The following is a 230,686-nucleotide window of genomic DNA, read 5'->3' as shown; positions in this document are numbered from 1 at the left end:
CCGCTTCGACGCCCTGGCCTACCTGACCCAACGCGACGGCGGCGACATGAAGGTGGCCGCCAAGCTGCCCAACGAAAACAACGAGTACCCGATCAACCCCCAGCGCCTGCCCAACAGCGCCCAGGATGTGGACGGCAAGCTGTTCAAGGTCAACGCGCACCTGACCGATGAACACAGTGTCGGGTTTTCTTACTCGCGCTCTCACAGTAACCGCTGGACACCGTTTTCCGCCGCCAGCTACCCGACGCCGCCGACCCAGGCCAACATCAACCGTTATGGCTACGAAGGCGCGTTGACGCGTTTTTTAGCCCAGCGCGACACCGTCGACACTACCTGGTCGGGCAAGTATGAATACCAGCCCCTGGACAACCCGCTGGTGGACCTGACCGTCAAATATTCCCAGTCCAACACCGACCAGACCGACGAGCGCAACGCCACCGCGTTTTTCCAGCTGGCTACGGGTGGGCGCCAGATGGACACGTCCTACACCGACAAGAACCTCGACATCCGTAACGTCAGCCTGTTTGACACCGGCCCCTTGCAGCATGCGGTGACCGTAGGCGGGCAGATCCGCAAACACATCCGCGAAACCGAAATGTGGATGCCCGGTTCCACCTACAACACCGCACGCTACAACTACGGGCATTTCCAACCAGGCTTCATGCCTCACGGCAAGGTCGATACCAACAGCTTCTTTGTCCAGGATGCGGTCACGGTGGGCGATGTGACCATCACGCCGTCCCTGCGCTACGACCATGTGCGCAACCGCGGCGAAGGTAACGATGCGCCGTACTACAACAACCCCGACCCGGCCGTTGGCCACGATTACAGCGACCGCACCTACACCGGTTGGTCGCCGCGCCTGGCGCTGTTCTGGAACGTCACGCCGAACCTGGGGCTGTTCGCCAACTGGAGCAAAACCTGGCGCGCGCCGGTCATCGACGAACAGTATGAAGTGCAAGGCCTGGGCAGCCGCACCGCCACCAGCGTCGACCTCGACCCCGAGCGCATCACCTCGATCACCGTGGGCAGCGTCGTCAGCTTCGATAACCTGATCGCCCAGGACGACAACCTGCAAGTGCGCACCACCTTGTTCCACAACAAAGTCGAAGACGAAATCTTCAAGGCCACCGGCGTCGGCTGCCAGAACCAGGCGATCAATGGCGGCACGATTTCCAGCGCTTGCCCACCGGGGGCGATGGCCAACTACCGCAACATCGGCGGCCTGACCATCAACGGCTTCGAGCTGGAATCGTTCTACAACTCCACCTACCTGTTCGGCTCGGTGTCGTTCGCCTATGCCAAAGGTGACCACGAAGGCGCCTACACCAACCCCTGGGGCCCGGACGTGGCGGCACGTGATATTCCCCCGACCAAATGGGTGCTGGTCCTGGGCACCAATATTCCGGCCTGGGATGCCCAGGTGGGCTGGATGGGCCAGTTCATCGGCGCGACCGACCGCTTGCCCAGCGACAAATACTCCGGCGGCCCGGGCAGCAGCGTGGGCGATTTGTTCTATGACCAGTACGGTAACAAGCGCTACAACACCCAAGGCCTGTTCGCCAAATGGAAACCGCAACAGGCTTACCTGAAAGGCACCGAGGTGAACTTCACCGTGGACAACCTGTTCAACAACAACTTCCGCCCGGCCCTAAGCGGCGATCGGGCCTATACCAAAGGCCGTGATGCGAAGATCAGCGTCACGCGGTTCTTCTGAGGTTGGCACGGTCAATGTGGGAGCTGGCTTGCCTGCGATGGCATCACCTCGGTTTGGGTAGACTGAGTACATATCCGTTGCTGCGGTAACGGCGGCTTAGGGTTCCGCTCTTACAGCGGGTCACTTTTGTAAAGACACAAAAGTAACCAAAAAGTCTTTGCCCCACCACTCGGTGCCTCGCCTAGGCTCGGCATGCCCGCACGCAGGCTTGAATCCGTGGGCCGCCGCGATGGGCCATCCTTGGCCCAGCGCGGCTAACCCGGCGTCCTGCCGGGTTACCCACGGATTCAAGCCTGCGTTCGGCCATCGTGGTTAACGGGGCCTGTCAGATCAAGATCAAAAGCAAGAGCACGGCGGCCTAGTAGCCGACCTGAGTGGTTGAAGCAAAAGCAGGGCAAAAACAGGGCAGAAGCAGAGCTGCTTTTCTGTGGGAGCTGGCTTGCCTGCGATGCAGACACCTCGGTACATCAGGCATACCCAGGTGATGCTTTCGCAGGCAAGCCAGCTCCCACATTTGACCGAGTACACACATCTACCTGATGTACTGAGCTCAAAATGTGGGAGCGGGCTTGCTCGCGAATGCGGTGGGCCAGTTACAAATAAGCTGACTGATACACTGCCATCGGGAGCAAGTCGAACCGTCGCACCGCCCCTCCCACAATTCAACCGAGTTCAGCTTCAGTAAACAGGTCGGCTGTCAGGCCGCCTCGCTTTCGCTTTTGATCTAACCACTCAGGTCGGCTACTAGGCCGCCGTGCTGTAGATCTTGATCTTGATTTTGATCTTAGGCGCCCCGTCAACCACGCTGGCCGAACGCAGGCTTTGGAGCGGGGGTAAACCGGCAGGACGCCGGTTTAGCCGCGCTGGGCCAAGGATGGCCCATCGCGGCGGCCCCCGCTCCAAAGCCTGTGTGAGGGCACACCGAGCCGGAGGCGAGGTGCCGAGTGGTGGGGCAAGAGCCTTTTGGTTACTTTTGGGCTCTTTTCAAAAGTGACCCGCTGTAAGAGCGGAACCAATCCAAGCCATCACCCAAATAACGGATATGTACCCAGCGCCCCCCACGACAACCACAGCACCCAACCCATAAAAAGATGTGTAGATACCCATGGCCATCGCAGGCAAGCCAGCTCCCACACGACCTCAACTGTACGGATAAATCCGCACACATCTGTAGGCCCCCAATTGCAGGGGGTTGTGGCTAGATGGGCTTCCCTTGAAGCCCTCTAGTTTCGGTCCCCATCATGAGTTCGCGCGAAAACACCGGCATGGCCCTCGGCCTGCTGGGCGTCATCATCTTCAGCCTGACCCTGCCCTTCACCCGCATCGTCGTGCAAGAAATCCACCCATTGCTCAACGGCCTGGGCCGCGCCTTGTTCGCGGCAGTCCCGGCGGCGGCGCTGTTGCTGTGGCGCCGCGAGCGCTGGCCAACCTGGCGGCAAGTGCGCGGTTTGTGCCTGGTGATCGCAGGCGTGATCCTCGGCTTCCCGGTGCTCTCGGCCTGGGCCATGCAAACCTTGCCGGCCTCCCATGGCGCGTTGGTCAACGGCCTGCAGCCACTGTGCGTGGCGCTGTACGCGGCATGGCTGTCCCACGAGCGGCCATCCAAAGCCTTCTGGGCCTGTGCGGCGCTGGGCAGTGCATTGGTGTTGAGTTACGCGTTGATCAGCGGCGCCGGCAGTATCCAGGCGGGTGATTTGTTGATGCTCGGCGCGATTGCCGTGGGTGGCCTGGGCTACGCCGAAGGCGGCCGGTTAGCCAAGGAGATGGGCGGCTGGCAGGTGATCTGCTGGGCGCTGGTGCTGTCGACGCCGCTGTTGATCGGCCCGGTGTGGTACTTGGCGGCGCAGCACCAAGGCGCGATTTCCATGCGCACCTGGTGGGCGTTCGGTTATGTGTCGCTGTTCTCGCAGTTCCTGGGATTCTTCGCCTGGTACGCCGGGTTGGCCATGGGCGGGATTGCCCGGGTCAGCCAGATTCAGCTGCTGCAGATCTTCTTCACCATCGCATTTTCGGCGTTGTTCTTTGGTGAACATATCGAGCCGATTACCTGGCTGTTTGCCTGTGGTGTGATCGTGACGGTGATGCTGGGGCGCAAGACCGCGGTGCAGCCTGCGCCAATAGTAAAGGCTGGCTCAATCTAATGTGGGGTCTGTGTTCAGTTCAAGAGCCCATCCGTGCGTAGCAAGGTTTCCAGGCAGTGCTCGCTGATCTGGTAGAACGCCTTCAGCGCCTGAATTTTCTCCAGCAACTGCGCATTGTCCAACGGCTCTTTGCGCTTGACCGCGAGGATCATCTTGTTCTTGTTGGTATGTTCCAACGAGATGAACTCGAACACTTTGGTTTCATAACCGCAGGCTTCGAGGTACAACGCGCGCAAGCTGTCGGTGAGCATTTCCGCCTGCTGGCCCAGGTGCAGGCCGTATTGCAGCATCGGCTTGAGCAGCGCCGGGCTCTGGATCTGCAGGCGAATCTGTTTGTGGCAGCACGGCGAGCACATGATGATCGACGCGCCGGAGCGGATGCCGGTGTGGATCGCGTAATCGGTCGCAATGTCACAGGCATGCAGCGCGATCATCACGTCCAAGTCACTGGGCGCCACACTGCGCACGTCACCGCACTTGAACACCAGCCCCGGGTGTTCCAGGCGGGCGGCGGCGGTGTTGCACAGGGTCACCATGTCTTCGCGCAGTTCCACGCCGGTCACTTCGCCCTCGGCCTTGAGGGTGTTGCGCAGGTAATCGTGAATAGCGAAGGTCAGGTAACCCTTGCCCGAACCAAAGTCGGCGACGCGTACCGGCTGGTCCAGCTTAAGCGGCGACGACGTCAACGCATGGCTGAACACTTCGATGAACTTGTTGATCTGCTTCCACTTGCGCGACATCGACGGGATCAGCGCCTGCTTGGCATCCGTTACGCCAAGGTCAGCCAGGAACGGCCGGCTCAGGTCGAGGAAGCGATTTTTCTCACGGTTGTGCTCGGCGGATGGCGCCTCACGCAGTTGCTGTGGCTTGCTTTTGAACAACGAGCTTTTGTTCTTCTTGCTGTATTCCAGCTGGGCTTCGTCGGTCAGCGACAGCAAGTGCGCGTTCTTGAACGACGCGGGCAGCAACTCGGCAATCGTTGCCACGCCGTCGGCCAGGGGCAAGTTCTTGGTGATGTCACGGGTCTTGTAGCGGTAGACAAAGGACAGGCACGGCTGCTCCTTGACCTCTACCTGCTTGATGATCAGCCGTTGCAGCTCGGCTTCCTCACCAACGTACTTGGCCAGCACCAGCTTGATAAACGCATGCTGCGCCAGGCTTGCGCTCAGCAGTTCAATGAACTGGGCGTGATGATCCGGCGCAGGGCGGGCAGGTTGAGCGGTGGCAGACATGAACAAAAACGCCTCGGGCTGGGAATGCCGGGCATTTTAGGGGGGATAGTGGTTAAGGGCACGGGGTTATTTGATCAACGGTCAAATCTAACGGCAACCGCAGAACCCAATGTGGGAGCGGGCTTGCTCGCGAAGGCGGAGTGTCAGCCAACACACTCGGCGATTGATCCACCGCTTTCGCGAGCAAGCCCGCTCCCACATTTTGGTCGTGTGTGGCCCAGGTTATTCGAGTACGACCAGGCGATTGGGCAATTCATTACGCGTTTGAGTCACCGGCACATGCACCTTCAGCAACTCGCCACACGCCTCAATACACGCAATAAACCCCGCCAACGTCTGCCCTTGTTTCACCTGCTGGGTAAACGCCTTGACGATGCCATCCCAACTGCTGTTATCCAGCCGTTTGGAAATACCCTCGTCCACCAGGATTTCCACATAGCGCTCCGCCTCACTGACAAAAATCAGCACGCCCGTACCGCCCACCGTGTGGTGCAGGTTCTGCTCCAGAAACTGCCGACGTGCCAGGTTGGACGCGCGCCAATGCCGCACCGAACGCGGGATCAAGCGAGTGGTGACCTTGGGCAGACGAAACACCAGGCACAGCACGATAAACGTCGCCCACTGCGCCAACAGCAAGGTGTACATGGTCAGGTAGCCCGACAAGTAATGCACCACGCCGGGCACCACCAGGGCAATCAGGCTGGCCCACAGCAGCGGGATGTAGGCGTAATCGTCGGCACGGGCCGCCAACACCGTCACCAGTTCGGCGTCGGTGGTTTTTTCGACGCGGGCAATCGCTTCGGCGACTTGGCGCTGCTCGTGCTCACTCAGTAATGCCATGGTTGTAGATGCCCCTTTCTAGTTATTGTCATTACCCGCCGCACTTCATTACCAGCCACCTGAGGCACCACCGCCGCCGAAACCACCGCCGCCGCCTCTGAAGCCACCACCGCCGCCTCCCCCGCCGCCACCGCGCCCACTGCTGCTGAGAATAGCCAGCAAAATAGCGCCAACCGGCAGGCCCAGGCGATTGCACAGCCACAACACGCCAATCAGCAGAATGAACAAGCCGATGGAGAACCCAGGGTTATCCTTGGCGAAATTCGCATCCGCCACATGGGCGGGCACCGCCAGCGGCTCGCCGCCCACCACCTGCACCATCGCCGCAACGCCGTCGCTGATGCCCTGGCTGAAATTACCGGCCTTGAACTTGGGCGCGATCACCTGGTTGATGATCACCCACGACTGCGCATCGGTCAGCACACCTTCAAGGCCATAGCCGACTTCGATGCGCAATTTGTGCTCATCGCGGGCGACGATCAACAACGCACCGTTGTCCTTGCCTTTCTGGCCGATGCCCCACTGGCGACCCAATTGGTAACCGTAGTCCTCAATAGGCACGCCTTGCAGGTCGGGCACGGTGACCACCACGATCTGGTCGCCCGAGGTTTGCTCCAGCGCCTGCAATTGCTGGGTAATCTGCGCACGTACCGCCGGGTCGATCATCTGGGCGGTGTCCACCACCCGTCCGGTCAATGGCGGGAACGTCAGCGCGGCCTGGGCCGCACCGACGCAGGCCAGCAACCACAGCGCCAAGCCTATCCGTAATAAACGCATCGACACCTCAGAGAAGCCTTATTTGAACTTCACTTGCGGCGCTTTATCGGCGTCGGCACTGGTGGCCTCAAACGTGGCGCGGATCGGCAAGTCGCTGTACATAACGCTATGCCACAGACGGCCTGGGAAGGTACGGATTTCAGTGTTGTACGCCTGCACCGCCTGGATAAAGTCACGACGGGCCACGGCAATACGGTTTTCCGTGCCTTCAAGTTGGGACTGCAGGGCCAGGAAGTTCTGGTTGGCTTTCAGGTCCGGGTAGCGCTCGGACACCACCATCAAGCGGCTGAGGGCACCGCTCAGGCCATCCTGGGCTTGCTGGAACTGCTTGAGTTTTTCCGGGTTGTCGAGGGTGCTGGCATCCACCTGGATCGAGGTGGCCTTGGCCCGCGCTTCAATCACCGCGGTGAGGGTGTCTTGCTCATGGGCCGCGTAGCCCTTGACCACTTCCACCAGGTTGGGGATCAGGTCGGCACGTCGCTGGTATTGGTTCTGCACTTGGCCCCAGGCCGCCTTGGCCTGTTCATCCAGGGTCGGAATAGTATTGATGCCGCAACCGCTCAGCACGCTGCTGATCAGTAGCAAAGCTGCGGCCTTGAAGCCCCAGCGGTAATGTTGTGCTGCTTGCATGGTGTTTCTCCTGCCCAAACTTGATGGAAGTTGACGACTAACCCTTTAAACCACGCGCTTGGGGCATAATCCGCCGCCACCACTGGATTGCATTGAGCCAATCAGCTAAAAAGATGCCCAGCGCGAATAAGAGTTCACAAGTGTCGTGCATTTACTGCAATAACACTCGAACAACAACATATGTTCCCCACATTTTGGCAGAACAGCGCATTTTTGCTGTGCAGTGAGCCGAAAAAGGATATTCATGAAGAAGCTGTGTTTGCTCGGCCTTGTTGCCACGCTGGCCACTCACCCCGTATGGGCAGAAACAAAGCCTGCTGCGCTTAAAGACAAGGACGCCTTTGTCAGCGACCTGCTCAAGCAGATGACCCTGGATGAAAAGATCGGCCAATTGCGCCTGATCAGCATCGGCCCCGAAATGCCCCGCGAGATGATCCGCAAGGAAATCGCCGCCGGCCGCATCGGCGGCACCTTCAACTCGATCACCCGCCCGGAAAACCGTCCGATGCAGGACGCGGCCATGCGCAGCCGGTTGAAGATCCCGATGTTCTTCGCCTATGACGTGATCCACGGCCACCGTACGATCTTCCCGATCAGCCTGGCCCTGGCCTCCAGCTGGGACATGGACGCCATCGGCCGGTCCGGGCGCATCGCCGCCCAGGAAGCCGCCGCCGACAGCCTCGACATCACCTTTGCGCCGATGGTCGACATCTCCCGCGACCCGCGCTGGGGCCGTACCTCCGAGGGTTTTGGCGAAGACACGTACCTGACGTCGCGCATTGCCGAAGTGATGGTCAAGGCGTTCCAGGGCGCAAGCCCGGCCAACGCCGACAGCATCATGGCCAGCGTCAAGCACTTCGCCCTGTATGGCGCGGTGGAAGGCGGCCGCGACTACAACGTGGTCGACATGAGCCCGGTCAAGATGTACCAGGACTACTTGCCGCCCTACCACGCGGCGATCAAGGCCGGTGCCGGCGGCGTGATGGTGGCGTTGAACTCGATCAACGGCGTGCCCGCCACCGCCAACACCTGGCTGATGAACGACTTGCTGCGCAAAGACTGGGGCTTCAAAGGCCTGGCCGTCAGCGACCATGGCGCGATCTTCGAGCTGATCAAGCACGGCGTGGCCAAGGATGGGCGCGAAGCCGCCAAGCTGGCGATCAAGGCTGGCATCGACATGAGCATGAACGACTCGCTGTACGGCAAGGAATTACCGGGCCTGCTCAAGTCCGGCGAGATCGAGCAAAGCGACATCGACAACGCCGTGCGCGAAGTGCTCGGCGCCAAGTACGACATGGGCCTGTTCAAAGACCCGTACCTGCGCATCGGCAAGGCCGAGGATGACCCGGCCGACACGTATGCCGAGAGCCGCCTGCACCGTAGCGACGCACGGGATATCGCGCGCCGCAGCCTGGTGCTGCTGAAAAACCAGAACAACACCCTGCCGCTGAAAAAAACCGCGACCATCGCATTGGTCGGCCCGCTGGCCAAGGCACCGATCGACATGATGGGCAGCTGGGCCGCCGCCGGCAGACCGGCGCAATCGGTGACCCTGCTCGACGGTCTCAACGCAGTGATCGGCGAAAAAGGCAAAGTGATCTACGCGCGTGGCGCTAACATCACCAACGACAAGGCCGTGGTCGATTACCTCAACTTCCTCAACTTCGATGCGCCGGAAGTGGTGGATGACACCCGCCCGCCGCAGGTGCTGATTGATGAAGCGGTAAAAGCCGCGAAGGACGCCGACGTGGTGGTGGCTGCCGTGGGCGAGTCCCGTGGCATGTCCCACGAATCCTCGAGCCGCACCGACCTGAACATCCCGCAAAGCCAGCGCGACCTGATCAAGGCCTTGAAAGCCACCGGTAAACCGCTGGTGCTGGTGTTGATGAACGGCCGTCCACTGTCGATTGTGGATGAGAACCAACAGGCCGACGCGATCCTCGAAACCTGGTTCGCCGGCACCGAAGGCGGCAACGCCATCGCCGACGTGCTGTTCGGTGACTACAACCCATCGGGCAAGCTGCCGATCACCTTCCCACGCTCGGTTGGGCAGATTCCCACCTACTACAACCACCTGACCATCGGCCGGCCGTTCACCCCTGGCAAGCCGGGCAACTACACCTCGCAATACTTCGATGACACCACCGGGCCGCTGTTTCCGTTCGGCTATGGCCTGAGCTACACCACGTTCAGCCTGTCGGACATGGCGCTGTCGTCCACCACGCTGAACAAGACCGGCAAGCTCGACGCCAGCGTCACGCTGAAAAACACCGGCAAGGTCGATGGCGAAACCGTGGTGCAGCTGTATATCCAGGACGTGGCCGGCTCGATGATCCGCCCGATCAAGGAGCTGAAGAACTTCCAGAAGGTCATGCTCAAGGCCGGTGAAGAGCGCACGTTGCACTTCACCATCACCGAGGAAGACTTGAAGTTCTACAACACCCAGCTCAAGTTCGCCGCGGAACCGGGCGAGTTCAATGTGCAGATCGGCCTGGACTCCCAGGATGTGCAGCAGCAGACGTTCGAGTTGTTGTAATACGTGCAGCCCCCTCTTCTTTGGTAGAGGGGGCTTGCGTACTGGCATGCCTGCGTCAGCAAAAAGTTAACTTTCCACAACCCATTCAAGCCAAGTCCTACATCACCCTCCGCGCCTATCACACAACCTGTCAGCCCAATTTTTTGCAGGTGTGTGTGAACTATGTCACCCACGAAAAACGCCCCAGCGGCAGCCAAAAAAGCGCCCGTTCAATCTTCGTTAAAACGAAATGCAATCGCCCTCTGCGTGCTCGGCTGCCTGTCGGGCATGCCCGTAGAAGCAGCAAGCTATGTCGAACAAGGCCGGTTGCATGACGCAGCAAGTTGGCGCAGTCAAGAATTCAAGAATAACTGGGGGTTGGGCGCAATTGGTGCTGATTACGCTTATGCAAGAGGGTTGAGTGGCGCAGGGATACGAATGGGGGTTTACGACACGGGAACCGACCTGCGCCATAGCGAGTTTGCGGGGAAGCCCAATTACGGCGTGCGCCTGGCAGACCCCGGATGCGCAAGTGGAACAATATTGGCAGGTGGCTGCTTCTACACCGAGGGCGATCGTTCGGCAGTGAATCTCGTCGACATATTGCCCGAAGCATTGCCAATCCTTGAGGAGCTCGTTGCCGACGGCACCCTCACCCGAGACCAACTTGAGGCTTACCTCAAAGAGGTGGGTGCTCGGTACGACCCCCATGGCACTTTCGTTGCCGGCACAGCGCTCGCCAATCGCGAAGGTAATGGGGTCCATGGTGTGGCCTATGCGGCCAATTTGAGTGCAGTGCGCAGATTCAATAATAGCTACCTTGGAGGTCCCGCCTCCCTGACGGACAAATTGAACGGTCCCGCCGCGACAGCGGATGCGATCGACATTACCTACGCAGAAATGCATAAACAGAATGTACGTGTCGTCAATCACAGTTGGGGGCACCCGCTGACGCCTGCGAATGAAGCCGAATTGGACTTTTTATTAAGCCAAACGGAGCTTCCACATTATGAAGAGCTCAAAGCCATCGCAGAAAATGCGATCAAGTATGGAATGCTGCAAGTATGGTCAGCAGGCAATTCACCGACAATTAACGCCACCCCTCAAACGGCACCCATTCCCGGACATCATCCCAGCCTGCCACGTGCCATTGCGCAGTTGGAACCGTATTGGTTGACCGTCGTCAACTTGAATAAAGACCTGACCTTGAGCAATGTTTCCTACCGTTGCGGCTTCAGCAAAGACTGGTGCCTGGCTGCGCCTGGAACGGATATCACCTCCTCGTGGGTCACAGGCACCGTAAACACCTCAAACCACTTCAACAACGATGGGGATGTCGACGGTTTCGAAGTGACAGGCGATAAAGCCGAGTTCGGTTATGCGACAGGCTCCGGCACCTCCATCGCCGCCCCCCACGTCACCGGCGGCCTGGCCCTGCTGATGCAACGCTTCCCCTACCTCGACAACCCGCAAATCCGCGACATATTGCTCACCACCGCCACCGACCTCGGTGAGCCAGGCGTAGACGACGTCTACGGCTGGGGCCTGATGAACCTGAAAAAAGCCATCGACGGCCCCGGCCAATTGCGCGTCGACACTTCGGTGAACATGGACCGCCCTGCCGGTGGCGCGATTGTCTGGCAAGGCGGTGCCTGGGACGATTGGCGCAACGATATCAGCGGCCCCGGCCGCCTGGAAAAAACCGGCATCGGCTGGCTGCGCCTCAGCGGCAATAACAGCTTCGCCGGGGCTACGCTCAAGCAAGGTGTGCTGGAGCTGGACGGCATCAACCAGCTCAAGGGCGACGTCAACGTCGACGGTGGCGTTCTGCGCCTGAACGGTTCCCTGGCCGTCGAGGGCAACTACACACAAGCCGCCGGCTCAACCCTGATGACCGGGCTGGCCAGCCCGGCAGCGCCGGCAAAATTGCAGGTGCAAAACCAGGCATCGATCAACGGTGGCTCGCTGTACCTGAGCGCGCAACCCAACAGCTATTACCTGGGCCAGCGCTACAGCATCCTCCAGGCCCAGGGTGCGTTGAATGGCGAGTTTGCCTCGATTGACCGCCGCGAGTTCTCGCCCTTCCTCAGCGTCTCCCAGGTCAAGCAGGGCAACGCTTTGCTGGTGGAGTTCGGCCGTGGCCGGTCATTGGCATCGGCAGCGCAGACTGCCAATCAGCGCGCCGTCGCCAATGCTGCCGACACTGAAACCCTGCCCTCCCCAATGCTGCAGCGCCTGACCGCGCTGTTTCCCGAGCAGGCACCTTCGGCCCTGGACCAACTGAGCGGCGAATTGCATGCCAGCACCCAAGCGGTGCTGATCGAAAACAGCCGCGTAGTGCGCCAGGCCGCACTCGACCGTCAGCGTCTGGCGCAAGACCGCCGCACCGCCGCACTCGACGCCAAAAACCAAGGCGTCTGGGTGCAACTGCCGCGTCAATCCGGGCAACTCGAAGGCGACAGCGGCACCTCGCGCACCGCCCACAGCACCACAGGCCTGCTGCTTGGGTTCGATCACACGCTGGAACAAGGCACCCGCCTGGGCGTGGTGGCCGGCAGCGGCCGCACTGACGTGAAGGCCGGCTCTCGAGGCAAAGCCAGTGTCGACACTTACCAATTGGCCCTGCACGCAGGCCACACGTGGGACGCGTTCGGGCTGTATGGCGGCATCGCGTATGCGCAACATGAGATCGAGACAAAACGCCGCGTCAGCTTCCCCGGCGTCGAGAACCGCCTGACCGCCAAGTACGCCAGCCGCACCGTGCAGACGTTTGCCGAAGCGAACTATAAGTTCAGCCACGACTTCTGGGACTGGCAGCCATACCTGCAACTGGCCAATGTGCAACAGCGCAGCGAAGGCTTCAAGGAACGCGGCGGCATGGCCGCACTGAAGGGCAAGCGTTCGAAGGAAAACGTCAACCTGACCACCGGTGGTGTGCGCGTCAACCTCGACCTGGGCAAGGCGCAGATCGGCCCGTCGTGGTTGAGCGTGCGCGGCGGCCTGGCCTACACCCATGCCAGCGGCGACCTGCAACCCACCACCCAGGCAGCCTGGGACGGTGGGCGAGTAATGAGTGTCAGCGGCGCGCCGCTGGATCGCCTCAGCACCCGCCTGGAGTTGGGGGCTACCGCACGCCTGACCCGCGACAGCACGTTGGACTTCGGCTTCAGCCAACAGCGCGGTGAACGCACGCGCGACCAAAGCATCACCGCGCAGTATTCGCTGCAGTTCTAATCGAAAAAAGGCGGGGGCGTTACCCCCGCCGATCCAACAGATTCACCACCAAGCGATCAATCCAGCCCCACACCCGCTGCTTCACCCGCCGCCACAACGGCCGCGACTTCCACGCCTCCAGGCTCACCGCCTGGCTCTGGGCAAAATCACGTTCGAAACTGCCCGCCACGGCCAGCGTCAATTCAGGGTCCAATGCTTCCAGATTGGCTTCCAGGTTGAAGCGCAAATTCCAGTGGTCAAAATTGCACGAGCCAACGCTGACCCAATCATCCACCAACACCATTTTCAGGTGCAGAAAGCACGGCTGGTATTCAAAGATCTGCACGCCCGCGCGCAGCAGACGCGGGTAGTAACGGTGGCCGGCGTAGCGCACGGACGGGTGATCGGTGCGCGGGCCAGTCAGCAGCAAACGCACATCCACACCGCGCCCGGCTGCGCGGCGCAAGGCACGGCGCACGCTCCAGGTCGGCAGAAAATACGGCGTGGCCAGCCAGATGCGGTGCTGGCTGCTGTTCAAGGCGCGAATCAGCGACTGCAAAATATCGCGGTGCTGACGGGCGTCGGCATACGCGACGCGCCCCAGGCCAGGCCCGGTCGCCGGCACCTTGGGCAGGCGCGGCAAACCGAAATGGGTAGCGGGCTTCCACTCCCGGCGTGCCGCGTTGGCGTGCCATTGGCGGTCGAACAACGCTTGCCAATCCAGCACCAAGGGGCCGCTGATTTGCACCATCACTTCATGCCACTCCGCCGTATCTTGCCCTGGCGTCCAGAACTCATCCGTCACGCCGGTTCCGCCCACCACGGCGATGCGCTGGTCGACCAGCAACAGCTTGCGGTGGTCGCGGTACAGGTTGCGCATCCAGCGTCGCCAGCTCAAGCGATTGTAAAAACGCAGCTCCACACCCGCGTCGGTCAGCCGTTTACGTAGCCCCAAGGTAAACGCCAGGCTGCCGTAATCATCAAACAGGCAGCGCACGCGTACGCCACGCTCGGCCGCCAGCACCAGCGCCTGCACCATGGCGTCGGCACAGGCCCCGGCTTCCACCAGGTACAACTCCAGGTCGACCTGCTGCTCAGCACGGGCAATAGCCACCAGCATCTGCGGGAAGAAGCTTGGCCCGTCGATCAGTAACTCGAAACGGTTGGCGCTGCGCCACGGGAACACCGCGCCGCTCATCTCAGCGCGCCGTAAAGATCAGTACCGCACCCACCGGCACCGACAAACTGATCGACTTAAGCCCAGCCGCCTTACGCAACGCCGCCACACCCGGCGCCAAGTCGAAATCCTCGGCATGCAACACCACCGGCTCCAGGGTCACCACCTGGAAACGCCGGTCATCCAGGCGCGTAGCCAACAGCTCGGCGCTGTAGGTTTGGGTCTTGCCATGCAGGGTGACGCTCAGGGGCAGGCGCAATTCCACTTGCGCGCCGGGGGCCAAATCATTGATCGGTTGCAGGTTGATCCGCGCACTGATCAGCGCGTCGGGAAAGGCCTTGATCTGGAACAGGTCATTGCGCATCCGCTCATCGCGCAGCGGAATACCGCTGTTGACCGACTCAAGCTCCACTTGCACCTGTGCCGCGCCCCGGCTGTCGACCTTGCCGTGCAACACCAGGAAACGATGCACTTCGGCGATCTCGGTGTTTTTGGTGGTGACGAACGACAGGCGTGAGGATTCGTTATCCAGATACCAATCGGCGTGGGCAGGCAGAGCGGCGCAGGTCAGCAGCGTGAAGGCCAGGGGTTTGACATTGAACATAAAGACTCATGGGGTAAAAACCTGGACGAACCTTAACTGTGCCGGGTGCCGGGCGCAATGTAACTGACAAAGCCAGCTCCCACATTGGTTTTGTGGTGTGTGTCAGCGCTCTGTACTTCAGGCCAGCGCCCGCTGCACGTCACGTACCGTCGCTTCAAGGCTGGCCATGTGCAGGTTCAACACGCGCTCCACCGGCGCCTGATGCATCGGCCAGTGCAACGCCATGCTGCCGACCAGCCGCCCATTGGCCTGCACCGGCAACGCCACCGCGCGAATCAGGAACGGCAGGCGCACCGTGTATTCCCAATAACCTTCGGTGCGCTGGCCGAAACCTTGGTGCTGAGTTTGCTCGCAGGTGTGCAATTGCTCATCGGCCGCCACATGATCGCGGCCCGCCAGGCGTTGCACCTCTTCGGCGGGCAATTGCGTCAGGCACGCCTTGCCCATCGCCGAGTGAAACAGGCTGGCGTGCTGGCCGACAATCTGGCAATTGTTCGGATACAGCTTACGCAGCACGCTGGGGATCGCGCTTTCCATGACCTCCAGGCGCTCGCCATCAAAACAGGATAAATCCACCACCAGCCCGGTGCGCTCACTGAGTTCAAGCAACCAGGGCGCGGCGCTTTCCACCACCTGGCGCTTGAAGCGTTGCTGAGTGTCGCCGAACAAGCGCTGGGCACGCAGGCGATAACGGCGGTCGCTCAGGCCGCGATAGACCCAACCCTGCTCTTGCAGGGTCAGCAACATGCGCGACACGGTGGCCTTGGGCAGGCGCGTCAGGTAATGCAGCTCCTCCAGCCCCAACGCCTGGTGCTCACCGAGCAATTCGACAATCGCCAGTGCGCGCTCAACCGACCGTACCGTGCCTGTCTCGGCGTTGCTGCCCATGTTCGATCTCCTTGTTGCCGGTAGATGATCATTTTTCACAGCAAGATACAGGCCCGGTTGCGCGTCAATCACCCGATTGGAGGCACGCCGGCGGCCGACGCTGCACCCATTGCGTCAACTGTTCATGGGCGTAAGCCAATTGCAGCACCGCCCGATCTGCCTGGGCCGGGCCGATAATCTGCAAGCCCATGGGCAAGCCGCCAGGGCTGAAACCCACCGGCACGCTCATGCTCGGCAAACCGGCGAGCGTCGGCCCGATCACCACTTCCATCCAACGGTGATAGGTGTCCATTTCACGCCCGCCAACGAGGCGCGGCCACGCCTGTTGTGCATCGAAAGGGAACACTTGAGCGGTGGGCAACAGCAGGAAATCGTAACGCTCGAACAGCTTGGCCAGGGCGCGATACCACTCACTGCGATCCACCGACGCCTGATACACCTGCTGGGCACTCAAGCCCAGGCCGCCCTCCACTTCCCATTGCGCCTCGGGTTTGAGCAACGCGCGTTTTTGCGGGTTGGCGTAGGCCGCGCCAAGATTGCCGTGCACCAGCCAATGGCGGTGCACCAGCCAACTGCGCCAAAGACGCGCCATGGAAAATTCCGGCTGGCAGCTTTGCACTTCGCAACCCAACGCGGCGAAATCACCGAGGGCCGATTCGCACAGGCTCAGCACGCCGTTGTCCATCGGCAAGTAGCCGTTGTAATCCCCCAGCCAGCCGAGGCGCGCGCCGTTGAAGTCGCGCTGCAAGGGTTGGCCCAAGACCGTCGGGTCGTCCTTGGAAGACAACGGCACCCGAGGGTCGTAACCGGCCTGGATACTCAACAGCCGCGCCACATCCGTAACACTGCGGCCCATCGGACCTTCAGTGCCCAGTTGCTGCACGAACACTTCCGGCATCGGCCCGTGAGGTACGCGCCCCTGCGACGGGCGCAGGCCGAACACATTGTTGAATGCCGCCGGGTTGCGCAGCGAGCCCATCATGTCGCTGCCGTCGGCCACCGGCAGCATGCGCAGCGCCAGGGCCACCGCCGCCCCGCCGCTGCTGCCGCCCGCCACCCGGCGTGGGTCATAGGCGTTGCCGGTGGTGCCGAACAGGGTGTTGTAGGTCTGCGAACCGAGGCCGAACTCCGGTACGTTGGTCTTGCCGATAATGATCGCGCCGCTCGCGCGCACGCGCGCCACGCTGATGGCATCTTCGCTGGGTACATGCTCGGCAAACAACGGCGAGCCCAAGGTGGTGCGCAAGCCCTGGGTGGCCGCCAGGTCTTTGATTGCCTGGGGCATGCCGTGCATCCAGCCGCGCGATTGGCCTTGGTCCAGTTCGCGATCACAGGCCCGGGCCTCGGCCAGCACGTCATCGGCGTCGCGCAGTGACACCAGGGCATTCACGCGGGGGTTGAACCGCTGGATCTGCGCCAGGTACGCCTGCATGACGTCTTCACACGACACGTCCCGCGCATGAATCGCCCGCGACAGCTCAGTCGCATTCCAATCAACAATGCTCAAGGCTTCACCTCACTCGAAAACGGCAGCGGCTTCTTCGCCCGTGGGGCCTCATGCATGCAGTAAGTGCCCAGCAGCGTCAGCACGCAAGCGAACAACACGTAAAACGACGGCGCCACCGGCGTGCCCAACACCTTGGTCAGCCACGTCACGATCAACGGCGCAAAGCCGCCGAACACCATCACCGCCACGTTATAGGCCACCGACACGCCGGTCGAGCGCACCTCGATGGGAAACTGCTCGGCCAATGCCGTCGGCGCGGGGCCGAAGAAGCCGCCGATGGCCGTGCACAGCATTACTTGCATCACCAGCAAGCGCTCGATCGACGGCGCGGCCGCCACCCACACATACAACGGGTAGACCATCACGAAGAACGCCAGGGTAAAAGCCATCAACACCGGCCGCCGCCCCAGGCGATCCGAAAGCAGGCCGGAGAGCGGAATCACCACGGTCATCAGCGCCACCGCAAACATCTGCACCATCAGCACTTGGTCCAGCGGCAAGCCGAGGCTTTTGTGGGCGAAGGTCGGCATATTCACCAGCACCACGTAGAACGACACCGTCGCCCCGCAGGCCAGGCCCATGGATACGAGGATGCTGCGCCGATGCTCACGGATTACATCCATCAAGCTCGGCGCCGGGCCAGTGGCCAGCCTGCGTGCCTCGATGAATTCTTCCGGGTCTTCCATGTGCCGACGAATCCACAGCCCCACCGGACCGATCAGCAAGCCCAGCACAAACGGCACGCGCCAGCCCCACAGGTCGAGGGTCTGCGGCGAGAAGAAATGCGTGACCAGCGCCACCATCGCCGCACCACCAAACACCGCCAGGCACTGCCCCACCAATTGCCAGGAGCCATACAAGCCCTTGCGATGGGCCGGTGCACTCTCCACCAGAAACGCCGTGGCACTCGCGTATTCACCGCCAGTAGCAAAGCCCTGGAGCATGCGCGCCACCACGATCAGCAACGGCGCGCCCATGCCGATGGCGGCGTAATTGGGCGCAAAGGCGATCAGCGCGATGGACACCGTCATCAGCCGGATAATCAGCTGCATCGCCGCCTTGCGGCCTTTGCGGTCCGAGTAGATACCCAACAGGATGCCGCCCACCGGGCGCATGAAAAAGCCCACGCCAAACGTCGCCAGGGCCATCAGCAACGAAGCGTATTCATCTTCCGAGGGGAAAAACTGCCGGGCGATGATGCTGGCCAAAAAGCCGTAAACGATGAAGTCATACCATTCCAGCGCGTTGCCGATCACCGCCGCCACCACTTGGCGGGTGCGCGAAACACCGGGTTTTGAAATCTGCATGAGGAACACTCCATTCAACCGATAAGGGCAAGGGTCCAGCGGCAGAAAAAGTGCGGTCGTCAGGCAGGCTTGAGCCAGCTCTCGGCCAGCGCGCCCCAATAGGCGGCGCCGGTCAGCAGGATGTCGTCGTTAAAGTCATAGGCGGGGTTGTGCACCATCGGCCGCGACACGCCGTTGCCGATAAACAGGTAACTGCCGGGGCAGCGTTGCAGCATCCAGGCGAAGTCTTCGCTGCCCATCAGCGTGCGGGTGTTGCCGTCCACCGCATCGGCGCCGAGCAAGGCGACGCCGACCTGGCGCGCGAACTCGGTTTCTTCGGCATGGTTGACCAGCACCGGGTAAGCCGGGCGGTGTTCGATTTGTGCAGTGCAGCCGAAGCTGGCGGCCTGGGTTTGGATGATTGCGTTGACGCGCGCCAGCATCTGTTCGCGCACTTTCGGATTGAGCGCACGCAAGCTCAAACGCAATAGGGCTTGTTGAGGAATCACGTTGGCAGCCTGCCCCGCTTGCAGCGCGCCGACCGTAACCACGGCGGCTTCCTGGGTGTCGATGTTGCGCGACACCACAGTCTGCAACGCCATGACCATGCTCGCGGCTGCCACCAGTGGGTCGACCGTGAGATGCGGCATGGAACCATGGCCGCCGACGCCTTCCAGAGTCACGGTGAGCAAGTCCTGGGACGCCATCATCGGCCCGACTCTCAAGCCCAGATGCCCAGCCGGCAGGCCCGGCATATTGTGCATGCCGAACAGGCCGTCGCAGGGGAAACGCTCCAGCAAACCGTCCGCCAGCATGGCCTCGGCGCCGCCCTGGCCTTCTTCGGCGGGTTGGAAAATCAGGTTCAAGGTGCCGTCGAATTGCCGAGTCGCCGCCAGGTAACGCGCGGCGCCAAGCAGCATGGTGGTGTGGCCGTCGTGGCCGCAGGCGTGCATGCAGCCGGCGTGCTGGCTGGTGTAGGCCGCGCCGGTATTTTCGATGATGGGCAAGGCGTCCATGTCGGCGCGAATGCCCAGGGTGCGCGGGCTGCTGCCATTGCGCAGCACGCCGACTACACCGGTTTTGCCGATGCCGGTGTGTACTTCATAACCCCAGCCTTTCAAGGCTTGCGCGACGAGCGCCGAGGTGCGGTTCTCTTCAAAGCCGAGTTCGGGGTGGGCGTGGATGTCCTGACGCACGGCGTGCAAGTCGCTGGCGACGTCGCTGAGCCAATCCAGAATGTGCTGGTGTGGGCGCATGGTGATTCTCCTCACAGGCGGGTGTTCCCGTTCTTGTTTGCGACACATCGCCAGCTAACCGCGATGTGGGCGGGAGGACAATCAAAGGTGGTTCCACTGGGTGGAACCTGAGGGCAGTTAGCGCACATCTAATGTGGGAGCTGGCTTGCCTGCGACAGCGGCAGGTCAGTCAACATCACTGTTGTTTGTGCCGCTGTCATCGCAGCATAGGTATCTACACATCTGCGGTTGTCGTGGGGGGCGCTGGGTACATATCCGTTGTTTGGGTAACGGCTGAAATGGGTTCCGCTCTTACAGCGGGTCACTTTTGAAAAGAGCCCAAAAGTAACCAAAAGGCTCTTGCCCCACCACTCGGCACCTCGCCTCCGGCTCGGTGTGCCCTCACGCAGGCTTTGGAGCGGGGGCCGCCGCGATGGGCCATCCTTGGCCCAGCGCGGCTAAACCGGCGTCCTGCCGGTTTACCCCCGCTCCAAAGCCTGCGTTCGGCCAGCGTGGTTTAACGGGGCGCCTAAGATCAAAATCAAGATCAAGATCTACAGCACGGCGGCCTAGTAGCCGACCTGAGTGGTTAGATCAAAAGCGAAAGCGAGGCGGCCTGACAGCCGACCTGGTCTTGGAAGCTGAACTCGGTTAACTGTGGGAGGGGCTTGCTCCCGATGGCGGTGTGTCAGTCAGTTCATTTGTAACTGAACCACCGCATTCGCGAGCAAGCCCGCTCCCACATTTGGAGCTCAGTACATCAGGTAGATGTGTGTACTCGGTCAAAGGTGGGAGCTGGCTTGCCTGCGAAGGCATCACCTGGGTATGCCTGATGTACCGAGGTGTCTGCATCGCAGGCAAGCCAGCTCCCACAGAAAAGCAGCTCTGCTTCTGATCTGTTTTTGCTGTGCTGTTGCCCTGCTTTTGCTTCAACCACTCAGGTCGGCTACTAGGCCGCCGTGCTCTGCTTTTGATCTTGATTTTGATCTGACAGGCCCCGTTAACCACGATGGCCGCACGTAGGCACGGTGGAGCGGGTAAACCGGCAGGGATGCCGGTTTAGCCGCGCTGGGCCAGGGATGGCCCATCGCGGCGACCCGCGGAGCCGGGCCGGAGTGCGGGCATGCCGAGCCTAAGCGAGGCACCGAGTGGTGGGGCAAAGACCTTTTGGTTACTTTTGGGGCGTTTGCCAAAAGTGACCCGCTGTAAGAGCGGAACCATACGAAGCCGTTACCGCAGCAACGGATATGTACTCAATCGACCTAACCCCATCACAGGCTCAGCACCACACAAAGCGTTGCGCAGATACCTATGGCCATCGCAGGCAAGCCAGCTCCCACAGGGGATTTGGGGTGTGTCAGGGATTCAGGCGACAGCCTTGGCGATCACCTAACCACCGAGCCGTATGCGTACGCCCCAACCCGCTCGCCGTCACTTCACTGCGCTCCGGCTTGTCGATAAACGCACTGGTCGGCACGTACTGCTTCACATACCCCAGGCAATACTCGGCGGGATTGTTCTCCACATACCGGCACGAGCAATACTCCTTGGCCGTGTACGCCGCGATGATGTCGGGGAAGCCTTGCAGGTTGACGCGCTCGTGCCAGACCCAGCCCAGCAACGCGAGTAATAGCAGGATAAACACACTGGTAAACGGCCGACGACGGATCATGGCTGCACCGCCGCAAGCACGCGTTTGAGCAATTCGTTGTGGCGGTAAGTGCCGTCGCGATCATCGCCGTAGCGCACGATCACCAGGTGTTCGTCGGGCAGCACAAACAACGCCTGCCCCCAGTGGCCAAGGGCGGCGAAGGTGTCGGCGGGAGCGTCGGGCCATGGCCTTGGGGCGCCTTGGTTCAGCCACCATTGCCCGCCGGGTACGGCTTCGTCCTGGCCAGCCTTGTATTTGTCGAACGGTTGGCGGTTGAAGGCGACCCACTCTTTAGGCAGCAACTGCTGCTCACCCCAACGACCGTCGCGCGCCATCAGCAGGCCGACGCGCGCCAGGTCGCGGGCGGTGAGGTAGGCGTAGGACGAGGCGACGAAGGTTTCGTCGGCGTCGGTTTCCCAGGTGGCGTTATGAATGCCCAGCGGCTTGAACAGCGCGTCCCACGGGTAACTCATATAGGCCTTGTGGCCGAGCATGCCTTTGAGGGCGGCGGACAAGATGTTGCTGTCGCCGCTGGAGTAACGGAAGGCCTGGCCGGGTGCGGCGGCGGCTTCGGTGTCGGCGGCAAACTCCGCCATGTCGGCGCGGCCACGGGTGTAGAGCATCGCCACCACCGAGGATTTCAGCGGGGCGTATTCGTAGTCTTCCTGCCAGTCCAGGCCTGAGGCCCAGTGCAGCAGGTCGGCCATGGTGACATTGGGGTGCTGTTTCATCGGCGGGTAGAAGCGTGCGGCGGGGTCGGTGAGTTTGAAGCGGTTTTCGCCGTAGGCCACGCCGAGCACGGTGGCCATCAGGCCTTTGCTGACTGACCAGGTCAGGTGCGGCGTGCTGGCGGTGGTGGGCGCGGCGTAGCGTTCATAGATGATCACGCCGTCGCGGATCACCAGCAGCGCGTCGGTGCGAATGCCTTGGCGGGTGGCGTCGTCACGGGGCGGGAACGCGTAGTTATCCAGCGCATCGACAGCGGGTCCCGAGAGTGCTGTGCCCCTGGCCCACTCCTTGTCAGGCCAGGTTTCGGCGTGGGCGGTGGCAGTGACTAACAAAAGGGCAACGCACAACAGGCCTCGGACCATGGACGCAAACTCAAGGGGGCATTCAAGCCCGCGAGCCTAGCCCAGGCGCATGACAGATTTGCTACATAAAAGGCTGTCATCTAAGCGTCACCGTAACTTCATGGCGCTGACACCGAGCCTACATAGCCTGAGTTTGGACAAACAAGTCGACTGGCCGAAACGTGGCCGGCACTCGGAGATTCGCCATGACTCAGATCGCCCGCATCAGCGACACCGGCAATGAACGCCGTCTGCAAGCCGAACGCCTGGTTGGCGCACAGGCTTTGCAGGAAGCCCAGGCCCTGCGGTTCAACGTGTTCAGCGGCGAGTTCAACGCCAAGCTGAAAGGCGCGGAACTGGGTCTGGACATGGATGACTATGATGTTCACTGCAGCCACATCGGCGTGCGGGATTTGAACAGCGGTCGACTGGTCGCCACCACCCGTTTGCTCGACCACCAGGCCGCCAGCACCTTGGGCCGGTTCTACAGCGAAGAAGAATTCAGCCTGCACGGCTTGCTGCACCTGCAAGGCCCGATCCTGGAGATCGGCCGCACGTGCGTCGACCCGGCCTACCGCAACGGCGGCACCATCGCGGTGTTGTGGGGCGAGTTGGCGGAAGTCTTGAACCAAGGCGGCTACAGCTACTTGATGGGCTGCGCGAGTATTCCGATGCACGATGGCGGCATCCAGGCCCACGCGATCATGCAGCGCCTGCGCGAACGCTACCTGTGTAACGAACACCTGCGTGCCGAGCCGAAAAAACCGTTGCCGGCGCTGGACCTGCCGTCCAACGTGATCGCCGAAATGCCGCCGTTGCTCAAGGCTTACATGCGCCTGGGCGCGAAGATCTGCGGCGAGCCGTGCTGGGATGAAGATTTCCAGGTGGCCGACGTGTTCATCCTGCTCAAGCGCGATGAGTTGTGCCCACGTTACGCTCGCCACTTCAAGGCGGCCATGTAATGGGCCGCCTGCGCGTGTACGGGCGCATCGCCCGGGTGCTGCTGGTGGTGGCGCTGGGCTTGAGCATGGCCAGTGTGTTTGGTGTGTTCGAGCGTTTGGGCGTGGCCAACTCGATGGTGCGGCGCCAGCGTTGGTCGCGGTTTTTCATGGCGCGGCTGACCCACGCCCTGCCCTTTCGCGTGACGGTGCACGGTGAGCTGCCGCAAACGCCGATGCTGTGGGTGAGCAATCACGTGTCCTGGACCGACATCCCGCTGCTGGGCATGGTCACGCCGCTGTCGTTTCTGTCCAAGGCCGAAGTGCGCACCTGGCCGGTGGCCGGGTGGTTGGCGGCCAAGGCCGGTAGCCTGTTTATCCGCCGGGGTTCGGGCGACAGCCAGTTGATCCGCAAGCAGATGACTCGTCATTTGGAGCAACAGCACCCGCTGCTGATGTTCCCCGAAGGCACCACCACCGATGGGCGCAGCCTGCGCACTTTCCACGGGCGCTTGCTGGCCAGTGCGATTGATGCCGATGTGTCGCTGCAACCGGTGGCGATTCGTTATCTGCGCGACGGGCAAGTGGACCCGCTGGCGCCGTTTATTGGCGACGATGATTTGCTCTCGCACCTGATGCGCCTGTTTGCCAATGACCAGGGCGATGTGGAAATTCATGTGCTCACGCCGATTGCCTGTGCCGGGCAAGAGCGCGCGGCGCTGGCATACCAGGCGCAGCAGGCGGTGCAGAAGGCGCTGTTCGGGCCGTTGCCGGAGGCAGAGCAAGTGGCGGCGCGGCCGGCGTTTGCTGCCTGAAGCGGGCACAGTCAAAAAAATGTGGGAGCGGGCTCGCTCGCGAATGCGGTCTGTCAGCAACAAATATACTGACTGATACACCGCATTCGCGAGCAAGCCCGCTCCCACATTTAGATATCAGCAGTCAGATGGGTGTGTGCAAACGCCTGCAACTCTGGATAGAACAGCCGAAAGTCTTCACTCAGCGGCTCATACAACACCCGCAACTCCTGCATGGCATGCCTCAACTCCTCAGGCTGTGTCAGGCGCCGCGAGATCCCGCGCAACACCTGCTCCATCATCGCGAACTCACGGTACGAACCCAGCCAATCATCCGCCGCCATATACGGCGCGATCTGCGCCAGCCGCCCCGGTAACTGCGGCTCGGCCGCCAGCACGCGGTACACCTGCGCGGTGAAGCGCTCCAGCGGCTGGTCGGCATACACCGCCCAATCTCGCGCCAGGCAGTGATCGAAAAACACATCGAGGACAATCCCGGCGTAGCGCTTGCGGGTCAGGCTGAAGCGTGACAACGCCTCGCCGACCAGCGGATGGCTGTCGGTGAAGCGGTCGATGGAGCGATGCAACTGAATCGCCGACTCGATTTGCGGGCTGAACTGGCCTTGCAGGCGACCTTTGACGAAGTCGCCATAGAGGCTGCCCAGCAATTGCGCAGGAAGTTGGCCGCCCAGGTGCAGATGTGCGAGATAATTCATGGCGCGCAGTCTACCACTGCCGCCAATGCATCGTTATAACCCGATATACCGAAATAGCCTGACCTAAGATCAAAAGCATATTGGTGTATCGGGATGTAACGATTTAAAGTTCGCCTCATCGCGATATAACGTTTTACGAAAACGAGCATCTGCCATGTCCATCGACCTCGACGAAATAATAAAAGCCCTGGCGCACCCAGTACGACGAGACATCCTCACCTGGCTGAAAGACCCGAAAGTGCAGTTCCCCGAGCAAGTGCACAACCACGAATACGGCATCTGCGCCGGGCAGATCGACCAGCGCTGTGGCTTGTCCCAGTCGACCGTGTCGGCCCACCTGGCCACGCTGCAACGGGCCGGGTTGATCAGCAGCCAGAAGGCCGGGCAGTGGCACTTTTTCAAACGCAATGAGGAAGTGATCCAAGCCTTCCTCGCAGCGCTCACTAATGAACTCAGCGCTGAAATCATCGAACCGCTGTAACCAAGGAAACGCTAATGCCCCTCTCGCTACTCATACTGGCCCTGAGCGCCTTCGCCATCGGCACCACCGAGTTCGTCATCATGGGCTTGCTGCCCGATGTGGCGGCGGACTTGGGCGTGTCGATTCCCGGCGCCGGCTGGCTGGTCACCGGCTACGCCTTGGGCGTGGCCATCGGCGCCCCTTTCATGGCACTGGCCACCGCCAAGCTGCCACGCAAGGCCGCACTGGTAGCGCTGATGGGCATCTTTATTATCGGCAACCTGCTCTGCGCCCTGGCCAGTGACTACAACGTGCTGATGGTTGCCCGTGTGGTCACCGCGCTGTGCCACGGGGCGTTCTTTGGGATTGGTTCAGTGGTAGCGGCCAACCTGGTGCCGGCCAACAAGCGTGCTTCGGCCGTGGCCTTGATGTTCACCGGCTTGACCCTGGCCAACGTGCTCGGCGTGCCATTGGGCACTGCACTGGGCCAGGAAGCCGGCTGGCGCTCGACCTTCTGGGCCGTGACGGTCATTGGTGTGGTGGCGCTGATCGGCCTGATCCGCTTTCTGCCGGCCAAGCGTGATGAAGAAAAACTCGACATGCGCGCCGAACTGGCGGCCCTCAAAGGCGCCGGCATCTGGTTGTCGCTGACCATGACCGCGCTGTTCGCCGCGTCCATGTTCACCCTCTTCACCTACGTCGCGCCGCTGCTCGGCGACGTCACCGGCGTATCGCCCAAGGGCGTGACCTGGACCCTGCTGCTGATCGGCCTGGGCCTCACCGTGGGTAACATCATCGGCGGCAAGCTGGCGGACAAACGCCTCGCGGCCACCTTGATCGGCGTGTTCATCAGCATGGCGGTGGTCTCCACCGTACTGACCTGGACCAGCGTCGCGCTGATCCCGACTGAAATCACCTTGTTCCTGTGGGCCACCGCCTCGTTCGCCGCCGTGCCGGCGCTGCAAATCAACGTGGTGACCTTCGGCAAGGCGGCACCGAACCTGGTGTCCACCCTGAACATCGGCGCCTTCAACATCGGCAACGCCCTTGGCGCCTGGGTTGGCGGCAGCGTGATTGCCCACGGTTTCGGCCTGACCAGCGTGCCCTTGGCGGCTGCGGCCCTGGCGGTCCTGGCCCTGCTGGTCACCCTGATTACTTTCCGTCAGAGCGGCGATGCCGACCTGGCCCCTGCGACCAACTGATCAATCCACTTAAAGAGAAGGGTGTTATCCCATGACGACTATTTTCGATCCGATCAAACTGGGCGACCTGGAACTGTCCAACCGCATTATCATGGCGCCGCTGACGCGCTGCCGCGCTGACACCGGCCGCGTACCGAACGCGCTGATGGCCGAGTACTACGTACAACGCGCCTCTGCGGGGCTGATCCTCAGCGAAGCCACTTCCGTGACGCCGCTGGGCGTGGGCTACCCGGACACTCCAGGCATCTGGTCCAACGACCAGGTACGTGGCTGGGCCAACGTGACCAAGGCCGTGCACGGCGCGGGCGGCAAGATCGTCCTGCAACTGTGGCACGTCGGCCGCATCTCCCACGAGTCCTACCTGAACGGCGAAACCCCGGTGGCACCGAGCGCGATCCAGCCTAAAGGCCACGTCAGCCTGGTGCGTCCACTCGCCGACTACCCAACCCCACGCGCCCTGGAAACTGCTGAAATCGCCGACATCGTCGACGCCTACCGCGTGGGTGCCGAAAACGCCAAGGCCGCAGGCTTTGACGGCGTGGAGATCCACGGCGCCAACGGCTACCTGCTCGACCAGTTCCTGCAAAGCAGCACCAACCAGCGCACCGACAACTACGGCGGCTCCCTGGAAAACCGTGCGCGCCTGCTGCTGGAAGTGACTGACGCGGCCATCGAAGTCTGGGGCGCCGGCCGTGTGGGTGTGCACTTGGCACCGCGCGCCGACGCCCATGACATGGGCGACGACAACCTGGCCGAGACCTTCACCTACGTCGCCAGCGAACTGGGCAAGCGTGGCATCGCGTTCATCTGCTCGCGTGAAAAAGAAGCCGGCGACAGCCTTGGCCCACAATTGAAAAAAGCCTTCGGCGGCCCGTACATCGCCAACGAACGCTTCACCAAGGACAGCGCCAACGCCTGGCTGGCCTCGGGCAAAGCCGATGCGGTGGCCTTCGGCGTACCGTTCATTGCCAACCCGGACCTGCCGGCGCGTCTGAAAGCCGATGCGCCGCTGAACGAAGCGCACCCGGAAACCTTCTACGCCAAGGGCCCGGTCGGTTATATCGACTACCCGACGCTGGCGATCTAAAGCAACAAGCTGAAACGAAAAAGCCCCGGCTCGCAAGAACCGGGGCTTTTTTACGCCTGTTTGATCGTCCCCATGCTCTGCGTGGGAACGCCGCCCTGGACGCTCTGCGTCTGCTCCTAAAGCGTGACGCGAAGCGTCACAGGATGCATTCCCACGCTGAGCGCGGGAACGATCGTACGAAGGATGGGAAACATTCCTTCACAGCATTGCAACAATATCGCTACAAAATACTTAGTCGGCTACCTATCAACCGCCCGCCAGCCCGTATATAAAGTCACCCCACCGATCAGCCGAAGGGACGATTGACCGTCTCTGGTCTTTACTATTGACACAACTGGACGCAATTACGCATTTTGTCTTAATTGCGTAGGCTGGGGCTCAGGCGCAGCATGTCCAGCCCCGCATCAACCCAACGTTCAGCCTCCTGATGTAGCTGAAAGCTGTCGGGCACCAGCAGCCACTGGCCGATGAGCCCATTGATATAGGCATGCATGCACACCGCACCACGGGTGGTGTCGAGATTTTCCGGAAGTTGCCCGCGATGGACCGCGTTACGCAGAGTCAGGCCGATACGCAGGTTACATTCCAGGCTATGGGTCTGGCGTTGGCGACGCATGTCACACATTTCATCGGTGAACTCGCACTTATGAAACAAAATCTCGTTGATGCGCCGGGTTTTCGGGTCCAGGGCCACCTGATGAAACAAATGAATCAACAGCTTGCGCATACAGCCCAGCGGGTCGACTTCATCTTCGCTTTCACTCGCTCGGGCCAATTCGTCCAAGGGTTCGTGCAGCGTGTCGAGCAGTGCCTGCAGCAAATCGGACTTATTGCTGAAATGCCAATAGATAGCACCGCGCGTCACGCCGGCCAACGCCGCGATGTCCGCCAGCGTAGTGCGCGCAACGCCGCGCTCATAAAAAGCCTGTTCGGCGGCGTCGAGAATCTGGCTGCGCGTTTCCTGAGCTTCCTCTTTGGTGCGACGAACCATGGCAGTAAAACCTCAATCAGAACACTTGGGACTATCGGTAACGCAGCTTTAATAGGCGGTAACGATCATCTGAATAATTGTGGGACGACACCGTCATGGGCGCCGAACGTACTAAAATCGAGGCTTTGGCAGTTGCTTTGTCAACAATCTGCGAAGCCTGTCAAGAGTTTACAAACAACCATGAACGTAAGTATATTGCGTAGCAAGCTACTTATCTACTCACAGCTTGTTTTTTACCCTTCCACACTTCTTGTGCGCATTCTGCGCGCCTGACCCGAGGATCTTCATGCAACTTAAGCCAGCTGTTACCGCTCTGGTCACTGCCGTCGCCCTGGCATCGCTGCTCAGCGGATGTAAAAAGGAAGAAGCGGCTCCGCCCGCTCAAATCCCTCAGGTCGGCGTGGTCACTATTCAACCGCAAGCCTTTACCCTGACCTCCGAACTGCCAGGCCGCACCACGGCCTACCGCATTGCGGAAGTTCGGCCTCAGGTCAACGGCATCATTCTCAAGCGCCTGTTCAAGGAAGGCGGCGACGTGAAGGAAGGGCAGCAGCTCTACCAGATCGACCCGTCGGTGTATGACGCCACCTTGAAAAGCGCGCAAGCGACCCTGACCCAGACCAAGTCGATCACCGACCGCTACAAGCAGTTGGTGGATGAACAAGCCGTCAGCCGTCAGGAATACGACACTGCCGTCGCCAACCGCATGACCGCCGAAGCCAACGTTCAAACCGCCCAGATCAACGTGCGCTACACCAAAGTGTTCGCGCCGATCTCCGGGCGGATCGGCCGTTCCTCGGTCACCGAAGGCGCACTGGTCAGCAATGGTCAGACCGATGCCATGGCCGTGATCCAGCAACTGGACCCGATCTACGTCGACGTCACGCAGTCTTCGGCAGAAATGCTGAAACTGCGCCGCGACCTGGCAAGCGGCCAGCTGGAAAAGGCCGGCGACAACGCCGCCAAAGTCAAGCTGACCCTGGAAGACGGCAGCGCCTATGGCGTGGACGGCAAGCTGGAATTTTCCGAAGTGTCTGTCGACCAGACCACCGGCTCCGTAACCCTGCGCGCCGTGTTCCCGAACCCTGACCACGCCCTGCTGCCGGGCATGTTCGTGCACGCCCAGCTGCAAGCCGGTGTGAACAGCAAGGCCATCCTGGCTCCGCAGCAAGGCGTGACCCGTGACCTGAAGGGCACACCAACGGCGCTGATCGTCAATGCCGACAACAAGGTTGAGCAGCGTGAACTGGTGGCTAACCGTACGTACGGCGCCTACTGGCTGGTGGAAAAAGGCTTGAACGCCGGCGACCGTGTGATCACCGAAGGCTTGCAGTACGTCAAGCCGGGCGCCGAGGTCAAGGTCAAGCCGGCCGACAACGCCAAGCCTGCTGACGCTGGCAATGCTGCCGCTCCTGCTGCCGCTGCTGGCAAAGGGGAGTAACCCATGTCGAAATTTTTTATCGACCGTCCCATTTTTGCCTGGGTAATTGCCCTGGTGATCATGCTGGTCGGGGCACTTTCGATCATGAAGTTGCCCATCAACCAATACCCGGCCATCGCGCCGACCGCCATCGACATCCAGGTGACCTACCCAGGCGCGTCCGCACAAACCGTGCAGGACACCGTGGTGCAGGTGATCGAGCAACAGCTCAACGGTATCGACAACCTGCGTTATGTTTCCTCGGACAGTAACTCCGACGGCAGCATGACCATCACCGTGACGTTCAACCAGGGCACCAACCCGGATATCGCCCAGGTTCAGGTGCAGAACAAGCTGAACCTGGCCACCCCACTGCTGCCGCAAGAAGTGCAGCAGCAGGGTATCCGCGTGACCAAGTCGGTGAAGAACTTCCTGATGGTGATCGGTCTGGTGTCGGAAGACGGCAGCATGACCAAGGACGACCTGTCCAACTACATCGTGTCGAACATCCAGGATCCGATTTCGCGGACCGCAGGTGTGGGTGACTTCCAGGTGTTCGGTTCGCAGTACGCCATGCGTATCTGGCTCGACCCGGGCAAGCTGAACAACTACCAGCTCACGCCGGTGGATGTCAGCACGGCGATCTCCGCGCAGAACGTACAGGTGGCTACCGGCCAACTGGGCGGCCTGCCAGCCCTGCCCGGCACCCAGTTGAACGCCACGATCATTGGCAAGACCCGTCTGCAGACTGCAGAGCAGTTCGGCAATATCCTGATGAAGGTCAATACCGACGGCTCACAGGTACGCCTGAAGGATGTCGCCCGTATTGAGCTCGGTGGTCAGAACTACAGCATCGCTGCGCAGTTCAACGGCAAGCCGGCTTCCGGTATGGCGATCAAGCTGGCTTCGGGCGCCAACGCCCTGGACACCGGCAAGGCCATCCGCGCCACCGTAGCGTCGCTTGAACCGTTCTTCCCACCTGGCATGAAGGCGGTGGTGCCGTATGACACCACCCCGGTGGTGACCGAATCGATCTCCGGTGTAGTTGACACCCTGGTCGAAGCGATCGTGCTGGTGTTCCTGGTGATGTTCCTGTTCCTGCAGAACTTCCGCGCCACCATCATCACTACCATGACCGTACCGGTGGTGCTCTTGGGTACCTTCGGGATCCTGGCCGCGTTCGGTTTCACCATCAACACCCTGACCATGTTCGGCATGATCCTGGCCATCGGCTTGCTGGTGGATGACGCCATCGTCGTGGTGGAGAACGTCGAACGGGTAATGGCTGAGGAACACTTGTCGCCTAAAGAAGCGACGGTCAAGTCCATGGGCCAGATCCAGGGCGCCCTGGTGGGTATTGCGCTGGTACTGTCGGCGGTACTGTTGCCGATGGCGTTCTTCGGTGGCTCCACCGGTGTGATCTACAAACAGTTCTCCATCACCATCGTTTCGGCCATGGCGTTGTCGGTACTGGTTGCGTTGATCTTCACCCCGGCCTTGTGCGCCACCATGCTCAAGCCGATCGACCCGGAAAAACACGGCCAACCCAAGCGTGGTTTCTTCGGCTGGTTCAACCGCACCTTCGACCGTGGCGTACTGAGCTACGAGCGCGGCGTGGGTAACATGATCAAGCACAAGATCCCGGCGTTTCTGGTGTACCTGCTGATCATCGTCGGTATGGTGTGGCTGTTCATGCGCATCCCTGCCGCGTTCCTGCCCGATGAAGACCAGGGCGTGATTTTTGCCCAGGTGCAGACGCCGGTCGGTTCTTCGGCTGAACGTACGCAAAAAGTCATCGACGATATGCGTGCATTCCTGCTCAACGACAAGGAAGGCGAGCCGGGCGAAGGCAAAGGCGTAAAATCGGTGTTTACCGTAAACGGCTTCAACTTCGCCGGTCGTGGCCAAAGCTCGGGCCTGGCCTTTGTGATGCTCAAACCGTGGGACGAGCGTGACGCGTCCAACTCGGTGTTCGAAATCGCCAAGCGCGCCCAAGGCTACTTCATGCAGACCTTCAAGGACGCCATGGTATTTGCCATCGTGCCGCCGTCTGTACTGGAACTGGGTAACGCCACCGGCTTCGACGTGTTCCTGCAAGACCAGGGCGGTGTCGGCCACGATAAATTGATGGCGGCGCGTAACCAGTTCCTCGGTATGGCAGCACAAAGCAAAATTCTGGCAGGCGTGCGCCCCAACGGCGTGAACGATGAGCCGCAGTACGAGCTCACCGTCGACGACGAGAAGGCCAGTGCCCAAGGCATCACCCTGTCGAATATCAACCAGACCCTGGCGATTGCCCTGGGTGGCAGCTACGTCAACGACTTCATCGACCGTGGTCGGGTGAAGAAGGTGTACGTGCAAGGTGATGCTGCCAGCCGCATGTCGCCTGAAGACCTGAACAAATGGTACGTGCGTAGCGACTCCGGGAAGATGGTGCCGTTGTCCGCCATCGCTTCGGGCAAGTGGATCTTCGGTTCGCCGAAACTCTCGCGCTATAACGGTGTAGCGGCGATGGAAGTCCTCGGTACGCCAGCTCCGGGCTACAGTACCGGTGACGCCATGGCCGAAGTCGAGCGTATCGCCAAGCAACTGCCGGCGGGTGTTGGCTATGCGTGGACGGGCCTGTCGTATGAAGAACGTCTGTCCGGCTCCCAGGCGCCTGCGTTGTACGCCTTGTCGCTGCTGGTGGTGTTCCTCTGCCTCGCGGCACTGTACGAAAGCTGGTCGATCCCGATCGCTGTGATCCTGGTAGTGCCGCTGGGGGTTGTGGGTGCGTTGATGGCGACCAGCATGCGCGGGTTGTCCAACGACGTGTTCTTCCAGGTGGGCCTATTGGTGACGGTGGGCTTGGCGGCGAAAAACGCCATCCTGATCGTGGAGTTTGCCAAAGAGCTCCATGAGCAAGGCAAAGGCATCGTCGAGGCGGCCATCGAGGCGTCCCGCATGCGTCTGCGGCCGATCATCATGACCTCCATGGCATTCGTCCTCGGCGTATTGCCACTGGCGATCTCCACCGGCGCAGGCTCGGGCAGCCAGCATGCAATCGGCACCGGCGTAATCGGCGGTATGATCACCGCCACCGTCCTGGCGATCTTCTGGGTGCCACTGTTCTTCGCGACCGTATCGGCCGCGGGTGAGCGTAAAAAGACGGTTACTACTGAAACTCCTAAAGAGGCTGGCCAATGAGCAAGTCGCTACTTTCCCTAGCCGTCACGGCATTCGTGCTCAGTGGCTGCTCGCTGATACCTGACTATCAGCGCCCCGAAGCGCCGGTGGCTGCACAGTTCCCGCAGGGGCCGGCGTATTCGTCGGCCCAGGCGCCGGGCCAGGCCGCTGCCGAGCAGGGCTGGAAGCAGTTTTTCCATGACCCTGCCCTGCAACAGCTGATCCAGACCGCGTTGGTGAACAACCGTGACCTGCGTGTCGCGGCCCTGAACATTGACGCCTACGCGGCGCAGTACCAGATCCAGCGTGCCGACCTGTTCCCGGCCATCTCGGCCACCGGCAGCGGCAGCCGTTCGCGTACCCCGGCCAAGCTGTCGCAGACCGGCGAAGCGGGCATCACCAGCCAGTACTCGGCCGGCCTTGGGATCAGCTCGTATGAGCTGGACCTGTTCGGCCGCGTACGCAGCCTCAGTGAAGAAGCACTGCAAAAGTACTTCGCCACTGAAGAAGCGCGGCGCAGCACCCAGATCAGTTTGGTGGCCAGTGTGGCCAACGCCTACCTGACCTGGCAGGCCGACAAGGAACTGCTCAAGCTGACCCAGGACACCCTGGGCGCGTTTGAACAGAGCTACAAACTGACCTCGCGCAGCAATGAAGTCGGCGTGGCCTCGGCCCTCGACCTCAGCCAGGCGCGTACCTCGGTGGAAAACGCCCGAGTGGCACTGGCGCGCTACACCCGCCAAGTGGCCCAGGACGAAAACAGCCTGACCCTGCTGCTGGGCACCGGCCTGCCGGCGAATATCGCCAGCAAGCCGCTGGCCGATGACCTGCTGAGCGAAGTGCCTGCCGGGTTGCCATCGGACCTGCTGCAACGTCGTCCCGACATTGTGCAGGCCGAATACAACCTCAAGGCCGCCAACGCCAATATCGGCGCGGCGCGTGCAGCGTTCTTCCCGAGCATCAGCCTGACGGCCAGTGCCGGCACCGCCAGCCCAACCTTGGGCGGCCTGTTCAAAGGCGGCTCGGGCACCTGGTCGTTTGCTCCGCAGATCAACATCCCGATCTTCAACGCCGGTAGCCTGCGCGCAAGCCTGGACTACTCGAAGATCCAGAAAGAGATCAACGTGGCCACCTACGAGAAGGCGATCCAGACCGGCTTCCAGGAAGTCTCCGACGGCCTCGCCGCCCGTGAGACCTACAAGCAGCAGTTGGATGCCCAACGTGGCTTCGTCGCCGCCAACCAGGATTACTACCGCCTGGCCGAGCGTCGCTACCGCATTGGTGTCGACAGCAACCTGACGTTCCTCGATGCCCAGCGCCAGCTGTTCAGTGCCCAGCAATCGCTGATCACTGACCGCCTGGCGCAGCTCAACAGCGAGGTCAACCTGTACAAGGCCCTCGGTGGTGGCTGGAACGAGCAGACCGCGAAGAACGAGCCGTTGAAAGAAGAAGCACCGGCACTGAAGTTGTTCTGATCGGGCTGTTGTAGATAAAACCGCTTCCCTCACCGGAAGCGGTTTTTTTTTGCCATTTTATTGGCCGTCGTTGATCAACGCGGGTTCGCTGAGTACATATCCGTTGTTTGGGTGATGGCTGAGATGGGTTCCGCCCTTACGGCGGGTCACTTTTGAAAAGAGCCCAAAAGTAACCAAAAGGCTCTTGCCCCACCACTCGGCACCTCGCCTCCGGCTCGGTGTGCCCTCACGCAGGCTTTGGAGCGGGGGCCGCCGCGATGGGCCATCCTTGGCCCAGCGCGGCTAAACCGGCGTCCTGCCGGTTTACCCCCGCTCCAAAGCCTGCGTTCGGCCAGCGTGGTTAACGGGGCGCCTAAGATCAAAATCAAGATCAAAAGCAAGAGCACGGCGGCCTAGTAGCCGACCTGAGTGGTTAGATCAAAAGCAAACGCGAGGCGGCCTGACAGCCGACCTGTTTACTGAAGCTGTTCTCGGTCAAATTGTGGGAGGGGCGGTGCGACGGTTCGACTTGCTCCCGATGGCGGAGTGTCAGTCAGCTCATTTGTAACTGACCCACCGTATTCGCGAGCAAGCCCGCTCCCACATTTGGAGCTCAGTACATCAGTTAAATGTGTGTACTCGGTCAAATGTGGGAGCTGGCTTGCCTGCGAAGGCATCAACTCGGTGCACCTGATGTACCGAGGTATCTGCATCGCAGGCAAGCCAGCTCCCACAGAAAAGCAGCTCTGCTTTTGATCTGTTCTTGCTGTGCTGCTGCCCTGCGAGTGGTTAGATCAAAAGCGAAAGCGAGGCGGCCTGACAGCCGACCTGATCTTGGAAGCTGAACTCGGTTAAATGTGGGAGGGGCGGTGCGACGGTTCGACTTGCTCCCGATGGCGGTGTGTCAGTCAGCTCATTTATAACTGACCCACCGCATTCGCGAGCAAGCCCGCTCCCACATTTTGAGCTCATTACATTCAGGTAGATGTGTGTACTCGGTCAAAGGTGGGAGCTGGCTTGCCTGCGAAGGCATCAACTGGTAATGCCTGATGTACCGAGGTGTCAGCATCGCAGGCAAGCCAGCTCCCACAGAAAAGCAGCTCTGCTTTTGATCTGTTCTTGCTGTGCTGCTGCCCTGCGAGTGGTTAGATCAAAAGCGAAAGCCAGGCGGCCTGACAGCCGACCTGATCTTGGAAGCTGAACTCAGTCAAATTGTGGGGGGGCGGTGCGACGGTTCGACTTGCTCCCGATGGCGGTGTGTCAGTCAGTTTATTTGTAACTGACACACCGCATTCGCGAGCAAGCCCGCTCCCACATTTGGAGCTCAGTACATTCAGGTAGATGTGTGCACTCGGTCAATGTGGGAGCTGGCTTGCCTGCGAAAGCATCACCTGGGTATGCCTGATGTACCGAGGTGTCTGCATCGCAGGCAAGCCAGCTCCCACAGAAAAACAGATCTGCTTCTGATCTGTTTTTGCTCTGCTGTTGCCCTGCTTTTGCTTCAAACACTCAGGTCGGCTACTAGGCCGCCGTGCTCTGCTTTTGATCTGCTTTTGATTTTGATCTGACAGGCCCCGTTAACCACGATGGCCGCACGTAGGCACGGTGGAGCGGGTAAACCGGCAGGGATGCCGGTTTAGCCGCGCTGGGCCATGGATGGCCCAGCGCGGCGACCCGCGGAACCGGGCCTTCGTTCTGGCATGCCGAGCCTAAGCGAGGCACCGAGTGGTGGGGCAAAGACCTTTTGGTTACTTTTGGCTGGGCCGGCATTCCGGGCGTTTGCCAAAAGTGACCCGCTGTAAGAGCGGAACCCTACGAAGCCGTTACCGCAGCAACGGATATGTACTCATATCTACCAAGCCCCCCCATACAACCCCATCAAGTCTTGCACCTTGCTTTCTGCCAAACCTTTCAGGGTAAAATTGGTAACAGATTCTTACAGACCACAGAGGGAGCTTGTCGTAATGATCGTAGGAATCGACCTGGGGACGACCAACAGCCTGGCCGCCGTCTGGCGCGGCGATGCCGCCAAAATGGTGCCCAATGCCCTTGGCCAGCTGCTGACCCCGAGTGTGGTTGGCCTGGACGACCAAGGCCGCATTCTGGTGGGCCAAGCCGCCAAGGAACGCCTGCACACCCACCCACACCTGACCACGTCGCTGTTCAAGCGCTTCATGGGCAGTGCCACCGAAGTTCGCCTGGGCGACCGCTCGTTCCGTCCCGAAGAACTCTCGGCGTTGGTGCTCAAAAGCCTCAAAGAAGACATCGAGCGCACCTACGGCCAGACCGTCACCGAGGCAGTGATCAGCGTGCCCGCCTACTTCAGCGACGGCCAGCGCAAAGCCACGCGCATCGCCGGTGAACTGGCGGGGCTCAATGTTGAAAAACTCATCAACGAACCCACCGCCGCCGCCTTGGCCTACGGCCTGCACCAGCGTGACAAGGAAACCTCGTTCCTGGTGTTCGACCTCGGCGGCGGCACCTTTGACGTGTCGATCATCGAGCTGTTCGACGGCGTGATGGAAGTGCGCGCCAGCGCCGGCGACAACTTCCTGGGCGGCGAAGACTTCGACACCCTGTTGCTGGAACACTTCGTCGACAGCCAGCGCAACACCCAGGGTTTCCCGCCCACCAGCAGTGTGCTGCAAGCCCTGCGCCGCGAAGCCGAGCGCGTGCGCAAAGCCTTGGGCCAGGATGACAGCGCTGAGTTCGCCCTGCGCGTCGACGGCCAGCAGTGGGTAAACACCATCACTCAAGCCGAACTCGCCAAGCTCTACACACCGCTGTTGGAGCGCCTGCGCGCGCCGATTGAACGCGCCTTGCGCGATGCGCGGATTCGCGTCGGCGACCTGGATGAAATCCTGCTGGTCGGCGGCACCACGCGCATGCCGTTGGTGCGCAAACTGGCGGCCGGTTTGTTCGGGCGCTTCCCGTCCATCAGCCTCGACCCCGACCAGGTGGTCGCCCACGGCGCGGCGATCCAGGCCGCACTCAAGGCCCGTTCGGCGGCGCTGGAAGAGATCGTGCTGACCGACGTCTGCCCCTACACCTTGGGCATCGAAACCTCGAACCAGTACGGCGGCCATATCGAAAGCGGGCATTACCTGCCTCTGATCGAACGCAACAGCAGCGTGCCGGTCAGCCGGGTCAAGAGTGTGGTTACCCTGCACGACGACCAGACCCGCGTGCTGTTGAAAATCTACCAGGGCGAAAGCCGCCTGGTGAAAGACAACATCGAACTGGGCCAACTGGAAATTCCCGTGCCCAAGCGCAAGGCCGGCGAAGTCTCGTTGGACGTGCGCTTCACCTACGACAACAACGGCTTGCTCGAAGCCCAGGTGAACATCCCGCTGACCGGCGAGCAGCATTCGCTGGTGATCGAGAACAACCCTGGCGTGTTGAGCCCGCAAGAGATCCAGCAACGCCTGCAAGCCCTCGCCCTGCTGAAGATTCACCCGCGCGACCAGCAGGTCAACACGGTACTGACCGCCCGCCTCGAACGGCTCTACCAGGAAAACCTCGGCGAGTTGCGCGAGCAGCTCGGGCACTGGGCCGCGCAGTTCCAGCAAGTGCTCGACACCCAGGACGACCGCCGCATCCGTGAGGCGCGCAGCGAGCTGACCCGTCAACTTGAGCAACTCGACAACGGGTTCTGGCGCTGAGAGATAACCACATGGACTGTTGGGCAGTGTTGCAACTGGCGGACGATGCCGACGAGCGCACCCTCAAGCGCACTTACGCGCGGCTGCTGAAAAGCTGCCGCCCGGACGATGACGCCGAGGGTTTCCAGCGCCTGCGCGAAGCCTATGAACAGGCGCTGAATATCGCGCGCTGGCGGGCCGAGAATGACGATGAAGAGGCCCAAGTCATTGAGGCGCCGGTGGCCGAACGGGCCTATGCCGACCGCAATGAATACGCGGAATCTATTGATGTGCGCCCCGTCAGCCCTGCCCCGTTCGAGCCGCCTGCCGAGCAGACGCGCGCGCAGGCGCTGATCAACGGGCTGGGCGTTCACAACCTCGACGAGCGCTGGCAACAGGCCCAACATCAACTGTGCGCCGATGCATTCCAGGCCGCCCTGCTGCGCCACTGTTTCGATGCCCCTGGTGAGCGCGCCACCATTGCCGCCTGGGCGGTGCAGCACCTGGAATGGCTGACGCCCTGGCAACGTGTGGCGATGAACCCCTGGCAACACGAAGCGCTGAGCGGCGAGCTGCTGCAGGCTTATCGCCAGGCGCTGCAGGAACAGCTGGAACAAAAGGCCGAGCGCGAGTTCATCAACCAACTCAAAGCCTACAACCAGCAACCCTGGCTGCGGGTGTTCGACCTGCAGCATCAATGGCAGCGCATCGTCCTGCAATTGCTCCACGACACCCAATGGAGCGTGCCGCTGTTCGAGCGGGTGTGCCAGGCGTTTGGCTGGGATGACCAGAAAGGCGTGCACCCGGAACCGACGTGGATGTGGCGCCAGCTGGTCTCGCGCTGCGAGCAGGAAAGCTTCTTCGCCAACCTGCAAGACAAGGCCCACGACACCCGCCGCACCTCCGCCGATGCCTTGGCGGCGCGCCTGTTGATTACGTTGATGAACGTGAAGGAACAGCACCGCTTGGTCGCAGGTTTTGATGATGCTGCGTGGAATGCCACTCAACACCTGTCTGAAGTGCTGACCTGGCGCTACCCGGCCTTGCTCGAACGCCTGCCGGATCCGCACGTTTTTTTCTGGCGCAAATTCCTGCCGCGTGGGGTGACCCTTGATAGCTGGATCAGAGTCTGGGCCGGATTGGCCCTGGCCAGCGGCCTGGCCTTTCATCAACTCCTCGACACCTCGCTGCCAGCCAAATTCTTTTTGTTCATCCTGCTGACGGTCCTTCCCGCAATCTTCGCCCTGCGCGGTATCCAATTATGGGCCGCGTTCACCTCTCGCCTGATCGTCCAGGACCTGTGGCTCAGCGAACGCCTGTTGCCCAAGCGGCTGAGCATCAACCAGTTCAGGCTAGTGCTACGCCATGGTATTCCCCAATTGGTGTTGCTACTGGTGTTTGGCTACATTCTCGGGGTCATGGGCATGCTGACCTACCTGGGCATGATCCTGATCAGCCTGTTTCACTCGCGGCGAATCGGCAAGGTCAACGAAAATTTCAATGCCAGGATCCCTTGGATCAAAGGGTTGCACTGGGCCTATTGGAGCCCGCTGCAAGTGGTGTTTCTGGTGGCAATGGTGGCTACAACACTCGCCTGCCAGAAATATCTGCCGGCCATCCCGTGGACCAGTTTGAATACGCTGCACTAAGCCCCAGAAATCCGGGCCGGACCTCCTGAGTCCGGCCGTCAACTTGCGTTCGATCATCGCCCACAACCCGCCCTACCCCACTTTCATCGCGCCCGCACCGCCCCGCACCATGGCCGGCACCTGCATAACCCCAATAACAACAGGTCCAACACCATGAGCATTTTCCAACCGCGCCCGCTGTTGCTGGCGACCGCTGTCGCCAGCCTTGCCCTCCCTGTCGTCGCCGAAGAACACGGCTTTCTTGAAGACGCCAGCGCCAACCTCAACCTGCGCAACTTCTTCTTCAACCGCAATTACACCAACCCGACCAAAACCCAGGGCGGCGCGCAGGAGTGGACGCAAAGTTTCATTCTCGACGCCCGGTCCGGCTTCACCCAGGGCACGCTGGGTTTCGGCATGGACGTGCTGGGTTTGTACTCGCAAAAGCTGGATGGCGGGCGCGGCACTGGCGGCACCCAGCTGTTGCCGCTGGACCACGACGGCCGCCCGGCAGATAACTTCGGGCGCCTGGGCGTGGCGTTCAAGGCGCGGTTTTCCAAGACCGAACTGAAGGTGGGCGAGTGGATGCCGGTGCTGCCGATCCTGCGTTCAGACGATGGCCGTTCCCTGCCGCAAACCCTGCGCGGCGGGCAGATCACCTCCAAGGAAATCGCCGGCCTGACCCTCTATGGCGGCCAGTTCCGCGCCAACAGCCCGCGCGACGACAGCAGCATGACGGACATGTCGATGGTCGGGAAAACCGCCTTCACGTCAGACCGCTTCAACTTCCAGGGCGGCGAATACGCCTTCAACGACAAACGCACCCAGATCGGCGTGTGGAACGCCCAGCTCAAGGACATCTACCGCCAGCAGTACGTCAACCTGATCCACAGCCAACCCGTGGGTGACTGGACCCTGGGCGCCAACCTCGGGTTCTTCTACGGCAAGGACGACGGCAGCGCCCGCGCCGGTAGCCTGGACAACAAAACCTGGTCCGGCCTGTTCTCCGCCAAGTATGGCGGCAACACCTTCTACGTCGGCCTGCAAAAACTCACCGGCAACAGCGCGTGGATGCGCGTCAACGGCACCAGCGGCGGCACCCTGGCCAACGACAGTTACAACGCCAGCTACGACAACGCCGAGGAAAAATCCTGGCAAGTGCGCCACGACTACAACTTCGTCGCCCTCGGCATACCGGGCCTGACCTTGATGAACCGCTATATCAGTGGCAGCAACGTGCACACAGGCGCCATCACCGACGGCAAGGAGTGGGGCCGCGAGAGCGAATTGGGCTACACGGTACAGAGCGGCACGTTCAGGGATCTCAACGTGCGGTGGCGCAATTCGAGCATGCGCAGGGACTACAGCAACAATGAATTCGATGAAAACCGCTTGATCATCAGTTACCCGCTTTCTTTACTCTGACCGACCACTAATAGTCGCCATTGACTGGCGGTGTGAATACACCCTCAGCCCATGGCGACCTTTTTTTAGTCACATTGCCTACATGGCTTAAAGACTACACCTCAGCCCTTGCCAAGAACCATTGAAGTATTAGTTCCCCCCTCTAATCATCCATCGAACACCTCCCTGTAAGAATATGAAATAAGCCACGCAGGAACCAAACCTGCAGTCGAACCAACTACAGGGGGCGAGACGGATCCTTACTGTCGAACCAGCGACATTACTCATTTATTAAACAGGGAACGAACACATGACCATCAATGCTTCCGGCAACCCAGTTAATTCAACTTGGCTCTCCTGGCTAAAAACCTTAGAAGAACCTTCAAAAACCGCACCCGCCGCTAAGCCTCAGGATGCTCAGCCCCACACTCAAACGGCGGGCACCGCAGGTGCTGACCGCCGCCGTCAACAGCAGCAGTCCTCCAGCCACCTCACTCAGCACAAATTGAACCAGCCCGCAGCCGGTTCAAATGTGGCCGCCCAGGAAACTGCGATTATTTTTACAAGCCTTGTCGAAGTACCCAGGGCGCCGACGGCCGCCCCGGTGACGCATGAGTTCGATAATGGCAACGTCAAGATAACGTCCTCGCCTCTGCATCAGGGGAATTTCAACGGTATTAATATCCAGCAAAACAAAGTCACCATCGAAACCGGCAACACAGCAGACCTCGTTGAGATCAAGACACTTACCACGGGCGGCGTAGTTGCCGAAATCAATGGAAAAGCTTATTCATTGCCCATCGAAAACATTGGCGCCATGACCGAAAAGCTTGAAATTAAAACCAGCGGTGGCAGTGACCAAGTTACTGTCGCAGACAATATCTGGTTCGAAACTACTGTCAGTCTCAATAACGACCATCGTGTTGCCGGACACAACGGTTATACGTCCGCGCCTGAATCCGCCGGAACCAAAACATTCCTGGCGCCAGGCGTCATTTCGGTCTACTCGCAGATGCGGCCAGAGGGTGATGACTACGCATTTAATCACGGTGATGTAACCATTAAATTCACCCCGAATAAAAACGCACTGCAGTTCGGCGACGGGGTTGTGTACATCCAGACCGGTAAAGAAGCAGATAATGTGCGAATCATGGCGGCTGAAGACGGCTCCATGGTGGCTGATATCAATGGCGAAAAATTCCTGCTGCCGATTAAAAACGACGCGACCGGCCACTCAAGGTTGTTCATCTCCACGCAGGGCGGTGAGGACAAAACCATCATCGACGCCAACGTCAAAAACTATGCGTTTATCCTTCCAGGCGAAGACAAAAATGGCTCGTTGCACAAGGGCGGTGGTTTTGTTTCCAGCGCCGAAGAGCCTCGCCTGGCCCAACGGTACAGGTACCAGAACTACAACCCTGTGTCGTAAATACTGCTCAGCTGTTCACTGACCGCGCACCGGGGGAGCAGACGATTTCAGTACGTCGCAGCTCCCCTATTGGCCGGGACGATCCATTGGTGCCTAACCACGCCACTCTCTGATAACACTTGCAACGCCAGCCACGACTGCAATCGGCCGCCTCAACATCACGGGCCAGCCCCGTTACAGCCGTGCGGTGGATTGATCGCGGCTGTTTTGTCCCAACTTGCTGTAATTAGAGTAGGAAGGTAACCCCTATGAGTTCAGTCACTTCGCCTCATCACACCTTCATGGCGTCACCCCCGCTCCCAGCCAACAGCGGTCAACCCACCCAGCCCTCCGACGCCCCCCGCACTCAGACCTCAAAAAAAATGCTGGTGGATGACGGCTACCTGTATGTCGGGCAGGTGCTGATTGAGGGCTTCAAAAACCCTGAGCGCCCTGAGACGCTAGCCAATATTTTGCTTATCGAAACAGGTGAAGAATCAGACCGGATTCATATCAGCCAACGGCCTGACGGCCAGCTGTATGCACAGATCAACGGTCGCGACTACGCCTTCAATACCTTCGACGGCCGTTCAAACGTTCCGACCTTCCTGCACATCAAAACCTTGGCGGGTAACGACCGTATTACCATCGACCCCACTGTCACCGTGCGTGTGGAGATCGAAGCCGGAGATGGCGACGACATTGTCCAGGCGGGCAGCGGCCACACCAGCATCTATGGCGGGCGCGGCAATGACCATATTCGGCTTGGCAGCGGCATAGGCTATGCAGAAGGCAATGAGGGCGACGACACGATGATGGGGGGCACTGGCCACGCCGTCATGTACGGAAATAGCGGCAAGGACCGCATGTACGCAGGCAGCGGGCCGGCCAGTAAACACAGCCACCTGGATGGCGGCGCCGGCGACGACCAGCTCTACGCGGGCAATGGGCACACAGCACTTAACGGTGGCCTGGGTGACGACCTGATGGTTGGCCACGACCAGACCACTTTTTACACGGGGCCGGGTCGCGACACGATACGGGCCAATGCCATCAAAGCACGTCTCTATGCAAAAGAGACGGATCGCCTGATCGGCGCCCAAGGTTCAACCATCACTGGCGTGACACCAACCGAAGCGGGCCGACAAGCCTTCAAAGTCATGGGGCCACCCGATTTCATTCAGCGGGTCGAAGACGATCTGGAATTACTTCGCACGTCGCCCCAAGGGCAAAAAATGCTGGAAGCTTTGGATAAGGCGGCGGTGCAAAACGGCGGGCCCGTCAACATCGTGCCCTCCGATGGCCCCGGTAATTCCTACGAGTTCTGGAGTACCGAGCTGCAAAAGCTGAAAGATACCCGGCAGCTTGGCGATCAACCGGATGACCCGAAACGCGGTTATATCAAGGATGGAGTGCCGGGTTCGCGGGCGGACAAAGGCACGATTTTCTATAACCCGGCGTCTATCTATGGCACCGACGCCCCGGCTTCGCCGCTGGTCCAGCTCTACCATGAAATGGCGCACGCCTGGAACGGCGCCAATGGCACATTCCAGCCAGGCCCGAGTGAGCCGACCCGTACTCATCCTGAGCGCCCTGGCCCACCCAACGACGAACTGCAGGCCGTGGGCCTGGCGTGCAATGCGGCGCCCTTCAATTTCGACAACGACCCGTCCACCCCTGCGACCGCAACCAACCCCGCCCCATTTACTGAAAACACGCTGAACACGGAAATGGGCAAGCCTCTGCGAACACGCTACGCCTGAAACTGTACCGACGCAGCGACCCGCTGTCGTTAAGACAAGCGGCAGTATTTACTCATGATGACTGGCGCGATCATGCTGTATCGTGCACGCGCCCTTCAGTCGACACATGGAGTTCATCGACACGGATCCCCCCTTTAGCCCAGGCCGCCATGAAATATCTCATTGTCATTTTGTCGATCCTGCTCAGCGGCTGCATCGGCGCGCCGATTGCCCTGACGCCGCAGACCGAACAGCGTTTGCAGGCCCAGGCCCCCATCCGCTTCCTGCTGACGTTCGATGACGGCCCCAGCGCGTCAGGCTATAACAACCCAACCCGCTCCGTGATTGCCGACCTGGCGCACAACCCGGTATTGCCGGGCATCAAGGCGGTGTTCTTCCTGCAAACCGAAGCCTCCCGCTCTGGTGGCAGCCCTCGGGGTCGCAAGACCATGGTGCGTGAATACGCCGCCGGTCACGTGCTGGCCTTCCACACGGCCACCGGGTTTCACACCAACCACCGCTGGCTGAGTGACGCCGAGCTTGAAAGCACCCTCAGCCAAGGCGCAGCGGATATTGCCTCGATCACCGGCGCACCACCCCTGCTGGTTCGCCCGCCGTTCTGGAACTACGACAAGCGCACCTTCGCCGCCTACCAACGCCACGGCATGCACGTATTACTGACTGATTTGAGTGCCAATGACGGCAAGATCTGGGGCTTCAACGGCAGCCCGCGGCGCCGGGCAAATTTGTATCGGCAGTTGTCAGTGGTGCGCGAGCACATTGCCTTGGGCGAGCTGCCGACGGTGGATGGCGTGATACCGGTGGTGGTGACCTTTCATGACATCAACCGCTACACCGCGCGGCACATGCAGGAGTATTTACAAATCCTGATGGACAGTGCCCGGATCAATGGCATGAAGACTGCCGCCGAGCCGTTCTACACCGACCACGCCACGCTGGAACGCGCAGCGATGGCACGGACGGTGAAGGATCTGAATGAAGAGGTGCATCTGCCGGGTGTTTGGAACTGGATCTGGGACGCGGATTCCCAATGATCCAGCAGCAAAAGTAGATCAGCTGTGGGAGCTGGCTTGCCTGAGATCGTCATAGGTATCTATGCAACGCTTTGTGTGGTGCTGAGCTTGTGATGAGTTTAGGTAGATTGAGTACATATCCGTTGCTGCGGTAACGGCCGCTTAGGGTTCCGCTCTTACAGCGGGTCACTTTTGGCAAACGCCCGGAATGCCGGCCCAGCCAAAAGTAACCAAAAGGTCTTTGCCCCACCACTCGGTGCCTCGCCTAGGCTCGGCATGCCCGCACTCCGGCCATCGTGGTTAACGGGGCCTGTCAGATCAAAAGCAGATCAAGATCAAAAGCAAGAGCACAGCGGCCTAGTAGCCGACCTGAGTGGTTGAAGCAAAAGCAGATCAAAAACAGAGCAGAAGCAGAGCTGCTTTTCTGTGGGAGCTGGCTTGCCTGCGATGCAGACACCTCGGTAAATCAGTGAGACACAGTTGATGCCTTCGCAGGCAAGCCAGCTCCCACCTTTGACCGAGTACACACATCTACCTGATGTACTGAGCTCCAAATGTGGGAGCGGGCTTGCTCGCGAATGCGGTGGGTCAGTTAAGAATAAGCTGACTGACACACCGCATTCGCGAGCAAGCCCGCTCCCACAATTAGACCGAGAACAGCTTCAGTAAACAGGTCGGCTGTCAGGCCGCCTTGGCTTTGCTTTTGATTCAACCACTCAGGTCGGCTACTAGGCCGCCGTGCTCTTGCTTTTGATCTTGATTTTGATCTTAGGCGCCCCGTCAACCACGCTGGCCGAACGCAGGCTTTGGAGCGGGGGTAAACCGGCAGGACGCCGGTTTAGCCGCGCTGGGCCAAGGATGGCCCATCGCGGCGGCCCCCGCTCCAAAGCCTGCGTGAGGGCACACCGAGCCACAGCGAGGTGCCGAGTGGTGGGGCAAGAGCCTTTTGGTTACTTTTGGGCTCTTTTCAAAAGTGACCCGCTGTAAGAGCGGAACCAATACCCGCCATCACCCAAACAACGGATATGTACCCAGCGCCCCCCGCCACCACCACAAAACTAAATTCGTAAAAAAGATGTGTAGATACCTATGCTGCGATCGCAGCACCTCGGTTCGACAGATAGACCGAGTTGCCTGTATCGCAGGCAAGCCAGTTCCCACATTTGAACGCGTTTCACCTTCAGCTCTGTTGGCGAGACTCTACACCCAACTCATCCCACACCGACTCCGCCAGGTGAAACGTCGCATTTGCCGCCGGAATCCCACAATAGATCGCGCTCTGCATCAGCACTTCCTTGATCTCGGCGCGGGTCACGCCATTGCTCGCGGCGGCGCGCAGGTGCAATTTCAACTCTTCACTGCGGTTCATGCCGATCAACATCGCGATGGTGATCAGGCTGCGGGTGTGCCGAGGCAGGCCAGGGCGGGTCCAGATATCACCCCAGGCGTGGCGGGTGATCATTTCCTGGAACTCGTTGTTGAACTCGGTCAGGGCGTTGAGGCTGCGGTCGACATGCGCGTCGCCCAGCACTTCACGGCGCACTTGCAGGCCGTCGGCATAACGTTGTTTCTCGTCCACAAAAAGCTCCTTAGCGTACACGGCCCGGAGAACGACACGTACCTTGTGGCAAGGGAGCTTGCTCCCGTTGGGCTGCGCAGCAGCCCCAGCCAGGTCAGCGCATTCTTACCGGAAAAGTTGAGTGGCAGGGTTTGGGACTGCTTCGCAGCCCAACGGGAGCAAGCTCGCTCGCCACGCGTCTATTCGGCCAGCAGGAACGCCAATACACGGCGGCTGAACTCAGCCCCCGCCTGGACGTTGGACAGGTGGGCCGCATAGAACTCGGCGTACTCGGCGCCCTTCACATGGTTTTGGATAAAGTGGCCACCGGCTGGCGGCGTGACGGCATCTTCAGTACCGGCAATCACCAATGTCGGCACCTTGATCGAGGCCAGTTGCGCACGCAAATCCGCATCACGCACCGCTGCACAGTTGGCGGCGTAACCCTGGGGCGAGGTAGCCGCCAGCATGTCGGTAATCTGCTTGGCCTGGTGCGGGTTGGCGGCGGCAAAATCGGCGGTGAACCAGCGTGCAATCGACGCATCACGCAGCGCCACCATGGCTGCCGGGCCATCGCGCAAGACCATCTCGATACGCGGGTTCCAGACATCCGGCGTGCCGATCTTGGCGGCGGTGTTGCACACCACCAGCCGCTGCAAACGATCACCGGCATGGATGCCCAACCATTGCCCGATCAGGCCGCCCATGGACAGACCGCAGAAATGCGCACGCTGGATATCCAGTGCATCCAGCAGCGCGATCACGTCGCCGCCCAGTTGCTCAATGCTGTACGGCCCCTCGGTGACCAAGGACTTGCCGTGGCCACGGGTGTCGAAACGCAACACGCGAAAATGCTCGGTGAAGGCCGGGATCTGGATATCCCACATATGCAGGTCGGTGCCCAGGGAGTTGGACAGCACCAACACCGGCGCCTCCACAGGCCCATCCAATTGGTAATGCAGTTCGCCCTCGGCGAGTTGTACAAAGGCCACAGCGGTCTCCTTACGCGGTCAATGCAAAATGGTCGGCCACCGCGCGGGTGACCCAGGTGCGGGCCTGGCCCAGGTAGTGAGCCGGGTCGAGCAGGCGGTCGAGTTCAGCCGCTGACAGCTCGGCAGTGACGTGCGGTTCGTCTGCGAGCACCGCGCGCAGATGGCGCCCGTCTGCGACGGCGCGTTTGCAGCATTGCTCCAACAGATGGTGCGCAGTGTCGCGGCCCAGGCGTTGGGCAAGCACGGTGCTGACGGCTTCAGCCAGCACCAGACCTTGGGTCAAATCGAGATTGCGCGCCATGCGCTCAGCGTCGACTTCCAGCCCCTTGCTCACCAGCAGGGCGTGTTTCAAGGCACCGGACACCAACCGGCAAATCTCGGGCAAGGTTTCCCATTCGGCGTGCCACAGGCCCAGGCTGCGCTCGTGCTCCTGAGGCATGGCGCTGAACATCGTCGCGACCAACCCTGGCACACGGGTCGCCGCGCTGATCAACACCGCGGCGCCTACTGGATTGCGTTTGTGCGGCATGGTCGACGAACCGCCCTTGCCGGGTGCCGATGGCTCGAACACTTCCGCCGCTTCGGTCTGCATCAACAGGCTGATATCGCGACCGACTTTACCGAGGCTGCCGGCGATCAGGCCGAGCACACTGGCAAATTCCACCAGCCGATCACGTTGGGTGTGCCAGGGTTGCTCGGGCAAGCTCAGTTGCAACTCGGCCGCCAAGGCTTCGGCCACCGGCATCGCGTGTTCGCCCAGCGCCGCCAGGGTGCCGGACGCGCCGCCGAATTGCAGCACCAGCAAGCGTGGCTTCAGCTCGGCAAGGCGCTGACGGCCGCGCGTCACCGCCCCCAGCCAACCGGCGATTTTCATCCCCAGCGTCACCGGCGTCGCGTGCTGTAACCACGTGCGCCCGGCCAACGGCACGCCCGCATAACGCTGGGCCTGCACGGCAAGCACTTCACCCAACTGCACCAAGTCGGCTTCGATCAACACCAGCGCGCGGCGCAGTTGCAGGACCAGCCCGGTGTCCATCACGTCCTGGCTGGTCGCCCCCAGATGCACATAACGTTCGGCGTCGGCGTCTTCACTGGCGATCAATTTGCCCAGCGCTTTCACCAACGGAATCGCCGAATTGCCCGCCGTGGCAATCGCCACGCCGAGCGCATCCACATCGTACAAAGACGCCAGGCAGGCCTGGGCAATCGGCGCAACGGCGGCCTGGGGGATCAGCCCGACTTGAGCTTCGGCCCGGGCCAGCCCCGCTTCGAAATCCAGCATGCCCTGCAGGCGTCCCTGGTCGCAGAACACCTCGGCCATGCTGTCAGCGGTGAAGTAAGCGTCGAACAGTTGATTGCTCGTGCGCAGTGTCATAATTCATCCCTTACAGATCGTGGTGCAGGTACGCCGCCTCTTTCGGCAGGCGCAAGCTGAACAGGAAGGCCACCGCCATCATCACGGTGACGTACCAATAGAAGGCGTTTTCCAGGCCGATGGATTTGAGGCTCAACGCGACGACTTCCGCCGAGCCGCCAAACACCGCATTCGCTACCGCGTAGGCCAGGCCCACACCCAACGCGCGCACCTGAGGCGGGAACATCTCCGCTTTGACCAGGCCGCTGATGGAGGTGTAGAAGCTGACGATCGCCAAGGCCAGGGTGATCAGCACAAAGGCCAGGAACGGACTGCTGACGGTTTTCAAGGTCAGCAGGATCGGCACCGTGCACAGGGTGCCCAGCGCGCCGAACCACAGCATGGAATTACGCCGCCCAATCTTGTCCGCCAACATGCCGAACAACGGCTGCATGCACATGTAGAGGAACAGCGCGCCGGTCATGATGTAGCTGGCCGTCTTGGCATGCATCCCGGCCGTGTTCACCAGGTACTTCTGCATGTAAGTGGTGAAGGTGTAGAAAATCAGCGAACCGCCAGCGGTGTAGCCGAGCACCGTGATAAAGGCGGCCGTGTGATTGCGCAACAGTGCGCGAATGCTCCCGGCGTCTTTGTGTTCGCGCATTTCCTTGGTGGTGGTCTCTTTCAAGGTGCGGCGCAGCAGTAGAGAGATGAGCGCCGCGACGGCACCGATCAGAAACGGGATCCGCCAGCCCCAGGCCCGCAGTTCGTCTTCGCTGAGAAATTGCTGCAGGATCACCACCACCAGCACCGCGAGCAACTGCCCGCCGATCAAGGTCACGTACTGGAACGAGGCAAAGAACCCACGCTGGCCCTTCAGGGCCACTTCACTCATATACGTGGCGGTGGTGCCGTACTCGCCGCCTACCGACAAGCCCTGAAACAGGCGCGCCAGCAACAGCAGGGCCGGTGCCCAGATCCCAATGTCCTTATAGGTCGGCAAAAACCCGATGACCAACGAACCGGCGCACATCATCAGCACCGAGATCATCATCGAGTTTTTACGGCCATGCTTGTCGGCCACCCGCCCGAATACCCAGCTGCCAATAGGCCGCATCAGGAACCCGGCAGCGAACACCCCGGCGGTGCTGAGCAGTTGTACGGTGGGACTTTCGGACGGGAAAAACGCCGGGGCAAAGTAAATGGCGCAGAAGGCGTAGACGTAGAAGTCGAACCATTCGACGAGGTTGCCGGAGGACGCACCGACAATCGCAAAAATCCGTTTGCTGCGTTCTTCTCCGGTGTAGTGAATCGTTTTTGTTGTCATGTTTTTTCACTCAGTGGGAACGGTTATAGCCTAGACATACTTTGCAACAACCATGTTCCGCAAGCAGACTTTTGATGATCGTTCCCACGCTCTGCGTTGGAATGCCTCTTGTGACGCTCTGCGTCACGCTTTGGGACGCAGCGCGTTCCTGGCTGCATGCCCACGCGGAGCGTGGGAACGATCGGGTATCAATAGTCGAAAAACACCGTTTCTTTATCTGTGCCCTGCAAAATCACATTCCACTGATACACACCGCCCGCATCCGTCTTGGCAATCAAGGTGCTGCGCCGTTCAGTTGGCACACACGCCAGCAACGGGTCGTCACCATTCAACGCCTCACCGTCAAAATAAACCCGCGTGAGCAAGTGCTTCACCAACCCACGCGCAAATACCAGCACCACCAGATGCGGCGCCTGGGTTGTGCCTTTCAGCCCCGGCACACTGCCCGGCTTGATGGTGGTAAAGCGAAACCGCCCTTCGGCATCCACCGGCACCCGGCCAAAGCCTTCGAAGTTGGGGTCGACGGCTTTGTCCTGTTCATCTTCCGGGTGGTCGTACTTGCCGGCCGCATTGGCCTGCCAGACTTCGAGCATGGCGTCGTTGACGACATCACCGTTGCCGTCCACCACTTGCCCGCTGATGGCCACGCGCTCACCCAGGGTGGCGGGCACAGTCAGGTCTTCGCGGTTCAGCCAGGTCAGGCCAATGTGGTAATACGGCCCGACGGTGTGGGACGTGGTCGCGTAAAGGCTCATCTCATTTCTCCATCGGCGTGGCGTCGCGGCCGCGCAGGACGATGTCCCAGCGGTAGCCGAGGGCATAGGAAGGAATGGTTTTTTCCAGATCAAAACTGGCGATCAGGCGCTGCTTGGCCGAGGTGTCCGGCACGCAGTTGTAGATCGGGTCATATTCCAGCAACGGGTCGCCAGGGAAGTACATCTGTGTGACCAAGCGCGTCAGCACGCTTGGGCCGAACAGTGAAAAGTGGATATGCGCCGGGCGCCACGCGTTGTGGTGGTTGCCCCACGGGTAGGCACCAGGCTTGATGGTCTGGAACTGATACCAGCCATCGGCGTCGGTGACCGTGCGGCCGGTGCCGGTGAAGTTCGGGTCCAGCGGCGCGTCATGCAGGTCACGCTTGTGGTTGTAGCGGCCGGCGGCGTTAGCCTGCCAGATCTCCACCAGAATGCCCGGCACCGGCAGGCCGTTTTCATCCAGCACGCGGCCATGAATGATGATGCGCTCACCCTGTGGCTCGCCCTCGTGCTGGGCAGTCAGGTCGTTGTCTTTCTCATCGACGCGCTCGGCGCCGATGGTCGGGCCGGTGATTTCCGACAGGGAATGCGGCAGAAACACCAACGGCTGGGACGGCGAACGCAGGTTCGTCGACTGGTAGGCCGGGTGCAGGTAATCAGGTTGAGTGCCCGCTTGCGGGCGCCGGTAACCGGGCTTGTCACTCATGGAGCAATCCTCTCTTGTTAGATGCGTTCAATCGCCAGGGCCAGGCCTTGGCCGACGCCCACACACATGGTCGCCAGGCCTTTGCGGCCGCCGGTTTTTTCCAACTGGTGCAAGGCCGTCAACACCAACCGCGCGCCGCTCATGCCCAGCGGGTGGCCGAGGGCGATGGCGCCGCCGTTCGGGTTCACCTGCGGGGCGTCGTCGGCGATACCCAACTCACGCAGCACCGCCAGGCCTTGGCTGGCGAAGGCTTCGTTGAGTTCAATGACGTCAAAGTCGGTGACCGCCAAACCGAGGCGCTCCACCAGTTTGCGCACCGCCGGCACCGGGCCAATGCCCATTACACGCGGGGCGACACCGGCGCTGGCCATGCCCAGTACGCGCGCGCGGGCGGTCAGGCCGTGTTTTTTTACCGCGTCGGCGCTGGCCAGTATCAGTGCTGCCGCGCCATCGTTCACGCCAGAAGCATTACCGGCGGTAACGGTCTTGTCCGGGCCATTGACCGGTTTGAGTTTGGCCAGGGCTTCCAGAGTGGTGTCGCGTGGATGCTCATCATGTTCCACCACGGTCTCGCCTTTTTTATGCGCGACGCGCACCGGCACGATTTCTTCAGCGAAGAACCCGGCAGCCTGCGCGGCGGCAGTGCGTTGCTGGCTGCGCAGCGCGAAGGCGTCCTGGTCGGCGCGCGACACGTTGTAGTCGTCGGCGACGTTATCGGCGGTCTGCGGCATCGCGTCCACGCCATACTGGGCCTTCATCAACGGGTTGATAAAACGCCAGCCGATGGTGGTGTCCTCAAGCTTCATATTGCGCGAAAACGCCGCATCGGCCTTGCCCATCACGAATGGCGCGCGGGACATCGACTCAACGCCACCGGCAATCGCCAGCTCCATTTCGCCACTGGCGATGGCGCGAAAGGCGGTGCCGATGGCGTCCATGCCCGAGGCGCACAGGCGGTTGAGGGTCACGCCGGGAATGCTTTGCGGCAGGCCCGCCAGCAACAGCGCCATGCGCGCGACGTTACGGTTGTCTTCGCCGGCCTGGTTGGCACAGCCGAGGAATACTTCGTCGACGGCGCTCCAATCCACCGAAGGGTTGCGCTCGATCAGCGCCTTGATCGGCAAGGCCGCCAAGTCATCGGCGCGCACCGTGGACAAACCACCGCCAAACCGACCGATGGGCGTGCGGATGGCATCACAGATAAATACGTCGCGCATCAGGCTTCTCCTGGCGCTTGGCCGTGGGCGGCGGCGGTGCGGGCTTCGAGATCACGCAGGGCCGTCAGTTCGATGTCAGTCGGTTCGTCGGTCGTGCTGACGTGGTCCGCAAACCGAATCGCCCAACCGGTGGCCGCGACCACTTGCTCGCGGGTGACGCCGGGGTGCAGCGCGGTGACCACGAATTCATGGCTGCCCGCTTCCGGTTCCATGATGCACAGGTCGGTAATAATCCCTACGGGACCTGCGCCCGGCAGGCCCAGGCGTTTACGAGAGTCACCGCCTTCGCCGTGGCCGACCGAGGTGATGAAGTCGAGCTTGTCGACAAACGAACGCGCCGACTGCTTGAGGATGATCAGCACGCTCTTGGCCGAGCCGGCAATCTCCGGCGCGCCACCGGCACCCGGCAGGCGCACTTTGGGCTGGTGGTAATCACCGACCACGGTGGTGTTGATATTGCCGAAACGGTCAACCTGGGCGGCGCCGAGAAAACCGACGTCGATGCGCCCGCCCTGCAGCCAGTAGCGAAAAATCTCACCGGTTGGCACCACGGTGTCGGCGGTTTCGGCCAGCTCGCCGTCGCCGATGGACAGCGGCAGTACGCTGGGCTTGGCACCAATCGGGCCGGACTCGTAGATCAGCACCACATCCGGCGATGAGGTCAGGCGCGCCAGGTTGGCGGCCTTGGAGGGCAAGCCGATGCCGACGAAGCACACTGAGCCGTTCTTGAGGCGGCGCGCGGCGGCGACGGTCATCATTTCATTGGTCGAGTAAGCCATTACTTGGCCTCCTGCGCGGTGGCCAGTTTGGCCTGGAATTCACTGAAGTCGGCGGTGCCGTAGATGTATTCGTCGATCCAGGCGGTAAAGGTCCCACGGTCGCGGGCGATTGGGTCCCACGCCTGGTAGAAGCGGTTATCGCGCTCGTTATAGCCCTGGGCGTAGGACGGGTGCGCGCCACCGGGAACATGGCACACCGCCGTCAAGGCCCAGGTTGGCAATACGCAGCTGTTCATCGGTGCGTTCAGGTCATCGACGATTTCTTCGACGGTGACGATGCAACGCTTGGCTGCCAACGCCGCTTCCTTCTGCACACCGAGAATGCCCCAGAGCAGCACGTTGCCCTTGCGATCGGCCTTTTGGGCGTGGATCACGGTGACGTCCGGGCGTACCGACGGCACCGCCGCCAGCACTTCGCCGGTGAACGGGCAGGTCACGGTTTTGATCAGCGGGTTGACCTTGGGCAAGTCAGAACCGGCGTACGCACGCAACACCGCAAACGGCAGGCCCGATGCACCGGCGACGTAGGCATTCGCCAGGTCGGCGTGGCTGTGTTCTTCGATCTCCAGCGGTTGCGGCCACTGTTTCTCGACCGCGTCGCGCAGGCGGTGCAAGGAGCCCACGCCGGGGTTGCCGCCCCAGGAGAAAATCAACTTGCGCGCGCAACCGGCGCCGATCAACTGGTCGTAGATCAGGTCAGGTGTCATACGCACCAGTGTCAGGTCTTTCTTGCCCTGACGGATGATTTCATGACCCGCTGCTGTAGGGATCAGATGAGTGAAGCCTTCCAGTGCGACGGTATCGCCGTCGTTCACGAATTGCTTCACCGCGTCACGCAGCGCAAGAATTTCAGCCATGGGGTTCGGGCTCCCGGTGTTGATCGAAAAAGGCGCTGAGGTGGCGCCGAAGTGCTTGAAGATTAAGCTGGGGAAAGGGGGCGAACAATCCGATAATCGACTCAGTGTTCGATTATCGAACGAATTGTTGTCTAGCTAATCTTTTGTGCAAATCACCCAGACTCAACCGGCAAGGTCAATTTGGAAGCTGGCTTGTGTGGAAGCGGGCTTGCTCGCGAAGGCGGTGGATCAGCCAATATTTCCGTTAACTGGCATACCGCTTTCGCGAGCAAGCCCGCTCCCACACGAACCCTGCTGCCACAAATTCGCGCTTGGCCTCAGGTCGCATCCGCATGGCTGACCATGCCCTTGATCACCACGGCGGCCGTGGCCAACGCCGCCGGAATCACCAGCGCGGTGAATACCTGCTCGAAGTTCCAGCCCAAGCCCAGCAAGGTGGCGCCCATCCACGCACCGAGGATCGCGCCGAAACGGCCGATGCCGAGCATCCATGACACACCGGTAGCCCGGCCCTGGGTTGGGTAAAAGCGTGCGGCCAATGACGGCATCGCCGATTGCGCACCGTTGACGCACATCCCGGCAATCAGCACCAAGGTCGCCAGCAACGTGATATTGCCCAGGCTCTGCCCCACCGCGTAGGCAAATACCCCGGCCAGCAGGTAGAACGTGCCGATGACTTTGTGCGGATTGAAGCGGTCCATCGCCCAGCCCACGCCGACCGCACTCAACACGCCACCAAACTGGAACAACGCACCGATAAACGCGGCCTGCTCCATGCTGGCGCCACTGTCACGCATCAGCGTCGGCAGCCAACTGGTGAGCAGGTAAACAATCACCAGGCCCATGAAGTAAGTAAGCCACAGCAACAAGGTACCGGCGCTGTAGGTGCCGGAGAAGATCACCGCAAACACGTTGCGCGCCTTGACGGTGCTTTGCTCGGGCACGCTGAAGCTGCTGGCTTGGGCAACGAGGTGGGGCTCAATAGGTGACAAGGTTTTGCGCACTTTGTCGGTGCCGCGATTGCGCACCACCAGATACCGCGCCGATTCCGGCAGCCACACCAACAGCACCACCGCCAGGATCAACGGCAGGACGCCGCCGATCATCAACAGGCTGTGCCAGCCAAACGCCGGAATCAACTTGGCCGAGATAAACCCACCACCGGCCATGCCCAGGTTGAACCCGCAGAACATGCTGGTCACCAGCAGCGACTTGTGGCGCTCGGGGGTGTATTCGGACAACAGCGTGGTGGCATTCGGCATGCCCGCCCCCAGGCCCAACCCGGTCAGGAAGCGCAACACCAGCAACTGGTCGACGTTGGTGCTGTAGGCCGAGGCCAGGCTGAACGCGCCAAACACCAGTACGGCACTCACCAACACCACTTTGCGCCCGAAGCGGTCGGCCAGCGGGCCGGAACCCAGTGCGCCGAACACCATGCCGATCAACGCGGCGCTCATCACCGGGCCGAGGCTGGCGCGATCAATGCCCCAGTCCTGGGACAGCGCAGGCGCAATAAAGCCCATGGCGGCGGTGTCGAGGCCATCGAGGAAGACGATGAGAAAACACAGGATCACCACGCGCCACTGATAGCGTGACAGTGGCTGGGCGTTGATAAAGGACTGCACGTCCAGGTTAGTACCGACAGAGGGCTGATTCATTATTGTTATTTCCACCGATGGGCGGGCAAACGGCCTGAGGCCGTCATTTATTATTGGGCGGCGCTAACAGCGCTGCCGCACATTAATAAGCCTTGGGAAACATCGTCAATTGATCCAGCCGGGATCTGTGCGGTCACCGAACACTTAGGCAAACAGTTGCGCACTGAGCTCGCGGCTGGCGCTGAGCATGCTCGGCAGGAAACGCTGTTCCAACTCACTGCGGCTGACCCTTGCGGCGTGGGTGCTGACGTTGAGCGCGGCCAATACCTGGCCGGATGCGTCGTACACCGGCACGGCGATGGAACGCAGGCCTTGCTCCAACTCCTGATCGACGATGCACCAGCCCTGCTGACGCACTTGTTGCAGGCACTCGAACAAGGCTTCGGGCGTGGTCAGGGTGCGGCTGGTCTTGGTTTGCAGGTCGGCATGCTCGAGGTAGTCCTGCAGCGAGGCGTCGTCCAGGGCCGCGAGCAGGATGCGGCCCATGGACGTGCAATACGCCGGCAAGCGCCCGCCCACCGACAGGTCCACCGAGATCAGGCGTTGGGTGGTGGCGGAACGGGCGATATAGAGGATGTCGTCGCCTTCCAGCGTCGCCATATTGCAGGCTTCGTGCAGTTGCTCGCTCATGCGGTCCAGGTACGGCTGGGCCGAGACCGCCAGGGGCGAGGAAGACAAATAGGCATGGCCCAGGGTCAGGACTTTGGGCAACAGCGAGTATGTGCGCCCGTCGGTGGTGGCGTAGCCGAGCTTGATCAAGGTATGCAGGCAACGACGCACAGCGGCGCGCGGGATCTCGGTGCGGTGGCTGATTTGGGCGATGGTCAAGTGGCGCTTGCGCTCCTGAAACGCCTGCACCACGGCAAGGCCACGGGCCAGGGAAGTCATGAAATCCGGATCACCGGTAAACGCCTGGATACGCTTGGCCGGAGAAGCCACGATCGGCGGCGCCACTGACGCGAAGGAGTTGCGCAATTGATCGTTCATTTCAGGGTCCTTTCTCTTATTTTCAACCGCTGGGAGGGTTGGCCGCTATTACAAGCCGCGCCGGCCTTGCTGTACAAGGCGGGGCCCGCATCATTGGGCGATTATCGGACGATCATTCGATAATCGCAATTTGCGCGACGCGTCACGTTTTCGCCCGGTCCGATGCTTGTATGAACTTGGAGTCATCATGCTGACATTTAGAGCGTACAGATTTTATAACCCTGACTTTCTACAAAGACTGACGCCTACATGTAACAAAACCCTCACACGGCGTTGACGCTTTTTAACTTCACGGTGATAGTGTTATTCAAATGCGCCGCTATAATGCAGCATGTGCAGAGGTCAGCCCGGTACCACTATCGGGATTAGAGCTCGCCAGACGTTGCGGGCTTTGTGCAGCGTCGGTCACAAGTACTCGCTTAAAAGTTTTGCCCTCAGGCCCCTCTTTCAAACTTGGACGGCTCCACTGTTCAATCTGAAATTGCCCGAGGACGGCTTTCAGGCATGGCGCTGCACAGTCTATAAACTCAACTTAATTAGGTAACACTGTGACGAAAGACGAACTGCGCGCGGAACTTGAGCGCCAGGAGCAACGTTACAAGGACGTTTACGGCGGGGAAGTCACCACCTACGCCGCCCAACCTGAGCCTGAGCGCAAGCCATGGCGCAAGCGAGCCAGCTTGCTGGATCAGGCATTTGCCCAGGAAATCCAAAAGATTGAACAGGAACTCAAGACCGAAGAGCCATAAGCACTTCGATTTGAGCTTCAAGGTTTGCCCACCACCGCTGGCGCATTGCCAGCGGTGGGCAACCTGACTTTCGTCAGGCCCCTACAGCATTGAGCGAAATTTCGTACAAATGTTTCAAACGTGACAATTCGCTCAAAAAAACCTGTCTTTCAGGCCCCTCGCTTTATAAATCAAAGACTTGCTAAAGCCCCGAAAACCCTGGGATGCGCCCCTTCGCCCGGTGTTTTTTCCGTGAAGATTGTGACCGATGAGCAGCTAGTGCATCGATTACTGAGGTTTTCTGGCATAATCGCGCCCCCTTACGACCGGGTCAGAAAACCTTCATGATCGATTTATTCAGCGGACTGGATGCTTGGGTTCTAGTGAGCCTGTTGCTCGCCCTGGCCTTTGTCCTCGCCTTCGAGTTCATCAATGGCTTTCATGACACCGCTAACGCGGTGGCCACAGTCATCTATACCAAAGCCATGCCGCCGCATCTGGCCGTGTTCTTCTCCGGGGTGTTCAACTTCCTCGGCGTGTTGCTCGGTGGTGTGGGTGTCGCCTACGCCATCGTGCATTTGCTGCCGGTGGAGTTGCTGATCAATGTGAACACCGGCCATGGTTTGGCAATGGTCTTCTCATTATTGGCAGCGGCGATCACCTGGAACCTGGGCACCTGGTACTTCGGTATCCCGGCCTCCAGCTCCCACACCCTGATCGGCTCGATCCTCGGTGTCGGCCTGGCCAATGCCTTGATCAACGATATTCCCTTGGCTGACGGTGTGAACTGGCAGAAAGCGATCGATATCGGTGCCTCCCTGGTGTTCTCGCCGATGGCCGGTTTCCTGGTCGCAGCCCTGGTGCTGCTCGGCCTGAAATGGTGGCGCCCGCTGTCGAAGATGCACAAGACCCCGGACCAGCGCCGCAAGCTCGACGACAAGAAACACCCGCCGTTCTGGAACCGCCTGGTGCTGGTGATTTCCGCCATGGCCGTGAGTTTCGTGCACGGTTCCAACGATGGTCAAAAAGGTATCGGCCTGATCATGTTGGTGCTGATCGGTATCGTGCCGGCGCAGTTCGTACTTGACCTGGGCAGCACCACCTACCAGATCGAACGCACCCGTGACGCCACCGTGCACTTGAGCCAGTTCTACCAGCGTAACAACGCCACGCTCGGCGAGTTCCTGGCACTGGGTAAAAGTGTGAAGGATGACTTGCCGGGCAAGTTCCAGTGCAACCCGCAGCAGACTGAGCCAACCATCAGCGCGCTGATGGACACGTTGAAAGGTGTTTCCGACTACCACTCGTTGACCTCCGAGCACCGTATTGAAGTGCGCCGTTACCTGCTGTGCCTGGACGACACCGCGAAGAAAGTCGGCAAGCTGCCGGGCCTGGATGCGCGTGAGAAGTCCGACCTGGACAAGCTGCGCAAAGACCTGACGGCGACTACCGAGTACGCGCCGTTCTGGGTGATCCTTGCGGTCGCACTGGCCTTGGGCCTGGGCACCATGGTGGGTTGGAAACGTGTGGTACTGACCATTGGCGAGAAAATCGGCAAGCAGGGCATGACATATGCCCAGGGCATGTCGGCGCAGATCACCACGGCGAGCATGATTGGCCTGGCGAACATCTTCAGCCTGCCGGTTTCCACGACCCACGTGTTGTCTTCGGGTGTGGCCGGCACCATGGTTGCCAACAAAAGCGGGCTGCAAGGTGGCACCGTGAAGACCATCTTGATGGCTTGGGTGTTGACCTTGCCGGCGACTGTGGGCTTGTCGGCCGGGTTGTTCTGGCTGGCGTCCAAGGCGTTGGGTAGCTGATAGGCTGCGGCTTGGAAAGAAGGCGCGATCTCTTTGGGGGTTGCGCCTTTTTTTATGGGCGTTTGAAGATCGTTCCCACGCTCTGCGTGGGCATGCATCCAGTGACGCTTGGCGTCACGACCCCAGGCGCAGGACGCAGAGCGTCCCAGGCGGCATTCCCACGCAGAGCGTAGGAACGATCAAATGCTGGGCGCACAAAAAAAAGGGCGACCGAAGTCGCCCAAAATGCCTTGCGTGCTCATATAACCCAGAAGAACTTACGGTTCTTTGCGCTTATTAGCGTCCTTCCAGATAAAAATCCCAAACCCTACAAAAAACAACACCATGAGGCCGACAGTCAGCACCCCGGCAAACACCACATTATCGAAAAACATGACCGGCCTCCTGCTCGTGCCCTGTTGCGATAGGGCTAAGTTAATGGAGAAGGCGGAATGGAAAATTGACGGGGATCAATGTCGCCCGCAACGGGGCGTAAAGAAGGGCAATAACTGACCTGCATCAACAGATGCAGGCTGTTTCAACGCTTTTTAGGCTTGTTCTTCGGCTTTTTCTTAACTTTGCCCAGGGGCATGGCTTGTTCAAACGCCTGGCGAACTTCATTCAGGCGCTTGTCATTGAGGTCATGCACACGCTTGGCACGTTCAGCGTTCAGGTCAATCAGCTTGTCATCATCACTCATGGCTTGGCTTACGTCGTGGCGGGAATAACTCAATAATGCGGCCTCCCCCGCCCGACGGCAAATCAACGGGCGACAAAAGGCAGGTCATCGCCCAAAATCGACGCTTTCCACCCGGCCCAGGAGGCGTACCCCAGTGGCACTGCACAAGGATCTTCCGCCGCTGCTGGCCCTGCGCGCCTTCGAGGCCGTCGCGCGGCACTTGAGTTTTATCAAGGCCGCGAACGAGTTGTCGGTCACCCAGAGCGCCCTGAGCCACCAGGTGCAAAAGCTCGAACAGCACCTGGGCAAACCACTGTTTATCCGACGCACCCGTGCGATCGATCTGACCGCCGACGGCCAACGTTACTACGACGAAATCCGCCCCGCCCTCAACGCCATCGCCGCCGCCACACGCGCCCAGAAAACCGCGCCCAGTAGCACCGTGTTACGCGTCGGGCTGCTGGCATCCTTCGCCACCCTGTGGCTCGCGCCGCGCCTGGCCGGTTTTCTCAACCGTTACCCGCACATCCAGGTGGAGTTGCTGCCGGCGATTCAACTGGCCAACGTCGCCACCGCCGAGGTTGACCTGGCCATCCGTTACGGCAAGGGCGATTGGCCCGATGTACACGCCACGCGGCTGATGCCTGAAGTGATCTCGCCGGTGTGCAGCCCGGCGTTCAAGGCTGGCCAACTCAGTAACGGCGCATTATTGATGGCCACCTCGCACCGGCCTTTCGAGTGGACCGATTGGTCCGCGCATTATCAAGTCGACCTCGGGCACCACCCCCGCGTGATGCTGCACGACTACAACATCGTGGTTGAAGCCGCCGTGGCTGGCCAAGGCATCGCCATGGGCCGACACCGTTTGATCGAGCGCAAACTGCAAGACGGCAGCCTGGTGGAAGCCTTCGAGTGGCCGCCTTACCACAGCGAAATCGGCTACTGGCTGATCGCACCCCAAGGCCCCGCCAGCGAAGCCGCCGAATGTTTCAGCCGATGGTTGAAGGAAGCCTGCCGCGACGCGTGAGTTCTTTCGATACGTCGAGTGAGTTCTATCCGTTTGTCGCCGATTGTCGTAGCCAACATGCTGAAACCTTATTCACTCAAGAGGATTCAACATGAGCGACTCCATCCGCCAACGCGTACAAGCCCTTGGCCTGACGCTGCCGCCCCCCAGCCAGCCGGCGGCCAATTACATCAATCATGTGATCAGCCAGAACCAGCTGTTCATCTCCGGGCAAATCCCTATGGTCGATGGCAAACCCGCCTACATCGGCCGGTTAGGCGAAACCCTCAGCGATGAAGAAGGCGCCCAGGCGGCAGAGCTCGCGGCGCTGGGCCTGCTCGGGCAGTTAAGCGATGCGGTGGGCGATGACCTGTCGCGTGTGGTGCGCATTCTGCGCCTGGGTGTATTCATTGCCAGCAGCGGCGCCTTCCAGCACCAGAGCGTGGTCGCCAACGGCGCATCGAACCTGGTGGTCAACGCCCTCGGCGACAAAGGCCGGCATGTGCGCACTGCCGTGAGTGTTTGCAGCCTGCCGGCCGGCGTGGCCGTGGAGGTGGATGCAATTTTCGAGCTGCAGCCGTGATCCCGCTCGACGTTCAGCACTTGCGGGATGGCACGCCCGGCTGCCAGTCGGGCATCGTGCACTTTAACCACGCCGGTGCCTCGCTACCCAGCCAGGCCACCCTCGACGCGATCATCGACCAGTTGCAACGCGAAGCCCGCGACGGGCCGATGGAAGCCGGTGAGCATGGCGCCATCCTGGTGGAAAAAGCCCGACGCGCAGCCGGGCAACTGCTGAATGCGCCAACCTCCTCGATTGCCTTTACCAGCAGCGGCTCCGCGGCCTGGAGCATGGCGTTTCAGGCACTGGGCCCGTGGCAGCCGGGCGAGCGTATTCTGGTCGGCCGCCACGAATGGGGCGGCAACCTGGCGAGCATGCAAGGGGCAGTGCACGCCGGCGCACAGATCGAGGTGATTCCCTGCGATGCAACCGGCGCGGTGTGCCCGAAGGCGCTGGAGTCGATGATCGATGCCAACGTCAAGCTGATCGACCTGACTTGGTTACCGGCCAACGGCGGCCTGATCAACCCCGCCCAGGCAATCGGCGCAGTGGCCAAGCGCCACGCCATTGCCTATTTCATCGACGCTGGCCAAGCTGTCGGGCAGTTACCGGTGGACGTACAAGCGCTGCACTGCGATGTGCTCAAGTCGGCCGGGCGTAAACACTTGCGCGGGCCACGCGGGACGGCGCTGTTGTATGTGCGGCCAGATTTTCTTCAGCAGCTCAATCCCGCTCAGCGCGATGTGTTTTCAGCGCCATGGACCGCCGAAGGTTTCGACCTGCGCAACGACGCCCGGCGCTTTGAAACCAGCGAAATGTCCTTCGCCTTGTTGGCCGGTTTGGGCAATGCGTTGCAGGAGGTCAATCGACTGGGCGTGGAACGGGCATGGGAAAGGGTCTTGCAGCTTAGCGGGCGAATCCGTGAAGCATTGCGTCAGATTCCGGGTATTTCCCTGCATGATCTGGGCACGAACCACTCAGGCTTGATCGCCTTCAACCTTGCAGGCTGGGACGCCTTCGAACTCAAGCGGCGCCTGGGGTTGCAGCGCATCAACATCGGTGCGAATGGCGTGGCCTACACCCCGCTGGATATGCAGGCGCGGGATCTTACGAGCATTGCGCGGATTTCCGTCAGCCCGCTGAACACCGAGTACGACATTGAGCAGCTGATCGGCGCGTTACGCCAATTACGCGACTAGACCTCAACGTCGACCCACAAACCCTGGCGCGGCGCGTCTTCGATCAACGGCACCACCGGCACGGTGTTGTCGGCGTTGAGTACATCGCCGGGGATCGCCAGGTGAGCGTCGGGGTCTTCGTCGGCTTCGCGCCGGCGTTTTTGCTGCTCTTGCTGACGGCGCTGTTCTTCGCGCAACAGCAAGGTCGACTGCTCGGCATCGCCCTTTTTCAGGTCGATGGTGCTTTCGCTGGAGCCCGCCTGCACTGGCACCACGGGCGGGATATCCGGCTTCTGGCGTACCGGGTCAAGTTGTGACGTGACCGGCACAACGCTGACGGGCAGCATGGGTGGCAGCATAATTTTATTCTCCTGATCAACAGGCTGTCGGCGGGTTGCGGGGCGGCTTGAGCGCAAGCATGCCAAGCTGTGACCCAGTCGACACTCGCAAGTGCCTGCCACCCGTCGATCCAGATTCCGAACCCTGCTGCAAACAGAGTAGTTTTTGTCAGAGTCCTTTGGCTGAGGGCCTTGTTCCGTTAAGATAGTCGGCTTTTTCACGGCGGGAGTCAGGCAGCATGGCGCAGCAGTATCAACCGGGGCAACGCTGGATTAGTGACAGCGAAGCAGAGCTGGGGTTAGGCACCGTTCTGGCACAGGACGGGCGCTTGTTGACCGTGCTCTATCCGGCCACTGGCGACACTCGTCAGTATGCGCTACGGAATGCGCCCCTCACTCGCGTGAGGTTTTCGCCGGGTGACAGCATCACCCATTTCGAAGGCTGGAAAATGACCGTACAGGAAGTCGACGACGTCGACGGCCTGCTGGTCTACCACGGCCTCAATGGGCAGAACGAGCAGGTCACCCTGCCGGAAACCCAACTGTCCAACTTCATCCAGTTCCGTCTGGCCAGCGACCGTCTGTTCGCCGGGCAGATCGACCCGCTGGCCTGGTTTTCGCTGCGTTACCACACGCTGGAACACACCAGCCGCCAATTGCAGTCCTCGCTGTGGGGCCTGGGCGGCGTGCGTGCGCAACCTATTGCCCACCAACTGCACATCGCCCGTGAAGTCGCTGACCGTATCGCGCCGCGCGTCTTGCTGGCGGACGAAGTGGGCCTGGGCAAGACCATCGAAGCCGGCCTGGTGATCCATCGCCAGCTGCTGTCGGGTCGCGCCAACCGTGTGCTGATCCTGGTCCCGGAAAACCTGCAGCATCAGTGGCTGGTGGAAATGCGCCGCCGCTTCAACCTGCAAGTCGCGCTGTTCGACGAAGAACGCTTTATCGAAAGCGATGCCACCAACCCGTTCGAAGACACCCAGCTCGCGCTGGTGGCCCTGGAGTGGCTGGTGGACGACGAAAAAGCCCAGGACGCGCTGTTCGCTGCCGGCTGGGACTTGCTGGTCGTCGACGAAGCCCACCACCTGGTCTGGCATGAAGAGAAAGCCAGCCCCGAGTATTCGCTGGTCGAACAGCTTGCCGAAGTGATTCCCGGCGTGCTGCTGCTCACCGCCACCCCGGAACAACTGGGCCAGGACAGCCACTTTGCGCGCCTGCGCCTGCTGGACCCGAACCGCTTCCACGACCTGCACGCCTTCCGCGCCGAGAGCGAGAACTATCGCCCGGTGGCCGAAGCCGTGCAGGAGCTGCTGGACAAGGGCCGCCTGTCGCCAGCCGCACACAAGACCATCCAGGGTTTCCTCGGCGACGAAGGTGAAGCGCTGCTCACCGCCGTCAACGATGGCGACACCGAAGCCAGCGCGCGCCTGGTGCGTGAGCTGCTCGACCGCCACGGCACCGGCCGCGTGCTGTTTCGCAACACCCGCGCCGCCGTGCAAGGTTTCCCCGAGCGTAAGCTGCACGCTTACCCGATGCCGAACCCGGACGAATACCTGGAGTTGCCGCTGGGCGAACACGCCGAGCTGTACCCGGAAGTCAGCTTCCAGTCGCAGCCGGACGTTGAGGAAGAAAACCGCTGGTGGCGCTTCGACCCGCGCGTCGAGTGGCTGATCGACCAGCTGAAAATGCTCAAACGCACCAAAGTGCTGGTGATCTGCGCCCACGCCGAAACCGCCATGGACCTGGAAGACGCCCTGCGCGTGCGCTCCGGCATCCCGGCCACGGTGTTCCACGAGGGCATGAACATCCTTGAGCGAGACCGCGCCGCCGCCTACTTCGCCGATGAAGAGTTTGGCGCCCAGGTGCTGATCTGCTCGGAAATCGGCAGTGAAGGCCGCAACTTCCAGTTCTCCCACCACTTGGTGCTGTTCGACCTGCCGTCCCACCCTGACCTGCTGGAACAGCGGATCGGGCGTCTGGACCGGATCGGCCAGAAACATGTGATCGAACTGCACGTGCCGTACCTGCAAACCAGCCCGCAAGAGCGCCTGTTCCAGTGGTATCACGAAGCGCTGAACGCGTTCCTCAACACCTGCCCGACCGGTAATGCCTTGCAGCATCAGTTCGGCCCACGCCTGCTGCCGCTGCTGGAAAACGCCGACGACGGCGAGTGGCAAGCGCTGATCGACGAGGCGCGTGCCGAGCGCGAACGTCTCGAACAAGAGCTGCACACCGGCCGCGACCGCCTGCTGGAGCTCAACTCCGGCGGCGCCGGTGAAGGCGATGCACTGGTAGAAGACATCCTGGAGCAAGACGACCAGTTCGCCCTGCCGATCTATATGGAAACCCTGTTCGATGCGTTTGGCATCGACAGCGAAGACCATTCGGAAAACGCGCTGATCCTCAAGCCCAGCGAAAAAATGCTCGACGCCAGCTTCCCACTGGGCGACGACGAAGGTGTAACCATCACCTACGACCGTAACCAGGCGCTGTCGCGCGAAGACATGCAGTTCATCACCTGGGAACACCCGATGGTGCAGGGCGGCATGGACCTGGTGCTGTCCGGTTCCATGGGCAACACCGCTGTGGCACTGATCAAGAACAAGGCGCTCAAACCTGGCACCGTGTTGCTCGAACTGCTCTACGTCAGTGAAGTGGTTGCACCGCGATCCTTGCAACTGGGCCGTTACTTGCCACCGGCCGCCTTGCGCTGCCTGCTGGATGCCAATGGCAATGACCTGTCCGGCCGTGTGTCGTTTGAAACCCTGAACGACCAGTTGGAAAGCGTGCCACGCGCCAGCGCCAACAAGTTCGTGCAGGCCCAGCGCGACCAACTCACGCCGCGCATCAATGCCGGCGAAGAGAAGATCACCCCGCGCCACGCCGAGCGTGTGGCCGAGGCCAAGCGCCGTCTGGCGGCGGACACCGACGAAGAGCTGGCACGCCTGAGCGCATTGCAAGCGGTCAACCCGACCGTGCGCGACAGCGAACTGGTTGCCCTGCGTCAGCAACGCGAACAAGGCCTGGCCATGCTCGACAAAGCGGCGCTGCGACTGGAAGCGATTCGGGTGTTGGTGGCGGGTTGAATACCGCCCTGCCCTGCTGAAGAAGGCCCGCGCAATGCGGGCCTTTTGTTCACTTAAGACAGCGTCGCTATCAACGGCCTCTTCGCGAGCAAGCCCGCTCCCACATTCGACCGAGCTCCATCTTTGGAATGCGGTCGAATGTGGGAGCGGGCTTGCTCGCGAAGGGGTCACCTCGGTCTCAAGCGGTAGCCGCTGCAGCCGGCACCTCCACCACCCCCAACCCGTCCTTCATCCGCTTGGCATCCCGCACAAAGCTGCGCGACGCCTGGAACAGAAACAGCATGGTCAAGAACAGCGCCACCGGGATCAGGTACATGGCGTCATGCAACCCCACCGCCTTATAAGCTTCGGTCATCTGCGTAGCCCCCTCGGCATACATGGCCGAATGGGCAAAGTGGTCAGACAGCCCGCCCACCACAATCGGCCCCATGCCACCGCCGAGCAAGTACAACCCGGCAAAGAACAGCGCCATCGCCGTGGCCCGCAGGCGCGGCTCAACCACGTCCTGAATCGCCGTGTACACGCAGGTGTAGAAGTTATAGGCAAACAGCCAGCCGACACTGAACAGCGCGACGAACACACCAATCTCGATACGCCCGGCATGCAACGCCCAGGCGGTGGTGACGGTGGAAATGATCAAGCTGCACGCCGCGAACAGCAGCCGGCCATTGGCGACGCGCTGATGAATCTTGTCGGCAACCCAGCCGCCCAAGGTCAGGCCCACCAGGCCGGTAATGCCTACGATTACGCCAGTGGCAACCGCTGCGTCCTGCAACGGCATCAAGAAGTAGCGCTGCAACATCGGCACCAGGAACGAGTTACACGCATAGGTGGCGAAGTTGAAGCACAGCCCGGCCAGCACCAGCCACAGGAAAGTCGGCACCGCCAGCACGCGGCGGATCGGGCGGTCGACGCGCGCCTGGGAAACCTGCACGGTTTCGGCCGCGCCGCGCTTGGGCTCCTTGATATAGAACATGAACACCGCCAGGATCATCCCCGGCACGGCGGCGATGAAGAACGGCGCGCGCCAGCTGTCGAACGCCTTGACCATCCAACCGATGGTAAAGAACGCCAGCAACAGCCCCAACGGCAGCCCCAGCATGAAAATGCCCATGGCGCGGGCGCGGCGGTGGGCGGGAAACAGGTCGCCAATCAGCGAGTTGGCGGCCGGCGCGTAGCTGGCTTCGCCAATGCCGATGCCCATGCGCACCAGCAGGAAGGTCCAGAAACTGCCGACCATGCCGTTGACTGCCGTCAACCCGCTCCAGGCAAACAAGCCCCAGCCCATCAATTTGCTGCGTGAGCCGGTGTCGGCCATGCGCCCCAGCGGCAAGCCGGCGATGGCATAGACCAGGGTGAAGGCGGTGCCGATGATGCCGAGCTGGAAGTCGCTCAGGTGCCATTCCATGCGGATCGGCTCGATGATGATCGCGGGAATGGTGCGGTCGAAGAAATTGAACAAGTTGGCGAGGAACAGCAGGAACAGAATGCGCCAGGCATTCGCCGCTTGGGTCGAGTTCTGCATGGGTCCGTCTCTTTTATTGTTATGAGAGCTGCGATGCCCGATGCATCCTGCCCGGTGTCTGCAACATAGTCAGGCGCAGGCCGGTTGTCTGTAATGATTCGTAAAGCTGATAGGGCGTAATTTCACCCGCTATCACGGGACTTCGCCTACAAAAATATAAGTTCATGCCCCCCTTCCCAACCGCCATGGCACGGATAGAATGGCGAGCCTTCCGTAACACCCACATCCTACTTTTCTTATCGATGACGCCCATGTCCGAAGCCAGTCCGTGTCTGAGTTGCGGTGCCTGCTGTTCACACTTTCGTGTGTCTTTCTTCTGGGGTGAGTGCGCCTCCTCGGGGGGCACGGTGCCCGATGACCTGGTGGTGCAGATCAACCCCACGCGGGTGGCGATGATCGGAACCGACCAGAAACCCGCGCGCTGCTGCAGCCTTGAGGGTGAAGTCGGCAAGGGCACCCGTTGCACCATTTATGAACAACGGTCGAGCCCTTGCCGTGAATTCGACGCCTCATGGAGCCAGGGCGAGCAGAACGTCGATTGCGATAAGGCACGCGCTGCCTTTGGCTTGCCGCCATTGCAAGCGCCTTTCGAGTTGGACCTGCCGATCAGCGCTTAGCATCAAACGCTATGGCAGGCATGCCAAAATCATTCAGAGCAAAGTGCCATTATTCCTGGCAAATCCCGCGAGGCTTCTATACTCGAGGTCATAGGCCATTGCCGGAGGCAATGACGTACTGACTTTGACGGGACATGCTATGGAATGGCTGGGTATGCATTTTTTTACCGACCTTCCAGATAATGGGCATTTATTACTCAATTGCAGTCATAACCCTTTTCTGGTGTTGCTGGCCTACCTGGTCGCGTGTGCGGCAGGGTTCGGTACGTTGGACATGGCCGAACGCGTCGGCCATGTCGAAGACCCTACCGCCCGGCGCCATTGGCGCTGGCTCGGTGCCGGTTGCCTGGCAGGCGGGATTTGGTCGACCCACTTCATCAGCATGCTGGCTTTCCAGGCACCTATCGCCATTCATTACGAATTGCTCATTACGTTCGCCTCGCTGGTGATCGCGCTGATTGCTTCGCTGTTTGCAATGCAAACCCTCAGTCATGCCCAATTGCGCTTTCATCAGTACCTGCTGGCCTCCGTATGGATGGGGCTCGGCATCGCCTTGATGCACTACGTGGGCATGTCGGCCATGCGCTCGCAGGCGCAGATGTACTTCGATTCGGGGCTGTTCATGGCCTCGGTGGCAATCGCCATTGGCGCCAGCCTGGCCGCGTTGTTGCTGTCGTGCTATCTGCGTAATGGCGCCGGCGTGTTCCATCAACTGCTCAAGTATGCCGCCAGCCTGGTGCTGGGCGCCGGCATCCTGAGTATGCATTTTACCGGCATGGCCGCCATGCAGTTGCTGGTGCCCAACCAGGCCGACCTCGCCTTACCGCTGGACAACAACCCTATTCAACTCGGCCTGTCAGTGGCCGTGATCACCCTGCTGGTGATCGGCAGCAGTGTCAGTGCCGCCCTGGCGGATAAAAAACTGCAGCACAAGGAACGCGACCTGCGTCGAGTCAACGCGTTGCTCAGCGAACTCGACCAGGCCCGTGCCTCGCTGCAACAGGTGGCTCATTACGATGCGCTGACCAGCCTGCTCAACCGCCGCGGCTTTAACCAGATCTTTGCAGAAAAAGTTGCTGAAAAAACCAAATATAACGGCATGTTGGCAGTCATCTTCCTCGATATTGACCACTTCAAGCGCATCAATGACAGCCTTGGGCATGACGCCGGTGACGTTTTGCTCACCGTACTGGCCGGGCATATCAAAGGCTCGGTACGCAGCCATGACGACGTGGTCGCGCGCTTTGGCGGCGATGAATTCTGCATTCTGATCAACATTCACCATCGCGACGAAGCGCGGCACATGGCGCAGCGCATCATGCAGAAGATGAAAGAACCAATCGAACTGGCCGGCCGGCGCATGGTGATGACCACCAGCATCGGCATCAGCCTGTTTCCCGAGGACGGCCAGACCTGCGAGGAGCTGCTGAAAACTGCCGACCTGGCGCTTTACCAATCCAAGGACGCCGGGCGCAACAGCCTGAACTTCTTCAGTTCCAACCTCAAAACCCGAGCGTTCCTTGAGCTGCAACTGGAAGAGGAATTGCGCGCAGCCCTGCGCGGCCGTAATGAGCTGGTGTTGTTTTACCAGCCGATCTTCGACATGAAACTCGGCAAAGTCACCCGCCTGGAAGCCCTGGTACGCTGGCAACATCCGCAACACGGCCTGCTGGCCCCGGACCGGTTTATCGGCATTGCCGAAAGCAACGGCTTGATTGCCGATCTGGACCACTGGGTGTTGCGTCAGGCTTGCCACGATTTGAGCCTGCTGTCGGACCGGGGCTACACCGAGCTGACCATGGCCGTGAACTGCTCGGCCTTGAACCTGGCCCGGGACGAGTTGGCGGATGAGATCGAAGACGCCCTGCGCTTCGCCGGGGTTGCTGCCAAGCGCCTTGAGCTGGAAGTGACCGAAAACGCCCTGATGGGCAATATCAGCAGCACCCTGGCGCTATTGCGGCAAATTCGTGCCTTGGGTGTGTCGCTGGCGATTGATGACTTCGGCACGGGCTACTCATCACTGGCTTACCTCAAGCGCCTGCCGCTTAATACCTTGAAGATCGACCGTTCATTTATCCAGGACATTCCCAAATCCACGGCCGATATCGAGATCGTCCAGGCGATTATCGGCATGGCCCACACCCTGCATCTGCAGGTCGTCACCGAAGGCGTGGAAACCCAGGCGCAATTTGAGCTGCTGCTCAAACACGGCTGTGACTTCATTCAAGGCTACCTGCTGAGCCCGGCGGTGCCCTTCAGTGACATCGTTGGCGTGATCCAAGGCATTCAGATGCGCAACCCGCTCTACCCCTTCAGCGTGGAAGGCAACAAGGATGCTCCTGCGCCGAAAGACTCAAACCCAAGCCGTATTGGCCCCCCTTCTACCGTCAGGCCAATTCGCTGACGCCGAATCTTTGGCATTTAGCCATCATTTGGCTAAAGAACGCCGACGAACGGCCGATTCATCAGAGTCGGGCCCGGATTCCCCTTGAAAAATCAGGGTTAACCCCGAGCGTCCCGGACTCAGACGCACTGTAAAGTCGCGAACTCTCATTCAGTGATGGCTCCCTGATTTTTCCGGCCATCCGTCCAGGTACATGGCGCCCAATGACTTCCAAAAATAACTCTGCCACCGTGGTATCCGACGTGTTGCCCACCGTTCCTGCGGAAAAAACCTCAGGTTCCAAGTCATTGAGCAACGCCCGCCCGCTGGCCACCCAGCAGTACCTGTACTTCACCGAAACCAACACCGACCGCATCCTCGACAACCTCGACGGCCTGCGCGACATGGTGTTCCCCAGCCTGCCCCAGCAGGAAGGCGACGGCGACGCGCGCAGCGAGCAAGAGTTTCCCTCGGTATGCCTGATTGGCCTGGGCCGCTGCGGCTCCAACATTGCCTTGGACGTGGCAGAGCTGGTGTACAACGCGCGCAAGTTTTACCTGAATGAATTCAGTACTGAGGATAAGTCGACGGATAAGGGCTACAGCCCGGCCCAGTGGATTCGTAACAACCTGCGCCTGGGCGGCGGCAAGCCCACCAAGCCGGTGTTCCTGGTGGAGCCGTTGGTGATGCTCGGCGATTTGGACAAGGACATCGCCGGGCGCATTCGTTTCTCGCGCAAGGGTGAAAAAAGCGGCTTCCTGCGCGACTACAGCAAAATGAAAATCATGGACCTGTCGGAGGTGCATGCCGGTGGCGCCGGTAACGCGCCGATCCTCGGCCAGTACCTGGCCAAGATCATCCTCAACAAAGACACCCAGCGTTTTTCCAGCCCCGACTGGAAGATGATCCACTCGTACTTGATCGACTCCTGCGGCATCAAGGCCAACCAGTCGCGCCTGTACTTCTCGATCTTCAGCGCCGGCGGCGGTACAGGCTCGGGCATGGCCTCGGAGTTCGGCCTGGCCCAGCAGCACTCGTACATGAACAAGACCTTCGACACCAAGCCGGCCGACGAGCACGACAGCAAAAGCGGCCACGCCTTTGTCTTCGAGCCGATCTTCACCAGCGGTATTTGTGTGCTGCCGAATATCTCCGACCACCGCAGCGAAATGTCCGAGGCGCTGCACATCAACGCCGGGCGGCTGTTGTGCAAATACCTGTCGGAAGAATGGGATTTCTCATACAACTTCGACAATGAAGACAGCAGTGAAGCCAGCGTCAAAGGCCGTATCCGCCCATGGAACGCGATGATGCTGATCTCCAACGACATCATGCGTTACGCCGAAGAAAGCGATGACGGCAATATCCAGAACATTGACGTCAATGCCATGGAAAAACACGCCAACCAATATATCTCGCAGCAGATCTTCAACATCCTTACCGCCCAGGCGGTGACCACCGACTACGACCAGAACTACTTCCGTCGCGCCGGCATCGACATCGGCGAAACCATCCGCCTGGATGCCAATGACCTGTTCATGAGCCTGGCCGGGCCGGTGGCGATTGCCTACGCCGAATCCGTGGTGCCGGAAACCCCGGCGCCGTCGAATGACAAGTTCAAAGTGTTTGATAAAGAGCCACAGCGGCTGAATATCGATGACCTGTTTTTCCGCTCGATTGATCTGCCGCACTTCAACAAGGTGACCCAGGCCATCGAGGGCATCAGCCTGTTGCCGATTGAGTCCAAGCGCTACAAGGCGTCATTGGAGCAGTACAAGAACTCCGGGTATGACGCGGCGGCGCTGCATGACCTGCACTTCTTCAAGAACTGCTCGTCGGTGGTGTCGATTGTGTCGTTGCCCAAGGACTACAAGCTGTCGTACATGGACTTGAACCGACTGAAGACTCACCTCAACAGCCTGTTCCCCAACACCACGCTCAAGCGTTATGCGTTGGTGATCGGCGCGTCGGCCAACTTGTCGCTGACCACCTTGATCGCCAAGAGCCCGTGCTTGTCGGATGATTTCCTCACGTTGATCGTGGCGTTTATCAAGCGTTGCTTTGCCCGCAACCCGTACCGGTTTGATGACACGCTGGATAATTCGATTCTGGATTTCATCATCCATGAGGATTTTGATGAAGACCGAATTGATGAACTGCTCAATGAATTTGAGAACCCGGCGAAGATTCTCGACACCAACTGGTACGCGATCAAACCGATGTACGAGAAGAAGTACCGCGAGTTGATCAACGACAAAGACAAGTTTGTGTCGATTAACGATATTCGCTTGTCACGCGAGTGTGTGAAGAAGGCGATCAAGTATCTGCGCGAGATTTATCGCCATCGGATTGGCAAGACCAAGGTTATTTCCTTGAATAACCATACCGGCAAGACTGCTTAAGCTTTTGTGGCGAGGGCGCTTTTGATCGTTCCTACGCTCTGCGCGGGAATGCCGCCTTGGACGCTCAGCGTCCGCTCTTGGTGACGCAGAGCGTCACTGGCTGCATTCCCACGCGGAGCGTAGGAACGATCTGCTCACACCCAGAAACAATTCCCCCGGCCTTTGGCCCCGCGTAAAACTGTTCCCGTGACGCGCACGTCACCCTCACCTGTGACCTTTCTCTACGGCAAGTTGCCATCACGGCGCCAGCGGTTACTCCGCTACACACTTGCGCCGACGAAAATCACGCACCTTTTTTGTGCAAGCGATTCTTACACTGCCCTTTCCTGGATCAGAATCCACGGCGAAACCACCACCGCCCACAGGCCAGGATCACGCTCAACCAAGTCCAATGCCCGCGTCGCAGACACCTCGCCAAGGCTCCCCGCAGCCAGCCACGCAGCGACTTTGTCGCGGTTATCCTCGGCCATTCCCTCGGCCGCCTCGATCAAATCCAGGCCGGCGTCGACCCACAATAGGGCACCCTTGGCAAAGAACGGCTCAAGCTCCTTCCAGGAAATTTCGGCGGTTTCACCGAGCAGCTTGGCATAGAGGGTGCTAGGTTCTTGCGTCATGGGAGTTCACCTGAATAAAAAATCGGCGCAATCATAGCGTCAGGCGTCAGGCAGAAAAACCCAGTTGCAAATGAGTCAACGATCGAAAGTGTCAGGAAAGCCAAGGATTGCCCGAAACTCTGGCATCACCCCGCCGCAATTCTGTCTTTTTCTTTCATTAAAGCGACATCCCCGGGTTTTGCCCCCAGCAGCCAGCTTTTCAAGCGATCAACCGGCGCTCTACACTGTACCGGTACAGTTGCCAGAGCACTGCCGGGGGGATATCCCAGATATCTGATCCGGTTCTGCAGCTCACAAGGCCGCTAGAACTATAAAAAATACAACAGTAAGAGTGGAGCACTATGAATAAGGCTACTAAGCAGATTTCCAAACTGTTTGCCGCTATGGTCCTGGCTGGGGTTGCCGGCCATTCGTTCGCAGCCGACACCATCAAGATCGGTATCGCAGGTCCCAAGACCGGTCCTGTGACGCAATATGGCGACATGCAATTCATGGGTGCCAAGCAGGCAATCGCCGACATCAACGCCAAAGGCGGCGTCGATGGCAAAATGCTTGAAGCCAAGGAATACGACGATGCTTGCGACCCTAAACAAGCCGTTGCCGTAGCCAACAAAGTGGTCAACGACGGCGTCAAGTTCGTGGTCGGTCACCTTTGCTCCAGCTCCACTCAGCCTGCAACCGACATCTACGAAGACGAAGGCGTGATCATGATCACTCCGGCGGCTACCAGCCCGGAAATCACCGCCCGTGGTTATAAACTGGTGTTCCGTACCATCGGCCTGGACAGCGCCCAGGGCCCGGCAGCCGGCAACTACATCGCCGACTTCGTGAAGCCTAAGGTGGTTGCCGTACTGCACGACAAACAGCAATACGGTGAAGGCATCGCCACTGCCGTTAAGCAGACCCTCGAGAAGAAAGGCGTGAAAGTCGCCGTCTTCGAAGGCCTGAACGCCGGCGACAAAGACTTCTCCTCGATCATCCAGAAGCTCAAGCAAGCCAACGTCGACTTCGTCTACTACGGCGGCTATCACCCAGAGCTGGGCCTGATCCTGCGTCAGTCCAAGGAAAAAGGCCTGAACGCCAAGTTCATGGGCCCAGAAGGCGTCGGCAACGATTCCATCTCGCAAATCGCCCAAGGCGCTTCCGAAGGCCTGCTGGTGACCCTGCCGAAATCCTTCGACACCGACCCTGCCAACAAAGCCATCGTTGAAGAGTTCGCCAAGAACAAGCAGGACCCAACCGGTCCGTTCGTGTTCCCGGCCTACTCGGCGGTTGAAGTCATCGCCGGCGGCATCGCTGCCGCGAAGAGCGAAGACACCGCCAAGGTGGCAGCCGCCATCCACGCCGGTACTTTCAAGACCCCTACCGGCGAGCTGAGCTTCGACGCCAAGGGCGACCTGAAGGACTTCAAGTTCGTGGTCTACGAATGGCACTTCGGTAAACCAAAAACCGAAGTTTCCCCTCAGTAAGCCAGGCGTTACTGGTTAACAAGCCCACTGTGAAAGCAGTGGGTTTTGTTTTACGAGGTTTATGGGCCTGTCACCCGCGATCCGGGCGCTGGCTCACCTGAAAATCTTAAAACCGTCACCAGCGGTTCGCTGGCAAACGCTTTGTGCAAATGTGCTCACAGAACACAGCGCAGGGCCGGAACATGACTCCACCAGTGAAATGCGTATCGGGTTTTTAGGAGCGCTGTAATGCCTGAGATCTATCATTTTTTCCAACAGCTGGTTAATGGCCTGACCATTGGCAGCACCTATGCCTTGATAGCCATTGGCTACACAATGGTTTACGGCATCATTGGAATGATCAACTTCGCCCATGGCGAGGTGTACATGATTGGTTCCTACGTGGCCTTCATCGCCCTTGCCGGGCTGGCCATGATGGGTATCCACTCCCTGCCGCTGTTGATGACCGCTGCGTTCCTTGCGTCGATCGTCGTGACCAGTGCCTATGGCTACAGTATTGAGCGCGTTGCCTACCGTCCCTTGCGTGGCAGCAACCGTTTGATCCCGCTGATTTCTGCCATCGGCATGTCGATTTTCCTACAGAACACTGTATTGCTGTCCCAGGACTCCAAGGATAAGTCCATTCCCAACCTGATCCCGGGGAGCTTCTCCTTCGGCCCAGGCGGCGCACAAGAAGTGCTGATTTCGTACATGCAGATCCTCGTATTCGTCGTCACCCTGGTGGCGATGCTGGGCCTGACGCTGTTCATTTCCCGCTCCCGTCTGGGGCGCGCCTGCCGGGCCTGCGCCGAAGACATCAAGATGGCCAACCTGCTGGGCATCAACACCAACAACATCATTGCCCTGACCTTCGTCATCGGTGCTGCGCTGGCGGCCGTCGCGGCGGTGCTGCTGAGCATGCAGTACGGCGTAATCAACCCCAACGCCGGTTTCCTGGTAGGCCTCAAGGCCTTTACAGCGGCGGTATTGGGCGGCATCGGCAGTATTCCGGGCGCCATGCTCGGTGGGCTGGTGCTGGGCGTGGCTGAAGCCTTTGGTGCCGATATCTTCGGCGACCAATACAAGGATGTGGTGGCGTTCGGCCTGTTGGTTCTGGTGCTGTTGTTCCGTCCGACCGGCATTCTGGGCCGTCCGGAGGTTGAGAAAGTATGAGCAGATATCTTAAATCGGCGTTTTTCAGCGCCTTGCTGGTATGGGCCGTGGCCTTTCCGGTACTCGGCCTCAAGCTGAGCATTGTCGGCATCAACCTGGAAGTGCATGGCACCGGTCCCGTGACCCTGACCATCATCGCCCTGTGCTCGGTGCTGATGTTCTTGCGCGTGCTGTTCACCCAGCAGGTCGGTGCCTTGTTCAAGGGCAACCGTGGGCCGCTGGTGTCGCCCAAGGTCAGCCAATTCCTGACCCTGCCGCGCACCCAGCGCTACATCATCATCGGCCTGATCGTGGCCGCGTTGATCTGGCCGTTCTTCGGCACGCGCGGCGCCGTCGACATCGCCACCCTGATCCTGATCTACGTGCTGCTGGGCCTGGGCCTGAACATCGTGGTGGGCCTGGCCGGCCTGCTCGATCTGGGTTACGTGGGCTTCTATGCCGTGGGTGCCTACACCTACGCGCTGCTCTCGCATTACCTGGGCTGGGGCTTCTGGATCTGCCTGCCACTGGCGGGTATGGCGGCGGCCACGTTCGGCTTCCTGCTGGGCTTCCCGGTGCTGCGCCTGCGCGGTGACTATTTGGCGATCGTGACCCTGGGCTTCGGTGAGATCATCCGGTTGTTCCTGCGTAACCTCACGGACATCACCGGCGGCCCCAACGGTATCAGCAGCATCCCCAAGCCAACGTTCTTCGGGCTGTCGTTCGACCGCACCGCGGCCGAAGGCATGCAGACCTTCCACGAGTACTTCGGGATCGACTACAACCCGGTGAGCAAAGTGGTGTTTCTGTACCTGGTGGCGTTGTTGCTGGCGCTGGCGGCCTTGTTCGTGATCAACCGTTTGCTGCGCATGCCGATCGGCCGTGCGTGGGAAGCGCTGCGCGAAGATGAAATCGCCTGCCGTGCGTTAGGCATGAACCCGACAGTTATCAAACTTTCGGCCTTCACCCTCGGGGCAACATTCGCCGGTTTCGCTGGCAGCTTCTTCGCCGCGCGCCAAGGCTTGGTGACCCCGGAGTCGTTCACCTTCATCGAGTCGGCGATCATTCTCGCCATCGTGGTACTGGGTGGCATGGGCTCGCAGCTGGGCGTGATCCTCGCGGCGATCGTGATGATCCTGCTGCCGGAAATGATGCGTGAGTTCAGCGAATACCGCATGTTGATGTTCGGCGCCATGATGGTGCTGATGATGATCTGGCGTCCTCAAGGTCTGCTGCCGATGCAACGCCCCGAACTTAAACTAAGAACGGAGCTGCACAAATGAGCCGCGAGATCCTCAAGGTTGAAAACCTAAGCATGCGCTTCGGCGGCTTGCTGGCGGTCAACGGCGTGGCCCTGACCGTGAAAGAAAAACAGGTAGTGGCGTTGATCGGCCCGAACGGCGCCGGCAAAACCACGGTGTTCAACTGCCTCACCGGCTTCTACAAGCCGAGCGGTGGCAGCATCCTGCTGGACGGCCAGCCGATCCAGGGCCTGGCCGGCCACGAGATCGCCCGCAAGGGCGTGGTGCGCACCTTCCAGAACGTGCGGTTGTTCAAGGACATGACGGCGGTCGAGAACCTGCTGATCGCCCAGCACCGTCACTTGAACACCAACTTCTTTGCTGGCCTGTTCAAGACCCCGGCGTTCCGCAAGAGCGAACGCGAGGCGATGGAATACGCCGAGTACTGGCTGGACAAGGTCAACCTCACCGAGTTTGCCAACCGCCCTGCCGGCACCCTGGCCTATGGGCAACAACGTCGCCTGGAGATCGCCCGCTGCATGATGACCCGCCCGCGGATCCTCATGCTCGACGAACCGGCCGCCGGCCTGAACCCCAAGGAAACCGAGGACCTCAAGGCATTGATCAGCGTGTTGCGCGAGGAAAACAACGCCACGGTGCTGTTGATCGAGCACGACATGAAACTGGTCATGAGCATTTCCGACCACATCGTGGTGATCAACCAGGGCACACCGCTGGCCGACGGGACGCCGGAACAGATCCGCGACAATCCTGAAGTGATCAAAGCCTATTTGGGGGAAGCGTAAAATGCTGCAATTCGAAAACGTTTCCACTTTCTACGGCAAGATCCAGGCCCTGCACAGCGTCAATGTGGAAGTGCGCCAAGGTGAAATCGTCACGCTGATCGGCGCCAACGGCGCCGGCAAGTCGACCTTGCTGATGACCTTGTGCGGTTCGCCGCAGGCCCACAGCGGCAGCATCCGCTACATGGGTGAAGAGCTGGTGGGCCAGCAGTCCTCGCAGATCATGCGCAAGAGCATTGCCGTGGTGCCCGAAGGCCGTCGCGTGTTCTCGCGCCTGACCGTGGAAGAGAACCTATCCATGGGCGGGTTCTTCACCGACAAGGGCGACTACCAGGAGCAGATGGACAAGGTGTTGCACCTGTTCCCCAGGCTCAAGGAACGCTTCAGCCAACGTGGCGGCACCATGTCCGGCGGCGAGCAGCAAATGCTCGCCATCGGCCGCGCGCTGATGAGCAAGCCCAAGCTGCTGCTCCTGGACGAACCCTCCCTGGGCCTGGCGCCGATCATCATCCAGCAGATCTTCGACATCATCGAACAGCTGCGCAAGGACGGTGTAACGGTGTTCCTGGTGGAGCAGAACGCCAACCAGGCACTGAAAATCGCCGACCGCGCCTACGTGTTGGAAAACGGCCGGGTGGTGATGCAGGGTACGGGCGAGCAGTTGCTGACGGATCCGAAAGTACGCGAGGCTTACCTGGGCGGTTAAAACGGTTGCTGATTGAACCGGATAAAAAATGTGGGAGCGGGCTTGTGTGGGAGCTGGCTTGCCTGCGATAGCAACACCTTGGTGTGACTGACACACCAAGGTGACTGCATCGCGGGCAAGCCCGGCTCCCACACAAGCCCGCTCCCACATTTGCTTTGTGTGATCCTTAAATTTTGCATCGATTGAAATTATTTTCGTCGAGCTTGTAACGAAATACGCCCTGCTGCCTCTAGTGGAGTAAGCAGGCAATCAAGCTCGCTACCTCAACCCACTGCTGGAGATACACCATGACCACTAAACTGTCCGCCGCTACCCTGATCCTCGCCCTCGGCTCTGCTCTGAGCCTGTCCGCCATGTCCAACCTGGCCCACGCCGACGACGCCAAAATGGACAAATGCTTCGGCGTCGCTGAAGCCGGCAAGAACGATTGCGCCGCAGGCGCCGGTACTTCCTGCGCCGGCACCTCGAAAGTCAAAGACCAGGCCAATGCCTGGAAACTGGTCCCAGCCGGCACCTGCGGCAAAACCGCAAGCTCCACTTCGCCAACCGGTTTCGGCCAGGCCGCAGCCTTCACCGCCAAGTCCTGAAACCCTGCGCCGCCTGAGTACTGATGATGACGCTTTTACCCCAACACACGGTCTCACCGGCTCAGGTGCCCGGCCTCCCTTACAGGGCCGGGCTGGGGCTGAAGAACGAGCACTTCATCGAAGTGCTCGAGACCTCGCCCGACATCGGCTTTTTTGAAGTGCACGCCGAAAACTACATGGTCGCCGGCGGCCCGTTTCATCACTACCTGGGTTTGATTCGCGAGCAGTACCCGCTGTCGCTGCACGGCGTGGGGCTGTCCATCGGTGGCGAAGGCCCGTTGAACCGTGAGCATCTGGCACGGTTGGCCACGCTGATCGAACGCTATCAACCCCACTCTTTTTCCGAACACCTGGCCTGGTCCAGCCACGGCCCGGTGTTTCTCAATGACTTGCTGCCCCTGGCCTACGATGCCGCCACCCTGAACCGAGTGTGTGAGCACATCGACCAGGTCCAAAGCACCCTCAAGCGGCCGATGCTGTTGGAAAACCCTTCGACTTATCTGCAGTTCCAGCGCTCCACCCTGGATGAGACGGACTTCATCAGCGAGATCATCCGCCGTACCGGGTGTGGCCTGCTGCTGGACGTCAACAACGTCTATGTATCGTGCATCAACCACCAGCGCGATCCACTTTCCTACATTGATGCGCTGCCATTGCACACAGTCGGTGAGATTCATCTGGCCGGCTTTGCCGAAGACACCGACAGCCTGGGCGACCGCCTGTTGATCGATGACCACGGCGCGCCCATCGATAACGCCGTGTGGCAGTTATACGAACAGGTACTCGCGCGTACTGGCCCGGTGGCCACGCTGATCGAACGGGACAACCAGGTGCCGGCTTTCAATGTACTGCACGCTGAAGCCCAACACGCCGACTGGCATCTGTCGCAGGTGAACGCATGAGCCATCACGCCGCGTTTGCCAATGCCTTGGTCGACCCCGGCCAGGCTTGCCCCGAGGGCCTTTTCAGCAGCAACGGCGCCGACCCGGCCAGCCGGTTTGCGGTGTATCGCAACAATGTCCACAGTTCATTGATCAACGCGCTGGCGACGGCTTACCCGGTGACCTTGCAGTTAGTCGGCGATGAGTTTTTTCGCGCCATGGCCGGCCTATTTATACAGGCGTGCCCGCCCACCAGTGCGCTGATCAGCGAATACGGCAATACATTTGCAGCCTTCATCCAGGACTTTGCACCCGCCGCCAGCGTGCCGTACCTGGCCGATATCGCAAGGCTTGAGCGCCTGCGGGTGCGCGCCTATCACGCGGCAGATACCCCGCCGCTTGCGCAGCAAACCGTTCTTCACGCGCTGCAAGGCCACACCGACCTGGGAAAATTGCGCCTGCAATTGCATCCATCCCTCGCCACCTTGAACTCCATCTACGCGGTGGTGGCCGTTTGGGCGGCGCACCAGACCGAGGGCGGCCTGGCCACCTTGAACCCCTGGCACGCCCAAAGCGCGCTGGTGTTGCGCCAAGGCTTGGCGGTCAAGGTATTCGCCATCGACAGTGGTTCGGCCGCGTTCATCAATAGCCTGAACCACGGCACGGCGCTGGAGATGGCAGTGGAGCAAGCCCTCGAAGCGTCAGCCGAATTCGACCTGAACCAATGCCTGACCCTGCTGATCAGCCACGACGCCATCACTCATTTGCACCCAGAACAAAAGGTATCGCCATGAACACCTCCCCTTCGTGCCTGGTTAAACAGGCCATCGTACTGTTCGAGAAAATCCCCTACAGCCTGATCGCCTTTATCGCGCGGTTTTCCATCGCGGCGGTGTTCTGGAAGTCCGGGCAAACCAAAGTTGAAGGCTTTGCCATCGACCTGATCAACGGCACGTTCCAGCTGGGCGAGCCTCGACTTGCGCCTTCCACACTGCCGTTGTTTCGCAGTGAATACCACGTGCCTTTGTTGTCACCGGAAGTGGCCGCGCACATGGCGGCGTTCGCCGAGCACTTTTTCCCGGTGCTGATCCTGGTAGGTTTTGCCACGCGCTTCTCGGCCCTGGCCCTGATCGGCATGACCCTGACCATTCAACTGTTCGTCTACCCGGACGCCTACCCGACCCACGGCACCTGGATCGCCTTGTTGCTGCTGTTGGTCGCCAAGGGCCCAGGCTGCTTGTCCATCGACCACCTGATCGCGCGCCGCTACCGCTGAAGACGGTCCAGGGTTTCGCCGCTGCGTTTGAACCAGTCCACCAGGTAATCGGCCAGCACTTGCGTGCGGCGTGGCAAGCCACCCTGGTAAGGGTGAACCAAGTACATCGGCATGCTTCGCGTCTGATAATCACGCAGGAGCCAGCGCAATCGGCCGTCAGCCAATTCTGCCGGTAAAACGTAGGACGGCAGGCGGGCGATACCAGCACCGACCAGCGCAGCTTTTTTCAACAGGTTGTAGTGGTTGGAGGCAAACGTGCCGCTGACCCGCACGCGCAACAGTTCATGTTGCTGGTGGTACAGCCATTCTTCTCGCCCGCTGTAGTGGCTGTTGAGCAGGCAAGTATGAGTGGCCAACTCCGCCGGGGTCCGCGGCTCGCCATGTTGCTCCAGGTAGGCGGGGCTGGCGCAGGTCATCTCGTGCCAGGCCAGCAGTGGCTTGGCCACCAGGCGTTCATTTTCGATAGCCCCCAAGCGCACACCCAAATCAAACCCATCCCTGGCCAGGTCTCGGTAGCTGTTGTTCAGTTCCAGCTCGATCTGCACCTGCGGGTAGTGCTTGGAGAATTCCAGCAACAAGCCATCAAAGAAGGTTTCTCCCAACGACACCGGAACCGTCATACGCACTGGCCCGGCCAAATCGTCTTTGAGCCGCGCCAATGCCTGACGGGCGCGTTCCACTTGTACCACCAGCGCCTGGGCTTGGGGCAATAACGCCGCACCGGCTGCGGTGAGGCTGAGCCTGCGGGTGGTGCGGTGCAGCAACACCACGCAAAACTGTGCCTCCAACTGGCTGATGCGCTTGGACAGCTGGCCTTTGCTGCACCCCAGTTGCTCGGCGGCCACGGTGAAACTGCCGGCCTCGATCAGTACGGCAAAGGCTGCCAAGTCATCCATCTCGCTCATGGATTGTTTCCAAATGAAAACCAAAGGTTGCTTATTAGCATGTTTATCCAGCTAAAAAGCCACACTAGACTGAAACCTCACTACCCCCTGGAGGAACAGCACGATGAAAATCCTATTGATTGGTGCCAGCGGCACGGTCGGCTCGGCAGTCAAGGCGGAACTCGCCCAACGTCACGAAGTGATCAGCATCGGGCGCACCACCGGCGACTTCCAGGTGGATATCAGCGACAGCGCCTCGATCCGCACGCTGTTCGAACAGACCGGCAAGTTCGATGCCTTGGTCTGTGCGGCGGGCAGCGTGAATTTCGTCGCGCTGGGCGACATGAGCGAAAACGATTTTGAACTGGGCCTGCGCGACAAGTTGATGGGCCAGGTCAACCTGCTGCTGATCGGCCGTGAGTACGCCAACGACGGTGCCTCGTTTACCTTCACCAGCGGCATTCTGAACCGTGACCCGATCCGCACCGGCGCGTCGGCGGCACTGGTCAATGGCGCGATTGACGCCTTCGTCAAAGCGGCGGCGATCGAGTTGCCACGCGGCCTGCGCGTCAACTCCGTGAGCCCGACCGTGCTGCTGGAAGCCATGGGCAGCTATGCTCCGTACTTCCGAGGCTACAAACCGGCACCCGGCGCTGATGTAGCACTGGCCTACGCGAAAAGCGTCGAGGGCTTACAGACAGGGCAAACCTACATCGTGGGTTGAGAGGCAATCGCCTCGCGCGCGAACTGGGACATCCATTCAATCACCAGTGGGCGCGGGGCCAAAAACCTGAACGCCCCACCCAGCTCACTGTGAACCACTGTAGTGCTTAGCTGATAACCGTCTACGTAGAGTGTCAGGTACTTGTGGTAGGCAAGCAGCGTGATGGATTTTGCCCTAGCCGTGGCTTCGGGAGTTAACGTGACGTTCACCTCAACGTAGGCCGGATCCGGGTTCTCGGCCCTTTTCAGCCCCACCGAGATTTCTGTGAAGTCGGTAACTGACGAGAAGACGAGCCGGGCAGGCTCGTCTGAAAAGGCCACACCTGCCCAGAGCAATAACGCGCCAATGCTCCATTTGATAGTCATTGCGAGACCCCATTCAAAAGCGTCGACATTCTTACGATTCCCCAAAACTCACTGTAGGAAATATCCCAATTAGCAACGCGTTATTTCCCAGCGTGTTCTGAACGATTCGTTCAAACCGTGTCCTGCACTTGTGATGCAGCGCCAGCCTGCGTAACGTGGCGGCACTTGTTTGGAGACCCTATAAATGCGCGCCGCCCGTACCCTTGCTCTGTTAGCCCTGCTGCCCCTGTTCACCGCTTGCCAGATGTTCGAGAGCGAGCCGGCCAAGCCGTCCACCGCGGGGCTGACTCGTATGCAGGGTGAATTGACAGTAGTCGGCGGCAAGCTGTTGTTCCAGCCTTGCGGCGACAAACGCAACTATGTGGTCAATGACACCGGTGGCACCAGCATCCTGCAGGAAGCCGCCTCCCTGGCCGGCCAGCAAGGCGCGCTGTTTGCCGACTTGCGCGGCAAGTTCACTGGGGTCGCCAGCGGCACCCAGGGCTCGGTTGAGCTGCAACAGCTCTATCGCATGGAGCGTTCGACCTCGGCCTGCAACGACCCGGACTTCAAGCGCATGATCCTGCGGGCCAACGGCCATAAACCTGCCTGGGCAATGAACGTCACCGCCAAAGGCATGGTACTGCAGCGCGAAGGCCAGCCACCCCTCGCCGTGCCTTTTGTGGAAGAACAGCTGGGCGACGGGCGGTTCAACCTGATGACCGAAGCCAACAACCAGCACATCGAACTCTGGGTGGCCCCACAGCGTTGCATCGACCCGGTGAGCGGCAGCCTGCAACACATGACCGCCGAGTTGCGCGTCAACGGCCAGGTGCAGCGTGGTTGCGCGGCGTTCGGCGGTTCCCGCGACGACTGATTGAGCGCTGCGCTGTTTTAACATGACGGAAAACCGCCATTGGGGCTTATAATCGCCGGTTTGCAAAACAGCCGGCCTTTTTGTCCGCCGCCTACCGGATCCCGTCATGTTACGAATCACCGAACTCAAGCTGCCCATCGACCATCCCGAAGAAGACCTGCGGCCTGCCATCGTGCAGCGCCTGGGCGTCGCCAGTGATGACCTGCTCGATTTCACCCTGTTCAAGCGCAGCTACGACGCCCGCAAGAAATCGTCGGAGCTGTGCTTCATCTACACCGTCGACCTGAACGTGAAGGGCGAAGCCGCCCTGCTGCTCAAGTTCGCCGATGACCGCAACATCAACCCCGCGCCGGACGTCAGCTACAAGGTAGTGGGCCAGGCGCCGGAAGGCTTGGTCGAACGCCCGATCGTGGTGGGTTTTGGCCCGTGCGGGATCTTTGCCGGGCTGCTGCTTGCGCAGATGGGCTTCAAGCCGATCATCCTCGAACGCGGCAAGGAAGTGCGCCAGCGCACCAAAGACACCTGGGGCCTGTGGCGCAAAAGCGTACTCAACCCCGAGTCCAACGTGCAGTTTGGCGAAGGCGGCGCCGGGACCTTCTCCGACGGCAAGCTCTACAGCCAGATCAAGGACCCGAAATTCCACGGTCGCAAAGTCCTGCACGAGTTCGTCAAAGCCGGTGCACCGGAAGAAATCCTCTACGTCAGCAAGCCGCACATCGGTACGTTCCGCCTGACCGGCGTGGTCGAAAACATGCGCCAGCAGATCATCGCCCTGGGCGGTGAAGTGCGCTTCGAACAGCGGGTTACCGATGTGCTGATCGAAGACGGCCAGTTGAACGGCGTAGTCATCGACGGCGGCGAACAAATCCTTTCCAGGCATGTGATTCTTGCCCTGGGCCACAGCGCCCGCGACACCTTCCGTATGCTGCATGGCCGTGGCGTGTACATGGAGGCCAAGCCGTTCTCGGTGGGTTTCCGTATCGAACACCCACAGTCGCTGATCGACGCCGCGCGCCTGGGCAAATACGCCGGGCACCCGAAACTCGGCGCGGCCGACTACAAACTGGTGCACCACGCCAAGAACGGCCGCTCGGTCTACAGCTTCTGCATGTGCCCGGGCGGTACGGTGGTGGCGGCCACGTCCGAGCCGAACCGCGTGGTGACTAACGGCATGAGCCAATACTCGCGTAACGAACGCAATGCCAACTCCGGCATTGTGGTCGGCATTACGCCTGAAGTGGATTACCCAGGCGGCCCGCTGGCCGGCATCGAGTTGCAGGAGCGCCTGGAATCCCACGCCTACATCCTGGGTGGCAGCAACTACGAGGCGCCGGCACAACTGGTGGGCGATTTCATCGCCGGCAAGCCGTCCACGGCCATCGGCAGTGTGGAACCGTCCTACAAGCCAGGGGTGTCGATGGGTGACTTGGCCCTGGCCTTGCCGGACTTCGCCATCGAAGCGATTCGTGAAGCACTGCCGGCGTTCGAGAAGCAGATCAAGGGCTACTCGCTGCACGATGCAGTGCTGACCGGTATCGAGACGCGCACTTCATCGCCGCTGCGGATTACCCGTGACGAGTCGATGCAGAGTTTGAACGTCAAAGGCCTGTTCCCGGCCGGTGAAGGTGCCGGTTACGCTGGTGGGATTCTGTCGGCGGGCGTTGACGGAATTCGGATTGCCGAGGCGTTGGCGCGGGATATGTTGGGTATTGAGGCCTGACACAGACCCTGAAAATACCGCAGTTCAAATGTGGGAGCGGGCTTGCTCGCGAAAGCGGTAGTTCAGTCGATGATTTGTTGACTGACAGTCCGCCTTCGCGAGCAAGCCCGCTCCCACATTGGGTTTTGGGTTGTTTCAGATATTGGCGCGCAGGATTGTTTCCGGCAACGGCTCGCCCCGCTCCACACTGGCCGCAACGGCCGCAATCAAGCCGTCCAGCTCATACCCTTGACCGGTGAGCCACGCCTGATCGTAGTAAGTGGTGGCATACCGCTCACCCCCATCACACAAAATCGCCACGATCGACCCCGACTCCCCCGCCGCTTTCATCTGCTGCGCCGCCACCAAGGCGCCAATCAGGTTAGTCCCGCTGGACCCGCCAACCCGCCGCCCCAGTCGCTCGGCCAGGTAATGCATGGCCGCCAGTGACAGCGCATCCGGCACCTTGACCATCGCATCAATCACCTTGGGCAAAAACGACGCCTCGACCCGTGGCCGGCCGATCCCTTCGATCCGCGAGCCGCAATCCAGGCGCAGGCTGGCGTCGCCAGTCAGGTAGTAGTCGAAGAACACCGAACGTTCGGCATCGGCGCATAACACGCGCGTGCAATGCTGGCGATACCGTACGTAGCGCCCCAAGGTCGCGGTGGTGCCGCCGGTGCCGGGGCTGGAAATCAACCAGCTCGGCTCGGGGTAATGCTCAAAACGCATCTGCTGGAAGATCGACTCGGCAATGTTGTTGTTCGCCCGCCAGTCCGTCGCACGCTCGGCGTAGGTGAATTGGTCCATGAAGTGACCGCCACTTTCCTTCGCCAACCGTTCGGATTCGGCGTAGATCTGCGTCGGATCCTTCACCAGGTGGCTCTTGCCACCGTAGAAAGCGATCTGGTCGATCTTCGCCTGGGAAGTCGTGGCCGGCATCACCGCAATAAACGGCAGGCCGAGCAAACGCGCAAAGTACGCTTCCGAAACCGCTGTAGAACCGCTGGACGCCTCGATCACCGGCGCGTCCGGTTTGAGCCAGCCGTTACACAGGGCATACAGGAACAGCGAGCGGGCAAGGCGATGCTTGAGGCTGCCCGTCGGATGGCTGGACTCATCCTTGAAGTACAACTCGATACCCGGCAAGCCCGGCAGTGGCAAGGGGATGAGATGCGTGTCGGCGCTGCGCTGAAAGTCCGCTTCAATGATGCGAATGGCTTCGCGGGCCCAGGTACGGTGGTCACTCATAAGGTGCGTCTCTCAAGATTTCAGCCCCAATTTTAGGGGGTTTCCTACACTGCACACAGATACAGTGACGTCTCAATTAGTCACACAATTGCTAGGCTCAAGCGCAACGTCCACTCTGCCTGTCGCTTATAACAAATAAGAATATAACTTTTGTTTTAACAACTAACGGTACGGGTTAGGGTAGCCACCTATTGAACCTGGATTGGAGAGCATCCCTTGCCTCTGCGTAGCACTTTCACCCGTTTCTTCCAGCTGGAAGCCGCCAGCGGTCTGTTGTTGATCGCCGCTGCCGCCCTGGCGCTGATCATCAACAATTCACCGTTGTCGCACCTGTACAACGCCTTTCTCGACGTACCGGTGGTGGCACAGGTTGGCGCGCTGAAAATCGCCAAACCTGCCCTGCTGTGGATCAACGATGGCCTGATGGCCCTGTTCTTCCTGTTGATCGGCCTGGAGGTCAAGCGCGAGTTGCTCGATGGCCACCTGTCCAAGCCCTCGCAAGTGGTCTTGCCGGGCGCTGCAGCCATTGGCGGCATGGTGGTGCCGGCGCTGATCTACTGGGCAATCAACAAGGACTACCCCGCCGCGCTTTCCGGCTGGGCGATCCCCATGGCCACCGATATTGCCTTCGCACTCGGCGTTCTGGCCCTGCTGGGCAAGCGCGTGCCGGTGTCGCTGAAACTGTTCCTGATGACGCTGGCCATCATTGATGACCTCGGTGCAATTATCGTCATCGCCGTGTTCTATTCAGCTGACCTGTCGGGCGCCGCCTTGGCGGGTGCAGGCGCTTGCTTGATTGCCTTGATCGCGATGAACCGCCTGGGCGTAATCAAGCTCGGGCCGTACTTGATCATCGGCCTGATCCTGTGGGTGTGTGTGCTCAAAAGTGGTGTGCACGCCACACTGGCGGGCGTAACCCTGGCCTTCTGCATCCCGATGCGCACCAAGAATGCCGAGCCGTCGCCGCTGATGACCCTGGAACACGCCCTGCACCCGTGGGTGGCCTATGCCATCCTGCCGCTGTTCGCGTTCGCCAACGCTGGCGTGTCCCTGACCGGCGTCAGCCTGGAAAGCTTCACCCATCACGTGCCCCTGGGCATCGCCGCCGGCCTGCTGATCGGCAAGACCGTCGGCGTGTTCGGCCTCACGTGGCTCGCCATCAAGACCGGCATTGCAGCCCTGCCCAGCGGCGCGAATTGGGGCCAGGTGTTTGGGGTGGCGATCCTGTGCGGTATCGGCTTTACCATGAGCCTGTTTGTCGGCTCCCTGGCGTTCGTACCGGGCGCCAGTGAGTTCGCAGGTGAAGATCGCATGGGGATTCTGACCGGGTCGATCCTCGCGGCGTGTATGGGTTACGCCGTGACAGCCATGGCGAGCCGCAAGAAAGCCTGAGCGCTCTGAAAGCCCCACAAAAACCCCCAACCGGTCGCCTGGTTGGGGGTTTTCTTTTTCTGAAGATGACACTTACTTCAAACGCCTAAAGACTTTCTGCTCGCCGCCGACTAGTGAATGTGGCGCTCCAACTGTCCCCGCCTGGGACACCGGCCGACACTGCTCCCCAACGCTTTCCAGCCCGAGCGAAAATCCCATGTTCCTGAGAAATATAAGAATCACCGCCAGAGCCTTCATCGGCTTCGCGGCTATTGCGTCGCTGAGTGTGTTTCTCGGTCTGTTCGCCCTCAAGCAGATAGGCGAAGTCCAGTCACAGGCTGCCGATATTCAGAACAATTGGATGCAGCGCGTCAGGCTACTGGCCCTGGCGAATGCTTCGCTCGATCGTTTTCGCCTCGGCGAAATGGCGCACATCCTGTCCTCAAGCGATGCCGACATGCAGACCTACGAAGACAAATCCGCCGGCCGCCTGAAAAGCGTCAAGGAACAGCTCGCGCAATATGCGCTGCTGCTGCGCACGCCTGAGGAAAAATCACGGCTGGAGGTGTTCAACCAAAGCCTGGATGCCTACGCGAAGAACCACACCGAGATGCTCAAACGCTCACGCTCAGGCGATAAAGCCGGCGCCCGCGACTTTCTCAACAGTATTCGAGAGAGCTATGAGCAGATGACCAAGAACTTCGATCAGCTGATAGATCTCGCCAACAAAGGCGCAGAACAGGCCGGCCGGACGTCCGAAGACGCTTACCGGCATGCCGTGAACGGTATCGCCATCGTTATCCTGCTGGTGAGTGCCGGCACAGTCTTGGTGGCATGGCTGCTGACCCGGAGCATTACCGGGCCGATCATTGAAGCGGTGCAGGTGGCCGAAACCATTGCCAAGGGGGATCTCACCCAGCCCATCAACCCTACGGGCAACGACGAGGCCACGCGCCTGCTGCGGGCGCAAGAAACCATGCGCAACAACCTGGTGCAGACCCTGCGGCACATTACCGGTTCATCCAGCCAATTGGCCGCGGCGGCTGAACAACTGAATGCGGTCACCGCCGAGGGTAGCCGCGACCTGCAGCGGCAACATGGGGAGATCGAGCAAGCGGCCACGGCCGTCACTGAGATGACCACCGCGATTGAAGAGGTCGCGCGAAATGCGGCATCGACCTCTGACCTGTCCCAAGAGTCGCGCAGCATCGCGTTGAAAGGCCAGCAGCGCATGGTTGAGGCGTTGAGTTCGATCCAGGCGCTGACCCGTGGGGTTGAAGTCAGCTCAGGTCAAGTCGGCGGCCTCGCCGAACAGGCTAAAGGGATCGGCAAGGTACTCGATGTGATCCGCACCATTGCCGAGCAAACCAACCTGCTGGCGCTGAACGCTGCCATCGAAGCTGCACGCGCCGGTGAGGCCGGTCGTGGTTTCGCGGTGGTCGCCGACGAAGTTCGTGCGCTGGCCCATCGCACCGCCCAATCGACGCAAGAAATCGAGCAGATGATCGGCAGCATCCAGGCCAACACGGCCAGCACCGTCAACACCATGCTCGACAGCAGCACCATGACCCAGCAAACCCTGGGGCTGGCCGAGTTGGCGCAACAGGCACTGGCGGACATTCTGGCGGCCAACGATGAGATCAACGACCGCAACCTGGTGATCACCACCGCGGCGGCGGAGCAAGCTGACGTTGCCCGGGCGGTTGATCGCAACTTGCTGAACATTCAGCAGTTGTCGATTCAGTCGGCAGAAGGTTCGACCCAGACGACTGCTGCCTCGCAATCCCTTGCCGGCCTGGCGCATGAGCTGAACACGATGGTGAAGCACTTTCAGGTTTGAAGGGCGGCTTTAAATTTCACAATGCATGGCCGACCGCAGTCTCTGTGGCGAGGGAGCTTGCTCCCGTTGGGCCGCGAAGCGGCCCCGCTCTGATGGCATTGGTTTAGCAGTGAAACGTGGCGAACTCTTAGGGGCTGTTAGTAGATCGTGCAATGGAACAGCGGTGTCCGACATAGTAGAGCTACAAATTTCATAGGCAGTCCCAGCCCATAAAAGCACAAAACCCCAACCGGTCACCCGGTTGGGGTTTTGTGCTTTTACAACTGACGCTTAACGCGTGACGCGGCTGGTACCGTCAACGGTCATGATGCGTACGCGGTCGCCGATGCGGAAGATTTCATTTTCCTGCACGGCTTGTACGTAGGCGCGCATGCTGCCGTCGTCTTCGCGGACGGTGATTTCCACGCCCTGGGTGCGGGTCAGGCCTTCTTCGGTGGCCGAGCCCAGCAGGCCGCCGGCTACGGCGCCGATCACAGCGGTGACGATACTGCCACGGCCGCCGCCGATGGCGCTGCCGCCAACACCGCCGATGACCGCGCCAGCAGCGCCGCCAATTGGGGTCTTGGTGCCTTCGATTTTCACCGGACGCAGGGATTCAATGGTGCCCATGCGAACGGTCTGTACACGGCGCGCCTCGTCACGGGAGTACGAGTCGCCGGTCAGACTCGAGGCGCAGCCACCCAACAGCAACGACAGGGTGGTAAAGCAGGCAACTAGTAAAACGGACTTACGCATAGCATCAACTCCAAAGGACAGGTATTCATTAGACGCCGCCGCTTGGCGCCTGTCACGGCAAGCACGTCAGAAAATTGCTTTCATTCAGCCTGAGTACAGACTGCCAGCACCAGAAAACTCGACGAACGGTTACTCTGATCATGTTCCAAAGAATGTCATGGACAGGTTGATTGTAGTCGTCCAGCAGCGCACGCCGAAGCCTCTTGGTTAGAAACTTCGGTGTGGCGGGTGACATTCAGGGGAACTGACGAAGGGTGAAACTCAGGGCGCCAGGCGCTCGCGCGTCCACTCGCCGGTTTGCAGGCGATAGTTCAGGCGGTCATGCAGACGACTGGCGCGTCCTTGCCAGAACTCAATGCGCTCGGGCAACAGGCGATAACCACCCCAATGCTCAGGGCAGTCGGGTTGGGTGTCGCTGAAACGCTGCTCAGTGGCCTTGAGCAAGTCCTGCAGCTCTTCGCGGTCACGAATGACCTGGCTCTGCGGTGATGCCCAAGCGCCAAGACGGCTGCCCAAAGGACGGACCTGATAATAAGCATCCGACTCCTCAGGCGTGACCTTGACCACCCGCCCTTCGATGCGCACCTGGCGCTCCAGGCTCGGCCAGAAGAACGTCATGGCTGCAAAAGGCCGTGCCGCAAGCTGTTCGCCCTTGGCACTCTGATAGTTGGTGAAGAAGGTAAAGCCCTGTGCGTCCAAGCCTTTGAGCAGCAGGATACGACAGTGCGGGCGACCGTCCTGGTCGACCGTGGCCAAGGTCATGGCATTGGCCTCCACCGGTGGCTGCTCGGTTTTCACCGCGTCGGCGAACCACTGGTGGAACAACGCAAACGGCTCGTCCGGGGCCTGGGCCTCGCTCAAACCGTCCCGCGTGTAGTCACGGCGCATATCGGCCAATGCCTGGGTCATGCGGCTCTATCCTTCTGGTTCAGCAGATCAGTTTTTCGCCTGGTCGTTTGTAGCGGCTGCATCGGCCTTCGGTGCTGCTTTTTTCGCGGCAGGCTTGGCGGCAGCTTTTTTCGCAACGGGCTTGGCAGCGGCTTTCTTGGCCGGGGCCTTTTTCGCCGGGGCTGCTTTTTTCGCAGCCGGAGCTGCTACTGGGGCTGGCGCAGCCTGCACGGCGACCATTTCGGCAACCGGTGGTTTGCCCGAGTTGTACTTGCTCAACAAGGCCAACATCGTTGTACGCTGAGTGAGCATGATTTCCATGCGACGGTTCAGCGCACGCCCCTGATTGCTGTCGTTGGCAGCCCGCGGCATAAGGTCGCCCATGCCACGCATCATCAGGCGATCCTGTTTCAAACCGCTGAGGCTGAAAATCGACGCGATGGACTGCGCGCGCTCGCGGGTCAACGCCTGGCTCACTGGCTCGGCGCCATTGGTGTCGACGTGGCCGAGCACCAGCACAGCGGTCTTCGGATCGCCTTCAACGGCCTTGGCAACACGTGTGAACGGGCCCAGGGTCACCGGCAACAGCATCGCCGGGCGCTTCGGGTTGTAAGAGCCATCAACCGGAGCGATCACGACCAATACGTTCTCGCGACGTTCCAGTTGCAGGTTGCTGTCCTTGATGGCGGCGCGCAGGCGCGGCTCATAGTCGTCCAGCCAGGCCTGGGTGATTTTCGGGTCGGGCATCGGCACGTTGGTCACGTCGACCTTGGCCAATGGCTTTGGCTTGCTTTCGAACGGCCACCACCATTTGGTCTCGGTGTCGGTCTTGGCAACAGCAGGGGCAGCCTCCGGCGTCGATGCCGGGGTTGCCGCCTTGAGGTCGGCCTTCAGGTCAGCCTTGGCATCCGCCGCCTTTTCGTCGGCGCTCTTGGCGGAGAACGGCCACCAGTTGAAGCCGGTGTCGGCCTTGGCTACCGGGGCAGGCGCGGCAGCGGCGGACGCAGGGGCCGCAGCAGCGGCAACCGGCGCGGCGGGCTTGGCGCCAGCGGCGGGTTTTGCATCCGGCTTGGCGTCGGTTTGGGTCACTGCGTCCTTGGTAGCAGCCTTGTCGGATCCAAAAGACCACCAATGCCCACCTTCGGCATCATTTTGTGGAGTTTGTGCGCAGCCAGTAATAGTGAGGCACAGCGCCAGTGCCAAGGACTTGTTCGATAACATGAGATATCCACAAAATGAGAAAAAACCGGGGGGTCTGGTTGACCCGTTAAACAGACGCTTACAGAACATTAAAGTTACAAAATTTCGTTCAGCGCCTTCTGCTTAGATTTTGTATAGCCGCCTTTGTAACAAAAAAACGCAAAACAGCAAGCTCTTTACAGACAACCGGCCAATATTCCGACCAACTTCTGTGCACGCGGGTCCATAAGTACGTAAGGCCCCAGTGTATTAGTCACGAAACCGAACGCTACATCATGTTCCGGGTCGGCAAACCCCACCGAACCACCCGCCCCTGGATGGCCAAACGCACGTGGGCCAAGGCCGAACGTGGCATTGGGCAATTGCGGTTGATCCAACATGCAGCCCAAACCGAAACGGGTTTGGGTCAATAAAGTTTTATCCGGCCCGATACTGTGTTCGCGGGTCAATTGTTCGAGCATGTCGCTTTCCAACAAACTACCGTCCAACAATCCGCTATAAAAACCCGCCAGGCTGCGCGCATTACCGTGACCATTTGCCGCTGGCTGCTGCATGCGCCGCCATTCGGGCTTATTAGTGCTGGTCAGAATAGACGGTGGATTGGCAAATGCACGTGTAGTCATGGCCGCAGGTTCGCGCATCATTACTTGCAACAAGCGTTGAGCGGCTTCGTCACCCATATTGCCTTTGCTGCGGGCTATATGTGCAACACGATAAAACTCTTCATCGGCCAGCCCCACATGGAAGTCCAGGCCCAACGGCCGCGCAACCCGCGCGACAATTGACTCACCCGGCCCCCGCCCATCGGCACGGCGCAGCAATTCACCGACCAACCAGCCGTAGGTAATCGCCTCGTACCCATGCCCCTGGCCCGGCGTCCACCACGGGGCTTCGGCCGCCAGGGTGTCGACCATCAGTTGCCAGTCGTACAACGCTTCAGTCGGCAGCATCTCGCGGATCGCCGGCAGCCCGGCCTGGTGGCAGAGCAACTGGCGCAGGGTGATCGCTTCTTTACCGGCTGCCGCGAACTCGGGCCAATACTCAGCGACGGGCACATCGAGTTGCAACTTGCCCTCGGCGACCAATTGCAGGGCCGTGACGGCGGTGAAGGTCTTGGTGCAGGAGAACAGGTTGACGATCGTGTCGCTGTGCCAGGCCTCGGCACCATCCTTGTCCGCAGTGCCGGCCCACAGGTCGACGACGGTTTCGCCGCCGATCTGGATACACAGCCCGGCACCGCGCTCCTGCGGGTCATCGAACAACGCGGCAAACGCTTCACGTACCGCTTCGAACTGGAGCTCGTAATGACCCTGAATCTGCACCTAAGCCGCCTTGGAAAACACTGTAAGAAGTGGCCGACATTGTTCCAGTCATTAGCGGTTTTGTGAACCCGTCAACGATGAATCAGTGGCCATTTCCAGAGTGCCCACCCGCATGCCCAGCGCCCTGCCCCGCGCCTTTGCCTGCCGGCCCGGGCTTGCCACCTTCGCTTTCACGAACCGCGCCGGCCGCCTTGGCTTTTTGTGCCTCTTTACCCAGTTGGTCGACCGCCGCCAGGTTGCTTTTACGCACGCTGTCGACAAAGCCCTGGAATGGCACATCGGTAATGCCGACAAGCCCGAAATGGCCGTTCTCACCGTCCAGCAGACGGCCGGTCACCGGCTGGTCCAAATACTGGAACCAGTGCACGCCGACAATCGACGGCTCGGCCATCGCCTGCTTGAGGAAGTTGCTGTAGGCCACGCCACGGTCTTCTTCCTTGGCCAACTGGGTCACGCCGCCCCAGAACGGGCCACGGTCGGCCGAGCCGAAGTTGAACTCGGTGATCAGCACCGGCTTATCCAATGCGCGCAGGGCGGTAAAGTCATACCCGTCCTGCGGCTTGAGGGTGTACATGTTGAAGCTCAGCACATCGCAATACTGGGCGCAGGACGCCACGGCTTCCGGCGTACTCACGGCATAACGACCGCCCAGCAGCAACTGGTTGGGCGCGTGCCACTTCAACGAATCGGAGATGGTCTTGAAATAGGCATCGGCGAAGGTCTTCTGGAAGTATTTGAAGTCAGCTTCGATTTCCGGGTGCTCGGGGCTTGGCATCGGCGGCTCGAAGCCTGGGTCTTCCATCAGCTCCCAGCCCGCCAAGTGAATGCCCCAGGCCTTCGACAGACCGTCTTCATTACGGTACTTGTCGCGCAGTTGCTTGAGAAACGCGCGCTTGGCCGGTACGTCGGTGGTCATGCGCAACGTGCCATAGGCTAAAGCGTAACGGGATTTTGCATCATCGCCAGGGCCGGCCCAGGCCAGCTCGTTGTCGGCAAAGAAGCCGATCAGCCACGGGTCATCGCGATGATCGCGGGCAGCAATCGCCACGGCGCGCTCGGTGGCCATGGCGAAACGCGGGTCGAACGGGTCGGGCATGCCGCCCCACCAGTCGGTGCCGGTGCTGATGCTGGCGTAGTCGCCGACAATCGACAGCGGCAAGGTGTAAGGCACGCGGTCGGCGCTGGCCAAACTCTCGTCGCTCCAGTTGCCCACGGTATTAAAACCCCAGGCTTGCAGGCGGTCGAGGGTGTGCGTGACCCAGCGTTTCGGGTCAAAACCTTCGGTGCCCCCTTCAGAACCATAGGTGCGCTGCAGGTTGGCGCCATAGAAGTCGTACCAACGCCCCGCGTTGAAACCCCGGCCCTGATCGGCGCCGTTGCCGCCACGGTTATCGCTGCTGCCGTAGTACTTGTCGAACGGCTCGCCGGCCTTGGGCAGCGCGGCGAACATCCACTCGCGGCCGGCCACATAGGTCTGGTTGTTATCCGCGGCCACGGTGTTGACGCCCAGGGAGTAGAACGGATGGCCTTGCGGCGTTACCAAATACCAGCGACCGTCGCGCTTCTCGGTGCGGAAAAACCCGCTGGCTTCGAACGCCGGGCCTTTGTTCCAGCCACCATATTGGTCCAGGGAAGATTTGTTGCGCTCAGCCAACCAGCCTTTGAGCTGCTGTTGCTCCTTGGCAGCGGCGGCTTTGAGTTGATCGTCACTGCTGACCTTCTCCGGCCAGCGCGCGCGGGTTGACTGACCATACGCGTCCACCAGTTCGCTGTAGGCCGCCTTCAGCACCGGCTCGCTGTCCTGCACACCAAAGCGCTCCAGCAGAATGCTTTGGGCCGCGTTCGGCTTGATCATCGAAAGTGTCACAGAAGCCACCTGGCTGCGGTCGATTTCCCCGGCGCTGCCGGCCAGCAATACACGCTGGCCATCCACGGTAATCGGCATCGGCGGGCCGGCCTTCATGCCCTGGCTCAGCGGCGAGTTGGCTTGCAACGGGATCAACAGGGTCTGGGCCGGGCCGGCCGGCAGGTCGATGCGACTGACCAGCGTCTTGCCGTCGGTACTTTGCACCTTGACGTAGAGGGTCAGCGCCCAGTCCATGGCGCTCTGGATACGCAGGCTCATGGCGCCGGACTGCGACCAGTCCCACACGCCGGTTTGCGGGCTGAGCACCAGGCTCGGCTCGGCCGCCGGGTTAAACGTGATGCGGCGCAGCACCTCGCCTTCAGGTGTTTGCTCGGCATTGTATTGCGGCAGGCTGGCGTCCTGGGTCGCCACCTTGACCACATCGGCAGGCCGGACGAAGTTGAACAGCGTTTGTTGCCCGGCAGGCGCGGCCATCAAGGGTGCGGCGAACAACAAGGCAAACAGAGCGGGCAGCGTGCGAATCATACGAACAAGGTTCTCCCAATCGGCCGGTGAATGGCCTGATGACATACATCGATAGCGGTGAGATAGACCACGAAGTGGGCGAATTCGCCCACTGTGGCTTAAGAAATTTCGCGCCTGAACGGCGGCAAAGCATTAAGGATAGCTTTGCCATAGCGCTGCGTGACCAAACGACGGTCAAGCAAGGTGATGGTGCCCCGGTCTTCTTCGGTACGCAGCAGGCGACCGCAGGCCTGTACCAGCTTCAAGGAAGCATCCGGCACCGAGATCTCCATGAACGGGTTACCGCCACGCGCCTCGATCCACTCGGCCAGGGCAGCCTCGACCGGATCATCCGGCACCGAGAACGGGATCTTGGCGATCACCACGTGTTCACAGTAGGCACCTGGCAAGTCCACGCCTTCGGCAAAGCTCGCCAGGCCGAACAACACGCTGGAATCGCCGCCATCGACGCGCGCCTTGTGCTTATTGAGGGTTTCCTGCTTGGACAGGTTGCCCTGGATAAACACTTGCTTGCGCCAGTCGCGGTCGAGGCCGTCGAACACGTCCTGCATCTGTTTGCGTGAGGAGAACAGCACCAGGGTGCCGCGCGAACCTTCGACCAACTCCGGCAGGTCGCGGATGATCGCCGCCGTATGGGCCGGCGCGTCCCGTGGGTCGGCCTTGAGGTCCGGCACCCGCAGCACACCCGCATCGGCGTGGTGGAACGGGCTTGGCACCACCGCCGTAACGGCCTTTTTCGGCAAGCCGGCACGCATGCGGAAGCGGTCGAAGCTGCCCAGCGCCGTCAGCGTCGCCGAGGTCACCAGGCAGCCGTAGGCTACGTTCCACAGGTTGCGGCGCAGCATTTCGGCGGCAAGGATCGGGCTGGCGTTGACCTCGATATCAAACAGCGCACCGCTTTCGGACAAGGTCAACCAACGCGCCATCGGCGGGTTGTCTTCCGGGTCTTCGACGGTAAAGGCCGTCCACAACTCCCAGTTGCCCTGGGAGCGCGACAACAGGCTGCCGAACAGCGGATACCACTCCTCGGCCTGGTTGCTGGCGATGCCGATATTGACCTCGCCGTCCATGCCTTCCTTGAGCAGGTCGGTCAGGCGGGTGAACAGGTCGGTGAGGCGCGAAAAGGCCTTCTTCAGCTCGATGCCCATTTCACGCATGTGCTCGGGGATCAACCCGCCGACAAAGCGGTGGCGCGGCCGCTCGCGGCCTTCCACGTCTTCGCCGGGCTTGAAGTCGGCGACCTGTTCGCAGGCGCTGAACATGAACTGCTGCTGGGTCTTGATCTCGCGCGCCAGCTCCGGCACCTGTTCGATCAGCTTGCCCAGGTCGCCGGGCAGCGGGTGCTGGGCCAGCAACTTGATGAGGTTCTTGGCGGTGGTTTCCAGCCAGTCGGCGGTGGAGCGCAAACGGGTGTAGTGAGCGAAGTGGCCGATGGCTTTATCCGGCAGGTGGTGACCTTCGTCGAAGACGTAAAGCGTGTCGCGTGGGTCAGGCAGCACGGCGCCGCCGCCCAGGGCCAGGTCAGCCAGGACCATGTCGTGGTTGGTGACGATCACGTCGACCTTGCCCATGCCTTCGCGGGCCTTATAGAACGCGCACTGGCCGAAGTTGGGGCAATGGCGGTTGGTGCATTGGCTGTGGTCAGTGGTCAGGCGCGCCCAGTCGGAATCTTCCAGGGCGGTGGGCCAGCTGTCGCGGTCGCCGTCCCACTTATTGCCGGCAAGCTTCTCGATCATGCTGGTAAACAGCTTCTGGCTGACTTCATCAACCTCGATCTTGAAGCCTTCTTCTTCGAACAGCGACGCGGTGGCGGTTTGCGCATGGCCTTCCTGCAAGAGCACGTCGAGCTTGGACAGGCACATGTAGCGGCCACGGCCCTTGGCCAGGGCGAAGGTGAAGTTCAGGCCGCTGTTGCGCATCAGGTCGGGCAGGTCTTTGTAGACAATCTGCTCTTGCAGGGCGACGGTGGCGGTGGCGATCACCAGACGCTTGCCGGCGGCCTTGGCGGTGGGGATCGCGGCCAGGCTGTAGGCCACGGTCTTGCCGGTGCCGGTGCCGGCCTCGACGGCCACTATTGCAGGGTCGCCACTGCGCCGGCCTTCGTCGTCGGTGTCGATATCCCCGAGGACTTTGGCCACTTCGGCGATCATCAGGCGTTGGCCGTAGCGCGGTTTCAAGCTCTTGGCTTCGAGAAAACGCGAATAGGCGCCCTGGATCGTGGTTTTGAGTTCAGTGCTGATCATGGATAGTCGGGCGCAAAAAACGCTGGATAAATTTTCAGTGGTTCGGATCGGCCGCTATCATACCCCGCTAATTAATCCCGCGCAGAACGGAGTACCACAATGACCGCGTTTAGCCTCGCTTACACCCTGCATGTATTGGCCGCCCTGGTTTGGGTCGGCGGTATGTTTTTCGCCTGGATGATCCTGCGCCCCGCCGCCATGGCGGCCCTTGAGGGCCCAGCCAGGCTCAAACTGTGGGCGAATGTGTTTCAACGTTTTTTCGTGTGGGTGTGGGTGGCCGTGGCGGTTTTGCCGATCAGCGGCATCGGCCTGCTGCAACTGCGCTTCAGCGGTTTTGAAACGGCGCCGCGTTATGTGCAGGTGATGATGGGCTTGTATCTGGTGATGACGGCGCTGTTTATCCGCATCCAGGCGTTGAAGTTCCCGCAATTGCGCCAAGCGGTGGTGGCTGAGGATTGGCCGGCGGGTGCGGCTGCACTGGGGCAGATTCGCAAGCTGGTGGGGGTTAATCTGATTGTTGGGTTGGTGGTGGTGGCGATTGCTTCGGCTCGGCCGATGTTCTGAGACTGCCCTTTATGGCCCCTTTGCGAGCAAGCCCGCTCCCACATTGGGAAGGCATTTCAATGTGGGAGCGGGCTTGCTCGCAAAGGCGTCAGAACAATCGACTCAGAGCCGCTGAATAGTCACAGCCCCCGCAGGCCCTGCCGGCCCCGGTTGCCCTTCCAGCCCTGGGCGGCCCTTATCGCCGCCATCGGCGCGGTACACCACGCAGCCCTTGGACTGCCCGCCTTTACCCGGTTTGCCTGCCGTGCCGGCCAAACCGCCCGGACCGCCATCCACCCAGACTTTGATTTGCTCAGCCGGAAAGCTCTGCGGCAGCTCGACGCGTACGGTCGCGCCTGACGCGCCTGGCAGACCATCGCCACCATTATCGCCATTGGCGCCGCGGCCGGCCGAACCCCAGGTGCAACCCGGGTCCACGCCGTTGGCGCCATCCAGGCCTGCATACCCTTGGGCACCGGCGCCGCCACGGGCATCCACCGACAGCTCTTCGGCGCTCAGGGCGTTGATACGCAGGACCAAGTCACGCCCGGCTTTGGCCGGCCTTTCGTGGGTGCCGGGAGCACCGCGCGAGGTGATCTGGCTGCCGTGTTCCAGCTGCGCATTACGCACCTGCAACTGCAGCGCGGTATTGCCGGGGGCGATGGCGATACGCGCCTCACGCCCCAAGTGCAACTCGTCCACCGTAACCTGGCTGATGGTTGCCGGCACCAGCAACGTGCCGTAGTCCGCTACATCCAGGCGTTCGAGCTGCAACACGCTGGTACTGCTGGGCAAGCGCATCAACGAGTTGGTTTCAACACTGACGTTCTGGGCCAGGGCAATGGGGCTGACCAACAGGGCCAACAGAAAAACCTTACGCATGATTGGCCTCCTTGTGTGCTTCATCAATGGTGGCAGGCGCCGACAGGCCCCGCACATGGAACATCCCCACCAGCAGAATCTGCAAGCGGTCACGCCAAGGGTGGGTACGGTGTTTCAAGCTGCTGTTGAACAACAGCAATTCCAACAGGTGGGTAAGCAACAACAGACTGCCGGCCAGGCTGACCAACAGGTGGAACGGATTGGCGAGCGGCCGGAACAGATTGACCACCACCACGACCCAGAACAGCAACGTCAGAAACTTTCCCAACCCCCAAAACACCTTCATCCCGCATGCCCCTGCCTATTATTCTTTGGGGGCACAGTACCGACTTCTGCAGGCGATTTGCCAGTGAAGGTTGAAAAAACTTGATAAAGGGCTGGTTTGCCGGCGGTTTCGCCGAGGATCGCCAGCAATGCCCCTGTGACGCCACAGGGGCAAGGGCTGTCAGCGGTTGATTTTGATTTCCACGCGGCGGTTCAAGGCGCGGCCGTCAGCGGTTTTGTTATCGGCCACCGGCTGGCTCTCGCCCGCGCCCACCACCGACACAAAGTTGCTGCGCGGCACGCCTGCGCCCACCAGGTAATCCGTGACTGAGTGGGCGCGTTTATCCGAGAGTTTCTGGTTGTAGGCGTCTTTGCCGACGCTGTCGGTATGCCCGCTGACCCGCAGTTGCGCGCCAGGCGCTTCTTGTTTCAAGCGCGTGGCGATGGTGTCGAGCTTGGTTTTGTCCGCCGCCGTCAGCTTGGCCGAATCGAACTGGAAGTGCACATCGCGGATCACGATGGTTTCTTCCTTGACGACGACCACTTCCTCAACCACGGCCGCGACCGGCACCGGTGGGCAACCGTTGGCATCCACCGGCACGCCTTTAGGCGTGCCTGGGCACTTGTCACGGCTGTCCGGCACGCCATCGCCGTCTTCGTCGCCATCGCCATGCACCCAGCAATAGGCACCGGCCATGCCGCCGATGAGCAGCGCGCCTGCGCCGGCATACGCCGAACTTTCAGTGGCGCCAATCGCGGCGCCCGTCACACCACCGACGGCTGCGCAGGTGGGCCAATCGGTTTTTTGCAACCCTGCGCAACCTGTCAATACTCCGGTTAGCAGAACCAAAGGTAGAGCTGTCCGCATGATGCTCATCTGATTTCTCCTGAGGGGATCGGCGGGGGCCGACAGGAGGAGTAAAGACCGCTCTTTTCATCTGCGCCACCGCGCCGCACCCCCGTGTTTGTTGAGGTTGGCCGCCCATGCAGGACTTTTCGCCGCCGCCCGCTCTAGGCCCGCACGCTCAGCCGCGCTAGTCTCTACGGTCCTGATGTGAGGATCTCTGATGACCGCTGGTATTTCTTCCCGTACGCCACAGCAAGCCCTGGCCGCTTTGCTCGATCTGCACCAGCCCAAACGCCTGTTGCTGTTGGGTGCCAGCCAGTTTCCGGCGCTGGAAGCCTTTCAAACCGAGCACCCGGACACCGTAGTAGCCGTCGCTGAGCCGGGGCCGTTGCCGGCAGAGCTGGCGGCGCAGCGTTTTGACTTGGCGCTGGTGGTCGACTGCCTGGAGCACCTGTCAAAACCGCAAGGCCTGACCTTGCTCGGCGGCATCCGTAACCTCAATGCCAGCCGCATTGCGGTGCTGGCCGACCTGGGTGCCTGCGGCTGGAAAGACACCGACTTTTTCTCCCTGGCCCTGCAGGCCGGCGAACGTTTCCAGCGCGATGAGCAGGTTCTGACGCTGTTTACCTACGATCTGCTTGACTATAAACAGGTGCCGGACTGGCTCAACGCCCGCTTTTGGGCCAACCCGGAAAACTTCGGAAAGTATTGGTGGTAACCATGAGTACATCCATTTGCCCCTGCGGCAGTGGCAACCTGCTGGATGCCTGCTGCGGCCATTATCACGCCGGCCACCCGGCGCCCTGCGCCAGTGCGCTGATGCGTTCTCGCTACAGCGCTTACGTGTTGGGCCTGGTGGACTATCTGGTCGCCACCACATTGCCTGCGCAACAAGCGGGCCTGGACCGCGCCGCCATCGGCGCCTGGAGTGCCCAGAGCACTTGGCTCGGTCTTGAGGTGGAAAGCTCCGAGGTGTTCGGCGGCCAGCCCGAACATGCGTTCGTGACCTTTACCGCGCGCTGGCACGACAGCACCGGCGAACACAGCCACCGCGAGCAGTCGTCTTTCGTACAGAATGATGGGCACTGGTACTTCATCGACCCGACAGTGGAGGTGAAGGCCGGGCGCAATGATGTATGTTTGTGCGGCAGTGGGCAGAAATTCAAGAAGTGCTGTTCCAGCTACCTCTAACCACCAAAGGATTAACGCCATGCTTCGGATGTACAGCTTGATGCTGGCGTTAACCCTCGGCCTGACCGGCTGCGCCTCGTGGTTCGAGGACGATGCACCTGCGCCCCACGTCTCCCTGGTGAAAGTAGAAGTGGTGCGGGCCAAGTTGCTGGAGCAGAAATTCAAGCTGTTCTTTCGTGTGGACAACCGCGACGACGCCGACCTTACCGTGCGCGGCCTGATCTACAAGGTCACCCTGGACGATTTTGTGCTCACCGAAGGCGAGTCCAACGAATGGCTCACCGTACCGCCGCGCGGCCATGCTTTTTTCAGGGTGACGGTGCGCACCAACCTGTGGCCGCAGATACGCGATGTCGTGCAAATGCTGAAAAACCCCAGCAAGCCCGTGCCCTATCGCCTGGAGGGCGAGCTGAAAACCGGATTATTCATCGGTAATGACGTGCAGGTGGCCCACAATGGCGAGATAATCCCCGGCGATTTTATTCCGGAGCGACATCGATGACTCAGCAACCCCATGTCCATGGTCCTGACTGCAACCACGATCACGACCACCATGATCATCATGATCACGACCACGGTCATGTCCACGGCCCGAACTGCGGCCACGCTCACCAGGAGCCGGTGCGCAACGCCCTGAAGGACGTTGGCCGCAACGATCCTTGCCCGTGCGGCAGCGAGAAGAAATTCAAGAAGTGCCACGGGGCGTAAGCCGCGCTGAAGATCCAAATGTGGGAGCGGGCTTGCTCGCGAAGGCGGTGTATCAGTGATGAAAGTGTCGGCTGACACCCCGTCTTCGCGAGCAAGCCCGCTCCCACATTGGATCGCATTTCAGATCAGAGCCTGCGTTGAAACAGCAGCTCCACCTCCAGTCCCCCGCCCTCCCGATTACTCAAACTCAACCGCCCCTCATGCGCCCGCGCAATCGTGTGCGCAATGCTCAACCCCAACCCATACCCGCCCGTCTCGGCATTGCGTGAGCCTTCCACCCGGTAAAACGGTTCCATCACCTGCTCCAGCTGTTCCTGGGGGATCCCCGGGCCGCGGTCGCTGATAACAATTTTCAAGCTGTCCGCCTGGTCCTCGACCTGCACCGCCACGTCACTGCCATAACGCACCGCGTTTTCCAGCAGGTTCTGCACACAGCGCTTAAGACTACGCGCGTAGCCCGGCAACGGTTGCTTCGCACGGCCGACGATGGTCACCCGTTCGCCCACGTCTTCCAAGTCCGCCTGCAGGCTTTGCAGCAAGGCGTTGATGTCGATGTTCTGGCGTGTCTCGTTGATTTCGCCGCTGCTGACAAAGTCCAAAGTGCTGGAGACCATGTGCTCCATTTCTTCGAGGTCGCTGCGAAAACGCTCCTTGGTGCGCGTGTCTTCAAGCATCTCGGTGCGCAGGCGCAGGCGTGTGATCGGCGAGCGCAAGTCGTGGGAAATCGCTGCAAGAAACCGCGTGCGCTCGGCGATGTTGGCGATAAGCCGTTGCTGCATCGCATTAAACGCCTGGGCGGCGCGGCGCACTTCGGTCGGGCCGTCCACCGATAACGGCGCGCGCTGGATGTCCCGGCCCAGGGCTTCGGCGGCCTTGGCCAGGGCATTCAACGGGCGGATGGCCAGGCGCACTGCCACCAGGGCGATCAGCACCAGCACCAAAACGCGCAGCAAATAGATGCGCATCACGTAATCGAACAACAAATCCAGCGGCGAGGTGCTGGTCCAGCCCTGCGCTTCACGGGCGTCCACCTGCAACCAGCGCCCATCCGGCAGGCGCAAGTCGATCAGGAATTGCCCCACCACCGGTTTGGAACTGAGCAACGTGGAAAGACCGGCGCTTTGCCCTTCGCCGTCCACTAAAGACAAGCGCAACAGGATCAGGGTTTGCGCATAGCCGGTTTTCTCCGCCAACACCTTGTTGAGCAGGCGCTCGGTGGGCCGGTCGCTGTCGGTGAGGCTGCTGGGCATTCCGCTGGCCTGGTCGCTCAATGTCAGCTGAAAGTGCGGCGTGTTGAGCATTTTGATCAACTGGTCGGCTTGCTGCGGGTCGCTGTGCACCAGGCGGACCACGTCTGCCAGGCGTGTAGCGATCAACCGCGCGGGGATTTCCAGCACCTGGCCGTGGCGTCGGTCGTACCAGATGCTGCTGGTCAGCGCCTGGGCCGCCAGCATGCCGCTGACCAAAATCAGCACCAGCCGCCCGAACAACGAACGCGGCAGCAGTCTCACGACTCCAGCACCACGTCATCGGCAGTGAGCATGTAACCCTCGTTGCGCACGGTCTTGATCAGCCCTGCCGGCAGCTGCGAACGCAGGCGGCTGACGCACACGTCGATGGAGCGGTCGAACGGCGTGCTGTCCTTGTCGAACACATGGTTGAGCAAAAAGTCGCGGCTCAATGGGCGGTTTGGGTGCTGCAACAACAGGCGCAGCACGCGGTAATCCGAATTGCCCAGGCTGACCACCACGCCTTCGGGTGTGAGCAATTGCCGCGCCCGCGTGTCGAGTTGCCAGCCGGCAAAACCAATGCTCGGCGCCTCGTCCAGCCGCGCACGGTCGGGGAAGCTCTGCACCCGGCGCAACACCACTTTGATGCGCACCAGCAACTCACGCGGGTCGAACGGCTTGGGCAGGTAGTCGTCGGCGCCGATTTCCAGGCCGACGATGCGGTCGATCAACGAGCCCTTGGCGGTGAGCATCACCACCGGCGTGTTGGAACTGACGCGCAATTCGCGGCACAGGCTCAGGCCATCTTCGCCGGGCAGCATCAGGTCGAGCACGATCAGGTCGATGACATTCAGCGCCAGGCGGCGGCGCATTTCCTTGCCGTCGGCGGCGGTGGACACCTGGAAACCGGCGTCACTCAAATAGTCGCAGAGCAGTTGGCGGATTTGCGGGTCGTCATCAACGATTAACAGGTGGTCAGGCTTTGCCATGGGCATTCGATCCGAAAACTCAAAACGCAGGAGATAGCCGAAAGTTCATCCAGCGGTGCACGCAAATGTAATGGAATGTTGTGGGAAACCATAATCACGCATCAGCGATACAAAGCCAGGGTATGGCCGGCGGAATCGCTCTTTAGACTACCGAACCTAAATGAGAGTAATTGTAATTTAGGCTCGTAAGTCGCTCATGTCATCGCCCACGCCTCATCGCCAGCGTCGATTATGAGTTCTAGCTTTCCCTCCCCTGGAGCCCCCGCCATGTTCAAACCCCGTAACGTGCTCAAGCTCGGCGTGCTGTTCGCCGCGCTGGTCCTCGGCCACGCCGAAACCGCCGCCGCCCATGAAGTCACCGACGTGCTGGGCCGCAAGGTCGAGGTAAAGGACGACGTAAAACGTGTGGTGCTCGGCGAAGGCCGCTTGATTTCGGCATTTGCCCTGCTCGACAAGGACGCGCCATTCCAGCGCATCGTCGGCTGGCAGAATGATTTGAGGCTGCTGGACCAACACACCTACAACGCTTATGTGGCGAAGTTTGCGACGGTCAAAGACATCCCGCTGATCGGGCAGGCGTCGGAGCAAAGCGTCAGTGCTGAGGAAATTCTCGCGCTCAAACCTGACCTGGCAGTGTTCAGCATCTCCGGCCACGGCCCGACCGAACACAGCGCAGTGGCTGACGTGCTGGCCAAGGCCGGCATCCCAGTGCTGTTCGTCGATTTTCGCATCAACCCGGTGCAAGGCACTCACACCAGCATGAACGCGCTGGGCCAGGCGTTGGGGCGTGAAGCCCAGGCCAAAGCGTTCCTGGATTTTTATGACCAGCACATCAAGGTCATCACCGACGCCGTCGCCACCCTGCCGGCTGGCCCGCGCCCCAGCGTGTTCCTCGAACTGCTGGCCGGTGCCTGGCAGGCGCCAGGGCACACCACCGGTAAAAGTGGCATGGGTGAAGTGATCAAGCTGGTCGGTGGGCGCAACATCGCCGCCGAGGTGGTGCCGGGTGCGCTGGGTGATATCAGCGTGGAGTACGCGCTGAAAGCTGACCCGGATGTGTACGTGGCCACCGGCAACCACAAACCGGGGCTGATTCTGGGCGCGGGCGTGAGCACCGATGAAGCACGCGAGGCATTTGCTCGCGTGTTGGCGCGCCCTGAGTTTGCGAATCTTCGCGCGATTCGCGAGGGCAATGCCCACGGCCTGTGGCATGACTTCTACAACTCGCCGTACAACGTGCTGGCGATTGAAGCGCTGGCCAAGTGGGTGCACCCGCAGCTGTTCGCCAAGCTCGACCCGCAGGCGAGCATGGAGCAGATCAATCGGCAGTTTCTGGGCATGCCGTTGCAGGGTGCTTACTGGATTGACGCAAAAGCCAAGTAACCCACATTTTCAGATCTTGATCATTTTCAAAATTGTGTGAGCCCAATGACCACTCAAACCCTCGACCTCGCCAGCGCCACCCACGGCTACCGTCGCTTGCTGGCACGCCGTGCCTGGCTGCTCGCGCTGCTGGGCACGGCGCTGGTCTGCGCGATTCTGGTCGACCTGGCCAGCGGCCCTTCGGGCATGGGCCTGTTGGCGTTGCTCGACGGCGTATTGCACCCGTCGCACCTGAGCGCCACCGACCAGGTGATCATCTGGAACGTGCGCCTGCCTTACGCACTGATGGCAGTGCTGGTCGGCTGCGCGCTGTCGCTGGCCGGGGCCGAGATGCAGGCGATCCTGAATAACCCACTGGCCAGCCCCTTTACGCTCGGCGTGTCGTCGGCGGCGGCATTGGGTGCATCGCTGGTCATTGTGTTTCCGGTGACCACGTTGTGGGTGTCGGCCAACACCGCAATCTCCCTCTCGGCGTTTATCTTCGCGGCAGCCTCGGTGTTTTTGCTGCAAGCCATGTCGCGCCTGCGCGGTGCGGGCGTGGAAAGTTTGGTGTTGTTCGGCATCGCGCTGGTGTTCAGTTGCAATGCGGTGGTGGCTTTGCTGCAACTGGTGGCTACCGAAGACGTATTGCAACAATTGGTGTTCTGGACCCTGGGCAGCGTGACCCGCGCCAACTGGGACAAGCTCGGCATCCTCGCCCTGGTCGTAGCCGTGGTGATGCCGTTTTCGTTTGCCGCCGCACCGCGCCTGACCCTGCTGCGCATGGGTGAAGACCGCGCGCAAAGCTTTGGCGTGGACGTGAAGCGCCTGCGGTTTTTCTCGCTGCTGCGCATCAGCCTGTTGTCGGCCACCGCCGTGGCGTTTGTAGGCACCATCGGGTTTATCGGCCTGGTCGGTCCGCATATCGCGCGGATTCTGGTCGGCGAAGACCAACGCTTCCTGCTGCCCGCCAGCGCCTTGACCGGCGCGTTGCTGCTGGCGCTGTCGTCGATAGCCAGCAAGCTGATCATGCCGGGTGTGATCGTGCCGGTGGGTATCGTCACCGCGCTGGTGGGCGTGCCGATTTTCGTGGTGTTGGTGTTCAAGCGCGGGAGGCAGCTATGAGTAAGGGCTTATCGGTACACAACGCCAATGTCAGTTATGGCCGGCGGCAAATCGTGCATGACCTGAGTTTGCCCACCCTGCCCCACGGCAGCCTGACGGCGCTGATCGGCCCCAATGGCGCAGGCAAATCGACCTTGCTACGCGCCATCGCCGGGCTGGAAAAGATGCAAGGCGTGGTAAGGCTGGGCGACCTGGACTTGTCGGCCATGTCCGTGGCAGAGCGTGCACACCGCGTTACTTACATGCCGCAAAACCTGCCACCCGGCCTGAGCCTCAGCGTGATGGAAAGCGTGATCGCCGCATTGCGCGTGGCCAATGTGGAGGGCATCCCGTTATCCAGCGAGGCCTGCCTGCGCGAAGCCTTTGAGGCGTTGCAGCGCATTGGCATCGCGCACCTGGCTGATCAACTGTTGAGCACCTTGTCTGGCGGCCAACGCCAACTGGTCAGCCTCGCCCAGCTCATCGCACGCCGCCCTCAGGTGATGTTGCTCGACGAACCCACCAGCGCCCTCGACCTCAATTACCAGTTGAAAGTCATGGATTGCGTACGCGCACTGGTGAGCGAGCACAACCTGATCGCCGTGGTGGTGCTGCACGACATCAACCTCGCCGCACGTTTCGCCGACCACATCGCCGTGCTGCGTCAAGGCCGGCTGTACGCCAGCGGCGCGGCGGATGAGGTGCTGGACCCCGCGTTGTTTGCCGACGTGTATGGCGTACAGGTGCGGATTGAGCGGTGCTCGCAGCAGTCGTTGCAGGTGTTGGTGGATGGCGCTGGGTAAAAGGCGTCTAAGGTTAGACGCAAATGTTTGATTGAATTATTGCCCTTCGATCATCACCTATAGCTACAGGCATTCGCTCATTTGGAGAGCTTCATGATCGACCTGTACTACTGGACCACCCCCAACGGTCACAAAGTATCGCTGTTCCTGGAAGAAGCCGGTCTGCCCTATAAGGTGCACCCGATCAACATCGGCCAGGGCGACCAGTTCAAGCCGGACTTCCTGAAGATCGCTCCCAACAACCGCATTCCGGCCATCGTCGATCAAAACCCGACCGACGGCGGCGCGCCAATTTCGTTGTTTGAATCCGGCGCCATCCTGCTGTACCTCGCGGAAAAAACTGGCCAGTTCATCCCCAAAGACCTGCGCGGTCGCCAGGAAGCGTTGCAGTGGCTGTTCTGGCAAATGGGCGGGCTGGGACCGATGGCCGGGCAAAATCACCACTTCAGCCAATTCGCGCCGGAGAAAATCCCCTACGCGATCAAACGCTATGTGGACGAAACCGCGCGCCTGTATGGCGTGTTGGATCGGCGCCTGGCCGACCGCGCGTTCGTGGCGGGCGAGGACTACAGCATTGCCGACATGGCGATCTACCCGTGGATTGTTTCCCACAAATGGCAGAGCCAACGCCTGGAGGATTTCCCCCACGTGCAGCGTTGGTTCAACAGCATCAAGGAACGGCCGGCGACGGTTCGGGCCTATGAGCTGGTGCAAAAAGTGAATCCGCCCAAGTCCTGATCCCCGGTGATCATTCCCACGCTCTGCGTGGGAATGCCGCCCTGGACGCTCCGCGTCCGCGCCTAAAGCGTGACGCAGAGCGTCACAAAATGCATTCCCACGCAGAGCGTGGGAACAATCCTGCTTGCGTCGTTTCGCCGCGCTCACTAACGTAGCGCCTTTAATGACGCTACCCCCCGCAGGAGCTTTGCCATGGCCTCGCCAGCCCTCTCACATTTTCTTCCCCGGTTCGGCGTTGCCGCGGCAGTGGCCAGTGCGTTAAGCCTGGCCGGTTGCCAGCTCCAGAGCACCCAGGACACCCTGCCGCCGGTTGCCGGCGTGCAGCCGCTCAAAGGCCTGGCACAGAATGTTTCGATACGCCGCAATGCCCAAGGCATGCCGCTGATCGAAAGCAACACCTTCCATGACGCGCTGTTCAGCCTCGGTTATGTCCACGCCAGCGACCGCATCACGCAGATGGTCACCCTGCGCCTGCTGGCTCAGGGCCGTCTGGCGGAAATGTCCGGCCCTGAGGTGCTCGACGTCGACCGTTTCATGCGGGCCGTCAACCTGAAAAAAAGCGCCGGCGAGCTGTATAACGCCTCGTCGCCGCGCCTCAAGCGCTTCTTTGAAGTGTATGCCCGCGGTGTCAACGCCTACCTGTTCCGCTACCGCGACAAGCTGCCGCCAGACTTGGCCCAGACCGGCTACAAGCCCGAGTACTGGAAGCCGGAAGATTCGGCGCTGTTGTTCTGCCTGCTGAATTTCAGCGAGTCGAGCAACTTGCAGGAAGAACTCTCGTCGCTGGTGCTGGCGCAGAAAGTTGGGGTCGACAAACTCGCGTGGCTCACGCCAAGTGCGCCGGATGAGCCGATTCCACTGGCCGAAACCGACAAGCTCAAAGGCGTGAACCTTGGCCAGATCACCGGCCTCGCCGGGTTGGACGCAGTCGGCCAGCAACTCAACAGCCTCAACGCACTGGCGGTGACGACCTCGAGCAACTGGGCGATCGGCCCACAACGCAGCCGCAGTGGCAAAAGCCTGCTGGCCAGCGACCTTGCCGCCCAGCCGCAAGCGCCGTCGCTGTGGAACTACGTGCAGATTCGTGCGCCGAAATACCAGGCGGTCGGTGCCTCGATTGCCGGCCTGCCGACTCTGCTATCCGGTTTCAACGGCAAAGTGGCGTGGAGCATGAGCGCGGTCAAAGGCGACACCCAGGACCTGTTCCTGGAAAAGGTCAAACGCCAGGGCAGCGCGCTGTACTACGAGAACAACGGCAAATGGCTGCCGGCCGTCGTACGTAACGAAACCTACTTCGCCAAGGGCCAGCGGCCACTGCGCGAAGTGGTGTACGAAACCCGCCACGGCGCCCTGCTCAACAGCAGCCAGGCGCTCACCACGGGTTTGGGCCTGGCGCTGCAAACCGCCGATTTCAAGGACGACAAGAGCCTGGACGCGTTCTTCGACCTGTCCCGCGCGCAAAACGCCGGCAAGGCCTCGGACGCCACCCGGGAAATCCGCGCCATCGCGCTGAACATGATTTTCGCCGACGCCAGCAACATCGGCTGGCAAGTCACCGGCCGCTTCCCCAACCGCCGCGAAGGCGAAGGCCTGCTGCCCTCGCCGGGTTGGGATGCGCGGTTTGACTGGGACGGTTACGCCGACGCGATGCTGCACCCGTACGATCAGGACCCGGCCCAAGGCTGGATCGGCACCGCCAACCAGCGCACCGCACCGCGCGGCTATGGCATGCAGTTGTCCAACTCCTGGGATGCGCCGGAGCGCAGCGAGCGCCTGGCGCAGCTGGCCAACGCCGGCAAGCATGACAGCCGCAGCATGATCGCCATGCAATACGACCAGACCACCACTTTTGCCGCCAAGCTCAAGACCATGTTCCAGGCGCCGGGCATGGCCCAGCCGCTGAAACAGGCGATTGATGCGCTGCCGACAGGCGATGCGGCCAAGGCACGTGAGGCGCTGAATCGCCTGATGGCTTTTGATGGGCGCCTGGCGCCAAGCTCTGCCGACGCGGCGATCTACGAGCTGTTCCTGCAGGAAAGCACCAAGCAGATCTTCCTCGACGAACTCGGCCCGCAAAACAGCGCCAGCTGGAAAGCCTTTATCAGCAACGCCAACCTGTCCTACTCCGCCAACGCCGACCACTTGTTGGGCCGCGAAGACAGCCCGTTCTGGGACGACGTGCGCACTGCGCAAAAAGAAGACAAACCGGCGATCCTCGCCCTCAGCCTTGCCGCCGCGATCACGGCGGGCGACAGCCAACTGGGCGGCGATCACAAGGCCTGGCAGTGGGGCAAGCTGCACACCACCACCTGGAAAAACACCAATGGCCAGGTGATTCGCGGCCCACTGGCCAGTGGCGGCGATCACAACACCTTGAACCCGGCGCCGTACAGCTGGGGCCAGGACTTCAACACCACCCAGGTGCCGGCGTTGCGCATGATCGTCGACTTCGGCCAAGTGGAACCGATGACGGGCCAGGGCGGCATCGGCCAGTCCGGCAACCCGGCCAGCCCGAACTATGCGAACGGCATCGACCCGTCGCTCAAGGCGCAATACCTGAGCTTCCCGATGCAGCCGCAAAACTTTGAGAAGGTGTATGGGAAAACGCGGTTGACCCTGACGCCCGGCAAGTAATGATGGTTCCCACGCTCTGCGTGGGAATGCATCCTGTGACGCTCCGCGTCACGCCTTCAAGCGCGGACGCAGAGCGTCCAGGGCAGCGTTCCCACGCAGAGCGTGGGAACGATCCCATATCCAATCGAACTTCTTTTATTCCCCCCGCCTCCTACCTGATAAGCCCACTGCCCCGGCACGCCCATGGACCTTGTCATCGCCCGGCCTGAAGGCCTCTACTGCCCCGCTGGTGATTTTTACATCGACCCGTGGCGCCCGGTCGAGCGCTCAGTCATCACCCACGCCCACGGCGACCACGCCCGCACGGGCAACCAGCACTACCTGGCCGCTGCGCCCGGTGAAGGCATCCTGCGTTCGCGCCTGGGCCAGGACATCAACCTGCAAACCCTGGCCTACGGCGAAAAACTCGTGCACCACGGCGTGACCTTAAGTTTTCACCCGGCCGGGCATGTACTCGGCTCCGCCCAAGTGCGCCTGGAATACCAGGGCGAAGTCTGGGTCGCGTCCGGCGACTACAAAGTCGAACCCGATGGCACCTGCGCGCCGTTCGAGCCGGTGCGCTGCCACACCTTTATTACCGAATCCACCTTTGGCCTGCCGATCTATCGCTGGCAGCCCCAGGCGCAGATATTCGCCGGCATCAATGACTGGTGGCAGGCCAATATCGCCGCAGGCAAGGCCAGCGTGTTGTTCTGTTATTCGTTCGGCAAGGCCCAGCGCATCCTGCATGGCATCGACGCCAGCATCGGTCCGATCCTCAGCCATGGCGCCGTCGAACCCTTGAACCGCGTGTACCGCGAGGCCGGGGTCTACATCCCCGAAACCCTCTACGCCGGCGACTTCAAAAAGACCGACCCGCTGCTGCGCCAAGCCCTGATCATCGCCCCGCCGTCCGCGGGCGGAAGCAGTTGGATCAAGCGTTTCGGCGATTACAGCGACGCCTTCGCCAGCGGCTGGATGCGCCTGCGCGGTACACGGCGGCGGCGCGGTGTGGACCGAGGCTTTGTGCTCTCGGACCACGCCGATTGGCCGGGGCTGTTGTGGGCCATTGAGCAAACCGGCGCCGAGCGGGTGATGGTCACCCACGGTTCTGTCGGCGTGTTGGTGCGCCACCTGCGGGAAAAGGGCCTCGACGCCCAGGGTTTTACCACCGAGTACGGGGATGACGAAGAAGAGGCCACGGCATGAAAGCCTTCGCCGAGTTGTACGCCAACCTCGACGCCACCACCTCCAGCAACGCCAAGCTCGCGGCGCTGCAAGCCTACTTTCGCCAAGCACCGCCGGAAGATGCTGCTTGGGCGGTGTACTTCTTGTCCGGCGGGCGGCCTCGGCAACTGGTGCCTACGCGTCTGCTGCGCGACATGGCCACCGAAGCATCAGGGATTGAACCCTGGTTATTCGAGGAGAGTTACCAATCAGTAGGTGACCTGGCCGAAACCATTTCCCTGCTGCTGCCAGAATCCACTTACACCTCGCAAGACGGCCTGGCAGTGTGGCTGGAAGACAAACTGCTGCCCCTGCGTGGCCTGCCACCCCAGGAATTGGCCGAACGCCTGCCCGCGCTATGGGCGCAATTGGATCAGCCGAGCCTGATGGTGTGCATCAAATTGATCACCGGCAGCTTTCGCGTGGGCGTGTCCAAATTGCTGGTCACCCGCGCCCTCGCCGCCATGGCTGACCTGGACAGCAAACGCGTGGCCCAGCGGCTGGTGGGCTACACCGACCTGTCCAATCGCCCGACGGCCGAAGGCTACCTCAAGCTGATCGCCGCCGAATCATCCGACGAACATGCGCAACGCGGCGGGCAGCCTTATCCGTTTTTTCTCGCCCATGGGCTGGCGCAACCGGTGGAGCAATTCGACGCCCTGCTCGGTTCGCCTGCCGACTGGCAGGTGGAATGGAAGTGGGATGGCATTCGCGCGCAACTGGTCAAGCGTGAGGGGCGGCTATGGATCTGGTCGCGGGGTGAAGAGCTGGTGACCGAACGCTTCCCTGAACTGCACAGCCTGGTCAGCGGCTTGCCGGATGGCACGGTCATCGACGGTGAAATCGTGGTGTGGAAGGACTCAGTGCAACCCTTCGCCCTGCTGCAGCAGCGGATTGGCCGCAAGACCCTGAGCAAAAAAGTCCTCGAGGACGCGCCAGTCGCCGTCCTCGCTTACGACCTGCTGGAACATCAGGGCGACGACTGGCGCAACCACACCCAGGCCGAGCGCCGCGCCCAGCTTGAGCAGGTGATTGCGCGGTGCAACCAGGCGGTGCTGCTGCCCTCGCCGTTGCTGACAGGCACGAGCTGGGCCGACCTGGCGCAGCAACGTGAAGACTCTCGGCGCCTCGGCGTGGAAGGCATGATGCTCAAGGCCAAGGATGGTCTGTACGGTGTGGGCCGCACCAAGGACATGGGCGTGTGGTGGAAATGGAAAGTCGACCCGTTCAGTGTCGATGCGGTGTTGATCTACGCCCAACGCGGCCATGGTCGGCGCGCCAGCCTGTATAGCGACTACACCTTTGCGGTGTGGGACGGCCCGCCCGGTACGGAGCGCACGCTTGTTCCCTTCGCCAAAGCCTATTCGGGATTGACCGACGAGGAAATGCGCAAGGTTGACGCTATCGTGCGCAAAACCACGGTGGAGAAATTCGGCCCGGTCAGCAGTGTCACGCCGAGCATGGTGTTTGAGCTGGGTTTTGAAGGGATTGCGTTGTCCAAGCGGCATAAGAGCGGGATTGCGGTGCGGTTTCCCAGGATGTTGCGGTGGCGGCAGGATAAGGCGGTGGATGAGGCTGACAACCTAGGGACTTTGCAGGATCTATTGGCCTGAGGCATTACTTACAAACACTGCACCTCAATGTGGGTGCCGGGCTTGCTCGCGATGGGGTTTGGTAGATTGAGTACATATCCGTTGCTGCGGTAACGGCTTCGTATGGTTCCGCTCTTACAGCGGGTCACTTTTGGCAAACGCCCCAAAAGTAACCAAAAGGTCTTTGCCCCACCACTCGGTGCCTCGCTAAGGCTCGGCATGCCCGCACTCCGGCCCGTTTCCGCGGGTCGCCGCGATGGGCCATCCCTGGCCCAGCGCGGCTAAACCGGCATCCCTGCCGGTTTACCCGCTCCACCGTGCCTACGTGCGGCCATCGTGGTTAACGGGGCCTGTCAGATCAAAAGCATATCAAGATCAAAAGCAAGAGCACGGCGGCCTAGTAGCCGACCTGAGTGGTTGAAGCAAAAGCAGGGCAACAGCACAGCAAAAGCAGATCAGAAGCGGAGCTGCTTTTCTGTGGGAGCTGGCTTGCCTGCGATGCAGACACCTCGGTACATCAGGCATAACCAGTTGATGCCTTCGCAGGCAAGCCAGCTCCCACATTGACCGAGTACACACACATCTACCTGATGTACTGAGCTCAAAATGTGGGAGCGGGCTTGCTCGCGAATGCGGTGTGTCAGCCACTAAATGCATCAACTGACACACCGCCATCGGGAGCAAGTCGAACCGTCGCACCGCCCCTCCCACATTTAACCGAGTTCAGTTTCCAAAAACAGGTCGGCTGTCAGGCCGCCTCGGCTTGCTTTTAATCTAACCACTCAGGTCGGCTACTAGGCCGCCGTGCTGTAGATCTTGATCTTGATTTTGATCTTAGGCGCCCCGTCAACCACGCTGGCCGAACGCAGGCTTTGGAGCGGGGGTAAACCGGCAGGACGCCGGTTTAGCCGCGCTGGGCCAAGGATGGCCCATCGCGGCGGCCCCCGCTCCAAAGCCTGCGTGAGGGCACACCGAGCCTAAGCGAGGTGCCGAGTGGTGGGGCAAGAGCCTTTTGGTTACTTTTGGGCTCTTTTCAAAAGTGACCCGCCGTAAGGGCGGAACCCATATCCGCCATCACCCAAACAACGGATATGTACCCAGCGGCCCCGCAACAACCACCACACTCAACCCGCAAACCTTCATCTACACCAGACCCAAAATAGTGCACTGAAAAATCAACGCCCATTTTCGGGCATCTCCTACACTCAGATCTCCCTTATCCCACCTTTTAAAACGCCCATTCGGAACTATGGTGCAGAAATTGCTACTTGTGATCCGTCTGACACCGTTCAGTAACAGTCCTAAACGCGCCACAAGCGCTTATCTTGGTTTCCAGGGATTACATAATGAAAAAAGCATTGCTGACCCTTTCTGCACTGGCTCTGTGCATGGCTGCTGGTGTTGCTACAGCCAAGGAATACAAGGAATTGCGTTTTGGTGTCGATCCTTCCTACGCGCCGTTCGAGTCCAAGGCCGCCGATGGCAGCCTGGTGGGCTTCGATATCGACCTGGGCAATGCGATCTGCGCCGAGCTGAAGGTTAAGTGCAAGTGGGTCGAAAGTGACTTCGACGGCATGATTCCGGGCCTGAACGCCAACAAGTTCGACGGCGTGATTTCCTCGATGACCGTGACCGAAGCCCGTGAAAAGGCAATCGACTTCTCTAACGAGCTGTTCTCCGGCCCGACTTCCCTGGTGTTCAAAAAAGGCGCGAACTACTCCACGCCTGAGTCCCTCAAGGGCAAATCGGTAGGCTACGAACAAGGCACCATCCAGGAAGCTTACGCCAAGGCTGTGCTGGACAAGGCCGGCGTAACCACCAAGGCCTACGCCAACCAGGATCAGGTATACGCTGACCTGACGTCCGGCCGTCTCGACGCTTCGGTACAAGACATGCTGCAAGCCGAACTGGGCTTTTTGAAGTCGCCGGCAGGCGCTGGCTACGAAGTCAGCAAGGCCATCGACGACCCACTGCTGCCGTCGAAAACTGCGGTCGGTATCAAAAAAGGTAACAAAGACCTCAAGGCCTTGCTCGATAAAGGTATCAAAGCGTTACACGATGATGGCACCTACGCCACCATCCAGAAGAAACACTTCGGCGATCTGAACCTGTACAGCGGTAAATAACACCCCGGCGCCCACCTGTTTCAGGTGGGCGCTTTTTTATCGCCATAGGTCCTGAATTCATGTTTGAAGATCTTTTGCAAACCCTGGGGCTGAGTGCCTTCAGTTTGAAGGGGTTCGGCCCGCTGTTGCTGCAAGGTACGTGGATGACCGTGAAACTGTCGGTCGCCTCCCTGGCCGTCAGCGTCCTGCTGGGCCTGCTCGGCGCCAGCGCGAAACTGTCCAGCGTCAGCCTGATCCGCATCCCCGCCCAGCTCTACACCACCTTGATTCGCGGCGTGCCCGACCTGGTGCTGATGTTGCTGATTTTCTACAGCCTGCAAATCTGGCTGACCGGCTTTACCGACTTCATGGAATGGGACTACATCGAGATCGACCCATTCAGCGCCGGGGTGATCACCCTGGGCTTTATCTACGGTGCCTATTTCACCGAGACCTTTCGTGGCGCGATCCTCGCGGTGCCGCGTGGCCAGCTCGAAGCGGCGACCGCCTACGGGCTCAAGCGCGGGCAGCGGTTTCGCTACGTGACCTTCCCGCAAATGATGCGCTTTGCCCTGCCGGGCATCGGCAATAATTGGATGGTGATGCTCAAGGCCACGGCGCTGGTGTCGATCATCGGCCTGGCGGACCTGGTCAAGGCCGCTCAAGACGCCGGCAAGAGCACTTATCAACTGTTCTATTTCCTGGTTATCGCGGCGTTTATCTACCTGCTGATCACCAGCGCCTCCAACTTCGTCCTGCGTCGGCTTGAACGTCGCTACTCTGCTGGGTCCCGGGAGGCCGTGCGATGATCGAACTTCTGCAGCAATACTGGCGGCCCTTCCTTTATAGCGACGGCCAGCACATTACCGGGCTGGCAATGACCCTGTGGCTGCTCAGCGCCTCGCTGGTGATTGGTTTTCTGGTGTCGATCCCGCTGTCCATCGCCCGCGTCTCGCGCAAACGCTATATACGCTGGCCGGTGCAGTTCTACACCTACCTGTTTCGTGGCACGCCGCTGTATATCCAATTATTGATTTGCTACACCGGGATCTACAGCATTGCGGCGGTGCGTGCTCAGCCGGTGCTGGATGCGTTCTTTCGGGATGCGATGAACTGCACCATCCTCGCTTTCGCCCTGAACACCTGTGCCTACACCACCGAGATTTTCGCCGGGTCGATCCGCAGCATGGCCCACGGCGAAGTCGAAGCGGCCAAGGCTTACGGCTTAAGCGGCTGGAAACTGTATGCCTACGTGATCATGCCCTCGGCTCTGCGCCGCTCGTTGCCGTACTACAGCAATGAAGTGATCCTGATGCTGCACTCGACCACGGTGGCATTTACCGCGACGGTGCCGGACATTCTAAAGGTGGCGCGGGACGCCAACTCGGCCACCTACATGACCTTTCAATCATTTGGTATCGCCGCGCTGATCTACTTGACCGTGACCTTTGCCCTGGTCGGGCTGTTTCGGCTGGCGGAACGTCGCTGGCTGGCCTTTCTCGGGCCGAGTCATTAAGGAGTCGTGATGCGTCATCAGGTACATGATCTGATCGCGCCGGTGCCAGGCACGGCGCGGCAGATCCACAGTTTCCACTTCGGCCCAGCGCTGGCGCAAAGCAAGGTCTACATCCAGTCATCGCTGCATGCCGATGAGCTGCCGGGCATGCTGGTGGCCTGGCACCTCAAGGCGCGCCTGGCTGAGTTGGCGGCGGCCGGAAGGCTGCTGAGCGAAATCGTGTTGGTGCCAATCGCCAACCCGGTGGGCCTGGAACAGGTGTTGATGGACATTCCGCTGGGCCGCTATGAGCTGGAAAGCGGGCAGAATTTCAATCGCCGGTTTGTCGACCTCAGTGAAGAGGTCGGTAACCAAGTCGAGTATTTGCTGGGGGATGACTCGCAGCACAATGCCCGACTAATCCGTGCCGCGCTGTCCACTGCTCTCGCCCAGCAAACCGCCGACACCCAGTTGCACTCCCAACGCCTGGTGCTGCAACGCCTGGCCTGTGATGCCGACATGGTGCTGGACCTGCATTGCGACTTCGAAGCCGTGGCGCACCTGTACACCACGCCCGAAGCCTGGCCGCAGGTGGAGCCACTGGCGCGCTATCTCGGCTCGGAAGCCAACTTGCTCGCCACCGATTCCGGCGGGCAATCCTTCGATGAATGTTTCACCTTGGTGTGGTGGCAGTTGCAGCAACGCTTCGGCGAGCGCTTCCCGATTCCCATGGGCAGCTTTTCGGTGACCGTCGAGCTGCGCGGCCAGGGCGACGTCAACCACGGCCTGGCCCGCCTGGACTGCCAGGCAATCATCGATTACCTGACACACTTCGGCGCGATTGAAGGCACTGCGGCGCCACTGCCCGAGCTGCCCTACCCGGCCACCCCGCTGGCGGGCGTGGAGCCGGTGACGACGCCGGTCGGCGGCTTGCTGGTGTTCAGCGCCCTGCCGGGGGAATACCTGGAAGCCGGGCAACTGATCGCCGAAATCATCGACCCCATTACTGACCGCGTAACGCCTGTGCACTGCCAAAAGGCCGGCCTGCTTTACGCCCGTTCGCTGCGGCGCATGGCCACTGCCGGGATGGTGATCAGCCATGTCGCAGGCACTGAAGCCTACCGCAGCGGCTACCTACTTTCGCCTTGAGGATGCACGCCCCATGTACAAATTGACGGTTGAAGGCCTGCATAAAAGCTATGGCGACAATGAAGTGCTCAAAGGTGTTTCGCTCAAGGCCAAGACCGGTGACGTGATCAGCCTGATCGGCGCCAGCGGCTCGGGCAAAAGTACCTTTTTGCGCTGCATCAACTTTCTGGAAACCCCCAACGACGGCGCGATGACCCTCGACGGCCAGCCGATCCGCATGGTCAGCGACCGCCATGGCATGCGCGTGGCCGACGACGCCGAGCTGCAACGCCTGCGCACACGGCTGGCGATGGTGTTCCAGCATTTCAACCTGTGGAGCCACATGAGCGTGCTGGAAAACATCACCATGGCCCCGCGCCGGGTGCTGGGGTGCAGCAAGAAGGACGCCGAAGATCGCGCCCGTCGCTACTTGGACAAAGTGGGCTTGCCGGCGCGCGTGGCCGATCAATACCCGGCGTTCCTCTCCGGTGGCCAGCAGCAACGGGTGGCCATCGCCCGCGCCCTGGCCATGGAGCCCGAGGTGATGCTGTTCGACGAACCCACCTCGGCCCTCGACCCGGAGCTGGTCGGTGAAGTGTTGAAGGTAATCCAGGGGCTGGCCGAGGAAGGCCGCACCATGATCATGGTCACCCACGAAATGAGCTTTGCGCGCAAGGTGTCGAGCCAGGTGCTGTTTCTGCACAAGGGCCTGGTGGAAGAGCAAGGCGCGCCTGCGGATGTGCTGGGCAATCCGAAGAGCGAGCGCCTGCAGCAATTCCTGAGCGGTAATTTGAAGTAAACCTTTGCGACGCCTGGAGGGTCTTTGAAAGAGAGCCTCCAGAGCGTCAGCCGCCGTATGGCAAAACCCCTCGACTTCGCAAAACACTGGTTTGCCGCCAAGGGCTGGAAACCGTTCGCCTTTCAGAAAGACGTGTGGGCGGCGGTCAAACAGGGCCAGTCAGGGTTGCTGCATGCCAGCACCGGCGCGGGCAAGACCTACGCGCTGTGGTTTGCCGCCCTGAATCGTTTCGCCATCACTCGCCCGCCCGCCACGGGTAAACGCAAGCCACCTGCTGAACCGCTGACAGTGCTGTGGATCACGCCCATGCGCGCATTGGCCGCCGACACGGCACGCGCACTTGAAGCGCCGCTTGAGGCCCTGCAGATTCCCTGGAGCGTCGGCCTGCGCACCGGCGACACCAGCAGCAGCGAACGCGCCCGCCAGAGCCGCCGCCAGCCCACCGCGCTGGTCACCACGCCGGAAAGCCTTACATTGATGCTGGCGCGGGCTGACAGCGAAACGAGCCTGGCGCACGTGCGCATGGTGATCGTGGATGAGTGGCATGAACTGATCGGCAATAAGCGTGGGGTGCAGCTGCAACTGGCGCTGGCACGCTTGCGGCGCTGGCATCCGGCGTTGATGGTGTGGGGGATCTCGGCGACGCTGGGCAATCAATCCCACGCCTTGGAGGTATTGGTCCCACAAGGCGGCGGTATCAATGTGCAGGGGCAAACGGCCAAAGCGTTGAAGGTCGATACCTTGTTACCGCCCACTGCCGAGCGTTTTCCCTGGGCCGGGCATATAGGTTTGAAGATGTTGCCGCAGGTCGTCGCCGAAGTTGACTCCAGTAGCAGTTGCCTGGTGTTTACCAACACGCGGGCGCAGTCAGAGATCTGGTATCAGGCATTACTCGAGGCACGTCCGGATTGGGCCGGCGTGATCGCCCTGCACCACGGTTCGCTCTCCCGCGAAACCCGCGACTGGGTGGAGCGCGCCCTGAAAGACGGCCAGCTCAAGGCGGTAGTGTGCACCTCCAGCCTGGACCTGGGCGTGGATTTCCTGCCGGTGGAGCGCGTGCTGCAAATCGGCTCGGCCAAAGGCGTGGCGCGCCTGATGCAACGCGCCGGGCGCTCCGGCCATGCGCCTGGGCGGCCGTCACGGGTGACGCTGGTGCCGACCCACAGCCTGGAACTGGTGGAGGCCGCCGCCGCCCAAGATGCGATTGCGCAGCGACGCATCGAAGCCCGCGAATCGCCTTACAAACCGTTGGATGTGCTCGTACAACACTTGGTGAGCATGGCGCTGGGCGGTGGGTTTACGCCGGACGCGCTGCTGGCGGAAGTCCGTGGCGCCTGGGCTTATCGCGACCTCACGGAGGCCGACTGGGCCTGGGCGCTGGGGTTTGTACGCCATGGCGGGCTGTCGCTGACCGCTTACCCGGATTACCGCCGCGTCGAGCCTGATGAACAGGGCGTCTGGCGTGTGCCGGATGCGCGCTTGGCACGTCGCCATCGCATGAGCGTGGGCACCATCGTCAGCGACGCGAGTATCCAACTGAAATTCTGGAGCAAGGGCGGCGGCGGCAAGCACCTCGGCAGTGTCGAGGAAGGCTTTATCGCAAGGCTCAAACCCGGCGATGGCTTCCTGTTTGCGGGGCGTTTGCTGGAGCTGGTGCGGGTGGAAAACATGACGGCCTATGTGCGCCGCAGTACCGCGAAAAAAGCCGCGGTGCCGCGCTGGAATGGCGGGCGCATGCCGCTTTCCAATGAGCTGGCCCAAGCTGTGGTCGAGCGTTTTGATGCGGCGGCACACGGGCACTTCGACGGCCCTGAGATGCAGGCGGTGCAGCCCCTGCTGCAAACCCAGTTGCGCTGGTCAGGCCTGCCGACGCGTGCACATTTGTTGGCCGAAGCCCTGAAGTCACGCGAGGGGTGGCACCTGTTTCTTTACCCCTTCGCCGGGCGCCAGGTGCATCTGGGGTTGGCGAGCCTCCTGGCATGGCGGGTCAGCCAACAGCAGCCGGTGACTTTTTCGATTGCCGTGAATGATTACGGGCTGGAGCTGTTGAGTGCCACGCCAGTGGATTGGCCAGTGTTGCTGAACGAGACGTTGCTGAGTCCGCAGAACTTGCTGGCGGATGTGGTGGCCAGCCTGAACGCCGGGGAACTGGCCCTGCGCCGCTTTCGCGAAATCGCGCGTATCGCCGGGCTGGTATTCGCCGGCTACCCCGGCGCGCCGAAAAGCACGCGGCAGGTGCAGGCTTCCAGCGGTTTGTTCTTCGAAGTGTTCAAGCAATATGACCCACAGAACCTGCTGCTGACCCAGGCTGGGGAAGAAGTCTTGCGTGACGAGTTGGATATTCGCCGCCTGGAACAGACATTGCGTCATCTGGCCGCGCTGAAACTGGACCTGCACCTGATCGAACGGCCTACGCCGCTGGCCTTTCCGCTGCTGGTTGAGCGGATGCGCGAGAGCATGAGTTCGGAAAAGCTCTCGGAGCGCATCGCGCGGATGGTCAAGGATCTGGAAAAAATCGCGGATAACGGGAAGCGCTGATGCATTGTTCGGTGACGCTTGAGGGGGAAGCGCTGTGGCTGCTGGCGGACAAGGCCGTGTACTGGCCCGCTCGCCGGTGCCTGTTGATTGCCGATGCGCATTTTGGCAAGGCGTCGGCCTATCGCAGCCTGGGGCAACCGGTGCCGCAGGGCACCACCACAGAAAACCTGCAGCGCCTGGACCGGCTGTTATCCGCCCTACCGTGTGCGCAGGTGATCTTTCTCGGTGACTTCCTGCACGGCCCCGGCTCTCACGCCAGCGGCACGCTGGGCGCACTGAGAGCCTGGCGTGAGCGCAACCCCGAGCTGGGTATGACCCTGATTCGGGGCAATCACGATAAACGCGCTGGCGACCCGCCTGCCGACTTGAGGATTGAGGTGGTTCCCGAGCCGTTGCTGATGGGGCCGTTTGCGCTGCAACACGAACCAGACGCGCACGCCAGCCATCATGTGCTGGCGGGGCATGTGCATCCTGTGTATCGCTTGCGCGGCAAGGGCCGGCAGAGCCTGCGCCTGCCATGCTTTCAGCTTGGGCGGCGGATCAGCCTGCTACCGGCGTTCGGGGCATTTACCGGCGGTTATGCAGTGGAGCAGGACGACGGACGGCAGATCTATGTGATCGGCGACCAGGACGTATGGCCAGTTCGATAAAGCATTGAGCATACGTCCTGCCCCTCACGCATCAGGCGACCGGTGCGGGTGGCGGCTCGTCGGGAATTGTCGGCACACCGGGTTCGGTGGGCTGTTGGGGCCAATCTTCGTCAGGCTGGCCAGGGATGCCGCCTGCATACGCAGGATCGGCCATCAGGGACCAGGCCAGAACACCAATCTGGTTGGGTTCAAGCCGGGCGAGTTCGGCACTGATTCGCGGGTCGATCTTCATAAGGTACTCCTCAAGCGTGGCTCGGTGCGTTTTGCACGCACCGAGGCAGTACACCCAATAGAGTCACTTCCCGCAGACTAATTCCCTTTACGTGTAAGACCTTTCGATCAAGCGCGTGGGAGGGTGACGCCGCGCTGGCCCTGGTACTTGCCGGCGCGGTCTTTGTAGGACACTTCACAGGCCTCGTCGGACTGCAGGAACAGCATCTGTGCCACGCCTTCGTTGGCGTAGATCTTCGCCGGCAAGGTGGTGGTGTTGGAGAACTCCAGGGTCACGTGACCTTCCCACTCCGGCTCAAGCGGCGTCACGTTAACGATGATGCCGCAGCGTGCGTAGGTGCTTTTACCCAGGCAAATGGTCAGCACGTCACGGGGAATACGGAAGAACTCCACGGTGCGCGCCAGGGCGAAGGAGTTTGGCGGGATGATGCACACGTCGCTCTTGACGTCGACGAAGCTTTTTTCGTCGAAGTTTTTCGGATCGACGATCGCCGAGTTGATATTGGTGAACACCTTGAATTCATCAGCGCAACGCACGTCATAGCCGTAGCTGGAAACACCGTACGAAATCACGCGGTCATCGCCTTCGCCACGAATCTGGCGTTCAACGAACGGTTCGATCATGCCGTGCTCTTGCGCCATGCGGCGAATCCACTTGTCCGATTTGATGCTCATGGCGGGTGTCCTGAATAGCGAGGTGGAAAAATTCTGTTGGGCATCTTACCGGGGCCAGCCGTGGGGTTCAAAGGGCGTGGGGCTTTTCTTGACGAATGTGCTGCCTGCTATAAGCCGCAGCCAGTGGCGCCGGGACCCAAGTTGCAATGTCCAGTGACTGTAAATACCACCGCCAGTCACGAAATTAGAGAAACCTTAGGAAATACCATTGGCACGTTCCGGAAAAAGGGTTAAGGTGGCGCCACTGTGCTGCTTGTGTCACTGAGAATCTCTACACGATATGTTGAATTTCGATCCAACCATCTCCAAGAATTTTTCCTGCTCTTTGCACTCAGTCTCGGCCAGGGCTTTTCCTGAGTCGCAGTTAACTTTGTCCAAGGAGATACACCATGTCTAATCGCCAAACTGGTACCGTTAAGTGGTTCAACGATGAAAAAGGCTTCGGCTTCATCACTCCACAATCCGGTGACGACCTGTTCGTTCACTTCAAAGCTATCCAATCCGACGGCTTCAAAAGCCTGAAAGAAGGCCAACAGGTTTCTTTCATCGCTACCCGCGGTCAGAAAGGCATGCAAGCTGAAGAAGTTCAAGTTATCTAACTTGTACTGACTCAGTCGAAAAAACCCCGCCCTTAAAAGCGGGGTTTTTTTATGCCTGCTCGTTCCCACGCTCCGCATGGGAATACCTCTTGTGACGCTCTGCGTCACGCTTTGGTACGCAGAGCGTCCCGGGCTGCATTCCCGGAACGATCGCCGCACAGCAAAACGCCCGGTGCATTCACATGCACCGGGCGTTTTTATAGCTGCCTTGCAGGCCGTTATTGAAACAACGACTCACTCGACAAGCCATTCTTTTCGAGGATCTCACGCAAGCGCTTGAGGCCCTCTACCTGGATCTGCCGCACCCGCTCACGGGTCAGACCAATCTCCAGGCCTACATCTTCCAGCGTACTGCTCTCATGGCCACGCAGGCCGAAGCGGCGAATCACCACTTCACGCTGCTTGTCCGTGAGCTCAGACAGCCACTGGTCAATACTTTGGGAAAGATCATCGTCCTGCAACAGCTCGCAAGGATCTGTTGGACGATCATCCGTCAGGGTGTCCAGCAGGGTTTTATCCGAATCCGGACCCAGCGAGACATCGACCGAAGACACGCGCTCGTTCAGGCCGAGCATGCGCTTGACCTCCCCTACCGGCTTCTCCAGCAGGTTGGCGATTTCTTCAGGCGAAGGTTCATGATCGAGTTTTTGTGTCAGCTCACGTGCCGCCCGCAGGTAGACGTTGAGCTCCTTGACCACATGGATCGGCAACCGGATCGTGCGGGTCTGATTCATGATCGCCCGTTCGATGGTCTGGCGAATCCACCAAGTGGCATAGGTCGAAAAGCGGAAGCCCCGCTCAGGGTCGAACTTCTCCACCGCCCGGATCAAGCCCAGGTTGCCCTCCTCGATCAGGTCCAACAGCGACAGGCCACGATTGACATAGCGCCGGGCGATTTTCACCACCAGTCGCAGGTTGCTTTCAATCATGCGCTTGCGCCCAGCCGGATCCCCCTTTTGCGACAAACGCGCAAAATGGACTTCTTCTTCGGGAGTGAGCAGAGGGGAAAAGCCGATTTCATTGAGGTACAGCTGCGTGGCGTCGAGCGCCCGCGTGTAATCAATGTACTTGTGCTGTTTTAACGCGGTGGAGTTCTTGGATTTGGTGCGAACTGAAGGCGTTGCAGACCCTTCATCATTCGACATCGATTCCTTTTCGGTGAGTATCTCCATTTCAAGGAGAACCTCATCGTCGATGTCAAACTCCGGCGCTTCTTTACTGAGAGCCATTGTTATAGTCCTTTGGTGAGTTCGACCTCAAGCTCAAGCGACGCCTTTATCCTTGGCAACGCTGGAGCCTGTTCCTTCTACGTGAGGGAACAGGCTGTGCAACACATCAACGACGGGGTAGGAATTGCAGCGGATCTACAGGCTTCCCTTGACGGCGAATCTCAAAGTGCAGTTTCACCCGGTCTGTACCCGTTGACCCCATTTCGGCAATTGTCTGTCCGACCTTGACCTGCTGCCCCTCCCGAACCAACAACCTGCGGTTATGACCGTAGGCACTGACGTAGGTATCGCTGTGTTTGATGATGACCAGCTCGCCGTAGCCCCGCAAACCACTCCCGGCGTACACCACTGTCCCATCAGACGCAGCTAAAACAGGCTGTCCCAAATCCCCGGCGATATCAATGCCTTTATTCAAACTACCGTTTGAAGAGAATTTTCCAATCAATACCCCGTTTGAAGGCCACCCCCAACCGGTCGGCGCAGGCCCTGCAGGCGGCAACGGCGCGGGTGCCGGCTTGCCCGCAACCGTAGGCGTGGCGCTGCCTGCAGGCCGAGTGATGATCGTGGTTTTGCTGGAGGACGACGGCGAAGATCCGGATTTTGTCACAACTGCCGTAGGCGAAGAACCGGTGCGCCCATCAAAACGAATGGTCTGCCCCGGATGTATCGTATAGGGCACAGGAATATTGTTACGAGCTGCGAGTGCCTTGTAATCCCACCCGTAGCGGAAGGCGATCGAGAACATTGTGTCCCCCTTTCGCACTACATACTGCCCGGTGGTGACCGTTGGTTTTTGCGGCACGGCGCTGGCGTTATTTCGGTCGACAACCCGCGCGCCACTGGATGGGGAGCTGGAGCAACCCGCCAATAAGGAACTCAAGACAAGGCCAAGCACCAGTCGCTGAAAGCTTGTTTTACTCATACGCTGCGCAAGACCTGTGAGACTCACCCGCCGCTCCCTTTGTGGTGGCTGAACATGAACGCCTGTATCAGGCTTGAAATATGACGCAAGTATAACTGGGCATTGAATTTTTACCGGCACACGACTGAAACGAAAAATTCACCATGTTTAAAGCCGACTTCCATTCATGTTGACTCAACAAGCCCCGCTGTAAGACACATCCCCGACAACAGAATTCACTGTTTACGAATAAATGATCAGGCCAGCGGGCCATTGAGCAACGGTACGAAGCGCACGGCGCCCAGCACATGCCGGGAAAAGCCTTCGTCCTCACGGATAATGAGCATCAATTGTTGCACTTCGCCGGAGCCCACCGGGATGACCAGCCGCCCGCCAGGCGCCAATTGATCGAGCAACGCCTGCGGTACATCGGTCGCGACGGCCGTGACGATGATGCCGTTATACGGCGCCAGCGCCGGCCAGCCTTCCCAGCCATCGCCCCAACGGAACACCACGTTGCGCAGGTTCAACTCCACCAGGCGCTCCTTGGCACGGTCCTGCAGGACCTTGATGCGCTCCACCGAGAACACCCGCTCCACCAGTTGCGACAGCACGGCGGTTTGATAACCCGAACCGGTGCCGATCTCCAGCACCTTGTCCAACGGCCCCGCCGCCAGCAGCAGCTCGCTCATGCGCGCGACCATATAAGGCTGCGAGATGGTCTGGTTATGGCCGATGGGCAGCGCAGTGTCTTCATAGGCGCGGTGCGCCAGCGCTTCATCGACGAACAGGTGACGTGGGGTGCGCCGGATGACTTCCAGCACCTGAGCGTTTGACAGCCCTTCTTCGTACAGACGCTGGATCAAACGCTCACGGGTACGCTGGGAGGTCATCCCGATGCCACGGCGCAGCAGGTCATCTTGTTCACGCGCCATCAACGCAGCCCCTCGAGCCAGCCATCGAGACTACTGAAGGCATCACTGAAGGTGCGATCAAGCTGCAACGGGGTAATCGAAACATAACCTTGCATCACCGCATGAAAGTCCGTGCCCGGGCCACCGTCTTCGGCGTCGCCCGCTGCCGCGATCCAATAACCTTCCCTGCCACGCGGATCGACCACCTTCAATGGCGCGGCCGCACGGGCGCGATGGCCCAGGCGCGTCAACTGGATGCCGCGAATATGGTCGAGGGGCAAGTTAGGAATATTGACGTTGAGCACCGTTCGCGGTGGCAAATCCAGAGAACCGTGAGCTTCCACGAGTTTGCGGGCGAAATACGCCGCCGTCGCCAGGTTGTCCAGTTGCCGCGAGGCAAACGAAAAGGCAAACGAAGTACGCCCCAGGAAACGACCTTCAAGGGCCGCCGCCACGGTGCCGGAATACAACACGTCATCGCCCAGGTTGGCGCCCAGGTTGATGCCCGACACCACCAGGTCCGGCTCTTGGTCCAACAAGCTGTTGATCGCCAGGTGCACGCAGTCGGTGGGGGTTCCGTTCACGCTGATAAAGCCATTGGCCAGAACCTGCGGGTGCAACGGACGGTCGAGCGTCAGCGAACTGCTGGCGCCGCTCTTGTCCTGGTCCGGGGCAACCACCACACACTCGGCATAATCTTCCAGCGCAGCATAAAGCGCGGCAAGGCCAGGTGCAGTGGCACCGTCATCGTTTGATATCAGAATACGCATGGGCTGTCCGTCTGCCCCACCGGCACCAGATCAACAAGCTCGCGCACCAAGACAGTGGCGAAGCATCCGGCCGGCAGGACGAATTCCAATTGCAGAATGTCAGGACCGGGATAATGCCACGTCAACCCGCCAATGGGCAGTCGCAGAATGCGCCGTTCCTGGCTCATACCGGCATTCACCAGCCAATCGCGCAGGTCAGCTTCGCTGGAGGCGACCGCTTGTTCCAACGCATAGGTTGCACCGCTTGCGGGCGAATCACCCTCGCCCCACTGGGGCCCGGTTGGGTGCAGGTCCAGAATCGCCAGGCGTGGGTCGCTGCATTCAGCCTCCCCCGCCGGGAAAAAACTGCGGCTGTCGGTAAACGCCAGCAGATCGCCGACCTGGGCACGTTGCCAGGAGCCGTCTGCAACACGTGCCGCCAAGACTTTGTTGAACAAGAAGCTACGCGCGGTGGACAGCAACCGCGAACGCACATTGCGCTGCTCCGGCAAGGCCTTGCGCGCGGCCCATTCACGCGCGTCCACCACGTTGCCGCCGTTGTGGCCGAAGCGCTGGGCACCGAAGTAGTTGGGGATGCCGTGCTGGGCAATCAGTTGCAAACGCGCGTCGATGGCAGTGGTGTCACCGGCCAATTGGGTCAAGCGCAAGGTAAAGCCGTTGGCCGAGTGCGCGCCGCGCTGCAGCTTGCGCTTGTGACGGGCCATTTTGAGGATCTTGAGGGTCTCGTCTTGCGCACCGCTCATGTCCGGGTCGGCCTTGCCCGGCAGTTGCACGCTGAACCACTGGCGGGTCAACGCCTGACGATCCTTGAGCCCGGCATAACTGACGGTGCGCAAGGGTACGCCGGCGGCCTTGGCGATACGCCGCGCGGCTTCTTCAGTATTCAAGCCGCGCTTTTCCACCCACAGCCACAGGTGCTCACCGTCACCGGTCAGCGGGATATCCAGCACTTCGTCTACCTGGAAATCTTCAGCCGTGGCCTTCAGGACTGCGCTGCCCAAGGCCTCGCCATAGGCCCGTGGGCCCAACAGTTGCAGGTCATTCATGCGCGCAGCAACAAGGCGACGGCGTGCACCGCGATGCCCTCTTCCCGTCCGGTAAACCCGAGCTTTTCGGTGGTGGTGGCTTTCACGTTGACTTGATCCAGTTCAATTTGCAGATCCGCGGCAATCAGTGCGCGCATCGATTCGATATGCGGGGCCATTTTCGGCGCCTGGGCCACGATGGTGGTGTCGACATTGCCGACCTTCCAGCCTTTGGCGTGGATCAGGCCGACCACATGGCGCAGCAACACACGGCTGTCCGCGCCCTTGAAGGTCGGGTCGGTGTCCGGAAAATGTTTGCCAATATCGCCCAACGCCGCCGCGCCGAGCAAAGCATCGCTCAAGGCATGCAACACTACGTCGCCGTCGGAATGAGCCAGCAACCCATGGTGGTGCGCAATGCGCACGCCGCCCAAGGTGATGAAATCGCCTTCGGCGAAACGGTGCACATCGTAGCCGTGGCCAATACGCATAAAAAAACGCCCCGATTTAATTCAGGGCGTGATTCTACCTACTTTTGCCTCACATTAACCGAGCAAAGCACGACCATGATGTCGCAAATGATCTTCAATGAAGCTGGCGATAAAGAAGTAGCTGTGGTCGTAGCCAGGTTGCAGGCGCAGTTCGAGCGGATGGTTGGCCGCCTTGGCCGCTTGCTGCAGGGCTTCGGGCTTTAGCTGCACGGCGAGAAAATCGTCGCGGTCGCCCTGGTCCACCAGCAACGGCAGCTTTTGCGAGGCCTCGCTGATCAGCACGCAGGCGTCCCATTCACGCCACTTCGAGCGTTCTTCGCCCAAATAACGCGAGAAGGCTTTTTGGCCCCACGGGCAATCCATCGGGTTGTTGATCGGCGAAAATGCAGACACCGATTGGTAACGCCCAGGGTTGCGCAAGGCACACACCAAGGCACCGTGGCCGCCCATGGAGTGGCCGCTGATGCCACGTTTATCCGATGCCGGGAAATGCGCTTCAACCAACGCCGGCAATTCCTGCACCACGTAGTCATGCATCCGATAGTGCTTGGCCCAAGGTTCCTGCGTGGCGTTCAAGTAGAAGCCGGCGCCCAGGCCGAAATCCCAAGCATTGTCCGGATCGCCCGGCACACCTGGCCCACGCGGGCTGGTGTCGGGCGCGACGATAATCAGCCCAAGCTCGGCGGCCATGCGCTGCGCGCCGGCCTTCTGCATGAAGTTCTCATCCGTGCAGGTCAGCCCGGACAGCCAGTACAACACCGGCAACTTGCCGCCCTGCTCGGCTTGCGGCGGCAGGTAGACAGCGAAGGTCATGTCGCAACCGAGCACATCGGAGTGATGCTTGTAGCGTTTATGCCAGCCGCCGAAGCTCTTCTGGCAGGACAGGTTTTCCAGACTCATGGCCGACCTCAGAAGTGGATGACGGTACGAATGCTCTTGCCTTCATGCATCAGCTCAAACGCTTTGTTGATGTCTTCCAGGCCCATGGTATGGGTGATGAAGGTGTCCAGCGGGATCTCGCCGGTCTGGGCCATTTCCACGTAGCTTGGCAATTCGGTACGGCCACGCACGCCACCGAACGCCGAACCGCGCCAGACGCGCCCGGTCACCAGCTGGAAGGGCCGCGTAGCGATTTCCTGGCCGGCACCGGCAACACCGATGATCACCGACTCGCCCCAACCTTTGTGGCAGCACTCGAGCGCGGCGCGCATCAGTTGCACATTGCCGATGCACTCGAAGGAAAAGTCCACGCCGCCGTCGGTCAAGTCGACGATTACGTCCTGGATCGGGCGGTCGTAGTCTTTCGGGTTGATGCAGTCGGTGGCGCCCAGTTGCTTGGCGATTTCGAACTTGGCCGGGTTGATGTCGATGGCAATGATGCGTCCGGCCTTGGCTTTGACCGCACCGATGACGGCCGACAGGCCAATGCCGCCGAGGCCGAAAATAGCCACGGTATCACCAGGCTTGACCTTGGCGGTGTTGATCACTGCACCAATGCCAGTGGTGACGCCGCAGCCCAGCAGGCAGACTTTTTCCAGCGGCGCTTCTTTAGGAATCTTGGCGACCGAGATTTCCGGCAGCACGGTGTACTCGGAGAACGTCGAGGTGCCCATGTAGTGGAAAATCGGCTGGCCTTTGTAGGAAAACCGCGTGGTGCCGTCGGGCATCAAGCCTTTGCCCTGGGTGGAACGGATGGCCTGGCACAGGTTGGTCTTGCCCGACAGGCAGAATTTGCACTTGCCGCATTCGGGCGTGTACAGCGGGATCACGTGATCGCCGACGGCCACCGAGGTCACGCCTTCGCCAATCGCTTCAACCACCGCACCACCTTCATGACCCAGGATCGACGGGAAAATGCCTTCCGGGTCGGCGCCCGACAAGGTGTAGGCGTCGGTGTGACACACGCCGGACGCGACCACGCGCAACAGCACCTCGCCGGCCTTGGGCATGGCGACATCCACTTCAACAATCTCAAGGGGCTTTTTCGCTTCAAAGGCTACGGCGGCGCGGGACTTGATCATCCGGGTTTCTCCAGGGAGTTAAAAACTGAGGCAGTGAGTGTAAAACATGGCCCAGTGATTAATAATCCGGGCAAAAGCAAAACATTATTGCTGTACAGGGACAATTACCATGTTGGAAAACCGCTGGGAAGGCATAGACGAGTTTGTCGCCGTGGCCGAGTGCAGCCAGTTCACCGCGGCGGCAGAGCGTCTTGGAGTGTCCTCGTCGCACATCAGCCGCCAGGTCGCGCGTTTGGAAGAACGGCTGCAAACGCGATTGCTGTATCGCAGTACGCGAAAGGTAACCCTCACCGAGGCCGGCCAGACCTTCCTGCAACACTGCCAGCGTTTACAGGACGGTCGCGAAGAAGCCTTGCGCGCCGTGGGTGACCTGACCAGCGAACCCAAGGGCATGTTGCGCATGACCTGTGCGGTGGCTTACGGCGAGCGGTTTATCGTGCCGCTGGTGACGCGGTTCATGGCGCTCTATCCGCAACTGCGCGTGGATATCGAGTTGAGCAATCGCCAGTTGGACTTGGTGCATGAAGGCCTCGACCTGGCGATCCGACTGGGCCGCCTGCAAGACTCGCGCATGGTCGCCAGCCGCCTGGCGCCACGGCGTATGTACTTGTGTGCGTCGCCTTCCTACTTGGCGCGGTATGGACGGCCACATAGTTTGTCGGAATTGAGTCGGCATAACTGCCTGATCGGCAGCTCGGACATCTGGCAACTGGCCCAGGACGGGCGCGAATTCTCCCAACGGGTGCAGGGAAACTGGCGCTGCAACAGTGGGCAGGCGGTGCTGGATGCAGCGCTGCAAGGCGTCGGGCTGTGCCAGTTACCGGATTATTACGTGCTGGAGCATTTGCACAGCGGGGCGTTGGTGTCGTTGCTGGAGGCGCATCAACCGCCGAATACGGCAGTATGGGCGCTGTATCCACAGCAGCGGCATTTGTCGCCGAAGGTGCGCAAGCTGGTGGATTTCTTGAAGGAAGGGTTGGCTGAACGGCCGGAGTACAGCGTTTGAAGATGCGGTGTCGGCTATGACCTCTTCGCGAGCAAGCCCGCTCCCACATTTGGAATGCATTTCAAATGTGGGAGCGGGCTTGCTCGCGAAAGCGTCGAGGTGGCGTCACTGTCTATCTGCGGTTAGTCCACCGCAACCTGAGCCACTCCAGGTCTTCGGGCCGGGTGACCTTGATATTGTCCGCGCGCCCTTCGATCAGGCGCGGCGCCTGGCCGGACCATTCCATGGCCGAGGCTTCGTCGGTGATCACGGCGTCAGCCACCAAGCTGTCGGCCAAGGCACGGTGCAGGGCGCCGAGGCGGAACATCTGGGGTGTGTAGGCTTGCCAGATCAGGCTGCGGTCGACGGTTTCGACCACGCGGCCATGCTTGTCGACGCGCTTGAGGGTGTCGCGCGCGGGCACGGCCAGCAAGCCGCCGACCGGATCATCCGCCAGCTCAGCCAGGAGTTTGTCGAGGTCGTCACGGCTCAGGTTAGGCCGCGCGGCATCGTGAACCAGTACCCAATCGTCATCACTGGCGCCCAGGGCATTCAATTGCAACAACGCATTGAGCACCGAGCCTGAGCGTTCGTCGCCGCCATCCGCGCGCACGATACGTGGGTCGCTGGCGCACGGCAGGTTCGGCCAATAGGGATCATCTACAGCAAGACTGACCACCAGCCCCTTGAGGCCTGGATGGTCGAGAAAACAGCCGAGGCTGTGTTCGAGAATAGTGCGCCCGCCCAGTTGCAGATATTGCTTGGGACGGTCCGCGACCATACGGGCACCGACGCCCGCGGCAGGAATCACGGCCCAGAAGGCCGGTAAAACGTTACTCATTGGGCCAACTGGTAGAGGGTTTCGCCCTCCTTGACCATGCCCAACTCATGACGAGCCCGCTCTTCAACGGTCTCGGTGCCTTTTTTCAGCTCAAGCACTTCAGCATCAAGGACGCGATTGCGCTCCAGCAGGATTTCGTTTTCGGCGTGCTGATCGGCAATTTGCTGGGTCAGTTCTTTCACCTGCGCAAAGCTGCCATTACCGACCCATAGGCGGTACTGCAGGCCAGCCAGCAATAAGAGCAAGACGAGGAACAACCAATTGGGACTGCGCATCGAAATCCGGGTATCCAGTAAAAAAAGACAGCCATGCAAAACTTTTGAAGCAACTGATAGCACGAAGCCTGGATGAACCAGGCTTGTGCTTGTTAGTCATGAGATTAGCGTCGAAATTCACGCTGTCGTGATTTTTCCGACGTAATCCGCTGACCTTTTAGCATGCTTTACATCAAGGAGCGATCAGCCGCGAAACTCGCTGCGACCGTTGTACTTGGCTTTACCTGCCAGTTGCTCTTCGATACGCAGCAATTGGTTGTACTTGGAAACGCGGTCGGAGCGGCACAGGGAACCGGTCTTGATCTGGCCAGCCGAAGTGCCCACGGCCAGGTCGGCAATGGTCGAGTCTTCGGTTTCGCCGGAGCGGTGCGAGATCACGGCGGTGTAGCCCGCAGCCTTGGCCATCTGGATGGCTTCCAGCGTTTCGGTCAGCGTGCCGATCTGGTTGAACTTGATCAGGATCGAGTTGGCGATCTTCTTGTCGATGCCTTCTTTCAGGATCTTGGTGTTGGTCACGAACAAGTCGTCGCCCACCAGTTGGATTTTCTCGCCGATCTTGTCGGTGAGGATTTTCCAGCCCGCCCAGTCGGACTCGTCCAGGCCATCTTCAACGGAGATGATCGGGTAGCGCTCGGTCAGGCCCTTCAGGTAATCGGCGAACCCTTCGGAGGTGAACACATGGCCTTCGCCGGACAAGTTGTACTTGCCGTCTTCGTAGAACTCGCTCGCGGCGCAGTCCAGGGCCAGGGTCACGTCGGTGCCCAGCGTGTAGCCAGCGTTGGCCACGGCTTCGGAGATCACTTTGAGTGCATCTTCGTTGGACGCCAGGTTCGGCGCGAAACCACCTTCGTCACCCACGGCGGTGCTCAGGCCACGGGCCTTCAGCACAGCTTTGAGGTGATGAAAAATCTCGGTGCCCATGCGCAGGCCTTCGGAGAAGGTCTTGGCGCCAACCGGCTGCACCATGAATTCCTGGATGTCGACGTTGTTATCGGCGTGCTCGCCACCGTTGATGATGTTCATCATCGGCACCGGCATCGAGTACACACCCGGGGTGCCGTTCAGGTTGGCGATGTGTGCGTACAGCGGCAGGTCCTGGTCCTGGGCGGCGGCCTTGGCAGCGGCCAGGGACACGGCGAGGATGGCGTTGGCGCCCAGGCTACCTTTGTTCTCGGTGCCGTCGAGCTTGATCATCGCGTGGTCCAGGGTTTTCTGGTCCAGCGGGTCCTTGCCCAGCAACAGGTCACGGATCGGGCCGTTGATGTTGGCTACAGCCTTGAGTACACCTTTGCCCAGGTAACGGCTCTTGTCGCCATCACGCAGTTCCAGCGCTTCGCGCGAACCGGTGGAAGCACCGGACGGCGCGCAGGCGCTGCCGATGATGCCGTTATCGAGAAGCACGTCGGCTTCGACGGTGGGGTTGCCGCGGGAGTCGAGAACTTCACGACCTTTGATGTCGACGATTTTTGCCATTGTTGTAAACACTCCAAAGTTGACGAAAACGACGCAGCTGAAGGAAATCTTTTGACCGACCGCAAGGGTGGAACAACGAGGCAGGCTTGCAGGCGACAAGGCTCAGGCCCGCAGGCCTGAGCGTAAAGCGAGGGAAAGTCTACCGGAGAAATGGCGCTTACGCGGTCTCTACTGTCGGAAAACTCTTGACCAGTTCGTCCAACTGCTTGAGCTGGGCCAGGAATGGCTCCAGCTTGTCCAGGCGCAGCGCGCATGGGCCGTCGCATTTGGCATTGTCCGGGTCCGGGTGGGCTTCCAGGAACAGGCCCGCCAGCGACTGGCTGATACCGGCCTTGGCCAGGTCCAGCACCTGGGCACGTCGCCCGCCAGCGGAATCGGCGCGACCACCGGGCATTTGCAGCGCGTGGGTCACGTCGAAGAACACCGGGTATTCGAACTGCTTCATGATGCCGAAACCGAGCATGTCCACCACGAGGTTGTTATAGCCGAAGCTCGAACCACGCTCGCAGAGGATCAACTGGTCGTTACCCGCTTCCACGCACTTGCTCAGGATGTGTTTCATTTCCTGGGGCGCGAGGAACTGGGCTTTCTTGATATTGATCACAGCGCCGGTCTTGGCCATGGCGACCACGAGGTCGGTTTGGCGCGACAGGAAGGCCGGCAACTGGATGATGTCGCACACCTCGGCGACCACACTCGCCTGTTCAGGCTCGTGGACGTCGGTGATGATCGGCACGCCGAAGGCTTGCTTGATGTCCTGGAAGATCCGCATGCCTTCTTCAAGGCCCGGGCCGCGATAGGAGGTCACGGACGAACGGTTGGCCTTGTCGAAGCTGGCCTTGAACACGTAAGGGATACCGAGTTTCTCGGTGACCTTGACGTACTCTTCACAGACCTGCATCGCCATGTCGCGGCTTTCCAGCACGTTCATGCCGCCGAACAGCACCATGGGCTTGTCGTTGGCAATCTCGATGTCGCCTACGCGAATGATCTTCTGGGCCATCAGGTTTACGCCTTCTTCTGATGTTGCGTCAGTGCTGCTTTAACGAAGCCGCTGAACAACGGGTGACCGTCGCGCGGAGTCGAGGTGAACTCTGGGTGGAACTGGCAGGCCACGAACCACGGATGATCCGGCGCCTCAACCACTTCAACCAGCTTGCCATCACCGGAGCGACCGGAGATTTTCAGGCCGGCTTCTTTGATCTGCGGCAGCAAGTTGTTGTTCACTTCGTAGCGGTGACGGTGACGCTCGACGATCACGTCCTTGCCGTAGCAATCGTGAACCAGGGAACCCGACTCCAGCAGGCAGTCTTGTGCGCCAAGGCGCATGGTGCCGCCTAGGTCGGAGCTTTCGGTACGGGTCTCAACGGCGCCGGTGGCGTCTTCCCATTCGGTGATCAGGCCCACGACCGGGTGGCCGCTGGTGTGATCGAACTCAGTGGAGTTGGCGTCTTTCCAGCCCAGCACGTTACGGGCGAACTCGATAACGGCCACTTGCATGCCCAGGCAGATACCCAGGTACGGCACTTTGTTCTCACGAGCGTACTGCACGGCGGTGATCTTGCCTTCCACGCCACGCAGGCCGAAACCGCCAGGCACGAGGATCGCGTCAACACCTTCGAGCAGCGCGGTGCCCTGGTTCTCGATGTCTTCGGAATCGATGTAGCGCAGGTTGACCTTGGTACGGTTGCTGATACCGGCGTGGCTCATCGCTTCGATCAGCGACTTGTACGCATCCAGCAATTCCATGTACTTGCCGACCATGGCGATGGTGACTTCGTGCTCAGGGTTGAGCTTGGCGTCGACCACCGCTTCCCACTCGGACAGGTCCGCGCCGTTGCACTGCAGGCCGAAACGCTCGACCACAAAATCATCCAGGCCTTGCGAGTGCAGGATGCCCGGGATCTTGTAGATAGTGTCGGCGTCTTCCAGGGCAATCACCGCACGTTCTTCAACGTTGGTGAACTGCGCGATCTTGCGACGCGAGGAGATGTCGATCGGGTGATCGGAACGGCACACCAGCACGTCCGGCTGCAGGCCAATGGAACGCAGTTCCTTGACCGAGTGCTGGGTAGGCTTGGTTTTGGTTTCGCCGGCGGTGGCGATGTACGGCACCAATGTCAGGTGCATCAGCATCGCGCGTTTGGCGCCGACTTCGAAACGCAACTGGCGAATGGCTTCGAGGAACGGTTGGGACTCGATGTCACCCACGGTGCCACCGATCTCGACCATCGCCACGTCGGCATCGCCTGCACCCTTGATGATGCGGCGCTTGATTTCGTCGGTGATGTGCGGGATCACCTGGATGGTTGCACCCAGGTAGTCACCACGGCGCTCCTTGCGCAGCACGTGCTCGTAGACACGGCCGGTGGTGAAGTTGTTGTTCTGGGTCATGGTCGTGCGGATGAACCGCTCGTAGTGGCCCAGGTCCAGGTCGGTTTCGGCGCCGTCGTGTGTGACGAACACTTCACCGTGCTGGAACGGGCTCATGGTGCCCGGGTCAACGTTGATGTACGGGTCCAGCTTGAGCATGGTGACCTTAAGTCCCCGCGCCTCCAGGATGGCCGCCAATGAAGCGGAGGCAATGCCTTTCCCCAATGAAGAAACAACACCGCCCGTGACGAATATGTAGCGCGTCATGAAAAACCCTAGAAGTCTGCGTTAAAGCGGTCCGAGCCGCCGGGGAAAGCGAAGGAAGGCCGAAGCCCCCGATCACCTGCATTAATCACAGTGCACCTTTCAAAAAAACCGCCGCGTTGTGACAGACCAGCAATGAAACACCGGTACGTTGATCGCTACACATTTTTTGGAATCGCCCAGCAAAGACTGCTTGGTAATCGGCAACTGCTGCGATTCAGTCGAATCCACAGAAGTTGTATCAAGAAGGGAGCGTAGTCTACCGGAAAGGCTCTATCAGCTCAAACCTTGATCGCAAGTCTGTGGCATCCAATCCAATTGCCAGTCACCCGGCGACGTCACCCGCAACCCCGCGAGGCCAGGGACAGCCAGCAATTGCTCGCCCTGATAGAGCAGCGGCAATCTGCCACGGACGAAGCCCGGCAGCCCCCATTCATTAAGCAGACGCTTCAGGTCACGCCGGCCTCGAGCGGGCACTTCGATAATTTCGCCGCCCTGGCGGTAACGGACCGACAACGGGCCTTCGGGGGCCTTGCCGATAAACTTCAGCTGGCCATTGCCGGGTAACTCTAGTGGGTTTTGCGGATGCAGCCAGCTCACCGGAGTGTCGGAAAATTCCGACCACGTCGAGGGCAGCCACCAAATCCGCTCGCCGCAACGATGCAACTGGCCGTCGGCCAGGCACCACAGCGGTTGTGCGTCGCTCTTGGCGTCGCGCAAGGCATACCAACCGGCCCAGTGGTCGCTGTCGGGCAAACGCGTCAGCGGCGTCAGCCAGTGGCGCAGGGCATTTCGCTGGCGCGCATCGGAAAGCTCGCGCAATGGGGCGAGGGCCAATGATGGCAAAGCTAGCCAGGGAAACGCTGAAGGCTGGTCAGCGGCTTGCAGGTCCACCTTCGCCAATTCGTCAAGCAGACCTTGGGCTTCGCTCAGGTGTTCAGCCGTGCGCGCCAGGCTGGAAACGGCTTGCGGCCAACGCGCCGTCAACACGGGGACCACACGATGGCGCAAGTAATTGCGCGAGAAGCGTGGGTCGGCATTGGAAGGGTCTTCGATCCACGTCAACTGGTGCTCATGGGCATAGGCTTCCAATTCAGCGCGAGAGGCCTGCAGCAACGGCCGCACCAAGTGGCCACCCGCCAACGGACGATGCGCCGGCATGGCCGCCAGCCCGCGCACCCCGGCCCCGCGCAGCAGGCGAAACATCAGGGTTTCAGCCTGATCGTCGCGGTGCTGGCCGGTAAGCATCACCTCCCCTGCCCCGATCACCCCGGCAAACGCCTGATAACGCGCATCGCGCGCTGCACGCTCAAGGCTGGCGCCCCGTTGCACTTGCACGCGAATCACCCGCAAGGGCACGCCCAGGCCGTCACATACTGTTTGGCAATGACTGGGCCAGGCGTCAGCCGCAGCTTGCAGGCCATGGTGGACGTGGATAGCGCTGAGGGGGGGGAGAGTTTCGGTGTTTGCCAGAGTAGCCAGCAGATGCAGCAGAACCGTGGAATCGAGCCCACCGGAGAATGCGATGTGCCAGGCCGGGGCATTGCGCCAGGGGGCCAGGGTTTGCAGAAGTTTGGCGGTGAAGGTGGGCTTCATAGCAAAGTACGCCATCAATCTGGAATGCGATAACCCAGCATACACAAAGCAAATGTGGGAGCGGGCTTGCTCGCGATAGCGTTATAGCAGCCAACATCTCGCTGACTGACAACACGCTTTCGCGAGCAAGCCCGCTCCCACATTCAGTAACGCGTCGACTTAGAGACCGTAGCTCATCAGGCGCTCGTAACGACGGGCCAGCAGCGCCTCGTTATCGAACTTCTTGAGCATCGCCAGTTGCGAGCTCAATTCAGCGCGGAGGGTCGCAGCAGCGGCAGCCGGGTCGCGATGGGCGCCGCCCAACGGCTCGGCGATCACTTTGTCCACGATGCCCAGGCCTTTAAGGCGATCAGCGGTGATGCCCATGGCTTCGGCAGCGTCCGGCGCTTTTTCGGCGGTTTTCCACAGGATCGAGGCGCAACCTTCCGGCGAGATCACCGCGTAGGTCGAATATTGCAGCATGTTCAGTTGGTCGCAGACGCCAATGGCCAGTGCACCGCCAGAACCACCCTCACCAATCACGGTGGCGATGATCGGGGTCTTCAAGCGGGCCATCACGCGCAGGTTCCAGGCGATTGCTTCGCTCTGGTTGCGCTCTTCCGCGTCGATACCAGGGTAGGCACCCGGGGTATCGATGAAGGTCAGGATTGGCATCTTGAAGCGCTCGGCCATTTCCATCAGGCGGCAAGCCTTACGGTAGCCTTCAGGGCGCGGCATACCGAAGTTGCGGCGCACTTTCTCACGCACTTCACGGCCCTTCTGGTGACCGATGACCATCACTGGCTGATCGTCCAGGCGAGCGATACCGCCCACGATGGCCGCGTCGTCAGAGAAATGGCGGTCGCCGTGCAGCTCGTCGAACTCGGTGAAGATGTGTTGAATGTAGTCCAGGGTGTACGGACGGCGCGGGTGGCGAGCCAGGCGCGCGATCTGCCAGCTGGTCAGCTTGCCGAAGATGTCTTCGGTGAGCGTGCTGCTCTTGTCTTGCAGGCGAGCGATCTCATCGCCGATATTCAGCGAATTGTCATTGCCGACCAGGCGCAATTCTTCAATCTTGGCTTGCAGGTCAGCGATCGGCTGTTCGAAATCAAGAAAATTCGGGTTCATAAGCGTCCGTCTTGGGTCGACGGCCAAGGAGTGCCTGGCCAGCCGGTTGTCTATTCGCGCCCTACCTTAAGGGAGAGGCGCGTTTAGGTCGAGATTAAATGTTCAGTCGAGATCAGACATATCTGACCGTCAACGGTATTGGAGGAAGACGTTGTCTCGCCCGAACTGGTCACGCAAAGCTTGAATCAAGCCATCAGCGGGATCAATTCGCCACGTCTCACCAAACTGCAACATGGCCTTGGCGTCATTGCCGGTGTACTCCATGGTCACCGGGCACGCGCCACGGTGACGCTTGAGCAGGTCACCCAACCAGCGTAGCTGATCGCCTTTGAGGGCTTCGGTCTTGACCTTCAGGCGCAGGCTTTCGGCGAGGTTGGTGCGTGCATCTTCCATACTCATCACCCGCTTGATACGCAGGCGCAGGCCACCGGAGAAGTCGTCGTTGCTGACCTCCCCTTCCACCACCACCATCGCATCAGTCTGCAGCAACGATTGCGCGGAATGGAAGGCGTCGGCAAACAGCGACGCCTCGATCCGGCCCGAACGGTCGTCGAGGGTGATAAAGCCCATCTTGTCGCCCTTTTTATTTTTCATCACCCGAAGGGCGATGATCATGCCGGCGACGGTCTGGGTGTCCCGCGCCGGTTTCAGGTCGATGATGCGCTGACGGGCGAAACGGCGGATCTCACCTTCGTACTCGTCAATCGGGTGACCGGTCAGGTACAGGCCCAAGGTGTCTTTCTCACCCTTGAGACGCTCCTTGAGTGTCAGCTCCTTGGCCTTGCGGTGGTTGGCATATACATCGGCATCTTCTTCGACGAACAGCCCACCAAACAGGTCGGCATGACCACTGTCGTGAGTGCGCGCGGTCTGCTCGGCAGCCTTGATCGCTTCTTCCATGGCGGTCAGCAGCACCGCACGGTTGCGGTCGATATTCGCCTGATAGGCCTTGGGCTCATCATGGAAATACGGGCCGAGACGGTCGAGCGCGCCACTGCGGATCAAACCATCGAGGGTGCGTTTGTTGATGCGTTTGAGATCAACCCGCGCGCAGAAATCGAACAGGTCTTCGAACGGCCCGTGCTGACGCGCTTCGGTGATTGCCTCTACCGGGCCTTCGCCGACGCCTTTGATTGCGCCCAGGCCATAGATGATGCGGCCTTCGTCGTTCACCGTGAACTTGAACTCCGAGGCGTTCACATCCGGCGCATCGAGGCGCAGCTTCATGGTGCGCACTTCCTCGATCAAGGTCACGACCTTGTCGGTGTTGTGCATATCCGCCGAGAGTACCGCAGCCATGAACGGCGCCGGGTAGTGGGCTTTCAGCCAAGCGGTCTGGTACGAGACCAGGCCGTAGGCGGCGGAGTGAGATTTGTTGAAGCCATAACCGGCGAATTTTTCCACCAGGTCGAAAATGTTACCGGCGAGGTCAGCGTCGATGTTGTTGGTGGCGCAACCCTCAATGAAACCGCCGCGTTGCTTGGCCATTTCTTCGGGTTTTTTCTTACCCATGGCGCGACGCAGCATGTCCGCGCCGCCGAGGGTGTAACCGGCCATGACCTGAGCAATCTGCATCACCTGCTCTTGATACAGGATGATGCCGTAAGTCGGCGCCAGTACTGGCTTGAGGCCTTCGTACTGGTAGTCGGAGTGCGGGTACGCCAGTTCAGCGCGGCCGTGCTTACGGTTGATGAAGTCATCCACCATGCCCGATTGCAGCGGGCCAGGACGGAACAGCGCCACCAGTGCGATCAAGTCTTCCAGGCAGTCGGGCTTGAGCTTTTTGATCAGCTCCTTCATGCCGCGCGACTCAAGCTGGAACACCGCCGTGGTTTCGGCTTTTTGCAGCAACTGGTACGTCGGTTTGTCGTCCAGCGGGATAAACGCGATATCCAGCGGTTCTTCGTTAACCTTGGCGCGCTCGCGGTTAATCGTCTTGAGCGCCCAGTCGATGATGGTCAGGGTCCGCAGGCCCAGGAAGTCGAACTTCACCAGGCCGGCCGCTTCCACGTCGTCCTTGTCGAACTGGGTAACCAGGCCGTCGCCTTCTTCGTCGCAATAGATCGGCGAAAAGTCGGTCAGCTTGGTCGGCGCGATCACCACACCACCGGCGTGTTTACCGACGTTACGCACCACGCCTTCGAGCTTGCGTGCCATGTCCCAGATTTCGGCGGCTTCTTCATCGACCTTGATGAAGTCGCGCAGGATTTCTTCCTGCTCGTAGGCCTTTTCGAGGGTCATGCCGACTTCAAACGGGATCATCTTCGACAGACGGTCCGCCAAGCCGTAGGACTTGCCCTGCACCCGGGCCACGTCACGGATTACAGCCTTGGCCGCCATGGAACCGAAGGTGATGATCTGGCTTACCGCGTTGCGGCCGTATTTTTCGGCCACGTACTCGATCACGCGGTCACGGCCGTCCATGCAGAAGTCGACGTCGAAGTCGGGCATGGAAACCCGTTCCGGGTTCAGGAACCGTTCGAACAGCAGGTCATATTCCAGCGGGTCGAGGTCGGTGATCTTCTGCACATAGGCCACCAGCGAGCCGGCACCTGACCCCCGGCCAGGACCTACCGGTACGCCGTTGCTTTTAGCCCACTGGATAAAGTCCATTACGATCAGGAAATAACCAGGGAAGCCCATCTGGATGATGATATCCAGCTCGAAATTCAGCCGGTCAACGTAGACCTGGCGCTTGGCTTCGTAGTCTTCGGTGGTGTCCTTGGGCAGCAGCACGCTGAGGCGGTCTTCCAGGCCATCGAACGACACCTTGCGAAAATACTCGTCGATGGTCATGCCATCGGGGATCGGGAAGTTGGGCAGGAAGTGCTTGCCCAGCTTCACTTCGATGTTGCAGCGCTTGGCGATTTCGACGGAGTTTTCCAGGGCCTCAGGCAGGTCGCTGAACAGCTCGGCCATTTCATCGGCGCTTTTGAGGTACTGCTCTTCGCTGTAGTTTTTCGAACGGCGCGGATCGTCCAGCGCCCGGCCCTCGCCGATGCACACGCGGGTTTCGTGAGCCTCGAAATCTTCCTTCTTGATAAAGCGCACGTCGTTGGTCGCGACCAGTGGCGCGCCCAGCTTGTCGGCCAGGGCCACAGCGGCATGCAGGTGCTCTTCATCATTGGGGCGGTTAGTACGCTGGACTTCCAGATAGAAGCGATCAGGAAAAACGTCCATCCACTCACGGGCCAGCACCTCGGCTTCCTGCGGGTTGCCGCCGAGCAGCGCGATACCGATCTCACCCTCTTTGGCCGCCGAGAGCATGATCACGCCCTCGCTCGCCTCGGCCACCCACTCGCGCTCGATGATAATCGAGCCGTTGCGTTGGCCGTCGATAAAGCCGCGGGAAATCAGTTCGGTGAGGTTGCGATACCCCACGCCATTCATCGCCAACAGGCTGATGCGGCTCAGGGGGTTATCCGGGTCTTTGTTGGACAGCCACAGGTCGGCGCCGCAAATAGGCTTGATGCCGGCGCCCATGGCGTTCTTGTAGAACTTGACCAGGGAACACATGTTGTTCTGATCGGTCACCGCTACCGCAGGCATGTTCATGCCCACCAGGGTTTTGACCAGCGGTTTGATCCGTACCAGGCCGTCGACCAGGGAATATTCAGTGTGCAGGCGCAGGTGAACGAATGAAGCCGGCATAGTGATCCTGTTCTAATACGTGGAGACAACAAGGCCCGGATTGTACCGGGCCTTGGCAAAAACATCAGCCTCGCGACTAAACCTCGCTGAGGCTCTCACGCAGCTCGTAAGCCTGACGCACCGGGGCGAACGAACGGCGGTGGATCGGCGTGGGGCCGAGGCGAGCCAGGGCTTCCAGATGAACGGGCGTCGGGTAGCCTTTATGGCCGCCAATGCCGTAGCCGGGGTAGATCAGTTCAAACGCAGCCATTTCACGGTCACGGCTGACCTTGGCCAGGATCGACGCGGCGGCGATGGCTGGAACCTTGCTATCACCTTTAACCACCGCTTCTGACGGCATTGCCAGTTTGGGGCAACGGTTACCGTCGATCATCGCCATTTTTGGCGTGATGTGCAGGCCTTCCACCGCGCGCTGCATGGCCAGCATGGTCGCGTGGAGAATGTTCAGCTCGTCGATTTCTTCAACCTCGGCCCGAGCGATATGCCAGCTCAGGGCTTTTTCACAGATCTCATCGTAGAGTTTTTCACGACGGGCTTCGGTGAGCTTTTTCGAATCGTTGAGGCCGAGGATCGGGCGGTTCGGGTCGAGAATCACCGCTGCCGTCACGACTGCGCCACACAATGGGCCGCGCCCTACTTCGTCAACACCAGCCACCAGTTCGTGGGCTTCGGCAACCAGGCTGAAATCCAGGCCCATTTGCGGGGTCATAAGGTTTCCTGTTTATGGCCGATCAAGGTCAGCACAGCATCCGCCGCCTGGTTCGAGGCATCACGGCGCAGGGTGCGGTGAATGTCGTCGAAACCACGGGTCTGCTCTTCGCCGCCGTCGATCAAGGGTAGTAGAGTTTGCGCCAGGGCTTCGGGCGTTGCATCGTCCTGCAACAACTCCGGTACCAACAGGCGCTGTGCCAGCAGGTTGGGCAAGGAGATGTAAGGGCTTTTGACCATGCGCTTGAGAATCCAGAAGGTCAGCGGCGCCAGGCGATAAGCAACGACCATCGGGCGCTTGTACAGCAAGGCTTCCAGGGTGGCGGTGCCCGAAGCGATCAGCACTGCATCACAGGCCGCGAGGGCCAGGTGTGACTGGCCGTCGAGCAGGGTCAGCGGCAAATTGCGACCTTCCAACAACGTTTCGATTTGTGCGCGACGCTGTGGGCTGGCGCAGGGCAAAACAAAACGGGTACCGGGTTTGAGCGCTTGCAACCGCTCGGCAGCATCAAAAAACAGCGCGCCCAGGCGGCCGACTTCGCCGCCACGACTGCCCGGCATCAACGCAACCAGCGGACCGCCGGGCAAGCCCAGTTCAGCACGCGCGGCGGCGCGATCAGCTTGTAACGGAATTGTGTCGGCCAGGGTATGCCCGACAAACCGCACCGGTACGCCCTTCTCTTCGTAAAACCTGGCTTCGAACGGCAGCAACGTCAGCATCAAGTCGCAGCCTTCACGGATCTTCAGCACGCGCTTCTGGCGCCACGCCCATACCGAGGGGCTGACGTAGTGCACGGTCTTGATCCCGGCCTGACGCAACTTGAGTTCGATGTTGAGGGTAAAGTCAGGCGCATCGATTCCGATAAAGACGTCGGGTTTTTCTTCGATCAGCGTCTGAATCAGCAACTTGCGGCGAGCCAGCAGCTCACGCAAACGGCCCAGCACTTCGACCAAGCCCATGACCGACAGGCGTTCCATAGGGAAGTAGGAAGTGAGGCCTTCGGCCTGCATGAGCGGGCCACCTACACCGATAAACTCCACCGCAGGGTGCTGGGCCTTGAGCGCCCGCATCAGGCCGGCACCCAGAATGTCGCCGGAAGCTTCTCCGGCGACCAGCGCAATACGCAGATTAGCCATGATCAGCGGGTGATGCCGCGGGTCGATGCCTGGATCGAGTCACGGAACACCGCAACTTCCGGGAACAATGCGGCAGGCTCGGTCAGCTCTGTCAGCGCCTGGTCAACCGTCAACCCCTGGCGATAAACCACTTTGTAAGCGCGGCGCAGGGCGTGAATCGCCTCTTCGCTGAAACCACGCCGGCGCATGCCTTCGAAGTTCATGCTACGGGCTTCGGCAGGGTTGCCGAATACCGTGACAAATGCCGGAACGTCCTTGCCAATCGCAGTGCCCATGCCGGAAAAGCTGTGGGCGCCAATATGGCAATACTGGTGCACGAGGGTGAAGCCGGACAGGATCGCCCAGTCGTCAACATGCACGTGGCCAGCCAACGCGGTGTTGTTGACCAGGATGCAATGGTTGCCGATCACGCTGTCATGGCCGATGTGCGCATAGGCCATAACCAGGTTGTGATCACCCAGGGTGGTCTCGGCACGATCCTGCACGGTGCCGCGGTGAATGGTCACGCCTTCACGGATGATGTTGTGATCACCGATTACCAAGCGCGTTTCTTCACCCTTGTACTTCATGTCCGGGGTGTCTTCGCCTACCGAGGAAAACTGGTAGATACGATTGTGCTTGCCAATGCGGGTCGGACCTTTAAGGATCACGTGTGGCCCGATGACAGTCCCCTCGCCGATTTCAACACCTGCGCCGACGATCGACCAAGGGCCGACCTCAACGTCGGCGGCCAGAACGGCCGACGGATCGATGATTGCGCGAGGGTCAATCAAACTCATAGTTTGCGTTCCGCGCAGATGATCTCAGCGGAGCACACCGGCTTGCCGTCTACCGAAGCCTGGCATTCGAACTTCCAGATCTGGCGCTTGCAGCTGATGAACTTGGCTTCGAGGATCAACTGGTCACCCGGCGTGACCGGGTTGCGAAAACGCAACTTGTCGGAGCCCACGAAATAGTAAAGCGTGCCATCGGCAGGCTTGAGGTCGAGCATTTTGAAACCAAGGATACCGGCAGCCTGGGCCATCGCTTCGATGATCAACACACCCGGCATGATTGGATGCGCAGGGAAGTGACCATTGAAGAACGGTTCGTTGATGCTGACATTCTTGTAGGCACGAATGCGCTTTTCCTCGACGTTGAGGTCCACTACACGGTCCACCAGCAGGAACGGGTAACGGTGAGGCAGGTATTCGCGAATCTCGTTGATGTCCATCATTTCGGGGGGAAGCCTGTAATAAAGATTGGGGGCGGGCGAACTAAACGCACGCCCCGCTAGCAAATCAAGGAGGCAGTCTAGCGGCTGTGCACACTTGATATGGAAATGGTATCAGCCTTCTGATGAAGCATTACCGCCAGGGGTCACGTCCTCGACACGCTTTTCGACCTGCTTGAGGCGTCGGGCCATGTCGTCGATCTTTCTCAAGCGTGCTGCACTTTTGCGCCATTCAGCCGCTGGCTGCATGGCCGTACCGGAAGAGTAGGAGCCTGGCTCGGTAATCGAGTGGGTCACCATGGTCATGCCGGTAATGAAGACGTTGTCGCAAATCTCGATATGCCCCACCAGCCCAACGCCACCGGCGAGCATGCAATGCTTGCCGATCTTGGTGCTGCCGGAGATCCCCACGCAGGCGGCCATGGCGGTGTGATCGCCAATCTGCACGTTATGGGCAATCTGAATCTGGTTGTCGAGCTTCACGCCGTTACCGATCACGGTATCGGCCAAGGCCCCACGATCCACAGCGGTGTTGACACCGATTTCCACGTCATCGCCGATCAATACGCCGCCGACCTGGGCAATCTTGTGCCAAACACCTCTGGAATTGGCAAAACCAAAACCTTCGCCACCGATCACAGCGCCGGACTGAATAACCACCCGCGCACCGATACGAACGTCGTGGTACAGGGTGACGCGAGGCGCCAGCCAGCCATCGGCACCGATTTCGCAGCGCGCACCGATAAAGCAATGCGCACCCACCGTAACGCCGGCAGCAATGCGTGCACCACTCTCGATCACGGCAAATGCGCCAATGCTGGCCGCAGGGTCAACCTGGGCATCAGCGGCGATAACGGCCGATGGATGAATACCACCGGCAGCCTTGGGCTTTGGATCGAACAGGTGCGACGCCCGGGCATACGCCAGGTAAGGGTCGGCCACCACCAGCGCGTCCCCGGTAAACCCTTCGGCATCGGCGGCCTTCAGCAACACGGCTGCGGCTTGGCTGTCGACCAGGTATTTACGGTATTGGGGATTTGCGAGGAAGCTCAACTGAGCTGGGCCAGCCTCCTGCAAGGTGGCTAGCCCAGTGATTTCTTTCTCCGGGGAGCCACTCAAGGTGGCTCCCAGGAACTCGGCCAACTCGCCGAGCTTGATAGTCGCGGTCATGGCTTACTTCAGCTGGTTCATGCGCTCGATCACCTGGCGGGTGATGTCGTATTGAGGCTTGACGTCAATGACGGCGCCGCGCTCGAACACCAGGTCAAAGGCACCTTTCTTGATGACTTCTTCCACAGCGCTGTCGAGTTTCGGCTTGAGCTGCTTGAGCATTTCACGGTCAGCGACGGCTTTGGCTTCGTTCAATTCCTTGGACTGGAACTGATAGTCACGAGCCTTTTGCTTGAATTCAAGCTCCAGACGCTCACGCTCGCCTTGCTGCATTTTGTCGCCACCGGCTACCAGACGGTCCTGAATACCCTTGGCACTGCTTTCCAACGTCTTGAGTTTGGTCAGCTGCGGACCAAATTTCTTCTCGGCATCCACGGCGTACTTCTTGGCCGCATCGGATTCCAGCAGAGCCATCTGATAGTTCAGGACGGCGATTTTCATTTCGGCGAAGGCCGGGGTGGTTACCAGCACGGTGGCCAGCAGAACCAATTGAGTCAACTTACGCACGATGTACTCCTACAGAATCCGTTGTCGTTATCTTGGGTCAGACGCTTAGAACGTCTGGCCGAGGGAGAATTGGAAAATCTGGGTTTCAGCGTTATCCGGTTTCTTGATCGGCATGGCCAGAGCAAAGCTCAACGGGCCCAACGCCGTGACCCAGGTCACGCCAACACCAACAGAGCTCGCCAGGTTGCTGAGGCTGACGTCGTTGCACTCAGTCTGCGACTTAACACCACTCGGGTTGGTGATCTGCTGGCACTTGGAGTCGAACACGTTACCCACGTCCCAGAAGAGCGAGGTCCGCAATGAACGCTGGTCCTTGACGAATGGCAGTGGAAACAGAAGCTCCGCACCACCCTGGATCAGCACGTTACCACCGAATGCCAGAGGATCATTGTCGGAGTCAACGGTAGTACCTTGGTTACCGGTTACCGCTTGACCGCGGCTCGGCGTACCACGTGGGCCCAGGGTGCTATCCTTGAAGCCACGAACCGAGTTGAAACCGCCCGCGTAGTAGTTCTCATAGAATGGCAGACCACTGGTCGAACCATAACCGTCGCCATAACCCAGCTCAGTGTGCAGGCGCATGGTGTAGTTATCGCTCAGCGGCTGGAACAACTGGCCACGGTAATCGAGCTTGAAGAAAGACAGGTCGCTGCCCGGCGTGGTGGCTTCCGCAGTCAAACTTTGGGAGTGGCCACGGGTTGCCAGCACACCTTTGTTGAGAGTGGATTCCGACCAACCGACCGAAGCCTTGAAGTTCAGGAACTGATCACCCTCGCGGCGCGTGAAGTCGAAAATCTCGTCCGTGGTGTAAACACCGGTCTTGATTTTGTCCTGCTGCGCAGTAAAGCCGAAGGTCAGGCGCGAAGTTTCGCTGATCGGGTAACCAATGTTGACACCGGCGCCGAGGCTGTCGATCGCATAGCTTGCAACGTCAACGTTAAGGTCTTTGTAGTCGGTGGTGCGATAGAAGGCGTTGTAGCCCAGGCTCACACCGTCAGCAGTCCAGTAGGGGTCGACATAACCGAAGTTATAGCGGCTCTGGTATTCGCTTCGGGTCAGGCCGATGGAGACCTTGTTACCCGTACCGAGGAAGTTGTTCTGGGTAATCGAACCACCGAGGATCAGGCCGGCACTCTGTGCGAAGCCAACGCTGGCGGTAATCGAGCCCGACGCTTGTTCTTCAACGGCGTAGTTCACGTCAACCTGGTCATCCACACCCGGTACGGCCGGGGTTTCGACGTTGACTTCCTTAAAGAAGCCCAGACGCTCAAGACGGGTCTTGGACTGGTCGATCAGGTAAGTCGACGCCCAGCCACCTTCCATCTGACGCATTTCACGACGCAGCACTTCGTCCGCAGACTTGGTGTTGCCACGGAAGTTGATACGGTTCACGTAGGCACGCTTGCCTGGGTCGACAACGAAGGTGATGTCCACGGTGTGGTCATCATCGTGCGGCGTCGGCACGCCGTTGACGTTGGCGAAGGTATAGCCTTCGTTACCCAGACGGCGGGTGATCAGCTCGGACGTGGTGGTCATCAGCTTGCGTGAGAACACCTGGTTCTTCTGCACCAGCAACAACGCCTTGACCTGGTCTTCAGGTACTTTCAGGTCGCCGCTGAGCTTCACGTCACGAACGGTGTACTTCTCGCCTTCGTTAACGTTGACCGTAATGTAGACGTGCTTCTTGTCCGGGGTGATGGACACCTGGGTCGAAGCGATATCCATGTTGATATAGCCACGGTCCAGGTAGTAGGAACGCAGACGCTCCAAGTCACCGGACAGCTTCTCACGCGCATACTTGTCATCGTTCTTGAAGAACGACAGCCAGTTGGTGGTCTTGAGTTCGAACAGGTCGATCAGGTCGTCATCAGCGAACTTGGTGTTGCCCACCACGTTGATGTGCTGGATCGCCGCCACAGTGCCTTCGTTGATGTTGACCTTGAGGCCGACACGGTTACGAGGCTGGGGGATCACTTCCGTTTCCACGGTCGCGGAGTAGCGGCCCTGGGCAACGTACTGGCGTTGCAGTTCGTTACGCACACCTTCAAGGGTGGCGCGCTGGAAGATCTCGCCCTCGGCAAGGCCCGATTGCTTGAGGCCCTTCATCAAGTCTTCAGTGGAGATCGCTTTGTTACCTTCGATCTCGATACTGGCGACGGAAGGTCGCTCGACGACAGTGATGACCAGGACATTGCCTTCGCGACCCAGTTGGATATCTTGAAAGAACCCGGTTTTGAACAGCGCACGAGTGGATTCCACCAGGCGACGATCATCCGCCTGTTCCCCGACGTTCAACGGCAAGGCACCAAAGACGCTACCCGCGGAAACCCGCTGGAGGCCGTTGACGCGAATATCGGAGATAGTGAAGGACTCGGCGTGAACTTCGGCGATCATCAATACGGTGAGAACCGCAGTTAGCAGCAGACGTTTCATGAAGTCCTTTCTTATTCCAACTGGCAATAAACAAACTGCCGCAAAATGCGGCAGATTCGCAATTCAGCGAAGCGTTACAGTCTTCCCAGATCGTTGACCAGAGCTAACAACATCACTCCGACCACCAAACTGATACCGATCTGTATCCCCCAACCCTGCACCCGATCCGACAAGGGGCGACCACGCACCCACTCGACCAGATAAAACAACAGATGCCCCCCATCCAATACTGGAATGGGCAACAAATTCAGAACTCCAAGGCTAATACTCAGATAAGCCAGGAAATTCAGGAAATCCGCGACACCCGACTGGGCAGAAGCGCCCGCCACTTTAGCAATGGTTATCGGTCCACTCAAGTTTTTTACCGAGAGCTCGCCGAACAACATTTTCTTGAGCGATTCGAGGGTCAGCACACTCATGGTCCAGGTGCGTTTTGCACCCTCGCCAATTGCCGCCAAAGGCCCGAAGCTGACCTCCCGAACCATCGATGGCGGCCACTCGACACCTTTTACCCCGGCACCGAGGTAACCCCCGGCCGCCTTGGCTTCCCCACGAACCGACAACGTCACAGGGACGTCGATTTGAGCACCATCGCGCTCAACTTTCAGCACAATTTTGGTATCAGGCCGTACACGCACCAGGTCGACCACTTGCTGCCAGTCACCCAACGCCTGCCCATCAAGGGCCAGCAGACGGTCGCCGGTTTTCAGGCCTGCAGCCTGTGCCGGACCTTTCGGGTCCAGCTCGGCAAGCACCGGCGGCAACGCCGGGCGCCATGGACGAATGCCCAGGGACTTGATCGGATCAGGCTCATCAGCCCCCTTGAGCCAATGGTCCAGGGCCAATTCACGCGGCGTCTCGGTGGTGGCATCCTGCTCGCGCACCACGACATTGATGGTGCCGCTCTCACCCATGCGGCGCACCAGCTGCAAATTGACAGCGCCCCACCCCGTGGTCGGCTCGCCATCAATAGAAACAATTTCCTGCCCGGCGACCAGACCAGCCTTGGCCGCCATGCTGTCCGCTTCGACCGCGCCGATGACCGGGCGAACCTGCTGGCTGCCCATCATGGCCAAGACCCAGAAGAACACGATCGCCAACAGGAAGTTGGCGATCGGGCCGGCTGCAACAATAGCGATACGCTGACGAACGGTCTTACGGTTGAAGGATTGGTCCAACTGATCAGCAGGCACTTCGCCTTCGCGCTCATCTAGCATCTTGACGTAGCCACCCAACGGGATGGCCGCGATCACGAATTCAGTGCCTCGACGGTCGTGCCAACGCAGCAACGGCATGCCGAAACCGACGGAAAAGCGCAGTACCTTGACGCCGCAACGACGCGCCACCCAAAAGTGGCCGAATTCGTGGAAGGTAACCAGCACACCCAGAGCAACCAGGGTGCCGACAATCATGTAGAGCGCACTCATCTAATTTCTCCGCATTCCAATCCAGTGCCTGAAGGCTCAAAGCCGCCCACAGACTAACGCGCGCTGCGGTTCAACCATTGCTTGGCCAGGGTACGAGCCTTGGTATCAGCCTCGAACACTGCCCCTAAATCATCCAGCGCCACAACGGGCTCCAGGCTCAAAACGTCCTCGATGATACTCGCGATCTGCGGAAAGCGAATACGCCCTTCAAGAAACGCGGCCACAGCCACTTCGTTGGCCGCATTGAGCATGGCTGGCGCGCTGTTGCCCGCCTCCGCCGCTTGCCGAGCCAGACGCAGGCACGGGAAGCGCTGCTCGTCCGGCGCCTCGAAGTCCAGGCGTGCAATGGCGAACAGGTCCAACGGTGCAACACCGGAATCAATCCGCTCCGGCCAAGCCAGGGCATTGGCGATCGGCGTACGCATGTCGGGGTTGCCCAACTGAGCCAATACCGAACCGTCCACATAGTCGACCAGGGAATGAATCACACTTTGCGGGTGAATGACCACCTCGACCTGATCCGGCCGCGCGTCGAACAACCAGCACGCCTCGATCAACTCCAGACCTTTGTTCATCATGCTCGCCGAATCCACGGAGATTTTACGCCCCATGGACCAGTTCGGGTGCGCGCAGGCCTGATCAGGCGACACGTGCTCCAGGTCTGACAGCGGAGTTTGCCGGAAAGGGCCACCGGAAGCCGTAAGGAGAATCCGCCGTACGCCGACCTGGCTCAGGCCACGGGCGAAATCACCGGGCATGCATTGGAAAATCGCGTTGTGCTCACTGTCCAGGGGCAGCAAAACGGCGCCGCTCTTGCGTACCGCCTGCATAAACAGTGTGCCCGACATGACCAGTGCTTCTTTATTGGCCAGAAGGATCTTCTTGCCCGCATCGACCGCTGCCAGTGTCGGGCGCAAACCTGCCGCCCCGACGATGGCCGCCACTACGGTATCGACCTCAGAGTCGGCCGAAACCTGGCACAACCCCTCCTCGCCCACCAATACTTGTGTAGCAAGGCCAGCCGCGCGCAAATCATCTTGCAAACCACGCGCCGCCGCCACTTCAGGCACGACAGCAAAGCGCGGCGTGTGGCGCACACACAAGGCCAGCAATTCACTCAACCGCGTGAAACCGGTCAGCGCAAACACCTGATAGCGATCAGGATGACGCGCGATCACATCCAGGGTGCTCAGCCCGACCGAGCCGGTCGCGCCCAGCACGGTCACCTGTTGCAGGCAGCTCACGACGCCGTCATCCACAACAGCACGGCAAAAATCGGAATCGCTGCGGTAAGGCTGTCGATTCGATCCAGCACACCGCCATGACCCGGCAGCAGGTTGCTGCTGTCCTTGATCCCGGCCTGGCGCTTGAACATGCTTTCAGTGAGGTCGCCCACCACCGAGATAAACACGACCACAGCCGTTGCCAACAAGGCCAGGAGGATTTGCTTCACCGACCAGTCGCGCACCAGACCAACAACCAACGTGATTACCAACGTCAATGCCAAGCCACCGTAGACGCCTTCCCAGCTCTTGCCCGGACTGACCGCCGGCGCCAGCTTACGCTTGCCCAAAGCCCGACCGGAGAAGTAGGCACCGATATCAGCGCCCCACACCAACACCATCACGGCCATGATCAACCAGTTGCCCATCGGCGCATTCTTGATTTCCACCAAGCCTTGCCAGGCCGGCAGCAGAATCAACAAGCCGATCACCAATTTGCTGGCCACGCTGGACCACTGGCTGCTGGTACGCGGATAGGTCAGCACCAGGAAGGTCGCGAGCGCCCACCACAGCACCGCTGCCCCCAACACCCAAGGCACGACAATGCTCGAAAGCGTATGCATGAGGAACAACAGCAGCGCCACGACAGCGGCGTACACCACGCGCGGCAACTGCTCGTTGAAACCTGCCAGCCGCGCCCATTCCCAGGCACCCAAGGTCACGACCAGGCCGATAAACAGCGCAAAGCCGGAGCCGTCGAGCAGGAAAAACCCACACAAGGCAATCGGCAGCAGGATCAGTGCTGTGATGATTCGTTGTTTAAGCATTTAAACCCGGGCTCCAGCTTCGATCTGCTCGCTCGTTTTACCGAAACGACGCTGACGGGAAGCGAAATCGGCCAGCGCATTACGCATGGCATCGTGTTTGAAGTCCGGCCAGAACAGGTCGGAGAAGTACAGCTCGGTATAGGCCAACTGCCACAACAGGAAATTGCTGATGCGGTGCTCGCCACCGGTACGGATGCACAAGTCCGGCAACGGCAGGTCGCCGGTTACCAGGCAGGTTTGCAACAGTTCAGGCGTGATGTCGTCGGGCCGCAGATGCCCGGCCTGCACTTCGCGGGCAAGCCGCTGTGCAGCCTGGGCGATATCCCACTGGCCACCGTAGTTGGCTGCAATCTGCAACACAAAACGGTTAGAGCCGGCAGTGATAGCCTCAGCTTCGCGCATGGCGGCTTGCAGCTCCGGGTGGAACCGCGAGCGATCGCCAATGATGCGCAGGCTGATGTTGTTGTCGTTGAGGCGCTTGGCCTCACGACGCAGCGCCTTGAAGAACAGGTCCATCAAGGCACTGACTTCTTCGGCGGGCCGCTGCCAGTTCTCGCTGGAGAAGGCAAACAGGGTCAACACTTCAACCTTGGCCTCGGCACACACCTCAATCACCGCGCGCACCGCATCGACACCCGCTTTATGCCCGGCAACGCCCGGCATAAAGCGTTTCTTCGCCCAGCGATTATTCCCATCCATGATGATCGCGACATGGCGCGGCACCACGGAGGGCACAGTCTGCTTGGTCTTTTCCATGAAGGCGTCCTGACCCCTTATACGGCCATCAGGTCCTTTTCTTTCTCTTCCGTGGCCTTGGTGATCTGGGCCTCGGCGTCTTTGGTCAGTTTGTCGATATCGGCGACGGCACGACGCTCTTCGTCTTCGCTGATTTCTTTGTCCTTGACCAACTTCTTCAGGTCACCCAGCGCATCACGACGAATATTACGCACGGCAACACGCGCATCTTCAGCGGCGCTGCGCGCCTGCTTGGTGAAGCCCTTACGGGTTTCTTCGGTCAGCGCAGGCATGGAGATCAGCAACAACTCGCCCAGGTTGGTCGGGTTGAGGTTCAGGCCGGCGCTCTGGATGGCTTTGTCGACGGCGCCGAGCATGTTGCGCTCGAACGCGACAACTTGCAGGGTGCGCGAATCCTTAACGGTGACGTTGGCGACGCCGCTCAGCGGGGTGTCGGCGCCGTAGTAAGGCACCATCACGCTGCCCAGGATGCTCGGGTGCGCTTTACCGGTACGAATCTGGCCGAATGCGTGGCTCAGAGACTCCAGGGATTTTTGCATACGCGCTTGGGCGTCTTTTTTGATTTCGTTGATCATTGTTGGCCTTCCTCGATCAGAGTCCCTTCCGCGCCGCCGTGTACGATATTCAGCAGGGCGCCGGGCTTGTTCATGTTAAATACGCGCAGTGGCATCTTGTGGTCGCGGCACAGGCAAATAGCCGTCAGGTCCATCACGCCCAGCTTGCGATCCAGCACTTCATCGTAGGTCAGATGATCGAACTTCTCGGCATGCGGGTCTTTGAATGGGTCTGCGGTGTAGACACCATCCACCTTGGTGGCTTTGAGCACTACGTCGGCATCGATCTCGATAGCGCGCAGGCAAGCAGCCGAATCCGTGGTGAAGAACGGGTTGCCAGTACCAGCAGCAAAGATCACTACTTCCTTGGCGTTCAGGTGACGCATGGCTTTGCGGCGATCATAGTGATCGGTCACACCGACCATGGAAATAGCCGACATCACGATTGCCGAGATATTGGCACGCTCCAGGGCGTCACGCATGGCCAGGGCGTTCATCACAGTGGCCAGCATGCCCATGTGGTCGCCGGTCACTCGGTCCATGCCGGCAGCACTCAGTGCCGCACCGCGGAACAAGTTACCGCCGCCGATCACCAGACCGACCTGAACACCGATACCGACCAGTTGGCCGACTTCCAGCGCCATGCGGTCGAGTACCTTGGGATCGATCCCGAACTCTTCCGAGCCCATCAGGGCCTCGCCGCTAAGCTTGAGTAGAATGCGTTTATAGCGAGCCTGATAACCACTGCCCTGCTGAGCCATTGCGAATCTCTCCTGCGGCGTATTTTTTAAAAATTCTTGGCGAGCCGTTTACGGCTTGCGTTCACTCTAGCTGGACGCTATCACAGCGCCATCGGAACACGGCTTTGTAAGCCAGTTCCGAAAGGAAACCAAATAAAAATTGGTCTTCCCATTTGAAAAGAGGCTGCGCGCGTGAGCGGGCAGCCTCTTTCGGGCGACAGTTGAAAACTGTCTTATTGCTTGGCGGCAGCCAGCTGGGCAGCAACTTCTTCAGCGAAGTTGTCGACCGGCTTCTCGATGCCATCACCTACTTTGTAGTAAGTGAAGGAAACGATTTCAGCACCGGCTTTCTTGGCCAGTTCGCCAACCTTGATTTCAGGGTTCTTGACGAACGCCTGCTCAACCAGGCTCGCTTCAGCCAGGAACTTGCTGATACGGCCTTTGATCATGTTTTCAACGATGTTTTCTGGCTTGCCGGCGATCTTGTCGGCGTTCAGGCTCAGGAACACGGCTTTTTCGCGCTCGATTGCGTCAGCGGACACTTCCGATGGCAGCAGGAACTCTGGGTTGCTGGCCGCTACGTGCATAGCGATGTCTTTAGCCAGCTCAACGTCGCCGCCTTTCAGGGCAACCACAACGCCGATTTTGTTGCCGTGCAGGTAGCCGCCAACCACATCACCTTCGATGCGAGCCAGGCGACGGATGTTGACGTTTTCGCCAACCTTGCCGACCAGTACCAGACGATCGGCTTCTTGAGCTTCGATCAACGGCTCAACGGTGGTCAGCTTGTCGTCGAATGCTTTCTTGACGCTGGCAGCCACGAACGCCTTGAAGTCGTCCTGCAGAGCCAGGAAGTCGGTCTGCGAGTTCACTTCCAGCAGAACTGCGGCTTTACCGTCTTCAACCAGAGCGATAGCGCCTTCGGCAGCTACGTTGCCTGCTTTCTTGGCAGCCTTGATGGCGCCGGAAGCACGCATGTCGTCAATGGCTTTTTCGATGTCGCCGCCGGCCTTGGTCAAGGCCTTTTTGCAATCCATCATGCCTTCGCCGGTGCGCTCACGCAGTTCTTTAACCAACGCTGCAGTAATCTCTGCCATTTCAAAATCCTCTTGGATAGGTTTTCAACCATTCCACCCGATCAAACGGGCGATCAATTCTTCCCGAATCACCCTTGTAGGCCGCTGCACGTTACAGAGCAATGATGCGCTGCCACAAGTGGGCGCCAACAAATGGTTTTCGAGGTGGCAAAAAGGGGGCCAAGCCCCCTTTTTGCTTACTGAGTCAACGCCAGGGCGTCAATTACTCAGCTGCGGCTACCGGAGCTTCTTCAACGAACTGCTCGGTGCCACCAGCAACGTGGTTGCGACCACGGATTACAGCGTCAGCCATCGAACCCATGTACAGCTGGATAGCGCGGATTGCGTCATCGTTGCCTGGGATGATGTAGTCAACGCCTTCCGGGCTGCTGTTGGTATCGACTACGCCGATAACCGGGATGCCCAGCTTGTTGGCTTCGGTGATCGCGATGCGCTCGTGATCAACGTCGATAACGAACAGTGCGTCAGGCAGACCGCCCATGTCCTTGATACCACCCAGGGAACGATCGAGCTTTTCCAGGTCGCGAGTGCGCATCAGCGCCTCTTTCTTGGTCAGCTTGGCGAAAGTACCGTCTTCGGCTTGCACTTCAAGGTCACGCAGACGCTTGATGGAAGCACGGATGGTTTTGAAGTTGGTCAGCATGCCGCCCAACCAGCGGTGATCGACGTACGGCGAACCGCAACGTGCTGCTTCTTCAGCAACGATCTTGCCAGCGGAACGCTTGGTGCCGACGAACAGAATCTTGTTTTTGCCCTGGGCCAGACGCTCTACGAAAGTCAGAGCCTCGTTGAACATTGGCAGGGTTTTTTCAAGGTTGATAATGTGGATCTTGTTACGCGCGCCGAAAATGTACTTGCCCATTTTCGGGTTCCAGTAACGGGTCTGGTGACCGAAGTGCACACCGGCCTTCAGCATATCGCGCATGTTGACTTGGGACATGATAGTTCCTTAATAAGTCGGGTTTGGCCTCCACGTATCCCAATGACCAACCAGCGGCATTCGCCTCCGGCACCCAGGTCATCGTGTCGACACGTGTGTGGATTTAAGCTTTGCGGGGTATCCCCGGAAAGCGGCGCATTTTATACCACACGAAGGACGAAAACGAAACCCGCAATCACATTTGCCGTCAGCGACTTTTACGTAACCCTTTGAATAGAGCCTATATACCCCCACCTTATAGAAAGAAGCGATCATCAGAGGCTCATGATTTGACGCCATCGTCTGTTAGAATCGTGTTTTTTATGGCTTGTGTGAATTCTGTAACCTTTTGTCGCACGCCCGTGAACCGTATTGATTTCAGCGCGTCGCGCTAGAGAGAGCCTGTATGACCGTTAGTTTGAAAACCGCCGAAGACATCGCCGGCATGCGCATTGCCGGCAAACTGGCTGCCGACGTGCTGGAAATGATTGCCGAGCATGTCAAGCCAGGTGTCACCACCGAAACCCTGAACCAGATCTGCCACGACTATATAGTCGACGTGCAGGGTGCCATCCCTGCGCCGCTGAACTACAAGGGTTTCCCCAAGTCGATCTGCACCTCGGTCAACCACGTGGTCTGCCACGGGATTCCGGGCGACAAGCCGTTGAAGGACGGTGACACCCTGAACATCGACGTCACCGTGATCAAGGATCGCTATTTCGGCGACACCAGCCGCATGTTCCACGTCGGCACCGTGCCGGTCTGGGCCGAGCGCCTGTCCCAGGTCACCCAGGAATGCATGTACAAGGCCATCGAAATCGTCAAACCCGGCTGCCGCCTGGGCGATATCGGTGAAGTGATCCAGAAGCACGCCGAAAAAAATGGTTTCTCGGTGGTGCGCGATTTCTGCGGCCACGGTATCGGCACCGTGTTCCATGAAGAGCCGCAGATCCTGCACTACGGCCGCGCCGGCACCGGCATGGAACTCAAGGCGGGCATGACCTTCACCATCGAGCCGATGATCAACCAGGGCAAGGCCGACACCAAGGTGCTGGGCGACGGCTGGACCGCCATCACCAAGGACCGCAAGCTCTCGGCCCAGTGGGAACACACCCTGCTGGTCACCGAAACCGGCTACGAGATCTTCACCCTGCGCGCCGATGACACCATCCCGCGCATTTCGGCTTAAAGACTGAGTTGGTTTTCCCAAACGGTGTTGTGACTGACTGATAGATAGAAAGGAAAGCCGATCGATGCCCCAGGTGGATCCCGAACTCTTCGACCGTGGCCAGTTCCAGGCCGAACTGGCACTGAAGGCGAGCCCCATCGCCGCCTTCAAGAAGGCTATTCGCCAAGCTCGCGAAGTGCTCGATGCGCGCTTTCGCAGCGGCCGGGACATTCGGCGACTGATCGAGGACCGCGCCTGGTTCGTCGACAACATCCTGCAAAAGGCCTGGGAACAGTTCAACTGGAGTGAGGACGCCGATATCGCCCTGGTGGCCGTCGGCGGCTACGGTCGCGGCGAACTGCACCCCTACTCCGACATCGACCTGCTGATCCTGCTGGACAGCGCCGACCATGAGATCTTTCGCGATTCCATCGAGCGTTTTCTCACGCTTTTGTGGGACATCGGCCTGGAAGTCGGCCAGAGCGTGCGCTCGGTGGACGAATGCGCCGAAGAAGCCCGTGCCGACCTCACTATCATCACCAACCTGATGGAAAGCCGCACCATTGCCGGCCCCGAGCGCCTGCGCCAGCGCATGCTGCAAGTCACCAGCACCGCCCACATGTGGCCCAGCAAGGAGTTCTTCCTGGCCAAGCGTGCCGAGCAGAAAGCCCGTCACCACAAATACAACGATACCGAATACAACCTGGAACCCAACGTCAAAGGCTCACCGGGCGGGCTGCGTGATATCCAGACGATCCTGTGGGTCGCGCGTCGTCAATACGGCACCCTGAACTTGCGCGCCCTGGCGGGTGAAGGTTTCCTGGTAGAAAGCGAAAATGCCCTGCTGGCCTCATCCCAGGAGTTCCTGTGGAAAGTGCGCTACGCCCTGCACATGCTCGCCGGGCGTTCCGAAGATCGCCTGCTGTTCGACCACCAGCGCTCCATCGCCACCCTGCTGGGGTTTGAAGGCGAAGACGCCAAGACCAGCATCGAAAGTTTCATGCAGCAGTACTACCGGGTGGTCATGAGCATTGCCCAGCTCAGCGACCTGATCATCCAGCACTTCGAAGAGGTGATCCTGGCCCCGGAAGACGAAGCACCGCCGCAGCCGATCAACTCGCGCTTTCAACTGCACGACGGCTATATCGAGGCGCGCAACGACAATGTGTTCCGCCGCACGCCGTTCGCCATGCTGGAAATCTTCGTGCTGATGGCCCAGCAGCCGGAAATCAAGGGCGTACGCGCCGACACCATTCGCTTGCTGCGCGAAAACCGTCACCTGATCGATGATGATTTTCGCAATGACATCCGCAACACCAGCCTGTTTATCGAGCTGTTCAAGTGCAAGATCGGCATCCACCGCAACCTGCGGCGGATGAACCGTTACGGCATCCTTGGGCGTTACCTGCCGGAGTTCGGTTTTATCGTCGGGCAGATGCAGCACGACCTGTTCCACATTTACACGGTGGACGCCCACACCCTGAACCTGATCAAGCACCTGCGTAAGTTGCAGTACACCCAGGTGTCAGAGAAATTCCCGCTGGCCAGTAAGTTGATGGCCAAGCTGCCCAAACCCGAGCTGATCTACCTGGCCGGCTTGTACCACGATATCGGCAAAGGCCGGCATGGCGACCACTCGGAGGTCGGCGCAGTCGACGCCGAGGCGTTCTGCCAGCGCCATCAGCTGCCGCTGTGGGACAGCCGCCTGATTGTCTGGCTGGTGCAAAACCACTTGGTGATGTCGACCACCGCCCAGCGCAAAGACCTGTCCGACCCGCAGGTGATCCACGATTTCGCCGGGATCGTCGGCGATGAAATCCGCCTCGACTATCTCTACGTGCTGACCGTCTCCGACATCAATGCCACGAACCCCACGCTGTGGAACTCCTGGCGCGCCAGCCTGCTGCGCCAGCTCTACACCGAGACCAAGCGCGCGCTGCGCCGTGGCCTGGAAAACCCGGTGGACCGCGAAGAGCAGATCCGCCGCACCCAAAGCGCGGCCCTGGATATCCTCGTGCGTGGCGGCAACGACCCGGACGACGTCGAGCAGTTGTGGTCGCAACTGGGTGACGATTACTTCCTGCGCCACACCGCCGGCGACGTGGCCTGGCACAGTGACGCGATCCTGCAGCAGCCGGCCGATGGCGGCCCATTGGTGCTGATCAAGGAAACCACCCAGCGCGAATTCGAGGGCGGCACGCAAATCTTCATCTACGCGCCCGACCAACACGACTTCTTCGCCGTGACCGTGGCTGCCATGGACCAGCTCAACCTGAACATCCATGACGCCCGTGTCCTCACCTCCAGCAGCCAGTTCACCCTCGACACCTACATCGTGCTCGACACCGACGGCGACTCCATCGGCGATAACCCGGTGCGCGTGAAAAAGATCCGCGAAGGCCTGACCGAAGCCCTGCGTAATCCGGACGATTACCCGACTATCATCCAGCGCCGGGTGCCGCGCCAGCTCAAGCACTTTGCCTTCGCGCCCCAGGTCACCATTTCCAACGACGCCCAGCGCCCGGTGACGGTACTGGAACTCAGCGCACCGGACCGCCCGGGGTTGCTCGCGCGAATCGGCGGGATCTTCCTGGAGTTCGACCTGTCGCTGCAGAACGCCAAGATTGCGACCCTCGGCGAGCGCGTGGAAGACGTGTTCTTTATCACCGACGCCGACAACCAGCCGCTGTCCGACCCCGAACTGTGCCGACGCCTGCAGGACGCCATCGTCCAGCAATTGAGCGTGACCCAGGAACCCGGCGTCGAGCTGACGCGACTGACGATTTGATTTTTTAACTGTGTGAACGCGATTCATGTGGGAGCTGGCTTGCCTGCGATGCGGGCGCCGCGATGTGTCTGGTACACCGCAGCGATGCCATCGCAGGCAAGCCAGCTCCCACAGGGTTCGTGCCCATCGCAATAGAGGCTTACATGAACAACGCCCTGAACCAGCTGCAGCCCTACCCATTCGAGAAACTGCGCGCCCTGCTCGGCAGCGTCACGCCGAACCCGGACAAACGCCCGATCGCGCTGTCCATCGGTGAACCCAAGCACAAATCCCCGACGTTGGTGGCTGAAGCGTTGAGCAATAACCTCGACCAGATGGCGGTGTACCCCACCACCCTGGGCATCCCGGCGCTGCGCGAGGCCATCGGCGCCTGGTGCGAACGCCGTTTCAACGTGCCCAAAGGCTGGCTCGACCCGGCGCGCAATATCTTGCCGGTCAACGGCACCCGCGAAGCCCTGTTCGCCTTTACCCAAACCGTGGTTAATCGCGGTGAAGATGCACTGGTGGTCAGCCCGAACCCGTTCTACCAGATCTACGAAGGCGCCGCGTTCCTGGCCGGGGCCAAGCCGCATTACCTGCCATGCCTGGACGAAAACGGCTTCAATCCGGATTTCGACGCCGTGTCGCCGGACATCTGGAAACGCTGCCAGATCCTGTTCCTGTGCTCCCCAGGCAACCCGACCGGCGCCCTGATCCCGGTCGACACGCTGAAAAAACTGATTGCCCTGGCCGACGAACACGACTTCGTAATCGCCGCCGACGAGTGCTACAGCGAGCTGTACTTCGACGAACAAACCCCGCCGCCCGGCCTGCTGAGCGCCTGCGTTGAACTGGGCCGCCAGGACTTCAAGCGCTGCGTGGTATTTCACAGCCTGTCCAAGCGCTCCAACCTCCCGGGCCTGCGCTCCGGTTTTGTCGCCGGCGACGCCGACATTCTCAAAGCCTTCCTGCTGTACCGCACCTACCACGGCTGCGCGATGCCGGTGCAAACCCAACTGGCAAGCATCGCCGCCTGGCAGGACGAAGCTCACGTGCAGGCCAACCGTGACCTGTACCGCGAGAAGTTCGACGCCGTACTGGCCATCCTCAAGCCAGTGCTGGACGTGCAGAGCCCGGATGGTGGGTTCTACCTGTGGCCGAATGTGAATGGCGACGATGCCGCCTTCTGTCGCGACCTGTTCGTGGAGGAACACGTGACCGTGGTGCCCGGTTCGTACCTGTCGCGGGAAGTGGATGGTGTTAACCCAGGCGCAGGGCGTGTGCGCATGGCGCTGGTTGCACCGCTGGCGGAGTGCGTGGAAGCGGCTGAGCGGATTCGCGACTTTATCCAGCGCCGCCACTAACCCCTGAAGCCGTTCCTGCCCTGCAGGAGCGGCCGAGCGTACGACGACACAATCGGAAACGATTCATCTGGAACACGCCGCCATAAAGCTCCACTCACAACAGAGGCACTGGGTGCCGACCCAGGCCTTTCGGGCCCTGACTACTGTGAGTAAGTTTATGACAATCAATGCCCCATCGATTTCAACCACGCCCTATGCCGCTTACGCGGAGCAGGTAAAAGACGATACGACCGCACGTCCCAGAAGCAAACGTGGCGTCGCTTTCAACACTAACCTCTGGCCCCAACATTCAGTGCTGACCATTTCATTATTGAATATGACCCCAGAACAAAAGAAGCTGGCAACACACACGATCAAACAATGGGCTCCGTACACCAATCTGTACTTAAAGTTTATTAATACCCCTTACGGCGACATAAGAATTACCGCCGACAACACGAGCATCGCAGGCTGGTCGGCCGTCGGCACCGACGCGAGGAAAATACCTGCCCGCGAGCCCACTATGAGCATTGGCTTCGCGGGTTCACCCTTTAAAATCAAGCAAAACATGCTGCATGAGTTTGGCCATGCGCTTGGTTTGAGGCATGAGCATCAGCATCCCGACCGCACGCTGAATTTCAACTACGACGAAATTTATAAATTCTATGAGTCGCATGATCTAACCAGCGATCATGCGTATTTCAGCGTCATCCGCATGTTCAATCCTGCCGATGTAATTACTTCAGCGTATGATCAAAAATCCATCATGCACTATGCTTTTCCTGCCTCGCAGATGGCTGACAATGAAGCCATTGAAGCAACCAATGAACTGTCCGACGGCGATAAAGCTTTTGTTCAGTCGCTTTATCCAATGGACCCCTCGCCCTTAGGCAAACTACTCAACACGCTGACAAAAAAACTGATCACCTCCTGACGTCTTCACGGGCTCAGGCCAAGGCATCCAATGATGCAGGCCGAGTGACTACTTCAGGGTTCCCAAGTTCGCCTCACTCATATCCAGATCCGCCAATACTTCTCGCAGCACATCATCCCCAATCTGGTGATGACGGCTCAGGCTGTACAACTCCAAGCGCTGGGCGCGCAGCGCCTTGAGCCGCAATTTTCGCTCAAGCTGATCCATCTGCTGCGCCAGCGCCTGGGCTTCGGCCGAGTCGTTGAACACTTCCAACTGATGGCGATATTCCGACATCAGCCGCGCTTTGAGCTCGGCGGCCAGTGCAGCTTGGGCGGCGTCTTGGGTTTCGCTTTCTGCAGGTTCTTCTGCTTCAAGGGCATGAATGGCCGCCACAGCGGTTTTCTTCCAGGCCTCACGCACTTCGTTGTGGCGCTTTTCGTCCGGGCCCTTTTCGATGCCGCGCAGCAGTAACGGCAAGGCGATGCAGGCGGCGACCAGCGATAGCAGAATCACGCCGGCAGCGATGAAGATCAGCAGGTCGCGCTCCGGGAAATCCTGACCTGGCGCCAGCAGCAACGGCACCGACATGACACCGGCCAACGTCACCGCACCGCGCACGCCACCGACGGTCAACAGCCAGCAGGAACGTGCGGTCGGCACCAGGGTCAGTTCACTTTTGCCGCGAATACGGCGCAGCAGACCCGACAGTCGCCAGATGCTCTGCACCCAGATAAAGCGCAGCACCACCAGCACCAGGAAGATCGCGACCACCTCCAGGCAGCGATACAACAGAGCTGGCCACAGCGTCGGCTCGTGGCTGACCACAGCCTTGATGATGTCTGGCAGTTGCAGGCCCAACAGCAGGAAAATCAGACCATTGAAGGCAAACTCCAGCAGCGACCAGACGCTGCGGTTGAGCAAGCGGGTGCTGGTCTGGCGTGGCAACAGGTCGAGCCAGCTTTGCATCATGCCCGCCGCGACCGCCGAGAGAATGCCCGACGCGCCCAGGCGCTCCGCCAACACATAAGCAGCAAACGGCAGCAGCAACATGAACACCACGTGGGTCGCCGGGTCATCCCAACCCCGCGCAATCATCCAGGCGCGCAGGCGGCCGACCAGCCAGCTCAGCGCCACGCCAACCGCCAGGCCACCGACGGCTACCAGCACAAAGGTCAGGCTGGCATCCGCCAGGGAGAACACGCCGGTCAATGCTGCCACCAGCGCGAACTTGAAGGTCACCAGGCCCGAAGCGTCATTCATCAAGGCTTCGCCCTGAAGCATGTGCATCAGCGGCTTAGGCAAACGATTTTGGGAAATGGCCGACACCGCCACGGCATCTGTCGGTGATAAAACAGCTGCCAGTGCGAAGGCAACCGGCAACGGGATCGTAGGCAAAATCCAATGAATGAAGTAGCCAGCGCCGACCACCGTAAACAGCACTAGCCCGACCGCAAGCGTCAAAATCGGGCCGCGTAACCGCCACAACTCTCGCTTGGGCATACGCCAGCCATCGGAGAACAACAGGGGCGGCAGAAATAGAAACAGGAACAGCTCCGGGTCCAAGGCCACATGCAACCCCAATGTGGGCCAGGCCAGCAAAGCGCCGGCGGCAATCTGTACCAAGGGTAAAGGCAGGGGAATGATGCGCCCGACCAGGCGCGACACGCTGACCAGCATCAGCAGGATAAGAACGGTGTAGGCGGTTTGCATAACGCGGGTTTCCCGGACAATCGAATTGCAGTGACACACATCTGGCAACAGCTGGCCGTTGAAGTGCCATATTACCCGGCTATGTTACCTAGCTATGCTGCGCGATGGCTTTTGCACAAAAGTCGCACGGCGTCGTCGGCAAGCATGACGAGCGGCACCCAAACTCGCTGGTCATGGCATAATCCGTGACCTTTCGTTTCTACTTGGCCCAAAGGGGGGCAATTCCTTGACCGTTTCAAGCAAAACGTTGCACCTTTTCGGCATCAAAGCCTGCGACACCATGAAAAAAGCCCGCACCTGGCTCGATGAGCACGGCGCGAGCTATGAATTCCACGACTATAAAACGGCCGGTATCGACCGCGAACACTTGACCCAATGGTGCGACGAGCACGGTTGGCAGGTGGTTTTGAACCGTGCGGGCACCACCTTTCGCAAACTCGAAGACGAACGCAAAGCCGATCTCGATCAGTCGAAAGCCATTGAATTGATGCTCGCACAACCCTCGATGATCAAGCGCCCAGTGCTCGATCTCGGTGACAGAACCCTGATTGGCTTCAAGCCAGAAAGTTATTCGGCGGCCCTCAAGTAGGCCAGCCTTCCATTTTTGTAGAGGTAACAGCATGTCCAATTCCCTGTTCAGCCTGGGCTTCGGCGTCGGCACTCAGAACCGCCAAGGTGCTTGGCTGGAAGTGTTTTACGCACAACCCTTGCTCAACCCGTCGGCCGAGATCGTGGCCGCCATCGCGCCGATACTCGGTTACACCGAAGGCAACCAGGCCATCACCTTCACCGTCTCCCAAGCGCTGCAATTGGCTGACGCGCTCAAAGGCGTCGATGCTGCCCAAGCTGCCCTGCTGAGCCGCCTGGCTGAAAGCCACACCCCGCTGGTCGCCACCCTGCTGGCCGAAGACGCCGCGCTGACTTCCACGCCTGAGGCCTACCTCAAGCTGCACCTGCTGTCCCATCGCCTGGTCAAGCCGCACGGCCTGAGCCTGGCCGGTGTGTTCCCGCAACTGCCGAACGTGGCGTGGACCAGCCAGGGCGCCATCGACATCAACGAACTGGCCGAACGCCAACTGGAAGCACGCCTGCGTGGCGACCTGCTGGAAGTGTTCTCGGTGGACAAGTTCCCGAAAATGACCGACTACGTGGTGCCGACTGGCGTGCGTATCGCTGACGCCGCGCGTATCCGCCTGGGCGCCTACGTGGGCGAAGGCACCACCGTGATGCACGAAGGTTTCGTCAACTTCAACGCCGGCACCGAAGGCCCTGGCATGATCGAAGGCCGCGTATCGGCGGGCGTATTCGTCGGCAAGGGTTCGGACCTGGGCGGCGGTTGCTCCACCATGGGCACCCTGTCGGGCGGCGGCAACATCGTGATCAAAGTGGGCGAAGGCTGCCTGATCGGCGCCAACGCCGGTATCGGTATCCCGTTGGGCGACCGTAACACTGTGGAATCGGGCCTGTACGTCACCGCCGGGACCAAAGTGGCACTGCTGGACGAGAAGAACCAACTGGTCAAAGTGGTCAAGGCGCGCGAGCTGGCCGGCCAACCGGACCTGCTGTTCCGTCGCAACTCCGAGACCGGTGCCGTGGAGTGCAAAACCCACAAATCGGCCATCGAACTGAACGAAGCGCTGCACGCTCACAACTAAGCAGCCACTCGATGCCACTAGCGGGCCCCGCTCCTGGGGCTCGCTTATACGAGTCTTGAACACCATGCTTGTGCCCTCTCCCTGGCGCGCCGATTTCCCGGCCATCGCCACCCTGCAACGGCAAGACCAGACCTACCTGGACAACGCCGCCACCACGCAGAAACCCCAAGCCCTGTTGGATGCCATCAGCCATTACTACGCCAATGGCGCAGCCAATGTGCACCGTGCCCAGCATTTGCCGGGCGCCCATGCGACCCAGGCCTTTGAAGACAGTCGCAGCAAGGTCGCGCAGTGGTTGAACGCAGGTGACAGCGGGCAAATCGTGTTTACCCACGGCGCAACCTCTGCGCTGAACCTCTTGGCCTATGGCCTTGAGCACTTATTCAATGCGGGCGATGAGATTGTCATCAGCGCCCTGGAACACCACGCCAACTTGCTGCCCTGGCAGCAACTGGCCAAACGTCGCGCGCTCACGCTGGTGGTATTGCCGCTGGGCGATGACGGCGTGATCGATCTGCACGCCGCCAGCGAACTGATCGGCCCGCGCACACGCCTGCTGGCGGTGAGCCAGCTGTCCAACGTGCTCGGTGCCTGGCAACCGCTGGAAGCACTGATAGCGCGCGCCAAAGGCCATGGCACCCTGACCGTTATCGATGGCGCCCAAGGCGTCGTCCATGGCCGCCACGATGTGCAGGCCCTGGGGTGCGACTTCTATGTATTTTCCAGCCACAAGCTGTATGGCCCGGACGGCGTTGGCGTGTTGTATGGCCGCAACGAAGCCCTGCATCACCTGCGTCACTGGCAGTTTGGTGGCGAAATGGTGCAACACGCGGACTACCACAGCGCCAGCTTCCGCCCTGCCCCGCTGGGTTTTGAAGCGGGTACGCCACCGATTGCCAGCGTGATCGGCCTGGGTGCCAGCCTGGATTACCTGAGTTCGCTGGATCAGCCGGCAGTGGTCGCCCATGAAGCCGCGCTGCACGACTACCTGCTGCGCGGCCTGAAAGCACGCAATGGCATCCGCGTATTGGGCTCGCCTCAAGTCGCCTTGGCCAGCTTTGTAGTGGAAGGCATACACAATGCCGACCTCGCCCACCTGCTGACCGAGCAAGGCATCGCCGTGCGTGCCGGGCACCATTGCGCGATGCCGTTGCTCAAGGCTATGCAGTTGTCGGGAGCGATTCGCGTGTCCTTGGCGCTGTATAACGATTCCGACGATCTGGAGCGCTTTTTTGAAGCGCTGGATCAGGCGCTGGACGTGCTGCGATGAGCCTGCCGGTGGAGGCAGTGGCTGCACTGGAAGCCTTTCAAGCGGTCGGCAGTTGGGAACAGCGCGCGCGGATGCTGATGCAATGGGGGGAGCGCCTGCCCGTCTTGGCCGCTGAAGATAAGGTCGACGCTAACCTGGTGCAGGGTTGTGAAAGCCTGGTGTGGTTGGTGGGGCATTTGGAGAACGGCCATTGGCAGTTCGCCGCGAGCAGCGAGGCGCGCATGATTCGTGGGCTGGTGGGGTTGCTGCTGGCGCGGGTCAATGGGCTGTCGGCGGTGGAGTTGCAAGCCGTTGACTTGCCTGACTGGTTTAATCAGTTGGGCCTTAGCCGGCAGCTATCACCGTCACGTAGCAATGGTCTGAATGCGGTTTTGCAGCGCATGCGAGATCTGACCTGTATGCGAGAGTAATGTGGGGTTGGCTTGTCTGCGAAGGCGGTTAATGGGCTCGGGGGCGGTGGGGGTATATCCGTTATTTTTGTGATGGCTGAGATGGGTTCCGCTCTTACAGCGGGTCACTTTTGAAAAGAGCCCAAAAGTAACCAAAAGGCTCTTGCCCCACCACTCGGCACCTCGCCTCCGGCTCGGTGTGCCCTCTCTCCGGCATTACTCCGCGGGCCGCCGCGACGGGCCGTCCCTGCCCCGTCGCGGGTAAACCGGCGTCCTGCCGGTTTACCCGCTCCGTAATACCTGCGTTCGGCCAGCGTGGTTGACGGGGCGCCTAAGATCAAAATCAAGATCAAGATCTACAGCACGGCGGCCTAGTAGCCGACCTGAGTGGTTGAATCAAAAGCGAAGCCAAGGCGGCCTGACAGCCGACCTGCTTACTGAAGCTGTTCTCGGTCTAATTGTGGGAGCGGGCTTGCTCGCGAATGCGGTGTGTCAGTCAGTTTATTTGTAACTGGCCCACCGCATTCGCGAGCAAGCCCGCTCCCACATTTTGAGCTCAGTACATCAGGTAGATGTGTGTACTCGGTCAAAGGTGGGAGCTGGCTTGCCTGCGAAAGCATCACCTGGGTATGCCTGATGTACCGAGGTGTCTGCATCGCAGGCAAGCCAGCTCCCACAGAAAAGCAGCTCTGCTTCTGATCTGTTTTTGCTGTGCTGTTGCCCTGCTTTTGCTTCAACCACTCAGGTCGGCTACTAGGCCGCCGTGCTGTAGATCTTGATCTTGATCTTGATCTGACAGGCCCCGTTAACCACGATGGCCGCACGTAGGCACGGTGGAGCGGGTAAACCGGCAGGGATGCCGGTTTAGCCGCGCTGGGCCAGGGATGGCCCATCGCGGCGACCCGCGGAAACGGGCCGGAGTGAGGGCATGCCGAGCCTTAGCGAGGCACCGAGTGGTGGGGCAAAGACCTTTTGGTTACTTTTGGGGCGTTTGCCAAAAGTGACCCGCTGTAAGAGCGGAACCCTAAGTGGCCGTTACCGCAGCAACGGATATGTACCCAAATTACCGATACCCGAAGACCGCCATAGCAACCAAACCACCGATTTGCGCAAGGCAGAAAAGATCTAGCCAGGCTTAACCCGCTCCGACGGCCTGCGCACCCCAGCCACTATCTTGTCCACCGCCTTAGTCGCCGCCACCATCCCAAACGTCGCGGTCACCATCATCACCGCACCAAACCCACCCGCGCAGTCCAGCTTCACGCCATCCCCAACAAAACTCTTCTGCAAACAAATGCTCCCATCCGGCTTCGGATAGCGCAGCTGCTCGGTGGAAAACACGCACGGCACACTGTAATGACGAGTCACGGTGCGCGAAAAACCGTAGTCGCGGCGCAAGGTCGACCGCACTTTCGACGCCAATGGGTCATTGAACGTGCGGTTCAGGTCGCACACCTGAATCAGCGTCGGGTCGATCTGCCCGCCAGCACCGCCGGTGGTGATGATCTGGATCTTGCGGCGCTTGCACCAGGCAATCAACGCAGCCTTGGCGTTAACGGCGTCGATGCAGTCAATCACGCAGTCGATGTTCGGGGTGATGTACTCAGCCATGGTGTCGCGGGTGACGAAGTCCGCCACCGCATGCACGGTGCAATCCGGGTTGATGCCGCGCAGGCGCTCGGCCATCACGTCGACCTTGGGTTTGCCCACGGTGCTGTCCAGCGCGTGCAACTGGCGGTTGCTGTTACTGACGCAGACATCGTCCAGATCAAACAACGAAATCTCGCCCACCCCGCAGCGGGCCATGGCTTCCGCCGCCCAGGAGCCTACTCCGCCGACGCCGACGATCGCCACATGGGCCGCTTTCAAGCGTTCCAGGCCTTCAATGCCATACAAACGGGCGACGCCTGCAAACCGCGGATCTTCTGTGCTCATGACCATTACCCCAAAAACCGGCGCGCATTATGGACTACGCAGCGACAAGTTCGAAGCTTCCAGCTACAAGTAAAGAACTTAGGTGAACATTCGCGGACTAACGTCCGGCTTTTCTCTGTCTGCTGTACGCTCAGGGAAAGGCCGGTGTAGGATGCGCGCCGTTCGGCGTAAGCCGACACCTCTTTTCGTTCCACACCCTTTGGAACCCGAAATAGCCATGTCATCGCGTAAATTTGGACTCAACCTGGTGGTGGTGCTGGCAATTGCCGCGCTGTTCACCGGCTTCTGGGCGCTGATCAACCGCCCGGTCACTACCCCCAACTGGCCTGAGCAGATCTCCGGGTTTTCTTACTCGCCGTTCCAGCAAGGCCAGTTCCCGCAGAAAGATCAGTACCCGACCGACGACCAGATGCGTCAGGATCTTGCGATCATGAGCAAGCTGACGGACAACATCCGTACCTACTCCGTCGACGGCACCCTGGGGGATATCCCCAAGCTGGCAGAAGAGTTCGGCCTGCGCGTGACGTTGGGGATCTGGATCAGCCCGGACCTGGAACGTAACGAGCGCGAAATTCAACGCGCCATCGAGATTGCCAACAGCTCGCGCAGCGTTGTGCGCGTAGTGGTCGGCAACGAAGCCCTGTTCCGTGAAGAAATCACCCCTGAAGCGCTGATTGTGCTGCTGGACCGTGTGCGCGCCGCCGTGAAAGTGCCGGTGACGACCTCCGAGCAGTGGCACATCTGGGAAAAGAACCCGCAACTGGCCAAGCACGTCGACCTGATCGCCGCGCACATCCTGCCGTTCTGGGAATTTATCCCGATGGACAAGGCTGGCCAGTACGTACTCGACCGCGCCCGGGACCTGAAAAAACTGTTCCCGAAAAAGCCGCTGCTGCTGTCGGAAGTGGGCTGGCCGAGTAACGGCCGCATGCGCGGCGGTAACGAAACCTCCCCGGCCGACCAGGCGATTTACCTGCGTACGCTGGTCAACAAGCTCAACCGCCAAGGTTACAACTACTTCGTGATCGAGGCCTTCGACCAGCCGTGGAAGGTCAGCGATGAAGGCTCGGCCGGTGCTTATTGGGGCGTGTACAACGCCGCGCGCCAGCAGAAATTCAACTTTGAAGGCCCGGTGGTCGCAATCCCGCAATGGCGCGTGCTGGCCATCGGCTCAGTGGTGCTCGCGCTGCTGTCGCTGACCCTGCTGATGATCGATGGCTCGGCCCTGCGCCAGCGTGGCCGCACCTTCCTGACCTTTATCGCGTTTTTGTGCGGGTCGGTACTGGTGTGGATCGGCTACGACTACAGCCAGCAATACAGCACCTGGTTCAGCGTGACCGTGGGTATCTTGCTGGCACTCGGCGCCCTCGGCGTGTTTATCGTGTTGCTGACCGAAGCCCACGAATTGGCGGAAGCGGTGTGGACGCACAAGCGTCGACGTGAATTCCTGCCGGTGGAAGGCGATTCGGACTACCGCCCGAAAGTGTCGATCCATGTGCCGTGCTACAACGAGCCGCCGGAGATGGTCAAACAGACCCTCGACGCCCTGGCCGCCCTCGATTACCCGGACTACGAAGTCCTGATCATCGACAACAACACCAAGGACCCGGCCGTCTGGGAGCCGGTGCGCGACTACTGCGAAACCCTCGGCCCGCGCTTCAAGTTCTTCCACGTCTCGCCCCTGGCCGGTTTCAAGGGCGGCGCGCTGAACTACCTGATCCCGCACACCGCCAAGGATGCCGAAGTGATCGCGGTGATCGACTCGGACTACTGCGTGTCGCCGAACTGGCTCAAGCACATGGTGCCGCACTTCGCCGACCCGAAAATCGCCGTGGTGCAGTCGCCGCAGGACTACCGCGACCAGAACGAAAGCACCTTCAAGAAGCTCTGCTACGCCGAATACAAAGGCTTCTTCCATATCGGCATGGTCACCCGCAACGACCGCGACGCGATCATCCAGCACGGCACCATGACCATGACCCGTCGCTCGGTGCTCGAAGAACTCGGCTGGGCCGACTGGTGCATCTGCGAAGACGCCGAACTGGGCCTGCGTGTATTCGAGAAAGGCCTGTCGGCGGCGTATTACCACGACAGCTATGGCAAGGGCTTGATGCCGGATACCTTTATCGACTTCAAGAAACAGCGTTTCCGCTGGGCCTACGGCGCCATCCAGATCATCAAGCGCCACACCGCGAGCCTGCTGCGCGGCAAGGGCACCGAGCTGACCCGTGGCCAGCGTTACCACTTCCTCGCGGGCTGGTTGCCGTGGGTGGCGGATGGCATGAACATTTTCTTCACCGTGGGCGCGCTGTTGTGGTCGGCAGCGATGATCATCGTGCCGACGCGGGTCGACCCGCCGCTGCTGATTTTCGCAATTCCGCCGCTGGCGCTGTTCGTGTTCAAGGTGGGCAAGATCATCTTCCTCTACCGCCGTGCGGTGGGTGTGAACCTGAAAGATGCGTTCTGCGCGGCCTTGGCCGGTTTGGCGTTGTCGCACACCATCGCCAAGGCGGTGCTGTATGGCTTCTTCACCACCAGTATTCCGTTCTTTCGTACACCGAAAAACGCGGATAACCACGGCTTCTGGGTAGCGATTTCCGAAGCCCGCGAAGAGATGTTCATCATGCTGCTGTTGTGGGGCGCGGCGCTGGGGATTTACCTGGTGCAGGGCCTGCCGAGCAATGACATACGCTTCTGGGTGGTGATGCTATTGGTGCAATCGCTGCCGTATGTGGCGGCGTTGATCATGGCGTTCCTCTCGTCGCTGCCAAAACCGGCGCCGAAGGTCGAGCCGGCAACAGCTGAGTAAAAACTTGCGCAATGCACTAAACGGCGGCCTCTGGCCGCCGTTTTGCTATAAGATAACGGCCGTTTTGTGAGACTTGGCCACGCCCTGCTTTCTGTGGGAGCTGGCTTGCCTGCGATAGCATCGCCGCGGTGTACCTGCCCCACCGCGGCGCCTGCATCGCAGGCAAGCCAGCTCCCACATTGAATCGGTCTGTATTCCACATTCGTCCTGCGCCCATTACACGCTTTCCGGAGTTTCCCCATGACGGCCCACGCCGACCTTTCGCCGACCCTTCAACTCGCCATCGACCTGATCCGTCGCCCGTCGGTCACCCCAGTCGACGCCGACTGCCAGAAGCTGATGATGCAGCGCCTGGGCGACGCCGGTTTTGCGCTCGAGCCGATGCGTATCGAAGATGTGGACAACTTCTGGGCAACTCACGGCAAGCACGACGGCCCGGTGCTGTGCTTTGCCGGCCATACCGACGTGGTGCCGACCGGCCCGGTGCAGGCTTGGCAGAACGACCCGTTCGACGCGCTGATCGATGAAAACGGCATGCTTTGCGGCCGTGGCGCTGCCGACATGAAAGGCAGCCTGGCGGCGATGCTGGTCGCGGCCGAGCGCTTCGTCACCGACTACCCGGACCACAAAGGCTCGGTGGCCTTTTTGATCACCAGCGATGAAGAAGGCCCGGCGCACCACGGCACCAAAGCGGTGATCGAGCGCCTGGCAGCCCGCAAGGAGCGCCTGGACTGGTGCATCGTCGGCGAACCGTCGAGCACCACGCTGGTGGGCGATGTGGTCAAGAACGGCCGTCGCGGCTCCCTCGGCGCCACCCTGACCGTGCGCGGCGTGCAAGGCCACGTGGCTTACCCGCACCTGGCGAAGAACCCGATCCACCTGGCCGCCCCGGCCCTGGCGGAATTGGCCGCCGAGCATTGGGATGACGGCAACACCTTCTTCCCGCCGACCAGCTTCCAGATTTCCAACCTCAATTCCGGCACCGGCGCCACCAACGTGATTCCCGGTGACCTGACGGCGGTGTTCAACTTCCGTTTCTCCACCGAGTCCACCGTCGAAGGGCTGCAGCAGCGTGTTGCGCAAATCCTCGACAAGCACGGCCTGGACTGGCACGTGGAATGGGCCTTGTCGGGCCTGCCGTTCCTCACCGAGCCGGGCGCGCTGTTGGATGCGGTTTCGGCCAGCATCAAGGCGATCACCGGCCGTGAGACCCAGGCGTCCACCAGCGGCGGCACGTCCGATGGGCGTTTCATTGCCACCCTCGGCACTCAGGTCGTGGAGCTGGGCCCGGTCAACGCAACGATTCACCAGGTCAACGAACGCATCCTGGCCAGCGACCTCGACGTGCTGACCGAAATCTATTACCAGACCCTGATCAAGTTGCTCGCCTGATGCTCGCTTGCCCGATTTGCAGCGCACCGCTCAACGCGGTAGACAATGGCGTGGCGTGCCCGGCCGGGCACCGTTTCGATCGCGCGCGTCAGGGTTACCTGAACCTATTGCCGGTGCAGCACAAGAACAGCCGCGACCCGGGCGACAACCTCGCCATGGTCCAAGCGCGCCGCGACTTCCTCAACGCCGGGCACTACGCCCCGGTGGCCAAGCGCCTGGCGGAGCTGGCCGCTGAACGCGCGCCGCAGCGCTGGGTGGACATCGGTTGTGGCGAGGGTTACTACACCGCGCAAATCGCCGACGCCCTGCCCCACGCCGACGGCTATGCGCTGGATATTTCCAAGGAAGCCGTCAAGCGCGCGTGCAAACGCAACCCGGCGCTGACCTGGTTGATCGCCAGCATGGCTCGCGTGCCGTTGGCCTCGGGCAGTTGCCAATTTCTCGCCAGCGTTTTCAGCCCACTGGATTGGGAAGAGGCCAAGCGCCTGCTCAGCCCTGGCGGCGGCCTGATGAAGGTCGGCCCGACGGCCGGCCACCTGATGGAGCTGCGCGAACGCCTGTACGACGAAGTGCGCGAGTACACCGACGACAAACATTTGGCCCTGGTGCCTGAAGGCATGAGCCTGGCGCACAGCGAAACCCTGGAATTCACTTTGAGCCTGGCCGTGCCTGAAGACCGCGCAAACCTGCTGGCGATGACACCCCACGGCTGGCGCGCGAGTGCCGAGCGCCGCGCCGAAGTGATCGAGGCGGCCGAGCCGCTGCAGGTCACGGTGTCGATGCGCTACGATTATTTCGTGCTTCAATAACCGACTTTTAAGCATCCGCGAATGGATTTTCGAATCCCGCAACGAGGAACATCCATGCGCCAACCTGATATCGAGATTTACCTGAAGGACGCCGACGTCGACCACAAGGCCATCGCCGCCTGGCTGGGCGCCGCCCTGGGCCCGTGCACCGACTGGGTCCAGAAAGGCCAGACCTACAAGTGCAAGGCCGGCAGCGTGCCGGTCACCTGGCTGCCAAAAGCCGTCGGCAAGTGGAACAGCCTGTACCTGGAAAGCGACCAGACCCCGTGGGACGATGACATCGCCTGCGCCCGCGCTGCGTTTGCCGCGCTGAACGTCGAAGTGCGCTGCGCACCGGGCACGTGGGTTGAGGAGGAAGGTGAGGAAAGCGCTGACCGCTGGATGCGCATCAGCGTGGACGGTGAAGAAGAGATCACCTGGAAAACCGCCTGATTTAAACCTGCAAACCCAATCAATGTGGGAGCTGGCTTGCCTGCGATGGCATCACTGTGGTCTGTCTGATAGACCGAGGTGTCTGCATCGCAGGCAAGCCAGCTCCCACAGTTGATTGGGTTATCAAGGCAGGAGGTGGTCTGCCTTACAACCCCACCACATCCTCCGCCTGCAACCCCTTCTCGCCGGTCACCACGGCGTATTCCACCTGCTGGCCCTCGGCCAGGGAGCGGTGGCCATCACCGCGAATGGCGCGGTAGTGTACAAACACATCCTTGCCGTCTTCACGCTGAATAAAGCCATAGCCTTTTGCATCGTTGAACCACTTCACATTGCCGGTTTCGCGCGTTGCCATCTGTTTTGCTCCCACATGCTTTTATTGTTGAGTCGCTCGCATTGAACTGCCGAGTATAAGACAGGCTCAAAAACGTTCAACTCAAGTTTACATCGCTGCTTTTTTGCCGATTTTCGGCGAATACGGCACACTACCCGCCCGAGCGCCTGCTCGGTTTTTTCCACTTGAAGCAGCACGCCTATGACCCGCTCCCCGTTCCGCCGTCTGGTGTTTGGCACCTTGCGCCGACTGTTGTACCTCTGGGTTCGCTCGGAGACGATCAACCAGTCGTCCCTAACCCTTAACCTCGACCGCAGCCGGCCGGTGTTCTACGTCCTGCAATCGCCCTCCCTCACCGAATTGGCCGTGGTCGATACCGAGTGCACCAAGGCCGGCCTGCCGCGCCCGGTGCTGCCAGTCTCGGTGGGTCCATTGCTGGAACCCGCCGCGTTCTTCTACCTCACGCCGGAGCCCGACTGGCTCGGCCGCCAGGACAAGCGCGGCGCGCCGCCGACCCTGACCCGGCTGGTCAACACCCTGAGCGAACATGCCGAAGAGAATGCACAAATCATTCCGGTCAGCGTGTTCTGGGGGCAGTCGCCTGAAAGCGAATCCAGCCCGTGGAAACTGCTGTTTGCCGACAGCTGGGCCGTCACCGGCCGCCTGCGCCGCTTGCTGAGCATCCTGATCCTGGGTCGCAAGACCCGCGTGCAATTCTCCGCGCCTATCAACCTGCGTGAATTGATCGAGCACAATAAAGGTCACGAACGCACCGTGCGGATGGCCCAGCGCATCCTGCGGGTGCACTTTCGTAACCTGAAGACTGCCGTGATCGGCCCGGACCTGTCGCACCGGCGCAATCTGGTCAAAGGTCTGGTGAATATGCCGCTGGTGCGCCAGGCCATCCTGGATGAGGCCGAGCGCGAAAAAATCTCCCCGGAAAAAGCCAAGGCCCAGGCCCTGCGCTATGGCAACGAGATCGCCTCGGACTACACCTACACCGCGATTCGCTTCCTGGAAGTGGTGTTGAGCTGGTTCTGGAACAAGATTTACGACGGCATCAAAGTGAATAACATCGAAGGTGTGCAAAAGGTTGCCCAAGGCTATGAGGTGATCTACGTGCCTTGTCACCGCAGCCATATCGACTACCTGTTGCTGTCTTACCTGCTGTTCAAAAACGGCCTGACACCGCCGCATATCGCCGCCGGCATCAACCTGAACATGCCGGTGATCGGCAGCCTGCTGCGCCGGGGCGGGGCGTTTTTCATGCGCCGCACCTTCAAGGGCAACCCGCTGTACACCTCGGTGTTCAACGAATACCTGCACACCCTGTTTACCAAAGGCTTCCCGGTGGAGTACTTCGTCGAGGGCGGCCGCTCGCGCACCGGGCGCATGCTGCAGCCGAAAACCGGCATGCTGGCGATCACCCTGCGCAGTTTCCTGCGCTCCTCGCGCATGCCGATCGTGTTTGTGCCGGTGTATATCGGTTATGAACGCGTACTGGAAGGCCGTACTTACCTCGGCGAGCTGCGTGGCGCGAGCAAGAAGAAAGAGTCGATCTTCGATATTTTCAAAGTGGTCGGCGCGCTCAAGCAGCGCTTTGGCCAGGTCGCGGTCAACTTCGGCGAGCCGATCAAACTGGCCGAGTTCCTTGACGCCGAGCAACCCGACTGGCGCGCCCAGGAGCTGGGCCCGAACTACAAACCTGCGTGGCTCAACGAAACCACCAACCGCCTCGGCGAACAGGTGGCGCGCCACCTGAACGAAGCCGCCGCGGTCAACCCGGTGAACCTGGTGGCCCTGGCGCTGCTCTCCACCACGCGCCTGGCCCTGGATGAACAGGCCATGGCGCGCCAGTTGGACCTGTACCTGGCGCTGCTGCGCCGCGTGCCGTATTCGCCGCATACCACCTTGCCGGAAGGCGATGGCCTGGCGCTTATCAAACACGTCAAGGACATGGACCTGCTATCGGAACAGAGCGACGCACTGGGTAAGATTTTGTACCTGGACGAGCAGAACGCTGTCCTGATGACCTACTACCGCAACAACGTGCTGCACATCTTCGCCCTGCCGGCATTGTTGGCGAGCTTCTTCCAGAGCAGCTCGCGCATGAGCCGCGAACAGATCCTGCGCTACACCCGCGCGCTTTACCCGTACCTGCAATCGGAGCTGTTTATCCGCTGGTCGCTGGACGAGTTGGACGCAGTGGTCGACCAGTGGCTTGCGGCGTTCGTCGAGCAAGGCCTGCTGCGCTTCGAGAATGATGTGTACTTGCGCCCAGCCCCGAGTTCACGGCACTTCGTGCTGCTGACGCTGCTGTCCAAGAGCATCGCCCAGACCCTGCAACGCTTCTACATGGCGATCTCACTGCTGCTCAACAGCGGCCAGAACAGCATCAGCGCCGAAGAACTGGAAGACCTGTGCACGATCATGGCTCAGCGCCTGTCGATCCTGCATGGCCTCAACGCCCCGGAGTTCTTCGACAAGAGCCTTTTCCGACATTTTATCCAGACGTTGCTGGAGCAAGATGTGCTGCGTCGCGATGAGGCAGGCAAGTTGAGTTATCACGACCTTCTGGGTGAACTGGCTGAAGGCGCGGCGAAGCGCGTGCTGCCGGCCGATATTCGCCTGTCGATCCGCCAAGTGGCGTTGCACCGCGTGGATGGCGCGGCCGAAACGCCGGTCGAAGCGCCGCTCGAACCTGGGCCGGTCAACCCTGAAGAAAACCGCTAGATTGAATAAGGCGTCGGATGGATTCCGGCGCCGTTGAAAAGGAGCTGTACCATGAAAAAGATCATCCTCCTGGGCCTGACCGCCCTGCTCGGAGCCTGCCAATCCATGCCCCCCGCACCCAAGGCCAGCCTCGACGGCGAAGTGTTCTACCTGCAACGTATCGCCCTGCCGCCCGCCGCCACCTTGAGCGTCAGCCTGCAGGACGTGTCGTTGATGGACGCGCCGGCCGTGACCCTCGCCGAACAGAAAGGCCCGGTCAAAGGCCAGGTGCCGCTGGCGTTTCACCTGAGCTACGATCCGGCGCAGATCAAGCCCGGCCACACTTATTCGGTGAGCGCTCGCATCGAGCTGGATGGCAAGCTACTGTTTATCACCACCGAACGGCACGCTGTGCAGCTCAACGGCCAAGACCCACAACCGCTGCGCCTGCGGGTTGATGCGGTCGCACACTGATCACTCCATTTTTAAAGGAAGCGCTCATGCTCCGTAACTCCCTTCGCCTCACTGCCCTGTGCGCCGGCCTCCTGCTCGGCGCCAACGCCATGGCCCTGAACCTTGGCAGCCTGTCCCAGGGCGACGCCAGCGGCGGCCTCAAGGACGCACTGACCCAAGGCGCACAGATCGCCGTGAAACAACTGGGGGTTCCCGGTGGTTTCAGCAACAACCCTGAAGTGAAGATCGGCCTGCCCGGCAAGCTGGGCAAAGTCGCTGACAAACTGAAAATGTTCGGCATGGGTGATCAGGTCACGCAGCTGGAAACCAGCATGAATAAGGCGGCTGAAACCGCCGTGACCCAGGCTCAGCCGATCCTGGTCAATGCCGTGAAAAACATGAGCGTGACCGACGCCAAGGGCATCCTTGCGGGTGGCCAGGACTCGGCGACGCAATACCTGAATAAAAGCAGCCGCGAAGAGATCCGGGCCAAGTTCCTGCCGATCGTCAAGGCCGCCACCGACAAGGTCGGCGTTGCCCAACAGTACAACGCCCTGGCCGGCAAGGCAGCAGCGTTTGGCGCGGTTGATGCCAAAAGTGCCAACGTCGAAAGCTACGTGACCGAACAGGCGCTGGATGGCTTGTTCAAGATGATCGCGCAGCAGGAAGAAACCATTCGCAAGAACCCGGCGGCAGCGGCCACCAGCTTGGCGAAGAAGGTGTTTGGCGCGCTGTAACCCCTCAGAATCATCCCCACTCACTGCACCCAGGCCCATACAGGCCTGGGCGCAGCTGTCTTACGCTAGCAGCCTAGCGACTCAACGATACAACGGGCACAAAGGCCTGTAGGGCACTGGCTGCTCACAGATCGGGTAAGGCTGTGTTTGGGGTTGTGGATGTGGTTTGGCGTAGCCCGGCTGGGCGGTGTGGGAATGACAATCAACGGGCTCACAGATCGGGTAAGTCTGCGGTTGCGGTTTAGCGTAGCTCGGCCTGGCGGGCTGGGGATGACAATCAGCGGGCTGGTTTGAATAAGACTGATAATGACTGCTCTGCCCATAGACCGGCCGCTGCGGCCTCGCGGTCCCAATATCGTTACAAGGCAATTTGTTGCCCACCAGCGTCCCTAGAAATGCACCTTTGAAAGCAGCAATGCTATTTAAAAACGACATGTAATACTCCATAAACTCATTGAAATAGGCACGACCGCCAAAAGAGGAAGCCGAAACCTGCGCCTGTCCATCAGGCAAATCTGAGTGGAGTAAAAAAAGCCTATCGTTCCAGCTGAACCGAAGCCGCTTTGCATCACCATGTTAATCAATGAATAACCGAGTCCGCCAACCGCCCCATCATGAGCGTGGCGAAACAGCAGATCGCCAGGGACGTCGCGCGGTTAATCTTCAACGGCGTCAGCCATGCCTTCCGAACCCCTTCGAAACGACTGCCCAGCACGATCCAGGCTGACCCTACCGGTATCACCACCAGCGCGAGCGTGACCATGAACCCGGCATAGCCTTGCAGCGAAGCAAAGGCGTTGATCGGCGCGATAAACGAAACGATCAGCAGGCCTTTGGGGTTCATCACCGTGAGCCAGAAGAAATACAGGCCGGAAAAACGGTCGCTGCTCGACTCGACGGCGCTGTTATTACGTTGCCACAGCGTGTAGGAAAGCTTGAGCAAGTAGCAAACGGCCGCCAACTGCGTGGCCTTCACCGCCCATGGCGACCAGGCCGACAGATAGACCAATGCCGCCCCCCAAACTGACACCTGAAGCAAATAAGCCAGGCACTCGATAAATGCCATGCGCCATGAAGCTGCAAAGCCAAACAGCACCCCGGCGCGCATCAACAGGGTGTTTGTCGGCCCAGGCACGACCAGCAACAACACCAGTGCAGAAACGGTCCCAAACATGAAGATTATCCTCGGCCGCAATTGATCATTTGTCTTCGCACCCATAGCGCTACTGCGTCAGCGTGAATGACCAGGCAAGCGTGGCTATCATCAAAATCGCGAAGCTTACGTTAAGTCGTCGGCTCCAAGTGGGATGGATGAACAACGTGCGCATCCGGCTGCCCGCAAACAGCCACAAAAAGTCGAAGACCACACACACCAATAAGCAAATGAAGGCTTTTGTGCCCTGCTCCCAGGCGGGCGTCGTGCCCAAGGTAAAACTGCCCAACAACGCCGCAAACGCGGCATACGCCTTGATGTTCGCGGCGCCCAACACAAACCCGGCGCCCCAGCCCGGCGTGATCATGGACTGTTCATCGTTGATGGGTGGCGCAGTGCCAATGCGATAGGCCAGCCAAACAATATAAACAATGGAGATGACGGTCAGTGCCGTGGCCAGCATCGGAAAACTGTGCAGAACCACATAGAGCCCCGTGGCAACGAATGCCATGGCAACGACCAACCCCAGCGTGATCCCGACAAAAAACTGAATCGAGCGCTGCATCCCATACGCCGCCCCACTCGCCGCCAGCGCCAGGGTGGCGGGACCCGGGCTGGCAAGTAAAGCGATGGCGGCGACGGTAAAGGTGAATGTCGCCTGGTAAACGCCAAGCAGGGCATCGGGCATGCAATTTTCCTCTACGGCGGAGTTCGCAACGACTAACGGGGCAGCCCATTTTCGTGGCAGTAATAGAGCGTTCGGTGGTTTTTCATGAAATCGATCACGCCATTGGCAACGGCCATCGGGTCCTCTTTGTGCAACAGCACCTTGGCAATCTGCTCGGCGATCCAGGCCATTTCCGGCTCTTTCATACCCAGCCGTGTGACCTCCACAGTGCCTAGCCGAATTCCCGTTTCCCGGTACGGGTCCGTGTCCCAAGGCAGCGGCATTTCGTTGGTTATGATGTTGGCCGCCTCCAGGCACTGCACCGCGGCGCGGCCGCTGGCAAAGGGTTTGGAATCGATCACGATCTGATGGGTCCGGGTATAGCCCTGCTCTCGATAGAAAACGCTGACGCCCCGCAGGTCCAAGTGCCTGGCCAACGCCTGCGCGTTGCTCACCACCTGTTTCATGTAGGGTTGGCCGTACTCCAGCATTTCAGTGGCCGCCACGGCGAGAGCCGCCACGCGGTTGATCTGATGGCTGCCGGTCAGGGTGGGGAAAATGGCCTCGTGCACAGGCAGCGTCAGTGCCGCATCGTTCCAGGCGATAACACCGCCTTGAGGGCCACTGAAGGTTTTTCCGGAAGAGCCTGTCATCAGGTCAGCGCCCTCTGCCAAGGGGTCCTGAAACAACCCCGCGCTGATCAAGCCCAGTTGGTGGGCGGCGTCGAAATAGACCTTGCCACCCCACGGTGAAACAATGCCCTTGATGTCCGCCACCGGCAGCGGAAACAGGGTCAGCGTCATGCCCAGCCCGATCACGGCAGGCTTGAGTGTCTGGGCGATCTCGCTGAAACGCGTGAGGTCGATGTCCGCGGTCTTGTGCACGAACGGAATGTCCCACACCTTGAGCCCACGCACACCCGGCGGCCCGTTGGTGCGGTTGCTGGTATCACCGCCCCTGATCACCGGCACGGTCATCACGTTGTCCTCGGGGCGAGCAAGCGCCGTGTACGCCGCCAGTACAGCCGCCATACCGCCCATCAATCGATGGTCGGCGTGTTGGGCCCGCAACGTGAGCTTCAACAGTTCCACACAGAGCGACTCCAGCTCGTCGATATTCTTCATGCCGGAAAAAAAACGGTTGTCCCGCCCGATGTGCCCACCCGATGCACGCGTGCCGACTTCACTGGACAGCAACGCGCGAACGGACGGGCTGGTAGGTGACTCGGCGGCCACGAGATTGATGCACTGCTGCCCGCGCCATTGCTCATTGCGAACGACTGCCGCCCTGACCAGATCGGCCATGGCCGCGTGTGATTGCGCCTGTTTCAACAAGGCACTGGCGCGCTGGAGACATTCAATATCGTGCATGATCTGCATTCCGTGAGTTCATGAACCAACCGGACAGAGTTGTTTTACGTCAGGCTTTTGGCAGCCTCGGCGTGCTGGTCTTCCCACCAGCGGTCATTGCCGTGCAGGTTTCGGGTGAGATCTTTTTCCGCGGCCCACGTCATGTTGAGGATGATCCGAGTGGCATCTTCATTGAGTGGAATCGTGCGGTGCAGCGTGGTGTCCGTGCGCAGGAAATAAATATCTCCCGTCGTGAAGCCATAGGTCGCAATCGGGTTGCTGCACAGCAACTCGTGAATCCTGGGATTGGATTTATCCCACGAGGTGTGAGGCACACATTGCAGCATTCCGCCCTTGGCAATCGGCGGTGTTTCGATAATCCAGATCAGCGCAAAACTGTAGTCGCCCCAATGCCAACCGTGGGTGTCACCTTTGCGCTCCTGCTTGGTAATCAGGTATTCCTCGTCCTGGGAGACGGACGCGACAATTCGAGTACCTGCGATCACAGACAAGGTATCAAGCAGTACGTCGGATTTTGACAGTGTGCTGATCAGCGGACTGTTTTCAGCAATGAACTCGCTGCGCACCACACTCATGTAGCGCGGCGTATTGTCGGTGGTTGCCAAATGCAGGTCGCGGCGCTCAAGTTGACGGTCAATCAGCCCATTGACTTCAGCGGTAATCTTTTCGCGCAGGCCATCATCGACAATATCGCGCAACTTTATAAACCCGTTGCGGGAAAATTCATGTCGCAGTGAAAACAAGTGCGCGTCAGGAAAGTTATTAACGTGGTGCTGTTGCAGGCGAGCCTCATCAAGTACGTAGTTCATTTCAATCCCTCGATAAATAGATCAAGTTGAAAGAGCGGCACAGTACTGCGTATGACTGCACGCCAGACAATAGGGAGGGATTCTGGAAAAATCCATTCTTTTTTCTTGGAACTGTGGTATGTAAGATTTTCACGCTATTTCATCAATGTTCGTAAGGTCCATCTAATGAAAAGGCTTACAAAAACCGATCAGAAACTAGACCCTCTTGATCGCGCGTTGATTGTTGCACTGCACCAGAACGCCCGCGCGTCCATCCGCGCACTCGGCCGGCAGGTGGGTTTGTCCGCGCCCGGCTGCAGCGAACGCCTCAAACGCCTGGAAGTGGCGGGAGTGATCAGCGGCTTCAGCGTAGAGTTGGATGCGCAGGCACTGGGGTTTTCGCTACAGGCACTGGTGCGGGTAAAACCGCTGACGGGAAAGTTTCAGGAAGTTGAACAACTATTGTCAGAGATGGCCGAATGTATTGTTTGCTATAAAATAACCGGAGAAGATAGTTTCGTCTGCCATCTCTATACCCACTCGGTCAGCCATCTGGATCATACACTGCAACGCATTACGCCCTTGGCCGACACCAACACCTCAATTATTAAAACCGTTGATAAAAAATTACCTGCACTCTAATAAACCACGTGGGAGATATTCAGGCTTTAACAGCAGTTATCGGATTTCAGGCTTTTCCCACACCCTCTAACCTCAGCTCAAAGCCCTCATACCTCCCTCTATAACTATCGCGCGTCCTTCTTGATGCGAAACCACGCCGCATACAACGCTGGCAGGAACAATAAGGTCAACGCCGTCGCCACAATCAACCCACCCATGATCGCCACGGCCATTGGCCCGAAGAACACGCTGCGTGACAGTGGAATCATCGCCAGCACCGCCGCCAGGGCTGTCAGCACAATCGGGCGGAAGCGTCGCACGGTCGCTTCGATGATCGCTTGCCACGGCGCCAGGCCGGCCTTGATGTCTTGTTCGATCTGGTCCACCAGGATTACCGAGTTACGCATGATCATCCCCGACAAGGCGATGGTCCCCAGCATGGCGACGAAGCCAAACGGCTGGCGGAACACCAGCAGAAACAAGGTCACGCCGATAAGGCCCAGCGGCGCGGTCAGAAACACCATCGCCGTGCGTGAGAAACTGCGCAGTTGCAGCATCAGCAACGTCAGCACCACCACGATAAACAGTGGCACCCCGGCCTTGACCGAGTTCTGGCCACGCGCGGAATCCTCGACGGTGCCGCCCACTTCAAGCAGATAACCATCCGGCAATTCGGCACGCACGCCTTCGAGGGTCGGCAGGATTTGCTGGACCAGGGTCGCCGGTTGTTCCTTGCCATAGATATCGGCGCGCACGGTCACGGTCGGCAGGCGATTGCGGTGCCAGATAATGCCCTCTTCGAAACCATATTCGAGGGTGGCGATCTGCGACAGCGCGACGCTTTTGCCGTTATCCGTCGGCACTGCAAGGCTGGGCAACAGCGACAATTCGCTGCGCTCATGCACGGTGCCGCGCAGGAGGATCTCGATCAACTCGTTGTCCTCGCGGTACTGGCTGACGGTGGAACCGGTGAGTGAACTCTGCAGGAATTTCGACAGGTTGGCGGTGCTCACACCCAGCGCGCGGGCGCGGTCCTGGTCGATATTGAGGTAGACGATTTTGCTCGGCTCTTCCCAGTCCAGGTGCACGTTGACCACGTGGGTATTTTCGCGAACCTTGGCCGCCACTTTGCGCGCCAGGGCGCGGACTTCTTCGATGTGCTCGCCGGTCACACGAAATTGCACCGGGTAACCCACAGGCGGACCGTTCTCCAGGCGCGTGACCCGCGAGCGCAGCTCGGGGAACTGTTCGTTAAGGGTTTCAATCAGCCAGGTGCGCAGGCTTTCGCGCTCTTCGATGGTCTTCGCCAGCACCACAAATTGCGCGAAGCTGGCGGCGGGCAGTTGCTGGTCCAACGGCAGGTAGAAGCGTGGCGAACCGGTGCCGACGTAGGCCACGTAGTTGTCGATGCCGGCGTGCTCCTTGAGCAAGGCTTCCAGGCGTTTGACCTGTTCGGCGGTGTTGCTCAGGGAAGCGCCTTCAGCCAGTTTGAGGTCGACCATCAACTCCAGTCGCCCCGAGGCTGGGAAGAACTGTTGCGGCACAAAGCGAAACAGCGCGACCGAGCCGATAAACAACAGCAGCGTCAGCACGATCACGGTTTTGCGCCGACGCACACACCATTCGACCAAACGCCTGACACGCTGATAGAAAGGCGTGCCGTAGGGATCAGGCCCGTCAGTGCCATGTTTGGCAGCATGAATTTTCGCCAAGTCCGGCAGGAGTTTTTCCCCCAGATACGGCACAAACACCACGGCGGCCACCCAGGACGCCAGCAAGGCGATGGTCACTACCTGGAAGATGGAGCGGGTGTATTCGCCGGTGCTCGATTGCGCGGTGGCAATTGGCAGGAAGCCTGCGGCGGTAATCAAGGTGCCGGTGAGCATCGGGAACGCGGTGCTGGTCCAGGCGAAGCTTGCGGCCTTGAGGCGGTCGTAGCCCTGCTCCATTTTGATCGCCATCATTTCCACGGCGATGATCGCATCGTCGACCAGCAAACCCAGGGCTAACACCAGTGCGCCGAGGGAAATCTTGTGCAGGCCGATGCCCAGGTAATACATGGTGGTAAAGGTCATCGCCAGCACCAGCGGAATCGCCAGGGCTACGACCATGCCGGTGCGCACACCGAGGGAGAAGAAGCTCACCAACAGGACGATGGCCAGTGCCTCGGCGAGGACCTGGACGAATTCGCCGACGCTGGTTTTTACCGCCGCCGGTTGGTCCGACACCTTGCGCAGCTCCATGCCTGCCGGAAGGTTCTTTTGCAGGCGTGCGAATTGGCCTTCGAGGGCCTTGCCCAATACCAGAATGTCGCCGCCGTCACGCATGGCCACGGCCAGGCCGATGGCGTCTGCGCCCATGTAGCGCATGCGCGGTGCCGGTGGGTCGTTGAAGCCGCGATGGATGTCGGCCACGTCGCCGATACGCAAGGTGCGGTCACCCACGCGAATCGGGAAGTTACGGATCTCCTCCACCGTCTTGAAGTTGCCCGACACCCGCAGCTGTACACGCTCGGTCGGGGTTTCGAAGAAGCCGGCCGTAGAGACGGCGTTCTGCTCCTGCAACGCTTGTTGCACCGCCGCCAGCGGCAGGCCGAGGGTGGCGAGTTTGAGGTTGGACAGCTCGATCCAGATCTTCTCGTCCTGTAGGCCAAGCAGCTCGACCTTGCCCACATCCGGCACGCGTTGCAGTTGAATCTGGATGCGATCGGCGTAGTCCTTGAGCACCGCGTAGTCGAAGCCGTCGCCGGTCAAGGCGTAGATATTGCCGAAGGTGGTGCCGAACTCATCGTTGAAAAACGGCCCCTGGATATCCGGCGGCAACGTCTGGCGAATGTCGCTGATCTTCTTGCGCACCTGATACCACAAGTCGGGAATCTGCGCCGAGTGCATCGAATCGCGCGCCATGAAGGTGACCTGGGATTCACCCGGCCGCGAGAAGGAGACGATGCGCTCATAGTCGCCGGTCTCCATGAGTTTTTTCTCGATCCGCTCGGTGACCTGGCGCGAGACTTCCTGCGCCGTGGCCCCCGGCCAGTTGGTTTTGATCACCATGGCCTTGAAGGTAAACGGCGGGTCTTCGCTTTGCCCCAACTTGGTGTAGGACAGCGTGCCGACCACCGCCAGCAGGATCATCAGGAACAGTACGATCTGGCGATTACGCAGCGCCCATTCGGAAAGATTGAAACCCATCGGGGACTACTCCTTGTTGGCCGCCAGATTCACGACACGGTTGGAGCGATCCACCGGGCGCACGTGCTGGCCCTCATGGAGCACATGCACGCCAGCTGCAATCACCCAATCGGTGGGTGCCAGGCCTTCCAGTACCGGTACGGTTTTTTCACCAAAGGCACCGATGCGTACCGCCGTGCGCTTGAGGGTGTTGTCCGGCTGCACAGACCAGACGTAAGACGCGCCGTTCTCCGCACTCAGGGCCGACAGTGGCACCGACAGCGCAATCACGCCGTCGGCTTGTATGAATACGCGGGCACTTTGGCCCAGTTCGGCCGGGACTTTGCCGCCAGTGAAGGCGACGCGGGCGGCGAACGTGCGGGATTTCGGATCGGCAGCGGGCGACAGCTCACGAATGCGCCCGGCAAATCGCTGGTCGGGCTGGCTCCACAACTCGACCGACACCGGCTGGCCGATCTTGAAGCGGCCGAAGCCTTGTTCCGGCAGGCTGATCAGCACTTCGCGCTCGCCATCGGTGGCCAGGGTGAACACGGTCTGGCCAGCGGACACCACTTGGCCGACTTCCACCGCGCGTTTGGCGACCACACCGTCCTGCGGCGCGCGCAGCACGGCGTAACCGGCCTGGTTGCTGGACACGTCGAATTCGGCCTTGATTTGCTTCAGGCGTGCTTCGCCGGATCGGTAGAGGTTTTCGGAATTGTCGTACTGGGAACGGCTGACCATCTGACGGTCCATCAGGGTCTTGTAGCGGTCACGCTCGGCACGCACCAGGCTCAGGTTGGCTTCGGCAGCAGCGACCTGGGCGCGAGTGGCTTCCAATTGCAGGCGCACATCCTGCGGGTCGAGTTCGGCCAGCGGCTGGTTGGCCTTGACCCGCTCGCCCTCCTCCACCAGACGTTTGCTGACTTTGCCGCCAATGCGAAAGGCCAGGTCCGGCTCATAACGCGCACGTACCTCGCCTGGGAAACTGTCCATCGCCTGCGCCGCGGGCTGCGGTTGCACCACCATGGCCGGGCGGATGGTGGTTTGGGCCGCTTCTTCATGGCCGCAAGCAGCCAACAGGAAGACCAGGCTGACAGGCAACGCAAGGGGCAGGAAAGTACTGCGCATGCTGAAGGACCTTTCGCAAATGGAGCTTGGAATAATTATACTGGCGGGTATGTTATTAATACCAAACTCACCAGTCCAGTATTAAAGGTGAAAATGTCCGACAATCCTGTAAATACCAATAGCCCCGGGCGCCCCAAGGACATGGCAAAACGCCAGGCAATTCTCGAAGCAGCGAAAAATCTGTTTTTGAGCAATGGCTACGCCAGCACCAGCATGGATGCCGTGGCCCTTGAGGCCGGCGTGTCGAAACTGACCGTCTACAGCCACTTCACCGACAAAGAGACGCTGTTCACCGCCGCCGTCGTGGCCAAATGCGAAGAACAGTTGCCGGTGATGTATTTCGAGCTGCCCGCAGGCGTGCCCGTGGACACCGTGCTGCTGAACATCGCACGGGGCTTCCATCGGCTGATCAACAGCGAGGAGTCGGTAAACCTGCACCGCCTGATGATGACCACCGGCAATCAGGACGTGAAACTCTCCCAGATCTTCTTTGAAGCCGGCCCCATGCGCATGCTGCAGGGCATGGAACGCCTGCTCAGCCGCATCGACCAGAGCGGCGCCCTGAGCATCGACAAACCGTTTACCGCGGCCGAGCACTTTTTTTGCCTGCTCAAAGGCACGGCGAATTTCTGTTTACTGTATGGCTGCGGCGGGCAACTGAGTGAGGAAGCCGCCGAAGCGCATGTGCAGGAAGTGGTGGGGTTGTTTATGCGGGCCTATAGGCCTTGAAGCCTTGTGCTGTCTGACGGTTCGACTTGCTCCCGATGGCGGTGTGTCAGTCAGTTTATTTGTAACTGACACACCACATTCGCGAGCAAGTCGAACCGTCGCACCGCCCCTCCCACATTTTGAGCTCAATACATCAGGTAGATGTGTGTACTCGGTCAAAGGTGGGAGCTGGCTTGTCGGACCGCCGAACCGCTGCGAAGGCATCAACTCGGTATACCTGATGTACCGAGGTGTCTGCATCGCAGGCAAGCCAGCTCCCACAGAAAAAGCAGCTCTGCTTCTGCTCTGTTTTTGCTGTGCTGTTGCCCTGCTTTTGATTCAACCACTCAGGTCGGCTACTAGGCCGCCGTGCTGTAGATTTTGATCTTGATCTGACAGGCCCCGTTAACCACGATGGCCGAACGCAGGCTTGAATCCGTGGGTAACCCGGCAGGACGCCGGGTTAGCCGCGCTGGGCCAGGGATGGCCCATCGCGGCGGCCCACGGATTCAAGCCTGCGTGCGGGCATGCCGAGCCTAGGCGAGGCACCAAGTGGTGGGGCAAAGCGTTTTTTGGTTACTTTTTTTAGGCGTTTGTAAAAAAGTGACTCGCTGTAAGAGCGAAACCCTAAGCGGCCGTTACCGCAGAAACGGATATGTACTCATATCTACCTAAAAACAAGCCCGCCCCAAAACCACGCTCATGCCCAAGCCGCGACAGGCCTTCACCCACCGCAGGAACTCAGGGTTTTAGAGCCTTCTTAGGATAGATGTCATACCGGCTGGATTTACCATCCAACGCATGACTAGGCTTGGGCCCTTCAATGCACGGCGCCTTGCGCGGGCGCTTGACCACCACGCGGTGGCTGGCCAAGGCCAGTGCGGCGGCGAGCAAGGCCGGGGCGTCCGGGTCATCGCCCACCAGTGGCCGGAACAGGCGCATTTCCTTCTTCACCAAGGCGGTTTTCTCACGGTGCGGGAACATCGGGTCCAGGTAGATCACCTGCGGCGGCTCGCCCTCCCAGTTGCTCATCACCTCGATGGAGTTGCCCTTAAGCAACTGCATACGCGCCACAATCGGCGCCACTTCAAAGTCATCCGCACCACGGGCCAGGCCGTCCTCGAGCAAGGCGCCGATCAGCGGCTGACGCTCGATCAAGCTCATCTCGCAACCCAGGCTGGCCAGTACGAACGCGTCCTTGCCCAGCCCCGCCGTGGCGTCCAACACCCGTGGGCGTACGCCTTGGGCAACGCCCACAGCCTTGGCGATCATTTGCCCACTGCCACCGCCGTACAAACGCCGATGTGCTGCGCCGCCTTCGACAAAGTCCACGCGCACCGGCCCTGGCGCGTCAGGCCCAAGCTGTTGCAGCTGCAGGCCGTGTTCGCCGACTTGCAGGGAAAAGTCCGCCTCTTCCAGCTGCAACGGCAGGCCAAGCTGCGACGCCCAGTGCTCGGCACGTGCCTTAAAACCTTCGGCCAAAGCCTCGACCCGAATGCGGCTGGCCGCTGGTTGTTCGCTCATCAATCGCTACGCTCAAAAATATTAAGGATCGGCAAACAGCGGCCGATAAAAACAACAGTCAGGTATTTTGCCAGAGCTGAGCGTCGACCGAGAAAAATGTCAGACATTCTTCCCCTAACTATCGGTGTACTGCCGACCCACAACCATTACGGCCTGCGCAATACTCAAGCGCTGGCCGGGGTGAGTCATGTGTGGCAGGACTTCTTCGCCCGAGCGTTGGCCGAGCAGCTCGGCGACACGCCGGACGCGCTCGCCGCCAAAGCATCGGCACCGAGAGACCCTGCGGTAGAGCCCAGTGAAGGCGCGGACCTGCTGTCGCAGATCCTCACCCAGCGTGAGTGCGACGTAAAAGACACCGAGATCGCCCCGCCGGAGCCGCTGTTCCTGCCAATCGCCGAATTTGAAACCGAATTGCTGCCACCGGCCCCCGCGCCGTTCCCGGCAGAAGAAATCGTCGCCCAACAGCGCCAGCAGAATTTCGAAAGCGGCTGGGTACGCCCGATTGTCCTGACCGCCGGTCAACCGCTGCCTGAGCCTGGCCCTGCGCCAGAACCACAGCCACTGCACCTGCCGATTGCCGAGTTCGAACTGGACCTGCTGCCACCGCCTGCCACGCCATACCCAACCGAAGCACTGCTGGCGCAGCAGAAGGCGCTGGACTTCGACTACCACTGGGCGCGCCCACTGATCCTCAACAACCTGCGCCTGGCCGCCTAAGCCTCAGCGACACACCCACCAGCGCCCCATGTCCAGATGGAAGTGGTTGCGATGGGCAGCGTTGTAGTCCGGGCTCAACACCACGTTGAAATTAGCGCAGGCGCCATCGCGTACCTGGCGCAAAAAACGCGCGCTGTCGCCCTCACCCGGCCAATCCTTGAGCACACTGATGCTGCGCCCATCCGCCAGGCGCAAGCCGGCGATGTCCAGGGCATTGGCCGAGGCGTGCTGACTGAGCCGCCCGTCTGCGCGGTTATACAGGTTGCGACAGGCAAAGCTGCCCAAGTGATCAACCCGCGTCACCGCCTGGCCAAACACCGCCTGGGCCGCCGGTTGCAGGCTGTGGCGCTCGAACAGGGCAAACGCCACGGCCAACGGGCAACTGGCGAGAAAGCTGCTGCTCAAGGCCACGTCGGCGCCTTGTACACGCAACACGTTGCGCAATGGGCACGCAGCGTCAGCGGGGCTGTCGGCCTGATGGCTGACGCGCAAACCCGAGGTTTTCAGCACCTGATCGCACAACGCCGGATCATCCTGCAGCCGGCCAAGCTTGAAGCGCGTGAGCAGGTTCGGGCTGGCGCGCACATCCAGCGGCGCCCAGGGGTTCCACTCAGCCGGCAACGGCACCCAGCCACGCCACACGCCCAGTGCAAACCCTGCAGCCAGCAATAGCAGCGCCCCGGTCACTTTGAAAAAGCGCACAGCTCAGTCCTTGAAGAATTGGTTGGCCTGGCTGAACGGCATCTTGCGGTCGGTGAAGGTAAAGGTGCCCAACTCATACACCTCCTGCGCCGCCCGGTAGAACTCACCATACGCCGCCAACGCCATGGCCGAGCCGACACTGATGCGGCGCACGCCCATCGCGCTCAACTGCGCGACGCTGAGGTTCAAGCCACCGGACATCAGCACGTTGACCGGCTTGGGCGCGACGGCCTTGACCACGGCCAACACTTCCTCGGCGCTGCGTAACGCGGGCGCGTAAAGCACGTCGGCACCGGCTTCGGCGTAGGCTTGCAGGCGGCGGATGGTGTCAGGCAAATCCAGGCGGCCATGCAGGAGGTTTTCGGCACGCGCGGTCAGTGTGAACGGGAATGGCAAGCTGCGGGCAGCAGCGACGGCAGCTTCGACGCGCTCAACAGATAAATCAAAAGGGTAGATAGGGTCGACGGCAATCCCCGTGGCATCTTCAATGGAGCCGCCGACGATTCCCGTGGCCGCCGCGCGCAGGATGGTCTGGGCACAGCCTTCAGGCGTGTCGCTGAAGCCGTTTTCCAGGTCAGCCGCCACCGGCAGTGCGGTGGCGCGGACAATCGCTGAAGCATTGCCCAAGGTATCCTCCAGCGACAACACACCCTCCGCATCCGGCCGCCCCAGGCTGAACGCATAACCTGCACTGGTGGTGGCCAAGGCCTCAAAGCCAAGGCTGGCAAGCATGACGGCGGAACCGGCATCCCACGGGTTGGGCATTACGAACGCGCGATCACGCTCATGCAAGGCTTTGAAGGTTTCGGCGCGAAGGGTTTGGGCATCCATGTCTGACTCCTGGCGGAACAAAGGAGCCTTAGAGTAACCCCAGTTGCTCCACTGCGGGTTCTCGATGCAAGGTCGGCAGCGGCGGCAGGCCCGGCAAGCGCGTCATCAGTTTTTCATGAAAACGCAGCGCCAGTTGCGCGGCGAGGCGGTTATCCGAGGTGTGCAGGAACACATACGGCGTACGGCCCTCCTCGATCCAACCGGCGATCTTTTCCACCCACGGGATCAGAAACGGGTCGTTGGCTTCCAGCTCCGGATGGCCGATAAAGCGCACTTGGGGAAACAGCGTCAGCGCGGCTGGGCGCGGCGGCACTTTAGGCTTTTTCGATTGGGCGTGCAGCACGGCGGCTGAGGTAGAGGTGCAGCTGAACAGCGCGCGCGGGTCAAGACAGATTCGCTCGACACCACGGTCGCGCAGCAGGCGGTTGAGCATCCGCTCGGCATCGCCTTTGGCGAAGAATTCCGGGTGGCGCACTTCCACGGCCAGCGGGCGCTCAATGCCATCAATAAAACCTGCCAGCTCACCAAGGCGTTGCGGCGAAAAGCTCGCTGACAGTTGCAGCCACAGCGGCGCAACACGCTCACCCAATGGGCTCATCAAGCCGACAAAACTTTCTGCCGCCGGCAGTTGCTCACGCAGGTCGCCACCGTGGCTGATGTCTCCGGGGAATTTGGCGGTGAAGCGAAAATCCTCAGGCATGATTTCGGCCCAGCGCTGCACAGTCGCGGCCGAGGGTCGAGCGTAAAATGTGGTATTGCCTTCAACGGCGTTGAAGACCTGGGAATACAACGCGAGGTAGTCGCCGGAGCGTGCATCGGCTGGGTACAAGTACTCGCGCCAGGCGTTTTCACTCCAGGACGGGCAACCAATAAAGTAAGGCAGACGCATCAGATATGGATGTCGAGACCCAGCACTTCCATATCCCATTCGACAAAGCCGGCGGTGGTCAGGTAGCTGGCCAGGGCGGTGGCGACGCTTTTGCTCATGGAGCGGGGGAAGACCATGTCTTGCTGACGGGCGGGAAGACCGCTGATACGCGCACCGGCGGCACCGGCGGCACCTTGGGCGCCGGACTGCGACTCGGACTGGACCTCGATGAAATCCGGTGAATCTTCGACGGAGTCGTCTACCGTCACGTTAGCCTTACGCGGCTTACGCTTGAGTGGGTAGGACTGTGAGGAAAAGCCGTCTATACGCATACATGCAGACTCGGTATCAATGATGGCAATTTAGCGGCACTTTCCATGGCGCGCAAATGCTCTGGTGATAACTAGAACACATAATTTGTAAAAGGTTTAAAAACAGGGGCAAATTCTGACGATTGGCGAATTTTTGGTATGCCGTACTTAATGTGGCGAGGGAGCTTGCTCCCGTTGGACTGCGCAGCAGTCCCAGTCTTTTATGAGCGGGGCCGCTTCGCGGCCCAGCGGGAGCAAGCTCCCTCGCCACAGTTAAAGGCCGCGTTCGGCCTTGGTTTGCGCGACCTTATCACGCAGGTAAACCGGCGCTGCCTGATCGGCCGGAATCGCCTCGCCACGCTCGAACGCAAAGCGCGCCAGGGTCAGCAAGTCTTCGGCATGGGGCAACATCGCGGCGTCCTGGCCGACCAGCTTTACGCCGATGCGCTCGCCATAACCCCAGCCAGTGCCGGCACCGAACCAGTCACCGCTGGCATCCGCAGGCAATTCAGAAGCCTGGGGCGGCTGCACCGCTTCCACGCCCACAAGGCGCATTTCGCCGTCGGTCTCGCGGTAGCAACCCCAATACACTTCATCCATGCGCGCATCGATAGCCGCTGCGACTTGCGAGGCGCCGTGTTCACGCAGGGCACGTTGGGCCAGCACTGCCAGATTGGAGACCGGCAACACCGGGCGCTCCAATGCAAACGCCAGGCCCTGCACCACGCCGATGGCAATACGCACGCCGGTGAATGCACCTGGGCCACGGCCGAAGGCAATCGCATCCACGGCAGACAGCGTGGTGCCCGCGTCTTCAAGCAGTTGCTTGATCATCGGCAACAGCTTCTGCGCGTGCAGGCGCGGGATCACCTCGTAGTGGCTCGTGACCTTGCCGTCGTGCAGCAAGGCAACGGAGCAAGCTTCAGTCGCGGTGTCCAGGGCCAGCAGGGTGCTCATGGGTGTAGGTGTCCAAGTCGAAAAAAAGTGCGCCAGTATAAACAACAACGGCCCGCAAGCGGGCCGTTGTGCGTGCAGCTAATCGTTTGATCAGCTCAGCGCTTGCAACACCTTGGCGGTGATGGCTTCTACCGAACCAACACCTGGGATGTGGCTGTACTTCGGCTTGCCCTGGGCAGCGGACAGCTTCTGGTAGAAATCCACCAGTGGCTTGGTCTGCGAATGGTAGACCGACAGGCGATGACGCACGGTTTCTTCGGTATCGTCTTTACGCTGCACCAGGTCGTCGCCGGTGACATCGTCCTTGCCGGCCACTTTTGGCGGGTTGTAGACGACGTGGTAAACGCGGCCCGAGGCTTCGTGAACACGACGGCCAGCGATACGCTGGACGATTTCTTCATCTTCAACCGCGATTTCAACCACGGCGTCCAGCTCGACACCGGCCTTCACCAGGGCTTCAGCCTGGGGAATGGTGCGTGGGAAACCGTCGAACAGGAAACCGTTCTGGCAGTCTTGCTGGCTGATGCGTTCCTTGACCAGGTTGATGATCAGGTCGTCGGAGACCAGGCCACCGCTGTCCATCACGCTTTTTGCGATCAGGCCCAGCTCGGTGCCGGCCTTGACGGCGGCGCGCAGCATGTCACCGGTGGAGATTTGTGGAATGCCGAACTTTTCAGTGATGAACTTTGCCTGAGTACCTTTACCGGCCCCGGGAGCTCCCAGCAGAATGACGCGCATCGATGTGCTCCTCAATTTTTTATAGAGATGACGCTCGGATTCGCCGCGTGGGGCCAATCTCGTAAAAATATGGGTCTAGCCGATCAAACGGCCAAAGGCTGATCAAGATACACAGCGGGCTCTATCCATACAAGCCGCCGAAAGTCGCAAGAACCCGCGCCGCGCATGCGTCACAGGTCGGGTGTGCCTGAGTGCAACCCTGCACCCTAAACGCCGACCGCCCTGTTCGGGGCGGTCGTCATGGTTTATCTGCAAGCCTTTGAGAACACGCAGAAAACCTTAACCGGTGTTACGCAAACCGGCGGCAATACCGGCCACGGACACCAGCAGCGCCTGTTCCAGAGGGCTGTCTTGTGCTGCTTGCTGTTGACGCGAGCGTGCCAGCAACTCGGCCTGCAGCAAGTGCAACGGGTCGAGGTAGGTGTTGCGCAGGCGGATGAACTCAAGTGTGTCTGGGCTATGGGCCAGCAGTTGCGACTGGCCAGTCAGGCCAAGCACCACGCTGCACGCCTGCGACAATAGGTCGCGTAAGTGCGCACCCAATGGCAGCAGGTCAGGCTGCACCAGACGCTCGTCATACAAACGTGCGATGTCGGCATCGGCCTTGGCCAGCACCATTTCCAGCATGTCGATGCGGGTACGGAAGAATGGCCATTGCTCGCGCATCTGCCCCAGCAGCTCGCCTTCGCCGCGCTCCAAGGCCTTGCTCAATGCTGCTTCCCAGCCGAGCCAGGCGGGCAGCATCAGGCGAGTTTGGGTCCAGCCGAAGATCCACGGGATCGCCCGCAGGCTTTCGATGCCGCCGGCACGGCGTTTGGCCGGGCGGCTGCCCAGCGGCAAGCGACCTAACTCCTGCTCTGGGGTGGATTGACGGAAGTACTCGACGAACTGCGGATTTTCCCGCACCACGGCGCGGTAAGCGCTGACACCGTCTGCCGCCAATTCGTCCATCAAATGCCGCCAGGCCGGCGCAGGTGGCGGCGGTGGCAACAGTGTGGCTTCCAGTACGGCGGCCAGATAGAGGTTGAGGTTCTGCTCGGCGATGTCCGGCAGGCCAAACTTGAAGCGGATCATCTCGCCTTGTTCGGTGGTGCGGAAACGCCCCGCCACCGAGCCCGGCGGTTGCGACAGGATCGCCGCGTGCGCGGGGCCGCCGCCACGGCCGACGGTGCCACCGCGCCCGTGGAACAACAGCAATTCCACCTGTTGTTCGCGGCAGATATCCACCAACCGTTCCTGCGCCCGGTACTGCGCCCAGGCGGCGGCGGTGGTGCCGGCGTCCTTGGCGGAGTCCGAGTAGCCAATCATCACTTCCTGCGGGCCTTGCAACCGTGCGCGATAGCCTGGCAATTGCAGCAGGGTTTCCATGACCGGCCCGGCGTTATCCAGGTCGGCCAGGGTTTCGAACAGCGGCACCACACGCATCGGCCGTTGCACGCCCGACTCTTTAAGCAGCAGTTGCACCGCCAGCACATCGGAGGCGGCGCCGGCCATCGAGATCACATACGAGCCCAGTGACGCAGCCGGTGCGGCAGCGATTTCCTTGCAGGTATTCAACACCTCGGCAGTCTCCGCCGACGGTTTGAAGTAGCCCGGCAGCAACGGTCGACGATTGGCCAGTTCCTTGGTCAGGAAGCTGATGCGCGCCTCTTCGTCCCAATCTTCGTAGCGACCCAGGCCCAGGTAATCGGTGATTTCGGTCATGGCCGATGAATGTCGGCTGGAATCCTGGCGCACATCCAGGCGCACCAGGAACAGGCCGAAGGTGACGGCACGGCGCAGGCAGTCGAGCAGCGGGCCATCGGCGATCACGCCCATGCCGCACTCGTGCAGCGACTGGTAACACAGCTCCAGCGGATCGAGCAGGTCGCGGTTGTTCTGCAGCACTTCAGCCGGCGCCGGAGTGTTGGCGGTCAGTGAGGTGTGGGCCCATTGGCGCGTGGCGCGCAGGCGTTCACGCAGTTGCTTGAGCAAGGCGCGATAAGGCTCGACGCTGTCGCCGACCTTGACTTGCAACGCCGGGCTGGCCTGCTGCATCGACAGCTCGGAGGCCAGCTGGTCGATATCGCGCAAGTACAGATCCGCCGCCATCCAGCGTGCCAGCAACAGCACTTCACGGGTGACCGGCGCGGTGACATTCGGGTTGCCGTCACGGTCGCCACCCATCCAGGAAGCAAAGCGAATCGGCGCTGCCTCCAAGGGCAAGTGCAGGCCGGTGGCGGCGTGCAAGGCCTGGTCGGCCTTGCGCAAGTAATTGGGGATGGCGTGCCACAGCGAATGCTCGATCACCGCAAAGCCCCATTTGGCCTCGTCCACCGGAGTAGGCCGCACGCGGCGGATTTCTTCGGTGTGCCAGGCTTCGGCGATCAACCGTTGCAGGCGTTCGCGGATCTGCTCGCGTTCGGCCGTGGTGAGGTCGCGGTGATCCTGCAGTGCCAGTTGCGCGGCAATCGCATCGTATTTTTGAATCAGGGTGCGGCGCGCCACTTCGGTCGGGTGGGCGGTAAGGACCAGCTCGATCTCCAGCCGCGCCAACTGGCGGGCCAGGGATTCGTTGCTGTGGCCTTCGCTTTGCAGGCGGGCCAGCAACTCCGGCAATACGCGGGATTCGAAGGGCGCCGGTTGCGACTCATCGCGCCGGTGGATCAACTGGTATTGCTCGGCAATGTTGGCCAAATTGAGGAACTGGTTGAAGGCCCGCGCCACGGGCAGCAGCTCGTCTTCCTGCAATTGGTTCAAGCTGGCGCTGAGTTCCTCGCCGGCCGCTTGCTCGGCTGCGGCGCCGCGGCGGTCAGCCTTGGCGCCTTTGCGGATCTGCTCGATCTTGTCGAGAAAGTCGTCGCCGTACTGCTCTCGAATGGTGTTGCCCAACAGCTCACCCAGCAGGTGAACATCCTCACGCAAGCGTGCATCGATATCACTCATCAGCCAATCTCCAGCCAGAAATCCGGGACGCGCAAGTGTTCCAGAGTGCCGCCCGCGTCGGTTTCTGACAAGACACTTTAAACCTTGTGAGTTGCAGCTAGTCTCAACTGTGAGTCGCCGCGTTATCCGCGCAGGCGGCCGGACACTCATCACCGCCTGCTACCGCGGGCTCATTGAGGTTGCCATGAAAATCCGAGAACTGGCCCAGCATTGGGAAGAGAACGCCAAGGGTCGCCTGACCAAGACCGAGTACGCGATTCATCTGGACGTGGAGTCCGCGGCGCGCCTGGCCGCGATCGCCGAGATGTACCCCAAGCGCCACACCGAAGAACTGCTTGGCGAGCTGATCGGCGCCGCCCTTGAAGAGCTGGAAGCGAGCTTTCCGTACATCAAGGGTCAGCACGTGATCGCCACCGATGAAGAGGGTGATCCCCTGTACGAAGACGTTGGCCCGACGCCACGCTTTCTCACGTTGTCCCGGCGCTATCTACATAATTTGTCAGACAGCGCTGACGAACAGAAGCACTGATACACATCTGAAAAACCTCTTTTAACCCAAGTATTCCGGGCCTTTCACGGGCCCGGAGTACCTCTGCGCGTGGCGAAAGTTCCAACTTTTAAATGCTGACCATTCAGTCAGATATTTTTTTAGGCAATTCGCCATCTTCTCTGAACTTTTGAAAAAAGCCTCCGGTCACAGCCAGTAAGCCATCACTTGGAACGGCCGTTTGAAAGCGTGTTTCGAGCTTTACCGCCGAGACCCGAACCGCTGACCAGTGCCATGGATTTTGATGTTTTTCAGGAGTTACACAATGGAGTTGAAGACGATGAAGACCAGCACTGCCAAATCCTCGTTTAACCACCTGCGCGGGCTGAAATTGGCCGCGCTGGCAATCGGCACCAGCTTCGTTCTGGCGGGCTGCGCCGGCAACCCTCCGACCGAGCAATACGCTGTGACCCAATCTGCGGTGAACAGCGCGGTCAGCGCCGGCGGCACCGAGTACGCAGCGGTGGAAATGAAGTCGGCTCAGGACAAGCTCAAAGAAGCCGAAATCGCCATGCACGACAAGAACTACGACAAGGCTCGCCAACTGGCTGAGCAGGCCGAGTGGGACGCTCGCGTCGCTGAGCGTAAATCTCAGGCCGCCAAGGCTGAACAGGCAGTAAAGGATTCCCAGAAGGCTGTTGACGAGCTGCGCAAGGAAGGCATGCGCCCGGCTGCTATCCAGCAGAAGTAAGCCGCTGCCACTTGACTGCATCGCACCTGATATCGAATTGAAAGGACGACACGACTATGCGTAAACAATTGATGATCCCTGCCCTGCTGGCGATGAGCGTTGCCCTGGCGGCCTGCTCCACCCCGCCGAACGCGAACCTGGAAAACGCACGGACCAATTTCTCGGCCCTGCAAACCAATCCACAAGCCACCAAGCTTGCGGCGCTGGAAACCAAAGACGCCAGCGAGTGGCTGGACAAGGCTGACAAGGCCTACCGCGACAAGGAAGACGAGAAGAAGGTCGACCAACTGGCCTACCTGACCAACCAGCGCGTTGAAGTGGCCAAAGACACCATCTCCCTGCGCGAATCCGAAGCCAAGCTGAAAAACGCTGGCGACGAGCGTGCCCGTGCCCTGCTGGACGCCCGTGATGCGCAGATCAAGCAACTGCAAAACAGCTTGAACGCCAAGCAGACTGATCGCGGCACCCTGGTGACGTTCGGTGACGTGCTGTTCGCCACCAACAAGTCCGACCTCAAATCCAGCGGCCTGGTCAACATCACCAAGCTGGCGCAGTTCCTGCGTGATAACCCGGACCGTAAAGTGATCGTCGAAGGCTACACCGACAGCACCGGTTCCGACGCGTACAACCAGAGCCTGTCCGAGCGTCGTGCCGCTTCGGTACAACGTGCACTGGCGCAACAGGGCGTGGATATCTCGCGCATCGTGACCCAGGGTTACGGCAAGGAATACCCGGTTGCCGACAACGGCAGCGTCTCGGGCCGTGCCATGAACCGCCGCGTTGAAGTGACCATCTCCAACGACAACCAACCGGTCAAGCCACGTTCTTCCGTTGCTAATTGATCGTTTGAAGCAGTAAAAAAACCCACCTTACGGTGGGTTTTTTACCTATCAGACTTTGACTGGTCGATCATTGTCACTTTCAGGCATCATTGCCGCCAAGCCTTGGCGACCCGCCATCAATTTCTCAAGTTTCTCTGGGTCCATCTGGCCCTCAGAGCCCTCGGAACCTGAGGAGCCGCCGCCGCCTTGAGCACCACCCGCCGCCTTCGACAGCATGTCCATGAGCATCTTAATCGGGTCTTGCTTCTGCGCGCCTTCCCCGCCCTGTGCACCTTCCCCGCCTTGTGCACCTTGCTCGCCACCTTTACCCAGTTTTTCTGCGCCCTGGGCCATTTCCAACATCTTACTGATCGCGCCAATTCCACCAATCATGATCATTCTCCGAAATCGTTATACGTAAGTTAACTATCAGCAACACTGACAAGTCATTCAGTGGCTTCTTACGCAATACGGTTCCAGATATTTCCGTAAATCGGCGATTTGATTAACGGGGGAGCTACTTCTGGAGTTGCGGAGTTTCCTGGCCCATGCACCGCACGGCTTGCTTCTTGTTGTTCACCAGCACACCGCTCAAGCCTTTTTGCTCGGTATCAAACATCACCAGCACACCGTCGACACACTGCGCCACCTGCGCGGCAGGGGTCAGGGAGATTTTGTAGTCTTCTCCCGGCACCGTCTTGAGCAGGGTGAAATCGCTGAGCAGCAACGCATCTTCCGGCTTGGCGAAGTGCAGGTAGCCGTAGTACCACAGGCAACCGACGGTGCCGATGATGGTGCCGATGCCGGTGAGGATCAGCGGGATCATATTGCGTTCTTCGCTCATTGCGGGCTCTCTGATCAATCAACTTTAGGGTTCGGGTAGTTGGGGATTTCCCCCAGGCGGCGCAGGCCGTTGAAGTGCTGCGGGTCATCCAGATAGCGCAGCATCACGGTTTGCCAGGTCTTGTCGGCAAAGGTCTGCACGTGGCCACCGCGGGTCAACTGCAACACCCTGGGCGGCGGCGCGGCCTGATACAGGCGAATGCCGTTGGCCAGCGGAACAATCGGGTCATCCAGGCTATGAAACAGCAATTTCGGCACGTTGGTCAGCTGCGCCATGGTGTTGATCGCACTGTCACCGTCGGGCACCAGCCAAGACAGGGGCACCTGAAACGGCCATGTTAACCAGGAGGTGCTGAGGGCGAATTGTCCTACGTCACGATAACTGGCGGGCACGCCGTCCAAGACCAGCGCCTTGAGCTGCGCCTGACGCTCCGGGTGCGCCGCCAGGTAATGCACCGCCAGCGCACCGCCCAGGCTTTGGCCCAACACAATCAACGGTTGGCCCTGGGTTTCGGGCGCTGTGTCGATCCAGTTGAACGCCGCATCGATGTCCTGATAGATCGCCGGCAACGACGGTTTGCCTTCCGACAGGCCATAGCCGCGGTAGTCCAGCAGCAGCACTTGATAGCCCTGCTCCGGCAACCACCAACTGCCGCCCAGGTGCCAAGCGAGGTTGCCGCCGTTGCCATGCAGGTGCAGCACCGTGCCTTTGACGGGCACACCGGGTTTGGCCGGCAGCCACCAGGCGTGAAGTTTTACCCCGTCGGCGGTGGTGATCGTGACGTCGCGGTACTGCAGGTGGGCTTTTTCCGGCGTGAACGGCAGGCCGGGTTCGGGGTAGAACAGCAGCGAGCTGCAACCGTTCAAGGTGAAGAGCAGGCAAAGAATGCCGAGGATTCTCATCCGTTGAAGCCTTGTGATTTAGCTGAAACTCTCAGCCTTGTGGAGATCCAAATGTGGGAGCGGGCTTGCTCGCGAAGACAGTGTGTCAGTCGACACATGTGTGTCTGATGTAGCGCTTTCGCGAGCAAGCCCGCGCCCACATTTAGAACAGGTTCCTTCAGGGAAATCTCTAAAGGATATTCGAGTAATCCGCCTCGATCCGGTCCAGGCTCAAGTGATTGAGGAAGTTGGAGAAGCACATCCACGCCGCCAGCGCGTTCATGTCGCGGAACTGCTCAGGCAGGTACTTGGGCGGCACGACCAAGCCTTCATCCACCAATTGGCGCAGGGTACGCATGTCTTCCAGGGTGGTCTTGCCGCAGAACAGCAGCGGCACTTGTTCCAGCTTGCCTTTGCGCACGGCCAGCTGGATGTAGTTGTAGACCATGATAAAGCCCTTTAGGTAGGACAAATCCTTGGTAAACGGCAGACCGGTCGGCGTTGAACCACGGAAAACCCGGCTGGCGTTGCCATAGCTTTCGGCCATTTCAAAGCCTTGCTCGCGGAAGAATTCGAACACCTGCAGGAAGTCGGCGCCCTCCTCGACCATATGAATGGCGCGGGTGCGGTTGGTCAGCTTGCGCAAGCGGCTCGGGTAGGAAGCGAAGGTGATGATCTCCATCAGAATCGCCAGGCCTTCCTGAGTCACAGTCGATGACGGCGGGCCTTTGGACAGGAACGTGCAGATCGGCTGGTTCTGGCCGTTGAGCGTGGTGCCGACGTGCACCAGCCCTTCATGCACCTCCAGCGCGCGCACATCACGGTGGTTGAACATCGCGTCGGCGCGAATCTTGATGTAGTCGGCGCCCGCCGCCGCGTCGGCGACAATACCGTCGGACTCAAATACACGGATGGTTTCTTCCGCCTCGCCAAACACTTTGTTCAGGCGGGTTTGCAGCAAGGCCACGGCATCTTTGGCGGTGAGGGTCTTGGCTTCGTCTTTGAGGTCGCCACGGCCGTCGATATTGTTGAGGTAGTCGCAGAGCATCAGGCCGAGGTCAGCCAGGGTCGGGTCGCCGGCATGGAAGGCATCGGAGGCGGCGCCATACAACTCCTGGGATATCAGGCCGAAGTCCTCGGTGCCGCGCGCTTCGAGCATGCGCACCACCATGCGGTACTCCTTGCACATGCGCCGCATGATCTGCCCGACCGGGTTGAATTGGCCAAGCTGGCGGGTGATGTCGCGCTCGATGTTCTGGAACTCAAGCTTGACCGCGCTGGAGTCGAACGCCAGCGGCCGGCCCAGGTAGTAATCACGGTCTACGGCGGGCAGGGCCTTGCCCTTGGCCTTGAGGAACCCCTGACGAATGTTCTCGTCCCACTTCACGGCGTCGAGGACGCGAATCGGTGTTTGCGCCAGCACAATGCGATCAGACAAGGTGCGTATCGTCTGCTGGTAATCGTCCACCCGGTGCTTCCTCTTTAAACGTTATTTGCCCGCGCGCTGGTAGCGCACGGCTTCAACGAACACATCGGCATTGGCCGGGTCATCCAGGTAGGCAAACACCTGTTCCATGGGGCTGTCGACCAGCACGCCGGCGCCTTCGACGGTGTCGGCGGTGCTGCCATGTAACACGTTTTGGCCTATGGCTTGATGGATCTGCTCAAGGTCGAGGTTGTAGACCACCAATTCGTGCTTTTCATCAAATTCAAATCCAGCCAGGAAAAAATGCCCGCCCAGCTTCTCCGGCAGCGGCGCCGACAAATACCAGCGGTTGCCATGACGAGAGACCGTAAACAGGTATTCATCGCGCTGGCCCGGCTTGGCTTTAGGGTAGCTCACGGCTTTGTAACGGTGCTCAGCGACTCGGGTGATCTGCAGATTGAGCGGTTCGCCCCAGGCATTTTTGCTCGACCAGTGGCCGAGCAAGGCATCCGGCGCCGATTCGCGCGCCGGCAGCGGGTCCTTGAAGGTCACCAGGCAACCGCTCAGCAACAGGAATGACAAGGCGATGATCGCCACACGCCAAGTTTTCATTGCGTACTCCATCAGCGTGGGAGCTGGCTTGCCTGCGATAGCATCACCTCGGGTTACCGGATGCACCGAGGCGCCTGTATCGCAGGCAAGCCAGCTCCCACATAAAGCGGATAGTGCACAGGGCTGGCTAGACCGAGGCCAACACCAAATGCATGTAACGCTTGAGGATCTCAAGCATCTCTTCGCCCGTCAGAGGCTCTGGGCCGCCAAGCAGGCCTTGATATTCCATCCGACTGATAATCGCCGTCAACACTTTGGCATCCTGTTGCGGCTCACGGGAGCCCAACACCTGGAAAAACTGCCCGGTGCCCTGCAGCAGAATCTGCTGGTGTGAGCGCACCAGTTCAGCCAGACGCGGGTTGAGCAAGGCTTCCTGGCGAAAGGCCTGTTCGGCCATCAGGTGTTCACGACGGTTGGTCAGTTGGCGCAGCACGTAATCGGCGGTGAGCCGCGCAATGTCATCGGCCAATTGCGAGCGCGACTGCGGGCTGCCGTCGCCATAGGCGACCATCTCACGCAGCAGGCCTTCGTTGCGTACCCACAGTTTGCCCATGAAGGCGGCGCTGCGTTCCACGTATTGGGCGAAGGTATCGGTGAGCAGGTCATCGATATCTTTGAAGTAGTAGGTAGTGGCCGACAATGGCACCCCGGCTTCTGCCGCCACGGCGCGGTGGCGCACGCCACGTACGCCGTCGCGCACTACGATGCGCATGGCCGCATCGAGAATATCCTGCCGGCGCTGCTCGCTGCCTCGGCGGCTGGCCTTGCGGCCTTGGTACTGGACACTTTCAGCCACGGCAGCAGCAATGCCGGCGGCGCCTTCTTGAGCCATTACGCGGTTCACGACAGATCTTCCTTTAAGAGGTGACGCAGAGCGTCACGGGCTACATTCCCATGCAGAGCGTGGGAACGATCATCCCAAGCAGAGCGTGGGAACGATCATCCCACGCACAGGGTGGCAACGTTCACCTGGCGCCGTTCTCTTGACGGCTGAATACGCCACATAAAAAAGCCGCCTTATAAAAGGCGGCTTCGGGTTTCGCTACGGTTACGCTTGTGGCCGCATGTGCGGGAACAAGATCACGTCGCGGATCGACGGCGAGTTGGTCAACAGCATCACCAAGCGGTCGATGCCGATACCTTCACCGGCCGTTGGCGGCATGCCGTATTCCAGAGCGCGGACGAAGTCGGCGTCGTAGTGCATGGCCTCATCGTCGCCGGCGTCCTTGTCGGCCACCTGGGCCATGAAGCGCTCGGCCTGATCTTCCGCGTCGTTCAGCTCGGAATAGGCGTTGGCGATTTCGCGCCCGCCAATGAACAGCTCGAAACGGTCGGTGACGTTCGGGTTGTCGTCGTTGCGACGGGCCAGCGGCGACACTTCGAACGGGTACTGGGTAATGAAGTGCGGCTGCTCCAGCTTGTGCTCCACCAGCTCTTCAAAAATCATCACCTGCAATTTACCCAGGCCTTCGAAGCCCAGCACCTTGGCGCCGGCTTTCTTGGCAATGGCGCGGGCCTTGTCGATATCGTTCAGGTCGTCAGCGGTCAACTCAGGGTTGTACTTGAGGATCGAATCGAACACCGACAGGCGCACGAACGGCTCGCCAAAGTGGAACACCTTGTCGCCGTACGGCACATCGGTGGAACCCAGGACCAACTGTGCCAGTTCGCGGAACAGTTCTTCGGTCAGGTCCATGTTGTCTTCGTAGTCGGCGTAGGCCTGGTAGAACTCCAACATGGTGAATTCTGGGTTGTGACGGGTCGAAACGCCTTCGTTACGGAAGTTGCGGTTGATCTCGAAGACCTTTTCGAAGCCGCCAACAACTAGGCGCTTGAGGTACAGCTCAGGCGCGATACGCAGGAACATTTCCAAGTCCAGCGCGTTGTGGTGGGTTTCGAACGGCTTGGCGGCGGCACCACCGGGGATGGTTTGCAGCATCGGCGTTTCGACTTCCAGGAAGTCACGCGCCATCAGGAAGCTGCGGATGTGCGCAATCACCTGCGAACGCACGCGGAAGGTCTGGCGCACGTCTTCGTTAACGATCAGGTCAACGTAGCGCTGACGGTAACGCTGTTCGGTGTCGGTCAGGCCGTGGTGCTTGTCCGGCAGCGGGCGCAGCGACTTGGTCAACAGGCGTACGCTGGTCATTTCAACGTAGAGGTCGCCCTTGCCGGAGCGCGCCAGGGTGCCTTCAGCCGCAATGATGTCGCCCATGTCCCAGGTTTTCACCGAGGCCAGGGTTTCTTCAGGCAGGGTTTTACGGTTCACGTAAACCTGAATGCGACCGGTCATGTCCTGGATCACCATGAACGAGCCACGGTTGAGCATGATGCGACCGGCAACCTTGACCGGGATTGCAGCCTCTGCCAGCTCTTCCTTGGTCTTGTCCGCGTACTGTTTCTGCAAGGCATCGCAGTAGTTGTCACGGCGGAAGTCGTTCGGGAAGGCGTTGCCCTTGGCGCGCTCGGCAGCAAGCTTTTCCTTGCGCAGGGCGATCAGGGAATTTTCTTCCTGTTGCAGGGCTTGCGGGTCGAGTTGTTGGTCGCTCATGTCTTTTGAAATTCCATCACAGGTTCGTTGCCCCCACCGGAGGCAGGGGACTTAAGGTCTTGGCTAACGGTTTAAAGCCCCGATTTCAGGCTGGCTTCCAGGTATTCGTCAATATCACCGTCGAGCACCTTGTCGCAGTCGCTGCGTTCGATGTTAGTGCGCAGATCCTTGATCCGCGACGCATCGAGCACATAAGAACGGATCTGGTGACCCCAACCGATATCCGACTTGGTGTCTTCCAGCGCCTGGGAAGCGGCGTTGCGCTTCTGCATTTCCTGCTCGTACAACTTGGCCCGCAGCATTTTCATGGCGGTGTCCTTGTTCGCGTGCTGGGAACGTTCGTTCTGGCAGCTGACCACGGTGTTGGTCGGTACGTGGGTGATACGTACGGCCGAGTCGGTGGTGTTTACGTGCTGGCCACCGGCACCGGAGGAGCGGTAGGTGTCGATCCGCAGGTCGGCCGGGTTGATCTCGATTTCCACTTTGTCATCGATCTCTGGCGAGACGAAAACTGCCGAAAACGAAGTGTGGCGACGGTTGCCGGAGTCGAACGGGCTTTTGCGCACGAGGCGGTGCACGCCGATTTCGGTACGCAACCAGCCAAAGGCGTATTCGCCCTTGATGTGTACGGTCGCGCCTTTGATGCCGGCGACTTCACCGGCTGACAGCTCCATGATGGTCGCGTCGAAACCGCGTTTGTCGGCCCAGCGCAGGTACATGCGCAACAGGATGTTGGCCCAGTCCTGGGCCTCGGTGCCGCCGGAACCGGCCTGGATGTCCAGGTAGGCGTTGTTCGGGTCCATTTCGTGGCTGAACATGCGGCGGAATTCGAGCTTGGCGAGGTTTTCCTCGAGACGGGCCAGCTCGGCGACGACATCGCCCACTGCGCCTTCGTCATTTTCTTCGACGGCCATGTCCAGCAGGTCGCGGCAATCGCCCAGACCGGTGTTCAGCTCGTCGAGGGTGTCGACGATCTGCGCCAGCGCAGCGCGCTCGCGGCCCAGTTCCTGGGCGTATTCAGGTTTGTTCCAGACAGCCGGATCTTCAAGCTCGCGATTGACTTCGGTCAGACGCTCATGCTTTTGATCGTAGTCAAAGATACCCCCGAATAGTTTCGGAGCGCTCGGACAGGTCCTTGATGGTGTTAAGGATCGGGTTGATTTCCATGGCGGGCAGCACTCGTTGGCGAACTTTTGAAAGCCGACGAGTATAACGACAAACCGGGGCTAACGGCAGCCCGCTTGGCGAAAAGGCGGGGTTATACGCTATCTCGGGAACAATGAAGATCAAATGTGGGAGCGGGCTTGCTCGCGAATGCGGTGTGTCAGATTGTGAATCAGTGACTGACCCACCGCATTCGCGAGCAAGCCCGCTCCCACAGGGGATCAGCGTCATTGCGAATTATTCGATACCCACCTGATTGCGCCCATTGTGCTTGGCCGTATACAAGCCTTTATCCGCTGCCATGATCAGCTGCCGACAATCGCTGCTCTGCACTGGGGTCATGGTCGACAGCCCAATGCTGATGGTCAGGCTGGCGCCTTCAGCCGGCGCAATATGCGGGATTTTCAGCGCCGCCACCGCCATGCGTAGCTTTTCCGCCACCAAGCGTGCGCCGCCCGGCGAGGTGTTCGGCAGCACCAGGGCAAACTCTTCACCGCCGTAACGCGCCGGCAGGTCCGAAGGACGACTGCTGGCTTCGCGGATCGTCGCAGCGACCTTGCGCAGGGCTTCGTCGCCCTCGACGTGGCCGAAGCTGTCGTTGTAAGTCTTGAAGAAATCCACATCGATCATCAGCAGCGACAACTGAGTCTGGTCACGCATGGCACGGCGCCATTCCAGTTCCAGGTATTCGTCGAAGTGGCGACGATTGGACAGCCCGGTCAGGCCGTCGGAGTTCATCAGCCGTTGCAGCACCAAATTGGTGTCCAGCAACTGCTGCTGGCTGACCCGCAACGCGCGATACGCCGCGTCCCGCTGCAACAGCGTCATGTACGAGCGTGAGTGATAGCGAATGCGCGCCACCAGCTCGATGTTGTCCGGCAGCTTGACCAGGTAATCGTTGGCCCCGGCCGAAAACGCCGCGCTCTTGATCAGCGGGTCTTCCTTGGTCGAAAGCACAATGATCGGGATATTCGCCGTGGCCGGATGGTTGCGGTATTCACGCACCAGCGTCAGGCCGTCGAGCCCCGGCATGACCAAGTCTTGCAGAATCACCGTCGGCTTGATGCGAATCGCCTGGGCAATCGCCTGATGCGGGTCGGCGCAGAAGTGAAAGTCGATGTTTTCTTCATGGGCCAGGCCACGCCGCACGGCTTCGCCGATCATGGCCTGGTCGTCGACCAGCAACACCATGGCGGCATTTTCGTCGGTCTTGATGTCGTCGATCTGTAAATCATTCATGTGCAGTCACCTGAATTACTTTCCTGCAAGCCGGCACCGCGGGAGGGTTTTTGATCATTTTGCAAAAACCTCCCGCAATCGGGGCGCAATTCTGTCCAGTGGGCGAATTTCAACAGCAGCATCAATTGCCGCCGCCGCTTTGGGCATGCCATACACCGCCGAGCTCTGCTGATCTTGGGCGATGGTCAAATATCCTTGTTCACGCAGCAATTTTAGCCCCTGGGCACCGTCGCGCCCCATGCCGGTCAGCAATACGCCGACAGCGTCGCCGTTCCAATGGCTGGCGACGCTTTCAAAAAACACATCGATGGAAGGCCGGTAAATCTCGTTCACAGGCTCCGCGGTATAGGCTAGCGTGCCATTTTTCAACAAGCGAATATGGTGGTTGGTGCCGGCCAGCAGTACCACGCCACTTTGTGGCGGTTCGCCCTCGCGCGCCAGGCGCACCGGCAGGCCGGACGCGCTGCTCAGCCATTCGGCCATGCCGGCGGCGAACACCTGGTCCACATGTTGCACCAGCACGATGGCCGCGCAAAAGTCCCGGGGCAAGCCCTTGAGCAGGATTTCCAGGGCAGCCGGCCCGCCCGCCGACGAACCAATCGCCACCAGGCTTTGGCGCTTGCCGGTGGTGCGTTGGGGCGCGGTTTCGGTGCGTACCCGGTTGCCACGCTCGCCGACCAGCCAGCCAATATTGAGGATCTTGCGCAGCAGCGGCGCCGCCGCATCCCTGGCGTTGCCCACGCCCAGCGCCGGCGTGTCAACCACGTCCAGCGCGCCATGGCCCATGGCTTCGAACACGCGGCTGACATTGGCCTGGCGGTCCACGGTGACGATTACAATCGGGCATGGCGTCTCGGCCATGATCCGTCGCGTGGCTTCCACGCCATCCATCACCGGCATGATCAGGTCCATCAGGATCAGATCCGGGGTCAGTTCAGCACAGTGCTGCACAGCTTCCAGGCCATTACTGGCCACCCACACCACTTGGTGCGCAGGTTCAAGGCTCAAGGCGCGGCGTAAGGCCTCGACCGCCAGGGGCATGTCATTGACGATCGCAATCCTCATGCCCGCGCGCCCCCTATCAGTTCCACCACGGCGTCCAGCAAGGCGTCGTCATGGAAACTGGCTTTAGCTAGATAATAGTCGGCGCCGGCGTCCAGTCCACGACGCCGGTCTTCTTCGCGATCCTTGTACGACACCACCATCACCGGCAACGATTGCAGGCGACTATCACGACGCAAGAGTGTGACCAATTCAATACCGTCCATACGAGGCATATCAATGTCAGTGATGAGCAGGTCGAAGTCCTCGGAGCGCAACGCGTTCCAGCCGTCCATGCCATCCACTGCGACGGCCACTTCATAACCGCGATTAAGTAACAATTTGCGCTGCAGCTCACGCACGGTGAGCGAGTCGTCCACCACCAGCACGCGCTTGCGCGGCGCTTCGGTGGCTTGCTGGCTGCGCCGGGCAATGCGTTCCAGGCGGCCGGTATTGAGCAGCTTGTCGACGGAACGCAGCATGTCTTCAACGTCGACGATCAACACCACCGAGCCGTCATCGAGCAACGCGCCGGCGGAAATGTCCTGGACCTTGCCCAGGCGATCATCCAGCGGCAACACCACCAGGGTGCGCTCGCCGATAAACCGCTCCACCGCAATGCCATAGATCGCATCACGCTCGCGGATCACCACGACTTTCAGGGTTTCTTCATTGCTCTGCCCTGCCGGGCGCTGCAGCAACTGGCTGGCCGCGACCAGGCCGACGTGGCGGCCTTCGTGCCAAAAATGCTGGCGGCCTTCCAGTTGCACGATGTCGTCTGGCGCCAGATCGCACATGCGTTCGATGTGCGCCAGCGGGAACGCGTAGGCTTCTTCGCCGACTTCCACGACCAGGCTGCGCACCACCGACAGGGTCAACGGCACCTCCAGATGGAAGCGGCTGCCCTGCCCCGCCGTCTGCTCCAGCACCACCGCGCCGCGCAATTGGCGGACCATATGCTGCACCGCGTCCAGCCCGACGCCGCGCCCGGACACTTCGGTGACCTTGTCGCGCAGGCTGAAACCCGGCAAGAACAGGAACGTCAGCAGTTCCTCCTCGCTCAAGCGCAAGGCGGTTTCCAGCGGTGACAGGTGCCGGTCGACGATGGTGCCGCGCAGGCGCTCCAGGTCGACGCCATTGCCGTCGTCGCTCAATTCCAGCACCAGCAAACCCGCTTGGTGGGAGGCGCGCAGGCGGATCAGGCCTTCAGCCGGTTTACCGGCCAGCAGGCGCTGCTCGGGCATTTCGATGCCGTGGTCGACGGCATTGCGTAATAAATGCGTCAGCGGCGCTTCGAGCTTTTCCAGCACGTCGCGGTCGACCTGGGTCTTTTCGCCTTCGATCTCCAGGCGCACTTGTTTGCCAAGGCTGCGGCCAAGGTCGCGGACCATGCGCACCTGCCCGGCCAGCACATCGGCAAACGGGCGCATGCGGCAGGCCAGCGCGGTGTCGTACAGCACTTGGGCACGCTGCCCGGCCTGCCAGCCGAACTCATCCAGCTCGGCAGTTTTTTCCGCCAGCAGGGCCTGGGCTTCGCTTAACAGGCGGCGCGTGTCGGCCAAGGCTTCCTGGGCTTCGAGGTTCAAATCCAGGGCCTTGAGCTGGCCATCCAAGGTGTCCAAGGCGCGGGCGCTGTTGCTTTGAATACGCTTGAGGCGCTGCATGCTCGCCAGGTAAGGCTTGAGCCGCTGGGTTTCCACCAGGGATTTACTCGACAGGTCGAGCAGGCTGTTCAAGCGCTCGGCGGTCACCCGCAGCACGCGCTCGCCGCCTTCGGTCATGCGTTTGTTCTGGCGCAGCGGCTCGCCGGTAACCGGCGGCGCAGGCTCGGGCTCGGGCGGCAGCGCTTCAACAATAGGCGCCGGAGCAGGTGCAGGTGGCGGCGGCGGTGCCGCGACCTTGGCGGTCGGCTGCGACGGGTCGAGCAGGCGTTCCATTAGAGCCACATAGGCTTCAATATCCGCCGGGCCGACGTCATTGCCCGGCGTGGCGATGCGCATCAGCAAGTCGGTGCCTTGCAGCAGCGCGTCGATATGTTCGGGTTGCAGGTACAGGCGGCCTTCCTGGGCGCTGACCAGGCAATCCTCCATGACATGGGCCACGCTGACCCCGGCATCCACCCCGACAATCCGCGCCGCGCCCTTGAGCGAATGCGCGGCGCGCATGCAGGCTTCCAGCTGGTCGGCCTGGGTCGGGTTGCGTTCCAGGGCCAGCAAACCGGCGCTCAACACCTGGGTTTGCGCATCGGCTTCCAGGCTGAACAGTTCCAGCAGCGAGGCATCGCGCATCTGGTCGGGGGTCATGTGAGGCTCCGGGTCACGGCGGACAACAATTGCGCCTCATCCAGCCAACGCAGGCTGCGGCCTTTCCACTGCAGTACGCCCTGGGTGAAACGCGCACTGGCCTGGGTGCCGGAGGCCGATGCAGCCTTCAACGTGCGCTCATCGATGGCATGGATGCCGTCGACTTCATCGACTGGCACGACGACCGGGCCATCCTGCGCGGCGATGATCAGCATGCGCGGCATGATGCGCCCACCACTGGCGCCGTTGCTGGTGGCGTCCAGCCCCAGCAGCTCGACCAACGACAGGCACGCCACCAAGGCGCCGCGCACATTGGCCACGCCCAGCAGCGCCCGCGAGCGTTGGTGCGGCAGCGAGTGAATCGGTTGCAGCGGCGCCACTTCCACCAGGCAACGGGTGGCGATACCCAGCCACTCTTCGCCAAGACGGAACATCAACAGGGAACGGGTGACCACATCGCTGCTGAGCTCAGCGGCCGCCTGCGGACGCCGGTCGTCCTGTTGCAGGGCATAACGGTCGAGCAAACGCGTGGCGGCGGCGGAATACACCGAGCAGTTGCGGCAGTGAATATGCTCCGCCAGCAAAGGGCAGGACTTGTCGCCATGGATGCCGATGCGGTTCCAGCAGTCGTCAATGGCTTGGGTGTCAGCCAGGGTCAGGTCCAGGCCTGCGGTGTCGAGCGCGTCGGTGCTACTCATCGTTTGGACTCACTGTCAGCTCGCTCGCTACGCGCGGCCCGCGCTTGCAAGCGGCGCGCCCCCGCACTGTCGCCCTGGGATTCGAGCAACGCGGCCAGGTGCATCAAGGCCTGCGGGTGCTGCGGTTCCAGGTACAAGGCTTTTCGATAATAACCCTGGGCTTCCAGGGCGCTGCCGGCCACATCGCTGAGCAGCCCCAGCCAGTAAAACACCTGGGCGGCCGGCGGGTGGTTACTCAAATACTGTTCACAGGCGGCGCGGGCCTCGGCACTTTTGCCTTCGTTGGCCAGCGTGGCGATGCGGCTGAGCAAGTCGCCCGCGTCGGTGTGCGGCGCCTTGATCGGCACCCCATGGGCACTGACTTGGGCACTGGCCGTGCTGAACGGGCGCGGCTTGGGCGGAATCGGCGCCGCACTGCGTTGAGGCGTGGGGGCAGGCATCGGCACAAAGACCGGTTCAGGTTTGACCGGCTCGACATGCCGGCTGAAGGCGAAGGACTGCGGCACGCCAATCGAGCGCATGCCATGGCGCCCCAGCAGGCTACCTTCGGCTGGGCCGATAAACAGCACGCCGTCCACGTGGGTCAGGCCCTTGAGCACGTCAAAGACTTGCTTCTGGGTCGGCTGGTCAAAATAGATCAGCAAGTTGCGGCAGAACACGAAGTCGTAGGTGGGCTCATTGGCCAGCAGGCCCGGGTCGAGCAAGTTGCCGACTTGCAGGCGCACTTGCTCGCGCACCCGGTCGGCGATGCGAAAACCTTCCGGCTCTTCAGTGAAGTGGCGCTCACGAAATTCGATATCGCTGCCGCGAAAGGAGTTCTTGCCATACACGCCGCGCTTGGCGCGCTCAACCGACAGCGGGCTGACGTCCAGGCCCTGCACCTTGAACTGGTGCGGTGCCAGGCCCGCGTCGAGCAAGGCCATGGCGATCGAGTAAGGCTCTTCGCCGGTCGAACACGGCAGGCTCAGAATGCGCAGCGCGCGCATCTGCTTGATCTCGGCCAGGCGTGCCTTGGCCAGGCGCGCCAGGGTGGCAAAGGATTCGGGGTAACGGAAAAACCAGGTTTCGGGGACGATCACCGCTTCGATCAGCGCCTGCTGCTCATCATCGCAGCTCAGCAGGTGCTGCCAGTAATCCTGGGCCTGCGTGAGCTGGCTGCGCTGGCGCACCGCGCGCTCGATAATCGCCTCGCCCACCGAGGCAACGTCCAGGCCAATGCGTTCCTTCAAGAAGGCAAAGAAGCGCGGATCGTTACTCATACGCTCAGCTCGGCAGAAAACAGCAAAGTGCGCACGGGCTCGGTGAGCAGCTCGTTGACACCCATCCACTGCATCAAGCCCAAGGCATCTTCACGCACCAGCCCCAGGTAAGGCGCCTGGTGGTTGTCCAGCCCATAAGGCTGGAATTCCTCAAGGCCGCAACGCAGGGTGTCGGTGGCTTGTTCCAGGATCAGCCCCAGCCAGCGCGCGTCAACCCACGGTTGCGGCTGGTAGTTGACCAGCACCAGCCGCGTGCTGGTGCGCGCCTGGGCCGGTGTGCCGAAGGTCAGCGCACACAGGTCGATCACCGGCACCAGCGCACCGCGATGGGCAAAGATCCCCGCCACCCAAACGGGTGCATGGGCGATGGGTTTGAGCGGCAGGCGCGGCAGCACTTCGGCGACTTCCGTCGCCTTGAGGGCAAAGCGTTCGCCGCCGATGCGAAACACCAGGAACAACGCTTTTTTCGCTGCCGGAACGGCGCCGCGTTTAGCCGCGAGGTCGCTCATCAGACTTTGAAACGCGACACGCCGCTGCGCAGACCGACCGCAACCTGGCTCAATTCATCAATGGCAAAGCTGGCCTGGCGCAGGGACTCAACCGTCTGGCTGCTGGCATCGCCCAATTGCACCAGCGCGTGGTTGATCTGCTCGGCGCCGGTGGCCTGGGCCTGCATGCCTTCGTTGACCATCAGCACCCGCGGCGCCAACGCCTGCACCTGATGGATGATCTGCGACAGCTGCTCGCCCACTTGCTGCACTTCGAACATGCCGCGACGCACTTCTTCGGAGAACTTGTCCATGCCCATCACACCCGCCGACACCGCCGACTGGATCTCGCGCACCATCTGCTCGATGTCGTAGGTGGCCACGGCGGTCTGGTCGGCCAAACGCCGCACCTCGGTGGCGACCACGGCAAAACCGCGCCCGTATTCACCGGCCTTCTCGGCCTCAATCGCGGCGTTGAGCGACAACAGGTTGGTCTGGTCGGCGACCTTGACGATGGTCACCACCACTTGGTTGATGTTGCCGGCCTTCTCGTTGAGGATCGCAAGCTTGGCGTTGACCAAGTCAGCGGCGCCCATCACCGAGTGCATGGTTTCTTCCATGCGCGCCAGCCCTTGCTGGCCGGAACCTGCGGCAACTGACGCCTGGTCGGCGGCGGTGGAGACTTCGGTCATGGTACGGACCAAGTCCTTGGACGTTGCCGCGATCTCGCGGGACGTCGCGCCGATCTCGGTGGTGGTGGCGGCCGTTTCGGTGGCGGTGGCCTGTTGCTGCTTGGAGGTGGCGGCAATCTCGGTGACCGAGGTGGTCACCTGCACCGACGAACGCTGGGCCTGGGACACCAGGGCCGTCAGTTCGGTCATCATGTCGTTGAAGCCGGTTTCAACGGCGCCGAATTCGTCCTTGCGCTCCAGGTTCAAACGTTTGCTCAAGTCGCCGTCGCGCATGGTGCCGAGGATCGAAACGATGCGCTGCATCGGCGCCATGATGGCGCGCATCAACAGCAGCCCGCACAGGCCGGCGGCAAGGATGGCCAGGATGAGCGACACAAACATGCTGACTTTGGCCGCCGAAACCGCATCATCAATCGCCGTGGTCGCACGGTCGGCGACGTTCTTGTTCTCGGTAATGATTTCGTTGAGCTTCATGCGGCCTGCCGTCCAGGCGGGCGTCAGGTTGGCGTCGAACTCCTTGCGCGCGCCAGCCAGGTCATTGCGCTGCAGCGCCTCCAGCACGGTGGCCAGGCTCCTGTTATAGGCCTGGTGCATGGCTTCGAATTTGTCGAACTCGGCCTGGTCATCGCGACCACTGATGGTGTGCTGATAGTTGGCCATCTGCGTTTGGATGCGCCCCTCGAATGACTTGAAGTCAGCCTTGTCGGCGTCGGTCAGGCCCTTGTCGTCACGCAGACCGAGCAATTCCAGGGTTTGCAAGTAACTGTCGACCCAGGCGCTGCGGATCATCGAGCTGACGTAAACCCCCGGCACCGCGTCATCTCGGACAGCTGTCTCGCTGTTCTCGATCTTCAGCAACCGTGAATAAGAGACCACAACCATCAACAGCATGATCGCGATAATGACCGCAAAGCTCGCCAAAATCCGTTGGCGCAAGGTCCAGTTCTTCACAGTATTTCCTCGAAGGGCCATTCAAATGGGGGGAGTATAGCTGAGCGGATGCCCTCATTTATCAATGGGTTTTGATGCGGCGATCACACTAAGCAAATGTGGGAGGGGGCTTGCTCCCGATAGCGGTGAGTCAGCCACAGATAGACTGACTGATATACCGCCATCGGGAGCAAGCCCCCTCCCACATTCAAATGGGCTTACCAGCTGTGTTTATTGGTTTAGCCGCACCTGTTTCTCAAGCTCGGCCTTTAGAGCAGGCTCCAGTTTCAGCTGGCGTGCCAACTCATCCAGGTAGGCTTTTTCCATAAAATTCTCTTCGTCCACCAGCATCACGCTGGCGATGTACATCTCGGCGGCCATTTCCGGGGTGCCTGCCGCGCGCGCCACATCAGCCGGGTCCAGGGGTTTGTTCAGCTCGGCGTGCAACCAGCTTTGCAGCTCGCGGTCGTTATCGAGCTTGGTGAACTCGCCTTCGATCAGCGCGCGTTCGCGCTCGTCCACATGCCCGTCGGCCTTGGCTGCCGCGACCAATGCCTTAAGAATGCCCTGGCTGTGTTGCTCGACCTGCGCCGGTGGCAGGCGGTCGATGGTCTGCGGCTCACCCTGCGGCGCATTCGCCTGTTGCGCCTGCCAATTGCCATAAGCCTTGTAGGCGATCACGCCCAAGGCCGCCAAGCCGCCGTAGGTCAGGGCCTTGCCGCCGAATTTGCGCGCCTTCTTATTACCCAGCAGTAAGCCCATGGCTCCTGCCGCCAAGGCTCCGCCGCCCGCGCCGCCGAGCAAACTGCCCAGGCCGCCGCTGCCGAGCAGCCCACCGAGGGCGCCTTTATCGTCTGATTTACGCTGGCCGCCAGCCTTGTTCTGCAGCATGTCCTGGCCAGATTTGAGCAACTGATCGAGCAATCCACGGGTATTCATTCGCAGCCTCCAGGCACTTGGGTGTGTAGGACCAATAGGCCCCCAGCGTAAGACTAAGTGCCAAAAAACCCAGATCTAGAGTGCTTCGAGTTGTAACGTCGCCAGCCAATACTGGAAACGTCTTGTTTCATATGCAACGCCATCACGCCGCTATCAATCATTTTTCCTACACCACCGAACCGCTTAAGCTATCCGGCGTCTGTTTATAGTCCGTTGCGTTTGGCCGAAGGCATGTCCGAACCGTAATTTCTGATCCGCTACGTGCCAGGAACGGCGCGGGATTTGCTCACGACAGGTTGTCTCTATGCACCGCAGGAATTTGCTCAAAGCGTCCATGGCCATTGCGGCTTACACCGGTTTATCGGCCAGCGGCCTGCTCGCAGCGCAAGCCTGGGCCGGCAACCGTGCCGCCGATGGCAAGGCCGTGGCGTTTGATTTTGAAGCGCTCAAAGCCCAGGCCAAGCAACTCGCCGGGACTGCTTATAAAGACACCAAACAGGTGCTGCCGCCGACCCTGGCGACCATGACCCCGCAGAATTTCAACGCCATCGGCTACGACGGCGATCATTCGCTGTGGAAAGAATTGAACGGTCAGCTCGACGTGCAGTTCTTCCACGTCGGCATGGGTTTCAAGACCCCGGTGCGCATGCACAGCGTCGACCCCAAGACCCGCGAAGCACGCGAGGTGCATTTCCGCCCTTCGCTGTTCAACTATGCAAAGACTACGGTCGACACCAAGCAGCTGACCGGTGACCTGGGTTTCTCCGGTTTCAAGCTGTTCAAGGCGCCGGAGCTGGATCGTCATGACGTGCTGTCATTTCTCGGCGCCAGCTACTTCCGCGCGGTGGACTCCACCGGTCAGTACGGCCTCTCGGCACGCGGCCTGGCGATTGATACCTACGCCAAAAAACGCGAGGAGTTCCCCGACTTCACGCAATTCTGGTTCGAAACCCCGGCCAAGGACGCCACGCGTTTTGTGGTCTACGCCCTGCTCGACTCGCCGAGCGCCACCGGCGCCTACCGCTTTGACATCGACTGCCAGGCCAACCAAGTGGTGATGGCCATCGACGCCAACATCAACGCGCGCACCACCATCGAACAACTGGGCATCGCGCCGATGACCAGCATGTTCAGCTGCGGCACCCATGAGCGGCGTATGTGCGACACCATCCACCCGCAAATCCATGATTCGGACCGCCTGGCCATGTGGCGCGGCAATGGCGAGTGGATCTGCCGCCCGCTGAACAACCCGGCCAAGCTGCAGTTCAACGCATTCGCCGACACCGACCCGAAAGGCTTCGGCCTGGTGCAGACCGACCATGAGTTCGCCAGCTACCAGGACACGGTGGACTGGTACAGCAAGCGCCCGAGCCTGTGGGTCGAACCGACGACGGCATGGGGCGAAGGCTCGATCGACCTGTTGGAAATCCCGACCACCGGCGAAACCCTGGACAATATCGTGGCCTTCTGGACCCCGAAAAAACCCGTGGCTGCCGGCGATTCACTCAACTATGGCTACAAGCTGTACTGGAGCGCCTTGCCGCCGGTGAGCACGCCGTTGGCGCAAGTCGACGCTACGCGGTCCGGCATGGGCGGCTTTACCGAAGGCTGGGCACCGGGCGAGCATTACCCAGAGGTGTGGGCCCGTCGCTTTGCCGTGGACTTCAAGGGCGGCGGCCTCGATCGCCTGCCGGCCGGCACCGGCATCGAGCCGGTGGTGACCTGCTCCCACGGTGAAGTCAAAGACTTCAGTGTGCTGGTGCTCGACAACATCAAGGGCTATCGCATTCTGTTCGATTGGTACCCGACCAGCGACAGTGTGGAGCCGGTGGAACTGCGGCTGTTTATCCGCACCCAGGACCGCACCTTGAGTGAAACCTGGCTGTATCAGTACTTCCCGCCTGCGCCGCAGGCGCGTAAGTACACCTGATACCGAGGTGCAAAATGTCTGATCATTCCCACGCAGAGCGTGGGAACGATCGTATGAAGGCTCAGAACCGCGACACGCTTTTCATCGCCCCAATCAAATACCGCATCGCCACCTGATCGTTTTCGGTCAGGGCACGGTACTGCGCCAGCAATTCGGCCTCATCCGAACTCAACCCTCGACCACGCAAAGACATCTTGCGGGTCAGAAAACTCACTACCGCACCCGCAACACCATAGGACTTGGCCATGGACTGCTTCTCCTGATATCGATCTAAGACTCCTGGCGCCCATCACCTGCCTTCCGTGAGACGCAAAGCCTTCGCGGACCCAACAGACTGACTCCCTGGGCCAGAAATCAGACTTACCCTAAGCGTAGAAACAATCTGCTCACGTGTGGGATTTTTTTAGAGTATTAACTTAAAAAAACCACTTCGGTAACAAAGACCTACAGCCTTTTCTCACGCAGTGGCCGGTAGAACGGCGTTAAACACGCGCAAGAAAAAACCCACCGGGTCAGGGTGGGTTTCGATGGGTCACACGTAAGATCAATCCCTCAGATCAGACTCATGAATCGGCTGATCGCGATGGGTCGCCCGCTGGTACTGCGCCGGCCAGATCGCCTTGCGCCCGCCCAAATCATCGTCGGCATGCAACGGCCAGTACGGGTCACGCAACAGCTCACGGGCGAGGAAGATGATGTCGGCCTGGCAGGTACGCAGGATGTGCTCGGCCTGGGCCGGTTCGGTAATCATGCCGACGGTGCCGGTGGCGATGCCCGACTCTTTGCGCACGCGTTCGGCAAAGCGTGTCTGGTAGCCAGGGCCAATGGGGATCTCGGCATTGGCGGCGGTGCCACCTGAGGAGACGTCGATCAGGTCCACGCCCAGGTCTTTGAGGCGGCGCGCCAATTCCACGGTTTCATCCGGGTTCCAGCCGTCTTCCACCCAATCGGTGGCCGACACGCGCACGAACAGCGGCAGCTCCTGGGGCCAGACTTCGCGCACGGCCTGGGTGACTTCGAGCACCAGGCGAATGCGGTTTTCAAACGAACCACCGTAGTGGTCCTGGCGCTGATTGCTGATGGGCGAGAGGAATTGATGCAGCAGGTAACCGTGGGCGGCGTGGATTTCCACCACTTCGAAACCGGCGGTCAGCGCGCGTTTGGCGGCGGCGACAAAGTCGGCGATCACCTGCTGGATCTGCCCTTCGTCCAGCGGCTTGGGCTGGGTGTGATTGGGGTCAAAAGCTATTGGCGATGGGCCCACCGGCACCCAACCGCCGTCTTCCGGCTTGACGCTGCCGTGCTTGCCGATCCACGGCCGATGAGTGCTGGCCTTGCGCCCGGCATGCGCCAGTTGAATGCCCGCCACCGCGCCTTGGGCGGCGATAAACCGCGTGATGCGCTGCAGCGGTTCGATCTGCGCGTCGTTCCACAGGCCCAGGTCCTGGGCGGTGATGCGGCCATCGGCGGTCACGGCGGTGGCTTCGGTGAAAATCAGCCCGGCGCCGCCCACGGCGCGGCTGCCCAGGTGCACCAGGTGCCAGTCATTGGCCAAGCCGTCCTCAGCTGAGTATTGGCACATCGGCGACACGGCAATGCGGTTGAGCAGGGTCAATTGACGGAGGGTGTAGGGTTCGAGCAGCTGACTCATGGCGCACCTCTTCTGGGTTCTGTGGGCACTATTCAAACAGTGCTTAGAGCCTAGTCGACAACGGTCGCTTGCACAGGGTTCAGAAGGAAAACGGGAGCCGATTGCCGGCTCCCGTGTTGCAGCGGCTTACATTTCGACCTGGGTGCCCAGCTCGATCACCCGGTTTACCGGGAGCTTGAAGAAGCGCAGGTTGCCGTTGGCGTTCTTCAACATGAACGCAAACAAGCTTTCACGCCAACGGGCCATGCCCTTGATGCGCGAGGCGATCACCGTTTCGCGGCTGAGGAAGTAGGTGGTGCGCATCGGGCTGAAATCCAGGTCGTCCAGATGGCACAACTTCAGCGCTTCGGGCACGTCCGGCTCATCGGTAAACCCGAAGTGCAGGATCACCCGGAAGAACCCTTCCCCATAAGCGTCGACCTCAAAGCGCCGTGAGGCCGGTACGCGCGGAATATCTTCGTAGACCACTGTCAGCATCACCACCTGCTCATGCAACACCTGGTTATGCAGCAGGTTGTGCAACAGCGCGTGGGGCACGGCGTCCGGGCGCGCGGTGAGGAAAACGGCGGTGCCCTGCACGCGATGGGGCGGCTGTACGCGGATACTGCTGATAAAGATCGGCAATGGCAGGCCGCCTTCGTCGAGGCGGTCCATCAGCAGTTCCTTGCCGCGCTTCCAGGTGGTCATCAGCACAAACAACACAATCCCTGCCAACACCGGGAAGGCGCCGCCCTGCACGATCTTCGGCACGTTGGCGGCGAAGAACAGGCCATCTACCAACAAGAAACCGATCAACACCGGAATTGCCAGCACCGGTGGCCATTTCCACAGCAACAACATCACCGCCGACACCAGGATGCTGGTGATCAGCATGGTGCCGGTCACTGCCACACCGTACGCCGAGGCCAAGGCGTTCGAAGATTCGAAGCCCAGTACCAACAGGATCACACCGACCATCAGCGCCCAGTTCACCGCACCGATGTAGATCTGGCCTTGCTCGGCGCTGGAGGTGTGCTGGATATGCATGCGCGGGATGTAACCCAGCTGGATCGCCTGGCGGGTCAAGGAGAACGCGCCGGAAATCACCGCCTGGGAGGCAATCACCGTGGCCAGGGTCGACAGCGCGACCAGCGGGATCAACGCCCACTCCGGCGCCAGCAGATAGAACGGGTTACGCGCCGCTTCCGGGTTTTCCAGCAGCAATGCGCCCTGGCCGAAGTAGTTGAGCACCAGCGCCGGCAGCACCAGGGCGAACCACGCACGGGCGATCGGCTTGCGGCCGAAGTGGCCCATGTCGGCATACAGCGCTTCGGCACCGGTCAACGCCAGCACCACCGCGCCGAGAATCGCCACGCCCATGCCGGGGTGGACGATAAAGAAGCGCACGCCCCACACGGGGTTCAGCGCGTTGAGCACCTCGGGGTGTCGCAGGATGCCGTGCACGCCGAGGCCGCCCAGCACCAGGAACCACACCACCATCACCGGCCCGAACAGCTTGCCGATGCGGTCGGTACCGTGTTTCTGGATCAGGAACAGGCCCACCAGCACCACCAACGACAGTGGCACCACCCAACGTTCAAGGCCATCAAAGGCCAGCTCCAGGCCCTCGACCGCCGACAATACCGAGATCGCCGGGGTGATCATGCTGTCGCCGTAGAACAGCGCCGCACCGATCAGGCCGAGGATCACCAGCACCGAACGCAACTTGGGATACGGCGCCGATGCCCGCCGCGCAAGCGCCGTCAGGGCCATGATGCCGCCCTCGCCCTGGTTGTCCGCGCGCAGGATAAACAGCACGTACTTGATCGACACGACCCACACCAGCGACCAGAAAATCAGCGCCAGAATGCCGAAGACCCCGTCATGGTTGACCTGAACCCCGTAACCACCAGAAAACACTTCTTTAAGGGTATAGAGCGGGCTGGTACCAATATCGCCGTAAACCACCCCGACTGCCGCCACCAGCATGCCAATCGGCTTTGCATTGGAATGCTCGGCACCTGCTGCCTGACTATTTGCCTGACCCATCAACCACTCCTGCCCTTTGACCTGAGGTCTTTTATAAACAACGCGTCTAAGCTGACCGTAGCATGCGCTGTTTTACTTCTCGTAACAGACGTTTTATTGACCCCGGGGTTTCACCCGCGTGCAACGGCGCGAAGCATAGCGCAGCACTCGTCGCATTTCCCTGCATAAAGCTGGTCAAGTGCGTTGCCCGTCGCTAGAATTGCGCACTTTTTGATCAGAGGCGCACCAAGCGCCCGTCTACCGCCGTGTCGTGCCCGACTGGCGGCGCCATTCAATACCGAGGTTAGACATGTCCACCACCATCGCAAAAGCCAACCCCAAGGTCGGCTTTGTATCCCTGGGTTGCCCGAAGGCTCTGGTCGACTCCGAGCGCATCCTCACGCAACTGCGTATGGAAGGCTATGACGTCGTGTCCACTTACCAGGACGCGGACGTGGTGGTGGTCAACACCTGTGGCTTCATCGACTCGGCCAAGGCTGAGTCGCTGGAAGTGATTGGCGAAGCCATCAAGGAAAACGGCAAGGTCATCGTCACCGGCTGCATGGGCGTGGAAGAAGGCAACATCCGCAACGTGCACCCAAGCGTGCTGGCCGTAACCGGCCCGCAGCAGTACGAGCAGGTGGTCAATGCCGTGCACCAAGTGGTGCCGCCGCGCCAGGACCACAACCCGCTGATCGACCTGGTGCCGCCGCAAGGCATCAAGCTGACGCCGCGCCACTACGCGTACCTGAAGATTTCCGAAGGCTGCAACCACAGCTGCAGCTTCTGCATCATCCCCTCGATGCGCGGCAAGCTGGTCAGCCGCCCGGTCGGCGATGTGCTCGACGAGGCCCAGCGCCTGGTCAAATCCGGCGTGAAAGAGCTGTTGGTGATCTCCCAGGACACCAGCGCCTACGGTGTCGACGTCAAATACCGCACCGGTTTCTGGAACGGCGCGCCGGTGAAAACCCGCATGACCGAACTCTGCGAAGCCTTGAGCAGCCTGGGCGTGTGGGTGCGCCTGCACTACGTTTACCCGTACCCGCACGTGGACGAGCTGATCCCGTTGATGGCCGCCGGCAAGATCCTGCCGTACCTGGACATCCCGTTCCAGCACGCCAGCCCGAAAATCCTCAAGGCGATGAAACGCCCAGCCTTCGAAGACAAGACCCTGGCGCGCATCAAGAACTGGCGCGAGATCTGCCCGGAACTGATCATCCGCTCCACCTTCATCGTCGGTTTCCCCGGCGAAACCGAAGAAGACTTCCAGTACCTGCTGGACTGGCTGACCGAAGCGCAGCTGGACCGCGTGGGTTGCTTCCAGTACTCGCCGGTGGAAGGCGCTCCGGCCAACCTGCTGGACGCTGCCATCGTGCCGGACGACGTCAAGCAAGACCGGTGGGAGCGCTTCATGGCGCACCAGCAGGCGATCAGTTCGGCGCGCCTGCAACTGCGCATCGGCCGGGAAATCGAAGTGTTGATCGATGAAGTCGACGAGCAAGGCGCAGTTGGCCGTTGCTTCTTCGATGCGCCGGAGATCGACGGTAACGTGTTTATCGACGATGCCAGCGGTTTGAAGCCGGGCGACAAGGTCTGGTGCACTGTGACTGACGCCGACGAATACGACCTGTGGGCGCAAAAGCGCGACTGATCACTCGCGTGTAAAAAAAACACAAAAGCCCCGCCTCTGGACAAGATGCGGGGCTTTTTTAGGTCTATCGTTTGCCCATTGGCGAAGATCTAGGCAAGGAGCAGCGGGCATGCGTCAGCTTTCGGTCATCCACACCCCCAAACTCAGCGACTTCGCACACTTGGCGCAACTGTGGGAAGACTCGGTGCGGGCGACCCACGATTTTTTGCCAGACAGCTACATCGTCCTCCTTAAAGACCTGGTGCTGACGCGTTACCTGGACTCGGTGATGTTGATCTGCACCAAGGACGCGCGCCAGCGCATCACGGGCTTTGCCGGGGTGGCGGCGGGCAAGGTCGAAATGCTGTTTATCGACCCGCAGCACCGTGGCCAGGGCCTGGGCCGGCAACTGCTGCGTTATGCCATCGAACACATGAACGCCGATACGCTGGACGTCAACGAACAGAATCCCCAGGCGCTGGGTTTCTACTTCAAGCAGGGCTTCGAAGTGATCGGCCGCGCGGAACATGATGGCCTGGGCCAGCCGTACCCGCTGCTGCACATGCGTTTGCGCTCATCTGTGGGAGCTGGCTTGCCTGCGATGCGGGCGACGCGGTAGCTCAGGTCGACCGAGGTGATGCCATCGCAGGCAAGCCAGCGCCCACAAAAAGCCACTGTGCTGAAATGGGGCCGGGATTAACCGGCGCCAGGCAGGTACAATAGCCGCCCCCTTTTGCTACGGCCCATGTCATGACTGACCCCATACGCCTCTCCAAACGCCTTATCGAACTGGTCGGTTGCTCCCGTCGGGAGGCTGAGCTGTTTATCGAAGGCGGCTGGGTCTCGGTGGACG

The 230,686-nt window shown here is 60.4% G+C and carries 200 protein-coding genes (2 of these 200 running past the window's edge); 87 read left to right on the top strand and 113 right to left on the bottom strand.

Going from position 1 to position 230,686, the window contains the following annotated elements; genetic code table 11:
- Together ACA065_RS07665 and ACA065_RS07660 are read left to right on the top strand one after the other, a co-directional pair.
- A protein-coding gene (locus ACA065_RS07665) for a TonB-dependent receptor (RefSeq protein ID WP_497693991.1) crosses the window boundary here: on the top strand, positions 1 to 1,717 show its 3' portion. 842 nt of this gene lie to the left of the window's left edge; only the last 1,717 of its 2,559 coding nucleotides appear in the window; the start codon falls outside the window, past its left edge; the stop codon is at positions 1,715 to 1,717.
- 1,241 nt (positions 1,718 to 2,958) lie between these two features.
- Positions 2,959 to 3,858 (top strand): DMT family transporter, encoded by a 900-nt coding sequence (locus ACA065_RS07660; RefSeq protein WP_497693990.1) that lies wholly within the window; start codon positions 2,959 to 2,961, stop codon positions 3,856 to 3,858.
- A gap of 14 nt (positions 3,859 to 3,872) precedes the next feature.
- On the opposite strand, the gene ACA065_RS07655 is transcribed toward ACA065_RS07660, so the two are convergent.
- The 4 genes from ACA065_RS07655 to ACA065_RS07640 form a co-directional block, all read right to left on the bottom strand.
- Positions 3,873 to 5,090, bottom strand: coding sequence for a class I SAM-dependent methyltransferase (locus ACA065_RS07655; protein WP_497693989.1), 1,218 nt, complete (start codon positions 5,088 to 5,090; stop codon positions 3,873 to 3,875).
- Positions 5,091 to 5,312: 222 nt separating this feature from the next.
- The gene (locus ACA065_RS07650) at positions 5,313 to 5,930 is read right to left on the bottom strand and encodes a TPM domain-containing protein (protein ID WP_497693988.1); all 618 of its coding nucleotides are present in this window, start codon (positions 5,928 to 5,930) and stop codon (positions 5,313 to 5,315) included.
- A gap of 48 nt (positions 5,931 to 5,978) precedes the next feature.
- Positions 5,979 to 6,707, bottom strand: coding sequence for a TPM domain-containing protein (locus ACA065_RS07645; protein ID WP_497693987.1), 729 nt, complete (start codon positions 6,705 to 6,707; stop codon positions 5,979 to 5,981).
- Between the two features lie 18 nt (positions 6,708 to 6,725).
- The gene (locus ACA065_RS07640; RefSeq protein ID WP_497693986.1) at positions 6,726 to 7,337 is read right to left on the bottom strand and encodes a LemA family protein; all 612 of its coding nucleotides are present in this window, start codon (positions 7,335 to 7,337) and stop codon (positions 6,726 to 6,728) included.
- Positions 7,338 to 7,581: 244 nt separating this feature from the next.
- On the opposite strand from ACA065_RS07640, the gene bglX reads away from it, so the two are divergent.
- Positions 7,582 to 9,873, top strand: coding sequence for a beta-glucosidase BglX (gene bglX, locus ACA065_RS07635; RefSeq protein ID WP_497693985.1), 2,292 nt, complete (start codon positions 7,582 to 7,584; stop codon positions 9,871 to 9,873).
- A gap of 162 nt (positions 9,874 to 10,035) precedes the next feature.
- Positions 10,036 to 13,086, top strand: a complete 3,051-nt coding sequence (locus ACA065_RS07630; protein ID WP_497693984.1) for an autotransporter domain-containing protein — start codon at positions 10,036 to 10,038, stop codon at positions 13,084 to 13,086.
- Positions 13,087 to 13,105: 19 nt separating this feature from the next.
- On the opposite strand, the gene ACA065_RS07625 is transcribed toward ACA065_RS07630, so the two are convergent.
- The 8 genes from ACA065_RS07625 to ACA065_RS07590 all read right to left on the bottom strand — a co-directional run bounded on the left by ACA065_RS07625 (position 13,106) and on the right by ACA065_RS07590 (position 22,504).
- On the bottom strand, positions 13,106 to 14,263 hold the full coding sequence (locus tag ACA065_RS07625; protein WP_497693983.1) for a phospholipase D-like domain-containing protein: 1,158 nt from the start codon (positions 14,261 to 14,263) through the stop codon (positions 13,106 to 13,108).
- Position 14,264: 1 nt separating this feature from the next.
- Complete coding sequence (locus tag ACA065_RS07620) at positions 14,265 to 14,846, bottom strand: YceI family protein (RefSeq protein ID WP_497693982.1); 582 nt, start codon at positions 14,844 to 14,846, stop codon at positions 14,265 to 14,267.
- Positions 14,847 to 14,963: 117 nt separating this feature from the next.
- Positions 14,964 to 15,734, bottom strand: a complete 771-nt coding sequence (locus tag ACA065_RS07615) for an IclR family transcriptional regulator (protein ID WP_497693981.1) — start codon at positions 15,732 to 15,734, stop codon at positions 14,964 to 14,966.
- A 64-nt stretch (positions 15,735 to 15,798) separates the two neighbouring features.
- Entirely contained in the window at positions 15,799 to 17,241 is a 1,443-nt protein-coding gene (locus ACA065_RS07610; protein ID WP_497693980.1) for an amidase, read from the bottom strand.
- On the bottom strand, positions 17,238 to 18,548 hold the full coding sequence (locus ACA065_RS07605) for a citrate-proton symporter (protein ID WP_497693979.1): 1,311 nt from the start codon (positions 18,546 to 18,548) through the stop codon (positions 17,238 to 17,240). The genes ACA065_RS07610 and ACA065_RS07605 overlap by 4 nt, the downstream gene beginning before the upstream one ends.
- Before the next feature lie 59 nt (positions 18,549 to 18,607).
- Positions 18,608 to 19,783, bottom strand: a complete 1,176-nt coding sequence (locus ACA065_RS07600) for a M20 aminoacylase family protein (protein WP_497693978.1) — start codon at positions 19,781 to 19,783, stop codon at positions 18,608 to 18,610.
- Positions 19,784 to 21,119: 1,336 nt separating this feature from the next.
- Positions 21,120 to 21,434, bottom strand: a complete 315-nt coding sequence (locus ACA065_RS07595) for an amidase (RefSeq protein WP_497693977.1) — start codon at positions 21,432 to 21,434, stop codon at positions 21,120 to 21,122.
- Entirely contained in the window at positions 21,431 to 22,504 is a 1,074-nt protein-coding gene (locus ACA065_RS07590) for a serine hydrolase domain-containing protein (protein WP_497693976.1), read from the bottom strand. The genes ACA065_RS07595 and ACA065_RS07590 overlap by 4 nt, the downstream gene beginning before the upstream one ends.
- Before the next feature lie 185 nt (positions 22,505 to 22,689).
- Between ACA065_RS07590 and olsB the strand changes: the two genes are divergently transcribed.
- Both olsB and ACA065_RS07580 read left to right on the top strand, forming a co-directional pair.
- Positions 22,690 to 23,445 carry an L-ornithine N(alpha)-acyltransferase gene (olsB, locus tag ACA065_RS07585; RefSeq protein ID WP_003172415.1) on the top strand — a complete coding sequence of 252 codons (756 nt, stop codon included), beginning with the start codon at positions 22,690 to 22,692 and terminating at the stop codon, positions 23,443 to 23,445.
- Positions 23,445 to 24,236: a lysophospholipid acyltransferase family protein gene (locus ACA065_RS07580; RefSeq protein ID WP_497693975.1), complete on the top strand. Its 792-nt coding sequence runs from the start codon at positions 23,445 to 23,447 to the stop codon at positions 24,234 to 24,236. Before olsB ends, ACA065_RS07580 begins: the two co-directional genes overlap by 1 nt.
- A gap of 110 nt (positions 24,237 to 24,346) precedes the next feature.
- On the opposite strand, the gene ACA065_RS07575 is transcribed toward ACA065_RS07580, so the two are convergent.
- Positions 24,347 to 24,931, bottom strand: coding sequence for an acyl carrier protein phosphodiesterase (locus ACA065_RS07575; protein WP_497693974.1), 585 nt, complete (start codon positions 24,929 to 24,931; stop codon positions 24,347 to 24,349).
- 154 nt (positions 24,932 to 25,085) lie between these two features.
- Between ACA065_RS07575 and ACA065_RS07570 the strand changes: the two genes are divergently transcribed.
- From ACA065_RS07570 to ACA065_RS07560, 3 genes are read left to right on the top strand one after another with little or no spacing between them, the layout of a single operon-like run.
- Positions 25,086 to 25,412, top strand: coding sequence for an ArsR/SmtB family transcription factor (locus ACA065_RS07570; RefSeq protein ID WP_497693973.1), 327 nt, complete (start codon positions 25,086 to 25,088; stop codon positions 25,410 to 25,412).
- A gap of 14 nt (positions 25,413 to 25,426) precedes the next feature.
- Positions 25,427 to 26,593 (top strand): MFS transporter, encoded by a 1,167-nt coding sequence (locus tag ACA065_RS07565; protein ID WP_497693972.1) that lies wholly within the window; start codon positions 25,427 to 25,429, stop codon positions 26,591 to 26,593.
- Between the two features lie 31 nt (positions 26,594 to 26,624).
- Positions 26,625 to 27,680, top strand: coding sequence for an alkene reductase (locus ACA065_RS07560; protein ID WP_497693971.1), 1,056 nt, complete (start codon positions 26,625 to 26,627; stop codon positions 27,678 to 27,680).
- Between the two features lie 358 nt (positions 27,681 to 28,038).
- Here ACA065_RS07560 and ACA065_RS07555 read toward each other — a convergent pair whose 3' ends face one another.
- Positions 28,039 to 28,671 (bottom strand): TetR family transcriptional regulator, encoded by a 633-nt coding sequence (locus tag ACA065_RS07555; protein WP_177016202.1) that lies wholly within the window; start codon positions 28,669 to 28,671, stop codon positions 28,039 to 28,041.
- A 286-nt stretch (positions 28,672 to 28,957) separates the two neighbouring features.
- On the opposite strand from ACA065_RS07555, the gene ACA065_RS07550 reads away from it, so the two are divergent.
- The 9 genes from ACA065_RS07550 to ACA065_RS07510 all read left to right on the top strand — a co-directional run bounded on the left by ACA065_RS07550 (position 28,958) and on the right by ACA065_RS07510 (position 45,588).
- Complete coding sequence (locus ACA065_RS07550; RefSeq protein ID WP_497693970.1) at positions 28,958 to 30,112, top strand: efflux RND transporter periplasmic adaptor subunit; 1,155 nt, start codon at positions 28,958 to 28,960, stop codon at positions 30,110 to 30,112.
- A 3-nt stretch (positions 30,113 to 30,115) separates the two neighbouring features.
- Entirely contained in the window at positions 30,116 to 33,277 is a 3,162-nt protein-coding gene (locus tag ACA065_RS07545; RefSeq protein WP_497693969.1) for an efflux RND transporter permease subunit, read from the top strand.
- Positions 33,274 to 34,731, top strand: a complete 1,458-nt coding sequence (gene adeC, locus ACA065_RS07540) for an AdeC/AdeK/OprM family multidrug efflux complex outer membrane factor (RefSeq protein ID WP_497693968.1) — start codon at positions 33,274 to 33,276, stop codon at positions 34,729 to 34,731. The genes ACA065_RS07545 and adeC overlap by 4 nt, the downstream gene beginning before the upstream one ends.
- Positions 34,732 to 36,674: 1,943 nt before the next feature.
- Positions 36,675 to 38,372, top strand: a complete 1,698-nt coding sequence (locus tag ACA065_RS07535; protein ID WP_497693967.1) for a molecular chaperone HscC — start codon at positions 36,675 to 36,677, stop codon at positions 38,370 to 38,372.
- 11 nt (positions 38,373 to 38,383) lie between these two features.
- Positions 38,384 to 40,000: a J domain-containing protein gene (locus ACA065_RS07530; RefSeq protein ID WP_497693966.1), complete on the top strand. Its 1,617-nt coding sequence runs from the start codon at positions 38,384 to 38,386 to the stop codon at positions 39,998 to 40,000.
- A gap of 153 nt (positions 40,001 to 40,153) precedes the next feature.
- Positions 40,154 to 41,404 (top strand): OprD family porin, encoded by a 1,251-nt coding sequence (locus ACA065_RS07525; protein ID WP_497693965.1) that lies wholly within the window; start codon positions 40,154 to 40,156, stop codon positions 41,402 to 41,404.
- A gap of 289 nt (positions 41,405 to 41,693) precedes the next feature.
- Positions 41,694 to 42,812: a hypothetical protein gene (locus ACA065_RS07520; protein WP_497693964.1), complete on the top strand. Its 1,119-nt coding sequence runs from the start codon at positions 41,694 to 41,696 to the stop codon at positions 42,810 to 42,812.
- A 362-nt stretch (positions 42,813 to 43,174) separates the two neighbouring features.
- Complete coding sequence (locus ACA065_RS07515) at positions 43,175 to 44,554, top strand: M91 family zinc metallopeptidase (RefSeq protein ID WP_497693963.1); 1,380 nt, start codon at positions 43,175 to 43,177, stop codon at positions 44,552 to 44,554.
- 149 nt (positions 44,555 to 44,703) lie between these two features.
- Positions 44,704 to 45,588 carry a polysaccharide deacetylase family protein gene (locus ACA065_RS07510; RefSeq protein WP_497693962.1) on the top strand — a complete coding sequence of 295 codons (885 nt, stop codon included), beginning with the start codon at positions 44,704 to 44,706 and terminating at the stop codon, positions 45,586 to 45,588.
- Between the two features lie 1,159 nt (positions 45,589 to 46,747).
- On the opposite strand, the gene pcaC is transcribed toward ACA065_RS07510, so the two are convergent.
- The 11 genes from pcaC to pcaR all read right to left on the bottom strand — a co-directional run bounded on the left by pcaC (position 46,748) and on the right by pcaR (position 57,757).
- Complete coding sequence (pcaC, locus tag ACA065_RS07505; protein WP_497693961.1) at positions 46,748 to 47,146, bottom strand: 4-carboxymuconolactone decarboxylase; 399 nt, start codon at positions 47,144 to 47,146, stop codon at positions 46,748 to 46,750.
- 179 nt (positions 47,147 to 47,325) lie between these two features.
- Entirely contained in the window at positions 47,326 to 48,117 is a 792-nt protein-coding gene (gene pcaD / locus ACA065_RS07500) for a 3-oxoadipate enol-lactonase (protein ID WP_497693960.1), read from the bottom strand.
- A 10-nt stretch (positions 48,118 to 48,127) separates the two neighbouring features.
- Positions 48,128 to 49,492, bottom strand: a complete 1,365-nt coding sequence (locus tag ACA065_RS07495; protein WP_497693959.1) for a 3-carboxy-cis,cis-muconate cycloisomerase — start codon at positions 49,490 to 49,492, stop codon at positions 48,128 to 48,130.
- A 10-nt stretch (positions 49,493 to 49,502) separates the two neighbouring features.
- Complete coding sequence (locus ACA065_RS07490; RefSeq protein WP_497693958.1) at positions 49,503 to 50,798, bottom strand: MFS family transporter; 1,296 nt, start codon at positions 50,796 to 50,798, stop codon at positions 49,503 to 49,505.
- A 188-nt stretch (positions 50,799 to 50,986) separates the two neighbouring features.
- Complete coding sequence (pcaG, locus tag ACA065_RS07485) at positions 50,987 to 51,553, bottom strand: protocatechuate 3,4-dioxygenase subunit alpha (protein WP_497693957.1); 567 nt, start codon at positions 51,551 to 51,553, stop codon at positions 50,987 to 50,989.
- 1 nt (position 51,554) lies between these two features.
- Positions 51,555 to 52,259, bottom strand: a complete 705-nt coding sequence (gene pcaH / locus ACA065_RS07480) for a protocatechuate 3,4-dioxygenase subunit beta (protein ID WP_395608780.1) — start codon at positions 52,257 to 52,259, stop codon at positions 51,555 to 51,557.
- A gap of 17 nt (positions 52,260 to 52,276) precedes the next feature.
- The gene (pcaF, locus tag ACA065_RS07475) at positions 52,277 to 53,479 is read right to left on the bottom strand and encodes a 3-oxoadipyl-CoA thiolase (RefSeq protein WP_497695312.1); all 1,203 of its coding nucleotides are present in this window, start codon (positions 53,477 to 53,479) and stop codon (positions 52,277 to 52,279) included.
- A complete protein-coding gene (locus ACA065_RS07470) occupies positions 53,476 to 54,255 on the bottom strand; it encodes a CoA-transferase subunit beta (protein WP_497693956.1) in 780 nt (259 codons plus the stop codon). Before ACA065_RS07470 ends, pcaF begins: the two co-directional genes overlap by 4 nt.
- Positions 54,255 to 55,112: a CoA transferase subunit A gene (locus ACA065_RS07465; RefSeq protein ID WP_497693955.1), complete on the bottom strand. Its 858-nt coding sequence runs from the start codon at positions 55,110 to 55,112 to the stop codon at positions 54,255 to 54,257. The genes ACA065_RS07470 and ACA065_RS07465 overlap by 1 nt, the downstream gene beginning before the upstream one ends.
- Positions 55,113 to 55,429: 317 nt before the next feature.
- Positions 55,430 to 56,770, bottom strand: coding sequence for a 4-hydroxybenzoate transporter PcaK (pcaK, locus tag ACA065_RS07460; protein WP_497693954.1), 1,341 nt, complete (start codon positions 56,768 to 56,770; stop codon positions 55,430 to 55,432).
- Between the two features lie 144 nt (positions 56,771 to 56,914).
- Positions 56,915 to 57,757, bottom strand: coding sequence for a pca regulon transcriptional regulator PcaR (pcaR, locus tag ACA065_RS07455; RefSeq protein ID WP_497693953.1), 843 nt, complete (start codon positions 57,755 to 57,757; stop codon positions 56,915 to 56,917).
- Positions 57,758 to 58,305: 548 nt separating this feature from the next.
- Between pcaR and ACA065_RS07450 the strand changes: the two genes are divergently transcribed.
- Together ACA065_RS07450 and ACA065_RS07445 are read left to right on the top strand one after the other, a co-directional pair.
- Positions 58,306 to 58,506 (top strand): hypothetical protein, encoded by a 201-nt coding sequence (locus ACA065_RS07450; RefSeq protein ID WP_003189295.1) that lies wholly within the window; start codon positions 58,306 to 58,308, stop codon positions 58,504 to 58,506.
- 323 nt (positions 58,507 to 58,829) lie between these two features.
- Positions 58,830 to 60,305: an inorganic phosphate transporter gene (locus tag ACA065_RS07445; RefSeq protein ID WP_200623568.1), complete on the top strand. Its 1,476-nt coding sequence runs from the start codon at positions 58,830 to 58,832 to the stop codon at positions 60,303 to 60,305.
- 257 nt (positions 60,306 to 60,562) lie between these two features.
- Here ACA065_RS07445 and ccoM read toward each other — a convergent pair whose 3' ends face one another.
- Complete coding sequence (ccoM, locus tag ACA065_RS07440; RefSeq protein WP_301280094.1) at positions 60,563 to 60,679, bottom strand: cytochrome c oxidase subunit CcoM; 117 nt, start codon at positions 60,677 to 60,679, stop codon at positions 60,563 to 60,565.
- 143 nt (positions 60,680 to 60,822) lie between these two features.
- Complete coding sequence (locus ACA065_RS07435) at positions 60,823 to 61,017, bottom strand: hypothetical protein (RefSeq protein ID WP_497695447.1); 195 nt, start codon at positions 61,015 to 61,017, stop codon at positions 60,823 to 60,825.
- Between the two features lie 100 nt (positions 61,018 to 61,117).
- Here ACA065_RS07435 and ACA065_RS07430 point away from each other — a divergent pair, with 100 nt between their 5' ends.
- The 3 genes from ACA065_RS07430 (at position 61,118) to ACA065_RS07420 (ending at position 63,730) form a co-directional block, all read left to right on the top strand.
- On the top strand, positions 61,118 to 61,990 hold the full coding sequence (locus ACA065_RS07430) for a LysR substrate-binding domain-containing protein (protein ID WP_497693952.1): 873 nt from the start codon (positions 61,118 to 61,120) through the stop codon (positions 61,988 to 61,990).
- Positions 61,991 to 62,081: 91 nt separating this feature from the next.
- On the top strand, positions 62,082 to 62,552 hold the full coding sequence (locus ACA065_RS07425) for a RidA family protein (RefSeq protein WP_497693951.1): 471 nt from the start codon (positions 62,082 to 62,084) through the stop codon (positions 62,550 to 62,552).
- Positions 62,549 to 63,730: an aminotransferase class V-fold PLP-dependent enzyme gene (locus tag ACA065_RS07420; protein ID WP_497693950.1), complete on the top strand. Its 1,182-nt coding sequence runs from the start codon at positions 62,549 to 62,551 to the stop codon at positions 63,728 to 63,730. The genes ACA065_RS07425 and ACA065_RS07420 overlap by 4 nt, the downstream gene beginning before the upstream one ends.
- Here the strand turns inward: ACA065_RS07420 and ACA065_RS07415 are convergent.
- Complete coding sequence (locus ACA065_RS07415; RefSeq protein WP_159954726.1) at positions 63,727 to 64,068, bottom strand: aspartate-semialdehyde dehydrogenase; 342 nt, start codon at positions 64,066 to 64,068, stop codon at positions 63,727 to 63,729. The two genes, ACA065_RS07420 and ACA065_RS07415, sit on opposite strands and share 4 nt — an antisense overlap.
- Positions 64,069 to 64,286: 218 nt before the next feature.
- Between ACA065_RS07415 and rapA the strand changes: the two genes are divergently transcribed.
- Positions 64,287 to 67,133 carry an RNA polymerase-associated protein RapA gene (gene rapA, locus ACA065_RS07410; RefSeq protein WP_497693949.1) on the top strand — a complete coding sequence of 949 codons (2,847 nt, stop codon included), beginning with the start codon at positions 64,287 to 64,289 and terminating at the stop codon, positions 67,131 to 67,133.
- A 178-nt stretch (positions 67,134 to 67,311) separates the two neighbouring features.
- Here the strand turns inward: rapA and ACA065_RS07405 are convergent, their stop codons facing one another.
- Positions 67,312 to 68,658 (bottom strand): spinster family MFS transporter, encoded by a 1,347-nt coding sequence (locus tag ACA065_RS07405; protein WP_497693948.1) that lies wholly within the window; start codon positions 68,656 to 68,658, stop codon positions 67,312 to 67,314.
- A 251-nt stretch (positions 68,659 to 68,909) separates the two neighbouring features.
- Between ACA065_RS07405 and ACA065_RS07400 the strand changes: the two genes are divergently transcribed.
- From ACA065_RS07400 to ACA065_RS07390, 3 genes are all read left to right on the top strand, one after another.
- The gene (locus ACA065_RS07400; RefSeq protein ID WP_497693947.1) at positions 68,910 to 69,275 is read left to right on the top strand and encodes a YkgJ family cysteine cluster protein; all 366 of its coding nucleotides are present in this window, start codon (positions 68,910 to 68,912) and stop codon (positions 69,273 to 69,275) included.
- Between the two features lie 139 nt (positions 69,276 to 69,414).
- Complete coding sequence (locus ACA065_RS07395) at positions 69,415 to 71,679, top strand: putative bifunctional diguanylate cyclase/phosphodiesterase (RefSeq protein WP_497693946.1); 2,265 nt, start codon at positions 69,415 to 69,417, stop codon at positions 71,677 to 71,679.
- 203 nt (positions 71,680 to 71,882) lie between these two features.
- Positions 71,883 to 74,060, top strand: a complete 2,178-nt coding sequence (locus ACA065_RS07390) for a hypothetical protein (protein WP_497693945.1) — start codon at positions 71,883 to 71,885, stop codon at positions 74,058 to 74,060.
- A 311-nt stretch (positions 74,061 to 74,371) separates the two neighbouring features.
- Here the strand turns inward: ACA065_RS07390 and ACA065_RS07385 are convergent, their stop codons facing one another.
- Complete coding sequence (locus ACA065_RS07385; protein WP_497693944.1) at positions 74,372 to 74,674, bottom strand: DUF2288 domain-containing protein; 303 nt, start codon at positions 74,672 to 74,674, stop codon at positions 74,372 to 74,374.
- Positions 74,675 to 75,015: 341 nt separating this feature from the next.
- Here ACA065_RS07385 and ACA065_RS07380 point away from each other — a divergent pair, with 341 nt between their 5' ends.
- From ACA065_RS07380 to ACA065_RS07340, 9 genes are all read left to right on the top strand, one after another.
- Positions 75,016 to 76,143 carry a branched-chain amino acid ABC transporter substrate-binding protein gene (locus tag ACA065_RS07380; RefSeq protein ID WP_497693943.1) on the top strand — a complete coding sequence of 376 codons (1,128 nt, stop codon included), beginning with the start codon at positions 75,016 to 75,018 and terminating at the stop codon, positions 76,141 to 76,143.
- A 228-nt stretch (positions 76,144 to 76,371) separates the two neighbouring features.
- Positions 76,372 to 77,295 carry a high-affinity branched-chain amino acid ABC transporter permease LivH gene (gene livH / locus ACA065_RS07375; RefSeq protein WP_003231100.1) on the top strand — a complete coding sequence of 308 codons (924 nt, stop codon included), beginning with the start codon at positions 76,372 to 76,374 and terminating at the stop codon, positions 77,293 to 77,295.
- Positions 77,292 to 78,557, top strand: a complete 1,266-nt coding sequence (locus ACA065_RS07370) for a high-affinity branched-chain amino acid ABC transporter permease LivM (RefSeq protein ID WP_497693942.1) — start codon at positions 77,292 to 77,294, stop codon at positions 78,555 to 78,557. The genes livH and ACA065_RS07370 overlap by 4 nt, the downstream gene beginning before the upstream one ends.
- On the top strand, positions 78,554 to 79,321 hold the full coding sequence (gene livG, locus ACA065_RS07365; protein ID WP_016975067.1) for a high-affinity branched-chain amino acid ABC transporter ATP-binding protein LivG: 768 nt from the start codon (positions 78,554 to 78,556) through the stop codon (positions 79,319 to 79,321). The genes ACA065_RS07370 and livG overlap by 4 nt, the downstream gene beginning before the upstream one ends.
- A 1-nt stretch (position 79,322) precedes the next feature.
- Positions 79,323 to 80,024 (top strand): ABC transporter ATP-binding protein, encoded by a 702-nt coding sequence (locus tag ACA065_RS07360; protein ID WP_083359752.1) that lies wholly within the window; start codon positions 79,323 to 79,325, stop codon positions 80,022 to 80,024.
- Positions 80,025 to 80,311: 287 nt separating this feature from the next.
- Positions 80,312 to 80,611, top strand: coding sequence for a BufA1 family periplasmic bufferin-type metallophore (locus ACA065_RS07355; RefSeq protein WP_497693941.1), 300 nt, complete (start codon positions 80,312 to 80,314; stop codon positions 80,609 to 80,611).
- A 23-nt stretch (positions 80,612 to 80,634) separates the two neighbouring features.
- Positions 80,635 to 81,513 carry an MNIO family bufferin maturase gene (gene bufB / locus ACA065_RS07350; RefSeq protein ID WP_497693940.1) on the top strand — a complete coding sequence of 293 codons (879 nt, stop codon included), beginning with the start codon at positions 80,635 to 80,637 and terminating at the stop codon, positions 81,511 to 81,513.
- Complete coding sequence (locus tag ACA065_RS07345; protein ID WP_497693939.1) at positions 81,510 to 82,286, top strand: HvfC/BufC N-terminal domain-containing protein; 777 nt, start codon at positions 81,510 to 81,512, stop codon at positions 82,284 to 82,286. The genes bufB and ACA065_RS07345 overlap by 4 nt, the downstream gene beginning before the upstream one ends.
- Positions 82,283 to 82,768 carry a DoxX family protein gene (locus ACA065_RS07340; protein ID WP_497693938.1) on the top strand — a complete coding sequence of 162 codons (486 nt, stop codon included), beginning with the start codon at positions 82,283 to 82,285 and terminating at the stop codon, positions 82,766 to 82,768. The genes ACA065_RS07345 and ACA065_RS07340 overlap by 4 nt, the downstream gene beginning before the upstream one ends.
- Here ACA065_RS07340 and ACA065_RS07335 read toward each other — a convergent pair.
- Entirely contained in the window at positions 82,759 to 83,673 is a 915-nt protein-coding gene (locus ACA065_RS07335; protein ID WP_497693937.1) for a LysR family transcriptional regulator, read from the bottom strand. The two genes, ACA065_RS07340 and ACA065_RS07335, sit on opposite strands and share 10 nt — an antisense overlap.
- Positions 83,674 to 83,776: 103 nt before the next feature.
- Here ACA065_RS07335 and ACA065_RS07330 point away from each other — a divergent pair, with 103 nt between their 5' ends.
- Positions 83,777 to 84,376 (top strand): short chain dehydrogenase, encoded by a 600-nt coding sequence (locus ACA065_RS07330; protein ID WP_497693936.1) that lies wholly within the window; start codon positions 83,777 to 83,779, stop codon positions 84,374 to 84,376.
- Here the strand turns inward: ACA065_RS07330 and ACA065_RS07325 are convergent.
- Positions 84,361 to 84,741, bottom strand: coding sequence for a hypothetical protein (locus tag ACA065_RS07325; protein WP_497693935.1), 381 nt, complete (start codon positions 84,739 to 84,741; stop codon positions 84,361 to 84,363). The two genes, ACA065_RS07330 and ACA065_RS07325, sit on opposite strands and share 16 nt — an antisense overlap.
- 184 nt (positions 84,742 to 84,925) lie before the next feature.
- On the opposite strand from ACA065_RS07325, the gene ACA065_RS07320 reads away from it, so the two are divergent.
- Positions 84,926 to 85,597: a COG3650 family protein gene (locus ACA065_RS07320; protein ID WP_497693934.1), complete on the top strand. Its 672-nt coding sequence runs from the start codon at positions 84,926 to 84,928 to the stop codon at positions 85,595 to 85,597.
- Positions 85,598 to 85,703: 106 nt separating this feature from the next.
- Positions 85,704 to 87,317, top strand: a complete 1,614-nt coding sequence (locus tag ACA065_RS07315; protein WP_497693933.1) for an NAD(P)/FAD-dependent oxidoreductase — start codon at positions 85,704 to 85,706, stop codon at positions 87,315 to 87,317.
- 135 nt (positions 87,318 to 87,452) lie between these two features.
- Here ACA065_RS07315 and ACA065_RS07310 read toward each other — a convergent pair whose 3' ends face one another.
- On the bottom strand, positions 87,453 to 88,547 hold the full coding sequence (locus ACA065_RS07310) for a PLP-dependent cysteine synthase family protein (RefSeq protein ID WP_497693932.1): 1,095 nt from the start codon (positions 88,545 to 88,547) through the stop codon (positions 87,453 to 87,455).
- Positions 88,548 to 88,763: 216 nt separating this feature from the next.
- On the opposite strand from ACA065_RS07310, the gene nhaA reads away from it, so the two are divergent.
- Together nhaA and ACA065_RS07300 are read left to right on the top strand one after the other, a co-directional pair.
- The gene (gene nhaA / locus ACA065_RS07305) at positions 88,764 to 89,939 is read left to right on the top strand and encodes a Na+/H+ antiporter NhaA (RefSeq protein WP_497693931.1); all 1,176 of its coding nucleotides are present in this window, start codon (positions 88,764 to 88,766) and stop codon (positions 89,937 to 89,939) included.
- 196 nt (positions 89,940 to 90,135) lie between these two features.
- Positions 90,136 to 91,758, top strand: coding sequence for a methyl-accepting chemotaxis protein (locus ACA065_RS07300; RefSeq protein WP_497693930.1), 1,623 nt, complete (start codon positions 90,136 to 90,138; stop codon positions 91,756 to 91,758).
- Positions 91,759 to 92,028: 270 nt separating this feature from the next.
- Here ACA065_RS07300 and ACA065_RS07295 read toward each other — a convergent pair whose 3' ends face one another.
- The 6 genes from ACA065_RS07295 to dinG all read right to left on the bottom strand — a co-directional run bounded on the left by ACA065_RS07295 (position 92,029) and on the right by dinG (position 100,538).
- Positions 92,029 to 92,493: an outer membrane lipoprotein gene (locus ACA065_RS07295; protein ID WP_003189251.1), complete on the bottom strand. Its 465-nt coding sequence runs from the start codon at positions 92,491 to 92,493 to the stop codon at positions 92,029 to 92,031.
- A gap of 261 nt (positions 92,494 to 92,754) precedes the next feature.
- Entirely contained in the window at positions 92,755 to 93,402 is a 648-nt protein-coding gene (pdxH, locus tag ACA065_RS07290; RefSeq protein ID WP_497693929.1) for a pyridoxamine 5'-phosphate oxidase, read from the bottom strand.
- A gap of 27 nt (positions 93,403 to 93,429) precedes the next feature.
- Entirely contained in the window at positions 93,430 to 94,602 is a 1,173-nt protein-coding gene (locus ACA065_RS07285; protein ID WP_497693928.1) for an OmpA family protein, read from the bottom strand.
- Positions 94,603 to 94,757: 155 nt separating this feature from the next.
- The gene (locus ACA065_RS07280) at positions 94,758 to 95,903 is read right to left on the bottom strand and encodes a serine hydrolase domain-containing protein (protein WP_497693927.1); all 1,146 of its coding nucleotides are present in this window, start codon (positions 95,901 to 95,903) and stop codon (positions 94,758 to 94,760) included.
- 82 nt (positions 95,904 to 95,985) lie between these two features.
- The gene (locus tag ACA065_RS07275) at positions 95,986 to 98,295 is read right to left on the bottom strand and encodes a beta-galactosidase (RefSeq protein WP_497693926.1); all 2,310 of its coding nucleotides are present in this window, start codon (positions 98,293 to 98,295) and stop codon (positions 95,986 to 95,988) included.
- A 98-nt stretch (positions 98,296 to 98,393) separates the two neighbouring features.
- Complete coding sequence (gene dinG, locus ACA065_RS07270; RefSeq protein WP_497693925.1) at positions 98,394 to 100,538, bottom strand: ATP-dependent DNA helicase DinG; 2,145 nt, start codon at positions 100,536 to 100,538, stop codon at positions 98,394 to 98,396.
- A 99-nt stretch (positions 100,539 to 100,637) separates the two neighbouring features.
- Between dinG and ACA065_RS07265 the strand changes: the two genes are divergently transcribed.
- Positions 100,638 to 101,102, top strand: a complete 465-nt coding sequence (locus tag ACA065_RS07265) for a CopD family protein (protein ID WP_497693924.1) — start codon at positions 100,638 to 100,640, stop codon at positions 101,100 to 101,102.
- 102 nt (positions 101,103 to 101,204) lie between these two features.
- Here ACA065_RS07265 and ACA065_RS07260 read toward each other — a convergent pair whose 3' ends face one another.
- The 3 genes from ACA065_RS07260 to ACA065_RS07250 form a co-directional block, all read right to left on the bottom strand.
- On the bottom strand, positions 101,205 to 101,963 hold the full coding sequence (locus ACA065_RS07260) for a collagen-like protein (protein WP_497693923.1): 759 nt from the start codon (positions 101,961 to 101,963) through the stop codon (positions 101,205 to 101,207).
- The gene (locus ACA065_RS07255) at positions 101,956 to 102,249 is read right to left on the bottom strand and encodes a DUF1145 domain-containing protein (protein ID WP_497693922.1); all 294 of its coding nucleotides are present in this window, start codon (positions 102,247 to 102,249) and stop codon (positions 101,956 to 101,958) included. The genes ACA065_RS07260 and ACA065_RS07255 overlap by 8 nt, the downstream gene beginning before the upstream one ends.
- 159 nt (positions 102,250 to 102,408) lie before the next feature.
- On the bottom strand, positions 102,409 to 103,104 hold the full coding sequence (locus ACA065_RS07250) for a PA1041 family peptidoglycan-binding anchor lipoprotein (RefSeq protein WP_497693921.1): 696 nt from the start codon (positions 103,102 to 103,104) through the stop codon (positions 102,409 to 102,411).
- 190 nt (positions 103,105 to 103,294) lie between these two features.
- On the opposite strand from ACA065_RS07250, the gene ACA065_RS07245 reads away from it, so the two are divergent.
- From ACA065_RS07245 to ACA065_RS07230, 4 genes are read left to right on the top strand one after another with little or no spacing between them, the layout of a single operon-like run.
- Positions 103,295 to 103,792: a DUF6231 family protein gene (locus ACA065_RS07245; RefSeq protein WP_497693920.1), complete on the top strand. Its 498-nt coding sequence runs from the start codon at positions 103,295 to 103,297 to the stop codon at positions 103,790 to 103,792.
- 2 nt (positions 103,793 to 103,794) lie between these two features.
- On the top strand, positions 103,795 to 104,265 hold the full coding sequence (locus tag ACA065_RS07240) for a YchJ family protein (protein ID WP_497693919.1): 471 nt from the start codon (positions 103,795 to 103,797) through the stop codon (positions 104,263 to 104,265).
- 19 nt (positions 104,266 to 104,284) lie between these two features.
- A complete protein-coding gene (locus ACA065_RS07235) occupies positions 104,285 to 104,767 on the top strand; it encodes an LEA/WHy family protein (protein WP_497693918.1) in 483 nt (160 codons plus the stop codon).
- On the top strand, positions 104,764 to 104,973 hold the full coding sequence (locus tag ACA065_RS07230) for an SEC-C metal-binding domain-containing protein (RefSeq protein WP_065890089.1): 210 nt from the start codon (positions 104,764 to 104,766) through the stop codon (positions 104,971 to 104,973). The genes ACA065_RS07235 and ACA065_RS07230 overlap by 4 nt, the downstream gene beginning before the upstream one ends.
- Positions 104,974 to 105,098: 125 nt before the next feature.
- On the opposite strand, the gene ACA065_RS07225 is transcribed toward ACA065_RS07230, so the two are convergent.
- Together ACA065_RS07225 and ACA065_RS07220 are read right to left on the bottom strand one after the other, a co-directional pair.
- On the bottom strand, positions 105,099 to 106,484 hold the full coding sequence (locus tag ACA065_RS07225) for an ATP-binding protein (protein WP_497693917.1): 1,386 nt from the start codon (positions 106,482 to 106,484) through the stop codon (positions 105,099 to 105,101).
- Positions 106,481 to 107,191 (bottom strand): response regulator, encoded by a 711-nt coding sequence (locus ACA065_RS07220; protein ID WP_497693916.1) that lies wholly within the window; start codon positions 107,189 to 107,191, stop codon positions 106,481 to 106,483. The genes ACA065_RS07225 and ACA065_RS07220 overlap by 4 nt, the downstream gene beginning before the upstream one ends.
- Positions 107,192 to 107,458: 267 nt before the next feature.
- Between ACA065_RS07220 and ACA065_RS07215 the strand changes: the two genes are divergently transcribed.
- The 14 genes from ACA065_RS07215 (at position 107,459) to pdeM (ending at position 125,345) form a co-directional block, all read left to right on the top strand.
- The gene (locus ACA065_RS07215; protein ID WP_497693915.1) at positions 107,459 to 108,574 is read left to right on the top strand and encodes an ABC transporter substrate-binding protein; all 1,116 of its coding nucleotides are present in this window, start codon (positions 107,459 to 107,461) and stop codon (positions 108,572 to 108,574) included.
- A 45-nt stretch (positions 108,575 to 108,619) separates the two neighbouring features.
- The gene (locus ACA065_RS07210; RefSeq protein WP_497693914.1) at positions 108,620 to 109,678 is read left to right on the top strand and encodes a FecCD family ABC transporter permease; all 1,059 of its coding nucleotides are present in this window, start codon (positions 108,620 to 108,622) and stop codon (positions 109,676 to 109,678) included.
- Positions 109,675 to 110,460 carry an ABC transporter ATP-binding protein gene (locus ACA065_RS07205; protein ID WP_497693913.1) on the top strand — a complete coding sequence of 262 codons (786 nt, stop codon included), beginning with the start codon at positions 109,675 to 109,677 and terminating at the stop codon, positions 110,458 to 110,460. The genes ACA065_RS07210 and ACA065_RS07205 overlap by 4 nt, the downstream gene beginning before the upstream one ends.
- A gap of 93 nt (positions 110,461 to 110,553) precedes the next feature.
- Entirely contained in the window at positions 110,554 to 111,198 is a 645-nt protein-coding gene (locus ACA065_RS07200; RefSeq protein WP_497693912.1) for a glutathione S-transferase N-terminal domain-containing protein, read from the top strand.
- Positions 111,199 to 111,390: 192 nt separating this feature from the next.
- Positions 111,391 to 113,832: a penicillin acylase family protein gene (locus ACA065_RS07195; RefSeq protein WP_497693911.1), complete on the top strand. Its 2,442-nt coding sequence runs from the start codon at positions 111,391 to 111,393 to the stop codon at positions 113,830 to 113,832.
- Positions 113,833 to 114,015: 183 nt separating this feature from the next.
- Positions 114,016 to 115,020, top strand: a complete 1,005-nt coding sequence (locus ACA065_RS07190) for a ligase-associated DNA damage response exonuclease (RefSeq protein WP_497693910.1) — start codon at positions 114,016 to 114,018, stop codon at positions 115,018 to 115,020.
- On the top strand, positions 115,017 to 116,651 hold the full coding sequence (locus tag ACA065_RS07185) for an ATP-dependent DNA ligase (RefSeq protein WP_497693909.1): 1,635 nt from the start codon (positions 115,017 to 115,019) through the stop codon (positions 116,649 to 116,651). The genes ACA065_RS07190 and ACA065_RS07185 overlap by 4 nt, the downstream gene beginning before the upstream one ends.
- Positions 116,652 to 117,976: 1,325 nt before the next feature.
- Complete coding sequence (locus ACA065_RS07180) at positions 117,977 to 118,756, top strand: transporter substrate-binding domain-containing protein (RefSeq protein ID WP_497693908.1); 780 nt, start codon at positions 117,977 to 117,979, stop codon at positions 118,754 to 118,756.
- Between the two features lie 59 nt (positions 118,757 to 118,815).
- The gene (locus ACA065_RS07175) at positions 118,816 to 119,544 is read left to right on the top strand and encodes an ABC transporter permease (RefSeq protein WP_497693907.1); all 729 of its coding nucleotides are present in this window, start codon (positions 118,816 to 118,818) and stop codon (positions 119,542 to 119,544) included.
- Complete coding sequence (locus ACA065_RS07170; protein ID WP_497693906.1) at positions 119,541 to 120,251, top strand: ABC transporter permease; 711 nt, start codon at positions 119,541 to 119,543, stop codon at positions 120,249 to 120,251. The genes ACA065_RS07175 and ACA065_RS07170 overlap by 4 nt, the downstream gene beginning before the upstream one ends.
- 9 nt (positions 120,252 to 120,260) lie before the next feature.
- Positions 120,261 to 121,379, top strand: coding sequence for a succinylglutamate desuccinylase/aspartoacylase family protein (locus tag ACA065_RS07165; protein ID WP_497693905.1), 1,119 nt, complete (start codon positions 120,261 to 120,263; stop codon positions 121,377 to 121,379).
- 13 nt (positions 121,380 to 121,392) lie between these two features.
- Positions 121,393 to 122,157, top strand: a complete 765-nt coding sequence (locus ACA065_RS07160) for an ABC transporter ATP-binding protein (protein WP_065903037.1) — start codon at positions 121,393 to 121,395, stop codon at positions 122,155 to 122,157.
- A gap of 57 nt (positions 122,158 to 122,214) precedes the next feature.
- Positions 122,215 to 124,695, top strand: coding sequence for a ligase-associated DNA damage response DEXH box helicase (locus tag ACA065_RS07155; protein ID WP_497695311.1), 2,481 nt, complete (start codon positions 122,215 to 122,217; stop codon positions 124,693 to 124,695).
- Complete coding sequence (gene pdeM, locus ACA065_RS07150; protein WP_497693904.1) at positions 124,695 to 125,345, top strand: ligase-associated DNA damage response endonuclease PdeM; 651 nt, start codon at positions 124,695 to 124,697, stop codon at positions 125,343 to 125,345. Before ACA065_RS07155 ends, pdeM begins: the two co-directional genes overlap by 1 nt.
- 31 nt (positions 125,346 to 125,376) lie before the next feature.
- Here pdeM and ACA065_RS07145 read toward each other — a convergent pair whose 3' ends face one another.
- Both ACA065_RS07145 and dcd read right to left on the bottom strand, forming a co-directional pair.
- On the bottom strand, positions 125,377 to 125,577 hold the full coding sequence (locus ACA065_RS07145) for a hypothetical protein (protein WP_497693903.1): 201 nt from the start codon (positions 125,575 to 125,577) through the stop codon (positions 125,377 to 125,379).
- Positions 125,578 to 125,684: 107 nt separating this feature from the next.
- Positions 125,685 to 126,251 carry a dCTP deaminase gene (gene dcd / locus ACA065_RS07140; protein WP_003172320.1) on the bottom strand — a complete coding sequence of 189 codons (567 nt, stop codon included), beginning with the start codon at positions 126,249 to 126,251 and terminating at the stop codon, positions 125,685 to 125,687.
- A gap of 389 nt (positions 126,252 to 126,640) precedes the next feature.
- Here dcd and ACA065_RS07135 point away from each other — a divergent pair, with 389 nt between their 5' ends.
- Entirely contained in the window at positions 126,641 to 126,850 is a 210-nt protein-coding gene (locus ACA065_RS07135) for a cold-shock protein (RefSeq protein WP_002554837.1), read from the top strand.
- Positions 126,851 to 127,068: 218 nt separating this feature from the next.
- Here ACA065_RS07135 and rpoS read toward each other — a convergent pair whose 3' ends face one another.
- The 8 genes from rpoS to ACA065_RS07095 form a co-directional block, all read right to left on the bottom strand.
- Positions 127,069 to 128,079, bottom strand: a complete 1,011-nt coding sequence (rpoS, locus tag ACA065_RS07130) for an RNA polymerase sigma factor RpoS (protein ID WP_016974430.1) — start codon at positions 128,077 to 128,079, stop codon at positions 127,069 to 127,071.
- Between the two features lie 106 nt (positions 128,080 to 128,185).
- Entirely contained in the window at positions 128,186 to 129,028 is an 843-nt protein-coding gene (locus tag ACA065_RS07125; protein ID WP_497693902.1) for a peptidoglycan DD-metalloendopeptidase family protein, read from the bottom strand.
- Between the two features lie 209 nt (positions 129,029 to 129,237).
- On the bottom strand, positions 129,238 to 129,873 hold the full coding sequence (locus tag ACA065_RS07120) for a protein-L-isoaspartate(D-aspartate) O-methyltransferase (RefSeq protein WP_169850588.1): 636 nt from the start codon (positions 129,871 to 129,873) through the stop codon (positions 129,238 to 129,240).
- Between the two features lie 41 nt (positions 129,874 to 129,914).
- On the bottom strand, positions 129,915 to 130,664 hold the full coding sequence (gene surE, locus ACA065_RS07115) for a 5'/3'-nucleotidase SurE (protein ID WP_497693901.1): 750 nt from the start codon (positions 130,662 to 130,664) through the stop codon (positions 129,915 to 129,917).
- Entirely contained in the window at positions 130,652 to 131,710 is a 1,059-nt protein-coding gene (truD, locus tag ACA065_RS07110) for a tRNA pseudouridine(13) synthase TruD (protein WP_497693900.1), read from the bottom strand. Before truD ends, surE begins: the two co-directional genes overlap by 13 nt.
- A complete protein-coding gene (gene ispF / locus ACA065_RS07105) occupies positions 131,707 to 132,180 on the bottom strand; it encodes a 2-C-methyl-D-erythritol 2,4-cyclodiphosphate synthase (protein WP_497693899.1) in 474 nt (157 codons plus the stop codon). Before ispF ends, truD begins: the two co-directional genes overlap by 4 nt.
- Before the next feature lie 54 nt (positions 132,181 to 132,234).
- Positions 132,235 to 133,080 carry an S-formylglutathione hydrolase gene (fghA, locus tag ACA065_RS07100; RefSeq protein WP_497693898.1) on the bottom strand — a complete coding sequence of 282 codons (846 nt, stop codon included), beginning with the start codon at positions 133,078 to 133,080 and terminating at the stop codon, positions 132,235 to 132,237.
- An 8-nt stretch (positions 133,081 to 133,088) separates the two neighbouring features.
- Positions 133,089 to 134,201, bottom strand: a complete 1,113-nt coding sequence (locus ACA065_RS07095) for an S-(hydroxymethyl)glutathione dehydrogenase/class III alcohol dehydrogenase (RefSeq protein WP_497693897.1) — start codon at positions 134,199 to 134,201, stop codon at positions 133,089 to 133,091.
- A 109-nt stretch (positions 134,202 to 134,310) separates the two neighbouring features.
- Between ACA065_RS07095 and ACA065_RS07090 the strand changes: the two genes are divergently transcribed.
- On the top strand, positions 134,311 to 135,207 hold the full coding sequence (locus ACA065_RS07090; protein WP_497693896.1) for a LysR substrate-binding domain-containing protein: 897 nt from the start codon (positions 134,311 to 134,313) through the stop codon (positions 135,205 to 135,207).
- Positions 135,208 to 135,319: 112 nt separating this feature from the next.
- On the opposite strand, the gene ispD is transcribed toward ACA065_RS07090, so the two are convergent.
- From ispD to rpsB, 23 genes are all read right to left on the bottom strand, one after another.
- The gene (gene ispD / locus ACA065_RS07085) at positions 135,320 to 136,027 is read right to left on the bottom strand and encodes a 2-C-methyl-D-erythritol 4-phosphate cytidylyltransferase (protein WP_497693895.1); all 708 of its coding nucleotides are present in this window, start codon (positions 136,025 to 136,027) and stop codon (positions 135,320 to 135,322) included.
- Positions 136,024 to 136,302: a cell division protein FtsB gene (ftsB, locus tag ACA065_RS07080; RefSeq protein WP_058412406.1), complete on the bottom strand. Its 279-nt coding sequence runs from the start codon at positions 136,300 to 136,302 to the stop codon at positions 136,024 to 136,026. The genes ispD and ftsB overlap by 4 nt, the downstream gene beginning before the upstream one ends.
- A gap of 183 nt (positions 136,303 to 136,485) precedes the next feature.
- A complete protein-coding gene (eno, locus tag ACA065_RS07075; RefSeq protein ID WP_497693894.1) occupies positions 136,486 to 137,775 on the bottom strand; it encodes a phosphopyruvate hydratase in 1,290 nt (429 codons plus the stop codon).
- A gap of 157 nt (positions 137,776 to 137,932) precedes the next feature.
- A complete protein-coding gene (gene kdsA, locus ACA065_RS07070) occupies positions 137,933 to 138,778 on the bottom strand; it encodes a 3-deoxy-8-phosphooctulonate synthase (RefSeq protein WP_497693893.1) in 846 nt (281 codons plus the stop codon).
- 5 nt (positions 138,779 to 138,783) lie between these two features.
- On the bottom strand, positions 138,784 to 140,415 hold the full coding sequence (pyrG, locus tag ACA065_RS07065) for a CTP synthase (protein ID WP_076962180.1): 1,632 nt from the start codon (positions 140,413 to 140,415) through the stop codon (positions 138,784 to 138,786).
- A 273-nt stretch (positions 140,416 to 140,688) separates the two neighbouring features.
- Positions 140,689 to 142,008: a tRNA lysidine(34) synthetase TilS gene (gene tilS, locus ACA065_RS07060; protein WP_497693892.1), complete on the bottom strand. Its 1,320-nt coding sequence runs from the start codon at positions 142,006 to 142,008 to the stop codon at positions 140,689 to 140,691.
- Positions 142,009 to 142,167: 159 nt separating this feature from the next.
- A complete protein-coding gene (locus ACA065_RS07055; protein WP_179678098.1) occupies positions 142,168 to 143,115 on the bottom strand; it encodes an acetyl-CoA carboxylase carboxyltransferase subunit alpha in 948 nt (315 codons plus the stop codon).
- Positions 143,116 to 143,244: 129 nt separating this feature from the next.
- On the bottom strand, positions 143,245 to 146,766 hold the full coding sequence (gene dnaE / locus ACA065_RS07050; protein WP_497693891.1) for a DNA polymerase III subunit alpha: 3,522 nt from the start codon (positions 146,764 to 146,766) through the stop codon (positions 143,245 to 143,247).
- Between the two features lie 76 nt (positions 146,767 to 146,842).
- Complete coding sequence (gene rnhB, locus ACA065_RS07045; protein ID WP_497693890.1) at positions 146,843 to 147,475, bottom strand: ribonuclease HII; 633 nt, start codon at positions 147,473 to 147,475, stop codon at positions 146,843 to 146,845.
- Complete coding sequence (gene lpxB, locus ACA065_RS07040; RefSeq protein ID WP_497693889.1) at positions 147,472 to 148,611, bottom strand: lipid-A-disaccharide synthase; 1,140 nt, start codon at positions 148,609 to 148,611, stop codon at positions 147,472 to 147,474. The genes rnhB and lpxB overlap by 4 nt, the downstream gene beginning before the upstream one ends.
- Before the next feature lie 2 nt (positions 148,612 to 148,613).
- A complete protein-coding gene (gene lpxA, locus ACA065_RS07035; protein WP_497693888.1) occupies positions 148,614 to 149,390 on the bottom strand; it encodes an acyl-ACP--UDP-N-acetylglucosamine O-acyltransferase in 777 nt (258 codons plus the stop codon).
- Complete coding sequence (gene fabZ, locus ACA065_RS07030; RefSeq protein WP_003172281.1) at positions 149,387 to 149,827, bottom strand: 3-hydroxyacyl-ACP dehydratase FabZ; 441 nt, start codon at positions 149,825 to 149,827, stop codon at positions 149,387 to 149,389. The genes lpxA and fabZ overlap by 4 nt, the downstream gene beginning before the upstream one ends.
- A 111-nt stretch (positions 149,828 to 149,938) precedes the next feature.
- The gene (lpxD, locus tag ACA065_RS07025; protein WP_497693887.1) at positions 149,939 to 150,994 is read right to left on the bottom strand and encodes a UDP-3-O-(3-hydroxymyristoyl)glucosamine N-acyltransferase; all 1,056 of its coding nucleotides are present in this window, start codon (positions 150,992 to 150,994) and stop codon (positions 149,939 to 149,941) included.
- A 3-nt stretch (positions 150,995 to 150,997) separates the two neighbouring features.
- Positions 150,998 to 151,501, bottom strand: a complete 504-nt coding sequence (locus ACA065_RS07020; protein WP_003172279.1) for an OmpH/Skp family outer membrane protein — start codon at positions 151,499 to 151,501, stop codon at positions 150,998 to 151,000.
- 45 nt (positions 151,502 to 151,546) lie between these two features.
- Entirely contained in the window at positions 151,547 to 153,934 is a 2,388-nt protein-coding gene (bamA, locus tag ACA065_RS07015) for an outer membrane protein assembly factor BamA (RefSeq protein ID WP_497693886.1), read from the bottom strand.
- A gap of 74 nt (positions 153,935 to 154,008) precedes the next feature.
- Positions 154,009 to 155,361: a sigma E protease regulator RseP gene (gene rseP, locus ACA065_RS07010; protein ID WP_497693885.1), complete on the bottom strand. Its 1,353-nt coding sequence runs from the start codon at positions 155,359 to 155,361 to the stop codon at positions 154,009 to 154,011.
- A gap of 53 nt (positions 155,362 to 155,414) precedes the next feature.
- Positions 155,415 to 156,605 carry a 1-deoxy-D-xylulose-5-phosphate reductoisomerase gene (ispC, locus tag ACA065_RS07005; RefSeq protein WP_497693884.1) on the bottom strand — a complete coding sequence of 397 codons (1,191 nt, stop codon included), beginning with the start codon at positions 156,603 to 156,605 and terminating at the stop codon, positions 155,415 to 155,417.
- Complete coding sequence (locus tag ACA065_RS07000) at positions 156,602 to 157,411, bottom strand: phosphatidate cytidylyltransferase (protein ID WP_497693883.1); 810 nt, start codon at positions 157,409 to 157,411, stop codon at positions 156,602 to 156,604. The genes ispC and ACA065_RS07000 overlap by 4 nt, the downstream gene beginning before the upstream one ends.
- Entirely contained in the window at positions 157,412 to 158,167 is a 756-nt protein-coding gene (gene uppS, locus ACA065_RS06995) for a polyprenyl diphosphate synthase (protein ID WP_017137143.1), read from the bottom strand. It abuts the gene before it with no gap.
- Positions 158,168 to 158,184: 17 nt separating this feature from the next.
- The gene (gene frr / locus ACA065_RS06990; protein ID WP_497693882.1) at positions 158,185 to 158,742 is read right to left on the bottom strand and encodes a ribosome recycling factor; all 558 of its coding nucleotides are present in this window, start codon (positions 158,740 to 158,742) and stop codon (positions 158,185 to 158,187) included.
- A complete protein-coding gene (pyrH, locus tag ACA065_RS06985; protein ID WP_003172271.1) occupies positions 158,739 to 159,482 on the bottom strand; it encodes a UMP kinase in 744 nt (247 codons plus the stop codon). The genes frr and pyrH overlap by 4 nt, the downstream gene beginning before the upstream one ends.
- A gap of 212 nt (positions 159,483 to 159,694) precedes the next feature.
- On the bottom strand, positions 159,695 to 160,558 hold the full coding sequence (gene tsf / locus ACA065_RS06980) for a translation elongation factor Ts (protein WP_058412423.1): 864 nt from the start codon (positions 160,556 to 160,558) through the stop codon (positions 159,695 to 159,697).
- A 202-nt stretch (positions 160,559 to 160,760) separates the two neighbouring features.
- Entirely contained in the window at positions 160,761 to 161,498 is a 738-nt protein-coding gene (gene rpsB / locus ACA065_RS06975; RefSeq protein WP_003219330.1) for a 30S ribosomal protein S2, read from the bottom strand.
- 385 nt (positions 161,499 to 161,883) lie between these two features.
- On the opposite strand from rpsB, the gene map reads away from it, so the two are divergent.
- The 4 genes from map to ACA065_RS06955 all read left to right on the top strand — a co-directional run bounded on the left by map (position 161,884) and on the right by ACA065_RS06955 (position 167,689).
- The gene (gene map, locus ACA065_RS06970; protein ID WP_497693881.1) at positions 161,884 to 162,666 is read left to right on the top strand and encodes a type I methionyl aminopeptidase; all 783 of its coding nucleotides are present in this window, start codon (positions 161,884 to 161,886) and stop codon (positions 162,664 to 162,666) included.
- Between the two features lie 64 nt (positions 162,667 to 162,730).
- On the top strand, positions 162,731 to 165,433 hold the full coding sequence (locus ACA065_RS06965; RefSeq protein ID WP_497693880.1) for a [protein-PII] uridylyltransferase: 2,703 nt from the start codon (positions 162,731 to 162,733) through the stop codon (positions 165,431 to 165,433).
- Positions 165,434 to 165,576: 143 nt separating this feature from the next.
- Positions 165,577 to 166,776, top strand: coding sequence for a succinyldiaminopimelate transaminase (gene dapC / locus ACA065_RS06960; protein WP_497693879.1), 1,200 nt, complete (start codon positions 165,577 to 165,579; stop codon positions 166,774 to 166,776).
- A 157-nt stretch (positions 166,777 to 166,933) separates the two neighbouring features.
- On the top strand, positions 166,934 to 167,689 hold the full coding sequence (locus ACA065_RS06955) for a M12 family metallopeptidase (protein ID WP_497693878.1): 756 nt from the start codon (positions 166,934 to 166,936) through the stop codon (positions 167,687 to 167,689).
- 48 nt (positions 167,690 to 167,737) lie between these two features.
- Here the strand turns inward: ACA065_RS06955 and ACA065_RS06950 are convergent, their stop codons facing one another.
- A complete protein-coding gene (locus tag ACA065_RS06950) occupies positions 167,738 to 169,381 on the bottom strand; it encodes a Na+/H+ antiporter (protein WP_497693877.1) in 1,644 nt (547 codons plus the stop codon).
- A 280-nt stretch (positions 169,382 to 169,661) separates the two neighbouring features.
- Here ACA065_RS06950 and ACA065_RS06945 point away from each other — a divergent pair, with 280 nt between their 5' ends.
- The 4 genes from ACA065_RS06945 to ACA065_RS06930 all read left to right on the top strand — a co-directional run bounded on the left by ACA065_RS06945 (position 169,662) and on the right by ACA065_RS06930 (position 172,716).
- Entirely contained in the window at positions 169,662 to 169,970 is a 309-nt protein-coding gene (locus ACA065_RS06945; protein ID WP_497693876.1) for an arsenate reductase, read from the top strand.
- A 31-nt stretch (positions 169,971 to 170,001) separates the two neighbouring features.
- Positions 170,002 to 171,036 carry a 2,3,4,5-tetrahydropyridine-2,6-dicarboxylate N-succinyltransferase gene (dapD, locus tag ACA065_RS06940; protein WP_497693875.1) on the top strand — a complete coding sequence of 345 codons (1,035 nt, stop codon included), beginning with the start codon at positions 170,002 to 170,004 and terminating at the stop codon, positions 171,034 to 171,036.
- Between the two features lie 64 nt (positions 171,037 to 171,100).
- Positions 171,101 to 172,306: an aminotransferase class V-fold PLP-dependent enzyme gene (locus ACA065_RS06935; protein ID WP_497693874.1), complete on the top strand. Its 1,206-nt coding sequence runs from the start codon at positions 171,101 to 171,103 to the stop codon at positions 172,304 to 172,306.
- Complete coding sequence (locus tag ACA065_RS06930; RefSeq protein ID WP_497693873.1) at positions 172,303 to 172,716, top strand: SufE family protein; 414 nt, start codon at positions 172,303 to 172,305, stop codon at positions 172,714 to 172,716. Before ACA065_RS06935 ends, ACA065_RS06930 begins: the two co-directional genes overlap by 4 nt.
- A gap of 1,104 nt (positions 172,717 to 173,820) precedes the next feature.
- On the opposite strand, the gene tcdA is transcribed toward ACA065_RS06930, so the two are convergent.
- Complete coding sequence (gene tcdA / locus ACA065_RS06925) at positions 173,821 to 174,630, bottom strand: tRNA cyclic N6-threonylcarbamoyladenosine(37) synthase TcdA (RefSeq protein ID WP_497693872.1); 810 nt, start codon at positions 174,628 to 174,630, stop codon at positions 173,821 to 173,823.
- 217 nt (positions 174,631 to 174,847) lie between these two features.
- On the opposite strand from tcdA, the gene ACA065_RS06920 reads away from it, so the two are divergent.
- The 4 genes from ACA065_RS06920 (at position 174,848) to ACA065_RS06905 (ending at position 180,072) form a co-directional block, all read left to right on the top strand.
- On the top strand, positions 174,848 to 177,439 hold the full coding sequence (locus ACA065_RS06920) for a glycosyltransferase (RefSeq protein ID WP_497693871.1): 2,592 nt from the start codon (positions 174,848 to 174,850) through the stop codon (positions 177,437 to 177,439).
- Positions 177,440 to 177,679: 240 nt separating this feature from the next.
- Entirely contained in the window at positions 177,680 to 178,831 is a 1,152-nt protein-coding gene (dapE, locus tag ACA065_RS06915; protein WP_497693870.1) for a succinyl-diaminopimelate desuccinylase, read from the top strand.
- On the top strand, positions 178,831 to 179,640 hold the full coding sequence (locus ACA065_RS06910) for a putative RNA methyltransferase (protein WP_497693869.1): 810 nt from the start codon (positions 178,831 to 178,833) through the stop codon (positions 179,638 to 179,640). The genes dapE and ACA065_RS06910 overlap by 1 nt, the downstream gene beginning before the upstream one ends.
- A gap of 54 nt (positions 179,641 to 179,694) precedes the next feature.
- Entirely contained in the window at positions 179,695 to 180,072 is a 378-nt protein-coding gene (locus ACA065_RS06905) for a hypothetical protein (RefSeq protein ID WP_242154743.1), read from the top strand.
- Between the two features lie 145 nt (positions 180,073 to 180,217).
- On the opposite strand, the gene ACA065_RS06900 is transcribed toward ACA065_RS06905, so the two are convergent.
- The gene (locus tag ACA065_RS06900) at positions 180,218 to 180,427 is read right to left on the bottom strand and encodes a cold-shock protein (RefSeq protein ID WP_032891681.1); all 210 of its coding nucleotides are present in this window, start codon (positions 180,425 to 180,427) and stop codon (positions 180,218 to 180,220) included.
- Positions 180,428 to 180,607: 180 nt separating this feature from the next.
- Between ACA065_RS06900 and plsB the strand changes: the two genes are divergently transcribed.
- Genes plsB through ACA065_RS06885 form a run of 3 tightly spaced genes read left to right on the top strand, consistent with a single transcriptional unit; the run spans position 180,608 to position 184,308 of the window.
- Positions 180,608 to 183,139, top strand: a complete 2,532-nt coding sequence (gene plsB, locus ACA065_RS06895; protein ID WP_497693868.1) for a glycerol-3-phosphate 1-O-acyltransferase PlsB — start codon at positions 180,608 to 180,610, stop codon at positions 183,137 to 183,139.
- Between the two features lie 51 nt (positions 183,140 to 183,190).
- The gene (locus ACA065_RS06890; RefSeq protein WP_497693867.1) at positions 183,191 to 183,592 is read left to right on the top strand and encodes a YbaY family lipoprotein; all 402 of its coding nucleotides are present in this window, start codon (positions 183,191 to 183,193) and stop codon (positions 183,590 to 183,592) included.
- Positions 183,593 to 183,618: 26 nt separating this feature from the next.
- Entirely contained in the window at positions 183,619 to 184,308 is a 690-nt protein-coding gene (locus tag ACA065_RS06885; RefSeq protein ID WP_497693866.1) for a DUF4197 domain-containing protein, read from the top strand.
- Positions 184,309 to 184,888: 580 nt separating this feature from the next.
- On the opposite strand, the gene ACA065_RS06880 is transcribed toward ACA065_RS06885, so the two are convergent.
- From ACA065_RS06880 to ACA065_RS06865, 4 genes are read right to left on the bottom strand one after another with little or no spacing between them, the layout of a single operon-like run.
- Positions 184,889 to 185,482, bottom strand: a complete 594-nt coding sequence (locus tag ACA065_RS06880) for a LysE family translocator (RefSeq protein ID WP_497693865.1) — start codon at positions 185,480 to 185,482, stop codon at positions 184,889 to 184,891.
- A gap of 49 nt (positions 185,483 to 185,531) precedes the next feature.
- Positions 185,532 to 186,149 (bottom strand): LysE family translocator, encoded by a 618-nt coding sequence (locus tag ACA065_RS06875; RefSeq protein WP_497693864.1) that lies wholly within the window; start codon positions 186,147 to 186,149, stop codon positions 185,532 to 185,534.
- A gap of 32 nt (positions 186,150 to 186,181) precedes the next feature.
- Complete coding sequence (gene glyA / locus ACA065_RS06870) at positions 186,182 to 187,498, bottom strand: serine hydroxymethyltransferase (protein WP_497693863.1); 1,317 nt, start codon at positions 187,496 to 187,498, stop codon at positions 186,182 to 186,184.
- A 44-nt stretch (positions 187,499 to 187,542) separates the two neighbouring features.
- Positions 187,543 to 188,307, bottom strand: a complete 765-nt coding sequence (locus ACA065_RS06865) for a HalD/BesD family halogenase (protein ID WP_497693862.1) — start codon at positions 188,305 to 188,307, stop codon at positions 187,543 to 187,545.
- 51 nt (positions 188,308 to 188,358) lie between these two features.
- On the opposite strand from ACA065_RS06865, the gene ACA065_RS06860 reads away from it, so the two are divergent.
- Positions 188,359 to 188,928, top strand: a complete 570-nt coding sequence (locus ACA065_RS06860) for an Lrp/AsnC family transcriptional regulator (protein ID WP_497693861.1) — start codon at positions 188,359 to 188,361, stop codon at positions 188,926 to 188,928.
- 104 nt (positions 188,929 to 189,032) lie between these two features.
- On the opposite strand, the gene ACA065_RS06855 is transcribed toward ACA065_RS06860, so the two are convergent.
- Positions 189,033 to 192,098, bottom strand: a complete 3,066-nt coding sequence (locus ACA065_RS06855) for an efflux RND transporter permease subunit (RefSeq protein WP_497693860.1) — start codon at positions 192,096 to 192,098, stop codon at positions 189,033 to 189,035.
- A gap of 6 nt (positions 192,099 to 192,104) precedes the next feature.
- Entirely contained in the window at positions 192,105 to 193,208 is a 1,104-nt protein-coding gene (locus ACA065_RS06850; RefSeq protein ID WP_497693859.1) for an efflux RND transporter periplasmic adaptor subunit, read from the bottom strand.
- 93 nt (positions 193,209 to 193,301) lie between these two features.
- Here ACA065_RS06850 and ACA065_RS06845 point away from each other — a divergent pair, with 93 nt between their 5' ends.
- On the top strand, positions 193,302 to 193,937 hold the full coding sequence (locus ACA065_RS06845) for a TetR/AcrR family transcriptional regulator (protein WP_497693858.1): 636 nt from the start codon (positions 193,302 to 193,304) through the stop codon (positions 193,935 to 193,937).
- Positions 193,938 to 194,657: 720 nt separating this feature from the next.
- Here ACA065_RS06845 and ACA065_RS06840 read toward each other — a convergent pair.
- Positions 194,658 to 195,440, bottom strand: a complete 783-nt coding sequence (locus tag ACA065_RS06840) for a class I SAM-dependent methyltransferase (protein ID WP_497693857.1) — start codon at positions 195,438 to 195,440, stop codon at positions 194,658 to 194,660.
- Between the two features lie 96 nt (positions 195,441 to 195,536).
- Here ACA065_RS06840 and ACA065_RS06835 point away from each other — a divergent pair, with 96 nt between their 5' ends.
- Positions 195,537 to 196,157, top strand: coding sequence for an energy transducer TonB (locus ACA065_RS06835; RefSeq protein WP_497693856.1), 621 nt, complete (start codon positions 195,537 to 195,539; stop codon positions 196,155 to 196,157).
- Positions 196,158 to 196,160: 3 nt separating this feature from the next.
- Here the strand turns inward: ACA065_RS06835 and ACA065_RS06830 are convergent, their stop codons facing one another.
- The 7 genes from ACA065_RS06830 to ppc all read right to left on the bottom strand — a co-directional run bounded on the left by ACA065_RS06830 (position 196,161) and on the right by ppc (position 203,489).
- Positions 196,161 to 196,859, bottom strand: coding sequence for an extensin-like domain-containing protein (locus tag ACA065_RS06830; RefSeq protein ID WP_497693855.1), 699 nt, complete (start codon positions 196,857 to 196,859; stop codon positions 196,161 to 196,163).
- Between the two features lie 3 nt (positions 196,860 to 196,862).
- Positions 196,863 to 197,690, bottom strand: a complete 828-nt coding sequence (locus ACA065_RS06825) for an isocitrate lyase/PEP mutase family protein (RefSeq protein ID WP_497693854.1) — start codon at positions 197,688 to 197,690, stop codon at positions 196,863 to 196,865.
- 28 nt (positions 197,691 to 197,718) lie between these two features.
- Positions 197,719 to 198,579 (bottom strand): DUF72 domain-containing protein, encoded by an 861-nt coding sequence (locus ACA065_RS06820; RefSeq protein WP_497693853.1) that lies wholly within the window; start codon positions 198,577 to 198,579, stop codon positions 197,719 to 197,721.
- Entirely contained in the window at positions 198,579 to 198,890 is a 312-nt protein-coding gene (locus tag ACA065_RS06815; protein WP_497693852.1) for a hypothetical protein, read from the bottom strand. The genes ACA065_RS06820 and ACA065_RS06815 overlap by 1 nt, the downstream gene beginning before the upstream one ends.
- Positions 198,891 to 199,142: 252 nt before the next feature.
- Entirely contained in the window at positions 199,143 to 199,826 is a 684-nt protein-coding gene (tsaB, locus tag ACA065_RS06810; RefSeq protein ID WP_497693851.1) for a tRNA (adenosine(37)-N6)-threonylcarbamoyltransferase complex dimerization subunit type 1 TsaB, read from the bottom strand.
- 90 nt (positions 199,827 to 199,916) lie between these two features.
- The gene (adk, locus tag ACA065_RS06805; protein ID WP_497693850.1) at positions 199,917 to 200,564 is read right to left on the bottom strand and encodes an adenylate kinase; all 648 of its coding nucleotides are present in this window, start codon (positions 200,562 to 200,564) and stop codon (positions 199,917 to 199,919) included.
- A 279-nt stretch (positions 200,565 to 200,843) separates the two neighbouring features.
- Positions 200,844 to 203,489: a phosphoenolpyruvate carboxylase gene (ppc, locus tag ACA065_RS06800; protein ID WP_497693849.1), complete on the bottom strand. Its 2,646-nt coding sequence runs from the start codon at positions 203,487 to 203,489 to the stop codon at positions 200,844 to 200,846.
- Positions 203,490 to 203,673: 184 nt separating this feature from the next.
- Here ppc and ACA065_RS06795 point away from each other — a divergent pair, with 184 nt between their 5' ends.
- The 3 genes from ACA065_RS06795 (at position 203,674) to lptF (ending at position 205,569) form a co-directional block, all read left to right on the top strand.
- Positions 203,674 to 204,018 carry a pilin assembly protein gene (locus ACA065_RS06795; RefSeq protein ID WP_497693848.1) on the top strand — a complete coding sequence of 115 codons (345 nt, stop codon included), beginning with the start codon at positions 203,674 to 203,676 and terminating at the stop codon, positions 204,016 to 204,018.
- A gap of 283 nt (positions 204,019 to 204,301) precedes the next feature.
- Positions 204,302 to 204,727: a DUF4398 domain-containing protein gene (locus tag ACA065_RS06790; protein WP_177003285.1), complete on the top strand. Its 426-nt coding sequence runs from the start codon at positions 204,302 to 204,304 to the stop codon at positions 204,725 to 204,727.
- Between the two features lie 56 nt (positions 204,728 to 204,783).
- Entirely contained in the window at positions 204,784 to 205,569 is a 786-nt protein-coding gene (lptF, locus tag ACA065_RS06785; RefSeq protein WP_497693847.1) for a lipotoxin F family OmpA-related lipoprotein LptF, read from the top strand.
- Positions 205,570 to 205,617: 48 nt separating this feature from the next.
- Here the strand turns inward: lptF and ACA065_RS06780 are convergent, their stop codons facing one another.
- The 16 genes from ACA065_RS06780 to ACA065_RS06705 all read right to left on the bottom strand — a co-directional run bounded on the left by ACA065_RS06780 (position 205,618) and on the right by ACA065_RS06705 (position 222,615).
- Entirely contained in the window at positions 205,618 to 205,947 is a 330-nt protein-coding gene (locus ACA065_RS06780) for a hypothetical protein (RefSeq protein WP_497693846.1), read from the bottom strand.
- A gap of 118 nt (positions 205,948 to 206,065) precedes the next feature.
- A complete protein-coding gene (locus ACA065_RS06775) occupies positions 206,066 to 206,392 on the bottom strand; it encodes a PA3694 family proteiin (protein ID WP_497693845.1) in 327 nt (108 codons plus the stop codon).
- A gap of 14 nt (positions 206,393 to 206,406) precedes the next feature.
- Positions 206,407 to 207,294: an alpha/beta hydrolase gene (locus tag ACA065_RS06770; protein WP_497693844.1), complete on the bottom strand. Its 888-nt coding sequence runs from the start codon at positions 207,292 to 207,294 to the stop codon at positions 206,407 to 206,409.
- Positions 207,295 to 207,463: 169 nt separating this feature from the next.
- Positions 207,464 to 208,741: a flavohemoglobin expression-modulating QEGLA motif protein gene (locus ACA065_RS06765; RefSeq protein ID WP_497693843.1), complete on the bottom strand. Its 1,278-nt coding sequence runs from the start codon at positions 208,739 to 208,741 to the stop codon at positions 207,464 to 207,466.
- A 21-nt stretch (positions 208,742 to 208,762) separates the two neighbouring features.
- Positions 208,763 to 209,311 (bottom strand): hypothetical protein, encoded by a 549-nt coding sequence (locus ACA065_RS06760; protein WP_497693842.1) that lies wholly within the window; start codon positions 209,309 to 209,311, stop codon positions 208,763 to 208,765.
- 127 nt (positions 209,312 to 209,438) lie between these two features.
- The gene (locus ACA065_RS06755) at positions 209,439 to 210,155 is read right to left on the bottom strand and encodes a TetR/AcrR family transcriptional regulator (RefSeq protein ID WP_083359848.1); all 717 of its coding nucleotides are present in this window, start codon (positions 210,153 to 210,155) and stop codon (positions 209,439 to 209,441) included.
- A gap of 204 nt (positions 210,156 to 210,359) precedes the next feature.
- Positions 210,360 to 211,862 carry a lysine--tRNA ligase gene (lysS, locus tag ACA065_RS06750; protein WP_497693841.1) on the bottom strand — a complete coding sequence of 501 codons (1,503 nt, stop codon included), beginning with the start codon at positions 211,860 to 211,862 and terminating at the stop codon, positions 210,360 to 210,362.
- 71 nt (positions 211,863 to 211,933) lie between these two features.
- Positions 211,934 to 213,029, bottom strand: a protein-coding gene (gene prfB, locus ACA065_RS06745) for a peptide chain release factor 2 (RefSeq protein ID WP_096236834.1) whose coding sequence is annotated in 2 segments (ribosomal slippage) — positions 211,934 to 212,956 and positions 212,958 to 213,029 — 1,095 coding nt in all. Because the reading frame shifts where the segments join, the coding sequence is not laid out codon by codon here.
- Positions 213,030 to 213,263: 234 nt separating this feature from the next.
- A complete protein-coding gene (locus tag ACA065_RS06740) occupies positions 213,264 to 214,265 on the bottom strand; it encodes a diguanylate cyclase (protein ID WP_497693840.1) in 1,002 nt (333 codons plus the stop codon).
- 54 nt (positions 214,266 to 214,319) lie between these two features.
- Complete coding sequence (locus ACA065_RS06735) at positions 214,320 to 215,330, bottom strand: chemotaxis response regulator protein-glutamate methylesterase (protein ID WP_497693839.1); 1,011 nt, start codon at positions 215,328 to 215,330, stop codon at positions 214,320 to 214,322.
- A complete protein-coding gene (locus ACA065_RS06730) occupies positions 215,327 to 217,609 on the bottom strand; it encodes a hybrid sensor histidine kinase/response regulator (RefSeq protein ID WP_497693838.1) in 2,283 nt (760 codons plus the stop codon). The genes ACA065_RS06735 and ACA065_RS06730 overlap by 4 nt, the downstream gene beginning before the upstream one ends.
- Complete coding sequence (locus ACA065_RS06725) at positions 217,606 to 218,307, bottom strand: chemotaxis protein CheW (protein WP_497693837.1); 702 nt, start codon at positions 218,305 to 218,307, stop codon at positions 217,606 to 217,608. The genes ACA065_RS06730 and ACA065_RS06725 overlap by 4 nt, the downstream gene beginning before the upstream one ends.
- Entirely contained in the window at positions 218,304 to 219,566 is a 1,263-nt protein-coding gene (locus tag ACA065_RS06720; protein ID WP_497693836.1) for a CheR family methyltransferase, read from the bottom strand. Before ACA065_RS06720 ends, ACA065_RS06725 begins: the two co-directional genes overlap by 4 nt.
- On the bottom strand, positions 219,563 to 220,075 hold the full coding sequence (locus tag ACA065_RS06715) for a chemotaxis protein CheW (protein ID WP_497693835.1): 513 nt from the start codon (positions 220,073 to 220,075) through the stop codon (positions 219,563 to 219,565). Before ACA065_RS06715 ends, ACA065_RS06720 begins: the two co-directional genes overlap by 4 nt.
- Positions 220,075 to 221,697: a methyl-accepting chemotaxis protein gene (locus ACA065_RS06710; RefSeq protein ID WP_497693834.1), complete on the bottom strand. Its 1,623-nt coding sequence runs from the start codon at positions 221,695 to 221,697 to the stop codon at positions 220,075 to 220,077. Before ACA065_RS06710 ends, ACA065_RS06715 begins: the two co-directional genes overlap by 1 nt.
- A 210-nt stretch (positions 221,698 to 221,907) precedes the next feature.
- Positions 221,908 to 222,615, bottom strand: coding sequence for a tellurite resistance TerB family protein (locus ACA065_RS06705; RefSeq protein ID WP_497693833.1), 708 nt, complete (start codon positions 222,613 to 222,615; stop codon positions 221,908 to 221,910).
- Positions 222,616 to 222,919: 304 nt separating this feature from the next.
- Between ACA065_RS06705 and ACA065_RS06700 the strand changes: the two genes are divergently transcribed.
- Positions 222,920 to 224,545 (top strand): glucan biosynthesis protein D, encoded by a 1,626-nt coding sequence (locus ACA065_RS06700; protein WP_497693832.1) that lies wholly within the window; start codon positions 222,920 to 222,922, stop codon positions 224,543 to 224,545.
- A 61-nt stretch (positions 224,546 to 224,606) separates the two neighbouring features.
- Here ACA065_RS06700 and ACA065_RS06695 read toward each other — a convergent pair whose 3' ends face one another.
- The 3 genes from ACA065_RS06695 to ACA065_RS06685 all read right to left on the bottom strand — a co-directional run bounded on the left by ACA065_RS06695 (position 224,607) and on the right by ACA065_RS06685 (position 228,224).
- A complete protein-coding gene (locus tag ACA065_RS06695; RefSeq protein ID WP_497693831.1) occupies positions 224,607 to 224,792 on the bottom strand; it encodes a hypothetical protein in 186 nt (61 codons plus the stop codon).
- A 297-nt stretch (positions 224,793 to 225,089) separates the two neighbouring features.
- Positions 225,090 to 226,196 (bottom strand): NADH:flavin oxidoreductase/NADH oxidase, encoded by a 1,107-nt coding sequence (locus ACA065_RS06690; protein ID WP_497693830.1) that lies wholly within the window; start codon positions 226,194 to 226,196, stop codon positions 225,090 to 225,092.
- A gap of 126 nt (positions 226,197 to 226,322) precedes the next feature.
- Entirely contained in the window at positions 226,323 to 228,224 is a 1,902-nt protein-coding gene (locus ACA065_RS06685) for a potassium transporter Kup (protein ID WP_497693829.1), read from the bottom strand.
- Between the two features lie 289 nt (positions 228,225 to 228,513).
- Between ACA065_RS06685 and rimO the strand changes: the two genes are divergently transcribed.
- From rimO to ACA065_RS06670, 3 genes are all read left to right on the top strand, one after another.
- Positions 228,514 to 229,854: a 30S ribosomal protein S12 methylthiotransferase RimO gene (gene rimO / locus ACA065_RS06680; RefSeq protein WP_497693828.1), complete on the top strand. Its 1,341-nt coding sequence runs from the start codon at positions 228,514 to 228,516 to the stop codon at positions 229,852 to 229,854.
- Between the two features lie 109 nt (positions 229,855 to 229,963).
- The gene (locus ACA065_RS06675; RefSeq protein ID WP_497693827.1) at positions 229,964 to 230,452 is read left to right on the top strand and encodes a GNAT family N-acetyltransferase; all 489 of its coding nucleotides are present in this window, start codon (positions 229,964 to 229,966) and stop codon (positions 230,450 to 230,452) included.
- A 131-nt stretch (positions 230,453 to 230,583) separates the two neighbouring features.
- Positions 230,584 to 230,686 carry the start of an rRNA pseudouridine synthase gene (locus ACA065_RS06670; RefSeq protein ID WP_497693826.1) on the top strand. 608 nt of this gene lie beyond the right edge of the window, so 103 of the gene's 711 nt are visible here — the first part of the coding sequence; the start codon lies at positions 230,584 to 230,586; its stop codon lies beyond the right edge, outside the window.

Source organism: Pseudomonas sp. LBUM1640 (assembly GCF_059716225.1).
This window is presented reverse-complemented; position numbering and strand designations above follow the sequence as displayed.

Excerpts from the sequence above, each read along its gene's own strand:
- pcaH (WP_395608780.1), bottom strand. The coding sequence starts at position 52,259 with ATGAGTGACAAGCCCGGTTACCGGCGCCCGCAAGCGGGCACTCAACCT.
- dapE (WP_497693870.1), top strand. The coding sequence starts at position 177,680 with ATGACGGCCCACGCCGACCTTTCGCCGACCCTTCAACTCGCCATCGAC.
- rapA (WP_497693949.1), top strand. The coding sequence starts at position 64,287 with ATGGCGCAGCAGTATCAACCGGGGCAACGCTGGATTAGTGACAGCGAA.
- bglX (WP_497693985.1), top strand. The coding sequence starts at position 7,582 with ATGAAGAAGCTGTGTTTGCTCGGCCTTGTTGCCACGCTGGCCACTCAC.
- ACA065_RS07470 (WP_497693956.1), bottom strand. The coding sequence starts at position 54,255 with ATGGCTTACTCGACCAATGAAATGATGACCGTCGCCGCCGCGCGCCGC.
- ACA065_RS07605 (WP_497693979.1), bottom strand. The coding sequence starts at position 18,548 with ATGCAGATTTCAAAACCCGGTGTTTCGCGCACCCGCCAAGTGGTGGCG.
- ACA065_RS06820 (WP_497693853.1), bottom strand. The coding sequence starts at position 198,579 with ATGCGTCTGCCTTACTTTATTGGTTGCCCGTCCTGGAGTGAAAACGCC.
- ACA065_RS07570 (WP_497693973.1), top strand. The coding sequence starts at position 25,086 with ATGTCCATCGACCTCGACGAAATAATAAAAGCCCTGGCGCACCCAGTA.
- ACA065_RS07245 (WP_497693920.1), top strand. The coding sequence starts at position 103,295 with ATGACCGCTGGTATTTCTTCCCGTACGCCACAGCAAGCCCTGGCCGCT.
- ACA065_RS07565 (WP_497693972.1), top strand. The coding sequence starts at position 25,427 with ATGCCCCTCTCGCTACTCATACTGGCCCTGAGCGCCTTCGCCATCGGC.
- ACA065_RS07260 (WP_497693923.1), bottom strand. The coding sequence starts at position 101,963 with ATGCGTAAGGTTTTTCTGTTGGCCCTGTTGGTCAGCCCCATTGCCCTG.
- fabZ (WP_003172281.1), bottom strand. The coding sequence starts at position 149,827 with ATGATGGACATCAACGAGATTCGCGAATACCTGCCTCACCGTTACCCG.
- ACA065_RS06945 (WP_497693876.1), top strand. The coding sequence starts at position 169,662 with ATGAAAAAAGCCCGCACCTGGCTCGATGAGCACGGCGCGAGCTATGAA.
- ACA065_RS07495 (WP_497693959.1), bottom strand. The coding sequence starts at position 49,492 with ATGACACTGCGCACGAGCAATCAACTGTTCGACGCTTACTTCACCGCT.
- kdsA (WP_497693893.1), bottom strand. The coding sequence starts at position 138,778 with ATGGCCCAGAAGATCATTCGCGTAGGCGACATCGAGATTGCCAACGAC.
- pdxH (WP_497693929.1), bottom strand. The coding sequence starts at position 93,402 with ATGACCCAGGCATTGGCCGATATGCGCCGTGACTACACGCGGGACGGT.
- ACA065_RS07135 (WP_002554837.1), top strand. The coding sequence starts at position 126,641 with ATGTCTAATCGCCAAACTGGTACCGTTAAGTGGTTCAACGATGAAAAA.
- ACA065_RS07275 (WP_497693926.1), bottom strand. The coding sequence starts at position 98,295 with ATGATTCGCACGCTGCCCGCTCTGTTTGCCTTGTTGTTCGCCGCACCC.
- ppc (WP_497693849.1), bottom strand. The coding sequence starts at position 203,489 with ATGAGTGATATCGATGCACGCTTGCGTGAGGATGTTCACCTGCTGGGT.
- tcdA (WP_497693872.1), bottom strand. The coding sequence starts at position 174,630 with ATGAGCACAGAAGATCCGCGGTTTGCAGGCGTCGCCCGTTTGTATGGC.
- ACA065_RS07120 (WP_169850588.1), bottom strand. The coding sequence starts at position 129,873 with ATGACCTCCCAGCGTACCCGTGAGCGTTTGATCCAGCGTCTGTACGAA.
- rpsB (WP_003219330.1), bottom strand. The coding sequence starts at position 161,498 with ATGTCCCAAGTCAACATGCGCGATATGCTGAAGGCCGGTGTGCACTTC.
- ACA065_RS07160 (WP_065903037.1), top strand. The coding sequence starts at position 121,393 with ATGTACAAATTGACGGTTGAAGGCCTGCATAAAAGCTATGGCGACAAT.
- ACA065_RS06950 (WP_497693877.1), bottom strand. The coding sequence starts at position 169,381 with ATGCAAACCGCCTACACCGTTCTTATCCTGCTGATGCTGGTCAGCGTG.
- livG (WP_016975067.1), top strand. The coding sequence starts at position 78,554 with ATGAGCCGCGAGATCCTCAAGGTTGAAAACCTAAGCATGCGCTTCGGC.
- ACA065_RS06875 (WP_497693864.1), bottom strand. The coding sequence starts at position 186,149 with ATGCCCGATGCCCTGCTTGGCGTTTACCAGGCGACATTCACCTTTACC.
- ACA065_RS06780 (WP_497693846.1), bottom strand. The coding sequence starts at position 205,947 with ATGATCATGATTGGTGGAATTGGCGCGATCAGTAAGATGTTGGAAATG.
- ACA065_RS07170 (WP_497693906.1), top strand. The coding sequence starts at position 119,541 with ATGATCGAACTTCTGCAGCAATACTGGCGGCCCTTCCTTTATAGCGAC.
- ACA065_RS07525 (WP_497693965.1), top strand. The coding sequence starts at position 40,154 with ATGAGCATTTTCCAACCGCGCCCGCTGTTGCTGGCGACCGCTGTCGCC.
- ACA065_RS07325 (WP_497693935.1), bottom strand. The coding sequence starts at position 84,741 with ATGACTATCAAATGGAGCATTGGCGCGTTATTGCTCTGGGCAGGTGTG.
- bamA (WP_497693886.1), bottom strand. The coding sequence starts at position 153,934 with ATGAAACGTCTGCTGCTAACTGCGGTTCTCACCGTATTGATGATCGCC.
- ACA065_RS06860 (WP_497693861.1), top strand. The coding sequence starts at position 188,359 with ATGACTGCACGCCAGACAATAGGGAGGGATTCTGGAAAAATCCATTCT.
- ACA065_RS06700 (WP_497693832.1), top strand. The coding sequence starts at position 222,920 with ATGCACCGCAGGAATTTGCTCAAAGCGTCCATGGCCATTGCGGCTTAC.
- ACA065_RS07630 (WP_497693984.1), top strand. The coding sequence starts at position 10,036 with ATGTCACCCACGAAAAACGCCCCAGCGGCAGCCAAAAAAGCGCCCGTT.
- ACA065_RS07405 (WP_497693948.1), bottom strand. The coding sequence starts at position 68,658 with ATGCAGAACTCGACCCAAGCGGCGAATGCCTGGCGCATTCTGTTCCTG.
- lysS (WP_497693841.1), bottom strand. The coding sequence starts at position 211,862 with ATGAGCGACCAACAACTCGACCCGCAAGCCCTGCAACAGGAAGAAAAT.
- ACA065_RS06740 (WP_497693840.1), bottom strand. The coding sequence starts at position 214,265 with ATGAATGATTTACAGATCGACGACATCAAGACCGACGAAAATGCCGCC.
- ACA065_RS07645 (WP_497693987.1), bottom strand. The coding sequence starts at position 6,707 with ATGCGTTTATTACGGATAGGCTTGGCGCTGTGGTTGCTGGCCTGCGTC.
- ACA065_RS07510 (WP_497693962.1), top strand. The coding sequence starts at position 44,704 with ATGAAATATCTCATTGTCATTTTGTCGATCCTGCTCAGCGGCTGCATC.
- ACA065_RS07250 (WP_497693921.1), bottom strand. The coding sequence starts at position 103,104 with ATGAGCATCATGCGGACAGCTCTACCTTTGGTTCTGCTAACCGGAGTA.
- ACA065_RS07145 (WP_497693903.1), bottom strand. The coding sequence starts at position 125,577 with ATGAAGATCGACCCGCGAATCAGTGCCGAACTCGCCCGGCTTGAACCC.
- ACA065_RS07620 (WP_497693982.1), bottom strand. The coding sequence starts at position 14,846 with ATGTTCAATGTCAAACCCCTGGCCTTCACGCTGCTGACCTGCGCCGCT.
- ACA065_RS07000 (WP_497693883.1), bottom strand. The coding sequence starts at position 157,411 with ATGCTTAAACAACGAATCATCACAGCACTGATCCTGCTGCCGATTGCC.
- ACA065_RS07515 (WP_497693963.1), top strand. The coding sequence starts at position 43,175 with ATGCTGGTGGATGACGGCTACCTGTATGTCGGGCAGGTGCTGATTGAG.
- ACA065_RS07230 (WP_065890089.1), top strand. The coding sequence starts at position 104,764 with ATGACTCAGCAACCCCATGTCCATGGTCCTGACTGCAACCACGATCAC.
- ACA065_RS06705 (WP_497693833.1), bottom strand. The coding sequence starts at position 222,615 with ATGAATACCCGTGGATTGCTCGATCAGTTGCTCAAATCTGGCCAGGAC.
- ACA065_RS07165 (WP_497693905.1), top strand. The coding sequence starts at position 120,261 with ATGCGTCATCAGGTACATGATCTGATCGCGCCGGTGCCAGGCACGGCG.
- rnhB (WP_497693890.1), bottom strand. The coding sequence starts at position 147,475 with ATGACCCCGCAAATGGGCCTGGATTTCAGCCTGGTTGCCGAAGCCCAC.
- map (WP_497693881.1), top strand. The coding sequence starts at position 161,884 with ATGACCGTTAGTTTGAAAACCGCCGAAGACATCGCCGGCATGCGCATT.
- ACA065_RS07660 (WP_497693990.1), top strand. The coding sequence starts at position 2,959 with ATGAGTTCGCGCGAAAACACCGGCATGGCCCTCGGCCTGCTGGGCGTC.
- ispD (WP_497693895.1), bottom strand. The coding sequence starts at position 136,027 with ATGAGTAACGTTTTACCGGCCTTCTGGGCCGTGATTCCTGCCGCGGGC.
- ACA065_RS07490 (WP_497693958.1), bottom strand. The coding sequence starts at position 50,798 with ATGACAACAAAAACGATTCACTACACCGGAGAAGAACGCAGCAAACGG.
- ACA065_RS07425 (WP_497693951.1), top strand. The coding sequence starts at position 62,082 with ATGAGCGACTCCATCCGCCAACGCGTACAAGCCCTTGGCCTGACGCTG.
- ACA065_RS07315 (WP_497693933.1), top strand. The coding sequence starts at position 85,704 with ATGTTACGAATCACCGAACTCAAGCTGCCCATCGACCATCCCGAAGAA.
- pyrH (WP_003172271.1), bottom strand. The coding sequence starts at position 159,482 with ATGGCTCAGCAGGGCAGTGGTTATCAGGCTCGCTATAAACGCATTCTA.
- ACA065_RS06880 (WP_497693865.1), bottom strand. The coding sequence starts at position 185,482 with ATGTTTGGGACCGTTTCTGCACTGGTGTTGTTGCTGGTCGTGCCTGGG.
- ACA065_RS07580 (WP_497693975.1), top strand. The coding sequence starts at position 23,445 with ATGGGCCGCCTGCGCGTGTACGGGCGCATCGCCCGGGTGCTGCTGGTG.
- olsB (WP_003172415.1), top strand. The coding sequence starts at position 22,690 with ATGACTCAGATCGCCCGCATCAGCGACACCGGCAATGAACGCCGTCTG.
- rimO (WP_497693828.1), top strand. The coding sequence starts at position 228,514 with ATGTCCACCACCATCGCAAAAGCCAACCCCAAGGTCGGCTTTGTATCC.
- lpxB (WP_497693889.1), bottom strand. The coding sequence starts at position 148,611 with ATGGCTAATCTGCGTATTGCGCTGGTCGCCGGAGAAGCTTCCGGCGAC.
- adk (WP_497693850.1), bottom strand. The coding sequence starts at position 200,564 with ATGCGCGTCATTCTGCTGGGAGCTCCCGGGGCCGGTAAAGGTACTCAG.
- ACA065_RS06690 (WP_497693830.1), bottom strand. The coding sequence starts at position 226,196 with ATGAGTCAGCTGCTCGAACCCTACACCCTCCGTCAATTGACCCTGCTC.
- ACA065_RS07380 (WP_497693943.1), top strand. The coding sequence starts at position 75,016 with ATGAATAAGGCTACTAAGCAGATTTCCAAACTGTTTGCCGCTATGGTC.
- frr (WP_497693882.1), bottom strand. The coding sequence starts at position 158,742 with ATGATCAACGAAATCAAAAAAGACGCCCAAGCGCGTATGCAAAAATCC.
- ACA065_RS07535 (WP_497693967.1), top strand. The coding sequence starts at position 36,675 with ATGATCGTAGGAATCGACCTGGGGACGACCAACAGCCTGGCCGCCGTC.
- ACA065_RS06795 (WP_497693848.1), top strand. The coding sequence starts at position 203,674 with ATGAAAATCCGAGAACTGGCCCAGCATTGGGAAGAGAACGCCAAGGGT.
- ACA065_RS07530 (WP_497693966.1), top strand. The coding sequence starts at position 38,384 with ATGGACTGTTGGGCAGTGTTGCAACTGGCGGACGATGCCGACGAGCGC.
- ACA065_RS07095 (WP_497693897.1), bottom strand. The coding sequence starts at position 134,201 with ATGATCAAGTCCCGCGCCGCCGTAGCCTTTGAAGCGAAAAAGCCCCTT.
- ACA065_RS07190 (WP_497693910.1), top strand. The coding sequence starts at position 114,016 with ATGGACCTTGTCATCGCCCGGCCTGAAGGCCTCTACTGCCCCGCTGGT.
- tilS (WP_497693892.1), bottom strand. The coding sequence starts at position 142,008 with ATGAAGCCCACCTTCACCGCCAAACTTCTGCAAACCCTGGCCCCCTGG.
- ACA065_RS07360 (WP_083359752.1), top strand. The coding sequence starts at position 79,323 with ATGCTGCAATTCGAAAACGTTTCCACTTTCTACGGCAAGATCCAGGCC.
- ACA065_RS07655 (WP_497693989.1), bottom strand. The coding sequence starts at position 5,090 with ATGTCTGCCACCGCTCAACCTGCCCGCCCTGCGCCGGATCATCACGCC.
- lptF (WP_497693847.1), top strand. The coding sequence starts at position 204,784 with ATGCGTAAACAATTGATGATCCCTGCCCTGCTGGCGATGAGCGTTGCC.
- pdeM (WP_497693904.1), top strand. The coding sequence starts at position 124,695 with ATGCATTGTTCGGTGACGCTTGAGGGGGAAGCGCTGTGGCTGCTGGCG.
- ACA065_RS07615 (WP_497693981.1), bottom strand. The coding sequence starts at position 15,734 with ATGGGCAGCAACGCCGAGACAGGCACGGTACGGTCGGTTGAGCGCGCA.
- ACA065_RS07220 (WP_497693916.1), bottom strand. The coding sequence starts at position 107,191 with ATGGCAAAGCCTGACCACCTGTTAATCGTTGATGACGACCCGCAAATC.
- ACA065_RS07285 (WP_497693928.1), bottom strand. The coding sequence starts at position 94,602 with ATGTTATCGAACAAGTCCTTGGCACTGGCGCTGTGCCTCACTATTACT.
- ACA065_RS07395 (WP_497693946.1), top strand. The coding sequence starts at position 69,415 with ATGGAATGGCTGGGTATGCATTTTTTTACCGACCTTCCAGATAATGGG.
- ACA065_RS06775 (WP_497693845.1), bottom strand. The coding sequence starts at position 206,392 with ATGAGCGAAGAACGCAATATGATCCCGCTGATCCTCACCGGCATCGGC.
- ACA065_RS06685 (WP_497693829.1), bottom strand. The coding sequence starts at position 228,224 with ATGGGTCAGGCAAATAGTCAGGCAGCAGGTGCCGAGCATTCCAATGCA.
- ACA065_RS07090 (WP_497693896.1), top strand. The coding sequence starts at position 134,311 with ATGTTGGAAAACCGCTGGGAAGGCATAGACGAGTTTGTCGCCGTGGCC.
- ACA065_RS07600 (WP_497693978.1), bottom strand. The coding sequence starts at position 19,783 with ATGCGCCCACACCAGCACATTCTGGATTGGCTCAGCGACGTCGCCAGC.
- ACA065_RS07520 (WP_497693964.1), top strand. The coding sequence starts at position 41,694 with ATGACCATCAATGCTTCCGGCAACCCAGTTAATTCAACTTGGCTCTCC.
- ACA065_RS07415 (WP_159954726.1), bottom strand. The coding sequence starts at position 64,068 with ATGCTGCCACCCATGCTGCCCGTCAGCGTTGTGCCGGTCACGTCACAA.
- glyA (WP_497693863.1), bottom strand. The coding sequence starts at position 187,498 with ATGCACGATATTGAATGTCTCCAGCGCGCCAGTGCCTTGTTGAAACAG.
- ACA065_RS07650 (WP_497693988.1), bottom strand. The coding sequence starts at position 5,930 with ATGGCATTACTGAGTGAGCACGAGCAGCGCCAAGTCGCCGAAGCGATT.
- ccoM (WP_301280094.1), bottom strand. The coding sequence starts at position 60,679 with ATGTTTTTCGATAATGTGGTGTTTGCCGGGGTGCTGACTGTCGGCCTC.
- ACA065_RS07445 (WP_200623568.1), top strand. The coding sequence starts at position 58,830 with ATGATCGATTTATTCAGCGGACTGGATGCTTGGGTTCTAGTGAGCCTG.
- ACA065_RS07370 (WP_497693942.1), top strand. The coding sequence starts at position 77,292 with ATGAGCAGATATCTTAAATCGGCGTTTTTCAGCGCCTTGCTGGTATGG.
- dapD (WP_497693875.1), top strand. The coding sequence starts at position 170,002 with ATGTCCAATTCCCTGTTCAGCCTGGGCTTCGGCGTCGGCACTCAGAAC.
- ACA065_RS07575 (WP_497693974.1), bottom strand. The coding sequence starts at position 24,931 with ATGAATTATCTCGCACATCTGCACCTGGGCGGCCAACTTCCTGCGCAA.
- ACA065_RS06965 (WP_497693880.1), top strand. The coding sequence starts at position 162,731 with ATGCCCCAGGTGGATCCCGAACTCTTCGACCGTGGCCAGTTCCAGGCC.
- ACA065_RS06835 (WP_497693856.1), top strand. The coding sequence starts at position 195,537 with ATGTCAGACATTCTTCCCCTAACTATCGGTGTACTGCCGACCCACAAC.
- ACA065_RS07560 (WP_497693971.1), top strand. The coding sequence starts at position 26,625 with ATGACGACTATTTTCGATCCGATCAAACTGGGCGACCTGGAACTGTCC.
- ACA065_RS07400 (WP_497693947.1), top strand. The coding sequence starts at position 68,910 with ATGTCCGAAGCCAGTCCGTGTCTGAGTTGCGGTGCCTGCTGTTCACAC.
- ACA065_RS07180 (WP_497693908.1), top strand. The coding sequence starts at position 117,977 with ATGAAAAAAGCATTGCTGACCCTTTCTGCACTGGCTCTGTGCATGGCT.
- ACA065_RS06845 (WP_497693858.1), top strand. The coding sequence starts at position 193,302 with ATGTCCGACAATCCTGTAAATACCAATAGCCCCGGGCGCCCCAAGGAC.
- rpoS (WP_016974430.1), bottom strand. The coding sequence starts at position 128,079 with ATGGCTCTCAGTAAAGAAGCGCCGGAGTTTGACATCGACGATGAGGTT.
- ACA065_RS07235 (WP_497693918.1), top strand. The coding sequence starts at position 104,285 with ATGCTTCGGATGTACAGCTTGATGCTGGCGTTAACCCTCGGCCTGACC.
- ACA065_RS06815 (WP_497693852.1), bottom strand. The coding sequence starts at position 198,890 with ATGCGTATAGACGGCTTTTCCTCACAGTCCTACCCACTCAAGCGTAAG.
- ACA065_RS07640 (WP_497693986.1), bottom strand. The coding sequence starts at position 7,337 with ATGCAAGCAGCACAACATTACCGCTGGGGCTTCAAGGCCGCAGCTTTG.
- rseP (WP_497693885.1), bottom strand. The coding sequence starts at position 155,361 with ATGAGTGCGCTCTACATGATTGTCGGCACCCTGGTTGCTCTGGGTGTG.
- pcaK (WP_497693954.1), bottom strand. The coding sequence starts at position 56,770 with ATGAATCAGCCCTCTGTCGGTACTAACCTGGACGTGCAGTCCTTTATC.
- ACA065_RS07320 (WP_497693934.1), top strand. The coding sequence starts at position 84,926 with ATGCGCGCCGCCCGTACCCTTGCTCTGTTAGCCCTGCTGCCCCTGTTC.
- dnaE (WP_497693891.1), bottom strand. The coding sequence starts at position 146,766 with ATGCCGGCTTCATTCGTTCACCTGCGCCTGCACACTGAATATTCCCTG.
- surE (WP_497693901.1), bottom strand. The coding sequence starts at position 130,664 with ATGCGTATTCTGATATCAAACGATGACGGTGCCACTGCACCTGGCCTT.
- ACA065_RS06905 (WP_242154743.1), top strand. The coding sequence starts at position 179,695 with ATGCGCCAACCTGATATCGAGATTTACCTGAAGGACGCCGACGTCGAC.
- ACA065_RS06920 (WP_497693871.1), top strand. The coding sequence starts at position 174,848 with ATGTCATCGCGTAAATTTGGACTCAACCTGGTGGTGGTGCTGGCAATT.
- ACA065_RS07300 (WP_497693930.1), top strand. The coding sequence starts at position 90,136 with ATGTTCCTGAGAAATATAAGAATCACCGCCAGAGCCTTCATCGGCTTC.
- adeC (WP_497693968.1), top strand. The coding sequence starts at position 33,274 with ATGAGCAAGTCGCTACTTTCCCTAGCCGTCACGGCATTCGTGCTCAGT.
- ACA065_RS07185 (WP_497693909.1), top strand. The coding sequence starts at position 115,017 with ATGAAAGCCTTCGCCGAGTTGTACGCCAACCTCGACGCCACCACCTCC.
- ACA065_RS07345 (WP_497693939.1), top strand. The coding sequence starts at position 81,510 with ATGAGCCATCACGCCGCGTTTGCCAATGCCTTGGTCGACCCCGGCCAG.
- ACA065_RS06885 (WP_497693866.1), top strand. The coding sequence starts at position 183,619 with ATGCTCCGTAACTCCCTTCGCCTCACTGCCCTGTGCGCCGGCCTCCTG.
- ACA065_RS06865 (WP_497693862.1), bottom strand. The coding sequence starts at position 188,307 with ATGAACTACGTACTTGATGAGGCTCGCCTGCAACAGCACCACGTTAAT.
- ACA065_RS06825 (WP_497693854.1), bottom strand. The coding sequence starts at position 197,690 with ATGGATGCCCAAACCCTTCGCGCCGAAACCTTCAAAGCCTTGCATGAG.
- ACA065_RS06955 (WP_497693878.1), top strand. The coding sequence starts at position 166,934 with ATGACAATCAATGCCCCATCGATTTCAACCACGCCCTATGCCGCTTAC.
- ACA065_RS07555 (WP_177016202.1), bottom strand. The coding sequence starts at position 28,671 with ATGGTTCGTCGCACCAAAGAGGAAGCTCAGGAAACGCGCAGCCAGATT.
- ACA065_RS07545 (WP_497693969.1), top strand. The coding sequence starts at position 30,116 with ATGTCGAAATTTTTTATCGACCGTCCCATTTTTGCCTGGGTAATTGCC.
- ACA065_RS06735 (WP_497693839.1), bottom strand. The coding sequence starts at position 215,330 with ATGAGGATTGCGATCGTCAATGACATGCCCCTGGCGGTCGAGGCCTTA.
- ACA065_RS06900 (WP_032891681.1), bottom strand. The coding sequence starts at position 180,427 with ATGGCAACGCGCGAAACCGGCAATGTGAAGTGGTTCAACGATGCAAAA.
- ACA065_RS07240 (WP_497693919.1), top strand. The coding sequence starts at position 103,795 with ATGAGTACATCCATTTGCCCCTGCGGCAGTGGCAACCTGCTGGATGCC.
- dcd (WP_003172320.1), bottom strand. The coding sequence starts at position 126,251 with ATGAGCATCAAATCGGACAAGTGGATTCGCCGCATGGCGCAAGAGCAC.
- ACA065_RS07265 (WP_497693924.1), top strand. The coding sequence starts at position 100,638 with ATGACCGCGTTTAGCCTCGCTTACACCCTGCATGTATTGGCCGCCCTG.
- ACA065_RS07295 (WP_003189251.1), bottom strand. The coding sequence starts at position 92,493 with ATGCGTAAGTCCGTTTTACTAGTTGCCTGCTTTACCACCCTGTCGTTG.
- lpxD (WP_497693887.1), bottom strand. The coding sequence starts at position 150,994 with ATGACCGCGACTATCAAGCTCGGCGAGTTGGCCGAGTTCCTGGGAGCC.
- ACA065_RS07310 (WP_497693932.1), bottom strand. The coding sequence starts at position 88,547 with ATGAGTGACCACCGTACCTGGGCCCGCGAAGCCATTCGCATCATTGAA.
- ACA065_RS07355 (WP_497693941.1), top strand. The coding sequence starts at position 80,312 with ATGACCACTAAACTGTCCGCCGCTACCCTGATCCTCGCCCTCGGCTCT.
- bufB (WP_497693940.1), top strand. The coding sequence starts at position 80,635 with ATGATGACGCTTTTACCCCAACACACGGTCTCACCGGCTCAGGTGCCC.
- ACA065_RS06840 (WP_497693857.1), bottom strand. The coding sequence starts at position 195,440 with ATGAGCGAACAACCAGCGGCCAGCCGCATTCGGGTCGAGGCTTTGGCC.
- ACA065_RS06850 (WP_497693859.1), bottom strand. The coding sequence starts at position 193,208 with ATGCGCAGTACTTTCCTGCCCCTTGCGTTGCCTGTCAGCCTGGTCTTC.
- ACA065_RS06930 (WP_497693873.1), top strand. The coding sequence starts at position 172,303 with ATGAGCCTGCCGGTGGAGGCAGTGGCTGCACTGGAAGCCTTTCAAGCG.
- ACA065_RS06855 (WP_497693860.1), bottom strand. The coding sequence starts at position 192,098 with ATGGGTTTCAATCTTTCCGAATGGGCGCTGCGTAATCGCCAGATCGTA.
- eno (WP_497693894.1), bottom strand. The coding sequence starts at position 137,775 with ATGGCAAAAATCGTCGACATCAAAGGTCGTGAAGTTCTCGACTCCCGC.
- dinG (WP_497693925.1), bottom strand. The coding sequence starts at position 100,538 with ATGATCAGCACTGAACTCAAAACCACGATCCAGGGCGCCTATTCGCGT.
- ACA065_RS07200 (WP_497693912.1), top strand. The coding sequence starts at position 110,554 with ATGATCGACCTGTACTACTGGACCACCCCCAACGGTCACAAAGTATCG.
- ACA065_RS07465 (WP_497693955.1), bottom strand. The coding sequence starts at position 55,112 with ATGGCTGAAATTCTTGCGCTGCGTGACGCGGTGAAGCAATTCGTGAAC.
- ACA065_RS06675 (WP_497693827.1), top strand. The coding sequence starts at position 229,964 with ATGCGTCAGCTTTCGGTCATCCACACCCCCAAACTCAGCGACTTCGCA.
- livH (WP_003231100.1), top strand. The coding sequence starts at position 76,372 with ATGCCTGAGATCTATCATTTTTTCCAACAGCTGGTTAATGGCCTGACC.
- pcaR (WP_497693953.1), bottom strand. The coding sequence starts at position 57,757 with ATGAACGATCAATTGCGCAACTCCTTCGCGTCAGTGGCGCCGCCGATC.
- ACA065_RS06935 (WP_497693874.1), top strand. The coding sequence starts at position 171,101 with ATGCTTGTGCCCTCTCCCTGGCGCGCCGATTTCCCGGCCATCGCCACC.
- ACA065_RS07255 (WP_497693922.1), bottom strand. The coding sequence starts at position 102,249 with ATGAAGGTGTTTTGGGGGTTGGGAAAGTTTCTGACGTTGCTGTTCTGG.
- ACA065_RS06790 (WP_177003285.1), top strand. The coding sequence starts at position 204,302 with ATGGAGTTGAAGACGATGAAGACCAGCACTGCCAAATCCTCGTTTAAC.
- ACA065_RS06715 (WP_497693835.1), bottom strand. The coding sequence starts at position 220,075 with ATGAGCGACCTCGCGGCTAAACGCGGCGCCGTTCCGGCAGCGAAAAAA.
- ACA065_RS07195 (WP_497693911.1), top strand. The coding sequence starts at position 111,391 with ATGGCCTCGCCAGCCCTCTCACATTTTCTTCCCCGGTTCGGCGTTGCC.
- ACA065_RS06720 (WP_497693836.1), bottom strand. The coding sequence starts at position 219,566 with ATGAGTAACGATCCGCGCTTCTTTGCCTTCTTGAAGGAACGCATTGGC.
- ACA065_RS06910 (WP_497693869.1), top strand. The coding sequence starts at position 178,831 with ATGCTCGCTTGCCCGATTTGCAGCGCACCGCTCAACGCGGTAGACAAT.
- ACA065_RS06695 (WP_497693831.1), bottom strand. The coding sequence starts at position 224,792 with ATGGCCAAGTCCTATGGTGTTGCGGGTGCGGTAGTGAGTTTTCTGACC.
- ACA065_RS07625 (WP_497693983.1), bottom strand. The coding sequence starts at position 14,263 with ATGAGCGGCGCGGTGTTCCCGTGGCGCAGCGCCAACCGTTTCGAGTTA.
- ACA065_RS07335 (WP_497693937.1), bottom strand. The coding sequence starts at position 83,673 with ATGAGCGAGATGGATGACTTGGCAGCCTTTGCCGTACTGATCGAGGCC.
- ftsB (WP_058412406.1), bottom strand. The coding sequence starts at position 136,302 with ATGCGCAGTCCCAATTGGTTGTTCCTCGTCTTGCTCTTATTGCTGGCT.
- plsB (WP_497693868.1), top strand. The coding sequence starts at position 180,608 with ATGACCCGCTCCCCGTTCCGCCGTCTGGTGTTTGGCACCTTGCGCCGA.
- ACA065_RS07550 (WP_497693970.1), top strand. The coding sequence starts at position 28,958 with ATGCAACTTAAGCCAGCTGTTACCGCTCTGGTCACTGCCGTCGCCCTG.
- pyrG (WP_076962180.1), bottom strand. The coding sequence starts at position 140,415 with ATGACGCGCTACATATTCGTCACGGGCGGTGTTGTTTCTTCATTGGGG.
- ACA065_RS07055 (WP_179678098.1), bottom strand. The coding sequence starts at position 143,115 with ATGAACCCGAATTTTCTTGATTTCGAACAGCCGATCGCTGACCTGCAA.
- ACA065_RS07385 (WP_497693944.1), bottom strand. The coding sequence starts at position 74,674 with ATGACGCAAGAACCTAGCACCCTCTATGCCAAGCTGCTCGGTGAAACC.
- uppS (WP_017137143.1), bottom strand. The coding sequence starts at position 158,167 with ATGGAAAAGACCAAGCAGACTGTGCCCTCCGTGGTGCCGCGCCATGTC.
- ACA065_RS07205 (WP_497693913.1), top strand. The coding sequence starts at position 109,675 with ATGAGTAAGGGCTTATCGGTACACAACGCCAATGTCAGTTATGGCCGG.
- ACA065_RS06730 (WP_497693838.1), bottom strand. The coding sequence starts at position 217,609 with ATGACCCCCGACCAGATGCGCGATGCCTCGCTGCTGGAACTGTTCAGC.
- ACA065_RS07590 (WP_497693976.1), bottom strand. The coding sequence starts at position 22,504 with ATGGTCCGAGGCCTGTTGTGCGTTGCCCTTTTGTTAGTCACTGCCACC.
- ACA065_RS07595 (WP_497693977.1), bottom strand. The coding sequence starts at position 21,434 with ATGATCCGTCGTCGGCCGTTTACCAGTGTGTTTATCCTGCTATTACTC.
- lpxA (WP_497693888.1), bottom strand. The coding sequence starts at position 149,390 with ATGAGTTTGATTGACCCTCGCGCAATCATCGATCCGTCGGCCGTTCTG.
- tsf (WP_058412423.1), bottom strand. The coding sequence starts at position 160,558 with ATGGCAGAGATTACTGCAGCGTTGGTTAAAGAACTGCGTGAGCGCACC.
- ACA065_RS07215 (WP_497693915.1), top strand. The coding sequence starts at position 107,459 with ATGTTCAAACCCCGTAACGTGCTCAAGCTCGGCGTGCTGTTCGCCGCG.
- pcaG (WP_497693957.1), bottom strand. The coding sequence starts at position 51,553 with ATGAGCCTTTACGCGACCACGTCCCACACCGTCGGGCCGTATTACCAC.
- truD (WP_497693900.1), bottom strand. The coding sequence starts at position 131,710 with ATGAATGACCTGCAACTGTTGGGCCCACGGGCCTATGGCGAGGCCTTG.
- ACA065_RS06890 (WP_497693867.1), top strand. The coding sequence starts at position 183,191 with ATGAAAAAGATCATCCTCCTGGGCCTGACCGCCCTGCTCGGAGCCTGC.
- ispF (WP_497693899.1), bottom strand. The coding sequence starts at position 132,180 with ATGCGTATTGGCCACGGCTACGATGTGCACCGTTTCGCCGAAGGCGAT.
- ACA065_RS06725 (WP_497693837.1), bottom strand. The coding sequence starts at position 218,307 with ATGAGTAGCACCGACGCGCTCGACACCGCAGGCCTGGACCTGACCCTG.
- dapC (WP_497693879.1), top strand. The coding sequence starts at position 165,577 with ATGAACAACGCCCTGAACCAGCTGCAGCCCTACCCATTCGAGAAACTG.
- ACA065_RS07330 (WP_497693936.1), top strand. The coding sequence starts at position 83,777 with ATGAAAATCCTATTGATTGGTGCCAGCGGCACGGTCGGCTCGGCAGTC.
- fghA (WP_497693898.1), bottom strand. The coding sequence starts at position 133,080 with ATGAGTCTGGAAAACCTGTCCTGCCAGAAGAGCTTCGGCGGCTGGCAT.
- ACA065_RS07340 (WP_497693938.1), top strand. The coding sequence starts at position 82,283 with ATGAACACCTCCCCTTCGTGCCTGGTTAAACAGGCCATCGTACTGTTC.
- ACA065_RS06770 (WP_497693844.1), bottom strand. The coding sequence starts at position 207,294 with ATGAGAATCCTCGGCATTCTTTGCCTGCTCTTCACCTTGAACGGTTGC.
- tsaB (WP_497693851.1), bottom strand. The coding sequence starts at position 199,826 with ATGAGCACCCTGCTGGCCCTGGACACCGCGACTGAAGCTTGCTCCGTT.
- ACA065_RS07390 (WP_497693945.1), top strand. The coding sequence starts at position 71,883 with ATGACTTCCAAAAATAACTCTGCCACCGTGGTATCCGACGTGTTGCCC.
- ACA065_RS07210 (WP_497693914.1), top strand. The coding sequence starts at position 108,620 with ATGACCACTCAAACCCTCGACCTCGCCAGCGCCACCCACGGCTACCGT.
- ACA065_RS06760 (WP_497693842.1), bottom strand. The coding sequence starts at position 209,311 with ATGAAAACTTGGCGTGTGGCGATCATCGCCTTGTCATTCCTGTTGCTG.
- ACA065_RS07155 (WP_497695311.1), top strand. The coding sequence starts at position 122,215 with ATGGCAAAACCCCTCGACTTCGCAAAACACTGGTTTGCCGCCAAGGGC.
- ACA065_RS07175 (WP_497693907.1), top strand. The coding sequence starts at position 118,816 with ATGTTTGAAGATCTTTTGCAAACCCTGGGGCTGAGTGCCTTCAGTTTG.